The 230,686-nt window shown below is 37.5% G+C and carries 161 protein-coding genes, 9 tRNA genes, 9 rRNA genes and 1 pseudogene (1 of these 180 cut by a window edge); 93 read left to right on the top strand and 87 right to left on the bottom strand.

The genetic code is table 11. The features are described from left to right. A protein-coding gene (gene metH, locus K5X82_10815) for a methionine synthase (protein QZT35791.1) crosses the window boundary here: on the bottom strand, window positions 1–2,933 show its 5' portion. Its footprint begins 703 nt before the window's first position; 2,933 of the gene's 3,636 nt are visible here — the first part of the coding sequence; it begins with the start codon at window positions 2,931–2,933; its stop codon lies beyond the left edge, outside the window. A 479-nt stretch (window positions 2,934–3,412) separates the two neighbouring features. On the opposite strand from metH, the gene K5X82_10810 reads away from it, so the two are divergent. Continuing rightward, window positions 3,413–4,147: a HAMP domain-containing histidine kinase gene (locus K5X82_10810; protein QZT35790.1), complete on the top strand. Its 735-nt coding sequence runs from the start codon at window positions 3,413–3,415 to the stop codon at window positions 4,145–4,147. Between the two features lie 43 nt (window positions 4,148–4,190). Here the strand turns inward: K5X82_10810 and K5X82_10805 are convergent, their stop codons facing one another. The 4 genes from K5X82_10805 to queG form a co-directional block, all read right to left on the bottom strand. Further along, window positions 4,191–6,743 (bottom strand): adenosylcobalamin-dependent ribonucleoside-diphosphate reductase, encoded by a 2,553-nt coding sequence (locus K5X82_10805; GenBank protein ID QZT35789.1) that lies wholly within the window; start codon window positions 6,741–6,743, stop codon window positions 4,191–4,193. Window positions 6,744–7,041: 298 nt separating this feature from the next. Further along, on the bottom strand, window positions 7,042–8,220 hold the full coding sequence (locus K5X82_10800; protein ID QZT35788.1) for a 3-deoxy-D-manno-octulosonic acid transferase: 1,179 nt from the start codon (window positions 8,218–8,220) through the stop codon (window positions 7,042–7,044). 88 nt (window positions 8,221–8,308) lie between these two features. Further along, the gene (rnhA, locus tag K5X82_10795) at window positions 8,309–8,764 is read right to left on the bottom strand and encodes a ribonuclease HI (protein ID QZT39119.1); all 456 of its coding nucleotides are present in this window, start codon (window positions 8,762–8,764) and stop codon (window positions 8,309–8,311) included. Window positions 8,765–9,200: 436 nt separating this feature from the next. Next, a complete protein-coding gene (queG, locus tag K5X82_10790) occupies window positions 9,201–10,163 on the bottom strand; it encodes a tRNA epoxyqueuosine(34) reductase QueG (protein ID QZT35787.1) in 963 nt (320 codons plus the stop codon). Window positions 10,164–10,284: 121 nt separating this feature from the next. On the opposite strand from queG, the gene K5X82_10785 reads away from it, so the two are divergent. From K5X82_10785 to prfB, 3 genes are all read left to right on the top strand, one after another. Continuing rightward, window positions 10,285–11,748: a glycosyltransferase family 39 protein gene (locus tag K5X82_10785; protein ID QZT35786.1), complete on the top strand. Its 1,464-nt coding sequence runs from the start codon at window positions 10,285–10,287 to the stop codon at window positions 11,746–11,748. A 145-nt stretch (window positions 11,749–11,893) separates the two neighbouring features. After that, a complete protein-coding gene (locus K5X82_10780; protein QZT35785.1) occupies window positions 11,894–12,517 on the top strand; it encodes a hypothetical protein in 624 nt (207 codons plus the stop codon). A gap of 136 nt (window positions 12,518–12,653) precedes the next feature. Next, window positions 12,654–13,749, top strand: a protein-coding gene (prfB, locus tag K5X82_10775) for a peptide chain release factor 2 (GenBank protein QZT35784.1) whose coding sequence is annotated in 2 segments (ribosomal slippage) — window positions 12,654–12,716 and window positions 12,718–13,749 — 1,095 coding nt in all. Because the reading frame shifts where the segments join, the coding sequence is not laid out codon by codon here. A gap of 31 nt (window positions 13,750–13,780) precedes the next feature. Here prfB and K5X82_10770 read toward each other — a convergent pair. Continuing rightward, window positions 13,781–14,416 carry an HAD-IA family hydrolase gene (locus tag K5X82_10770; protein QZT35783.1) on the bottom strand — a complete coding sequence of 212 codons (636 nt, stop codon included), beginning with the start codon at window positions 14,414–14,416 and terminating at the stop codon, window positions 13,781–13,783. 330 nt (window positions 14,417–14,746) lie between these two features. On the opposite strand from K5X82_10770, the gene ppk1 reads away from it, so the two are divergent. Together ppk1 and K5X82_10760 are read left to right on the top strand one after the other, a co-directional pair. Then, on the top strand, window positions 14,747–16,795 hold the full coding sequence (ppk1, locus tag K5X82_10765) for a polyphosphate kinase 1 (protein QZT35782.1): 2,049 nt from the start codon (window positions 14,747–14,749) through the stop codon (window positions 16,793–16,795). After that, window positions 16,795–17,133: a hypothetical protein gene (locus tag K5X82_10760; GenBank protein QZT35781.1), complete on the top strand. Its 339-nt coding sequence runs from the start codon at window positions 16,795–16,797 to the stop codon at window positions 17,131–17,133. Before ppk1 ends, K5X82_10760 begins: the two co-directional genes overlap by 1 nt. Here K5X82_10760 and K5X82_10755 read toward each other — a convergent pair. Next, entirely contained in the window at window positions 17,122–17,652 is a 531-nt protein-coding gene (locus K5X82_10755) for a hypothetical protein (GenBank protein ID QZT35780.1), read from the bottom strand. The two genes, K5X82_10760 and K5X82_10755, sit on opposite strands and share 12 nt — an antisense overlap. Window positions 17,653–17,721: 69 nt before the next feature. Beyond that, window positions 17,722–19,341, bottom strand: a complete 1,620-nt coding sequence (locus tag K5X82_10750) for an ATP-binding cassette domain-containing protein (GenBank protein QZT35779.1) — start codon at window positions 19,339–19,341, stop codon at window positions 17,722–17,724. 278 nt (window positions 19,342–19,619) lie between these two features. Here K5X82_10750 and K5X82_10745 point away from each other — a divergent pair, with 278 nt between their 5' ends. The 21 genes from K5X82_10745 (at window position 19,620) to aspS (ending at window position 51,233) form a co-directional block, all read left to right on the top strand. Beyond that, a complete protein-coding gene (locus tag K5X82_10745) occupies window positions 19,620–20,264 on the top strand; it encodes a TetR/AcrR family transcriptional regulator (GenBank protein QZT35778.1) in 645 nt (214 codons plus the stop codon). After that, window positions 20,254–24,552, top strand: a complete 4,299-nt coding sequence (locus tag K5X82_10740) for an acyl-CoA dehydratase activase-related protein (GenBank protein QZT35777.1) — start codon at window positions 20,254–20,256, stop codon at window positions 24,550–24,552. The genes K5X82_10745 and K5X82_10740 overlap by 11 nt, the downstream gene beginning before the upstream one ends. Window positions 24,553–25,831: 1,279 nt before the next feature. Further along, window positions 25,832–27,355: ribosomal RNA gene (locus K5X82_10735) — 16S ribosomal RNA — on the top strand. A gap of 139 nt (window positions 27,356–27,494) precedes the next feature. After that, a tRNA-Ile gene (locus K5X82_10730) sits at window positions 27,495–27,568 on the top strand. Window positions 27,569–27,599: 31 nt separating this feature from the next. Continuing rightward, window positions 27,600–27,673 (top strand) — tRNA-Ala (locus K5X82_10725). A 131-nt stretch (window positions 27,674–27,804) separates the two neighbouring features. Beyond that, window positions 27,805–30,683 (top strand): 23S ribosomal RNA (locus K5X82_10720). A 128-nt stretch (window positions 30,684–30,811) separates the two neighbouring features. Further along, window positions 30,812–30,922 (top strand): 5S ribosomal RNA (rrf, locus tag K5X82_10715). Window positions 30,923–31,069: 147 nt separating this feature from the next. Then, window positions 31,070–32,593, top strand: a 16S ribosomal RNA gene (locus K5X82_10710). A 139-nt stretch (window positions 32,594–32,732) separates the two neighbouring features. Then, window positions 32,733–32,806: transfer RNA gene (locus K5X82_10705), tRNA-Ile, on the top strand. A gap of 31 nt (window positions 32,807–32,837) precedes the next feature. Then, a tRNA-Ala gene (locus tag K5X82_10700) sits at window positions 32,838–32,911 on the top strand. 131 nt (window positions 32,912–33,042) lie between these two features. Then, window positions 33,043–35,921 (top strand): 23S ribosomal RNA (locus K5X82_10695). A 128-nt stretch (window positions 35,922–36,049) separates the two neighbouring features. After that, window positions 36,050–36,160, top strand: a 5S ribosomal RNA gene (gene rrf / locus K5X82_10690). A gap of 147 nt (window positions 36,161–36,307) precedes the next feature. Continuing rightward, a 16S ribosomal RNA gene (locus K5X82_10685) occupies window positions 36,308–37,831 on the top strand. A 139-nt stretch (window positions 37,832–37,970) separates the two neighbouring features. Next, window positions 37,971–38,044, top strand: a tRNA-Ile gene (locus K5X82_10680). 31 nt (window positions 38,045–38,075) lie between these two features. Continuing rightward, window positions 38,076–38,149: transfer RNA gene (locus K5X82_10675), tRNA-Ala, on the top strand. Between the two features lie 131 nt (window positions 38,150–38,280). Continuing rightward, window positions 38,281–41,159 (top strand): 23S ribosomal RNA (locus K5X82_10670). Between the two features lie 128 nt (window positions 41,160–41,287). Continuing rightward, window positions 41,288–41,398 (top strand): 5S ribosomal RNA (gene rrf / locus K5X82_10665). Together the 16S, 23S and 5S rRNA genes with 6 tRNA genes alongside form the textbook arrangement of a ribosomal RNA operon. Window positions 41,399–42,913: 1,515 nt before the next feature. After that, window positions 42,914–44,470 carry a hypothetical protein gene (locus K5X82_10660; GenBank protein ID QZT35776.1) on the top strand — a complete coding sequence of 519 codons (1,557 nt, stop codon included), beginning with the start codon at window positions 42,914–42,916 and terminating at the stop codon, window positions 44,468–44,470. Window positions 44,471–44,686: 216 nt separating this feature from the next. Then, window positions 44,687–46,195 (top strand): hypothetical protein, encoded by a 1,509-nt coding sequence (locus K5X82_10655; protein ID QZT35775.1) that lies wholly within the window; start codon window positions 44,687–44,689, stop codon window positions 46,193–46,195. 466 nt (window positions 46,196–46,661) lie between these two features. After that, a complete protein-coding gene (locus K5X82_10650) occupies window positions 46,662–49,217 on the top strand; it encodes a hypothetical protein (GenBank protein ID QZT35774.1) in 2,556 nt (851 codons plus the stop codon). A 255-nt stretch (window positions 49,218–49,472) separates the two neighbouring features. Beyond that, window positions 49,473–51,233 (top strand): aspartate--tRNA ligase, encoded by a 1,761-nt coding sequence (gene aspS / locus K5X82_10645; protein QZT35773.1) that lies wholly within the window; start codon window positions 49,473–49,475, stop codon window positions 51,231–51,233. Window positions 51,234–51,408: 175 nt separating this feature from the next. Here aspS and lpxA read toward each other — a convergent pair whose 3' ends face one another. From lpxA to lpxD, 3 genes are all read right to left on the bottom strand, one after another. Beyond that, window positions 51,409–52,194, bottom strand: a complete 786-nt coding sequence (gene lpxA / locus K5X82_10640; protein ID QZT35772.1) for an acyl-ACP--UDP-N-acetylglucosamine O-acyltransferase — start codon at window positions 52,192–52,194, stop codon at window positions 51,409–51,411. 128 nt (window positions 52,195–52,322) lie between these two features. Continuing rightward, entirely contained in the window at window positions 52,323–53,714 is a 1,392-nt protein-coding gene (locus K5X82_10635) for a bifunctional UDP-3-O-[3-hydroxymyristoyl] N-acetylglucosamine deacetylase/3-hydroxyacyl-ACP dehydratase (GenBank protein ID QZT35771.1), read from the bottom strand. A 180-nt stretch (window positions 53,715–53,894) separates the two neighbouring features. Then, window positions 53,895–54,926 (bottom strand): UDP-3-O-(3-hydroxymyristoyl)glucosamine N-acyltransferase, encoded by a 1,032-nt coding sequence (gene lpxD, locus K5X82_10630; protein ID QZT35770.1) that lies wholly within the window; start codon window positions 54,924–54,926, stop codon window positions 53,895–53,897. 345 nt (window positions 54,927–55,271) lie between these two features. Between lpxD and rimP the strand changes: the two genes are divergently transcribed. The 3 genes from rimP (at window position 55,272) to infB (ending at window position 60,236) form a co-directional block, all read left to right on the top strand. Beyond that, on the top strand, window positions 55,272–55,736 hold the full coding sequence (gene rimP / locus K5X82_10625) for a ribosome assembly cofactor RimP (GenBank protein ID QZT35769.1): 465 nt from the start codon (window positions 55,272–55,274) through the stop codon (window positions 55,734–55,736). Between the two features lie 12 nt (window positions 55,737–55,748). Next, window positions 55,749–56,984: a transcription termination factor NusA gene (gene nusA / locus K5X82_10620; GenBank protein QZT35768.1), complete on the top strand. Its 1,236-nt coding sequence runs from the start codon at window positions 55,749–55,751 to the stop codon at window positions 56,982–56,984. 135 nt (window positions 56,985–57,119) lie between these two features. Beyond that, on the top strand, window positions 57,120–60,236 hold the full coding sequence (gene infB / locus K5X82_10615) for a translation initiation factor IF-2 (GenBank protein ID QZT35767.1): 3,117 nt from the start codon (window positions 57,120–57,122) through the stop codon (window positions 60,234–60,236). A gap of 160 nt (window positions 60,237–60,396) precedes the next feature. Here the strand turns inward: infB and gcvH are convergent, their stop codons facing one another. After that, entirely contained in the window at window positions 60,397–60,777 is a 381-nt protein-coding gene (gene gcvH / locus K5X82_10610) for a glycine cleavage system protein GcvH (protein ID QZT35766.1), read from the bottom strand. A 148-nt stretch (window positions 60,778–60,925) separates the two neighbouring features. Between gcvH and tsaE the strand changes: the two genes are divergently transcribed. Both tsaE and K5X82_10600 read left to right on the top strand, forming a co-directional pair. Then, on the top strand, window positions 60,926–61,345 hold the full coding sequence (gene tsaE / locus K5X82_10605) for a tRNA (adenosine(37)-N6)-threonylcarbamoyltransferase complex ATPase subunit type 1 TsaE (protein QZT35765.1): 420 nt from the start codon (window positions 60,926–60,928) through the stop codon (window positions 61,343–61,345). Window positions 61,346–61,348: 3 nt separating this feature from the next. Then, window positions 61,349–62,566, top strand: coding sequence for an alanine dehydrogenase (locus K5X82_10600; GenBank protein QZT35764.1), 1,218 nt, complete (start codon window positions 61,349–61,351; stop codon window positions 62,564–62,566). Here K5X82_10600 and pulA read toward each other — a convergent pair. Further along, complete coding sequence (gene pulA, locus K5X82_10595) at window positions 62,561–64,504, bottom strand: type I pullulanase (protein ID QZT35763.1); 1,944 nt, start codon at window positions 64,502–64,504, stop codon at window positions 62,561–62,563. The two genes, K5X82_10600 and pulA, sit on opposite strands and share 6 nt — an antisense overlap. Before the next feature lie 165 nt (window positions 64,505–64,669). Then, on the bottom strand, window positions 64,670–66,367 hold the full coding sequence (locus K5X82_10590; protein ID QZT35762.1) for a glutamine--tRNA ligase/YqeY domain fusion protein: 1,698 nt from the start codon (window positions 66,365–66,367) through the stop codon (window positions 64,670–64,672). A 413-nt stretch (window positions 66,368–66,780) separates the two neighbouring features. On the opposite strand from K5X82_10590, the gene folB reads away from it, so the two are divergent. The 6 genes from folB (at window position 66,781) to K5X82_10560 (ending at window position 71,280) form a co-directional block, all read left to right on the top strand. Then, a complete protein-coding gene (gene folB, locus K5X82_10585; protein ID QZT35761.1) occupies window positions 66,781–67,140 on the top strand; it encodes a dihydroneopterin aldolase in 360 nt (119 codons plus the stop codon). A 76-nt stretch (window positions 67,141–67,216) separates the two neighbouring features. After that, window positions 67,217–67,287: transfer RNA gene (locus K5X82_10580), tRNA-Cys, on the top strand. A gap of 25 nt (window positions 67,288–67,312) precedes the next feature. Then, window positions 67,313–67,383 (top strand) — tRNA-Cys (locus K5X82_10575). 196 nt (window positions 67,384–67,579) lie between these two features. After that, the gene (locus K5X82_10570; GenBank protein QZT35760.1) at window positions 67,580–68,455 is read left to right on the top strand and encodes a hypothetical protein; all 876 of its coding nucleotides are present in this window, start codon (window positions 67,580–67,582) and stop codon (window positions 68,453–68,455) included. 288 nt (window positions 68,456–68,743) lie between these two features. Further along, on the top strand, window positions 68,744–70,225 hold the full coding sequence (locus K5X82_10565) for a Gfo/Idh/MocA family oxidoreductase (protein ID QZT35759.1): 1,482 nt from the start codon (window positions 68,744–68,746) through the stop codon (window positions 70,223–70,225). A gap of 308 nt (window positions 70,226–70,533) precedes the next feature. Further along, window positions 70,534–71,280: a DUF3825 domain-containing protein gene (locus K5X82_10560; protein ID QZT35758.1), complete on the top strand. Its 747-nt coding sequence runs from the start codon at window positions 70,534–70,536 to the stop codon at window positions 71,278–71,280. A 925-nt stretch (window positions 71,281–72,205) separates the two neighbouring features. On the opposite strand, the gene lepA is transcribed toward K5X82_10560, so the two are convergent. Then, a complete protein-coding gene (gene lepA / locus K5X82_10555) occupies window positions 72,206–73,993 on the bottom strand; it encodes a translation elongation factor 4 (GenBank protein ID QZT35757.1) in 1,788 nt (595 codons plus the stop codon). 2,003 nt (window positions 73,994–75,996) lie between these two features. Here lepA and K5X82_10550 point away from each other — a divergent pair. Beyond that, window positions 75,997–76,521 carry a hypothetical protein gene (locus K5X82_10550; protein QZT35756.1) on the top strand — a complete coding sequence of 175 codons (525 nt, stop codon included), beginning with the start codon at window positions 75,997–75,999 and terminating at the stop codon, window positions 76,519–76,521. Window positions 76,522–76,664: 143 nt separating this feature from the next. Here K5X82_10550 and K5X82_10545 read toward each other — a convergent pair whose 3' ends face one another. After that, the gene (locus tag K5X82_10545) at window positions 76,665–78,032 is read right to left on the bottom strand and encodes an IS1182 family transposase (protein QZT35755.1); all 1,368 of its coding nucleotides are present in this window, start codon (window positions 78,030–78,032) and stop codon (window positions 76,665–76,667) included. Between the two features lie 85 nt (window positions 78,033–78,117). On the opposite strand from K5X82_10545, the gene K5X82_10540 reads away from it, so the two are divergent. The 5 genes from K5X82_10540 to K5X82_10520 all read left to right on the top strand — a co-directional run bounded on the left by K5X82_10540 (window position 78,118) and on the right by K5X82_10520 (window position 87,670). Then, entirely contained in the window at window positions 78,118–79,029 is a 912-nt protein-coding gene (locus K5X82_10540) for a transposase (protein QZT35754.1), read from the top strand. 412 nt (window positions 79,030–79,441) lie between these two features. Continuing rightward, window positions 79,442–82,228, top strand: a complete 2,787-nt coding sequence (gene leuS / locus K5X82_10535) for a leucine--tRNA ligase (protein ID QZT35753.1) — start codon at window positions 79,442–79,444, stop codon at window positions 82,226–82,228. Window positions 82,229–82,627: 399 nt separating this feature from the next. Next, complete coding sequence (locus K5X82_10530) at window positions 82,628–83,485, top strand: YitT family protein (GenBank protein ID QZT35752.1); 858 nt, start codon at window positions 82,628–82,630, stop codon at window positions 83,483–83,485. Window positions 83,486–83,852: 367 nt separating this feature from the next. Next, a complete protein-coding gene (locus tag K5X82_10525; GenBank protein QZT35751.1) occupies window positions 83,853–86,006 on the top strand; it encodes a M1 family metallopeptidase in 2,154 nt (717 codons plus the stop codon). 344 nt (window positions 86,007–86,350) lie between these two features. Continuing rightward, window positions 86,351–87,670 (top strand): peptidoglycan DD-metalloendopeptidase family protein, encoded by a 1,320-nt coding sequence (locus K5X82_10520; protein QZT35750.1) that lies wholly within the window; start codon window positions 86,351–86,353, stop codon window positions 87,668–87,670. Window positions 87,671–87,898: 228 nt separating this feature from the next. Here K5X82_10520 and K5X82_10515 read toward each other — a convergent pair whose 3' ends face one another. After that, window positions 87,899–88,462 carry a phosphoribosylglycinamide formyltransferase gene (locus K5X82_10515; GenBank protein QZT35749.1) on the bottom strand — a complete coding sequence of 188 codons (564 nt, stop codon included), beginning with the start codon at window positions 88,460–88,462 and terminating at the stop codon, window positions 87,899–87,901. 190 nt (window positions 88,463–88,652) lie between these two features. On the opposite strand from K5X82_10515, the gene K5X82_10510 reads away from it, so the two are divergent. From K5X82_10510 to K5X82_10490, 5 genes are all read left to right on the top strand, one after another. Then, entirely contained in the window at window positions 88,653–88,889 is a 237-nt protein-coding gene (locus K5X82_10510) for an acyl carrier protein (protein ID QZT35748.1), read from the top strand. Window positions 88,890–88,917: 28 nt separating this feature from the next. Beyond that, window positions 88,918–90,168: a beta-ketoacyl-ACP synthase II gene (gene fabF, locus K5X82_10505; protein QZT35747.1), complete on the top strand. Its 1,251-nt coding sequence runs from the start codon at window positions 88,918–88,920 to the stop codon at window positions 90,166–90,168. A gap of 116 nt (window positions 90,169–90,284) precedes the next feature. Beyond that, window positions 90,285–90,908, top strand: a complete 624-nt coding sequence (gene rnc, locus K5X82_10500) for a ribonuclease III (GenBank protein ID QZT35746.1) — start codon at window positions 90,285–90,287, stop codon at window positions 90,906–90,908. A gap of 288 nt (window positions 90,909–91,196) precedes the next feature. Further along, window positions 91,197–92,621 (top strand): HAMP domain-containing histidine kinase, encoded by a 1,425-nt coding sequence (locus K5X82_10495; protein ID QZT35745.1) that lies wholly within the window; start codon window positions 91,197–91,199, stop codon window positions 92,619–92,621. 9 nt (window positions 92,622–92,630) lie between these two features. Further along, window positions 92,631–93,326, top strand: coding sequence for a response regulator transcription factor (locus tag K5X82_10490; GenBank protein ID QZT35744.1), 696 nt, complete (start codon window positions 92,631–92,633; stop codon window positions 93,324–93,326). A gap of 46 nt (window positions 93,327–93,372) precedes the next feature. Here the strand turns inward: K5X82_10490 and thiL are convergent, their stop codons facing one another. Further along, window positions 93,373–94,425, bottom strand: a complete 1,053-nt coding sequence (gene thiL / locus K5X82_10485; protein QZT35743.1) for a thiamine-phosphate kinase — start codon at window positions 94,423–94,425, stop codon at window positions 93,373–93,375. Window positions 94,426–94,643: 218 nt separating this feature from the next. Between thiL and sufB the strand changes: the two genes are divergently transcribed. From sufB to glgP, 13 genes are all read left to right on the top strand, one after another. Next, on the top strand, window positions 94,644–96,089 hold the full coding sequence (gene sufB / locus K5X82_10480) for a Fe-S cluster assembly protein SufB (protein ID QZT35742.1): 1,446 nt from the start codon (window positions 94,644–94,646) through the stop codon (window positions 96,087–96,089). Between the two features lie 33 nt (window positions 96,090–96,122). After that, window positions 96,123–96,875, top strand: a complete 753-nt coding sequence (gene sufC / locus K5X82_10475) for a Fe-S cluster assembly ATPase SufC (GenBank protein QZT35741.1) — start codon at window positions 96,123–96,125, stop codon at window positions 96,873–96,875. 3 nt (window positions 96,876–96,878) lie between these two features. Then, complete coding sequence (gene sufD / locus K5X82_10470) at window positions 96,879–98,246, top strand: Fe-S cluster assembly protein SufD (GenBank protein QZT35740.1); 1,368 nt, start codon at window positions 96,879–96,881, stop codon at window positions 98,244–98,246. Between the two features lie 139 nt (window positions 98,247–98,385). Continuing rightward, the gene (locus K5X82_10465; GenBank protein QZT35739.1) at window positions 98,386–99,609 is read left to right on the top strand and encodes a cysteine desulfurase; all 1,224 of its coding nucleotides are present in this window, start codon (window positions 98,386–98,388) and stop codon (window positions 99,607–99,609) included. A 222-nt stretch (window positions 99,610–99,831) separates the two neighbouring features. Then, on the top strand, window positions 99,832–100,260 hold the full coding sequence (locus tag K5X82_10460) for a SufE family protein (GenBank protein QZT35738.1): 429 nt from the start codon (window positions 99,832–99,834) through the stop codon (window positions 100,258–100,260). A gap of 10 nt (window positions 100,261–100,270) precedes the next feature. Beyond that, window positions 100,271–100,573: an iron-sulfur cluster assembly protein gene (locus tag K5X82_10455; GenBank protein ID QZT35737.1), complete on the top strand. Its 303-nt coding sequence runs from the start codon at window positions 100,271–100,273 to the stop codon at window positions 100,571–100,573. A 139-nt stretch (window positions 100,574–100,712) separates the two neighbouring features. Further along, window positions 100,713–100,785: transfer RNA gene (locus tag K5X82_10450), tRNA-Gln, on the top strand. 312 nt (window positions 100,786–101,097) lie between these two features. Further along, on the top strand, window positions 101,098–101,919 hold the full coding sequence (locus K5X82_10445) for an alpha/beta hydrolase (protein QZT35736.1): 822 nt from the start codon (window positions 101,098–101,100) through the stop codon (window positions 101,917–101,919). Next, window positions 101,906–102,910, top strand: a complete 1,005-nt coding sequence (locus tag K5X82_10440; GenBank protein QZT35735.1) for a GSCFA domain-containing protein — start codon at window positions 101,906–101,908, stop codon at window positions 102,908–102,910. The genes K5X82_10445 and K5X82_10440 overlap by 14 nt, the downstream gene beginning before the upstream one ends. Window positions 102,911–103,003: 93 nt before the next feature. Further along, a complete protein-coding gene (locus K5X82_10435) occupies window positions 103,004–104,977 on the top strand; it encodes an amylo-alpha-1,6-glucosidase (GenBank protein ID QZT35734.1) in 1,974 nt (657 codons plus the stop codon). A 9-nt stretch (window positions 104,978–104,986) separates the two neighbouring features. Next, the gene (locus tag K5X82_10430; protein QZT35733.1) at window positions 104,987–106,285 is read left to right on the top strand and encodes a glycosyltransferase family 4 protein; all 1,299 of its coding nucleotides are present in this window, start codon (window positions 104,987–104,989) and stop codon (window positions 106,283–106,285) included. A gap of 11 nt (window positions 106,286–106,296) precedes the next feature. After that, window positions 106,297–107,547, top strand: a complete 1,251-nt coding sequence (locus K5X82_10425; GenBank protein ID QZT35732.1) for a glycoside hydrolase family 57 protein — start codon at window positions 106,297–106,299, stop codon at window positions 107,545–107,547. An 88-nt stretch (window positions 107,548–107,635) separates the two neighbouring features. Further along, complete coding sequence (glgP, locus tag K5X82_10420; GenBank protein ID QZT35731.1) at window positions 107,636–110,227, top strand: alpha-glucan family phosphorylase; 2,592 nt, start codon at window positions 107,636–107,638, stop codon at window positions 110,225–110,227. A gap of 72 nt (window positions 110,228–110,299) precedes the next feature. Here the strand turns inward: glgP and K5X82_10415 are convergent, their stop codons facing one another. The 10 genes from K5X82_10415 to K5X82_10370 all read right to left on the bottom strand — a co-directional run bounded on the left by K5X82_10415 (window position 110,300) and on the right by K5X82_10370 (window position 123,259). Next, complete coding sequence (locus K5X82_10415; GenBank protein ID QZT35730.1) at window positions 110,300–114,493, bottom strand: T9SS type A sorting domain-containing protein; 4,194 nt, start codon at window positions 114,491–114,493, stop codon at window positions 110,300–110,302. Window positions 114,494–114,753: 260 nt separating this feature from the next. Beyond that, window positions 114,754–115,398 carry a lipid-A-disaccharide synthase N-terminal domain-containing protein gene (locus K5X82_10410; GenBank protein ID QZT35729.1) on the bottom strand — a complete coding sequence of 215 codons (645 nt, stop codon included), beginning with the start codon at window positions 115,396–115,398 and terminating at the stop codon, window positions 114,754–114,756. A gap of 23 nt (window positions 115,399–115,421) precedes the next feature. Beyond that, window positions 115,422–116,171, bottom strand: coding sequence for a glycosyltransferase (locus K5X82_10405; GenBank protein QZT35728.1), 750 nt, complete (start codon window positions 116,169–116,171; stop codon window positions 115,422–115,424). Between the two features lie 210 nt (window positions 116,172–116,381). After that, window positions 116,382–117,515, bottom strand: a complete 1,134-nt coding sequence (locus K5X82_10400) for a hypothetical protein (GenBank protein ID QZT35727.1) — start codon at window positions 117,513–117,515, stop codon at window positions 116,382–116,384. 605 nt (window positions 117,516–118,120) lie between these two features. Further along, window positions 118,121–119,758, bottom strand: a complete 1,638-nt coding sequence (groL, locus tag K5X82_10395) for a chaperonin GroEL (protein QZT39118.1) — start codon at window positions 119,756–119,758, stop codon at window positions 118,121–118,123. A 39-nt stretch (window positions 119,759–119,797) separates the two neighbouring features. Beyond that, entirely contained in the window at window positions 119,798–120,076 is a 279-nt protein-coding gene (locus K5X82_10390; protein QZT35726.1) for a co-chaperone GroES, read from the bottom strand. A gap of 346 nt (window positions 120,077–120,422) precedes the next feature. Next, on the bottom strand, window positions 120,423–120,770 hold the full coding sequence (gene secG / locus K5X82_10385) for a preprotein translocase subunit SecG (GenBank protein QZT35725.1): 348 nt from the start codon (window positions 120,768–120,770) through the stop codon (window positions 120,423–120,425). Between the two features lie 27 nt (window positions 120,771–120,797). Next, window positions 120,798–121,460 (bottom strand): hypothetical protein, encoded by a 663-nt coding sequence (locus K5X82_10380; protein ID QZT35724.1) that lies wholly within the window; start codon window positions 121,458–121,460, stop codon window positions 120,798–120,800. A 15-nt stretch (window positions 121,461–121,475) separates the two neighbouring features. Next, entirely contained in the window at window positions 121,476–122,000 is a 525-nt protein-coding gene (locus tag K5X82_10375) for a hypothetical protein (protein QZT35723.1), read from the bottom strand. Beyond that, a complete protein-coding gene (locus tag K5X82_10370; protein ID QZT35722.1) occupies window positions 121,997–123,259 on the bottom strand; it encodes a sigma-54 dependent transcriptional regulator in 1,263 nt (420 codons plus the stop codon). Before K5X82_10370 ends, K5X82_10375 begins: the two co-directional genes overlap by 4 nt. 859 nt (window positions 123,260–124,118) lie before the next feature. Between K5X82_10370 and kdsB the strand changes: the two genes are divergently transcribed. Continuing rightward, entirely contained in the window at window positions 124,119–124,868 is a 750-nt protein-coding gene (kdsB, locus tag K5X82_10365; protein ID QZT35721.1) for a 3-deoxy-manno-octulosonate cytidylyltransferase, read from the top strand. Between the two features lie 245 nt (window positions 124,869–125,113). Further along, complete coding sequence (locus K5X82_10360; protein ID QZT35720.1) at window positions 125,114–127,108, top strand: alpha amylase C-terminal domain-containing protein; 1,995 nt, start codon at window positions 125,114–125,116, stop codon at window positions 127,106–127,108. 104 nt (window positions 127,109–127,212) lie between these two features. Here K5X82_10360 and K5X82_10355 read toward each other — a convergent pair whose 3' ends face one another. The 3 genes from K5X82_10355 to K5X82_10345 all read right to left on the bottom strand — a co-directional run bounded on the left by K5X82_10355 (window position 127,213) and on the right by K5X82_10345 (window position 130,228). Next, the gene (locus K5X82_10355) at window positions 127,213–128,184 is read right to left on the bottom strand and encodes a DUF2807 domain-containing protein (GenBank protein ID QZT35719.1); all 972 of its coding nucleotides are present in this window, start codon (window positions 128,182–128,184) and stop codon (window positions 127,213–127,215) included. Window positions 128,185–128,514: 330 nt separating this feature from the next. Further along, window positions 128,515–128,805, bottom strand: coding sequence for a DUF4982 domain-containing protein (locus K5X82_10350; GenBank protein ID QZT35718.1), 291 nt, complete (start codon window positions 128,803–128,805; stop codon window positions 128,515–128,517). 232 nt (window positions 128,806–129,037) lie between these two features. Further along, window positions 129,038–130,228, bottom strand: a complete 1,191-nt coding sequence (locus K5X82_10345) for an alpha-L-fucosidase (protein ID QZT35717.1) — start codon at window positions 130,226–130,228, stop codon at window positions 129,038–129,040. A 320-nt stretch (window positions 130,229–130,548) separates the two neighbouring features. On the opposite strand from K5X82_10345, the gene K5X82_10340 reads away from it, so the two are divergent. The 3 genes from K5X82_10340 (at window position 130,549) to K5X82_10330 (ending at window position 132,487) form a co-directional block, all read left to right on the top strand. After that, window positions 130,549–131,088 carry an AAA family ATPase gene (locus K5X82_10340; GenBank protein QZT35716.1) on the top strand — a complete coding sequence of 180 codons (540 nt, stop codon included), beginning with the start codon at window positions 130,549–130,551 and terminating at the stop codon, window positions 131,086–131,088. A 382-nt stretch (window positions 131,089–131,470) separates the two neighbouring features. Continuing rightward, window positions 131,471–132,049 (top strand): hypothetical protein, encoded by a 579-nt coding sequence (locus K5X82_10335; protein QZT35715.1) that lies wholly within the window; start codon window positions 131,471–131,473, stop codon window positions 132,047–132,049. A gap of 66 nt (window positions 132,050–132,115) precedes the next feature. Further along, window positions 132,116–132,487, top strand: coding sequence for a hypothetical protein (locus K5X82_10330; GenBank protein QZT35714.1), 372 nt, complete (start codon window positions 132,116–132,118; stop codon window positions 132,485–132,487). Window positions 132,488–132,580: 93 nt separating this feature from the next. Here K5X82_10330 and serS read toward each other — a convergent pair whose 3' ends face one another. From serS to rplU, 3 genes are all read right to left on the bottom strand, one after another. Then, window positions 132,581–133,855, bottom strand: a complete 1,275-nt coding sequence (serS, locus tag K5X82_10325; protein ID QZT35713.1) for a serine--tRNA ligase — start codon at window positions 133,853–133,855, stop codon at window positions 132,581–132,583. Window positions 133,856–134,046: 191 nt separating this feature from the next. Continuing rightward, entirely contained in the window at window positions 134,047–134,310 is a 264-nt protein-coding gene (gene rpmA / locus K5X82_10320) for a 50S ribosomal protein L27 (GenBank protein ID QZT35712.1), read from the bottom strand. A gap of 19 nt (window positions 134,311–134,329) precedes the next feature. Beyond that, on the bottom strand, window positions 134,330–134,641 hold the full coding sequence (rplU, locus tag K5X82_10315; GenBank protein ID QZT35711.1) for a 50S ribosomal protein L21: 312 nt from the start codon (window positions 134,639–134,641) through the stop codon (window positions 134,330–134,332). 314 nt (window positions 134,642–134,955) lie between these two features. On the opposite strand from rplU, the gene K5X82_10310 reads away from it, so the two are divergent. From K5X82_10310 to K5X82_10285, 6 genes are all read left to right on the top strand, one after another. Beyond that, window positions 134,956–135,573: a DUF151 domain-containing protein gene (locus K5X82_10310; GenBank protein QZT35710.1), complete on the top strand. Its 618-nt coding sequence runs from the start codon at window positions 134,956–134,958 to the stop codon at window positions 135,571–135,573. 128 nt (window positions 135,574–135,701) lie between these two features. Beyond that, window positions 135,702–137,015 (top strand): Na+ dependent nucleoside transporter, encoded by a 1,314-nt coding sequence (locus K5X82_10305; GenBank protein QZT35709.1) that lies wholly within the window; start codon window positions 135,702–135,704, stop codon window positions 137,013–137,015. Between the two features lie 150 nt (window positions 137,016–137,165). Continuing rightward, window positions 137,166–137,960: a thymidylate synthase gene (locus tag K5X82_10300; protein QZT35708.1), complete on the top strand. Its 795-nt coding sequence runs from the start codon at window positions 137,166–137,168 to the stop codon at window positions 137,958–137,960. A gap of 19 nt (window positions 137,961–137,979) precedes the next feature. Further along, window positions 137,980–138,468 (top strand): dihydrofolate reductase, encoded by a 489-nt coding sequence (locus tag K5X82_10295; protein ID QZT35707.1) that lies wholly within the window; start codon window positions 137,980–137,982, stop codon window positions 138,466–138,468. An 849-nt stretch (window positions 138,469–139,317) separates the two neighbouring features. Further along, window positions 139,318–153,615: a gliding motility-associated C-terminal domain-containing protein gene (locus K5X82_10290; protein QZT35706.1), complete on the top strand. Its 14,298-nt coding sequence runs from the start codon at window positions 139,318–139,320 to the stop codon at window positions 153,613–153,615. Between the two features lie 11 nt (window positions 153,616–153,626). Further along, entirely contained in the window at window positions 153,627–154,673 is a 1,047-nt protein-coding gene (locus tag K5X82_10285; GenBank protein ID QZT35705.1) for a PorP/SprF family type IX secretion system membrane protein, read from the top strand. Between the two features lie 280 nt (window positions 154,674–154,953). Here K5X82_10285 and K5X82_10280 read toward each other — a convergent pair whose 3' ends face one another. From K5X82_10280 to K5X82_10190, 19 genes are all read right to left on the bottom strand, one after another. Continuing rightward, complete coding sequence (locus tag K5X82_10280; protein QZT35704.1) at window positions 154,954–157,092, bottom strand: S46 family peptidase; 2,139 nt, start codon at window positions 157,090–157,092, stop codon at window positions 154,954–154,956. Between the two features lie 100 nt (window positions 157,093–157,192). Further along, complete coding sequence (locus K5X82_10275) at window positions 157,193–157,798, bottom strand: ribonuclease HII (GenBank protein QZT35703.1); 606 nt, start codon at window positions 157,796–157,798, stop codon at window positions 157,193–157,195. 69 nt (window positions 157,799–157,867) lie between these two features. After that, on the bottom strand, window positions 157,868–158,338 hold the full coding sequence (locus K5X82_10270; GenBank protein ID QZT35702.1) for a biopolymer transporter ExbD: 471 nt from the start codon (window positions 158,336–158,338) through the stop codon (window positions 157,868–157,870). 2 nt (window positions 158,339–158,340) lie between these two features. Further along, complete coding sequence (locus K5X82_10265; protein QZT35701.1) at window positions 158,341–158,919, bottom strand: biopolymer transporter ExbD; 579 nt, start codon at window positions 158,917–158,919, stop codon at window positions 158,341–158,343. A gap of 59 nt (window positions 158,920–158,978) precedes the next feature. Continuing rightward, complete coding sequence (locus K5X82_10260) at window positions 158,979–159,449, bottom strand: hypothetical protein (GenBank protein QZT35700.1); 471 nt, start codon at window positions 159,447–159,449, stop codon at window positions 158,979–158,981. A 24-nt stretch (window positions 159,450–159,473) separates the two neighbouring features. Next, window positions 159,474–160,301 carry a MotA/TolQ/ExbB proton channel family protein gene (locus tag K5X82_10255; protein ID QZT35699.1) on the bottom strand — a complete coding sequence of 276 codons (828 nt, stop codon included), beginning with the start codon at window positions 160,299–160,301 and terminating at the stop codon, window positions 159,474–159,476. A gap of 198 nt (window positions 160,302–160,499) precedes the next feature. Then, entirely contained in the window at window positions 160,500–161,531 is a 1,032-nt protein-coding gene (locus K5X82_10250) for a type I asparaginase (GenBank protein QZT39117.1), read from the bottom strand. A 47-nt stretch (window positions 161,532–161,578) separates the two neighbouring features. After that, on the bottom strand, window positions 161,579–162,349 hold the full coding sequence (locus K5X82_10245) for a TatD family hydrolase (GenBank protein ID QZT35698.1): 771 nt from the start codon (window positions 162,347–162,349) through the stop codon (window positions 161,579–161,581). Window positions 162,350–162,425: 76 nt separating this feature from the next. Next, entirely contained in the window at window positions 162,426–163,607 is a 1,182-nt protein-coding gene (locus K5X82_10240; GenBank protein QZT35697.1) for a DUF4105 domain-containing protein, read from the bottom strand. Between the two features lie 10 nt (window positions 163,608–163,617). Then, window positions 163,618–164,328, bottom strand: coding sequence for a tRNA1(Val) (adenine(37)-N6)-methyltransferase (locus K5X82_10235; protein QZT35696.1), 711 nt, complete (start codon window positions 164,326–164,328; stop codon window positions 163,618–163,620). Window positions 164,329–164,336: 8 nt separating this feature from the next. Then, entirely contained in the window at window positions 164,337–165,098 is a 762-nt protein-coding gene (locus K5X82_10230; protein ID QZT35695.1) for a TIGR02757 family protein, read from the bottom strand. 10 nt (window positions 165,099–165,108) lie between these two features. Further along, window positions 165,109–165,759 carry an ABC transporter ATP-binding protein gene (locus K5X82_10225; protein ID QZT39116.1) on the bottom strand — a complete coding sequence of 217 codons (651 nt, stop codon included), beginning with the start codon at window positions 165,757–165,759 and terminating at the stop codon, window positions 165,109–165,111. Window positions 165,760–165,774: 15 nt separating this feature from the next. Next, the gene (locus K5X82_10220; GenBank protein ID QZT35694.1) at window positions 165,775–166,764 is read right to left on the bottom strand and encodes a calcium/sodium antiporter; all 990 of its coding nucleotides are present in this window, start codon (window positions 166,762–166,764) and stop codon (window positions 165,775–165,777) included. After that, window positions 166,761–167,051, bottom strand: coding sequence for a twin-arginine translocase TatA/TatE family subunit (locus K5X82_10215; protein ID QZT35693.1), 291 nt, complete (start codon window positions 167,049–167,051; stop codon window positions 166,761–166,763). Before K5X82_10215 ends, K5X82_10220 begins: the two co-directional genes overlap by 4 nt. A 117-nt stretch (window positions 167,052–167,168) precedes the next feature. Continuing rightward, a complete protein-coding gene (gene secDF, locus K5X82_10210; GenBank protein QZT35692.1) occupies window positions 167,169–170,117 on the bottom strand; it encodes a protein translocase subunit SecDF in 2,949 nt (982 codons plus the stop codon). A 121-nt stretch (window positions 170,118–170,238) separates the two neighbouring features. Beyond that, window positions 170,239–170,685 carry a retropepsin-like domain-containing protein gene (locus K5X82_10205; protein QZT35691.1) on the bottom strand — a complete coding sequence of 149 codons (447 nt, stop codon included), beginning with the start codon at window positions 170,683–170,685 and terminating at the stop codon, window positions 170,239–170,241. Between the two features lie 73 nt (window positions 170,686–170,758). Beyond that, complete coding sequence (gene mdh, locus K5X82_10200; protein ID QZT35690.1) at window positions 170,759–171,691, bottom strand: malate dehydrogenase; 933 nt, start codon at window positions 171,689–171,691, stop codon at window positions 170,759–170,761. A gap of 279 nt (window positions 171,692–171,970) precedes the next feature. Next, complete coding sequence (locus tag K5X82_10195) at window positions 171,971–172,633, bottom strand: inorganic pyrophosphatase (protein ID QZT35689.1); 663 nt, start codon at window positions 172,631–172,633, stop codon at window positions 171,971–171,973. A 1,409-nt stretch (window positions 172,634–174,042) separates the two neighbouring features. Next, window positions 174,043–174,864: an rRNA pseudouridine synthase gene (locus K5X82_10190; GenBank protein ID QZT39115.1), complete on the bottom strand. Its 822-nt coding sequence runs from the start codon at window positions 174,862–174,864 to the stop codon at window positions 174,043–174,045. Between the two features lie 461 nt (window positions 174,865–175,325). Between K5X82_10190 and glmM the strand changes: the two genes are divergently transcribed. Next, window positions 175,326–176,708, top strand: coding sequence for a phosphoglucosamine mutase (gene glmM, locus K5X82_10185; GenBank protein QZT35688.1), 1,383 nt, complete (start codon window positions 175,326–175,328; stop codon window positions 176,706–176,708). 100 nt (window positions 176,709–176,808) lie between these two features. Here the strand turns inward: glmM and K5X82_10180 are convergent, their stop codons facing one another. Further along, on the bottom strand, window positions 176,809–177,063 hold the full coding sequence (locus tag K5X82_10180) for a DNA-binding protein (protein QZT39114.1): 255 nt from the start codon (window positions 177,061–177,063) through the stop codon (window positions 176,809–176,811). A 292-nt stretch (window positions 177,064–177,355) separates the two neighbouring features. On the opposite strand from K5X82_10180, the gene K5X82_10175 reads away from it, so the two are divergent. The 5 genes from K5X82_10175 (at window position 177,356) to K5X82_10155 (ending at window position 180,551) form a co-directional block, all read left to right on the top strand. Continuing rightward, the gene (locus tag K5X82_10175; GenBank protein ID QZT35687.1) at window positions 177,356–177,532 is read left to right on the top strand and encodes a hypothetical protein; all 177 of its coding nucleotides are present in this window, start codon (window positions 177,356–177,358) and stop codon (window positions 177,530–177,532) included. Window positions 177,533–177,949: 417 nt separating this feature from the next. Next, the gene (locus K5X82_10170) at window positions 177,950–178,498 is read left to right on the top strand and encodes a TetR/AcrR family transcriptional regulator (GenBank protein QZT35686.1); all 549 of its coding nucleotides are present in this window, start codon (window positions 177,950–177,952) and stop codon (window positions 178,496–178,498) included. Between the two features lie 53 nt (window positions 178,499–178,551). Further along, window positions 178,552–178,959, top strand: coding sequence for an RNHCP domain-containing protein (locus K5X82_10165; protein QZT35685.1), 408 nt, complete (start codon window positions 178,552–178,554; stop codon window positions 178,957–178,959). Further along, window positions 178,949–179,968 carry a ribosome small subunit-dependent GTPase A gene (rsgA, locus tag K5X82_10160; GenBank protein ID QZT35684.1) on the top strand — a complete coding sequence of 340 codons (1,020 nt, stop codon included), beginning with the start codon at window positions 178,949–178,951 and terminating at the stop codon, window positions 179,966–179,968. The genes K5X82_10165 and rsgA (K5X82_10160) overlap by 11 nt, the downstream gene beginning before the upstream one ends. Before the next feature lie 40 nt (window positions 179,969–180,008). Next, on the top strand, window positions 180,009–180,551 hold the full coding sequence (locus K5X82_10155; GenBank protein QZT35683.1) for a GNAT family N-acetyltransferase: 543 nt from the start codon (window positions 180,009–180,011) through the stop codon (window positions 180,549–180,551). 113 nt (window positions 180,552–180,664) lie between these two features. Here K5X82_10155 and nhaD read toward each other — a convergent pair whose 3' ends face one another. The 7 genes from nhaD to K5X82_10120 form a co-directional block, all read right to left on the bottom strand. Next, window positions 180,665–182,047 carry a sodium:proton antiporter NhaD gene (gene nhaD, locus K5X82_10150; GenBank protein QZT35682.1) on the bottom strand — a complete coding sequence of 461 codons (1,383 nt, stop codon included), beginning with the start codon at window positions 182,045–182,047 and terminating at the stop codon, window positions 180,665–180,667. Between the two features lie 465 nt (window positions 182,048–182,512). Next, window positions 182,513–183,340 (bottom strand): orotidine-5'-phosphate decarboxylase, encoded by an 828-nt coding sequence (gene pyrF, locus K5X82_10145; GenBank protein ID QZT35681.1) that lies wholly within the window; start codon window positions 183,338–183,340, stop codon window positions 182,513–182,515. 177 nt (window positions 183,341–183,517) lie between these two features. Then, window positions 183,518–184,588, bottom strand: a complete 1,071-nt coding sequence (prfA, locus tag K5X82_10140; protein ID QZT39113.1) for a peptide chain release factor 1 — start codon at window positions 184,586–184,588, stop codon at window positions 183,518–183,520. 85 nt (window positions 184,589–184,673) lie between these two features. After that, window positions 184,674–185,846 (bottom strand): phosphoribosylformylglycinamidine cyclo-ligase, encoded by a 1,173-nt coding sequence (locus K5X82_10135; GenBank protein QZT35680.1) that lies wholly within the window; start codon window positions 185,844–185,846, stop codon window positions 184,674–184,676. A gap of 219 nt (window positions 185,847–186,065) precedes the next feature. Then, a complete protein-coding gene (locus K5X82_10130) occupies window positions 186,066–188,060 on the bottom strand; it encodes a hypothetical protein (GenBank protein ID QZT35679.1) in 1,995 nt (664 codons plus the stop codon). A 73-nt stretch (window positions 188,061–188,133) separates the two neighbouring features. Continuing rightward, window positions 188,134–189,138, bottom strand: coding sequence for a PorP/SprF family type IX secretion system membrane protein (locus K5X82_10125; GenBank protein ID QZT35678.1), 1,005 nt, complete (start codon window positions 189,136–189,138; stop codon window positions 188,134–188,136). A gap of 24 nt (window positions 189,139–189,162) precedes the next feature. Further along, a complete protein-coding gene (locus tag K5X82_10120) occupies window positions 189,163–191,046 on the bottom strand; it encodes an MBG domain-containing protein (GenBank protein ID QZT35677.1) in 1,884 nt (627 codons plus the stop codon). 462 nt (window positions 191,047–191,508) lie between these two features. Here K5X82_10120 and K5X82_10115 point away from each other — a divergent pair, with 462 nt between their 5' ends. After that, window positions 191,509–192,327: a 2,3,4,5-tetrahydropyridine-2,6-dicarboxylate N-succinyltransferase gene (locus tag K5X82_10115; GenBank protein ID QZT35676.1), complete on the top strand. Its 819-nt coding sequence runs from the start codon at window positions 191,509–191,511 to the stop codon at window positions 192,325–192,327. 640 nt (window positions 192,328–192,967) lie between these two features. Here K5X82_10115 and K5X82_10110 read toward each other — a convergent pair. The 7 genes from K5X82_10110 to K5X82_10080 all read right to left on the bottom strand — a co-directional run bounded on the left by K5X82_10110 (window position 192,968) and on the right by K5X82_10080 (window position 198,555). Then, window positions 192,968–193,669, bottom strand: a complete 702-nt coding sequence (locus K5X82_10110) for a hypothetical protein (protein QZT35675.1) — start codon at window positions 193,667–193,669, stop codon at window positions 192,968–192,970. A gap of 3 nt (window positions 193,670–193,672) precedes the next feature. Beyond that, on the bottom strand, window positions 193,673–194,872 hold the full coding sequence (locus K5X82_10105) for a hypothetical protein (GenBank protein QZT35674.1): 1,200 nt from the start codon (window positions 194,870–194,872) through the stop codon (window positions 193,673–193,675). A gap of 112 nt (window positions 194,873–194,984) precedes the next feature. Further along, window positions 194,985–195,803, bottom strand: a complete 819-nt coding sequence (locus K5X82_10100; GenBank protein ID QZT35673.1) for a hypothetical protein — start codon at window positions 195,801–195,803, stop codon at window positions 194,985–194,987. Window positions 195,804–195,994: 191 nt separating this feature from the next. Further along, entirely contained in the window at window positions 195,995–196,480 is a 486-nt protein-coding gene (locus K5X82_10095; GenBank protein ID QZT35672.1) for a hypothetical protein, read from the bottom strand. A 93-nt stretch (window positions 196,481–196,573) separates the two neighbouring features. After that, complete coding sequence (locus K5X82_10090; protein QZT35671.1) at window positions 196,574–196,990, bottom strand: hypothetical protein; 417 nt, start codon at window positions 196,988–196,990, stop codon at window positions 196,574–196,576. Between the two features lie 513 nt (window positions 196,991–197,503). Then, window positions 197,504–198,052, bottom strand: coding sequence for a hypothetical protein (locus K5X82_10085; GenBank protein ID QZT35670.1), 549 nt, complete (start codon window positions 198,050–198,052; stop codon window positions 197,504–197,506). After that, on the bottom strand, window positions 198,049–198,555 hold the full coding sequence (locus K5X82_10080) for a sigma-70 family RNA polymerase sigma factor (protein ID QZT35669.1): 507 nt from the start codon (window positions 198,553–198,555) through the stop codon (window positions 198,049–198,051). Before K5X82_10080 ends, K5X82_10085 begins: the two co-directional genes overlap by 4 nt. A gap of 182 nt (window positions 198,556–198,737) precedes the next feature. On the opposite strand from K5X82_10080, the gene K5X82_10075 reads away from it, so the two are divergent. Both K5X82_10075 and K5X82_10070 read left to right on the top strand, forming a co-directional pair. Continuing rightward, the gene (locus K5X82_10075; GenBank protein QZT35668.1) at window positions 198,738–199,772 is read left to right on the top strand and encodes a TlpA family protein disulfide reductase; all 1,035 of its coding nucleotides are present in this window, start codon (window positions 198,738–198,740) and stop codon (window positions 199,770–199,772) included. A 73-nt stretch (window positions 199,773–199,845) separates the two neighbouring features. Next, complete coding sequence (locus K5X82_10070; protein QZT35667.1) at window positions 199,846–200,874, top strand: TlpA family protein disulfide reductase; 1,029 nt, start codon at window positions 199,846–199,848, stop codon at window positions 200,872–200,874. A 70-nt stretch (window positions 200,875–200,944) separates the two neighbouring features. Here the strand turns inward: K5X82_10070 and K5X82_10065 are convergent, their stop codons facing one another. Next, entirely contained in the window at window positions 200,945–201,700 is a 756-nt protein-coding gene (locus tag K5X82_10065) for a hypothetical protein (protein QZT35666.1), read from the bottom strand. Between the two features lie 683 nt (window positions 201,701–202,383). On the opposite strand from K5X82_10065, the gene K5X82_10060 reads away from it, so the two are divergent. Continuing rightward, complete coding sequence (locus tag K5X82_10060; GenBank protein QZT35665.1) at window positions 202,384–203,412, top strand: TlpA family protein disulfide reductase; 1,029 nt, start codon at window positions 202,384–202,386, stop codon at window positions 203,410–203,412. Between the two features lie 104 nt (window positions 203,413–203,516). Here the strand turns inward: K5X82_10060 and rsgA (K5X82_10055) are convergent, their stop codons facing one another. Then, window positions 203,517–204,578, bottom strand: a complete 1,062-nt coding sequence (gene rsgA / locus K5X82_10055; GenBank protein ID QZT35664.1) for a ribosome small subunit-dependent GTPase A — start codon at window positions 204,576–204,578, stop codon at window positions 203,517–203,519. Window positions 204,579–204,618: 40 nt separating this feature from the next. On the opposite strand from rsgA (K5X82_10055), the gene K5X82_10050 reads away from it, so the two are divergent. Further along, window positions 204,619–204,762 carry a hypothetical protein gene (locus K5X82_10050; GenBank protein QZT35663.1) on the top strand — a complete coding sequence of 48 codons (144 nt, stop codon included), beginning with the start codon at window positions 204,619–204,621 and terminating at the stop codon, window positions 204,760–204,762. Between the two features lie 739 nt (window positions 204,763–205,501). Here K5X82_10050 and K5X82_10045 read toward each other — a convergent pair. The 4 genes from K5X82_10045 to K5X82_10030 form a co-directional block, all read right to left on the bottom strand. Then, window positions 205,502–205,999: a VOC family protein gene (locus K5X82_10045; protein ID QZT35662.1), complete on the bottom strand. Its 498-nt coding sequence runs from the start codon at window positions 205,997–205,999 to the stop codon at window positions 205,502–205,504. Window positions 206,000–206,365: 366 nt separating this feature from the next. Further along, on the bottom strand, window positions 206,366–206,533 hold the full coding sequence (locus tag K5X82_10040; protein ID QZT35661.1) for a hypothetical protein: 168 nt from the start codon (window positions 206,531–206,533) through the stop codon (window positions 206,366–206,368). Between the two features lie 181 nt (window positions 206,534–206,714). Beyond that, window positions 206,715–207,116, bottom strand: a complete 402-nt coding sequence (locus K5X82_10035; protein ID QZT35660.1) for a hypothetical protein — start codon at window positions 207,114–207,116, stop codon at window positions 206,715–206,717. A 46-nt stretch (window positions 207,117–207,162) separates the two neighbouring features. Further along, window positions 207,163–207,414, bottom strand: a complete 252-nt coding sequence (locus K5X82_10030; GenBank protein ID QZT35659.1) for a hypothetical protein — start codon at window positions 207,412–207,414, stop codon at window positions 207,163–207,165. Window positions 207,415–207,664: 250 nt separating this feature from the next. Between K5X82_10030 and K5X82_10025 the strand changes: the two genes are divergently transcribed. Together K5X82_10025 and K5X82_10020 are read left to right on the top strand one after the other, a co-directional pair. Next, a complete protein-coding gene (locus K5X82_10025) occupies window positions 207,665–208,999 on the top strand; it encodes an ATP-binding protein (protein ID QZT35658.1) in 1,335 nt (444 codons plus the stop codon). Window positions 209,000–209,001: 2 nt separating this feature from the next. Then, the gene (locus K5X82_10020; GenBank protein ID QZT35657.1) at window positions 209,002–209,673 is read left to right on the top strand and encodes an RloB family protein; all 672 of its coding nucleotides are present in this window, start codon (window positions 209,002–209,004) and stop codon (window positions 209,671–209,673) included. Window positions 209,674–209,718: 45 nt separating this feature from the next. Here K5X82_10020 and K5X82_10015 read toward each other — a convergent pair whose 3' ends face one another. Next, the gene (locus K5X82_10015; protein ID QZT35656.1) at window positions 209,719–211,260 is read right to left on the bottom strand and encodes a YifB family Mg chelatase-like AAA ATPase; all 1,542 of its coding nucleotides are present in this window, start codon (window positions 211,258–211,260) and stop codon (window positions 209,719–209,721) included. A 163-nt stretch (window positions 211,261–211,423) separates the two neighbouring features. Between K5X82_10015 and K5X82_10010 the strand changes: the two genes are divergently transcribed. Beyond that, the gene (locus K5X82_10010; protein QZT35655.1) at window positions 211,424–212,233 is read left to right on the top strand and encodes a metal-dependent hydrolase; all 810 of its coding nucleotides are present in this window, start codon (window positions 211,424–211,426) and stop codon (window positions 212,231–212,233) included. Between the two features lie 59 nt (window positions 212,234–212,292). On the opposite strand, the pseudogene K5X82_10005 reads toward K5X82_10010, so the two are convergent. Then, window positions 212,293–212,735: pseudogene (locus tag K5X82_10005) on the bottom strand (hypothetical protein). A 222-nt stretch (window positions 212,736–212,957) separates the two neighbouring features. Between K5X82_10005 and K5X82_10000 the strand changes: the two are divergent. The 4 genes from K5X82_10000 to K5X82_09985 all read left to right on the top strand — a co-directional run bounded on the left by K5X82_10000 (window position 212,958) and on the right by K5X82_09985 (window position 218,416). Continuing rightward, window positions 212,958–213,623, top strand: coding sequence for a hypothetical protein (locus tag K5X82_10000; GenBank protein ID QZT35654.1), 666 nt, complete (start codon window positions 212,958–212,960; stop codon window positions 213,621–213,623). After that, a complete protein-coding gene (locus K5X82_09995) occupies window positions 213,620–214,174 on the top strand; it encodes a hypothetical protein (protein QZT35653.1) in 555 nt (184 codons plus the stop codon). Before K5X82_10000 ends, K5X82_09995 begins: the two co-directional genes overlap by 4 nt. Next, window positions 214,165–215,286: an MBL fold metallo-hydrolase gene (locus tag K5X82_09990; protein QZT35652.1), complete on the top strand. Its 1,122-nt coding sequence runs from the start codon at window positions 214,165–214,167 to the stop codon at window positions 215,284–215,286. Before K5X82_09995 ends, K5X82_09990 begins: the two co-directional genes overlap by 10 nt. An 886-nt stretch (window positions 215,287–216,172) precedes the next feature. Further along, window positions 216,173–218,416: an alpha-L-fucosidase gene (locus K5X82_09985; GenBank protein QZT35651.1), complete on the top strand. Its 2,244-nt coding sequence runs from the start codon at window positions 216,173–216,175 to the stop codon at window positions 218,414–218,416. Window positions 218,417–218,497: 81 nt separating this feature from the next. Here K5X82_09985 and K5X82_09980 read toward each other — a convergent pair whose 3' ends face one another. The 10 genes from K5X82_09980 to K5X82_09935 form a co-directional block, all read right to left on the bottom strand. Continuing rightward, window positions 218,498–219,277 (bottom strand): hypothetical protein, encoded by a 780-nt coding sequence (locus K5X82_09980; protein ID QZT35650.1) that lies wholly within the window; start codon window positions 219,275–219,277, stop codon window positions 218,498–218,500. A gap of 129 nt (window positions 219,278–219,406) precedes the next feature. After that, window positions 219,407–219,979 carry a hypothetical protein gene (locus K5X82_09975; protein QZT35649.1) on the bottom strand — a complete coding sequence of 191 codons (573 nt, stop codon included), beginning with the start codon at window positions 219,977–219,979 and terminating at the stop codon, window positions 219,407–219,409. A 353-nt stretch (window positions 219,980–220,332) separates the two neighbouring features. Then, the gene (locus K5X82_09970) at window positions 220,333–221,349 is read right to left on the bottom strand and encodes a YeeE/YedE family protein (GenBank protein QZT35648.1); all 1,017 of its coding nucleotides are present in this window, start codon (window positions 221,347–221,349) and stop codon (window positions 220,333–220,335) included. 323 nt (window positions 221,350–221,672) lie between these two features. Next, complete coding sequence (locus tag K5X82_09965; GenBank protein QZT35647.1) at window positions 221,673–222,488, bottom strand: family 16 glycosylhydrolase; 816 nt, start codon at window positions 222,486–222,488, stop codon at window positions 221,673–221,675. Between the two features lie 403 nt (window positions 222,489–222,891). After that, the gene (locus K5X82_09960; protein ID QZT35646.1) at window positions 222,892–224,340 is read right to left on the bottom strand and encodes a transposase; all 1,449 of its coding nucleotides are present in this window, start codon (window positions 224,338–224,340) and stop codon (window positions 222,892–222,894) included. Window positions 224,341–224,451: 111 nt separating this feature from the next. Then, complete coding sequence (locus tag K5X82_09955) at window positions 224,452–224,997, bottom strand: SDR family NAD(P)-dependent oxidoreductase (protein ID QZT35645.1); 546 nt, start codon at window positions 224,995–224,997, stop codon at window positions 224,452–224,454. Window positions 224,998–225,069: 72 nt separating this feature from the next. After that, the gene (locus K5X82_09950; protein ID QZT35644.1) at window positions 225,070–226,176 is read right to left on the bottom strand and encodes an MBL fold metallo-hydrolase; all 1,107 of its coding nucleotides are present in this window, start codon (window positions 226,174–226,176) and stop codon (window positions 225,070–225,072) included. Window positions 226,177–226,230: 54 nt separating this feature from the next. Next, window positions 226,231–226,371, bottom strand: a complete 141-nt coding sequence (locus K5X82_09945; GenBank protein ID QZT35643.1) for a hypothetical protein — start codon at window positions 226,369–226,371, stop codon at window positions 226,231–226,233. Window positions 226,372–226,405: 34 nt separating this feature from the next. Continuing rightward, entirely contained in the window at window positions 226,406–227,332 is a 927-nt protein-coding gene (locus tag K5X82_09940; protein QZT35642.1) for an SDR family NAD(P)-dependent oxidoreductase, read from the bottom strand. A 254-nt stretch (window positions 227,333–227,586) separates the two neighbouring features. Further along, window positions 227,587–228,075 (bottom strand): TetR family transcriptional regulator, encoded by a 489-nt coding sequence (locus K5X82_09935; protein QZT39112.1) that lies wholly within the window; start codon window positions 228,073–228,075, stop codon window positions 227,587–227,589. Between K5X82_09935 and K5X82_09930 the strand changes: the two genes are divergently transcribed. Next, window positions 228,068–228,256 (top strand): hypothetical protein, encoded by a 189-nt coding sequence (locus K5X82_09930; protein ID QZT35641.1) that lies wholly within the window; start codon window positions 228,068–228,070, stop codon window positions 228,254–228,256. The two genes, K5X82_09935 and K5X82_09930, sit on opposite strands and share 8 nt — an antisense overlap. Window positions 228,257–228,354: 98 nt before the next feature. Continuing rightward, window positions 228,355–229,083, top strand: a complete 729-nt coding sequence (locus tag K5X82_09925; protein ID QZT35640.1) for an SDR family oxidoreductase — start codon at window positions 228,355–228,357, stop codon at window positions 229,081–229,083. Between the two features lie 387 nt (window positions 229,084–229,470). On the opposite strand, the gene K5X82_09920 is transcribed toward K5X82_09925, so the two are convergent. Then, window positions 229,471–230,628, bottom strand: a complete 1,158-nt coding sequence (locus K5X82_09920; GenBank protein ID QZT35639.1) for a DUF819 family protein — start codon at window positions 230,626–230,628, stop codon at window positions 229,471–229,473. Window positions 230,629–230,686: the final 58 nt, after the last annotated feature.

The following is a 230,686-nucleotide window of genomic DNA, read 5'->3' as shown; positions in this document are numbered from 1 at the left end:
CTATTGATCTGTTCCAGCATCTCAAGGGCATCGTGATAAAGTTTCGTTGCCTCTACCCCTCGTTCAGGATGTTCTAGAATTGAAGGAAAATGTCCCTTTAATCCCCATGCGTGAAAGAAGAAACTCCAATCGATATATGGGAAGAGGGTTGCTACTTTGATATCGTTTAATGGTGTTATACCAATACGATTGGGGGTATATTGACTCTTTGTGTCCACGCTTAAGGCTCTTGTGTTAGCCTTTTCGAATGAGATATATTTCTTCGATTTATTTTGATAACGTGTTCTTACTGCTTCATACTCATTTCTTATATCTGCAAAGAGATCTTTATCGTTCGCGACGATTTTTTTAGCTACAGGTACTGTTTGAGATGCATCTTTAGTATAGATAACAGGTGCACTATAGTGTGGTGCAATCTTAACTGCAGTATGTATTTTAGAAGTGGTAGCACCACCAATAAGGACAGGAAATGTAAGTCCTTTACGTTCTAATTCAGACACTACATGGATCATTTCATCTAAAGATGGTGTAATTAACCCACTCAGACCAATCATATCTACCTGATGTTTAATGGCATTGGATATAATATCTTCGGCCTTAACCATTACACCTAAGTCGATGACATCGAAATTATTACAAGATAGTACAACTCCTACAATATTTTTACCAATATCGTGAACATCTCCTTTTACTGTTGCAAGAAGTACTTTTGGCTTAGAGGTCTTTTTCTGTTTCTGTTGTGCTTGTTCTTCTTGGATAAAAGGAGTTAGCCAAGCTACTGCTTTTTTCATCACACGTGCAGATTTGATCACCTGTGGTAAGAACATTTTTCCAGAGCCAAAAAGATCACCTACTCTGTTCATTCCATCCATTAAAGGACCTTCGATGATTCCTAGCTTAGAAGGATATTGATCTGCAATTTCTTCTAAGTCTTCGATTATATAGTCGGTGATTCCTTTTACCAAAGCATAAGTTAATCTTTCGGCTAAAGGCTTCTCTCTCCAAACTTCTTTAACAATTTCACTCTTTCCTGTTTCTTGAATGGTTTGGGCATAGGTAATAAGGTTCTCAGTCGCATTATTGTGGCGATTCAGAATCAGATCTTCTACTTTATCGAGTAGCTCTTTGGGTATGTCATCGTAGATTTGAAGCATACTTGGGTTGACTATTCCCATATCCATTCCTGCATGAATGGCATGAAAAAGAAAAGCTGAATGAATAGCCTCTCTGACAACATTATTGCCTCTAAAAGAGAAAGAAATATTTGAGACACCTCCACTTACTTTTGCGTAAGGTAGATTCTTTTTAATCCAAGATACTGTTTGAATGAAGTCCATTGCATAATTATCATGCTCTTCCATTCCTGTACCAATAGTTAAGATATTAGGGTCAAAAATGATATCCTCTGGAGGGAACCCTATTTGGTTTACAAGAATGTTATAGGCACGTTCGCAAATCTCAATTTTTCGATCATAGGTGGTTGCTTGTCCCTCTTCATCAAATGCCATAACCACAACAGCTGCACCATAATATCTTATTGTCGTGGCATGCTGGATAAACTCTTCTTCACCCTCTTTTAAGGAAATAGAATTTACAATACCTTTTCCTTGAATGCATTGCAGACCAGCCTCAATCACTTCCCACTTAGAGGAATCAACCATGATAGGCAACCTTGCAATCTCAGGTTCTGTCATCATTAAATTGAGGAAATATGTCATTTCATCTACTCCATCTAGCATCGCATCATCTAAGTTAATATCGATAATTTGTGCACCCCCTTCCACTTGGTTTCTTGCAATAGATAATGCTTCCTCATATTTCTTTTCTCGGATAAGTCTTGCAAATTTACGTGACCCTGCCACATTAGTCCTCTCACCAATATTCACAAAGTTCGTAGAAGCATCAATGGTAAGGGTTTCAAGCCCTGATAGTTTTAGAATATGCTTTTGTCTCTTTGGTTGATGTGGTGGTTTGTTTTTGCATAGAGCTGAAATCGCATGGATATGTTCGGGTGTGGTACCACAACATCCTCCAACAATATTGACCAGTTCTTGATCAATAAATGGCATCAACTGCCTTCTCATTTCAGAAGGTGTTTCATCATACTCTCCCAACTCATTAGGAAGACCTGCATTTGGATAAACAATCAGGGGGGCAGATGATATTTTTGAAAGTTCACTGATATAGGGAAGCAGTGCTTCTGCCCCAAAAGAACAGTTTAAGCCAATTGCAAGGATAGGGTGATGTTGCAATGATGTTACAAAGGCTTCTATGTTTTGCCCTGATAACGTTCGACCAGAAGCGTCTGTAACAGTTCCAGAGACAATGATTGGAAGTGTCGTATTTTTATACTCCTGAGCATATCTTATGGCATGTAATGCTGCTTTTGCATTTAAGGTGTCAAAAATAGTCTCCACAATAAATAGGTCAATCCCACCTTCAATTAGTGCAACCGCTTGTTCAAAATATACGTCTTTTAGCTCATTATAAGTGATAGCTCTATATGCCGGATCATTTACATCGGGAGACATAGATAAGGTCTTGTTCGTTGGACCTATTGCACCAGCTACAAATTTATTCTGCTCTCCACAATCTGCAATGGCAGCTTTTGCAACTTTTACAGCAGAAATGTTGATTTCACGAACATAATCCTCTAAATCGTAATCTTGTTGGGAAATACGATTTGCATTGAATGTATTGGTCTCAATAATATCTGCACCAGATAGTAAGAAAGAGGTGTGGATTTGTTGTATTACCTGAGGTTGTGTTATGTTGAGAATATCATTATTCCCTTTTATTGATTGAGATATATTTTTGAGCTTATCACCTCTAAAACTTTCTTCGTCAAGGTTGTATCGTTGAATCATAGTTCCCATTGCTCCGTCAAGTATGAGTATACGATTCCGCAATAGCTGATCTATTGTTGCCTTCATATTATGTGTATGGTTCTAATGTTTACGGTGTAGATAAGCAGACATACCTTAAGTTAAAGATTGTCATTAGCTATCTGAATGTTTCAATGGAAGCTTCTTGAGCTTAGAATGGAGGGTGTAGTAATCTAGCGCATGCAGCGCATACGTGTGTTTGAAGAGTTATTGTGTTTCGAAAGAAATCGTATGATTAGATATCTTTTCATGATGAGTTTTTTTTTCTTCGATTTTGATTGATTACAATAATAATGGATAATGTTTTAATTTGCAATGAATTTATATGAAATAGTATTAAATGGATAAATATTAACTGTAAGGTAATATTGGGGTATTTATTCGTTATATTAGTACTATAACATATTATGCTTTGTGTTTTTCATTTGTAATGATAAAGTGACTTTAATACCGTTGTTTTTATGTGGAACTTAAATTATATTCTCTTATTACTTAATCTCGTCGTTCTCAGTATTGTTATCTGTAAGATGGTGAAAAAGAAGAGAAGGTTAAAAGAGATTGAGCAGAGAGGCAATACGTTTGTCGAAGATATTACATCAGTTATTAGCCATGATATTCGAACTCCTATTTCATCGCTTAATTCTATTATTGAATTCTTAGAAGATGAATCTCTGTCAAGTGATGATAGGCGTGAAATTCTCTCTCGTATGAAAGAGACTACTTCTGGAATTGAATTTTTAGTTCATGATATACTAAATTGGATTAACCTTTCTAAAGGAGAAGTGAAATATAGTCCACAGAGTGTCGACTTAGTGGATGAGCTAGAGTCAAGCATAGAGAGGTTTCGAGCTTTTATTCCTCTAGATAAAGATATAGAGATATTGTTTAATTCTAAACTTGATAAACTTCCTGTAAATGTAGATATGAAGATGTTAAGAACTGTGTTTCGAAATATCACTATGAATACATTTAGATATCTTCCGAAACAAGGGGTGGTTCATTGTAACTTAAAGTCTATTGAAGAACATGTGGAAATTGAGATTTGTGACAACGGATGTGGAATGAGTCCAAAACAGATCGAGTTATTGATGAAAAAAAAGAAGCAAGCTAGCTACATTGAATCGTTAGATCAAGGTGTCGGTATAGGACTGCAGATATGTATGAGTTTTATGGATATAATGAAGGGAGAGTTAAAGGTTGATTCAAAGCAAGGAATAGGAACAACTTTTACAATTATACTAGATAAAAACAATGGGCAGTAATTTAGTTACTGCCCATTTGCTTTCTACTTTTATATTAAGATGGTTATCCACATTTAGATGAACCACAATCTTTACAAATAAGACACCCTTCTTGATAAATTACATTGGTTGAGTTACAAGAAGTACACGTTGCTCCTGATTTCGTTCCATTAGGGATATATTTTTTAAGGGCACGAGAGACTCCAACTTTCCATGAATTAATCGTTTCATTATCAAATTGAAGACTAGATACAAGATCTACAACATTCGTAATTGGCATACCATGACGTAGGACACTAGAGATCAGTTTGGCATAGTTCCAAAATTCTGGATTGAACTTATGAGATAGTCCCTCAATAGTTGTTTTGATTCCACGCTTGTTTGAATATTGGAAATCATAACGACTATTTCCTTCTTCATCTTTGTTCTTAATAATCAAACCTGTCGTTACTGCACGTGGAATTAATAGACCATCTTCATCATCAAGAAGTCCTGTGAAGATCTCGTAAGGAACATCGTTAATAAGTCCAATAAATGCAATCCATTTCTCTTTATTGTTTTGGAAACGAACGACATCTGCAACTAATTCTGTCGGTCTCTGAGTTGGTTTATCAACAACTTTTTTCTCTTTCTTGGTTGCTGAAACTAAAACCCCAGAACGTGATCCATCACGATATACTGTAATCCCTTTACATCCATACTCCCATGCTGTGAAGTATAGTTTACTTACAAGATCTTCTGATACGTCAGATGGAAGGTTAATCGTAACGGATATAGAGTGGTCAACATACTTTTGAATAAGTCCTTGCATGCGCACTTTCTCTAACCAATCTACATCATTAGATGTCGCTTGGTGATAAGGTGATTTTGCAATAAGATCTTCTAACTCTTCATTGCTATATCTCTTGGTGTTATCCATATTGTTGATTCTCATCCATTCAAGGAACTTGTGATGGAATACGATATACTCTTCGAAAGAGTCTCCTACCTCATCAACAAAATCAATATGAACATTTTTATCATTCGGATTTACTTTTCTACGACGTTTGTAAACAGGCATAAACACTGGTTCAATACCCGATGTCGTCTGTGTCATCAAACTAGTTGTTCCTGTAGGAGCTATTGTTAGTAATGCAATGTTACGACGACCGTATTTATCTAGGTTTGCCGCAAACTCCTTTGATTCACTCTTTAGTCGTTGTATAAAAGGATTCTGAAGTTCTCTTTTTGCATCATATATTGAAAAAGCACCTCTCTCTTTGGCTAGCTCTGTAGATCCTACATATGCATTTATTGCCAAGGTTCTTTGAACTTCAACTGCAAAATCTGTTGCATCTTCAGAGCCATACTTAAGACCGAGTGCTGCAAGCATATCACCTTCTGCTGTGATACCAACTCCTGTACGTCTTCCTTCTTCAGCTTTACGCTTAATATTTGCCCATAAGTTTCTCTCAGTCCTTTTAACCTCTTCCCCTTCTGGGTCATTGTCAATCTTGCTTATAATAGCATCGATTTTTTCCAATTCAAGGTCAATGATATCATCCATGATACGCTGTGCATATTTTACATGTTGCGCAAAAAGGTCAAAATCAAATTTAGCCTCTGTAGTAAATGGACTCTGAACATATGAATACAGGTTCAGTGCAAGAAGTCTACAACTATCATATGGACATAATGGAATTTCACCACATGGATTAGTCGAAACGGTCTTGTATCCTAAGTCACTGTAACAGTCTGGAACTGATTCTCTTGTTATTGTATCCCAAAAAAGAATTCCCGGTTCTGCCGACTTCCATGCATTGTGAACAATCTTATTCCACAAGTCTTTAGCATTGGTACTCTTTGTAAATGATGGTTGCTTTGATTCAACAGGATACTGTTGTGTGTAAGGCACATCATTTTTTACTGCATTCATAAAATCATCATGGATCTTAACCGAAACATTGGCTCCAGTAATACGCCCTTCTGTCATCTTTGCATCAATAAAACTTTCCGAATCTGGATGCTTCACTGATACAGACAACATTAATGCACCACGTCTTCCATCTTGTGCAACCTCTCTTGTAGAATTTGAAAATCTTTCCATAAAAGGAACAATTCCTGTAGATGTCAGTGCTGAATTCTTAACTGGAGACCCTGCCGGACGAATATGAGAAAGATCATGACCTACACCACCACGACGCTTCATAAGCTGTACTTGCTCTTGATCTACTTTCATGATACCTCCATAAGAATCCGAAGGGCCACTTTCACCAATTACAAAACAGTTTGAAAGAGAAGCAATTTGGAAATCGTTGCCAATTCCAGTCATTGGTCCTCCTTGTGGTACCAAATACTTGAAATCTTTAAAAAGGTCAAATATATTTTCCTCTGTTAGAGGGTTACAATATTTGTTTTCAACTCTAGCTACTTCTTTCGCTAGGCGTTTATGCATATCATTTGGATTTTGCTCGTAGATGTTTCCAAATGAATCTTTTAGAGCATATTTATTAACCCATACTCTAGCAGCAAGGTCATCTCCTTTAAAATATTCTAGCGACGATTGAAATGCTTCCTCGTTCGTGTAAGTTTTTTTAGACGTCATAGCTTCTTTTACGTCAATGTCTCTCAATTCCATGATGAATAGTTAAAAATGTTGACATTTCTGCAACAAAGAAAAGTGATAAGATTAAGCTTTTCTGAATTTGCGTTGCAAGGTACATTAAAAATACAATTGAGAGTAAACTTTTGTTCTAAATATTTTTAAAAGTTATCAACGTAAAAGAGTTAACTTATTGCTGGTCAGTCGTTTTGATTATTGAAAAAAATAAAAAGTTTACAAAAGATGAAATTTTTGACAAAAAACAGTAGAAAATATTTTGACTTTGAAGTATATTATTTTAACTTATAAAAGCTATTGTAATAAGTGAAATAAACTATGATGTTTCTTCTAAAATAATATCAGTAGCACCTGTGTTTTTTGTTACATATTCTTTGCAAATAGTTGAAGCTGACCGTAATGTGCTGTCAGATTTTAATAGACTATTGAGTCTACTCTCTACTTCTAGTTTATTATGTATATCAAATGCTCCTTTTAGCTGTATTAGATCTATGGCTTCTTTAAATTTTGAATGTTTAGGGCCAAAAAGTATTGGTGCTCCAAATGTTGCTGCCTCTAAAATATTATGGATGCTTTTACCAAAACCTCCTCCAACATAGGCAATGTCAGCATATTTGTACAAACTAGTTAGGTACCCATAACCGTCTGCAATAATAATGTCGTAGTTGGTAGGGTCTGAATCTTTAAGGTTGCTAAAAAGAATACTGCTTTTAGTTAATTTGTTTTTTAAGGCTATCGTATGCGATTCACTAACTTCATGTGGTGCAATGATCCACTTAATGTTTTTTGATGCATTGATATAATCCACAAGTAATGCTTCATCTTCTGGCCATGTACTTCCGCAAACAATCAGTTTATAGTTCTGTTTGAAAGAACTTATTTTTGATAATTCGCTGGCTGACAGGGCAATGTCATTTACTCGATCAAAGCGTGTATCACCTAAAACTTTACAGTTTGTGATATGAATGGATTCAAGAAGTTCCTTCGACTTCTCATTTTGAAGGTATAGGAAGGTGAAGTTGTTTAATATATTAGCATACCATTTACCATAAGGTTTAAAAAATATTTGTGAAGGACGAAATATTCCTGAAACCAAATAGGTGTCAATAGACCTTTGATGAAGTTCGTTTAAGAAATAATACCAAAACTCATATTTAATGAAATATGCTTTTTGAATATTTATAGATGATAAAAGTCTCTGTGCATTCTTTTTTGTGTCTAATGGAAGATAAAGAACCAAATCTGCTAGTTCATAATTCTTTCGAACCTCATAACCAGATGGAGAAAAAAAAGTGACAAGGATTTTCTTGTTGGGATCTTTGGCTTTGATTCTTTCAATTAAAGGCCTGCCTTGTTCGAACTCTCCTAGTGAGGCACAGTGGAACCATATGTAACTGCCATTTGAATCAACCTGTTCACTAAGTTTACTCCAGACCTCTTTTCTACCTTTAATCCATTTCTCTGCTTTCTTGTTCGATAGTGAAACAATTTTCACTATAAGATAATAAAGGTAAATGCTTATATTATAAAAGAATCTCATTACGTGTATTAATCTTATGATCTTACTAATTTATCTGCATTGATTACTGTACAGAACTTTCATACCCCTGATCAATTAAGAGGTTATTTCCTAGTGCTGCATCAACTGCTAGCCGGTCACAGTTCTCATTCTCGATGTTGTTTGAATGACCTTTAATCCAAACCATTCTTACATTATGTTTTGAATAGAGTGGTAAGAATCTCATCCAAAGATCTGCATTCTTCTTATCTTTAAATCGTTTTTTAAGCCATCCAAAAACCCACTTTTTCTCAACAGAGTCAACAACATATTTTGAATCAGAGTAGACTACTACATTCAAACCGTCTCTTTTTAAGACTTCCAACCCGACAATCACAGCAAGAAGCTCCATTCTATTATTAGTCGTTTTTCGAAAACCTTCTGATATCTCTTTACGATGATTTTTATACATGAGTATTGTCCCATATCCTCCAGGACCTGGGTTTCCTCTCGATGCCCCATCTGTGTATATTATTACCACCTCATTTTGATTCATATTCAATATATATAGTAGGCAACGACATCTGTTTTTACCTTTTGTTATGTGGGCAAATTTAATACAATGAGGATAAATATAATAGGTTTTCTTCCTCCATTCTAAAATGTTGTCCGTTTTTTACTGATATTTTGTTGTATAACAAGACAAATCATAAGGGATAGCCTCTAACTTGAGCTGAGGGGTAATACAAATCCTGTTTAAAATTTATGAGCCATTTTCGTAATTCTTTTTTAATTAGTTTTAGTCAAAGACCTTAGTAGCTTCCTCTGCCGTAATTATGTTAAAACTAAATGTCGAGTAGTTTAGACTTCTTCATCTTTGTATTTGACAAACTTAGTTTGATCTAAACTTAACATAATGATGAAATCGATATTTTAACCATCGGTGTTATCGACAATGAACCTTAATTTTATGAATATCAATCACATATTTTATTTTCATCCGAAAGCCAATTGATATTTCGTCTTATTTGTTTGAGTCCAGCCCTCATAATTGGACTTGATTTATATCTCCTTTTGAACTCCCCATTGGTCAAATTTTCCCAGTAGTCATTAGTGTAACATTCATCACCAATAAGAGGTTTAAATGCTTCTATTTTGGTTGGTGTTGCATTTTTAATATTCCAAGGGCAGATGTCTTGGCATATATCACAACCATAAAGCCTATTGTTTAGTTTACCTTTTATGGACTCTGGAATTTCAGCGCTTCGATACTCTATTGTCGCATATGACAGACATTTTCGTGCATCTACTTTTTGTGGTTCATAAATGGCTTTTGTTGGGCATACATCTATACATCGAGTGCATTTTCCACAATAGTTTTTAGATTGACTATCATCGTATTTTAATGTGTGGTTAAGGAGTATTTCTCCAATAAAGAAAAATGATCCGTGTTCTTTGGAGATAACATTCCCATTCTTACCTATCCAACCTAATCCCGACTCTACTGCCCATGCTCTATCTAAGACTGGTGCTGAATCGACAAACACTCGTCCTTTTGCCTCTGGAATTAGTTGTTGAATGAAGAGTAAAAGGTCATTTAGCATGTCTTTCATAATGTAATGGTAATCTTTTCCATATGCATATTTTGAAATGACCCACTTATTATCACTTTCTTGATCTATGGATGGGTAGTAGTTCAATAATACAGAGATGATGGTTTTTGTCCCATCTTCGAGAAGAGAGGGGTTTACTCTTTTTTCTAAGTTGTTTGCCATATATGACATCTCACCATGGCGATGTTCTTTTAGCCAATTGATCAGTCTAGGCTCATGTTCGTTAAGGTGTTTAGATTGCGAAAATCCGCATGCAAGGAACCCCAACTCTATTGCTTTATTTCGGATCTTATGTGTGGTTTCTTCTATGGTTAAATGGTATTCCATTGGACGTAACAACTTGTGTTGATTAAAAATGCGAATGTAAATAAAATTAATTACCCTATATTGAGTTGAACCTAGATCATATGAAATTGTTTAATGAATAAACAATCAATCCCTAAGTTCAATGAAGAAAGCTACGATTTTATGGTGGACTATGTCCCTTGTTACATTTGTTATTCTGATCACTTTCCCGTTAGAGTTACATTTTGATGAAGCACAGTATTGGAGTTGGTCAAATAAATTGCAATGGTCTTACTATTCCAAACCTCCTCTAATTGCATTTTTGAATTATCTATCAAATGCCATACTAGGGCAGTCTGAAATATCTATCCGTATGTGGTCATGGATTTTTGGTAACCTAACGGCTCTTGTATTCTACTCATGGGTTAAGTATATAACAAAAGATAGTGAACAAGCCTTTAGGGCACTAGGTATATATTATCTATTTCCACATTATTGGTATACCGTACTATTTTTCACAACAGATGTGATTCTTCTGTTTTTCTACATGCTTTTTATTCTAGTATTAACCAAGATCTATTTCAAAGACCGTTTGAGAGACTGGTTTTTATTAGGTGTTATATTCTCTTTGGGATTGTTGTCAAAGTATGCAATGATTATTGCATTGCTACCAACCATCTATGTGGTGTTTAGAAAGAAACTTAGTTGGCTACACTTCTTTATTTTCCTAGGAATAACACTCATTGGCAGCTTCCCAATTGTTGGTTGGGCGGCAACCCATGACTATGTCTCTTTTAAACACCTGTTTCATCTATCCGTCTCAGTACATAATGATTTTAGCCTGGTTCACTCCTTCCGTAATATGTTTGAATTTCTAGGTGGTCAATTCCTTTTACTTGGGGGCTTTGTCTTTGTTTTCGTGTTTTCTGGTATTAAAAGACAATTTGAGAGTAAGAGTATCACTAGCCAATTGGTTTTAATTCCATACCTCATGACTATATTGGTATTTGTAGTGATGTCTTTTACTCGTAAGAATGCTTCTCATATTAACTGGACACTATTTGTCGTTTGTCCTATGCCTTATATCCTATTTTTAGGTGTAGAGAAGTTGAAAAATAAAGGAGGATTCTATATGTTATCCATTTTATCTATACTACTCTACTTCTTTATCTTTGATGGTATTTATCAAGGACGACAGGCAATTATTGCTAGAGTGGTGCCGATCGAAGATGTCACAAAGCGTTTAGTTGGATGGGAGGCTCTTTCAAATACATTGGAGAGTGAAGTTGATAAAAAAAATAAAACGGTGATAATTTGTGAACATTATGGAATTGCTTCAGAATTAATGTTCTACAGTGGAGATAGATTCGAGCTGATATACTTTAATCGATACAATCGAATGAATCAGTACGATCTATGGTTTTCATCTGTATATGAGAAATATAAAGATTGGGATGCAATTATTGTGAGTAGACACCCTGATATAGAAAGCTATCGTGGGTGTTTTAAAGTTCAGGATACGACAAAGACCTTTGTCTGGTCTAATGAAAATTACTCTGGTGAAATGTTTTATCTACATAGAGTCAAGGGTATTAAAAATTTGTCTAATGAAAATGTCGGGTTTTAGCGATAAAGATGTTTTTGTCTGCTTTTTTAAAGTAAATGTGTAATTATTTGTTGAATTGAGATACTTATAGGTATGGGAATTGATAAAATACACCCTATTCGATATTTAGAATTGGGATTATAAAGGAGTAAAAAAACGTATTTCTATGTTAGCAAGAACTAGTTACAACATTGATTCATTAATTGAAAGCGCCAACGTTATTTTGGTTCGACTTCAAGAAAGAAGGTCTTTAGGACGATTTCAACGATTTGAATTAGGAGATGGACGTATTAAGGAGCTATCAACCTTAGTCGGAAAAATTGAGCAGACGGATCAGGTGATGAAGTCTTTTATGTTTAAAGAGAAACCACAAACAGAAAAGATATTGACTTCAAGATGCAATGAGTTGAATCAGATCTATCAGAAGATTTGTTCTACACTTTCCAAGTGTGAATCGAAATGCGAATTCATGAAGATGCTTACATTTGACAATACTTGGAGTCATATTTATCCTTATTGGATATCCTCTATAGGAAAATTACTATCTTCTTACCACTCTATTGTTGATGTAAAAGAGGTATTTCATATAAATGGAGTAGACGGTGTAATTGTAGATCAACTTGAAGATAAATTTGATCAAGTTGTTCATTATAGAAGATCTATGATTGACGAGATGGGGGTGAATGAAGCCGAATTTCAGAAGTTTGATAAGATGATTCTTAAACTAGTGAAATTAATTGTTGATTTTGGAGAAGAAGAGAATCTTAAGTTTAGATCACAACGAGCATAAAATAATCAAGACATAAAAAGCATCAAGTTAATTGATGCTTTTTTTATGTCTTGGTTTTAAGATTTGATTCAACAATAGTGGTTTTATGATTGGACTTATCTAACTTTGCGAAAGAATTAAACTTAATATTCATATCATGGTTATAAAAGATCAGATAAAAGCCTTAAGTGGTCGTCGTGATGCGTTAAGGAGGTATCTTTGACATCGATCACCGATTGATGCAATTAGAAGAAGAAGAGTTGAAAACTCAAGATCCTAGTTTTTGGGAAGATTCAAAGAGAGCGGAACAACAAATGAAGTTGATTCGTGGGATCAAGCAATGGACTGAAGCATTTGCAAGTATCGATAGACTTCAAGATGACCTAGATGTGTTATTTGAGTTTCATGAAGCTGGTGATGCAACAGAAGAAGAGGTGCAAGAACAATACAATACAACGATAGTCGCAATCGAATCTCTCGAGGTAAAGAATATGTTACGTCGAGAAGAGGATAAGTTTGGAGCGGTATTGAAGATTAATGCTGGCGCTGGCGGTACAGAAGCCAATGATTGGGCTGAAATGCTGATGAGGATGTATATTCGCTATGCTGAGAAGAGTGGGTATAAAGTAAGAGAAGCTTCTTATGTGCCTGGTGAAGATACAGGTGTGAAGAGTGTAACTCTTGAGATCGAAGGTGATTTTGCTTATGGTTACCTTAAGAGTGAGAATGGAGTTCATCGACTAGTTCGAATTTCACCATTCAATGCACAAGGTAAAAGGCAGACATCATTTACATCTGTTTTTGTATCTCCATTAGTGGATGATACTATCGAGATTGAAGTTAACCCAGGTGAAATAACATGGGAGACTTTTCGATCTGGTGGTGCTGGTGGACAAAATGTAAACAAAGTGGAGACAGGAGTTCGACTACGACATGCACCAACTGGGATTACCATTGAAAATACAGAGTCTCGTTCACAGCTTCAGAATAAAGAGAACGCTATGCGTTTGTTGAAATCTCAGTTGTATGAGATGGAGATCCGTAAAAGGCGTGAAAAAGAGTTAGAACTTGAAAGCAACAAGAAAGCGATCGAATGGGGATCACAAATTAGATCCTATGTGATGCAACCATATAAAATGGTGAAAGACGTTCGTACTAGTCATGAGACTGGAAACGTCCAAGCTGTGTTAGATGGCGATATCGATGGATTTGTGAAAGCTTACCTGATGGAGTTTTCTGGAAAACAAGAATAAGATTGTCAGAGATGTGGGGGGACCAATTGGATCACTCTGCATCTTTTAAAAGTAGATATTCAAACAGCTCAACAGGGCTGTCAACGATGACTTCAGGATTAATTGTTTGAAGAAGACGTTTGCTATTAAACCCCCAGCTGACTGCAATAAATGGAATATTGGCTTCATTACAGGCTTTTCCATCTCTATGCTCATCACCAACATACAGAATCTCTTTAGAGTCGAGGTTATATTTCTTAATCGTCTTTTTTATAGAACCCTTTTTTGCAAAGATAGAAACATCATAGCAGGTGTATTGAAATATATCCATACCATACTCCTTTAGTAGCTCTGAGACAGTATATTCGCTATTGCTAGTGATGATACCAAGCTCGTAGAAATTACTAAGCTCTTTCAGTAGCTCTGGAATACCTTCAAACGGTTGAACATTATGGATCTTTTCTCTAAATAACTTTTTTGCATCGGAGATAAAGAAAGGCATCTGAAACCATGAAATTTTAAGAACCTTAGAAAAGAATTCACTCGCGGTCATATCCCGAAATTGGTCCCAACTTTCATGCATCTTGAATCGATATTTAATCGCGAGTTGATTACTACAATCTTCAAATGCTTTTTGAGTATTGAATAAGGTCCCGTCAAAATCAAATAGAATGACTTTTTTATTCATGTATTTGAGCGTAATGTTTAAGTGGTATCTGTTTTTAATTAACCAGAGACTGATTCATTATTATGTTCTAGAGAACAGGATAATGGGTCAATCTCTACTACAAGATACCTTTATTTATAATAAGGTCGGATTATATTTACATTTTTTATAATTAGGCTGTTTTTAATGAATAAATGTTAACTGGGTCTCTCCAATACTTTTATAACATGAATTCAGATTCATCCATTGATGTTTTTTTTGCTATCTTGAAAATTCCAATGAAGATAGTATAGGTGTGAGTACTTCTTGGGGGATTTTTTTATAAAAATATTTGCTCTAAATATCTTGAAGATGGATTTATTAAGGCGATATAATAATAGGGAATTAAGTTGGTTGTCCTTTAATGGACGTGTATTGCAGGAAGCAGATGATCCGTCTGTTCCCTTATTGGAGAGGTTACGTTTTCTTGGAATCTTTTCAAACAACCTAGATGAGTTTTTTAGTGTTAGAGTAGCCTCTGTTAAACGGATGGTAAAACATGGTGTCTACACCCCTGAAGGAACTGATTTTTTCTCTCCAGAAGAGCTTCTAGAACAGATAATGGATACTGTTAACGAGCAGCAACTTTATTTTAAGAATATCTATGAGAGCCTTCAAAAAGAGATGAGTCAACAAGGCATTAAAGTTGTTAACGAATGCCAGTTGTCAGAAGTCCAAGGTGAGTTTGTGAAACAGTACTTTTATAAGACGGTACTTCCCTCTTTAGTCCCTATAATGTTGAATCAACTTTCCCAATTTCCGGAGCTGAGTGATGGGGCAATATATCTTGCAGTGGTCTTAGAGAATAAAAAGGTGGAACCTTATTATGCACTAGTGAGAATTCCTTCTGATGCTGTACCTCGTTTTATAGAGCTTCCTTCGGAAGATGGTTCATGTAATATTATCATTCTAGATGATGTAATTCGATTTTGTTTAGAAGATCTATTCCACATATTTAGTTACGAGAAAGCAACTGCTTATAGCATTAAGGTTACTCGTGATGCTGAAATTGATTTGGATGATGATATCTCTACAACTTTGATACAAAAGATGGAGGAGAGCCTTAAGAAAAGAAAGAAGGCTAGCCCTGTTCGAATTATTTATGATCGTGAGATGTCAAGAGACCTATTTCGTTTTATAATCCGAATGATGAAGATCGATATTGAGAACATTGTTCCTGGTGGGAGATACCACAACCGTGGTGATTTTATGTCTTTCCCCCAAGTGGGAAACCATAGTGACTACTATCAACCGATTATCCCATTAGAACATCCTGTCTTAAAGAAGAAAAGGAGTGTGATTAAGGCGATAAAAAAACGAGACATCATTCTGCATTATCCATATCAAAGTTTCAATCATCTTATCGACTTTCTTAGAGAGGTAGCCATTGATCCTAAAGTAATTCATATTGGGGTTACTATTTATAGGGTAGCCAAAGATTCGAAAGTGATAAATGCGCTTATTAATGCTGCCCAAAATGGAAAGAATGTGACTGTTTTAATGGAGCTACAGGCTCGTTTTGATGAAAAGGCAAATATCTATTGGTCTAATGTTTTACAAGAGGCAGGAGTACATGTTATTAGTGGGGTGTCTGGATTAAAAGTCCACTCTAAGCTTTTATGGGTTCAAAGAAAAGAAAATGGAGAATATGTAAATTATGGTTATGTGGGTACTGGTAACCATAATGAATCTACTGCACGAATCTATTCTGATATCGGATTATTTACTTCCAATAGTGTAATAACTTCAGATTTAGAGAACCTATTCCGCTTCTTTAAGCACAATTATATGCATTATAGCTATAAAGCGTTGGTTGTATCCCCATTTTATCTAAGAGATTGCTTAAATGAAAAAATTGACAGAGAAATTCTGAATGCTAAAAATGGATTAAATTCTCGTATTATTCTAAAGATGAATAGTTTGGTGGATAGGCGTGTTGTTGATAAACTCTATGAGGCAAGCTGTTTAGGAGTTAAGATTGATTTGATTATTCGAGGAATATGTGTGTTAGTCCCGGGAGTCAAAGGAATGAGTGAAAATATTCGTACGGTAAGTATCGTGGATAAATTTCTTGAGCATTCAAGAATATGGTTCTTTGAGAATAGTGGAGATCATGAAATGTTTATTACTTCTGCAGACTTAATGCCTCGTAATCTTGATCGAAGAGTCGAGGTCGCTTGTCCTATTTATGATCCAGTATTAAAGCAGGAGCTTATGGATTATCTTCATATACAGCTTAATGATAATGTAAAAGCAAGAGAGAATGGACGCGGCTATCGTAATATCTATATCAACAAAGGAGAAGAGATTGTTCGGAGTCAAGATAAGTTATATGAATATTTACAAACAAGAAATATATAATGAAAATTTATCATAACCCAAGGTGTAAGAAATCGAGAGAGGGTCTAGCTTATTTGTCATCAAAGTGTGATGACTTCGAGATCGTAGAGTATCTAAAAACGGGATTAACGATTGAACTACTTCGCGACTTATGGAGTCGATATGATGGAGATATCATGGACTTGGTTCGTACACAGGAGAAATTCTACAAAGAGAACCTTAAAGGGAAAGTATTCTCTTCTGAAGCTTGGTTGGAACAGATGGTACAAGAACCGAAATTACTTCAGCGTCCTTTGGTGGATAATGGAACTATAGTCGTTTTGGCTAACCCACCACAGAATATAGATCTACTTTTCTAGATCATTTAGTACACTTCTTCGTAGATATTCCCAGTCGGTATAGTTTTCCGATGTAGTCAATGATGTTGGTCCTTTCATTATGGTCATCAACATCTGCATCAACCTTTTCTCAATGAAGTTGTATTTATTGTAATTAAGTTCTCCTGCGATCAGCGTAAGTGATTGTGGGTACCATCCAATTTTATCCCACATCTTCTTAACTTGCTTATTCGTTTCAAGTGTGTTACGCCCCTCTTTTCTTGATACTAGATCAATAGAGATAACAGAGACGTGATGTGTTGGTGAGATATGCGAGAATTGCTTTAAGAACTGTAGCATACTTCTAGAATAACTGCCATACTTTATCGGAGTTACAATGAATATATGCTGGTATGTAAAAAAAACCATATGGGCAGCATCTTCGACATCACAAACATCTATTTTAGTGTTCGTGTGCTTTATTGTGTCTGCAATAAAGTTCGCTACCTTTTCAGAAAATCCATAATTGGTTTGGAAGACAATAAGCGTATTCTTATTCATATTCGTTTGGCAAAGAAGTTAGATAAATAGAGTTGCTCATATTGAACAACTCTATCTATTTTTATATCACTATTCTCCAGAGTACATCTTCTCGCGTAGTGCTTGAATCTTACTGTCAACAATGTAATCGTCATAATCCATTAACTTGTCGATAATACCGTTAGGTGTAATCTCGATAATGCGGTTACATACTGTCTGAATAAATTCGTGGTCATGTGATGACATCAAAACAATACCTGGGAAAGAAATCAACCCGTTGTTAAACGCTTGAATTGACTCAAGGTCCAAGTGGTTTGTTGGGTTATCAAGAACCACAACATTTGGATTACCCATCATAAGTTTAGAAAGCATACATCTCACTTTCTCTCCTCCTGATAGCACTTTTACTTTCTTCTCAATATCGTCTCCTGTGAACAACATCTTGCCTAAGAAACCTCTAATGAAAGAATCCTCAGTGTTGTCAGTGTAATCTGACAACCAATCAAATACGATGTTATCATTATCAAAGAACTTAGTGTTGTCAAGTGGTAAATAACCTTTAGTTGTTGTTACACCCCATTCAACATCTCCGCTCTCTGCTTCTGCTTCGTTATTGATAATATCAAAGAATGCAGTCATCGCACGTGAATCTCTTGATAAGAACACGACTTTCTCCCCTTTTTCAATGGTGAATGACATATCTTTAAAAAGAAGGTCACCGTCAACATGCTTTGTCAACCCATTAACTGAAAGAATATTATTACCAACTTCTCTTTCAGGTTGGAAAATAATACCAGGATAGCGACGCGTAGATGGATCAATATCTTCGATATTAAGCTTCTCGATCATCTTCTTACGGCTCGTTGTCTGTTTAGACTTTGCCACATTGGCTGAAAATCTAGAGATAAACTCTTGAAGCTCTTTTTTCTTCTCTTCCATCTTCTTGTTCTGCTGTGCTTGTTGCTTAGCAGCAAGTTGACTTGAATGGTACCAGAAAGAGTAGTTACCTCCGTATGATTTAACTTTACCGAAGTCAATGTCTACAATATTAGTACATACACTATCCAAGAAGTGACGGTCGTGAGATACTAAGATTACTGTGTTCTCAAAGTTCGCAAGAAAGTTCTCTAACCAACCAACAGTCTCAAGGTCAAGATCATTGGTAGGCTCATCTAGTAGAAGGTTGTCTGGATTACCAAATAATGCCTGTGCTAGAAGTACACGGACCTTCATTTTAGGGTCCATATCTTGCATAAGCTTTTGATGACTATCTTCTTTGATACCTAGCCCGCTAAGTAACGCAGCAGCATCACTTTCAGCATTCCATCCGTCCATCTCAGCAAAACGGTCTTCAAGCTCTGCTGCTTTCATACCATCCGCTTCACTGAAATCTTCTTTCATATATAAAGCATCCTTCTCTGACATGACATCCCACATCTCTTTGTGGCCTATCATAACAGTATTAAGAACAGTATATTGGTCAAACTCGTGGTGATCCTGCTTAAGTACAGAAAGACGCTCTCCTGGTTCTAACGAGACATGTCCTTTTGTTGAATCTAGATCTCCTGAAAGTAGCTTAAGAAATGTTGATTTTCCTGCACCGTTTGCTCCAATTACGCCGTAGCAGTTTCCTGGTAGAAACTTTAAGTTTACATCTTGAAAAAGAGGCTTCTTTCCAAATTGTATGGATAAATCCGAAACTGTTATCATTTTCTATCTAATGGTATATGTAGTTTACATTTTTGAATTTGCAAAGCTAGAAAAAATATTACAACCTATATAGTTTTGTAGGTTAATATTTCATTTTCAGAGGGTTCTTGTCATCTCATAGAGTCCAATTTATGCTTTAGATATTCCTCTATTTATTGACACTTATTGTTAAATAAACGTTGTTTTGTAATGTGAGGAGTCTTGTTTATTGAAAAAAATATGAATATTATGTCTTAAAAATATACTTTTGACGTATATGTCAAACAGGAGTGTTTGTTATGGAACTAGATAAAAATATTGAGGATGAAATTTTAATTGCTGCTGAACGTGTTTTTATAAACAACGGCTTTAAGTCTGCAACAATGAATATGATAGCCAAAGAGGTGGGGATATCTAGAACTTCCTTGAACTATTATTTCAGAACGAAAGATCGTCTCTATAGCCGGCTTCTTGATGGAATGATAAACAAATTTGTTCCTAGGTTAGGCTCCGTTTTTATCGGAAGCAATAATATCTACGAGATTATTGATCATTGGGTGGAAGAGTATACCAAAATGCTTATTGAACGCCCTGAATATCCTTTCTTCATTATTACGGAGGTGGAGAGAAACCATCGTAATATCGCAACTGTCTTAAGAGAAAGATTTATCGAATTTAATGTACTAGGTAGACTCCAAGAGGTTACCGAAATGCAGTTCGGAAAGGATAGAGTTAAAGAGTTCGATTTGGCCAGCTTTGTTATCGATGCGCTTGGAGTTATTCTAACTCCTGTAATATTTTCACCTACGGTACTACTAATATTAAATGATAAAGAGATTACGATTGAAGAGTATTTGGTCTCTAATATGGAACGAAATAAAATTCTAATAAGGGAGATGTTTAACTATTTTTTGAATGAAAAGGAGGGGCATAATGCAAATTAACAAGCCAGTTAAGATGGGTGTTGATATGGGGTCAACAACAATTAAAGCGGTATGTGTAGATGATCAAAATGAGATTATCTTTTCGAGTTATCGTAGGCACCATATTGGGATTCATGAGGCCTTAGTTAGTTTATTAGCAGAAGTTAATGAGTCTTTGCAAAATCCAACGGTATCGTTAGTCATCACAGGTTCTGTAGGAATGGGGTTGTCCGAAGATTGTGATATCCCATTTTTACAGGAGGTTGTTTCTGCTTCCGAGGTGATAAAGCATAAATTCCCATCAGTATCTACCCTCTTTGATATGGGGGGTGAAGATGCAAAATTGATTGTCTTCGAGAACAATAAAGCACCCATTATGCGTATGAATGGTAGCTGTGCTGGGGGTACCGGTGCTTTTATTGATCAAATGGCAGTGTTGCTAGGAGTGACGGTAGATGAGCTAAACGACATGGCTTTTCGATATAAAAAAAGATTTCCGATCTCTTCTCGTTGTGGTGTGTTTGCAAAAACTGATATCCAGAACTTGCTTAGTAAGAAGGTTGCAAAAGAGGATATTGCTGCATCAATATTCTTTGCCCTAGCAAACCAAACAGTAACAACGTTGGTAAGAGGATTGGATTTGAAACCTCAAATGCTACTCTGTGGTGGACCTTTCTCTTTTATCCCTTTTCTTCGTAAAGCGCTAATCGAAACTTTGCGTGTGAACGAAGAGGATGTGATTGTTCCTGATTTTTCATCATTAATCCCAGCTCTAGGCTGTGCATTAGTGAATGATGTGGAAAGAAAAGAGATTATAATAAGTGATTTGATCACTCTTGTAGAGGAGAGAACTGCAAATATCAATCAAGAGGTCTCTGATTTACCTCCATTATTTAAAAATGACGAACAGTTTGAGAAATGGAAAAAAGAGAAACAAGCTAACTTTGTTCAGACAAACAAGTTTGAAACGCTTCCTTCACAGAACTGTTTCATCGGAGTCGACTCAGGATCTACGACAACAAAGATTGTCCTTATTGACGAGAATGAGAAACTCCTATTTCGCTACTACCAAAAGAATAATGGCGATCCTTTAAACGCACTCCACATTGGATTAAAGAAATGTGCAGAGGAAGTCGTGAAAGCTGGAATCGATATTGCGATAAAAGGTTCTTGTGTTACAGGATATGGTGAAGACCTGATACGTAAGGCGTATAAATTTGATTTTGGTATTGTTGAAACCATTGCCCACTACATGGGAGCAATGAAATACAACCCGAATGTCTCATTTATTCTTGATATTGGCGGACAAGACATGAAAGCAATCTTCGTGGATAAAGGGGCGATTACTAGACTCGAAGTAAACGAAGCTTGTTCTTCTGGCTGTGGCTCTTTCATTGAAGGGTTTGCATCATCCATGAACTACGCCCCTAGTGAATTTGCATCACTAGCTTGTCAATCCAACAATCCTTGCGATCTTGGAACAAGATGTACTGTGTTTATGAACTCGAAAGTGAAACAATCACTTCGTGCAAAAGCACAACCTGGGGATATCGCCGCAGGATTATCCTATTCTGTCATTAAGAATATGCTTTTTAAGGTGTTGAAACTGAAAAATGTAGATGACCTTGGTCAACATATTTCAGTCCAAGGTGGTACCTTTAAGAATCTATCTGTGGTGAAAGCCATGGAGGATTTAGTGGAAAAGCCTGTGACATTTACAGACATGCCAGAGTTGATGGGTGCACTTGGTGCTGCATTATATGCTGCACAAAATGCTCGTAAGACTACCGAAAAAGAACAACGAGGTGTTGCTTTCTTAGAGCATAAGCCTGAGTATAAAACCAAAGATCTTCATTGTAAAGGATGTGAGAACCTGTGTGAAGTACAGCAATATCAATTCGATAACAAAGAGAAGTTCTATTCTGGTAATAAATGTGAGAAAATTTTCACAAACAGTGGTGTGAAAGTGGAATATGGACAGAATGCAAGCGAGTTTAGATACAACGAAGTATTTAAACAAGCAGACCAAGCTGTCTCCAACAATGACGCACCAAAAATTGGTATCCCTCGAGTATTAAACATGTTTGAGAACTTTCCATTTTGGAATACTTTCTTCACTCAATTAGGTTTCGAGGTTACTCTATCGGATCCATCAAAGATGTCCGATTATGAGAAAGTGACATCGACCATTATGTCAGATAATATCTGTTTTCCTGCAAAACTAGTACATAGTCATGTGCAGGACCTGATAGATAAAAAGGTCGATCGACTTTTCTTCCCTTATGTAATTTATGAGCAAAAAGACTCTGAAAAAACGACCAATAGCTTTAACTGTCCTGTAGTATCTGGATATTCTGATGTTATAAAAAGTGTCTTTGGAGATAAGATAGAGGTCGATGCTCCACCTATCTCTTTTAAAGATGAGAAGCTTTTGGTTAATGCTCTATCTGAATATATCGACTCTTTAGGGCAAGTTTCTGTATCTAAATCAGAGATCCGTAAGGCTATCGTAAAAGCCAATGGAGCGCAACATGATTTTAGGCAGAAGTTAAAGGATGAGAACGTCAGGATTTATGATAATGCAAAACAAGAAGACCGAATGGTCGTGCTTCTTGTTGGGCGTCCTTATCACCATGATCCATTAATTCAACACACCATCTCTAAATGTATTACAGGATATGGTGTCGATGTGGTGACTGAAGATATCGTTCGTTTCGAAGATTCTCATTACGATGACAACCAAGAGATGGTACTGCAATGGGCATATGTGAACAACATTATAAAAGCAGCACATTGGGCTAAACGACAAGGACAGAAAGTTCAAGTCATTCAACTATCTTCTTTCGGTTGTGGTCCTGATGCTTTTATTATTGATGAGTTGCAAGAGATCCTAAAAAGCGGGGACAAGAACTTGACGTTGTTGAAACTAGATGATGTTACAAATATTGGCTCATTGAACCTTCGTGTAAGATCTTTGATTGAAAGTATCAAATTGAAGTCTGCCGATGACGACAAAGTTAACATCACTCCAGTGGAGAAACTGAAGAGTTTCGAAAAAGAGGATCAAAAGAGAAAGCTATTACTACCTTACTTCTCTCCTTTCTATTCCCCTTTCTTTCCTGAGCTTTTTGCTTTAGCAGGTTACGAGGTGGATAGTCTGCCTCCTAGCGATAAAGTTTCTCAAGAGTTAGGACTTAAGTATGCGAATAATGAGGTCTGTTTTCCTGCTACTGTAATCGTTGGCGACATCATAAAAGCAGTGCAATCTGGTGATTACGACCTGAGTCAAGTGGCTTTCGTAATGACACAGACCGGTGGTCAATGTCGTGCGACAAACTACTTAGGACTAATTAAAAAAGCATTGCGTAGTGCTGGTTACCTCGATGTACCATTGGTATCATTGACAAGCGACGAGGTGATTGGACATGAGCAGCCAGGTTTCGAATTCGAAATGAAGAAGTATACAGGAGTAATTCTAAATACGATGTTGTTTGCCGACTCTCTGGCCAAGCTATACTATAGTGCAGCTCCAAGGGAGACGAAAAAAGGCATATGCCTTGAATTACGTGAGAAATATATACAGATATGGAAAAGCAAGCTTACTACGGCCAAAACTTCAGATGCAACGGAGCTCCTGAAACAAGCCTCATCTGAGTTTGCATCTGTTGTCGAACTTAATAAAGATGTACCATCCATAGGAGTTGTTGGTGAAATATATGTGAAGTATAACGACCAAAACAACTTTCACGTTGTACAATGGATGGTCGACCATGGTGTGGAGGTTGTTGTTCCTCCAGTATTAGATTTCATGACACAATACTTTGTGAACAAGAAATTCAATGAGAATAACCACCTTGAAACGAAATCAAGTCTTTGGAATAGACTATTTACAAATGGAGTCAATCACCTGCTGAACAATCGAATTAAGAAGTTTAACAAGGCGTGTGATGCTTTTCCTTACTTTATTCCGTTTACTGACATCCACCAAGAAGGTGTTGAGGCTTCAAAGATGGTAAGTTTGGCCGCACAGTTTGGTGAAGGTTGGCTTATCCCTGCTGAATACTCTTTTTTCGCGAAGACCAAAGTAAATCATGTGGTGAGTCTGCAACCTTTCGGTTGTATAGCAAACCATATTATATCTAAGGGTATTGAAAACCGAGTAATGAAACTATACCCAGATATGAACCTTCTATTCTTAGATCTAGATGGTGGGGTTTCTCAAGCCAACATGTTTAATCGTCTTCACTTTCTTGTAAAGAATGCGAAAGACCACTGTCTCTCTTTAGATAGAGAAGCGTGTAGGCTATAGTTATTGATGAATTTCAGATAATGTCTAAGAGATTTAATAAAGGATCGATAAACAAGTAGCAAGGGTGCAAGTCCTTGTTATATAAAATTTTGATAGATCTTTTCTCGATGTCGGCTCCACCTAGAGTCTCTCTTTAAGTGAATATGACATCGGTATATTTTTACCAACAAGACCTAGGGATACCTGTTATCTCTAGGTTTTTTTATGGATCTAGACAGAGTTGAATTTACACTACCTTGATCTCTATTTTCCACCATAAAATTTCAGCATACATATATACTCTCGTCTCTTCTTTGCCTTGTCGTGGGATGTAAGTTGTCTTTCCCTACAATAAAAAAAACGTTATTTTCCACCTTCTCTCCATCGATTCCCTACCTAACTATGCCTTAAAAGCTACCAACCTCGGACTTAATCCACCCCTAATCCGTCTTTAACCCGTCCTTAATACGCCCTTTGTCCGTGATTCGTCCATCATTGATCCATGGTTCAGCCATCCAAACCCCCGAAATCGATGGACAAACCATGGACGAATCATGGCTAAACCATGGACGAATCATGGACGAATCATGGACGAATCATGGCTAAACCATGGACAAAGGGCGTATTAAGGACGTATTAAGGATATATTAGGGTCGGGTTAAGTCAGGGGAAGATCCGAGGTTGGTAGCTTTTAGTCCATAGTCAAATGTCTGTGTGGTCTCTATTTTATTTAAATATATTGTTGTGAAATCTTTCTTTAGTTTATTTTATTGTCCAATATGAACTGCTTTATTGGGCTTTGGTCAGAATTTATGTAGAGGTTTTATATCAATTCTCATTAGTAACATGGGTCGATGATGTCGGATGAATAACGTTTAATGATGAATAGAATAATAAAATGGTATTTTTCTGTGCTATATAACATGTTTTAGACTAACCCTATAGCGTTATTGTTTGGATTGTATTGAAATATATTATTCGTATTTTATTTGGAAGTATGGGATAAAAAGCCCTTTCTTTGCAACGCTTTCGAGAAAAACGATAGCGAGTTCTTAGACGGTTTTGAAGAGTGTTTTTTAAGTCTCAATTAAGTTGAGAAATTATTTAAGAAAACATTTGGAGTTTAAAGATAAAATCGTTTATCTTTGCAACCGCAAAAACATCGGCGCAACGGCGACGATGGATGAATAAGATACAAAGTTCTTTGAAGATTTTTTTTGATAATGACAAGTACAAAAAAGCAACCGTCAATCTAATAGATTTTTGAGTTTTTGTTGAGCTAAATTAATTAACTTTTTATACAACGAAGAGTTTGATCCTGGCTCAGGATGAACGCTAGCGGGAGGCCTAACACATGCAAGTCGAGGGGTAACGGAAGTAGCTTGCTACTAGACGACGACCGGCGCACGGGTGAGTAACGCGTATGTAATCTGCCTTGTACAGGGGAATAGCCCAGAGAAATTTGGATTAATGCCCCATAGTATTGCCGAGTCGCATGACTTGGTGATTAAAGCTCCGGCGGTACAAGATGAACATGCGTGACATTAGCTAGTTGGTAAGGTAACGGCTTACCAAGGCTACGATGTCTAGGGGTTCTGAGAGGATGATCCCCCACACTGGTACTGAGACACGGACCAGACTCCTACGGGAGGCAGCAGTGAGGAATATTGGTCAATGGACGCAAGTCTGAACCAGCCATCCCGCGTGAAGGATGACTGCCCTATGGGTTGTAAACTTCTTTTATATGCAAATAAACCTACTTTCGTGAAAGTAGCTGAAGGTAGCATATGAATAAACACCGGCTAACTCCGTGCCAGCAGCCGCGGTAATACGGAGGGTGTAAGCGTTATCCGGATTTATTGGGTTTAAAGGGTACGTAGGCGGTAATATAAGTCAGTGGTGAAATCCTGCAGCTCAACTGTAGAACTGCCATTGAAACTGTATTACTTGAGTATACTTGAGGTAGGCGGAATGAGTAGTGTAGCGGTGAAATGCTTAGATATTACTCAGAACACCGATTGCGAAGGCAGCTTACTAAGGTATAACTGACGCTGATGTACGAAAGCGTGGGGAGCGAACAGGATTAGATACCCTGGTAGTCCACGCCGTAAACGATGATTACTCGCTGTTGGCGATACACAGTCAGTGGCTAAGCGAAAGTTTTAAGTAATCCACCTGGGGAGTACGATCGCAAGATTGAAACTCAAAGGAATTGACGGGGGCCCGCACAAGCGGAGGAACATGTGGTTTAATTCGATGATACGCGAGGAACCTTACCTGGGCTTAAATGTACGGCGATCGGTCTAGAGATAGACTTTTCTTCGGACGACGTACAAGGTGCTGCATGGTTGTCGTCAGCTCGTGCCGTGAGGTGTCGGGTTAAGTCCCATAACGAGCGCAACCCCTATCTTTAGTTGCTAACAGGTTAAGCTGAGGACTCTAGAGAGACTGCCACCGTAAGGTGAGAGGAAGGTGGGGATGACGTCAAATCAGCACGGCCCTTATGTCCAGGGCTACACACGTGTTACAATGGTCAGTACAAAGGGCAGCTACCTGGCGACAGGATGCTAATCTCTAAAACTGGTCTCAGTTCGGATCGGAGTCTGCAACTCGACTCCGTGAAGCTGGATTCGCTAGTAATCGCGCATCAGCCATGGCGCGGTGAATACGTTCCCGGGCCTTGTACACACCGCCCGTCAAACCATGGAAGCTGGGGGTGCCTGAAGTCTGTTACCGAAAGGAGCGGCCTAGGGTAAAACTAGTGACTGGGGTTAAGTCGTAACAAGGTAGCCGTACCGGAAGGTGTGGCTGGAACACCTCCTTTCTGGAGCCGACAAGAACGGTTAAAGAAAATCGACGAGATTAGGTTGTTTTTTCTTGTCATATCAAAAAACCTTATATACCCACATAACCAAAGTGGATAGCGTTAGGCTGAAAAACTAAGGTGGTTATGTTTTAGACATAGTCCCGTAGCTCAGCTGGTTAGAGCGCTACACTGATAATGTAGAGGTCCCCAGTTCAAGTCTGGGCGGGACTACAATCGTAATATTATTTATACGAGGTTATTTGGGGGATTAGCTCAGCTGGCTAGAGCGCCTGCCTTGCACGCAGGAGGTCATCGGTTCGACTCCGATATTCTCCACACATTTATATTGATTTAGTTAGATTTAATTTGATTAGATCGGTGTATATAAGTTCTTTGACATTCTGGAAAAAAGTAATCTGTAAAAGAATACAACAGATATCGAGATTAACATTAAAGGTTAATTATAATAGAAAGTAAGTAAGGGTGTATGGTGGATGCCTAGGCTCTTAGAGGCGATGAAAGACGTGATAAGCTGCGATAAGCTTCGGGGAGGTGCAAACAACCTTTGATCCGAAGATTTCTGAATGGGGCAACCCAGCCAATTTATTGGTTATCTGACTATGTCAGAGGCAAACCCGGAGAACTGAAACATCTAAGTACCCGGAGGAAGAGAAAACAAAAGTGATTCCGTTAGTAGTGGCGATCGAACGCGGATTAGCCCAAACCAATTACGTTTCGGCGTGGTTGGGGTTGTAGGACTGCGATATGAGATTATGCGTGAAGTAGAAGTAACTGGAAAGTTACACCAGAGAGGGTGATAGTCCTGTACACGTAAGCAAATATGATCTAGCAGTATCCTGAGTAGGGCGGGGCACGTGAAACCCTGTCTGAATCTGCCAGGACCATCTGGTAAGGCTAAATACTCCTAAGAGACCGATAGAGAACCAGTACCGTGAGGGAAAGGTGAAAAGTACCCCGAACAGGGGAGTGAAATAGTACCTGAAACCATACACTTACAAGCGGTCGGAGCATCATTAGATGTGACGGCGTGCCTTTTGCATAATGAGCCTACGAGTTACTCCTCACTAGCAAGGTTAAGAGCTTAAGGCTCGGAGCCGAAGCGAAAGCAAGTCTGAATAGGGCGTCGAAGTTAGTGGGGGTAGACGCGAAACCGTGTGATCTACCCATGGGCAGGTTGAAGTCTTGGTAACACAAGATGGAGGACCGAACCAGGGAGCGTTGAAAAGCTCTTGGATGACCTGTGGGTAGGGGTGAAAGGCCAATCAAACTCGGAAATAGCTCGTACTCCCCGAAATGCATTTAGGTGCAGCCTTGGATATAGTATTGCAGAGGTAGAGCTACTGATTGGATGCGAGGGCTTCACCGCCTATCAACTCCAGACAAACTCCGAATGCTGTAATATGATTACCAGGAGTGAGGGCATGGGTGCTAAGGTCCATGTCCGAAAGGGAAAGAACCCGGACCATCAGCTAAGGTCCCCAAGTATATGTTAAGTTGAACAAACGAGGTCTGATTGCATAGACAGCTAGTATGTTGGCTTGGAAGCAGCCATTCATTTAAAGAGTGCGTAACAGCTCACTAGTCGAGCGATCGGGCATGGATAATAATCGGGCATCAAACATATCACCGAAGCTATGGATTTAATGGACTACCATTAAGTGGTAGGGGAGCATTCTGACTGCGTTGAATGTGTGCTGTGAGGCGCGCTGGAGCGGTTAGAAAAGCAAATGTAGGCATAAGTAACGATAAGGAGGGCGAGAAACCCTCCCACCGATAGACTAAGGTTTCCTGATCAACGCTAATCGGATCAGGGTTAGTCGGGACCTAAGGGGTAGCCGAACGGCGAACTCGATGGACAACGGGTTAATATTCCCGTACTTTATATAGTTGTGATGGGGCGACGGAGTGATGAAAGCACCGCGTACTGACGGAATAGTACGTTGAAGGGCGTAGGTTATGAGATGTGTAGGCAAATCCGCACGTTGAGCTGAAACCCGATAGTACCGAGAGTCTTCGGACGATTGGATAGTGTGCCTAAGGGCTTCCAAGAAAAACCTCTAAACGTAGATTATATAAACCCGTACCGCAAACCGACACAGGTAGTCAAGGAGAGAATCCTGAGGTGCTCGAGTGATTCATGGCTAAGGAACTAGGCAAAATCGATCCGTAACTTCGGGAGAAGGATCGCTCCTCGCAAGGGGAGCCGCAGTGAAAAGGCCCAGGCGACTGTTTATCAAAAACACAGGGCTTTGCTAAATCGAAAGATGATGTATAAGGCCTGACACCTGCCCGGTGCCGGAAGGTTAAGTGGGGGCGTTATCTTCGGAGAAGCGCTGAAATGAAGCCCCGGTAAACGGCGGCCGTAACTATAACGGTCCTAAGGTAGCGAAATTCCTTGTCGGGTAAGTTCCGACCTGCACGAATGGTGCAACGATCTGGGCACTGTCTCAGCCATGAGCTCGGTGAAATTGAAGTATCGGTGAAGATGCCGATTACCCGCAACGGGACGGAAAGACCCCGTGAACCTTTACTGCAACTTCACATTGATTTTGGGCAAGTAATGTGTAGGATAGGTCGGAGACAATGAAATGGCGTCGCTAGGCGTTGTGGAGTCGTCCTTGAAATACGACCCTTTGCTTGTTTGAAACCTAACTCAGCAATGAGGACATTGTGTGGTGGGTAGTTTGACTGGGGTGGTCGCCTCCAAAAGAGTAACGGAGGCTTCTAAAGGTACCCTCAAGACGATTGGTAACCGTCTGTAGAGTGTAATGGCACAAGGGTGCTTGACTGTGAGACCAACACGTCGATCAGGTACGAAAGTAGAGCATAGTGATCCGGTGGTTCCGTATGGAAGGGCCATCGCTCAAAGGATAAAAGGTACTCCGGGGATAACAGGCTGATCGCTCCCAAGAGCTCATATCGACGGAGCGGTTTGGCACCTCGATGTCGGCTCGTCACATCCTGGGGCTGGAGAAGGTCCCAAGGGTTGGGCTGTTCGCCCATTAAAGTGGCACGCGAGCTGGGTTCAGAACGTCGTGAGACAGTTCGGTCCCTATCTGTTGTGGGCGCAGGAAACTTGAGAGAAGCTGCTGCTAGTACGAGAGGACCGCGGTGGACAAACCTCTGGTGTATCAGTTGTGCCGCCAGGTGCATTGCTGAGTAGCTACGTTTGGAAGAGATAAGTGCTGAAAGCATCTAAGCACGAAGCTCCACTCAAGATGAGGTTTCCTTAGAGGGTCGTTGGAGACTACGACGTTGATAGGCTGCAGGTGTAAAGGTTGTGAGACCAAAGCCGAGCAGTACTAATTACCCGAAACTTTCATTAGAACAAAAGATTAGTTGTATTTAGATTACTTTTTCCAGGAGCATGTCAAAAAGATATATTGAACTATGTATGCTGATAATGTTAGATTATAACATTTAAGTCAGATATAAATAACCGTATTTAGAATTTAAGGTGGTTATTGCATAGGGGTTCCACCTCTTCCCATTCCGAACAGAGAAGTTAAGCCCTACCGCGCCGATGGTACTGCAGAGATGTGGGAGAGTAGGTCGCCGCCGTTTTAGTAAAAGATCAATTCACTAGAGTTGATTTTTTTATGAACTAAACGTTCTTTGAAGATTTTTTTTGATAATGACAAGTACAAAAAAGCAACCGTCAATCTAATAGATTTTTGAGTTTTTGTTGAGCTAAATTAATTAACTTTTTATACAACGAAGAGTTTGATCCTGGCTCAGGATGAACGCTAGCGGGAGGCCTAACACATGCAAGTCGAGGGGTAACGGAGGTAGCTTGCTACCAGACGACGACCGGCGCACGGGTGAGTAACGCGTATGTAATCTGCCTTGTACAGGGGAATAGCCCAGAGAAATTTGGATTAATGCCCCATAGTATTACCGAGTCGCATGACTTGGTGATTAAAGCTCCGGCGGTACAAGATGAACATGCGTGACATTAGCTAGTTGGTAAGGTAACGGCTTACCAAGGCTACGATGTCTAGGGGTTCTGAGAGGATGATCCCCCACACTGGTACTGAGACACGGACCAGACTCCTACGGGAGGCAGCAGTGAGGAATATTGGTCAATGGACGCAAGTCTGAACCAGCCATCCCGCGTGAAGGATGACTGCCCTATGGGTTGTAAACTTCTTTTATATGCAAATAAACCTACTTTCGTGAAAGTAGCTGAAGGTAGCATATGAATAAACACCGGCTAACTCCGTGCCAGCAGCCGCGGTAATACGGAGGGTGTAAGCGTTATCCGGATTTATTGGGTTTAAAGGGTACGTAGGCGGTAATATAAGTCAGTGGTGAAATCCTGCAGCTCAACTGTAGAACTGCCATTGAAACTGTATTACTTGAGTATACTTGAGGTAGGCGGAATGAGTAGTGTAGCGGTGAAATGCTTAGATATTACTCAGAACACCGATTGCGAAGGCAGCTTACTAAGGTATAACTGACGCTGATGTACGAAAGCGTGGGGAGCGAACAGGATTAGATACCCTGGTAGTCCACGCCGTAAACGATGATTACTCGCTGTTGGCGATACACAGTCAGTGGCTAAGCGAAAGTTTTAAGTAATCCACCTGGGGAGTACGATCGCAAGATTGAAACTCAAAGGAATTGACGGGGGCCCGCACAAGCGGAGGAACATGTGGTTTAATTCGATGATACGCGAGGAACCTTACCTGGGCTTAAATGTACGGCGATCGGTCTAGAGATAGACTTTTCTTCGGACGACGTACAAGGTGCTGCATGGTTGTCGTCAGCTCGTGCCGTGAGGTGTCGGGTTAAGTCCCATAACGAGCGCAACCCCTATCTTTAGTTGCTAACAGGTTAAGCTGAGGACTCTAGAGAGACTGCCACCGTAAGGTGAGAGGAAGGTGGGGATGACGTCAAATCAGCACGGCCCTTATGTCCAGGGCTACACACGTGTTACAATGGTCAGTACAAAGGGCAGCTACCTGGCGACAGGATGCTAATCTCTAAAACTGGTCTCAGTTCGGATCGGAGTCTGCAACTCGACTCCGTGAAGCTGGATTCGCTAGTAATCGCGCATCAGCCATGGCGCGGTGAATACGTTCCCGGGCCTTGTACACACCGCCCGTCAAACCATGGAAGCTGGGGGTGCCTGAAGTCTGTTACCGAAAGGAGCGGCCTAGGGTAAAACTAGTGACTGGGGTTAAGTCGTAACAAGGTAGCCGTACCGGAAGGTGTGGCTGGAACACCTCCTTTCTGGAGCCGACAAGAACGGTTAAAGAAAATCGACGAGATTAGGTTGTTTTTTCTTGTCATATCAAAAAACCTTATATACCCACATAACCAAAGTGGATAGCGTTAGGCTGAAAAACTAAGGTGGTTATGTTTTAGACATAGTCCCGTAGCTCAGCTGGTTAGAGCGCTACACTGATAATGTAGAGGTCCCCAGTTCAAGTCTGGGCGGGACTACAATCGTAATATTATTTATACGAGGTTATTTGGGGGATTAGCTCAGCTGGCTAGAGCGCCTGCCTTGCACGCAGGAGGTCATCGGTTCGACTCCGATATTCTCCACACATTTATATTGATTTAGTTAGATTTAATTTGATTAGATCGGTGTATATAAGTTCTTTGACATTCTGGAAAAAAGTAATCTGTAAAAGAATACAACAGATATCGAGATTAACATTAAAGGTTAATTATAATAGAAAGTAAGTAAGGGTGTATGGTGGATGCCTAGGCTCTTAGAGGCGATGAAAGACGTGATAAGCTGCGATAAGCTTCGGGGAGGTGCAAACAACCTTTGATCCGAAGATTTCTGAATGGGGCAACCCAGCCAATTTATTGGTTATCTGACTATGTCAGAGGCAAACCCGGAGAACTGAAACATCTAAGTACCCGGAGGAAGAGAAAACAAAAGTGATTCCGTTAGTAGTGGCGATCGAACGCGGATTAGCCCAAACCAATTACGTTTCGGCGTTGTTGGGGTTGTAGGACTGCGATATGAGATTATGCGTGAAGTAGAAGTAACTGGAAAGTTACACCAGAGAGGGTGATAGTCCTGTACACGTAAGCAAATATGATCTAGCAGTATCCTGAGTAGGGCGGGGCACGTGAAACCCTGTCTGAATCTGCCAGGACCATCTGGTAAGGCTAAATACTCCTAAGAGACCGATAGAGAACCAGTACCGTGAGGGAAAGGTGAAAAGTACCCCGAACAGGGGAGTGAAATAGTACCTGAAACCATACACTTACAAGCGGTCGGAGCATCATTAGATGTGACGGCGTGCCTTTTGCATAATGAGCCTACGAGTTACTCCTCACTAGCAAGGTTAAGAGCTTAAGGCTCGGAGCCGAAGCGAAAGCAAGTCTGAATAGGGCGTCGAAGTTAGTGGGGGTAGACGCGAAACCGTGTGATCTACCCATGGGCAGGTTGAAGTCTTGGTAACACAAGATGGAGGACCGAACCAGGGAGCGTTGAAAAGCTCTTGGATGACCTGTGGGTAGGGGTGAAAGGCCAATCAAACTCGGAAATAGCTCGTACTCCCCGAAATGCATTTAGGTGCAGCCTTGGATATAGTATTGCAGAGGTAGAGCTACTGATTGGATGCGAGGGCTTCACCGCCTATCAACTCCAGACAAACTCCGAATGCTGTAATATGATTACCAGGAGTGAGGGCATGGGTGCTAAGGTCCATGTCCGAAAGGGAAAGAACCCGGACCATCAGCTAAGGTCCCCAAGTATATGTTAAGTTGAACAAACGAGGTCTGATTGCATAGACAGCTAGTATGTTGGCTTGGAAGCAGCCATTCATTTAAAGAGTGCGTAACAGCTCACTAGTCGAGCGATCGGGCATGGATAATAATCGGGCATCAAACATATCACCGAAGCTATGGATTTAATGGACTACCATTAAGTGGTAGGGGAGCATTCTGACTGCGTTGAATGTGCACTGTGAGGTGCGCTGGAGCGGTTAGAAAAGCAAATGTAGGCATAAGTAACGATAAGGAGGGCGAGAAACCCTCCCACCGATAGACTAAGGTTTCCTGATCAACGCTAATCGGATCAGGGTTAGTCGGGACCTAAGGGGTAGCCGAACGGCGAACTCGATGGACAACGGGTTAATATTCCCGTACTTTATATAGTTGTGATGGGGCGACGGAGTGATGAAAGCACCGCGTACTGACGGAATAGTACGTTGAAGGGCGTAGGTTATGAGATGTGTAGGCAAATCCGCACGTTGAGCTGAAACCCGATAGTACCGAGAGTCTTCGGACGATTGGATAGTGTGCCTAAGGGCTTCCAAGAAAAACCTCTAAACGTAGATTATATAAACCCGTACCGCAAACCGACACAGGTAGTCAAGGAGAGAATCCTGAGGTGCTCGAGTGATTCATGGCTAAGGAACTAGGCAAAATCGATCCGTAACTTCGGGAGAAGGATCGCTCCTCGCAAGGGGAGCCGCAGTGAAAAGGCCCAGGCGACTGTTTATCAAAAACACAGGGCTTTGCTAAATCGAAAGATGATGTATAAGGCCTGACACCTGCCCGGTGCCGGAAGGTTAAGTGGGGGCGTTATCTTCGGAGAAGCGCTGAAATGAAGCCCCGGTAAACGGCGGCCGTAACTATAACGGTCCTAAGGTAGCGAAATTCCTTGTCGGGTAAGTTCCGACCTGCACGAATGGTGCAACGATCTGGGCACTGTCTCAGCCATGAGCTCGGTGAAATTGAAGTATCGGTGAAGATGCCGATTACCCGCAACGGGACGGAAAGACCCCGTGAACCTTTACTGCAACTTCACATTGATTTTGGGCAAGTAATGTGTAGGATAGGTCGGAGACAATGAAATGGCGTCGCTAGGCGTTGTGGAGTCGTCCTTGAAATACGACCCTTTGCTTGTTTGAAACCTAACTCAGCAATGAGGACATTGTGTGGTGGGTAGTTTGACTGGGGTGGTCGCCTCCAAAAGAGTAACGGAGGCTTCTAAAGGTACCCTCAAGACGATTGGTAACCGTCTGTAGAGTGTAATGGCACAAGGGTGCTTGACTGTGAGACCAACACGTCGATCAGGTACGAAAGTAGAGCATAGTGATCCGGTGGTTCCGTATGGAAGGGCCATCGCTCAAAGGATAAAAGGTACTCCGGGGATAACAGGCTGATCGCTCCCAAGAGCTCATATCGACGGAGCGGTTTGGCACCTCGATGTCGGCTCGTCACATCCTGGGGCTGGAGAAGGTCCCAAGGGTTGGGCTGTTCGCCCATTAAAGTGGCACGCGAGCTGGGTTCAGAACGTCGTGAGACAGTTCGGTCCCTATCTGTTGTGGGCGCAGGAAACTTGAGAGAAGCTGCTGCTAGTACGAGAGGACCGCGGTGGACAAACCTCTGGTGTATCAGTTGTGCCGCCAGGTGCATTGCTGAGTAGCTACGTTTGGAAGAGATAAGTGCTGAAAGCATCTAAGCACGAAGCTCCACTCAAGATGAGGTTTCCTTAGAGGGTCGTTGGAGACTACGACGTTGATAGGCTGCAGGTGTAAAGGTTGTGAGACCAAAGCCGAGCAGTACTAATTACCCGAAACTTTCATTAGAACAAAAGATTAGTTGTATTTAGATTACTTTTTCCAGGAGCATGTCAAAAAGATATATTGAACTATGTATGCTGATAATGTTAGATTATAACATTTAAGTCAGATATAAATAACCGTATTTAGAATTTAAGGTGGTTATTGCATAGGGGTTCCACCTCTTCCCATTCCGAACAGAGAAGTTAAGCCCTACCGCGCCGATGGTACTGCAGAGATGTGGGAGAGTAGGTCGCCGCCGTTTTAGTAAAAGATCAATTCACTAGAGTTGATTTTTTTATGAACTAAACGTTCTTTGAAGATTTTTTTTGATAATGACAAGTACAAAAAAGCAACCGTCAATCTAATAGATTTTTGAGTTTTTGTTGAGCTAAATTAATTAACTTTTTATACAACGAAGAGTTTGATCCTGGCTCAGGATGAACGCTAGCGGGAGGCCTAACACATGCAAGTCGAGGGGTAACGGAAGTAGCTTGCTACTAGACGACGACCGGCGCACGGGTGAGTAACGCGTATGTAATCTGCCTTGTACAGGGGAATAGCCCAGAGAAATTTGGATTAATGCCCCATAGTATTGCCGAGTCGCATGACTTGGTGATTAAAGCTCCGGCGGTACAAGATGAACATGCGTGACATTAGCTAGTTGGTAAGGTAACGGCTTACCAAGGCTACGATGTCTAGGGGTTCTGAGAGGATGATCCCCCACACTGGTACTGAGACACGGACCAGACTCCTACGGGAGGCAGCAGTGAGGAATATTGGTCAATGGACGCAAGTCTGAACCAGCCATCCCGCGTGAAGGATGACTGCCCTATGGGTTGTAAACTTCTTTTATATGCAAATAAACCTACTTTCGTGAAAGTAGCTGAAGGTAGCATATGAATAAACACCGGCTAACTCCGTGCCAGCAGCCGCGGTAATACGGAGGGTGTAAGCGTTATCCGGATTTATTGGGTTTAAAGGGTACGTAGGCGGTAATATAAGTCAGTGGTGAAATCCTGCAGCTCAACTGTAGAACTGCCATTGAAACTGTATTACTTGAGTATACTTGAGGTAGGCGGAATGAGTAGTGTAGCGGTGAAATGCTTAGATATTACTCAGAACACCGATTGCGAAGGCAGCTTACTAAGGTATAACTGACGCTGATGTACGAAAGCGTGGGGAGCGAACAGGATTAGATACCCTGGTAGTCCACGCCGTAAACGATGATTACTCGCTGTTGGCGATACACAGTCAGTGGCTAAGCGAAAGTTTTAAGTAATCCACCTGGGGAGTACGATCGCAAGATTGAAACTCAAAGGAATTGACGGGGGCCCGCACAAGCGGAGGAACATGTGGTTTAATTCGATGATACGCGAGGAACCTTACCTGGGCTTAAATGTACGGCGATCGGTCTAGAGATAGACTTTTCTTCGGACGACGTACAAGGTGCTGCATGGTTGTCGTCAGCTCGTGCCGTGAGGTGTCGGGTTAAGTCCCATAACGAGCGCAACCCCTATCTTTAGTTGCTAACAGGTTAAGCTGAGGACTCTAGAGAGACTGCCACCGTAAGGTGAGAGGAAGGTGGGGATGACGTCAAATCAGCACGGCCCTTATGTCCAGGGCTACACACGTGTTACAATGGTCAGTACAAAGGGCAGCTACCTGGCGACAGGATGCTAATCTCTAAAACTGGTCTCAGTTCGGATCGGAGTCTGCAACTCGACTCCGTGAAGCTGGATTCGCTAGTAATCGCGCATCAGCCATGGCGCGGTGAATACGTTCCCGGGCCTTGTACACACCGCCCGTCAAACCATGGAAGCTGGGGGTGCCTGAAGTCTGTTACCGAAAGGAGCGGCCTAGGGTAAAACTAGTGACTGGGGTTAAGTCGTAACAAGGTAGCCGTACCGGAAGGTGTGGCTGGAACACCTCCTTTCTGGAGCCGACAAGAACGGTTAAAGAAAATCGACGAGATTAGGTTGTTTTTTCTTGTCATATCAAAAAACCTTATATACCCACATAACCAAAGTGGATAGCGTTAGGCTGAAAAACTAAGGTGGTTATGTTTTAGACATAGTCCCGTAGCTCAGCTGGTTAGAGCGCTACACTGATAATGTAGAGGTCCCCAGTTCAAGTCTGGGCGGGACTACAATCGTAATATTATTTATACGAGGTTATTTGGGGGATTAGCTCAGCTGGCTAGAGCGCCTGCCTTGCACGCAGGAGGTCATCGGTTCGACTCCGATATTCTCCACACATTTATATTGATTTAGTTAGATTTAATTTGATTAGATCGGTGTATATAAGTTCTTTGACATTCTGGAAAAAAGTAATCTGTAAAAGAATACAACAGATATCGAGATTAACATTAAAGGTTAATTATAATAGAAAGTAAGTAAGGGTGTATGGTGGATGCCTAGGCTCTTAGAGGCGATGAAAGACGTGATAAGCTGCGATAAGCTTCGGGGAGGTGCAAACAACCTTTGATCCGAAGATTTCTGAATGGGGCAACCCAGCCAATTTATTGGTTATCTGACTATGTCAGAGGCAAACCCGGAGAACTGAAACATCTAAGTACCCGGAGGAAGAGAAAACAAAAGTGATTCCGTTAGTAGTGGCGATCGAACGCGGATTAGCCCAAACCAATTACGTTTCGGCGTTGTTGGGGTTGTAGGACTGCGATATGAGATTATGCGTGAAGTAGAAGTAACTGGAAAGTTACACCAGAGAGGGTGATAGTCCTGTACACGTAAGCAAATATGATCTAGCAGTATCCTGAGTAGGGCGGGGCACGTGAAACCCTGTCTGAATCTGCCAGGACCATCTGGTAAGGCTAAATACTCCTAAGAGACCGATAGAGAACCAGTACCGTGAGGGAAAGGTGAAAAGTACCCCGAACAGGGGAGTGAAATAGTACCTGAAACCATACACTTACAAGCGGTCGGAGCATCATTAGATGTGACGGCGTGCCTTTTGCATAATGAGCCTACGAGTTACTCCTCACTAGCAAGGTTAAGAGCTTAAGGCTCGGAGCCGAAGCGAAAGCAAGTCTGAATAGGGCGTCGAAGTTAGTGGGGGTAGACGCGAAACCGTGTGATCTACCCATGGGCAGGTTGAAGTCTTGGTAACACAAGATGGAGGACCGAACCAGGGAGCGTTGAAAAGCTCTTGGATGACCTGTGGGTAGGGGTGAAAGGCCAATCAAACTCGGAAATAGCTCGTACTCCCCGAAATGCATTTAGGTGCAGCCTTGGATATAGTATTGCAGAGGTAGAGCTACTGATTGGATGCGAGGGCTTCACCGCCTATCAACTCCAGACAAACTCCGAATGCTGTAATATGATTACCAGGAGTGAGGGCATGGGTGCTAAGGTCCATGTCCGAAAGGGAAAGAACCCGGACCATCAGCTAAGGTCCCCAAGTATATGTTAAGTTGAACAAACGAGGTCTGATTGCATAGACAGCTAGTATGTTGGCTTGGAAGCAGCCATTCATTTAAAGAGTGCGTAACAGCTCACTAGTCGAGCGATCGGGCATGGATAATAATCGGGCATTAAACATATCACCGAAGCTATGGATTTAATGGACTACCATTAAGTGGTAGGGGAGCATTCTGACTGCGTTGAATGTGCACTGTGAGGTGCGCTGGAGCGGTTAGAAAAGCAAATGTAGGCATAAGTAACGATAAGGAGGGCGAGAAACCCTCCCACCGATAGACTAAGGTTTCCTGATCAACGCTAATCGGATCAGGGTTAGTCGGGACCTAAGGGGTAGCCGAACGGCGAACTCGATGGACAACGGGTTAATATTCCCGTACTTTATATAGTTGTGATGGGGCGACGGAGTGATGAAAGCACCGCGTACTGACGGAATAGTACGTTGAAGGGCGTAGGTTATGAGATGTGTAGGCAAATCCGCACGTTGAGCTGAAACCTGATAGTACCGAGAGTCTTCGGACGATTGGATAGTGTGCCTAAGGGCTTCCTAGAAAAACCTCTAAACGTAGATTATATAAACCCGTACCGCAAACCGACACAGGTAGTCAAGGAGAGAATCCTGAGGTGCTCGAGTGATTCATGGCTAAGGAACTAGGCAAAATCGATCCGTAACTTCGGGAGAAGGATCGCTCCTCGCAAGGGGAGCCGCAGTGAAAAGGCCCAGGCGACTGTTTATCAAAAACACAGGGCTTTGCTAAATCGAAAGATGATGTATAAGGCCTGACACCTGCCCGGTGCCGGAAGGTTAAGTGGGGGCGTTATCTTCGGAGAAGCGCTGAAATGAAGCCCCGGTAAACGGCGGCCGTAACTATAACGGTCCTAAGGTAGCGAAATTCCTTGTCGGGTAAGTTCCGACCTGCACGAATGGTGCAACGATCTGGGCACTGTCTCAGCCATGAGCTCGGTGAAATTGAAGTATCGGTGAAGATGCCGATTACCCGCAACGGGACGGAAAGACCCCGTGAACCTTTACTGCAACTTCACATTGATTTTGGGCAAGTAATGTGTAGGATAGGTCGGAGACAATGAAATGGCGTCGCTAGGCGTTGTGGAGTCGTCCTTGAAATACGACCCTTTGCTTGTTTGAAACCTAACTCAGCAATGAGGACATTGTGTGGTGGGTAGTTTGACTGGGGTGGTCGCCTCCAAAAGAGTAACGGAGGCTTCTAAAGGTACCCTCAAGACGATTGGTAACCGTCTGTAGAGTGTAATGGCACAAGGGTGCTTGACTGTGAGACCAACACGTCGATCAGGTACGAAAGTAGAGCATAGTGATCCGGTGGTTCCGTATGGAAGGGCCATCGCTCAAAGGATAAAAGGTACTCCGGGGATAACAGGCTGATCGCTCCCAAGAGCTCATATCGACGGAGCGGTTTGGCACCTCGATGTCGGCTCGTCACATCCTGGGGCTGGAGAAGGTCCCAAGGGTTGGGCTGTTCGCCCATTAAAGTGGCACGCGAGCTGGGTTCAGAACGTCGTGAGACAGTTCGGTCCCTATCTGTTGTGGGCGCAGGAAACTTGAGAGAAGCTGCTGCTAGTACGAGAGGACCGCGGTGGACAAACCTCTGGTGTATCAGTTGTGCCGCCAGGTGCATTGCTGAGTAGCTACGTTTGGAAGAGATAAGTGCTGAAAGCATCTAAGCACGAAGCTCCACTCAAGATGAGGTTTCCTTAGAGGGTCGTTGGAGACTACGACGTTGATAGGCTGCAGGTGTAAAGGTTGTGAGACCAAAGCCGAGCAGTACTAATTACCCGAAACTTTCATTAGAACAAAAGATTAGTTGTATTTAGATTACTTTTTCCAGGAGCATGTCAAAAAGATATATTGAACTATGTATGCTGATAATGTTAGATTGTAACATTTAAGTCAGATATAAATAACCGTATTAACAATTTAAGGTGGTTATTGCATAGGGGTTCCACCTCTTCCCATTCCGAACAGAGAAGTTAAGCCCTACCGCGCCGATGGTACTGCAGAGATGTGGGAGAGTAGGTCGCCGCCGTTTTACAGAGAACCGATTCTTGTTAAAGAGTCGGTTTTTTTGCGTCTATACTTTTTTAGGTAATATGCTGTGTCTCCATTATAGCAAGAGGAACCTCTTCCCGACATCATTGCCCTTTGGGAACAGAGAAGTTAAGCTCTACCGCACCGATGGTATTGCAGATATGGGTGAGAGTAGGTCGCCGCCATTTTACAGAGAACCGATTCTTATTAAAGAGTCGGTTTTTTTGCGTCTATACTTTTTTCAGTATCTTCCTTGTAATGATCGGTAATTGATCTGATAGAGATGTGTGTCTCCATTATGGCAAGAGGAACCTCTTCCCGACATCATTGCCCTTTGGGAACAGATAAGTTAAGCCCTACCGCACCGATGGTACTGCAGAGATGTGGGAGAGTAAGTCGCCGCCGTTTTACAGAGAACCGATTCTTGTTAAAGAGTCGGTTTTTTGTGTCTATACTTTTTTAGGTAATATGCTGTGTCTCCATTATGGGAAGAGGGACCTCTTCCCGACATTATTTATCTTTAGGAAGAGTAAAGCCATAAAGTGCTGAGGCTTCTGCAGAGCTAAGAGAGATGGAAGTCATCTCTTAGATTAGTTCTTTTGTATGATTCAGTTTTAATGCTGAGAATATAGTATTTCCATTATAGTAAGATGGGGCCGGAGCTATGGGGGTTAAATTCGATCGTTCTGTGATCACAGTAGAATGTGTAAGAGAGATGAAATATATTATCTTCAAAGAGCTAATTATCATCAATGTTTTATGTGTCTATACTTATCTGAGAGTTAATTCCATTTTGGATTTTAGTCTATATTCTTATTTTGTTTAGACGGTATCTATTTGCAATAATTCAATTTTCATTGAGATACTACTTATAATCCGCTTGATTAATGCTTTTGATGTTAATAGTTATGGATTTATTCTATTGAAAAGCGGATAGCCAAAATAGGTCGTACTATTTGATGATTTTTTTTCGTTGAGTGTAAGGGAAAATAGATCTTGGTACTTGATGAGTCGAGCTCGTTAGCAATGTAAGTGTAAGTTAGAAGTGAGTAAGTTATTGTAATACTATGAGAGGTTTATGTCATGAATATAGATTCTAGCGTATAATTGGAGTTTTGTGTAAAATTATAAATATTAGATCTGTATTTATTCTTGTATCTACTTTGTTCATAGGGTGTTGTGTGTTGTATTTTCTGTCTGTATTAGAGATGGTATTCATGTTGATTATGTGTTGAATCCATTATTGTGAATAATAGAAAATAAATATATTGAATTGTTTATTATTGTTGTCATACCTTAAGTTGCTAATGTTTTTTGTATCTGCATTAAGTGAGGGCTATTGTGCAAAGTTCCATATACGTTAATAAAGTTCCATAATAATGTCATCTTTCATTGATAATCGTTCTTTGAAGTAGCTTTGCATTGTAAAATATTTTAATAAGTTGTCGTGTTCAGAGTAGTGTTAATATATTAAGAGTAGGGTGAGATTAAGTTTATTTAAAATTAATAAAAGCTTATGATGAAGAAGTTGAGTTTGATTTTAATGTTTGCTGTGACATTGTTTGGATGTCAAAATAGTTTAGATACCTCTTTGGGTTCTAAATATCCAATGACAACTGGAGGTATGGCAATAACTTCAGATGCTTTAAGTACGATTGTTTCTTTAAAGACAACGACTGTATCTAGTGTTGCGGATGCAACTGTTGCAATTAATGCTGCCACTGCGGGTGAACGGATTGTTCTTTCACCAGGAGTATACAATGATCTTAAAATGGTTGTAAAGGCATCAGGAACTACTACCAATCCAATCATTATTGAATCTGAAATTCCAGGAAAAGCGATTATATCGGGAGACTGTGCAGTAGAGCTTCACGGTGAGAATATTGTATTGAAAGGATTCTATTTCAAAAATGGTGCAAGAACTGGCACAAAATGGAAAGTGAAAGGCCCAGGATTGATTGCTATTTATGGAAGCTACAATAGAGTTACGGAGTGTGTTGTTGATGATTTCAATGATGTGAGCTCTGCTTACTTAACGACATCGTTAACACCTGCTGGAGTTGTACCAGTTCACTGTAGAATTGATCATTGTTCTTTTACGAATAAGACATCACGTGATCAAGTTATTAATTTAAACAATACACCTAAGCGTATAGATACTGGCGCACCAGGCGTTCCAATGTATCACCGTATTGACCACTGTTATTTTGAGAATCCATATAAGAAAAAAGGTAATGCAGGAGGTGGTATCCGCATTGGCTTTTGGAGAAAAGATTTTGGTCGTTGTTTGGTAGACTCTAATATGTTTGTTAAACAGAATTCTGAACCAGAGATCATCACAAGTAAATCAAGAGAGAATATATACTATGCAAACACTTTCATTGATTGTGATGGAACAATGAATCTACGTCATGGTGATGATCAAGTGTTACTACAGAACTTCTTCTTAAGCTACAGTACTACTGAACAAGCTGGAGGGGCATTTATCTGGGGAAGTGGTCACCTGATTGCAGGAAATTATTTCCAATTGAAGAAAACGATGAAAGATCGTGGATATGCAGCGCTTTATCTTAATTCAGGTGCAAGAGAAACTACGCATGCATTAGCTTATAATATTGACATTGCGAATAACTATTTCGGTAACAATAATGGTTATGCTGTAGATCTACAAGCATTCAAGAGTCGTCGTATTCCATGGTGTGTGAAAAATGGTGAAACTTATGAAGATCCTCATGATCTACGTTTTGCAGGGAATATTTTCTTACAGAAGAGTTATACTTATAATTTCTTCCAAACTGATGCTCCAACTTCAAGCTTTGGAACATTCAATAATGATTTTGTATATGGAACAACTGCTCTAGGAATTACCAATAGAGCTGGATTGACTGTTTCAGCATCGACTCTAAATAAGGATACTTCAAAGGGAATTTTTGCAATCCCTGCTGGGTATGTACCTTCAACTGTGTCGTATTCAAATATTACAGGAATTGATTTGGATCTTTCAGCTTTAGCTTCACAAGGAGTGGTAGGAAGACCATTGAAGAAAAAAGATACTGGGGCGACCTGGTTATAAGATATTTTAGCAGTTTAGTTCGTTTATTTTTTAGTGTTGGAGGATTACAGATTTGATTACAATCATGTAATTCTTTTACTCCTACCTGTATAGCTTCTTGGGGGATTAGCTATAGTTCAGGTAGGAGTTTTTTTATTAATGTCAATATGTTTTATTATAAAATATTATTGCATATTGCAGATTCGAAATATCAAAAAACTAACTAAACAGAAATAGATGAAGGCATTAATTATTTTGGTTATTGGACTAATTATAGGTTCATGTACTAAGGCAAAAGAAGAGACGAATATTGAGGAAGAACAGTTTCTTCATAGTATCGAAGTTTCAAGTGTAATTGAAGTTCAAGAAGCTTTGTCCAAAATTAAAGAGGGACAAACTTTGGTACTACTTCCAGGAGAGTATAAGCATTTAAAGCTCGTAGTACGAGCATCAGGAACGTCAAAAAATCCAATCTATATTAAGTCAAAGAAACCTGGAGAAGCTATAATCACAGGTAATTGTAAAGTGGAATTACGTGGGGAGTATATCACCTTAGATGGATTCCTATTTAAGAATGGAATGCGAAACAGTTCAGAGTGGAGGTCCCATGGCCCTGGATTGATTGCTATCTATGGTAGTCATAATCGAGTAACTGAATGTGTTGTGGATGGTTTCAATGATGTTACGAATTCCTATATAACAACTTCATTGACCCCAGAAGGGAAAGCACCACAATACTGTCGTATTGACCACTGCTCATTTATGAATAAAACGACTAATGATCAGGTGATGAACCTTAATAATACGGCCAAGAAGAGTATTACTGGCCCTGCTGGTATTCCAATGTATCATCGTGTTGACCACTGTTATTTTTACAATCCAGTGAAAAAATCTGGTAATGCAGGAGGTGGGGTTCGTATTGGTTACTGGAGAAAAGACTATGGACGATGTAGAGTAGATTCTAACATGTTTGTCCGTCAGAACTCCGAGCCTGAAATCATTACGAGCAAGTCAATGGAGAATATCTATTATCAGAATACCTTTATTGATTGTGATGGAACCATGAACTTTAGACATGGTGACAAGCAAGTTTTGTTACAAAATTTCTTCATTAGTAATGATACGAAACATGATGCAGGAGGAGCATTCATTTGGGGAAGTGGTCACATGATAGCAGGAAACTATTTCTCTTTACGAAGAACCATGGCTAGTAGAGGTCATGCAGCATTGTATTTGAATAGTGGTGCAAAAGAGAAAGAGCATGCCCTTGCATACAATATTACTATTGCAAATAACTTTTTTGCAAATAATAATGGATATGCAGTCGATCTTCAAGGGTTAAAAGATCGAAGAATACCATGGTGTAAGGAGAAGGGGTATACTTATGAGGATCCTCACTCGATCACTTTTAATGGAAATATTTTTTACCAAGAATCATATTCATATGACTTCTTTAGTACTGATCAACCTGCATATGATTTCGGTGTTTTTGAGAAGAACTATATTTATGGCTCACCTCTAGGCATTAATAAAAAAATATCTGAAGTGCTGAGTAAAGAGGATTTTAAATCTAAGGATAGCGATGGTGTATATCCTTTACCTTCATGTTGTAAACCTGCAGAGGTTACATATCGTAATATTGAAGGGATTGATCTGGATATAAGTCAGATTGCATCTGAAGGAGTGAAAGGAAAACCTTTAGTCAAGAATGATGTTGGCGCATCATGGTATAAAATTTACGAATAAAATAATAGATAGGTGGCTTCTTTGTTTATAGAGAGGTCATCTATCTTGTATCTCTTTTGAATAATAACACCTTTATAAATCTACGATCTCTAAGATATTGACAATAGCCCTACTATTTCTCTTCACTTTATTTATTGTGCCATTGTCTTCCGATTCGAATTGATTCCATCTTGATGATCTTTGCTTAAGTATATAAGATTCGTTACCAATAAATTAAACTGAGTTTAATTTTCAACTATTTAAATATGATCTCTTCTTGCCTCAGTCTATATTTAGACATTTGTTTTATGTAAAATGTAATTGAAGTGAGAGAGATATGAGTTAACTTTGAACAGTGATGTTATTTATTGCATAACATCTTGGTGTAGTCATCAATAACAATTATATTAAATGAGTCATCGTAAAAGATATTTAATGCAATAATAAAAAGCAAAGTAAAGGTATATTTAAATAATAGGAAGCAATTATGAGAAGATTATTTACACTGTTTCTTTATCTGTGTATTATTGGTACGGGATATTCAGCATATGCCCAGAATGCATTTCTAGAGAGCAGATACAGTTATTTTTCCTACGAGGATGAAGTGTCGCTTGTGTTACATGATCCTATGGATTTTTCTTTATCAAATACGGAATTGAGGATCGATGGTTTAAAACACTATTTCTCAATACGTCGACTTACACCAAAGGTTTCTCTTTTGTCAATCTCTTCTAAACATCTCGATCAAGGAGCTCATCAAGTAGAACTTGTGGTAAAAGATCAAGCTGTTCTAAGCTGTCGTTTCTCTATTCTTCCTGTAAAGAAGAATGAAGTGAAAGTCGATAGGCTTAGTGGTGGTTTGATGGTGAATGAGCGTCCTTTTTATCCGTTAGGTTTTTATACTCGACTACCTATGGACGAGGTGATAAAAAGAGAGGTCTATCATGGATTTAACATGGTAGGGCCATATCAACGTATTGATGCAGGCGATTTCTCAAAAAGGAAAGCTTATATGGACCTGTGCAATCAATTAGGTTTGAAGGTGAACTATGCTGTTAATTCATTGATTAATAAGAAAGGACTTACACCATCGGAGCAAGCTGTAAATTTCAAACTTCTTGAAGAAGAGGTGATTCGAATGAAGGATCATCCAGCACTTTTATGTTGGTATTTGAATGATGAACCTGTTGGACAAGGTCGTGACCCCAAATATATCCAAAAAGCATATGATCTCATTAAGCAGCTAGATCCTTATCACCCTATCTCTATTGTTTTTATGACACCAGAGAGAGCTTCTGAATTTGAAGGCGGAATGGATATTGCGATGACAGATCCATATCCTATCCCTGGCCCAATTGATGCTGTACCGAATAGTGTAAACTGTTTGATGAACCAGTTCGAATATCGTAAGGGCGTTTGGTATGTTCCTCAAACTTTTGGAGGTGGTGAGTTTTGGCAAAGAGAACCTACCGAAAGAGAGATTCGTGCAATGTGTTATAGCGCTATTCAACAAGGAGCTATGGGACTTCAAGCTTTTATTAAAAAAGGTGTCAATGAATTCCCGAAATCTATAACTTCTTGGAATGGATATGTCAAAGTGGTGAATGAAGTTGGAATGTTAATGCCTTGGCTTAATAGCAAAGCAATGAGACAAGAGCTTACAACTGATGATCCAAATATTTTGGCTTCTTATTGGAGGCGTGATGAATCTGGATTATTGGTGGTTGTTAACAAGTCGAACAAGCCAATGCCTTTCAATGTCGCTCTTCCGTCAGGGTGTCGTGATGAGCAAGTTGAAGTATTGTTTGAAAATCGTATGCTCCCATTTGATAATGCATATGTCAAAGATATGATCGATGGATTAGGTGTTCGTGTTTATAAGATTTATCAACCAAAGAAAGCCAATGATAATATATTGGCTTTTGGAGATTTTGAAGAATTTAGTAGCGCTTCTACTCCCGAATCATGTTATGCTCAAAATAGTAGTTTTGATGGCAGCCGATATTTCTTAGATGCAACCTCATATTATGAAGGAAATTATTCTCTATGTTTCCTTAATAATGGTGAGAACTCTGAAATGGGATTATCTTTTTATCGAACATTAGTCTCTCCGAATCAAGGATATCGCTTGGCATTTTATGCAAAGGCGGAAGGAAGTAGTCAAGATACCCTATTTGTGGAGTTGAAAGGTTTAGGACTTAAGATGCCGTATGTATTAACTCCCAAATGGACAAAATATACATTAGACTTTCATACTGATGCTTCAACTGCACAAATCTCTATTGGTCTCATCTCAAAAGGAAAGGGACGATATTGGCTTGATAATATGGGAATGTATTATGACCCTAATATTCAGGTTAAATCCCTAGAGGATAACAGCTCTTTAGTTGTGATTAAAAAATATAGTCAAGGATCGATCTATTACAAAACTACTAGTCTTGGTAAAAGTAGTCGATGGAAGAAGTATCGACTACCTTTCAAGGTTGATCAAACGACAGAGATTGATGCAGTTGTGAAAGAGCAAGGTAGAGAGATTAATCGATCCTCAAAAGTTGTATTACAGCATATTGGAATGAATGCAAAGATGCAATTAACTGTGCCTGCATCGATCAAATATCCAGGTCTTTTAGGAGACCAGTCTCTATTAGATGGTAAAGATGCTACTACATCTTATTTCGATAAGAATTGGCAAGGTTATGAGGGCACAGATTTGAGAGGGGATATTGACCTACAGTCAATAGAGCCAATTCACCGACTGAGGTTTAGTTTTTTAGATGATGTAAAAAATGGTATTCACCTTCCAAAGAGAGTAAAAGTGTGGGTTTCCAAAGATGGAAATAATTACCGATTATTATCTGAGGTAGATGTTACACGAGAGACGAATACAGAGAGCTCTCCGAAACATGTGCCTATTGATTGTTTGATGAATACAGATGCACAGTTTATTAGATATGAGGTGGTAACTCAACATGTTGTTCCTGACGGATTCTTATTTAAAGGAACTAAGGCATGGACATTTATTGATGAAATAGAGGTGTATTAAACTTTAGTTTCATGATACTTAGGTCATACAAAAAAGGCTATCTTCATTAAAGGTAGCCTTTTTTGTATAATATAGCGTGATGGTATAATAATTATATGAACCATAAAATATCGTATAATTAACCATGAGAATAATCGAAGAGAAGTGTAGGATAAAAGAAACTGATTTTTCTGATGAAAAGAAGTATTGAATGAACTCCTTATCCCATTTTTTCTTTCTATTTTTGTGTTTTGAAATGTAAAATAAGAGATAACGATGTATAGAACACATACTTGTGGCGAGTTACGACTTGCCAATGTAGACCAAGAAGTGACCTTGAGTGGTTGGGTGCAACGTGTACGTGATTTAGGAGCAATGAGTTTCGTAGATTTACGTGATCGCTATGGGATAACACAGCTGGTGGTTGATGAAAATAGTGATGCTTCTATTCGTGATGCTGTTAACCAACTTGGTAGAGAGTTTGTGATTCAGGCAACAGGAGTAGTAAGAGAGCGTTCAAGTAAAAATGAAAAGATTCCTACAGGAGCAGTAGAGATTGCTCTTACTTCAGTAGCAATCCTAAATAAAGCTGAACTTCCTCCATTTACTATTGAAGATGATACGGATGGTGGCGATGAAATTCGTATGAAGTATCGTTACTTGGATCTACGTCGTAATCCGGTAAGAGAAAATTTAGTACTTCGTTCGAAGATGGCTCATGCGGTTCGTTCTTTCCTTAACGATAAAGAATTTATCGAGACAGAAACTCCTGTATTGATAAAATCTACACCTGAAGGAGCGCGTGACTTTATTGTACCTTCTCGTATGAATGAAGGTCAGTTTTATGCTCTTCCACAAAGTCCACAGGTGTTTAAACAGCTGTTGATGGTTTCTGGTTTTGATCGTTACTATCAGATAGTAAAATGCTTCCGTGATGAAGATTTACGTGCTGATCGTCAACCAGAATTTACACAGATTGATTGTGAGATGTCGTTTGTGGAGCAAGAGGATATCTTGAATTTATTTGAGGGAATGACACGTCATCTTTTCAAAGAGCTTAAAGGGATTGATCCAGGAGAATTTGCACGTATGCCTTATTCTACTGCAATGGCTAAGTATGGTTCGGATAAGCCAGATATACGTTTTGAGATGTTGATCGAAGAGATTACTTCTACGGTCCAAGGTCAAAACTTTAAGGTATTTGATGAGTCAGAGTATGTTGGAGCAATCGTAGTTAAAGGAGCTGCGACATTCACTCGTAAGAAACTTGATAAGTTGACTGATTATGTGAAACGTCCACAGATTGGTGCTAAAGGTATGGTATACGTGAAGTGCAATGAAGATGGTGCCTTAAAGTCATCTGTTGATAAATTTTACGATGCAACACAGTTAGCACGTTGGGCTGAGGCAACGAAAGCCGATTCGGGTGATTTAATATTGGTGTTGTCAGGAGACAAGGCACACACGTTAAATGCATTAGGTGAACTTCGCTTAGAAGTGGCTCGTCAAGAAGGTTTGATGAACAAAGAGGAGTTTAAGCCGATGTGGGTAGTTGATTTTCCTCTACTAGAGTGGGATGACGATTCGAAACGTTTTCATGCTATGCACCATCCATTTACTTCACCTAAGAAAGAAGATTTCGATTTGATTGAAAGTGATCCTGGTGCCGTTCGTGCTAATGCATATGACCTTGTGATTAACGGTGTTGAGATCGGAGGAGGATCAGTTCGTATTTTTGATAAAGCGCTTCAAGCTAAAATGTTTGATCTACTAGGATTCACTCCTGAAGAGGCTCAAGCTCAGTTTGGTTTCTTGATGGATGCATTTAAATATGGTGCTCCACCACATGCTGGTATTGCTTTTGGCTTTGACCGTTTGGTTTCAATGTTCGCAGGGTTGGATACAATCCGTGATGTAATTGCTTTCCCTAAGAATAATTCGGGACGTGATGTGATGATCGATTCACCATCTCCAGTAGCAAAAGAGCAGTTGGATGAATTGTGTTTATCATCTATTGCAAAAGAAGATAAAGAATAATCACTAGATTATATATGATAAAAAAAGGAACTCTAAGGAGTTCCTTTTTTTAGATCTTAGAGATCCAAATAAAAAAGGCTATCTGATCCTGAGCATCCGATAGCCTTTTTTTATTCCGATAGCCTTTTTTTATTCCGATAGCCTTTTTTTATTCCGATAGCGTTTTTAGTCGTCGTTATTTCTCAGAATAGTATCCTTTGATTACGCCTCTGTGTGACTCCTTCACGAACTCCATGATCATATCACGTTCTTCTGATTGAGGGATCTCAGTCGCGATAATTTCAAGTGCTTGTTTGTTGTTGTAGCCTTTTTGATAAAGAAAACGATAGACATCTTGTATCTCACGAATCTTATCATTAGAGTATTGTCTTCGACGAAGACCAATTGAGTTGACACCAACAAAAGAGAGAGGTTCTCTTCCTGCTTTTACAAATGGAGGAATATCTTTCCCAACACGTGAACCACCACTTACCATCACATGTTCACCGATGCGGCAGAATTGGTGAACCAATGTTCCACCACCAAGGATAGCCCAATCATGTACACGTACTTCTCCAGCAAGCTGAGTGCTATTGGCTAGGATTACAGCGTTTCCAACCACACAATCATGTGCGATATGAGAGTATGCCATGATAAGGCAGTTGTTTCCAACTACTGTTTTCATTGCAGCTGATGTTCCTTTATTGATGGTAACAAATTCACGTATTGTATTGTTATCACCAATTTCAACAGTTGTGTACTCTCCTTTATATTTTAAATCTTGAGGGTCTCCACCAATCACAGCTCCTGAATGGATTTTACAATTCTTTCCGATACGTGTACCAGGAAGAATAGTCACATTCGAACTGATATATGTTCCGTCTCCAATAACTACGTCATTGTAGATGGTTGCAAAAGGTTCGATGGTTACATTCTGACCTATTTTTGCCTCAGGATGAATGTATGCTAACGATTCTTTCATTCGAGATAGTATTAAGTCTTAATAATTAAGAACAAATAATTTAATTCCGGACAAAGTTATAAAAAAAGATCAATCCTAGAACTATCTGTATGAAATAGAGAAGAATTGATCTTTTTTGCTTTGTTGAATTATTTAATTTCAACAATTTGAGCCATGAACTCACCCTCTGCTACAAGGGAGTTACCGACGTAAGCATAGCCTTTCATATGGGCAACGCCTCTTCTAACTTCACCTAATAGTTCAAGTTTGAAAATAACAGTATCACCAGGGATTACTTTTTTTCGGAACTTGATGTTGTCCATTTTCATGAAATAAGTTCCAAATTTCTTATCTGGATGATTAGATAAGACATAGATTCCTCCACATTGTGCCATTGCTTCAATAAGAAGTACTCCAGGCATTACTGGTTCTTCAGGAAAATGTCCTTGGAAGAATGGTTCATTAAATGTTATATTTTTTACTCCAACAATGTAATTGTCTCTCTTCTCAATAATTTTATCGATAAGAAGGAAAGGGTAACGATGCGGAAGCATCTTTTTGATATCATAGATGTCAAAAAGTGGTTTTGCTTTAGGATCGTATTGTGGGATCTTATTCTTCTGCTCCTCTTTGCAGATCTCTTTCATGATCAATTTACCAAACTCGGTGTTGGCATGATGACCTGGGCGAGTTGCAATAATACGTCCTTTGATTCTTTTCCCAACTAATGCAAGGTCGCCAATAACATCTAGTAGTTTATGTCTTGCAGGTTCATTGTTGAAATGTAGATCCAAGTTATTAAGAATGCCAATCTTGTCAGCATCGATATTATCTTGATTAAATAGAGAGGCAATGCGATTTAAATCTTCTTGCTTCATCTTTTTATCCATAATAACGATAGCGTTATCAAGATCTCCTCCTTTTACAAGGTTGTGTTGAAGAAGCATCTCAAGTTCGCGAACAAAAACAAAGGTACGACAAGGTGCAATCTCTTTTTCGAAATCAGTAATGTTATCCAATGATGCAAATTGATTTCCCAGTACGACAGAGTCAAATGAGATTAATACATTCAATCGGAAGTCATCATCAGGAAGTGCAATGATCTCTATACCCTTTTCAGTGTCAGTATAAGTGATCTTCTCCTTTATTTCGAAATATTCTCTTGGTGCTTCTTGGTTCTTTAACCCTGCCTTTTTTAGAGCATTCATGATTTTGATAGAACTTCCGTCCATGATTGGGGCTTCGGGTCCATCTAATTCAATAAGTACATTGTCAAGGTCAGAGGCAATTAGTGCAGCCATTGTATGTTCGATGGTCGAAATACGAATATCACCTAATTGAAGAACAGTCCCTCTAGAGGTGTCTGTTACTAGTGATAGGTCAGCATCTAATATTGGTTGTCCTTCAATATCGATACGTTTGAACTTGAATCCATGATTTTCTGACGCAGGAAGGAATGTCATTGTAACATTCGCTCCAGTGTGAAGCCCTTTGCCTGAAATGGAAACCGGTTCTAAAATGGTCTTTTGTATATCGTTCATTACTTTACAAAAAAAGATTTAGCTTTACTATACGTCTATTTTGACAAACAATAAACAACGCACTTTTGTTTATTGCTTGTTAAATTATTGAAATATAGCTAAAATAAAATAAACATCTTTATTGTCTCTATCGTTTGGCGTTTGATTATAGTATCTATAGAGAAGATGTATCCAGCGTTATTAAAGGTCTAATGACTTGATCTTTTTAGATAGTGCATTAATCTCTTTTCTTAATTCTGGAAGTTTTCTTTTTACTGCTTCGATACGGAATGCTTGTTTTGCATCTAAGGCAGGAGTTCCAAAAAGTGTTTGTCCCTCTTTTACATCTGACATAATACCAGCTTGTGCTGCAAGAGTCGTTTTGTCTCCAATCTTAAGGTGACCTGCAATACCTACTTGTCCTGCAAATATACAGTTCTTTCCAACCTTAGTTGATCCTGCAATACCAGTTTGAGAGGCCATTACTGTGTTTTCACCAATTACAACATTGTGTGCAATCTGTACAAGGTTGTCGATCTTAACCCCTTTTTTGATTAAGGTTGATCCCATCGTAGCACAGTCAATAGCCGCATTCGCTCCTATTTCAACGCAATCTTCTAGTTTTACATTTCCAATTTGAGCTATCTTTTTGTAAGATCCATCTTCTGTTGGAGCGAAACCAAATCCATCAGATCCAAGTACAGCACCTGCATGGATAATACACTCATTCCCTATTTGTGTATGTGGGTAGAGTTTTGCACCAGCATAGATGATCACATTATCACCAATGGTTGTATTATCGCCAATATATGCATTAGGATAAATCTTTACATTATCCCCAATACATACGTTCTCTCCAATGTAAGCAAAGGCGCCGATATAAATATCTTCACCAATTGTCGCACTCTTAGAGATGAAACTAGGCTCTTCGACACCAACTTTTTGAGGTTGCATCTCAGCATAAGCATTTAGTAGTGTTGCAATGGCCTGATATGGATCTTCTACACGGATAAGTGTGCAATTAAGATCTTTTTCAGGAGTGAAGTCGTTTTTAACTATTACAACTGATGCTTGGGTATTATAGATATGGTGGGTATAACTTGGGTTGGAAAGGAAGGCCAATGTTTCAGGCTTACTATCATCAATCTTAGAGACATTTTTGATGATCGCATTTTCGTCGCCATCTACCGTTCCTCCTATGATGGCTGCAATGTCTTGGGCCGTGAATTTCATAATATTATAACGTTTTCGTGAATTTCGTCATTTGTGCTGAAGATCTCTATTGTTACAAAAATATTGTTGATCTTCAGTCTACAAATGTACAAATAGTTTGTGGATTCGACTTTAAAAGAGTTAGAAATAGAGTTTAAAAAAGTCATTCATGGACATAATATGACAATTTTTTAGCCTATTCATGCTAAGATTAGACATATCTACGACGAAGTTCGAAAATGAAATGACTTTTAAGAGCTAATGTATTTGTAATCAATTTTGTTTTTTTATATTTTTGTGGCAGAATTGAGCGAGATGTACAACTGGGGGACACTAAAGTCCCCTATTTTGTTAAGTCATATTGAAATGATTAGTAAAGATACCGTATATAAATTATTAGAGGAGAAACTAGTGGGAGATCTATTTTTAGTAGATCTAACTATTTCGTCTTCAAACGTTATCACCGTTGTGGTGGATAGCGATACAAGTGTAAATGTGGATACTTGCATCGAGCTAAGTCGACAAGTGGAACATAACCTTGACCGAGAGTCTGAAGATTTTGAATTGACAGTGTATTCGGCAGGTGTAGGAGAACCATTACAATTACCTCGTCAGTATAATAAGAATCTTGGACGTGATCTTGATGTTGTAACATCTCAAGGTGAAAAATATATCGGTGTCCTTAAAGAAGCTGACCAGGATAAATTTGTTATTGAAGTAAGTAAGAAAGAACGTGTAGAGGGAAAGAAAAAGAAAGTTGTCGTTACAACAGAGCATACTTTCCCATATGCGGATATAAAAACAGCGAAAGTTGTAGTTTCATTCAAGTAAAAATCAGAGGCAATGGATAACCTTAATTTGATTGATACTTTCTCGGAGTTTAAGGAGTTGAAAAATATTGATCGTGCTACCATGATGAGTGTTTTGGAAGACGTTTTTAGAAGCGTACTACAAAAGCAATTTGGTACCGATGAGAATTTTGATGTGATCATAAACCCTGATAAAGGAGATCTAGAGATATTTAGGAATCGTGAAGTCGTAAAAGATGAAGATTTAGAAGATCCTAATCTTCAAATTTCTCTATCAGAAGCAAAAAAGATTGATTCTGATTATGAGTTGGGAGAAGATGTTACTGACGAAGTTAGTTTCAAAGACTTTGGACGTCGTGCAATCCTTAATCTACGACAAAATCTAGCAGCTCGTATTTTAGAGCTAGAGAAAGATAATATCTACAACGAGTACAAATCTAAGATTGGACAGATTGTAACAGGGGAAGTCTATCAAATTTGGAAGCGTGAGATTTTGATCCTTGATGATGAGGAGAATGAACTTTTGCTACCTAAAACGGAACAAATCCCTTCTGACTTTTTCCGTAAAGGAGATTCTGTTAGAGCGATTGTTACCAATGTAGAGATGCGTAATAGCAATCCAATGATTATGCTATCTCGTACGTCGCCTGATTTCCTTGCACGTTTGTTCGAATTGGAAGTGCCAGAGATCTATGATGGCTTAATAACCATCAAAAAGATTGAACGTGTTCCTGGTGAAAGAGCAAAAGTTGCTGTCGAATCATATGATGAACGTATTGACCCTGTTGGTGCGTGTGTCGGAATGAAAGGATCACGTATTCATGGGATTGTTCGTGAGTTAAAGAATGAGAATATTGATGTGGTAAACTATACCAACAATGTTCAACTATATATTCAAAGAGCGCTTAACCCTGCACAAGTAACTTCGACTCGTATTAACGAGGAAGCAAGAAAAGCAGATGTGTTTTTGCGTCCTGATCAAGTTTCCCTAGCTATTGGTAAGGGAGGTTTAAATATTCGTCTTGCAAGTCGACTTACTGGTTACGAGATCGATGTATATCGTGAAGCAGAAGAAGATGATGAAGATGTAAGTATTGATGAATTCTCTGATGAAATCGATGAATGGATTATTCGTTCATTAAAATCTATTGGATGTGATACTGCAAGAAGTGTATTGCATTTGAGTCGAGAAGAATTAATAAAACGTACAGACCTTGAAGAAGAGACCGTAGATGAAATAATTGAGATTTTCCAATCGGAATTTGAGTAGATTATGTCATAGATATTAGGTTGGGGCTGAATTTAGCCCCACTTCCTTGTTTTTAAGTTGATAATCATAAACAGGAAGTATAAAGGATAGGTCTGTTACTGAGAATACTTTAATTTAAAAAATTCAAAGCATTATATGGTTTCAGAAGGAAAAAGATTAAGTAAGGTGGCTAAAGAACTCAATGTGGGGATTTCTACTATTACTGACTTCTTACAAAAGAAGGGCTTCGACGTGAAGTTGAATCCTAACACAAAGATAGAACCTTCTATGGTTAAAGAGTTAGAGAGTGAATTTCGTAATGATCACGATCTAAAAAAAGCAAGCGAGAAGGTGCATTTACGTCCAAATAGTCGTAAATCTAAAGAGTCTACTACATCCGATAATGGTGACGATGTTGGCGAAACTCCTAAGAATGAAAGTGCTCCAGTTCCTGAAGCTCCTCCTGCTCAGGTTGAGAAAGTGTCTGGTAGTGTGAAGAAAGAGGAGACGGTTGAAGAGAGTGTCGAAAAACCAAAGCTTAAAGTTTTGGGTAAGATAGAACTGCCTTCTACAAAAAAGCCGAAGAAAGAAAAGAAATCACCAGAACAAAAGAAGGCTATTGAGCCTACGAAAACTCTTCCAAAAGAATCACCAGTTGCTAAAACAACTTCTGAAACAATCCAACATAAAGCAAAGAAAGAAGTTTCTTCTAAGAAGGAATTGAAAGAAAAATCTCCTGAGGTCCGAAAGAAAAAGGCTGTTGATGAGCAACGTGTCATCGAAACTGCAGTTAAAGAAAAGCCGCAAGTCGAACTATCGACACTTCAGGAAGCTTCATCATCAGATATTACAAATAAGACGGACAAAGGTTTAGACAAGCCTAAAGAGGAAAGTAACGAAAGAATGACTAAAGAAAACGGAAAAACGGATCAAGCTAACAAACCTGCGACGACCACTAAAGACGATGTGTTTCACACAGAAAGACAGAAACTGTCAGGTCCTAAGGTTGTTGGGAAAATTGAGCTTCCAGTAGAAAAGAAAACAGACAAATCTTCTAAGTCTGATAAGAACAAAAAGAAGAGAAAGCGTCTTCCTAAAGAGAAGGTTGACATCAATGCTAAAGGAGGTGAAGGAGCAAATAAAGGTCCTGGAAACCGTGGCAAAGGTGGACCTCGTGGTGGACAAGGTCAGAATGGCCCTCGTAATGGACAAGGTCAAAATGGCAATAATAACAATAAAGACGCCAACGGAAATAATACGAACAATCGTAACCGTCCTGGACAAGCTGGTGCACAGAACCGAAATAATAGTCAACGTCCGAATAACCGTAAGAACATTAAAGGTGGTCGTAAGCCAATAGTGAAGAAAGAGGTTACGGAAGAAGACGTACAAAAACAAATTAAGGACACTTTAGCACGTTTGACTTCTAAAGGTAAGTCAAAAGGATCTAAGCACCGTCGTGATAAGAGACAGGCAGCTAGTGAAAAAGTAGCTAAAGAAGAAGCTGTTCTTCAACAAGATAAGAAAGTACTAAAGGTTACAGAGTTCGTATCTGTTAGTGAATTGGCAACCATGATGGATGTTACCGCTACTCAGGTTATTGCGACATGTATGAACCTTGGAACTATGGTATCTATTAACCAACGTTTGGATGCAGAGACTTTAAATATCGTTGCTGAAGAGTTTGGTTATAAAGTAGACTTCATCTCTGTTGAGGTGCAGGAAGCTATTGCTGAGGAAGTAGATAAAGATGAAGACATGGACGTACGTCCTCCGATCATTACTGTGATGGGACACGTTGACCATGGTAAGACATCTCTTCTTGATTATGTTCGTAAAGCGAATGTAATTGCTGGTGAGGCTGGTGGTATCACACAGCACATCGGTGCATATAATGTAACTTTGGAAGATGGTCGTAAGATTACTTTCTTAGATACACCAGGTCACGAGGCCTTTACAGCCATGCGTGCTCGTGGTGCTCAGGTTACCGATGTTGCAATTATTATTGTAGCAGCTGATGATAACGTGATGCCACAGACTATTGAAGCTATTAATCACGCCTCTGCAGCAGGTGTACCTATCGTGTTTGCTATAAACAAAGTGGATAGAGATGCTGCAGATCCAGAGCGTATCAAGAGCGAACTTGCGAACCTTAACTACATGGTAGAAGATTGGGGTGGTAAGTATCAATCTCAAGAGATCTCAGCAAAAACAGGTATGGGAGTATCTGAACTGTTGGATAAAGTTCTTCTTGAGTCTGAAATGCTAGACCTTAAGGCAAATCCAAACAAGAGAGCTATTGGTTCTGTTATTGAATCATCTCTTGACCGTGGTAGAGGTTATACATCTACTATCTTAGTCGAGTCAGGTTCACTTCGTGTTGGTGATGTAATTCTTGCTGGTCCTTATCATGGACACGTAAAGGCAATGTTTAACGAGCGTAACCAACAAGTAAAAGTAGTTGGACCATCTGAGCCAGTTTTGATCCTTGGATTGAATGGTGCTCCTCAGGCAGGTGATAAATTCAACTGTATGGAGAGTGAGCGTGAAGCACGTCAGATTGCAAACAAACGTGAGCAACTTCAACGTGAGCAAGGTTTGAGGACTCAGAAGCATATTACTCTTGATGAAATTGGACGTCGTATTGCAATTGGTAACTTCCAAGAGCTAAATGTGATTGTTAAAGGTGATGTGGATGGTTCTATTGAAGCACTATCTGACTCATTGATTAAACTTTCAACAGAAGAGATTCAGGTTAATATCATTCACAAGGCAGTTGGTCAGATCTCTGAATCTGATGTGATGTTAGCAACTGCATCTAATGCGATCGTTGTTGGTTTCCAAGTACGTCCTTCTATGGGTGCTCGTAAGTTAGCAGAGAAAGAAGAGATTGATATCCGTCTTTACTCGATTATCTACGATGCAATCGAAGAAGTGAAGTCTGCAATGGAAGGTATGTTATCACCAGAAATCAAGGAAGAGATTATTGCTACCGTGGAGATACGTGAGACATTCAAAATCTCTAAAGTGGGTACAATTGCTGGATGTTTCGTTAGAGAAGGTAAAATCTCTCGTAACTCTAAGATCCGCCTAATCCGTGATGGTATTGTTGTATATACTGGAGAGTTGGCTGCATTGAAACGTTTCAAAGATGATGTGAAAGAGGTAACTCATGGATACGAGTGTGGTATCAGTATTGAGAAATACAATGACCTACGTGTTGATGATATTATCGAAGCATATGAACTAGTTGAGATTGCGAAGAAGCTTTAATTAGCGCCTCGTAATATATCATTATAAAAAATGCTGTTCTTTTCGAGGAACAGCATTTCTTTTTATGTAGTAGTCGACAAGAAATATCTATGACACAAAAAAGAGGTTGTTATTTAATAACAACCTCTTTTGTAGTTATGGTAATTTACAATGATATCACCTATTCGCTAACCAATTCAGTGTAAGCACTAGCTTCAAGAAGTGCTTCAAGCTCCGAAGTGTCTGCGATCTCAATTTTGATCATCCAACCATCTCCAAAAGGATCTTTATTTACCAATTCAGGAGCATCCTCAAGACCAGCATTTACTTCTACTACCTTACCTGATAGAGGCATAAATAGATCAGATACTGTTTTTACAGCTTCCACTGTACCGAAAACTTCTTCCTTCTCTAGATCTTCGTCTTCAGTCTCAATTTCAACATAAACAATCTCACCAAGCTCTGACTGAGCAAAGTCCGTAATACCTACAGTAGCAATGTTACCATCTACTTTAATCCATTCGTGATCTTTGGTATACTTTAGATTTTCTGGAATATTCATAGCTTTAATTTTAATCTTTTTGTAACTTTCCCCTAAGTTAGAATATTTTTTTTAATAAAAATCTAGTGTGGGTCAATGAGTGATAAAAAACATATAAATTTGGCTGATACTAATTTAAGGTTAAGTTGAAACTATTTTCATTGATAATATGTTTAAAGAAGTAATTCAATCTATTGGAGATATAGAGAGAGTGGCTCAAGCATTTCTTGAGGCACATTCAGAGGAGAAGGTATTTGCTTTTTATGGCGAGATGGGGGTTGGTAAAACCACATTCATAAAAGCATTGTGTGATGCATTAGAGGTAGAGGATTATGTAACTAGTCCTACATTCTCATTGGTAAATGAGTATAGTAGTAACAAAGGAAACGTGTATCATTTCGATTTCTACCGGATAAAAAATATTCATGAAGTCTATGACTTCGGTTATGAGGAGTACTTCTATTCAAACAATATCTGTTTGATAGAGTGGCCTGAATTAATAGATCCTCTATTGCCATCAAATACAGTCGTGGTAAAGCTTGAGGAGCTAGAGAATGGACAGAGACAGATTACGACAGAAAAATTATAGTTTATGAATGATCGGGACTTATTAAAACTGGAATCATTAACACAGCAGAAGCTTCTTCCTCAGGAAGAACTTAAACGTCATTTTTCTAGAAAACAACAGTTGACTATTGGGGTATTGGGTACAGATCAGCGTGTAGAAAACCGTATTCCTCTAACTCCGCAAGGATGTGAACTGCTGATCAAAAATGGTAATGTGATACGAATGTTTTCTCAAGCAGGTAAAGGAGCCAGTTTTAATGATGTCGATTATTCAGAATATGGTGTGGAGATATGCCATAGTATTGAAGAGGTCTATCAGAGCAAAATCATAGTAAAAATGACTCCATTAGATCGACATGATCTTAAATATTTGAAAAAGGGGCATGTGATTTTGTCTCCACTACATCTGTATCTTCAAAACAAGGAGCATATTCAGGCTCTATTGCGTAAGAGAGTAACATGTGTTGCTTTTGAGTATCTACAGAACGACTATAATGCCTATCCCATAACACAGATTCTTTCTGAAATATCGGGAATGCTTTCTATTCAGGTGGCATCTAATTATCTCTCTAATGATAACAATGGTAGGGGAGTCTTTCTGGGTGGAATCACAGGGATCTCTCCCTCAGAAGTGGTTATTCTAGGATCAAGTACTGCTGCGGAGTATGCTGCACGGACGGCTCTTGGTATGGGGGCTACAGTGAAAATATTCGACGACTGTGTGAATCGTCTAAGAGATTTAAATGAGAAGCTCGGTGGGCGTATATCCACCTCTATATTTTATCCTCAGGCGCTCTCTAAAGCCTTTAAAAGTGCAGATGTTGTCATTGGTGCTTTGTCACAGAATAGTCCTTTAGAACTCTTTATTCCTGAAGATATGATGGATATTCTGAAGAAAGGTAGTGTCGTTGTCGATTTAAACATGATGCAAGGGGGATGCTTTGAGACTTCTGAGTTGAGAGGAGTAAAGGAGCCATACTTTACTAAGAATGGAATCGTACACTACTGCGTTCGAGATATCACAACACGAGTCTCTAGAACTGCTTCCATCGCACTAAGCAATGTGTTAACGTCAGTACTTTTAGAACTCTCTAATTGTCCGAGCATAGAACAACATATTCGATATCACATCGGATTTGCTGAAGGAGTCTATATCTACAATGGAGTGTTAACCAACGAAGATGTTGGTCAACGACTCGGATTAGATTATAAGAATTTGAATCTTCTGTTTCCAATACTATAACAAGATAAATATATTGGCAGAGACTGGAGATAGAGAGATCTTATTCGATGGTATAACATGCGGTGCTACTTCGTACTTAAGTAGGTCGAATCGTGCCCAGCTGGCATGTGGTACCTCTTGCTCGATGATTTCATTATTATTGTTAAAGGCTACCAATATTTTATTCCCGAAACCAGGGATCAGCTCTTTATGATTCAAAATAAAGCTAACCACTCCCTGCTTGTAGTCTTCGACAAAATGTAACCTCTGAATAATTTCATCCTCTCTTTGCAGCCTAAAGGAGTTCACCTCTTTTCTTAGTTGTATGAGATGTTCCACATATTTTGAAAGAGATGCAACATGACCTTTCTTACGACTCCAAACAATTTGATTAATAAAGTCTGGTGAATTATAACTATTACGTACTCCCTTCTTTGTTCGTAAGAGCTCTACTCCGCTATGGAAAAATGGAATTCCTTGGGAAAGCATATTAATAGCCATCGCAAGCTTGATCCTATTGATGATCATATTATCCTCTTCTAAAGGCAGAGTGATCTTCAACTTATCGTATATTGTATAGTCATCATGACACGAAAAGTAATTAACTACCTGCGTTGGGTTGTTCGCCCACAAATACCCTTTATCTTTTAAATACTCAGGATCTATCTGAGGGTGAGATAAACCTCCAACAATTGCTTTCTTCAGATCCTCTTCTTGTCCTCTCATACCAGAGATAAATCCAATAGAAGTATCTGAAAACTGCGACCCTTTTACAGTATCCCTAAAGTCATCTGAGAAACAAGCAATTTGATTTAACAGTGTCGTGTTTTTCTTAACCGCCCTCTTCGACTCCTCAAGAACAGAGGTATCTGCTGTCCACCCTTCGCCATACAATAAAATAGAAGGATTGATCTCTCTTAATGTAGTTGCAATGATATTCATGGTCTCTAGGTCGTAAATGCCCATTAAGTCAAACCGAAAACCATCAATATGATACTCTTCGCACCAATACTTTAAAGAGTCAATCAGATATTTTCTTGCCATGTGCTTCTCTGAGGCAAATTCATTTCCACAACCACTAGCATTCGAAAGAGAACCATCTTCTTTGTGCCTAAAGAAGTAGCCTGGCTCTGTTTGATCAAAATAGTTCCCTTCGATTAGTCCTGTATGGTTATAAACCACATCTAAAACGACTCCAATGTCTTTCTTATGTAGCGTCGAAACAAGTTGCTTAAACTCCGTGACTCTTTTTAATCCGTCATAAGGAGTTGTCGCATAGGAACCCTCAAGGGTGTTGAAATTTAATGGGTCATATCCCCAATTGTATCCTTCGTTCGGAGTACGTTCATCTAACTTGCAATAATCCGAAACGGGGAGCAGATGAGCATGTGATATTCCTAAATCTTCTAAATGGCTAAGTGCTGTAGATTCTCCATATGAATTGTGCGTTGCCTCTTCTGTCAACCCTAGGAAGAGTCCTTGATGCTCAACTCCAGAGTCTGGATGTTTGGTAAAATCACGAATATTCATCTCGTATATTACAGCATCAGTATAGCTCTCAAGAGAGATGAAAGTATCCTTTTCCCATTCAGGTGGATTGGTTTTTAGAGGGTCAAAGATCACTCCTCTGTGTCCATTCACTCCCGTAGAGTAAGCATAAATGTCTGGGATCTCATCAAGCCATTTACCGTGATTCTTTACCTGTATCGTATAGTAGAATCCATGTAGATCTTTTTGAATGGATGCTTCCCAAAAACCATCATTATCTCTATTTAACTTGGTCTCTATGACCAAACGACCAGCGGTCCCTTTATCATAGATACGCCATATAACATTTTCGGCTGAAGGTGCCCATATCGAGATGGTGGTGACTTTCTCTCTATAGGATATCCCAAGTTTCTTATTCAAGAATGAGAGGCTTCTGTTGGCATTATGATTGGTTGTTTCGAGTGTAGTCATAAGCAACAATAATATTTGACTTCATTAACTGAAGAGTACTATTACATTAAACCAACAAAGTAGGTTATCTTTTGTTCTTATGCAACTCCCTTCACTATGTTATAGAACCAAACGAGGCTGAAAACAGATGTTTTCAGCCTCGTAAATATATTGTCAAGAGATGATTTACTTCTTACCCCATGAGTCTCTCAGACCAACGGTCTTGTTGAAAACCATCTTCTCTGAAGTAGAATCTTTATCCACGTTAAAGTATCCTAAACGCTCAAATTGGAAATGCTCTTCCACTTTAGCATCTTTAACAAAAGGCTCAATATAGCACTTTGGAATAACCTTAAGTGAATCTGGGTTTAAGAACTCTAGATAGTTCTTGTCCTTATGGTTTGAAGGAGCTGGATCGTTAAACAATCGATCATAGTCGCGTACCTCTGCTTCTACATTCTCTGTTGTTGAAACCCAATGTAATGTTCCTTTAACTTTTCTTCCATCTGGTGAAGTACCTCCTTTAGAAGCTGGATCATAAGTACAGTGTAGCTCCACAATCTCACCATTTTCATCCTTGATAACTTCATTACAAGTGATGAAATAGGCATAACGTAGGCGTACCTCTTTTCCTACAGAAAGACGGAAGAACTTTCTAGGTGCATTTTCCATAAAATCCTCTTTCTCAATATAGATCTCTCTAGTGAAAGGAACTTTACGTTTACCCATCGATTCATCTTCAGGGTTATTTACAGCATCCAACTCTTCTACCTGTCCTTCAGGGTAGTTTGTAATCACCACTTTTAGTGGGTTAACAACTCCCATCACACGTTGTGCTGTCTTATTAAGATCTTCACGAACAGCATGTTCTAAAAGAGCAACATCCGTAACTCCATTTGTCTTAGTCACCCCGATCTTTTCACAGAAATTACGAATAGATGCAGGTGTGTATCCTCGACGACGTAGGCCAGAGATCGTTGGCATACGTGGATCATCCCATCCTGTAACATGCCCCTCTTCTACCAATGACAAAAGATTACGCTTACTCATGATAGTATAGCTCAAGTTCAGACGAGAGAATTCAATCTGTCTTGGGCGATAATCACCCTCTTTAAGGTGGTCAATAAACCAGTCATAGAGTGGACGATGCACTTCGAACTCCAAAGTGCAAATAGAGTGGGTAATACCCTCCCAATAATCCCCTTGACCATGAGCAAAATCGTATATTGGATAGATACACCATTTGTCTCCTGTTCTGTGGTGATTCACCTTCATGATACGATACAGCAAAGGATCTCTCATGTGCATATTTGGCGAAGCCATATCTATTTTTGCACGTAAAACACAGTCTCCTTCGTTGTAATCTCCATTCTTCATCTTCTCGAACTCCTCAAGGTTCTTTTCAGGAGCTACATTACGATATGGGCTCTCCACACCAGGACGAGTCGGTGTACCTCTTTGTCCACTGATCGTCTCTTGATTTTGGAAATCAACATATGCCAACCCTTTTTGTATTAGGGCTACGGCAAAATCATATAGTTTGTCAAAATAGTCTGATGTGTAGTACTCTCTGTCTCCCCAATCAAATCCTAACCATTTAATGTCTTGTTTGATCGAATTAACGTATTCAGTACTCTCTTTCGATGGGTTGGTATCATCGAATCTTAGATTCGTTAAGCCACCGTATTTCTGGGCAGTACCGAAATTTAGACATATAGACTTCGCATGCCCAATGTGCAAGTATCCATTAGGCTCTGGAGGGAAACGAGTGTGGATATTTTCTCCACCTTTTGATGTTGAAATCTCCCCCTCTATGATTTGATGGATGAAGTTTGTAGGAACTTTGGACTCCTCCGTTCCGTTCGTTTTCTTCGTGTCTGTCATAATATATCTCTTTGTTTTGTATACCACGTTATTCTTAAATCGGCATACAAAAAGCTAGTATTTAAATAGAAAAGAGTGATAGGAGATACTCATTGTATATACTATCCCTACCATATTACAAAAGTAAAATAGTTTCTTTAAACTCTTTCGATTTTTATTTATTAATTTGCATCAAAAGAGGCCTCTATACCTCTTGTACCATTGAATTTTGAAATGAGTTGTATATTATAGCGAATATCTTTTGTTTAGACAAGACACAGAAATAGAAGCACAGCCTGTTTTAACCGTGATATTTAAAAACGAAGTATAAACTATATAGTATGCAAGAGTATAGCCTCTTTCATGATTTAATAGGTATTATAGATGAACCAATAGATCTCTACCTCATTTTTTATCAAAAAAAACAGGAACCCATGCAATACGGTGTAATTGAAATTGAAGATATGTACTTCCATGCTTATCATGGACATTTTGAAGAGGAACAAGTTGTTGGCAATAACTTTATTGTATATGCGCATATTGAAACAGATTGTTTAGCCGCATCTAAATCCGATGAACTTGATGATGCACTTAACTATTTGAAAGCTTATGAATTGATACAAGAAGAGATGCAGATCCCTTCTAAATTATTAGAACATGTTACCGGTAGAATTCTCGATCGTCTGTATGGTGAATTTGGTGACCAAATCAAAAAGGTAAAGATTAAAGTATCCAAACTAAACCCACCTATGGGCGGACAGATCGGATCGGTTAGTGTAACACAAGAAAGATAAAATTCTATTTTTTGTGGGATGAAGTGTTGTATGTAATTTCTTTTTTATTACATTTGCAACCGCTAACGCAAATAAAGGTCGGTTGGCCGAGTGGCTAGGCAGTGGTCTGCAAAACCATCCACGGCGGTTCGAATCCGCCACTGACCTCTTATTTTTATTTGCGATATTAAAAGGTCGGTTGGCCGAGTGGCTAGGCAGTGGTCTGCAAAACCATCCACGGCGGTTCGAATCCGCCACTGACCTCAATACAAACCCATCATTACATATGATGGGTTTTTTTTATGCCTAAAGATCAGGTTCTTATGGTTTTTTAACATAGTGGCTGCAACAATTAGAAATAAAAAGTGTCTTATGTTAAAGGTGTCGAGAACGATACTTTTAGGATTCCCCCCCTAAATATTGCTTGAACGTAGTAGTAAACTTAATTTTGGAAAAAGTTATGAAAGCCGCATTATGCTTTGTTTTGTGTCTCTTTAGTGTCGTAAATTTAGAACAATCTATTTACGACCAAAAAGATGTCGCAGCGTTGATGCAGATTTTGAGAGATAATCCAAAGATCTTCTCTTCTGAAGAGAAAGGAAAAGAGGTCTTAGGTTGGGATGACAAAGAATGTGCACGTTGGGATCATGTGATTTGGAGTAGTGATACGCCAAAGAGAGTTGAGGGACTAAATCTTTCTGGTTTCGATATCGAAAAGATTGATTTATCCTCATTGATTGGCTTAAAGAACCTAGATTTGAGCCACAATAAAATTGTCTCGTTGTCTCTTCCAAATAGTTTGGAGATGATAGACATTAGTAATAATTGTTTAACTAAAGTGGATTGCTCTTATATGTCCAGTTTGGAATCTTTGGTGGTGTCAAAAAATGAAATTACCTCCATACTGCTTCCACAATATTCAAAACTGCAACTGTTGAATATAAGATGTAATCAATTAAAAGGTATCAACTTATCAGGACAGCGTAAATTGATTTCGATCAACTTTTCGACTAATTATATAAAAACAATAGACCTTGGTTTTAATCATGAATTGAAGACAATTAAGGGACGTAACAACGAACTGAAGACTGTCTGGATGCCAACGTTATTGAAAAACCCGTTTCCTGATATTGAGATAAAGAATAGACCAAATAGCAAGTACAGTTTTCCTCGTTTAAAGGTTAAAAATATCCTTGTGAATAACGAGTTAAACAAAATGTATAAGAAGAATGCCAAAGAGATGGTCAATATGACCAATGGTATTATTTCATTTAAAATACCAAACAGTGATCGTGTTGTAGCACATAAGAATAATCCGAAGATATATGTCTTCTAATGCCATTTGCATTTACAATATGTAATTGGCATAAAACTATCTCTATCCCAAAATAGGCGGATAGCTAATCATGAATGAAAATACACTATAAAGGGGTTACATTATTGTAACTCCTTTTTTTAATTCTAGTCGATATGGTGATATCTATTTTTCTTGATGTTGATCTATTATAAATATGATATTAATCATGTATGACAACTTATAGATCATAATTTTTGTGCAGTATATTTAGGTAATATATTCCTATCTTTATAGGGATCAGTATAAAACCAAACTGAAAAACACAAGATGAAGAAGAATAGACGAAGTTTTATCAAAGAGTTATCTATTGGAGCGGGTGCAGTAGCAACGCTTCCTCTAGTATCATGCAAATCCACCAAAGAAGCTGTTGTTGTCAAGGATACTCCTGTAGCGAAAGTGGGCTTCACAGGACATTTCAATATGTGTGGCTATGCTGCACCTAAACTAGAGACCGTAAGGGTCGGGTTTGTGGGTATTGGCGACCGTGGTTCAGGAGCAGTGAAACGAATGAGTTTTATCGAAGGAGTCGAGATCACTGCAATATGTGATATTAGACAAGCTGCCTTAGATGGTGCACAAAAGATCCTAAGTGATGCTGCACTTCCTAAAGCCAAAGAGTTTATCGGTAGCGATACTGCTTTTAAGGAGATGTGTGATAGTAACCTTGTTGACCTCGTCTATATTGCTACCCCATGGGAGTGGCACGTGCCTGTTGCAGTAGCTGCGATGGAGGGAAATAAGCATGCTGCTGTCGAAGTCTCTACGGCCAAAACGATGGAGGAGTGTTGGCAAATTGTAGAGACATCCGAACGTACCCGTAAACACTGTGTTATTCTTGAGAATTGTTGCTACGACTTCTTCGAGATGTTAACCTTGAGTATGGCTCAAAATGGTGTGTTTGGCGACTTAATCCACGGCGAGGGTGCCTATATTCATGATCTGGACTATTGGCTATTTAATAAGCCAAAAGATGAAAAAATGAGTGATGGAGCCTATACCAAGATGTGGCGAATGTATGAGAACGAGAGAATGGCCAATGTATATCCTACCCATGGTCTAGGACCTATCTGTCAAGCGATGAATGTCAACAGAGGCGACCGCTTGGATTATCTTACCTCCATCATGTCGAATGACTTCACCCTAGAGCAACGAATCAAAGAGAAAGCAAAAGAAGATCCTTTCTTTGAGAAGTTCGTGGGCAAGAAGATGAGAGGGAATATGGATATCCAACTTATTCGTACCATCAAAGGACGTACGATAATGATTCAGCACGATGTCTCTTCTCCTCGTCCCTATTCAAGAATACATATGCTCAGTGGAACGAAGTGCTTTGCACAGAAATGGCCTAAACAACACCTCGCTTTTGGACACCATATACTAGACAAGGAAGAGTTTAAAGATATCGAAGAGAAATATACCCCTGAGATTATTCGTCGTGTAGGCGCCATGGCTAAGAAAGTGGGAGGACATGGTGGTATGGATTTCGTCATGGACTGGCGACTGATCGACTGCCTGCGCAATGGACTGCCCGTAGATATGGATGTTTACGATGCTGCCGCTTGGAGTTGTTTAACCCCATTAAGTGAATGGTCTATTGCCAATCGCTCTGCTCCGATCGATATTCCTGACTTCACTCGAGGAGGATGGAAAACAAATAAGCCTGTAGATTTAAGCCTCTCTGAGGGTGGAACCACTGGAGTGCGAAATATACATAGTGCCAACGATAACGGTCAGTTGGGGGTAGTATAACCTATATCTTTGATATATAAATACATCAAAGATAAAATAAGGTTAATACATACATAGGGATTGATAAGTTAACATATTTGTGAGCAAGTTGTAAGCAGTTAAAAAGTTACATCTTATGGTTCCTTGTGTTTTAATCTTTGTTGGTTTATCTAAGTGCGTTAAAATTGCCCTTAGTTAGGTCAAATGGTTAGATTCTCTCTAATAGAAAAATGGAAGTTTTAAGAGTATTGTATATTCATTTATTTTTTTTGACCTTTAACATAGAAACTCTTAATCGGTTTTCTATGTTAAATTAATAATTAAATTGTATGAAACTTTTTAAACACCTATGGTTTGGTAATTTTAATAATCCCATTGAAGAACTCAAGGATCTTGCAATGGACGAAAACTGGGGAAAGACCAATGATAAGCACAAACATCCAATTCTTGTAAGTTATGTTTGGCATACATTTGAGAGACTGTGGTTTGAGAAAAAGGTTGTTGTCGAGGGGGATTATTGCTGCTTTAATACTGGTTTAGTTACTAAAAATCAAGAAGAGATTTTTGGTTATGCTGAAGTTAATAAAAAGCCTGAGGCAAATATCCCATTCTTTTTTAAAGGGTGGAGAAAATCTAGTGATAGAGACCTTACAAAATTTAAAACGTTGGGAGAAACAGCAAATTATATAAAAAATCCAGCCGACTTAATTTATGATACAACTATAGAATTACGACAAAATATTGACCATATTATTGAGGATAATAAATCTCGATTTCCAAAAGAGTTTATTGTTATGGGAGATCATTTGTTGTCAAATATACTACAGGGAGCAATTGAGGATGCAAAGAAAAGAGTGAAGAGAAATTATAAAACAGCTATTCCTCAATTCTATGATGGAAAACTTCAGCTACTATTGCCTTTGTGCTTAAAAACAAAAGCGTGTGCAGATCTTGCCTTAGTAATTGAAAAGGAAAATGATGACGTTTACAGGGCTGCGACATGTTTAACGTTAGAAATGGCCATAAATAATGCGAGATTAATCGCGAAACCTGATGATGAATGGTTAAAAGTTTAGAAAAAAGTTGTCGAGTCGAGAATTATTACTAACTTAGTGCCATCAATAAAATATTATTTCATTTATCAAGTATATTGTTTCTCTCTAAAGCGAGAGTTCTGAAAAACTTTTTAAATAACAGAAAGTAAATTTCAAGATACATTTTCAAGATAAACAAAAGAAACAAGATATAGCTCTTCTATTAGAAGAGCTTTTTTTGTGCCATGCATGGTGATTAACTAATCGGTGCAAGTCCGTAGAGGAGGTTTGGGGGCAGGCAATATTAGGGGGTAGCATTTAATATTATTTTTTATCTTCGTTCTATTATGAAAGAACAAGACCCACAATTATCACTACTTGCAGAGTTAATTCTTCCAAAGGAAATATTTAGGTATTTTGACATGATTAACATTGTTGATCATTCATCACAAGTTGACATTTATCTAGATGAAAAGAATGTTATTCCTGAGGAATAAATTGATGATGAACTAACCTCTAAGGAATTTCTACCAGATATAACCATTCAAGATTTCCCTTTAAGAAACAAGTCTCTATATTCGCGTATTAGACGTAGAAAATGGACTAATGAAACATCAGGGAAGGTCATCACAAGAAATTGGATAGTGTAGCAATGGGAACTCGAATGACTAAAGGGTTTGCTTCTTTTTTTAAAAGGATTATTTGGATTCATACCCGATCAGCAGCAATAGTCTTGAAAAGTTCTATTATATTGATGGAAAACATCTAGGGGAACAGTACACGATGGGTACCTAATCCAATAAGAATTATCGTTATTTCTTTCCTTCTGATTAATCTTATACCGATTAATCAGAAGGAGTTTATCAACGGTTGTTGATAAACTCCCTTTCAATATCTAATCAAAGCAATGAGGCCCTTGGAATAAAATGATAATATGATATCTCAAGTCATTTCCTTGGAATAAAACTTAGTCTAACTTCAATACTGCTAAGAAGGCTTTCTGTGGTACTTCCACATTACCTACTTGCTTCATTCGCTTCTTACCTTTCTTCTGCTTCTCTAGTAGTTTACGCTTACGAGAGATATCACCACCATAACACTTCGCGGTAACGTCTTTACGTACGGCTTTCACCGTCTCTCTAGAGATAATCTTAGCACCGATAGCTGCTTGAATCGCAATATCGAACTGCTGACGAGGGATTAAATCTTTTAACTTCTCACAAACCCTACGTCCGAAAGTTTGTGCATTGTCAAAGTGAATCAGTGCAGAAAGAGCATCCACCATCTCTCCGTTCAAAAGAATATCCAAACGAACCAATTTCGCAGATTGATAACCAATCTGATGATAATCAAATGAGGCGTACCCTTTAGAGATACTCTTCAGTTTATCATAGAAATCAAATACAATTTCTCCCAATGGCATCGTAAACGTCAATTCAATACGATCCGTAGTAAGATAATTTTGATGTGCCAACACACCACGCTTCTCCATACATAGTGACATCACCTGACCGATAAAGTCAGCTTTCGTAATAATCTGTGCCTTAATGATAGGCTCTTCAATACGATCAATAAGTGTCACTTCTGGTAACCCACTCGGGTTATAAACCTCAATCTGTTCCCCTTTATTGGTGTGAACGATATAGGAAACGTTAGGTACCGTAGTGATCACATTGATGTTGAACTCACGATCCAAACGCTCTTGAATAATCTCCATATGCAAAAGACCAAGGAATCCACAACGGAAACCAAAACCTAAAGCCGCTGATGATTCTGGCTCATAGGTTAATGATGCATCGTTTAACTGAAGTTTCTCCATCGCAGCACGAAGATCTTCATAATCCTCACTGTCGATTGGATACACCCCAGCAAATACCATCGGCTTCACCTCTTCGAAACCATCAATATAGTTTTCACAAGGTCGCTCTTTATGGGTAATGGTATCTCCTACCTTGACCTCTTTCGCGGTCTTAATACTACAGATAATATAACCTACATCTCCAGTAGATAACTTCTTCGCTGGGTCCATCTCCAAGCGTAGAAATCCAATCTCTTCCGCCTTATACTCCCCTTGGGTGGCCATAAACTTAACCCAATCACCTTTGTTGATCTCTCCGTTCACCACCTTGAAATAAGCGATAACCCCTCTAAATGGATTAAAAACAGAGTCAAAGATCAAACACTGTAATGGTGCTTTAGGATCTCCAACTGGAGCAGGTACTTTCTCGATAATGGCTTCAAGAAGCTCATCGACACCCTCTCCTGTCTTTCCTGAAGCACGTAGAATATCTTCTCTAGCACAACCAATAAGGTCAATAATCTGATCCTCTACCACCTCAGGCATCGCATTCGGAAGGTCCATCTTGTTCAGAACAGGAATAATCTCCAAATCGTTCTCGATCGCAAGATACAAGTTCGATATAGTTTGTGCTTGAATACCTTGTGTGGAATCTACAATAAGAAGTGCTCCTTCACAAGCAGCAATAGATCTGGATACTTCATATGAGAAGTCAACGTGACCCGGAGTATCAATCAAATTAAGAGTGTAATCCACTCCGTCTTGTTGATAATCCATACGAATAGCATGACTCTTAATAGTAATTCCACGCTCTTGCTCAAGGTCCATATCGTCCAAAACCTGTGCTTTCATCTCTCTCTCGCTAACTGTTTTCGTCACTTGAAGCAGACGATCGGCAAGGGTACTTTTCCCATGATCAATATGGGCAATAATACAAAAGTTACGAATATTCTTCATCGGTATAATCTATATCGAAATAGTGTTGGAATTTTAGCTTACGAAAACGTAAGTAGCCCAACTTATTGTTTGCTAAATAAATGGATAGTAGTACATAGTATAGTTGTTTCAACTCTGTCGAATTTTACTACAAGAACACATGTCCCCTCCAATTTGGCAAATATACCGAAATTTTAGCAATAGTAGCCATTAAAATATTGGTGGTATGATAATTAATACCAATTACATTTTGAAATGAGCTCTAAGCTCTTATCAGCAGTTTTTGTTTTGACGATACAAAAAATGGAAGCACTGCTTTTCTCTCCAGTGAGATTCTTTATACCAAGTAGCATTAAAAAACGAACGATAAAGGTCGGTGAATATTTTTGTTTATCCTTTGTTAAAAAACAAAAAGCATAGCCTCTCCCTACATCGTGACATTTATAATGAAGGGTAACGAAAATTGAACGCAATGATATAACTCCTTTATAAATCCAATTGGCATCTATTGAGAATAAACAGTATCAACTGTCAAGCTAAAGCTCATTGAAATAAGAAACACAGAGTTTACATCTACACTACCTTACAGGGATTTAAAAACAGTATATTAAAAATCACTACGAAAAATAACCCAGACAGAGTTTAATTTACACTAGCCTTATAAGTCCAAATTCAGACATATAAATTCTTGTCGATGTAAAACCAACAGATATCAATTCACCTCACATCCCTTACACCTTCTCCCACCTTACTAAGGGGTTGATAGGAGTCTTCTCCTACCTTTGTCCATGGTTCAGCCATGGTTCGTCCATGGTTTGTCCATCGATTTCGGGGGTCTCGATGGCTGAATCATGGCTATACCATGGATGAATCTTGGACAAAGGTGGGAGAAGGTACGAAGGAAAGTGGGAGCAGACACCTAGGAAGTATGGTGTAGTGGTTGTAAAAAAAACCTGTTCTACGCTCTAGTTTTATTACATGTAAAACATAGAGTATTTATCTGTCTTGACCTGTTTAAATATAAGGAATTGCTCCTTTAATTCAAATAGATATTAAGAATTAATTGTGTATTTATCTAAAAAGTGAGACTTGTCACAAACTAAGCATTATTGTATGTCGGGTTGTTGTGTTGCAAGGAAAATATGGCCACGGATTAGACGGATTTTCACGGATCTTTGTTGAGTCGCACGGATAACTGGAACCGCGAAGACACAAAGATACAAAGGGTTGAAGCTTAGGTTATTTTACGATGCTTCATCTTTCCCTGAAAGGGAAACCGAACATAGCCCAATGGTGAAATTTCTATGTTGCGCGTTGGCGCAGCATAGAAATGAGCCTTGGGTAATAAAATATCTCCAACATGAAGGGCTGAAGGCCTGACCGATTAATGATATTGCAATGGGTTCAACGGATCATTATTTGTGATGCAAGGGGTAGGCCACGGATCTTGTTAAAGTGAAAGGATGGCACACAGATGGTACAGATTAACACAGATTTATTTTGAACGATGATTCTTGGTAGAGACGCAATGCTTGCGTCTAGAATTATTACCACGTATTTGTTGAGGCGCACGGATGACTGGAACCGCGAAGACACAAAGACACGAAGGTTTGGAGCGGAGTGGATAGAATACGGATGATACGAATTGAACTGATGAACTCTTATTTGTTGATTTTGATGGAGGATCGGGAGAGGTGTCAGAACCTATTTTGCCAAAGGATTCAGGTGTTTTCTACCCATCGAATACAGAATATACTTGGGAGGGAAGAATAAAGTTTCAATTAAATGCAAAAGAACTCGAAACAGTACATTCGTATTTGAGTTTTTAAAGCTAGGGAGTGATGTTCATGTTAGATACTGGAATGATGTAGTGTTTCCTTATGGAAAAGGTTATGAGTATATCATATTACTGATGTTTCCCATGTAGGCTAACATCTTGATTTACAGCATAAAAAGAAGCATGTTTATTTTGATAATTCATTAATTATCAGTAAATTAATGTTGTTCCAATAACCAAATAAATCATGCTTCAGAATAAAAGTACAAAAGTTTTTTCAGAGACACAGAGTTTTTTCAGTTCAAGTGAAAAAGGAATTAATCGAATTATTAGCCTTTACAAGTTACTCAACTTAAGACAACTGAAATTAGGAAATAAAGAGTTGCCTCAGTCTACTTACTTCAAAGGTGACATACTATTAGGCTTACTACTTTTCCCAATTTTCTCTATCCCTAATATTTATAGCTACAGTAAGCATTATCTATCAGAGATGTTAGAAGCACAAAAGAATACATTCTATCGATTTAAAAATAACAGCCAGATAGATTGGCGTACTATAGTTTCATCATGTAATAATAAACTCTTTGGTCAAATAGCCAAAAACTCTCACTCTGATGACTGTAATCAAGCAGAAAGATGCTTAATTATTGACGATACTGATTTTGAGAAGTCTACCTACAAAACTGAACATGTTAGTAAAATATGGTCGCATGTAACCCATCGTTATATATTTGGTTTTAAAGGATTATTTCTAGGAGTCTGTCGGACTTAAGCAATGGGATATCGAGTGATTTCCGATTCTGATCTATAACCTGATTTAAGTTCTGATATTTGGCAGTTATTCGGTCTAAGAAGCTTATAATGCTCCTAAATTTAGTTCTAATGAAGTATATTTAAACGCCATATGTAGTCATATTAGGCTATTTTCATCTTAAATAACCTCTTTAAGTTATATCCAAGACACACCAATGACCATTCGCAGTCTGTTTCTGTTTCTCCTCTTAATGAAAATTGTCTAAAACCAAGAACCTTTTTTATTATGCCGAAAACGGGTTCTACAGTCTGTTTCCTTTTACGGTATATTTCATTGTATTTGGGAGAATTTAAGAGTTGATTCATCTTGTCGATAGGTGTTTGTTCCTGTTCCTGTTCCTGTTCCTGATTATCATTAGATGAACTATTCTCATTGAGCTTTTTGTCTAAATAACTATTATGCTTTTGACGAGCAGTAGAAATCAGTGGGATTATTTCTTTGTCTTGACATTCTGTAATATTGTCTTCACTAAAGTAGCCTGTGTCAGCAACAGCAATGGATATCTCTCCTAACTCAGTAGGTATTGTATTTATGGTTGGTATGAACTCTCGTTTGTCATTTGCATGGGCATTACTATAAGCACCTAAGATTATCATGTCATCATTTACAGCAGCTTGACCATTAAAACATTGATTGAAACCATCTTTGGTCTTCATTATTCGTGATTCTGGATCAGTGAAATTGTATTGATCAGATTCATTAGGGGATGGGTTAGGTGCTTTGGGCTCTCTGCCTCTTGGATTCTTTCCCGTCTTATCTATATGATCGTTGCGCTTCTGTATTTTAGCATCATACGTCTTCTTCTCTTTTGAATAACGTTCCTTGGCACGATCTTCCACAACCGATTTTGCTTCTCTTATCTTTACAAGTCTAGTTTCCCTGCGTCTTATTTCTTTAGGAATATCAAGGTCTGTATCAGTTTCTTTATTGTCTGTTTGATTGGCTAACTCTAAAAGTGAGTCTATTTCTGTTTCAAGTTTTTCCTCTAATCGTTTCATATATTCATAACTCATCGCTTTGTGTTTTGATGCGTTAGCTTGAACTTTAGTTCCATCTATATAGATGTTGCCAAGATTTAATAACCCTAACTCTTTTCCTATCAATAAAACCTGTTTAAACCAACCTTTAATCTCTGGCAGGAATCTTTTCCTGAAATTTGCAATAGTATCATGATCAGGATGATGATTGCCTGAAATAAATCGAAATGCTACTGAGTCATAAGTCGCCGCCTCTATCTTTCTTGAACTAAATACACCTGTAGAGTAACCATAAAGTATGAGTGATAAAATGAGCCTTGGATCATAGGCCATAGTACCAGACCCTCGGTATTGTCTATAAACGGATCTTAAATCAAGTTCTTCTACAATATCTACAATGAATCTAGCCTGATGGTTCTCTGGGAGCCAATCATTAATAGACGGTGGCATAAGTAAGCCTTGGGTTCTATCTGCACTCTTAAAACATCTCATACTCCTAAGATAATAATTTATTTTAGTTCATTAGTTTAAGTCCGACAGACTCCTAGGTTTATGGGATGGCAAAAGCTATTTTACATTGGACTTCTCTCTACATAAAGAAAGAGGGAAGAATAAAAAGACTCCATTTGGACTCACTGCCAAACAACGTAAAAAACAGTTCTCAAAGAAACGATCAACAAAGAGTAATGGGTTTAACCGAGAGAAAGAACTCGTTATTGATAAAATAACGATGGCAAAAGAGATGATGGTAAATGCTATTAAACAAGGAATTACAGTAGACTACATACTTATGGACAGTTGGTTCTTCTGTGATTCAATATTAAAAACTGTGATCTCTAATGGTATGCATCTTGTTGCAATGGCTAAGATGTCTAGTGCTAAATATTCTTTCAAAGACAAAGAATATAGCACCAAAGAACTTGCTCTCTTACTTAAACAGCGAAAGAGAGTAAAATGGGTAAAGTCACTTAGTCTATATTGTGCAGAAGTCACAGTGAAATATAAAGGTACAGATGTAAAACTATTCTTTTGCAAGAACAGTAAGCGAGGGAAATGGCATTTATTGGTATCTTCAAATACAAAGCTGAGCATAGAGAAAGCTTATCAGATATATAGTATTAGATGGAGTATTGAGGTCTTTTTTAAGGAATCAAAGAACTATTTTGGTTTAGGAAAATCTCAATCGAGTGATTTTGATGCTCAAATAGCAGATCTATCTGTAGCTATTATTGAGTTTAACGTTTTTAGTTTAGCAAAAAGGTTCGAGGCATATGAGACGCTAGGTGGAATCTTTGCTCATGTAAAAGATCAAGGAATGGAACTTGTAATAGTACAACGAATTTGGGGTTTTATCCTCGAATTGATGAGAACTCTCGCAGAAATCATCGATAGTGATTTTAATGAATTGATAATCAGTGTACTTAAAAATAAACCCGAAAATAATAAATTCTTTAGGCTCATTGAATCAATGGTTTATGAACCTGAATAAAGACATGGGAAACATCAGTCATATTAGATAAATATTGATAACCCCTGCCTTTTCTTTGAGATGGTTCGAAGTACACTCAAAGTTCATTCGAAGTTCATTCATCGATTTTCCTTTTTGGGTGAGGGAACTTCGTGTGTTCTTCGAATAGCATTTCAAAGAAGGCAGGGGTGTGTAGGTTGTTATTCAGAGGAGAGAGGCTTCCTAGAGTTACTCTATTTGATTTTTAATGCGACAAGTATTATGACTCTTGAATTTTTTAAGAAGCTCTGATATGCGGAGAGAAGGTGTAATGGTGAATAAGATATATATCTTGAAAGAAGAGGATGCTATTTGAAGATAAGGTTTTAATCCTCAAGTCTTTTTTTGTAAATTCGCATCTTATTCAATCAACGTAGTAACGATTTGTAGTAAAATGGATTATAATTTTCGCGAAATAGAACAGAAGTGGCAGAAGTATTGGGCTACTGAGAAGACCTATAAGGTTGATATCGATTCAAGTAAGCCAAAATACTATGTGCTAGACATGTTTCCTTACCCATCGGGAGCTGGACTGCATGTTGGACACCCGCTAGGGTATATTGCATCAGATATTTATAGTCGATATAAGACCCTCAAAGGTTTTAACGTACTTCACCCAATGGGGTATGATGCGTATGGACTTCCTGCGGAGCAGTATGCTATCCAGACAGGACAACACCCTGCTATTACTACTGAAAAGAACCTTGAAAGATATCGCGAACAGCTAGATAAGATTGGTTTCTCATACGATTGGGATAGAGAGATCAAGACCTGTGATCCTAAATATTACAAATGGACTCAGTGGGCTTTTATTCAAATGTTTGAACACTATTTTGATATAGTGGCACAAAAGGCGATGCCTATCGCTGATTTGATCGCTTATTTTGAGCAGCATGGTAGTGCAAACCATACGGCGGATGAGAGTGAAGAGCTTGAGTTTACCGCAGCACAATGGTTGGCTTTTAATGAGAAAGAGAAGTCGGATGTATTGATGAACTATCGTTTGGCTTATTTGGCTGACACGATGGTGAATTGGTGTGCGGAGCTTGGTACGGTATTGGCTAACGATGAGGTAAAAGAAGGTTTATCGGTTCGTGGTGGATATCCTGTGGTACAGAAGAAGATGAAGCAGTGGTCGTTGCGTGTTTCTGCATATGCACAACGTTTGTTGGACGGTTTAGATCAAGTGGATTGGAGTGAGTCATTGACTGAAATTCAAAAGAATTGGATTGGTCGTTCTGAAGGAGCTGAAGCACTTTTCAGTGTAAAGGGACAAGATCTTGATTTGGAGATTTTTACCACTCGTCCTGATACCATTTTTGGTGTCTCATTTATGGTATTGGCACCAGAGAGTGATTATGTAGTACAAGTGACTACTACGGATCAGAAAGAGGCTGTCGAAGCTTATGTTGAGGAGACAAAGAAGCGTACAGAGCGTGAACGTATGACTGAGGTGAAACGCGTAAGTGGTGTTTTCACTGGTTCATATGCGATTAACCCTTTGACCAACGAGGAGATACCTATCTATATTTCTGATTATGTATTGGCAGGTTATGGTACGGGAGCGATTATGGCTGTGCCAGCGCATGATAGCCGAGATTTTGCTTTTGCAAAACATTTCGATCTTCCGATAGTACAGGTGGTTTCCAAAGCTGGAGAAGAGGTTACTGATCCTTCGACATGGGAAGAGTCGTATGATTCGAAAGATGGTATTTTAATGAATTCAGGTGACTTTACAGGTAAGAACGTAAAGGATGCGATTCTGGAGATCATTGAACTGATGGATACCAACAAGATTGGAAAACGTAAGATTAACTATAGATTGAGAGATGCAATATTCTCTCGTCAAAGATATTGGGGAGAGCCATTCCCTGTATGTTATAAGGATGGGGTTCCTACCATGATAGATATGGACGAACTTCCATTACTTCTTCCAGAGGTAGACAAATATCTTCCTACGGAAGATGGTGATCCACCATTGGGACGTGCTAAAGGGTGGGTTTCGAAAGATGGTTACCCTATTGAATTGAACACGATGCCTGGTTTTGCTGGTTCTTCGGCGTATTATCTACGTTATATGGATCCACAAAATGACAATGCTTTGGTTTCGAAAGAAGCGGATGAGTATTGGCAAGATGTTGATCTTTATATTGGAGGAACAGAGCATGCTACGGGTCACTTGATCTATTCTCGCTTTTGGAATAAGTTTTTGTTTGACATCAATGAAGTGGTAAAAGATGAGCCATTCAAGAAGTTAATCAATCAAGGTATGATTCAGGGACGCTCTAACTTTGTGTATAGAGTGAAAGGAACCAATCAGTTTGTATCGCTTGGGTTGAAAGACGGTTATGATACTACGGAGATTCATGTGGATGTGAACATCGTTCATAATGATGTGTTAGATCAAGATGCTTTCAAGCAGTGGATGCCAGAATATGCTGATGCAGAGTTTATCCTTGAACAGGATAAATATCGTTGTGGATGGGCAGTTGAGAAGATGTCTAAATCAATGTTTAATGTGGTTAATCCTGATGATATCGTTGCCGATTATGGTGCAGATACACTTCGTTTGTATGAGATGTTCTTGGGGCCATTAGAGGCATCTAAACCATGGGATACCAATGGTATTGATGGGGTGCATAAGTTCCTTCGTAAAGTTTGGCGTTTGTGTCATGATGTGAATAACAACTTTATGGTTTCAGAAGAGGCTCCTACGGCTGATGAGCTAAAGGTGTTACATAAGACGATAAAGAAGATTGAAAGTGATATTGAAAAATTCTCTTTCAACACATCGATATCAGCCTTTATGATCTGTGTGAATGAGTTGACTTCATTGAAGTGTAACAAGCGTGCAATATTGGAGCCATTTATCCAGTTGTTGGCACCGTTTGCTCCACATATCTCTGAGGAGTTGTGGTTTGCTATGGGACATGATACCTCTATTACAAAGAGTGGATTTCCTGTTTTTGAAGAGAAGTACTTGATCGAAGATAGCTTTGAGTATCCAGTGTCATTTAATGGTAAGATGCGATTTAAAATAGCTTTGCCAGTAGATATGGATAAAGATAGTGTGGTGGAAGCTGCATTAGCACATGAGGCTGCACAGAAATGGATTGAGGGTAAGAGTATTGTGAAAACAATTGTGGTTCCTAAGAAGATAATTAACATTGTTTTAAAGTAGCCCATAATAGATATTCTAACAAAAAACAGGTGTTTTGTCATAAAACACCTGTTTTTTTAGATCTATTTTCGCCGGAATTTTATTTTTAAGATAAAAATCATATCATTGCAAGGCAATGTTTTGGATACCAATACTATATCGGAATGTTCATTATTTTTGGATTCTATCTTTGCTTATACTTCGTTTGAGAATATCATCGTAGTAAAAGCTATGCTTCAATTTTTAGCCTTGTCTAAACAAGATAAAATCACAATAATTTATTGATCATTTCAAAACAGAATTGGTATGAATATGTTATCAACTTTAAATGTAGTTGATAAAGAGAGATTTGTAGCGTTAGTTTTTATGATTATTTTATCGAAAGGAGACGAGAGTCATCCTTTAAACTTTTAACCTTAAATGAAACAAAAGTTCGTTGGACAGTTCAGATCATATCTGATCATGACTGTTGGATTATTGATGTACTCTTTTGGTGTCACAGCATTTCTTATTCCTTCCAAAATTATTGGAGGAGGTGTCACTGGAATCGCTACAGTGATATATTTTGTCACTGGAATAAAGACAGGTTATGCCTATTTTTTGATCAATAGTTTGTTGATTGTGATGGCCATACGAAGTCTAGGTGCAAGTTTTGGTGTCAAAACGTTGTATGGGTTGACAATGATGTCCCTGTTTCTTAGTTTGATGCAGCAGTATATTACGACGGCTATTGTGGATGATATGTTCTTAAATACCATTCTTGGAGGTTTGTTATGTGGCCTTGGGTTGGGAATTGTTTTTAATGAAGGCGGTTCAAGTGGAGGAACAGATATCATCGCGATGATGGTGAACAAATATCGTAATATCAGTCCAGGTAAGGTGATTTTACTCTGTGATGTGGTGATTATAGGTTCATCCTATTTCGTATTTCACACCCTTGATAAGATGGTATATGGTTATGTCTCCATGTGGGTGGTGTCTTATGCTATCGATGCCTATCTGAATGGAGCCAAACAATCGGTACAGATGTTTATCTTTTCTGAGAAATATGAAGAACTTGCAGATTTTATTAACCATGAAACGAACAGAGGGTTGACTGTTTTTGATGGGACCGGTTGGTACACGAAACGTAATGTCAAGATGATCATGACGGTGATTCGTAAACGAGAAGCTGCTCCAATCTTTAGAAAGATTAAAGAGATCGATCCCAATGCCTTTATCTCTCAAAATAGTGTGATGGGAGTTTATGGGGATGGTTTTGATGTATTGAAATATTAGGGCATTTTCGGATGTAATTTTAATTTACATTATTAAGAAGTAAAGAGGCGTTATTTAACTCTATTGAAGGAGTGATATAACGCCTCTTTTGGTTGTTGTTCATGTTTATCCTACATCTATATTTAAAGTGACAATTGTGGTGGTATATTTTCATATAAGGCCATGTTTTTTATCTTTCCAATTTCTTACAGACTAATAGTGTGGTGTTTAATCAAATGTGTGTGATCCATTACGGAGTGGACTTATGTGTAAATGACTTGAATGAAGGAGAGTATACGTTTAATTATTAAAACAAGTTAACTGGTGTAATTAAGTTATTTCTTTTAGGACCAATAGGTTGGTAATATTAATTTATTTAAGGTCAATAATGAGAAATCTATTAATTGTATTTTGTGTAATTGCGACAGCGTTTGCTTCTTATGGACAGAGTAATCTATTTGTTGGAAAGAATTTCCGTAATGCATATGAGAAAGGAACAAGATCTAAAGAAGGAATACCAGGGGAGAATTATTGGCAAAACCATGTGAAGTATGATATTCATGTGGAGGTGGTTCCTGGAACGAAGATGTTAAAAGGATCAGAGTCAATTGTTTTTACGAATAATAGTCCTGATGTTTTGAATCAAATAGTTGTACGACTATATCAAAATGCTTTTAAAAAAGGTGCTGCTCATAATATTCCTCTTCCATTAGATGGTACGACAAATGGTATGAATATCAAGGAGTGTGTTATTTCTGGTAAAACGGTCAATATAGAAGATAGTCGTCTGTTCCATGTGAATGGTACAAATCTGATTATTCAATTGGAAGAACCATTGCTTCCAAATAGTGATTTAGATATTTCATTTAAATGGGATCATCAGATTCCTAAATCAACAATAAGGCAAGGTTATCTTGATGATTCTTCATTTTTTGTTGGTGGCTGGTATCCACAAATATCTGTATATGATGATGTCTATGGCTGGGATCAGCTGCAGTATACTTTTGATTCGGAGTTTTATAATAATTTAGCTGATTTTAATGTAAATATTACTGTTCCTGATAACTTTCTTGTTTGGTCTACAGGTACTATGGAAAATGCTAAAGAGGTGTTTTCGGATAAGATATATGAAAGATATACGAAAGCAAAGAGATCGGACAAGGTGGTTCATGTTGTGACAAAAAATGATTTAAAGGATCTTAAAATGAAGTCAACAACATGGACGTTTAAGGCAGATGATATTTCTGATTTTGCTTTTGCTATGAGTGATCATTTTCTATGGGATGCCGCTTCACAACAAATCAATGATAGAAGGGTGTTAATTAACAATGCCTATTATAAAGATAAACGAAGGGTTTTAGGTGATGGCGTAGAGGTCCTTCAAACTGCCATGAAGTTCTTCTCCGAGGAGATGCCAGGTGTTCCCTACCCCTACCCAACATATAATAGTTTTCTGGGCTTAAGTGATATGGGGGGTATGGAGTTTCCAATGATTACCAATGTTGGTTCAATTAACACAGGTGTTTTAATGCATGAGTTATTTCATTCTTATTTACCTATGTATGTTCGAACGAATGAGCGACGCTTTGCATGGATGGATGAAGGTTTTGCTTTCTTTACAAATACGATGTTAATGAAAGAGCGATTTCCTCGCGTATTTAGGATGAGAGGTGGAGCAAGCATCGCTTCCAGATTTAAAAAAGAGATGAATAATGTTAGTGAGGATATAAAAGTCTGTGCTGGTTTTAGTAAAGGGTATCTCAATTACGATGTGAATGTGTCAAATTCAACAGATTATCAGATGTATCTTTTACCGGGTTACGTGAATCATCTTCTTTTTGAATATTTAGGTGACGCAAAGTTTAAAGGTATATATAAAAAGTATGTTGAAACATGGGCAAAGAAGTCACCTACTCCGTATGATTATTTTTTCTTTTTTGAGAAGATGTCAGGAGAAGATCTTTCTTGGATATGGAAACCTTGGTTTTTTGAGATGGGGTCAGCCGATTTAGCGGTGGAATCTTTTGAAAACGGAGTTCTAAAAGTGAATAAAGTTGGGAGTCGACCATTAGGAGTATCTATTACAGTAAATTATACAGATCAGAGTGAGTTAAAGCCATATTATACAAGTCATAATATTTCGGTATGGAAGGATGATCGCAATGTTTTAGACGAGTTGATCCCGAATGCAGATAAAGTATTAAGTATTGTTGTGAATGATGATATGCCAGATTTTGATGTTTGGAATAACTATTATCCATCGGTAGAGGATAGATATAAGAAGGTTAGTGATTTATCTTCAATTACAGGAGAGTATATGGTAAAGATGTTGCGAGCTAATGCTACGATCACTATAAAAGATGGGAAGTTATTTTTTGAGGTGAAATCAAGGCGAGTGGCTCAATTTTTAATTCCTTTAGATGAAGATCATTTTGTGACTGTTGATAACTTTGCGAAGATCACATTGGATAAAAAGGATGGTAAGATCGTTGGGTTAATTATTACTGCTTTTGGGCGTGATATAAAGGCTGTGAGACAGTAGTTTCTGTTTAATGGTTACTTACTACATATTAAAAAAGGGCATTCTTTGAAGAGCAAAGAGTGCCCTTTTTCTTATTTTATCATGGTCATGGCAAATCATTCAATGGTTATTTATGCCGTGATATATTGTGGTGTGTGGATAATCAGAAAGGTTATTGTTGTGTTAAAGTTTTTGTTTGAAAAGTGTTTTAAACCATCCTGATATAATATTTCAGGTGATGAATGTTTGTTATGATGTTGATTTGTAGTTTTTTGCCATGTTTGTTATGGTCAAATTGTATTTTTGCATAAGTGATTTACGATCGTTAACTTCGTCATTCCAAAAATGACAGAATAATAATTGAGATGAAAAAGAATAGACCTCTAATAATATCCCTAGTAGTAATATTAATATCAACTGTAGTGCTTTGGTTCTATTTTCGTGGCGATAAATTCACGGAATATGATCTTCCACAGGAAGTTGCAGTTGTGGACTCTTTACCTGAGCCTGAACCTGAGTTATTGTATGGTATCCCCATCGACTCTTTTAATGTTCAAAGTTCTGAGGTGAAAAAGAATGAGTTTTTAGCGGATATACTATTGAAATATGGCATTAATTATCAGATGATCGATAGGTTGGCTAAAAGTTCAAAGTCTGTTTTCGATGTCAGAAAGATTAGAAGAGGAAATAAGTATACTATTTTCAGCACGAAAGATAGCTTGAATAGGGCTGCATTTTTTGTGTATGAGATAGACAATACAGATTATGTTTGTTATGATTTCAGGGATTCATTGTCTATTGAAAAAGGACAGAAAGTCATTGAGCGTAAACTAAAACATAGAAAAGGTGTCATTACTTCTTCTCTTTGGAATGCAATGGTTGACAACAATATTAATGTACAACTCTCGATACCGCTGTCTGATATTTTTGCTTGGACGATTGACTTCTTTGGAATTCAAAAAGGAGACACATTTAATGTGATCTATGATGAGCTATATGTTGATGGTGAATCTATCGGCGTAGGAGCTGTTTATGCTGCAAATTTTGTTCATCGAGGAGAGCCTTATGATGCATATCGTTTTGCACAGGATAGTGTTGTTTCTTATTTTGATCATAAGGGGAACAGTTTGAAGAAAGCTTTCCTTAAGGCTCCATTAAAATATTCACGTATTAGTTCGAAGTTCTCTTACAGTCGACTTCATCCTGTATTACGTTATCGTCGTCCTCATTTAGGTATTGATTATGCTGCAGCAACAGGTACACCTGTTCATACCATTGGTGATGGGGTGATCATTAAGAGAGGTTATCAGAAGAGAGGTGGTGGAAAGTATTTGAAGATTAAGCATAATTCAGTTTATACCACGACCTACATGCATCTACATAACTTTGCTAAAGGAATGGTTGTTGGTAAGCGTGTTCGTCAAGGAGATCTTATTGGTTTCGTTGGATCGACAGGTTTGGCTACTGGTCCTCATCTAGATTTCAGAGTTTTTAGAAATGGAAAAGCGATGGACCCATTGAAATTAAAAGCACCTCCTGTTGCACCTGTTAAGAAAGCGAATATGGTTGCTTTTGAGCATGTGGCTGACAGTTTAAAGAACCTATTAGAGGTTCCTGTAGTGTTAAATGATACTATAGTTGCAAATGATATTAAAGTTTCGTCTACGCCTTCTGTTGAGGGATAGTATACCAAATATATAGTAGACAAAAGAGCCTTCTTTCAATAGTGAAAGAAGGCTCTTTTGTCTACTATACTCATTGAATCGTAAGGTGGGCTACATTCTTATGTCTTCTAGTTGCTCATGCATCGTTATGTTTGACCACGAAGGGAGAGGTGTCTTTCTAATTTAATGCCTTGTCTAGACAAACTACCATCGACAGGTTTTATGGCTCATTTCATAATTCAATGGGTGTTACATTTGCTCGAGGATTTCCTTTATGACTAAAGGGTAGTAGTGATGTTCCAATTTATGTATCTTTTCTTGTAGCGATTGAGCTGTTTCAAGGTTTTCAATCTCTACCTCTTTTTGTAGAAGTATCTCCCCTTTGTCGTAGACTTCATTTACATGGTGAATTGTTATCCCACTAACTTTATCTCTATTTTCAAGAACTGCTTGATGAACATGTTTTCCATACATTCCTTTTCCACCATATTTAGGTAGCAGTGCAGGGTGTATATTAATAATAGGAAAAGTTGTTGTGAGCACTGAAGGTATTTTAAGAAGAAATCCAGCAAGAACAATTAAGTCAATTTTTCGATTTTTTAAAATGGTGATTAAGTTCGATGGACTTTCAAGTTCACTTCTTTTAATGAGTATCACGGGTATATCCTCTTGGCTGGCGATGTCAAGGACTCCCGCATTCTCATTATTGCAAATAATTAAGTTAATGTTTGTGTTGGGATCATTCCTAAAATACTCAATTATATTTTTAGCATTAGATCCCGTTCCAGAGGCGAATATTGATATTTGTTTCATTATTAAGGTTTTGGGGTGTAAATAATGTGGACTTTTTGACCCATATTTTCGAAAAAGGATCGACTTTGCACTGAATGCCTCTCCAAACGATATAATTCAGATAAAAAGCTTTGAAATTAAAACCGATTCTTTATTACTTTGTATCGTAGAAAATATTTCATTCAAATTTAATCATTTAAAATTTACAGTTATGTCTGACATTTCAGCAAAAGTAAAAGAAATTATCGTAGAAAAATTGGGTGTTGACGAAAGCGAAGTAACACTAGAAGCTTCATTCACAAACGATCTTGGAGCTGACTCTTTAGATACTGTTGAGTTGATCATGGAATTCGAAAAAGAATTCGATATTGAGATCGCAGACGATCAAGCTGAAAAGATCGGTACAGTAGGTGAAGCGATTTCTCACATTGAAGAAGCTAAGAAGTAATTTATACATATAAAGGATTTCTTCCGGTATGGAATTGAAACGAGTAGTAGTCACTGGACTAGGAACAATCAACCCACTCGGAAAGAGCATTGAAGAATACTGGGAAGGATTAAAAAATGGGGTCAGTGGTGCTGGTCCCATTACCAGATTTGATTCTTCAAAGTTCAAAACTCATTTTGCTTGTGAGGTTAAGGACTATAATCCAACGGATTATCTTGACCGTAAAGAGGTACGTAAGCACGATTTGTATGCACAATTCGCTTACATCGCTTCTGATCAGGCAATCGAGGACAGTGGTCTTGATTTAGAAAACGTTAATAAGGATAGAGCCGGAATTATCTGGGGTGCTGGTATTGGAGGTTTGGACACTTTTTATAATGAAGTGACCGCATTCAATTCGAGACCAGAGTCTCCAAAATTCTCTCCTTTCTTTATTCCTAAGATGATTGCAAATATTGCTTGTGGTAATATTTCAATCAAATATGGTTTTAGAGGACCAAACTTAACAACTGTTACAGCTTGTGCTTCTTCATCTCATGCAATTTATGATGCAGCGAACCTTATCCGTTTGGGTAAAGCCGATGTGTTGATTGCAGGTGGTTCTGAGGCAGCAATTAATAAAGCTGGTATCGGTGGATTTAATGCAATGAGAGCAATCTCAACACGTAACGATGATCCTAAAACCGCCTCTCGTCCTTTTGATAAGGATCGTGATGGTTTTGTGATGAGCGAAGGTGGTGCTGCACTTATTCTTGAAGAGTATGAGCACGCTGTTGCACGTGGTGCTAAGATCTATGCTGAAGTAGCAGGTGTTGGTATGAGTGCAGATGCATATCATATGACTGCCCCAGATCCAAATGGAGGTGGAGCTGCATTATGTATGCGTTTAGCCCTAGAAGATGCTAATATGAGTGTAAATGATATAGATTATATCAACGTTCATGGAACATCTACAGGATTAGGAGATATCGCGGAACCTAAGGCGATCAAAGAAGTATTTGGTGATAAGATTTATGATGTTAGCATCAGTTCTACCAAATCGATGACAGGTCACTTATTAGGAGCTGCGGGAGCAGTAGAAGCAATTGCTGGAATTTTAGCAATGCAAAATAACATTGTTCCTCCAACAATCAACCAATTTGAATTAGATCCAGAAGTGGATCCAAATATTGATTTTACATTCAATCAGGCGAAAGAGCGTGAGGTAAATGCATTCTTGAGTAACACTTTTGGATTTGGAGGTCACAATGCGACTTTAATATTCAAAAAAATGAATTAACAGTGATCAAAACGTTAATACATAGGGTAAAACTCTTTTCTTCTCCTAGGAAAGAGTTTTACTTGTTTTTGAAATCTGTGTTAGGTGTGACTCCCGGCAAGTTACGATTTTACGATATGGCCTTCATACACAAATCTGCATCAAAGACAGATTTAAGAGGGTTCCCTGTAAATAATGAGCGACTAGAATATCTAGGCGATGCGATTTTAGGGGCGGTAGTTGCCGACTATTTATTTAAGAGATTTCCCAATAAAGATGAGGGTTTTCTAACTCAGATGCGATCTAAGTTAGTGAATCGCTCTTTTTTAACAAAGCTAACGTTTCAGACGGGATTGGATCGATATGTTGAATCGACCACTAATTCAAAGAATGAAACGAGCCATATTTATGGGGACGCTTTTGAAGCACTTATTGGAGCACTTTATTTGGATAAAGGCTATGAGATTACCCAAAGAGTAATCGTGCAAAATATTATCCGAAAGTATGTCAATATTGATGAGGTACAGGAGGTTAACACAAATTTCAAGAGCCAGCTTATCGAGTGGGGACAAAAAAATAAAGTCTCTGTAGAGTTCGAAACCCGAGAAGAGCCTAGACAACAAACAGGCCTTCCACCATTTGTTGCAGTCGTAAAAATAGATGGACAAAAGCGAGGTAATGGAAGAGGTTTTTCGAAGAAAGAAGCACAGCAGCATGCTGCAAAGAATGCTTATGAAAAGATGAATTCCAAGAACATATAAAAATAAAAAAGGCGGGTAATCCCGCCTTTTTAACCAAAACCTAAATTCACCTTGTGAAAAACTTAGTTAACCCCAAAAATAAAACCTATTAACCACGTTTTCAGCTGCGAAATTATACGTTTTGTTTAGAAACGCAAACAGTTGACGTTGTTTTTTTGTGAATAAGTATCAAATAGTTCTGCTTATGACACAAATTGGTGTAAAATAATGTCTTATTGGCGCATTTTAAAGTTAAATCATGTTTCAAATCTTAATCATGAAAGATTTAACATGTATCTTTAACATGTCATGAATAAAAGGTTTGTATACATATTAGGTGGTGTAATGGCCGTAGTGGTAGTTCTACTTATACTAGTCCAGTTTATGTCTGTGAGAAGTAATGTAGAGCTAAAGGAGGGGTATTTCCATAATCTGGTTAATAGTACTCTAGTCAATGTTGTTAGGCGATTAGAGAATGATGAGATCAAAAAGAGCTTGTCTTTCGAGTCGCTGGAGACCTTTGAGTCTGTAATCATGATGGCAGACTCAAGTAAGATTGTGATTTTGGATACCCTACGCTATGAAGATCCCGATTTAAATCCCAGCAAAGAGCATTGGTTACAGGCATTAGATTCGAGTAGTGTTTCTAAACTGGACATGAATCGAAGGTTACAACTAGAGGATCGTCCTATATTGGATCGTATCGACACTACTATTCTACGTTCGATCATTTATCAGGAGTTACATAATAATGGTATTCATGCCAAGTTCTTATGTGCGATAAAAACACGCTACACTGGCTATAACAGTTATGTGTGGAGATCTGAAGGGTATAATAGTAAAGGTTATGGAGAAGAGACCATCATGTTATTTCCAGGAGATATTCATCCGAAGGCATATGTATTGGCCATCTATTTTCCGGATAAGGTTGATTATATTCGGAACCAGATCGGAAAATTTATACTACCATCTATTTTACTTACCTCTATCGTTCTATTGGTTTTTATACTGACTTTAAATGTGATTCTTCGGCAGAAGAAGGTGTCACAAATAAAGAATGATTTTATTAATAATATGACCCATGAGTTAAAAACCCCGATATCGACAATTTCTTTGGCTTCTCAAATGTTGAAAGACACCAGTTTTGAGCATTCAAAGTCTTCTGTTGGTCATATCTCGAAGGTTATTTTCGATGAAAGTAAGCGCCTAAGTCATCAAGTGGAAAAGGTTTTGCAGATGGCTGTTTTTAATGAAGGTAAATTAAAGTTAATTTTTAATGAACTAAAAGTAAATGATATTGTTTATCAAGTAACAGAGAATTTTGGTTTCCGTTTTAATAAAGAGGAAGGATCATTGGATGTTGATTTGCAAGCGACTTTTGATCGGGTCAAAGCTGACGAGGTTCATTTCTCTAATGTGATATTTAATTTATTAGATAATGCATGTAAATATAGTGGGGGAATATCAAAAATTGAAGTTCGAACTTACAATGTTGATAACAATATTGTTGTTGAGATCAAAGATTTTGGCATAGGAATTGCTAAAGAACATGTAAAGCAGATTTTTGATCGTTTTTATAGAGTCCCAACAGGTAATGTACATGATGTAAAAGGTTTTGGTTTAGGCCTTAGTTATGTTCAGAAAGTAGTACACGAACATTCAGGTACTATAAAAGTAGAAAGTGTTTTGGGGAAAGGGACAACGTTTAAGATTTATCTACCGGCAAAAAAATAGAATATGATTATGGAACAAAAGACACGCATTTTACTAGCAGAGGATGACGAAAATTTAGGTCTATTGCTTAAAGAGTATCTTGTAGCCAAGGGGTACGATACAGATTTATTTGAAGATGGCGAGGCAGCATATCACGGTTTTATGAAGAGCAAATATAGTCTTTGTATTTTTGATGTGATGATGCCAAAGAAAGATGGTTTCTCGTTAGCAAAAGATATTCGTATGGTAAATGCGGATATTCCAATTATTTTCTTGACAGCGAAAAATCTTAAAGAGGATGTTCTTGAAGGGTTTAAGATTGGTGCTGACGATTATATGACGAAGCCATTTAGTATGGAAGAGTTAATTTTCCGTATTGAAGCTATCTTAAGACGTATCTCTCAAGAGAACCAAGAGTCTGCACAAACAGTATTTAAGTTAGGAAACCTTAGTTTTGATTCACGTAAACAGACACTGACAAATCAGTTGAGTGAGGAAGTGACTAAATTGACAACAAAGGAATCTGATCTTTTACGTCTATTGTGTGTTAATGCGAATAAAGTTCTTGAACGTAATTTTGCATTGAAGACTATTTGGGTTGATGATAATTATTTCAACGCACGTAGCATGGATGTTTATATCACAAAACTACGTAAGCACTTAAAGCAGGAGCCTAGTGTTGAAATTATTAATGTTCACGGAAAAGGATATAAGCTTATTGTATAAGTACAATATAAGAATAAAGAAAGGAGCTCATTGAGCTCCTTTTTTTTTATTCTGTGTCTCTCTTGTTCATCATTGGATTCCACCCTTGTGCTTCAAGAGGAATGAATTTGCCCATTCCAGCAGTAACAAGGTTTGCTCCTTCTTCTTTCTCTGTAATATGACCTAGTACGGAGATTGAAGGGTTGTTTTTGATCTTGTCATAGTCTTTTATGTCCATGGTGAAAAGTAGTTCATAGTCTTCCCCTCCATTTAATGCAGCTACAATAGGATTCATATTCATCTCTTGTGCTAGATCTTGTGTGTTTGGATGATACGGGATCTTATCTTCGTAAACCCTACATCCCACTTCAGATTGTTCACAAAGGTGAAGGACTTCAGATGAAAGTCCATCTGAAATATCGATCATTGATGTTGGACAGATTTCGTAGTCTTCAAACATCTTAATAATATCCATTCGAGGTTCAGGTTTTAACTGGCGCTCTAAGAGGTAGTCAAACTCTTTGAATTCTGGTTGCATGTTAGGATCAACTTTGAAAACTTCGTTCTCTCTTTCTAATAGTTGAAGCCCCATGTAAGCCCCTCCAAGATCACCTGAAACACATAGAAGATTGCCAGGTTTTGCTCCTGTTCTGTAAACTACTTTATCCTCTTCTACTTCTCCAATAGCTGTGACTGAAATGGTCAGTCCTGTAAGAGAAGAAGTGGTGTCTCCACCAACAAGATCTACCCCATATCTTTGACATGCTAAGTGTATACCCTGATAGAGTTGCTCTATCGCCTCTAAAGAGAATTTAGACGATAATGCAAGGGATACAGTCACCTGTTTTGGTTTAGCATTCATTGCATAAACATCAGAAAGGTTCACTGTAATTGCTTTGTATCCTAGATGCTTCAATGGGACATACATTAGGTTGAAATGAATCCCCTCTGTAAGCATATCTGTGGTTACAACTATCTTATTCTTTGGGTAATTAAGAACTGCACAGTCGTCACCAACGCCTTTAATGGTACTGTCGTTCTTTATCTCGATTTTATTGGTCAAATGTTTAATTAGACCAAATTCTCCAAGCTCGGATAACTCCGTTTTTTGATTGCTCATAAGGATCACAGTTTTTTAAGACCTATTGGTATGATTTATAACTTTTCTGATGCAAAAGTAAGATTTGTTTGTTATCTTTGCAATTAATTTTAAATCAGTCTGAATAACTCAGTTAACGTGATATTGCCTGCGAGAGAGAGGTGGTTTGCTGAGGCATTAAGCCAGATAATTAAAAGTCTAAAAAAGATGTTTTTTAGATAAAAAATTAAGGAATCAAGATGGGAGATCAAGATAAGTTACTTAACGAAGTTACGCAGAGGGAATATCAATATGGTTTTGTCTCAGATATTGAGACGGAGACAATTGCGAAAGGCCTTAATGAAGATGTGATTCGCCTTATCTCTTCAAAGAAGAAAGAGCCGAAGTTTATGTTGGATTTTCGATTGAAGGCATATCGTTATTGGCAGAAGATGGAGATGCCTAAATGGGCTCATCTTAACATACCAGAGATAGACTTTCAAGATATAATTTACTACGCTGCACCAAAGAGTACACCTAAATATGAGAGCTTGGATGAAGTGGATCCAGAGCTTTTGGCCACTTTTGACAAATTAGGGATACCTTTGCAAGAACAGAAGCAACTCACCGGAGTTGCTGTCGATGCTGTTATCGATAGTGTATCGGTGAAAACGACTTTTAAAGAGACGCTTTCAGAGAAAGGAATAATATTTTGTTCTTTTAGTGAAGCCGTTTTAGAACATCCAGACCTAATACAAAAATACCTAGGTAAAGCGGTCCCTTATACGGACAACTATTTTGCGGCATTAAATTCAGCCGTTTTTAGTGATGGGTCATTCTGTTACATCCCTAAAGGGGTAAGGTGTCCTATGGAGCTATCTACATATTTCCGTATTAATGCATCAAATACTGGGCAGTTTGAACGTACTTTGATTGTTGCAGAGGATGATTCGTATGTTTCGTATTTGGAGGGGTGTACCGCTCCTCAGAGAGATGAGAATCAACTTCACGCTGCTATTGTGGAGATTATTGCTGAGGCAGGAGCTGAAGTTAAATATAGTACGGTTCAAAACTGGTATCCTGGAGATAAGAATGGAAAAGGTGGAATCTTTAACTTTGTTACCAAAAGAGGTATCTGTAAAGGAAATAGATCAAAGCTTCTTTGGAATCAGGTGGAAACAGGATCGGCTGTAACATGGAAATATCCAAGTTGTGTATTGATAGGAGATGATACGGTTGCTGAATTTAACTCCGTAGCATTGACCAATAATTACCAGCAAGCAGATACTGGTACCAAAATGATACATATTGGAAAGAACTCAAAGAGTACAATTGTATCTAAAGGTATCTCTGCAGGAAAATCAAGCAATGCATATAGAGGATTGGTTAAAGTAGGAAAGAAGGCAAATAATGCAAGAAATTTCTCGCAATGTGATTCTTTACTATTGGGTAACCAATGTGGAGCGCATACTTTCCCATACGTTGAAGTGGCAAACAATACTGCGGTTGTAGAACATGAAGCTACCACTTCAAAAATTGGAGAAGATCAAATCTTTTATTGTAACCAACGTGGAATTTCCACGGAAGACGCAATTGGTATGATCGTAAATGGATATGCCAAAGAGGTGATTAATAAACTACCAATGGAATTCGCTGTTGAAGCACAACGTCTTCTTGAGATTAGTTTAGAAGGTAGTGTAGGCTAAAGAAAATGTTGAAGTAAAAAAGAGAAAAGAGTTATGCTAAAAATAAAAGACCTTCAAGCTTCGGTAGAAGGAAAACAGATATTAAATGGTCTAAATCTAGAAGTTAAACCTGGAGAGGTACACGCCATTATGGGACCAAATGGTGCAGGTAAATCAACATTGGCTAATGTTTTGTCTGGAAATGACAAATATGAGATTATCGGTGGATCTGTTGATTTTGGAGGAAAAGATCTATTGGATCTTTCGCCAGAGGATAGGTCAAGAGAGGGCCTGTTTCTTAGTTTCCAATATCCGGTAGAGATTCCAGGTGTGAGTATGGTTAACTTCTTAAAGACGGCAGTAAACGAGCATCGTAAATATCGTAGTTTGCCACCTTTGAAGGCTGGTGATTTCTTGAAGATGATGCGAGAGAAGAAAGATTTAGTTCATATCGATTCGACTCTAACTAACCGTTCTGTAAACGAAGGTTTTTCTGGAGGAGAGAAGAAAAAGAATGAGATCTTTCAGATGGCTATGTTGCAGCCAAAACTATCTATCCTAGATGAAACAGATTCAGGTCTCGATATTGATGCATTGCGAGTGGTTGCCAATGGTGTGAATGCACTTAAGACGAAAGATAATGCTACCATCGTTGTAACTCACTACCAGCGTCTTCTTGACTACATCGTTCCTGATTATGTACATATCTTGTATAAAGGTCGTATTGTGAAGACTGCAGGAAAAGAGTTGGCATTAGAACTAGAAGAGAAAGGATACGATTGGATTAAAGAAGAGATGGGGGAATAATTTATGAGCGATAAAAATGCTATAAATAATGCAACCACTGCACTTGAAACTCTTTTTTTAGAGAAAAGGGATGCTATTGCTAATAATGCTCCTGCTTTTCTTAATGAGAGACGAGGTTGTGCTTTGGAGAGTTTTCTTACTCAAGGTGTTCCTTCAAAAAAGGTGGAAAACTATAAGTATACTAACTTAGTTGAAGTTTTTGATAAGCCTTGGGATATTATCGCTTCTAAAGATGATGCCAATATTGATATTGAAGAAGTCTTTGAGTGTGATGTTCCTGATCTAGATACTTTTACCATTTTAATGGTAAATGGTTGGTACTATCCTAAGAATAATTTAGAGGCTTTGCCTGAGGGAGTTACTGTATGTAGCTTGCAGGATGCGCTAAATCAGCATAAAGAGTTGGTTGAAGAGGTTCTGTGTCGTTATACAGATAATGCAAAGGATCCTGTGCTAGCATTGAATGGTATGTTTGCCCAAGATGGTCTTTTTGTTCACATAGCAAAGAATGTGGTGCTAGAACGTCCATTACAGGTTATTAATTTGTTGAATGGTGATTCTGATAGAATGTGTTCACAGAGAAATGTGGTACTCTTAGAGCAAGGAAGTCAGGCTAAAATTGCTGTTTGTGACCATACTTTGTCTAGCAATGCTTTTGTTTTCAATAATATGACAGAGGTTTTGTTGAAAGAGAATGCATCATTGGATATTTATAATGTTCAGAATCAAAATAATCAAACTATCAATCTAAGTGGTTTGAATATTGAGCAGCAGTCAAACAGTAATGTGCTGACTCATGCTGTAGTACTTCATGGAGGTGTTATTCGCAATAACTTGACCATTAACTTGAATGGGGAGAATGCGAATGCTAAGATGTATGGTATTTCGGTTGCCGATCAAGAACAGCATGTGGATAATTTCACTACGATATATCATAGTAAGCCTCACTGTACTAGTAATCAGGTGTACAAGAATGTGATGTCAGGGAACTCTGAAGGAGTATTTACTGGTTGTATTCACGTGTTGCCTTATGCAGAGAAAACAGCAGCTTTTCAACAAAATAATAGTTTGTTGTTGACAGATAGCGCTCAGATGAATGCGAAGCCCCAACTGATTATTGATAATGACGATGTGAAATGTAGTCATGGTGCTACTGTTGGTCAAATTGATGAAGAGGCTCTATTTTATCTTAGAACAAGAGGTATTGGTGAAGATGAGGCTCGTTTAATGATGATTTTTGCTTTTGCACATGATGTTCTTTCGAATTTACGAATAGAACCTTTACGTGATCGTATTGATCAGTTGTTAGAGAGGAGACTTCGTGGGGAAGATTCTCCATGTGATTCATGTGCGATTGAGTGTAATTCATAGCTCTCTTTAGGGACAACGAGATTACTTCAATAAATAATAGCCTATAGGTGCTATAGGTAAGTAATGTATTCTATAGAAGGGTATCTCATTGGTTTTTTTAATAAACAATGGGGTACCTTTTTTAATAACTATATAAGTCATGAGTTTTGATGTTCAAGAATTCAGAAGTCATTTTCCAATCTTAGATCAGGAAATCTATCCAAAGAAAAACCTTGTCTATTTTGATAATGCCGCTACCACTCAGAAGCCTAAATGTGTGTCTGAAACCGTAGAGCATTATATGATGAAGGTGAATGGAAATATTCATAGAGGAACACATCGAATGGCATCAGAGGCGACGGTGGCATATGAGGCTGTTAGAGATCAAGTATGTTCTTTTATAAATGCGGCGTCGAGGGAAGAGATCATCTTTACCAAAGGTACTACAGAATCGATTAATTTAGTAGCATCATCATTAGGTGAAATGTGTATTCATTCTGGAGATGAGATTATCGTTTCAGAGATGGAGCATCATGCAAATATTGTTCCTTGGCAGATGTTATGTCAAAGAAAAGGCGCGACATTAAAGGTTATTCCTTTTAATGATAAAGGAGAATTGATGTTAGAGGTGTATGAATCATTGTTAAGTGATAAAACAAAGATCGTTTCAGTGAATCATGCATCCAATGCTTTGGGTACAATTAATCCAATAGAATATATCATAGAGAAAGCTCATGAGAGAGGTGCTTATGTGCTAATTGATGGAGCCCAAGGTATTGCTCATTGTGATGTGGATGTACAGAAACTTGATTGTGATTTTTATGCTTTTTCTGGTCATAAGATATATGGACCTACGGGAACAGGTGTGCTTTATGGTAAGAAAAATATTTTAGAGCAGATGCCGCCATTTATGACGGGAGGTGAAATGATTGAAACTGTTACTTTTAAAGAGACAACTTTCAATGTTCTTCCTTATAAGTTTGAACCAGGTACCCCCAATTATACTGATATTATTGGTTTAGGTGCAGCTATTGGTTTTGTAGAGACTTATGGTAAAGCAAATATGGTTGCATGGGAAGAGGAGTTGTATCGTTATGCTATCTCTAAGTTAAGTCAGATAGAGGGTATTCGCTTCTTTGGCGAGTCTGAGAACAAAGTAGGTATAATCTCTTTTGCAATTGATGGTGTACATCATTTTGACTTAGGCACATTACTTGATCAGCTTGGTTTTGCAGTACGTACTGGTCGTTTATGTGTAGATCCAATAATGGATCATTTTGAAATGCAGGGAATGACTAGAGCCGCACTTTCACCATATAATACCAAAGAGGAAATAGATGCTTTCTATAATGCTCTGTTACGTTTGCAGCAGATGTTTGTTTAGATCAGAAAATTCTTTTTTGTAATTTTACATGTAATATGAATTACATTTTTAATGAACGATAAGTTGACTCAAATATATTTTGTTTAGACAAAGTTAATAAATAGAGGTATAGAGTTCTCTATAGTAATATTTTCAAGTAGTATAAGCAAAAATAGAGCATATGAGTTTTGATCGTTTCATGTAGGGTATAATTATTACACCAAAGAAAAAAGATAAAATTAGATGAAAACAATAAACGAGGTTCAAGACGAAATTATTGAAGAGTTCTCGATGTTTGATGATTGGATGGATAAATATGCTAATCTGATTGAGATGGGTAATGAACTCAATGATATCGATCCGAAATACAAGGTAGATAATTTCTTGATTAAGGGGTGTCAGAGTCGTGTTTGGCTTTATCCCACTTTTGAAGATGGAAAGATTCATTTTGAGGGCGAGAGTGATGCTATTATTGTTAAAGGTTTGGTATCGCTACTTTTGAAGGTGTATGAAGATCGTACTCCAAAAGAGATTCTTGAATCGGAATTATATTTTATTGATGATATAGGTTTGACACAGCATTTGTCTCCTACAAGATCCAATGGCTTATTGTCTATGGTAAAACAGATGAGACTATATGCGATCGCCTATGATAGAAAAATAAATAGCTAAAAGAAAGATCATGGATAAGCGTATTGATGAGATAATTGAAAACCTGAAAGAGGTATATGATCCTGAGATTCCAGTGAATGTGTATGACCTTGGAATGATTTATAGTGTAGATGTGAAGGATGATGTTGCATATGTTGTGATGACATTGACAGCACCAAATTGTCCTGCAGCAGATATGATCTTAGAAGATGTAAAGTACTCATCGGAAAAGACAGAAGGGATTAAGGAGGCGAAAGTAGAGCTAACTTTTGAACCTGCTTGGGATAAGTCTATGATGTCGGAAGAGGCAAGACTTGAGTTAGGATTTATGTAATGTAAAAAAAGCTGTTTTGGTAACGGATTGTGAATGAGGGATGATGAAAAAAAACTATATTTTTATTATTCTAAAATTTTGAAGTTTACTAAAAAGAGCTTTTATTTGCATCGTCTTAAAGAAATAAGGCGCACATGATTGACCTATGGTGTAATTGGCAACACATCTGATTTTGGTTCAGAAGAGTCCAAGTTCGAGCCTTGGTGGGTCAACCTTTAAAAGAACATTCTTATGGATGTTCTTTTTTTTTATCTCTACTTTATACTTCGAGAAAAGAGGATTCTTTTTTGTACTTTAACATTTACAATACAACTATTGAATTATGCTCATTGTTGTATACCAATACTGCATTGAGATTATCTTTAGAATCTACGCTTTATGCAGTTTGAGATGTTAGAAGAGGACATTACAGTTACGGTTTTCTTCCATTTTCTGTTTGATTAAAACAAAAAGATCAAAGCAATTTATGCTTATAATAAAAGAGCTGTTTATTGGATTAATAATCTTCAAAGATCATACAAAATATGATTTCTAATTTAAACATAGAGACTTCTGATATAGACTCGAGTAGAGGACAACATACTTGTTTATACAAGATATTCTCTAGCGAGGTAGATCCAACGAAGATTTTTGTTTTTATTCATGGTTTAGGTGTGCATGTCACCTCCTATCTTGATTGGTTGGAGCGTTTTGTGAATAAAGGGTATGTTGTATATAGTTTTGATTTGCCTGGTCATGGGCGATCTTCGGGGAAACGTGGGGATGTTGGAAACTATTATAAGCTATACCAATTAATCTCTGATACAATTTCAAGGGGTAAAAGTGAATACTCTTCTCTTCCAGTGGTTTTATATGGACATAGTTTGGGCGGAAATATATTATTATCCTTTATACAGAATAGTAATATATCTTCGGTTAGTTGTTGTGTTGTCACTGCTCCATGGGTCCGATTGGATGGAAATATGTATGGTGCAATATTTAGATTCTGTCGATGGCTCTATTCAAAGCGGCTTTCGTTGATCGTACCACGTAATATATGGAACTTTAAATCATATAATGAAGAAGATCCACTCGTTCACCATAAAATAGCTACCAGGACCTTTTATGAAGCACAAAATGCAGGATCTTTTTTCTTTAGAGAAGATTCTTTTGGAGATATGAATATCTGTTTAGTTCATGGAGCTCAAGATATGGCTACTTCCGCTTTGATAAGTAGAGAGTTGTCGAAAGTTCACAACAATTTTACTTTTGGCTTGTTTCGAAATACACGTCATCATCTTCAAAATTCAGAGGAAGCGGATGAAATATTTTCTTATATAAATAAATGGATAGATGGATCAGTTTGATATATTTAGAACTCCAATAAAGCCTCTAGAGGTTACAAAAAAGATAGGTTACGAAGATAAGGTGATGCTACTGGGCTCCTGTTTTACAAATAATATAGGGAGCAGGTTGAGCCAGAATTTATTTAATACTTTGATAAATCCTTTAGGCATTCTGTACAATCCAAGTTCCATCATGTCTCTGTTAGATCGAATTATAGATAAGAACTTATTAAATGATTCTGATATATCATGGTTGGGAAACAGTTACGGCTCTTTTGAGTTTCATAGTGATTTTAACGATAGGAGTGTTGAATTATCATTATCTAAGATAAATAGAGCGATTGAAAGAGCACATGAATACTTAAAGAGCTGTCAGCACCTGTTTATTACTTTTGGGACAGCATATATATATGAACATAAGATGACAGGAAGGGTTGTTGGTAACTGTCATAAACAACCAGAGAAAGAATTTAAGCGTTTTCGTCTGTCGCCAAATGATATCATTATGGAGTGGGCTAACTTGTTAAAACGAATTTGGGATTTAAATCCTAATTTACAAGTTACACTTACGGTAAGCCCTATTCGTCATTTGAGGGATGGACATGTAGAGAATCAGTTAAGCAAAGCTTCTCTGTTGTTGGCTGTAGATAGACTGAGGCAGGGTTTTAGTGAACGTAATATTGGGTATTTTCCAACGTATGAAATCATGATGGATGATTTGAGAGATTATCGATTCTATGATAAAGATATGGTCCATCCTTCAGAGTTAGCCATTGATTATATCTGGAGTTTATATTCAAATACCTATTTTGATGATTCAACTCGACAGCTGATCAAGGAAATTAATAAGATAGTAAAATCTGCAAACCATCGACCTAATGACACTACAAGTGAAAGTCATCAGAAGTTCATAAAGAAGCAGTTAGATAAGATTGAAGTTATAAGCAAAAGATGTCCTGCAATCGATTTAGATGAAATTATTCATCAATTTCGTCAAAATTTACATGAATAATTTCATCTTTTTAGATAGTTCCGTTAACTTTAGGTGAGTCAGAAGGCATTTCATAAAAGAGTGCCCAAACCACCAAACTAAAAATCTAGTAACATGAGCTATCTAAAGTTTGATAAGTATCAACTTGTTAATCTAGAGTATTCTCTTTCCCGAGAGATTCTTAGAACTAACAAGTCTGGTACTTACTCTTGCACAACTCTTACAGGGTGTAATACGCGTAAATATCATGGGTTATTTGTATGTCAACTCGATGAGTTGGACGGAAATAAACATGTATTATTGTCTTCATTGGACACTACGGTAATACAACATGGTGAGGAGTTTAATTTGGGAATACATAAATACCCCGGTGGTTTTTATGAGCCCAAAGGACATAAATACATTCGGGACTTCTCGATTGATATTATACCAAAGACAACTTATCGTGTTGGTGGTGTAATCTTAACAATGGAGCGATTGTTAACAGAGAATAAGGATCAACTTATTGTTCGTTACACTTTAGAAGAGGCTCATTCCAAAACGACTTTACGTTTCAGACCTTTTCTTGCCTTTAGAGGTGCACATGATCTATCTAAAGAGAATATGTATGCCCAAACAAAACATGGTAACAGTGTGAATGGAACGAATCATCGATTGTATGATCAATATCCAGAACTTCACCTACAATTATCAAAACCGTGTGACTTTATTGAAATTCCCGATTGGTATAAGAATATTGAATATACAAAAGAGCAAGAGAGAGGATATGATTTTCATGAAGATCTATTTGTTCCTGGGTATTTCGAGGTGCCTATTGAGAAAGGAGAAAGTGTCTATTTTTCTTGTTCGCTAACTGAAGAAGAACAACCGAAAGAGTTAGAATCGATCTTTAAAAAAGAACTTCATAAAAGAAAGAGAAGAAATTCATTTCATTCTTTCATCACCAATGCCTCGAATCAATTCTTAGTAAAAAGGAAAAATAATGTAGATCTAGTAGCAGGATATCCATGGTATGATGGTATCGTTTCTCAGACATTTATTTCATTATTAGGGATGTTAAGTAATCCTGATAATGCAAATACGGTTGAGAATATATTAGATACTCAAGTTAATAAACTGAAGCATGGATTATTTCCTAAATATTGGGGAGTTGGTCGATATATCTACAATACGATGGATGCCTCTCTATACTTCTTTGTGGCATTGCAAGAGTTGGAGAGGGTAACTGGAGACTCAAGTAGAGTTTGGAGGAAATATGGTAAATATATGGAAGAGATTATCCATTCGTTTATCGAAGGAACAAACCATAATATTAGGATGCATGATAATGGTCTTATTTCAGGTGGTGATAGTTCTGTTGCGTTAACTTGGATGGATGCTGAAGTGGACGGTATTCCCGTAACACCTAGAAATGGATTTGCTGTAGAGGTAAATGCCTTATGGTATAATGCGTTAAAATATACACAGTGCTTGGCTAAGCTTGAAGGAAATAGTAAATTGTCAAGAGAATTAGAAGCAATCTTACCCAATACTAAAAGATCTTTTAGATCCTTATTTTGGGATGAAAGGAAAGGCTATTTGGCTGATTTAGTCTCGGAAGATGGAACACAAGATTGGAGCGTACGTCCTAATATGTTGATTGCAGTTTCTTTAGATCATAGTCCTGTGACAAGAGAGGTGGAGAAGAAGGTACTTAGTGTGGTGAAAAAAGAGTTGTTAACCCCTAAAGGTATTCGTTCATTAACTCCACGAGATACTCGATATAAAGGAGACTCCAAAGGAGTGCAGGTAAAAAGATCTATCGCAATGCATCAAGGTAATGCTCATCCATGGTTGGTCGCACCTTTTATTAAATCATATTTAAGAATACATAAGAGAGGTGGGATCTCTTTTTGTAAAACAATATTGAGTGAATTTGATAAAGAGTTGAGTCAACATTGTGTCGGGTCTATATCTGAGGTTTATAGTGGAAATCCACCTTATGAGCCGTCAGGAGCAATTTCTCAAGCATGGTCCGTGAATAGCTTACTCTACGCAGAGAAAGCGATTCTAGAGGTTGAAAAGAAATATGAGGTGACACCTGTTTAAAATAGTATTATGAAAGTATTAATGTTTGGATGGGAGTTTCCTCCTCATATCAGTGGTGGTTTAGGTACGGCCAGTTACGGTTTAACAAAAGGGTTAGCCAATTTTGATGATGTGGATGTCACTTTTGTCGTGCCAAAGGCATATGGTGATGAAGACACAACAAAAGTGGATAAGATAATTGGTGCTGGGGATATCTCCGTTGCACGTAGAGATATTACGTTTGAAGATGTACAGAAGAAGATCGATTTCTATGAGGTTGAATCTAATTTGATCCCTTATGTTGGAGAAGAGGAGTTTTATAAGTTAACACAGAAGAAGGTTAAGGCTCAAACGAAGCTTGTAGAAACAAATGAAGAGGGATGTCTTACTTTCTCAGGCAAGTATGGTGTGGATCTTATCCAAGAGATATATAGATACTCTTTGGTGGCGAGAGTCATAGCCCAAGATAATGATTTTGATATTATTCATGCACATGATTGGCTTGCATATCCTGCGGGAATTGAAGCGAAACGTGTGTCTGGTAAGCCACTTGTGATTCATGTTCACGCAACGGATTTTGATCGAAGCGGAGGAAGTGTGAATCCCAAGGTTTATGCAATTGAACGTGAGGGAATGGAGGTTGCTGATCGTATTATTACGGTGAGTAATCTAACTCGAAAGATTGTAATTGAGAAATATGGTATTGATCCAAACAAGGTTGAGACAGTTTACAATGCCGTAGAGCCAATTAAGAAGAAAGCACTATCTATAAATAAGGGCGTTGATGAAAAAATAGTTACTTTTTTAGGTCGTATTACCATGCAGAAAGGACCTGAATATTTTATCGAAGCAGCTCATAAAGTTCTTGAGAAAACGGATAATGTTCGATTTGTCATGGCAGGTAATGGGGATCTCATGAATAAGATGATTACTCGTGCTGCCGCATTAGGAATAACGGATAAGTTTCATTTCACTGGTTTCCTGAAAGGAGATGAAGTATTTGATATGCTTCGTATTAGTGATGTTTATGTGATGCCTTCTGTTTCTGAGCCTTTTGGTATCTCTCCACTTGAAGCAATGCAAGCCGATGTTCCTGTAATTATCTCTAAACAATCAGGTGTTGCCGAGGTGTTGCAACATGCGATCAAAGTTGATTTTTGGGATGTCAATGCCCTAGCAGATGCCATACATGGAATTCTTACTTACCCATCTTTATCAAAGATGTTTAAGAAACATGGAAGAGTAGAGGTGGATAGTTTAGAATGGAAGCATTCTGCTGCTCATGTAAGGAAAGTTTATGAACACACCATTGAATTAGTAAAAGCTTAAATCGAATTGATATGAAAAATATTTCACTATACTTCCAGATACATCACCCATTTCACTTAAGAAAGTATCGCTTTCTTGATATTGGTAATGACCACTACTATTTTGATGATTATCATAATGAGAATGAAATACAGAATGTAGCCTCTACTGTATATCTACCTAACAATGAAAGGTTGCTATCACTGATTGAAAAGTATAAAGGAGCTTTTAAAGTTGCTTTCTCTATTTCAGGTACTACATTGGAGCTTTTTCAACGTTATGCTCCGATAGTTATTGACTCATTTAAGCAGTTGGCAAATACTGGGTGTGTTGAGTTTCTTTCTGGAACATATGCTTATTCATTATCGTCCATTGTCGATGAAGGTGAGTTTAAAAGGCAAGTTCAACAGCATGAGGCATTGATAGAAGAGTTATTTGGACAGAAACCAAGAGTGTTTTGTAATACTGATCTTGTGTACTCTGACGAGATCGGAGAACAGATTGCGTCTATGGGATTTGATGGTGTGATCACGGAAGGTGCGAAACATATACTTGGATGGAAGAGTCCGAACTTTGTTTATTGTAATGCCATAAATCCACGATTAAAAGTACTAATGAGAAATTATAAACTTAGTGATGATCTTCGTTTTAAGTTCTCAAATAAAGAGTGGAGTGAATATCCATTGACTGCGGAGAAATATTTGTCGTGGATTGAAGATGGAGATGAAAACGAAGAGATTTATAACCTTTGTTTTGATTATGATTCGATAGGAAAGCATAACGCGAAGGAGAGTGGTATTTATGATTTCATAAATCGTTTCGTCGAGTTGGTCGTAGAGAATCAGTCGACCTCTTTTGTGACACCAACAGAGATCTTAAAACAGTTACAGACTGTTTCAGCAGTTCATGTTCCTTATCCTATTTCATGGACAGATGAAGAGAGAGACTTGTCGTCATGGTTAGGGAATGATTTACAGAAAGAGGCATTCAATAAATTATATGCTATTTCTGCACTTATTAAAAAATGTCAGGATACAGATGTGTTACATATATGGAATGCATTACAGTCGTCAGATCATTTGAGCTTTATGAGTACCAAATGGTTTTCAGATGGTCAGGTTGAATGGAATGATAATCCATATGAATCGCCTTATGATGCATTCATTAATTATATGAATGTATTAAATGATTTCAAGATTCAATTGGAGAGAGATTGTCCAACGAAACAGTTAGAAGATGGTATTGGACAGCTTAAGAGGATGATTGAGGAGAAATGTGATTAAGCAAGAATGTTGGAAAATTTAGATACCTATAAACAATGAGATAATCAGTATCCCGTGATTATTAACTCATTTGTAAAAACACTAAAACATGGAAAATCATTCACTTTTTGGAGCTAACAATTCGATGGCTCCAATATGGAAAAAGATAGTTATTGAATCAGAGTTGTTTGAAGAACTTTCACCACTTAAAAAGATTGCGAGTAATCTGTGGTGGACATGGAATGATGACGCTCAAGATCTTTTTGAAGCAATAGATCCAAATTTATGGTATGAATGCAATAAGAATCCTATTGTATTATTACAAGAGGTCTCTTTAGATCGTTTAAAGGAACTTGCGGAAGATCATGATTTCTGCCTTCAGATGAAGAAAGTAGAAAATCGTTTGGATCGTTATATGGAAAAGAGAAAAGTAGCTCTAGGGCCTTCGATCTCTTATTTTAGTATGGAGTTCGGTCTACATGCAAGCCTGAAGATTTATTCAGGTGGTTTAGGTGTATTAGCAGGAGATTATCTGAAGGAGTGTTCAGACTTGAATGTTAATATGAAAGGAGTTGGTTTGCTCTATCGTTATGGCTATTTCACTCAAGTCATTAATGGAAAAGGTGAACAAAATGCGCTTTATGAAGAAGAGACTTTTACTAAGATCCCAGTAAAGCCGGTATATGATAAAAATGGAGAGTGGGTCATTGTTGATGTCGATCTACCCAATAGAAAAGTATTTGTTCGAGTTTGGGAGGTTAAAGTTGGTTCGATATCATTACTTTTATTAGATACTGATTTTGAAGCAAACCAAGACTATGATCGTTCTATAACTCACCATTTATACGGTGGTGATAATGAGAATAGATTGAAACAAGAGATTGTTTTAGGTATTGGTGGTATTAAAGCATTACAGCGTTGTGAGGTAAATTCAGATATCTATCATTGTAATGAAGGTCATGCTGCATTTATCTGCTTAGAAAGAATCGCAAGTTATGTTGCTGATGAAAAATTAACTTTCTATCAAGCATTAGAGCTTGTAAAGGCAACTAACCTATTTACCACTCATACACCTGTCCCAGCAGGGCATGATGCCTTTCATGTCGATCTATTTAGAACATATTTTTATCACTATGCATCAAAGTTAGGCATTAGCTATGATCAACTATTAGAGTATGGTAAAGCAGCTCCTAATGAAGATCATTTTAATATGAGTTATTTGGCATCGAATATGTCTAATAATATCAATGGGGTAAGTAAACTACATGGTGATGTGAGCAAAGAATTGCTTGCGCCATTATACCCTGGCTACAGTCCTGAGGAGTTAACTAATATCGGTTTTGTAACGAATGGAGTACACTATCCTACTTGGACAAATCCAATATGGAAAGTAATTCATAAGAAGCTGAGAGGTGAGGATAAAGCCATTGATATCAATAATTATAGTGAGGCTGAAGAGACGAATGTGTGGAACCAAATTTATAGAGTCCATGATTCTGAGATCTGGCAGACAAAGTTAAAGTTAAAAACGCTATTGTTTGATGATATTCAACGACGAGTTAAAAGCCATACTTTTAAAGGCACGATAGATCCCAATCTTGTTTCAAGCATTTTGCATAAGTTCAATCCAGCGACTCTAACCTTAGGTTTTGCGCGTAGGTTTGCTACGTATAAAAGAGCACATCTTCTCTTTAGAAATATTGAAAGATTAAATGCAATTGTAAATAATCCACATCGTCCAGTACAACTGTTGTTTGCTGGAAAGGCTCACCCCGCAGATAAAGCAGGTCAGGATTTAATTCGTTTTATTCACGAGGTTTCTCAACGTAAGGAGTTTATTGGAAAGATTATCTTCTTAGAGAACTATGATATGGAGGTTGCGAAGAAACTTGTTCAGGGTGTTGATGTTTGGATGAACACACCAACAAGACCTTTAGAGGCATCAGGAACGAGTGGTGAGAAGGCTGTGATGAATGGTACACTCCATTTTTCTGTTCTAGATGGTTGGTGGTGTGAAGGGTATCGTCCAGAGGCTGGATGGGCTTTGGCACAAGAGAGATCATATGAAAATCAGAATTATCAGGATGAATTAGATGCAGATACTATCTATAATATTATAGAGAATGAAATAGCTCCTGCATATTACTATCGTGATGAGTTTGATGTTCCTCACCGTTGGGTTCAGTATATTAAGAATTCGTTTGCTGAAGTTGTTCCTCATTTTACCATGAGCCGTATGGTGAATGACTACAACCAAAGATACTATCTGCCAATGAAAGGTCGTAAAGATTTGCTTGAGGCAGATAATAGAAAGAGTATGTCTGAGCTGGTTGCATGGAAAGATAAGATACTTACTCATTGGAATGAGATCGAAGTGATCAATATCGATTTAGAAGATGGTATACGTAATTCATACATTATGGGTCATCAGTATACTTCTAGAGTAACTTTAGATCTAAAAGGATTAGATACCAAAGATATTAATGTAGAGTTAGTGATTGCCACTTTAGATGAAAATCCTACGATTGTCTCTAAAGACCTTTACCAGATTGATACGAATATTGATGAGAGTCATTTTACTCATTATGAGTTAGAGCTTAATCTCACCAAGCCTGGAACATATAATTATGGAATAAGAATATATCCTTCGAATCCATTGTTAGCCAATAGACAAGATCTGAAGCTAGTGCGCTGGATATAGTAAAATGAATAGAATAAAAAAGGGAGTAATTCTTGAATGAATTACTCCCTCTGTTTTTTTACCTATATTGTCTTATTTAACAATGATCTTCTTAGAACCACGCTCTCCATTGTTTATGAGAACGAGTGTATAGATACCTGTTATAAGGTTCATCTGAATTAAGGTTGTACTCTCTGTAATTTTATTTTGCATTACACATTTACCATTTGTGTCATATATCATATATGAAGCATCTGTACTTAACTCCATTTTGACTGTTAGTGTCATCTCTTTCTCGACAGGGTTAGGAAATGCAGATGCACCCATTTTCTTTATTCCATCTTTGTTAGATGTATGTATTACCCCTTCTTTAATTGTAATAGGGTACTCTTCTGTCATTCCTTTCTTATCCACAATAAGTCCTGTCGGGCTTAGTTGACTTTCACTATCAGTAGATGAGTATACCACTCTAAAAACAGTTTCACCAACTTTAGCATGTGCTGGAATTTCTACATCTGCAATATATATCTTGCTAGATTTCTCTTGTAATGCAACTTCTTCATCATTCTCAAATTGAAGGTTGTGATTCCAATCAAACCATCCTTTAGCAAAATATTTCTTACCAAATTCTTTATTTACCTGAACTTCTAATGGATACTTGTTTCCAATTTCAACATTAGTTCTCAGATCATTGAAGATATGAAAATTACCTCCAGTATTTTCTCTAGGGTTGTTATTCTTAATCGAATTGAATGTAACCCCCTCTATCATATTTGAGGTTCCTAATGGATATAGCATTAATGGGTATTCGCTATTATCTGGAGTCATTAAACTGAGATGCGGGACCTTAGTTGTATTAAAACGTTTATTGGTCCCCGTATTATTGCATGCATAAATCTTAAAGTCATAAGAAGTATCGGCATTAAGGTTCGTAAATAACACCTCTTTTGTATTTCCTTCTATAACTCTACATACTTCATACTCTTTTTGATCTGAAGATGGAGAAGGAAGATTGATCGCATCTTCTCCTTTAGAGCTACCAACTACCCATAGTTTTTGACAAGAAGACGTTGGTTTATTCCATTTCAGACGAATTGCAAAAGCACTCTCTGCTCGTCCAGTTAGCTTGGATGGATTTGCTATAGGTCGTTTATAGAAAGTGGTTGTCTCTTTTACATTACTATAACTTGTTCCATCAGGCCCTACACAATATGATTTAAAGTAATAAGTAGTTGCCTCTCTAAGTTTGGTGAAATCAAAGTGATATTGAGATGTTTTAGCATCGCTATCCACTCTCTCTGATTCGTTAAATGCTTTTGTTGTAGAGTAAACAATACCTTTTCGTTCAATGTCGTATCCGTTCTTAATATCACAATTAACAGTCACTTTTTCTGGTGTACTTGACACCGAAGTGATCATTGGAGTGGCTTCTCCGTCTCTAATTACTACTGCATAATCATGAGTTTGCCCACTGCTTTTATCTTCTGTAGGTGATGGTGATGCCCAATAAGTAAACTGAGAGATTCTCAACCTTAAAGGAGTATTACAATATTTTGTCGAGATATTTTCAGGAATGGTAATATTACCACGTAGGGACTTGTCTTTTACCCCTTTACCTTCCTTGGTTTCATATAGTTTTTCGTCATTAGTAAATTTACCATCATTGTTGAGATCGACATAGATATGATAGTTACAGCTACTTCCTGATATGGAGAGGGTGAATGGGGTTCTTATTCCTTTTTTCAATATCGCCACCCCTTTATCAATATGAGATAGATAGCCAGCGACTTCATAGTTGTTAGGACTCGTAACATCAATATTAGCTATCTTGAAATTGATTATTTTATAGTAATTGTTCTTAATTTTCGGAACGGTACACGCCTTCACCGATTCAATTTTAATCGGAGTATCTATGGTTTTCGAACCTTCTCCATTGCTGTTCTTTGCCGTTAATGAAACAGTATAAGAACCTGCCTTCGTAAATTGAACTTTAGGATTCTTTGATATATTCGAGTCATCATCAATAAATTTAATATTATTGGGTGAAAAACTCCATTTATATGATTTTGGGATATATGTAGATAAATTATCGAAAGTAAATACAATCGGAGTATTGTCATCCTGAATCGAGTTATAACTTTTGATATAAGTAAAGTCTGCAACAGGTTTGTGTGTATTACCACTGATAACAATCTCTTTAATGATTGGCTTCTTATTCGTCCCAAAGATTCCAAGGTATAAAGGGTACTGAGGTGAAATATTTTCGATTTCTAAATTAATATCCTTCTTAGCAACAGCTTTCTTCTTATATGCAATAATCTTTCCATTCTGCACTAACGATATGGTCATGCTTCCATCTGAAATATTTCGGATAGACAACGACTTGCTATTAAGGTTAACTTGATTTGGGATAGTTGCAGTAATATCAGTAGGAGCCGCAGTCCACATCTTCATCGTTGGATCTCCAAAATAGTGGAAAAGACGATGGGTGTAAATGTCACTTTCTCCTCCACTATAGTAAGTCTCTTGCATCCTTAGAAGCCCTTGATTAAGTATATCACCCATTCGCTCTACACGATCAAGGTGTCCTGGTTTTTGAACAATTCTTTTAGCATAACCGAAAACAGGTATTAACCCTGGGTTATTCCACAATGCATCGATCATACCACATGTTAGCGCATCATTATACCCACTATAGCTGAAGTTTGAAGCTGCAATCACACCAATAGCACCACCATTTGGATTCTTAACGAACTTTTCTGCGAAACATTCATTAAGCTTAAACTCACCAGTGTGACAATTCATCGAGAAAACGACAGGTAAAAGATTTCCGTTTTCCAACTTATCAATATCTCTTGTTACAAAACGTGGATGTGCCCAACCACTACCACCTGAGTATCCATGGTCTCGGTGTAGTACAAAGAATTTACCCTCTTCTATTTCTCTCTTAATATCAGCTGCATCCCCATCCCAGTTAAAACCACTAGCTCTTCTGAGTTCCACTGGTATTGGTGAGCCATCTCCAAAAGATCCATTATTCCATCTCATTGGTTCATTGGCTGGGTCTGTATAATAAACTCGATTAACTTGATAACCTTGCTCATCGACTAGATAATTTCTTACCTCTTCACTTGTTTGACAGAATCGACGTGCTGCTTCTCCATCAGGCTCCTCTTTATTTGCCACATCTTGAAACTGAGCACAACACAATGCTGTTCTATAGAAATCAGGGTTCTCTACAGGACTTTTCTCATAATTGATAACCTTCTGAACAATTGTATTTGCTTCATTGGCATTCTTACAAGATATTCTTCCGTGCGCAATATCTGAAGTATAATCACTTTTCCCATCTAGACAGGCATAATACAAATCGGATGCATATACTGTTGTCTTACCATTTGATTTTTTATTATAAAGCTCTCCAGGCACATCTTCGTGGTCTCCAATAATAAGAAAATACTGTAAGTGGTTCGGTAGATTATTATATTTATCGTGGATGGTCTTTTTTACGTCTTTTGCCTCCCATGAATCACGAGAAACTACTTCCGTGTTAAAGCCTTGTAGTGCTTTCCATGATGCTAATTCGTTTGCAGCCGCTCGATATTTATTGGTGGTAACAATTAAATAGCTTGGGATCTGATTTGCATATAGATCCTTCATCTTTCGATTGATACCATTCTCTACACCTTTCAATGTGTAGGAAAGGTTACTATAAATACGTAACTCTTTTGTTACGGGATTATACTGGATAGGATTAATCCTTACTGTGACATAAGTCTTTCCACTAGCCTTTTGAACGTTATGTATTTCGATAACACCCTTAGGATAGAACTCATTTTTACTGTAGATCGCCTCATCAATATCATATGGTACATTAGGAACTCCTTCTGTATCTATATCATCTGCTTTCATCGGATGAACCATGATATTATTGTGAACAATGAAATCTCCTTTTTCTACTTCAAGCTTATATTCATCTTTCACTTCATGTAGAAACTGTTTTGTTGGAACAGCAGGAGCACCAGCATGGTGGATATATCCAAAGTCTTTAATTTGAAGAAATACCCATTCCTTGTTATTATTGAACTTTTTATGGAAATATTTACAAGCAGATAAATCAATATTAACTTTTGTTTTGTTGTTACTCTGTTTAACATCGATTTTGGGCATGTTGCTTAATTCCATCTCTGCTCCTTTTTTTCGATGAGCAGATAAATAGCCTACTTGTGCATAACTACCCATTGTACAAGTAAGCATTAATAAAATAAAAGTATAAAGTCTATTCATTATTGAAGTGATTAGTATTGAACTTGTGGGGATAGACAGTTGATTTTAGGTGTTAAAAATATTAAAAATAATTGTAAACATAATATGAAATAAAATGTTTTCAATATAAATATTATCATAATGCTATATTCCCAAGAATAGCAGCCCATTTGTTAGGCGATAAGTAATGACATCTGGCCATGTTCATTAAAATTAAAAGATAACCTGCATTGCTTATGTTCAATATTGTAGCGCTTGTTTGAATTATTTTAGAAGTAGTGTTACTTTTGGAATAGCCCTTTACCTTTTAAGTGGATAATAATATTTCGGCTATATACGAATGCACCCGAGATTTGTCCTAGAAGCAGATTAAAGTCATGTCGAAAAATAGCATAGGATATAATAATCAAAGATCCACAAAGGCTAATAACCCAAAAACCAAGAGGAAGTACCGATTTGCCTTCCTCTTCGGATACAATCCATTGATAGAAGAAACGGAAGACAAAAATAAATTGACCTAATGACCCCCAAAGAAGTAGTTGTAGTGGGATGCTATCATTAGAGATTATATTGCTGAATAGGCCTTGTTTAAACCACGAGACATACAGAATTACTAGGAATGGAGAGATTATACAAAGAATCCTTATTGCATGTGGAAGCACCTTCCATTTATTATGTAGTTGTATATTTCTAATATAAATAAAGTAGACCATTAGTTGACCCATTACAATAGCTAGGTCTTTACGTAATATCCCATAAATAAGAAAGGTGAATGAGGCCAAAAGACTTATCTGCCAAAATAATAGAGGAGATTCTGATTTCCCACTTTTTTCGGATAAAAACCACTGTATTAGTAGCCTTGAGGAAAAAAGTATATTTCCTAAGAGACCAATGGCAAACACATACCACTGATCTTGGTGTATCATATCGTATAGGAATTTAAACATTGCTAGTTTTTAACTAGAGTTAAGTCACTCGATTTAATTTTATAGTTGATATACCTTCTCTTGATCCAAGCAAAAGCTATTAGATCAGTGAAAGGTCCAAGTAATCGATTCCAGAAATGATACTTTGCTTCTCCCTCAATTCTTTCGTAATGCGTTACAGGAACTTCCTTCACCCGACCCTTTTGTAAGAGTACAAGTGCTGCTAAAAACCGATGCATTCCTTTAAAGAATGGGATTCTCTTTGCTGTTTGTCTCTGAAGAATTTTTAAAGGACAACCTGTGTCAGATACTCCGTCATTAGTGATCCACTTTCTCATGGTATTGGCCACTCTTGACGAGATTACTTTGGTTGACGAATCTTTCCTATTTTGCCTAATACCAGTAACCATTTCGTATGATTCACAGTATCTCATCAGCTCCATAAACTCCATTGGAGAAGTTTGTAGATCTGCATCTATATAACCAATAAATGGACTGCTGCAGAAGTCAATACCTGCTTTTAGGGCTGCACTTAAACCACTGTTATTCTGTAGCTCAATAAAGTGGAATGGAGAAGATTGGGTACATATCTCCTTAATAATCTCTTGGCTGTTATCAGTGGATCCATCATTAACAAATAATATTTCCACTCTTTTATCAGGGTAATTAATGAACTGTGTTACTTCATTAAAAACCCGTGGGAGGCTCTCCTCTTCATTGTATACAGGGATAATAACTGTTAAGTATGCTACTTCGGGGGAAAAAGTATTCATAGTAATAATTTTTTGCGTTCCAATATTGCGTATGATCTTCAACTAAAAATCATACTATTAAGTTAGCAAAAAATAAATAAATAATTTCCCTTTTTAGGTTAAGTTCTAACTATTGTTACGTTAAAAAAGGACAAAAGAACTATTATGCTTAAGTTCTTTTGTCCTTCTAATATATAGTACAAATTCTCATTTAATTATGGAAGATGCAATTTAATTAGATACTCTGTCTACAGGATATTTTACACTAGCAAAAATATCTCGGATAAGCTTGTTGTTTTCCCCTTTAAAGTCTTGTTGATCTGCAGTTAGTAATGCATGGAGTACAGTGTACCAACATACTTTCTCACTTACCTCTTCTCCATTGTTAGGGGTATAGAATGAACTGTTCTTACGTCCTTCATTTCCAAGAATAGTCCATGCATGCATAACTAATCTATCTGTCTTCTCTGCTCCAATAGTCTCTCTAATCTTCCATAGAGGATAGGTTATATATAGAGCTGCAAGATTGGAGTCGTAACGATTCTTTAGGATGTTTTCTGACTGAAGAACAATATCAATATATTGACGCATTGCAGATCCCTCTTGATTGTAAACATCAATATAAGACTCTTTCATTATCATGATTCCTTTGTACAGACTATTTTGATCCATATCAATAGGTAGTGTTACGGGTTTTGATACATCTCTACTCAATGCCTCAGGTAATACTCCTTCAAATATTTTAGGCGACTGATTAAGTGAAGTGGTAAAATACTCCATAAAACCGATTCCAATATAACGATTCTCTTTATATACGATATTCGTTTTCGTCTTGATGAATTGCTCATACCGGTGTCCTACTTTATGATATACTGAGGATGGATTGATGGCCGCTTTAGTAGAAAAAATAAAACGGCTATTGTTGTTTGCCATTGGCATGTAATCCGCAATACTCACAATAATATCCTTATCCGATTCTTTAATCTCTGGAGTGATATATTCTGACATCAAACTAGTATAGTACTCTGATGCTTTAATAAAGTGGTATGCTGTAAATATTGTGTAATAAGTTGGACTCCCTTTCTTAACATCTTTTGATAATAGATCGTAAGGAAGTGTCTTCTCATGTTTTACTACATTCTTCAGTTTATTACCTGGGAATGATAGTGACTCTAAATTTGTACAGTGTATACTTCGTAAATGAGGAGATGATATCGCTCCATCTTTAGTGACAAAATCAATGTCTATTGTTTTTGTCTCTATCTTCCCATCTTTTAGAATTTCCTGTGTGAATTGTTCCTTCTTTATCTTTGAACAACTACATAGGATTATTGCCATGGCAATAACTAACTTTAACTCTTTCATCCTTTTCTCCTTAATTACTTATTAATAACAGACTTGTAACTCTGTTTCCCCGTCTTAAAGGCTAATTCACTCTTACTCTTTCTGATTTTAGCAGATTGCAAACTAAGGTAAAAATGTTAAATAAATAAAATAAGTGTGTTGGATTATGTGATGCTGTAAGATGGTTGTCCTAAGGCAACAAATTATAGTATGACTATGACAATGGTATATTCTGTTGATATCTAGTAGTTTTCTTTTTAACAGGTCATATTAGCAAAAAAGAAAAATAGCATCGATGTCCTATGATATTTCATGTGACATTATGATAAATTCATGGGTTTCTATTGTGGTCGTATGAATTTCAAGGAAAGAGTATGGTGAAAGGTAGAGAAGTAAAGAGACAAAAAAAGGTTTGTGAATCGAGATCCACAAACCTTTGAAATATCTATAACATAAGATCTTCTTATACCATTTCTACTTCTTATACAAGCGATGACATTCCAAATATATCTTGTTTCGATAAGGCAAGATATGCAAGGATAACTTTACCTCTAGCTACATCTAAAAACAATGTATAAATCAAGATAACATGCCAATGTTACACTCATTTAATTATAGCATTGGTATTACATCATTCCTGGCATACCACCCATTCCTGGGGCACCAGCTGGCATTGGATCTTCTGTTTTCTCTTCAACAAGTACACACTCCGTTGTCAAGAACATTCCTGCGATAGATGCAGCGTTCTCAAGAGCAACACGAGTTACTTTAGCTGGATCAATAACACCAGCGGCAAGAAGGTTTTCATACTGTCCAGTACGAGCGTTGTAACCGAAATCATTCTCTCCTTCTTGGATCTTTTGAACGATCACAGCGCCTTCAAGACCTGCGTTTGATACCATTGTGCGTAGAGGAGACTCAATGGCCTTACGAATAATCTCGATACCAGTCTGCTCATCTTCATTTTCGCCTTCGATACTGTCAAGAGACGATATAGAACGAATGTAAGCAACACCACCACCAGGAACGATTCCTTCTTCTACAGCAGCACGTGTAGCAGAAAGTGCATCATCCACACGGTCTTTCTTCTCTTTCATCTCAACCTCAGAAGCCGCTCCAACATAAAGAACAGCCACACCACCTGCTAATTTAGCAAGACGTTCTTGTAACTTCTCTTTGTCGTAATCTGAAGTAGACACTTCCATTTGTGCACGGATTTGTGCCACACGACCTTCAATCGCTTCTTTTGCACCAGCACCGTTAACAACAGTTGTATTCTCTTTATCAACAGTTACTTTCTCAGCTTGTCCTAGCATCTGTAGGTTCACCTGATCTAGCTTCATTCCTTTTTCGTCGCTTACTACCGTTCCTCCTGTAAGTACAGCAAGATCTTCAAGCATCTCCTTACGGCGATCACCGAAACCTGGAGCTTTCACAGCACAAACTTTCAATCCTGCACGTAGACGGTTTACAACCAATGTTGCAAGTGCCTCTCCTTCGATATCTTCAGCGATAATCAAAAGTGGACGTCCTGCTTGGTGAGAAGCCTCAAGAATTGGAACAAGATCTTTCATGTTCGCAATCTTCTTGTCGTGGATTAAGATAAAAGGATTTTCCAATTCCGCATTCATCTTCTCTGTATTCGTAATGAAGTATGGAGATATATAACCACGGTCGAATTGCATTCCTTCTACAACATCAACATAAGTGTCCGTACCCTTTGCCTCTTCAACAGTAATCACACCCTCTTTTTGAACTTTCTCCATTGCATTTGCAATAAGTTGTCCGATAGTGTTATCATTGTTTGCTGAGATACTAGCTACTTGCTCGATTTTATTATAGTCATCTCCAACATTTTGTGCTTGAGACTCGATATTTTTAACTACCGCTTTTACTGCCTTATCAATACCTCTTTTAAGGTCCATTGGGTTAGCTCCAGCTGTAACGTTTTTCAATCCTACATTGATGATAGATTGAGCTAATACAGTTGCAGTAGTAGTACCATCACCCGCATCATCTGCAGTTTTTGATGCTACCTCCTTAAGAAGCTGTGCTCCCATGTTTGCAAATGAATCTTCTAGCTCCACTTCTCTAGCAACAGTAACACCATCTTTAGTTACGTGTGGTGCACCGAATTTACGATCAATAATTACGTTACGACCTTTAGGTCCTAAAGTAACTTTAACTGCATTTGCTAATTGATCTACACCTTGTTTTAGTAGATCGCGTGCTTCTATATCGAATTTAATTTCCTTAGCCATAATTTAATATTTTCTTATACGTAAAAATAGATGTACTCTCAATTAGCTAATGTAAAGAACATCAGTTTGAGATAACAATAGATAATCGAATCCGTCGATGTTTAATTCAGTTCCAGCATATTTACCATATGAAACAACATCTCCTACCTCTATCTCCATCGGTTCATCCTTTTTTGCAGCACCAACCATTCTAACTTTTCCTTGTTGTGGTTTCTCTTTCGCTGAATCAGGAATATACAATCCACCTGCTGTCTGTGTAACTGCTTCTTGTGGCTCCACAAGAATCTTTCCTGCCAAGATTTTACCTTTAAGTTCTGCCATTTTACGTTATATTTTAGTTTGTTTTTTTAGAAACGATCTTCTCTCTTTTTCCTCTATCGTCAGGACGTCGAGAGATTATTTACCAATCGAATGATGAAATGAGTGATTATATTCAAAATAACTTATCACTTATTTCATCATTGAATTGATACTATTATTTTATTCAAAACCAATATGTCATTAATCACATATTGTGCCAAAATTATTTGTGGAACAATATGTCATATTTTGTGTCAAACGGTCGTTAATGAAACTGTCACAATGTCCTAATAAAAAAAGGTTATCCCTCATATGTCTGGGATAACCTTCTTTTATCTATACGGTTTGCATTTGACTGCAAAAGTGATTACTTCACTTCGTTGTTGTCACCCGCATCTGGAGTTGCTGTCGCATCTTCCATAGGAGTTGCTGTTGACTCAGGAACCTCAATACCTGTACCAGTATTTAAATCTTGAATATTCTCTGTTTTAATGCGAGTTCCGTTTTGTGCAGTTCTATTTGGAAGAACTGATGACGAAATAATACACAAGAAAAAGATAACACCTGCAAAAATCCAAGTTGTTTTTGACAATCTATCCTTCTGATTCTTTACACTCATAATTTGAGTCGACCCAGAGAATGAGTTCGAAAGACCTCCTCCTTTAGGGTTTTGTACCAATACAATCAAAATAAGAAGCACTGATACAATTATCATAGTAATAATAAGGGCACTGTACATTTTCTATTGTTTTTTATGTAACGTTTTAATCTCTTCTATCCGTTCAGCAAAATAAGCATTTTTTTTGGGATATTTCAAACTTAATGTCTCGTAAGCTTCTATTGCCTCTACATAAAGACCTTGTTTGATATAGATCTTTGCTAATGTTTCACTTATCAGCCCTTCTGATTCCTTCTCTGGTTGCTCTTCTAGAAGCCCAATGTTTCGTCTCGTTGGTCGTTTTACTTTATTCTCAAACGATGAGACAAACGAAGAAATCAACACTTCCTGGTTTTGGCGATGTGACTTACGATGGTTCTGTATCTCAAAAAGTTCTTTTGCCAAACTTTCAAATGGCACGTTATGTTGATTACTACCTTCCAGTTGATATTGGGATGGTGGATCAATCAATGCCATCAATTCATCATTATCAAGACCCTCTGTCGACGTTTCTATCTCTGCCGTCAGCAGATCTTTGAGCTTCTCTCTAAATTCCATTCGAATGGCACACCTTGTTTTCTGTTTCTCAAATTTCAAACTATGATGCATATAATATGCTTTACACAAAAGAAGGTGTGCCGTTGCAAATGAAGGATAAGCTTCTACTACCTCTTCTAGCATCCCTATAGTCTCTTCTGTAATTTGATCTGGACGATCTAAAATATCACGAAATAATTTGAGATTCATAATACGAATATCGATTTACCAATTGGCAGCCGACTTATTAAAAATGTCGGTTATGATTTTATCTAAAATAACACCTACATACTCATCTTCGATAGAAGCGAAGTTCTGACTAGACGTATAATCTTCATACGCTGTGAATGTTTGATTGAAATCCTTATCGTGGTCAATATTATTTACAAATTTCACACGGACACCAATGGTAAATCTCATTTGACCTGCTATATCTCGACCATCACTTGTCGTCTCAATACCTAATGGACGTGTTTCGTATCGAGTAATTTGTCCAGAAAACTCAATGTCTCCACCGTTACGTTGAGAAGTCAAACCTAGTTCATTAGAGAATTTATCATTCATCTTGTTATTGAACTCTTGACTAAGTTTCGGATTGACAATCCTTGCACGGTTCGCGAAGTAATCCACAAAAAAAGTTTTCACTTCCGGAGATAAAGATGCTCCAGTAAATGAATAGCCAATCTTGCAACTGCTATACAGCGAAAATGTGATGACACACGCTATGATAATGGCAATGCGTTGTTTCATGATATATTGTATTCTTTAATTTTACGATATAATGTACGCTCAGAGATCCCTAAATCTTGCGCAGCTTGCTTTCTTTTCCCCGAATGTTTCTTGAGTGCTTTATTGATGAGTTCGATCTCTTTATCTACAAGAGATAATGACTCTTCCACAATCTCTTCTGTATCTTCAATATCCCCAGCTCTATGGAGATACTCTTTCGGTTCTACCTCTATTCTAGGTGTCGCAATCGTGGCAGGAACCGCAGGCGTCAAACTCATCTCTTGATCATTGTGCAACTTGTTCAGAAACTGTTTGGTCTCCTCGGTATTGAGTGAACTAGGATTCTTATCCATAATATCATGAACAAGCTTCTTCAGATCATTCATATCATTTTTCATATCAAAAAGAATCTGATATAAAATCTCCCTCTCCGAATTGAACGTCTTCTCATCTACACCACTATAGATCGCAGGAAGATTGGATTTCAGAACCTGTGTGTCCTTAGGAAGGTATTTCAAAAGCGTCTGAACACTCACTTCTCTCTCCGACTCAATAATGGAGATCTGTTCGGCTATATTCTTCAACTGACGAATATTACCTGGCCAATCATATTTCAACATCAGATCCTTCGCATCGCTTTGAAGCTTAATCGATGGCATATTATATTTATCTGCAAAGTCGATGGCAAACTTTCTGAAAAGCATCAGCACATCATCTCCTCTCTCTCTCAATGGTGTCACTTTGATTGGCACCGTATTGAGACGATAAAAAAGATCCTCTCTAAACTTTCCATCTTGAATGGCCTGTGGTAGATTAACATTTGTCGCTGCCACCACTCTAACATCGGTCTTGTAGACTTTAGACGACCCAACGCGCATAAATTCACCTGTCTCTAACACACGAAGCAATCGAACCTGCGTAGACAATGGAAGCTCCCCAATTTCATCTAAGAATATGGTTCCATTATTTACCTCCTCAAAATACCCTTTACGATCATTTACTGCCCCAGTAAAAGAGCCCTTCTCATGTCCAAAAAGCTCCGAGTCAATAGTCCCATCAGGAATGGCTCCACAGTTTACCGCAATATACTTACCATGTTTACGATGAGAGTAATTATGAATAATTTGTGGAAACGACTCTTTCCCTGTTCCACTTTCCCCTGTAATTAACACAGAGAGGTCGGTGGGAGCTACTTGCAATGCAACTTCAATGGCTCGGTTCAATCCAACAGAATTACCAATCAGTTTAAAACGTTGTTTTACTTCTTGAATATTCACCATATTGCGAACTACTATTGTTTTGCTTTATTAATTCTTTTTTCTTGTAAAAACCTAGAAAAGAATAAGATGATATATCTCCTCTATTCAACAACAAAGTTAATGTATTATTTGATTATATGACAATATGTCACTACCTTTCTTTTAAAGCAAAAAGCATTCAAGCAAACTATTTCCCCACCCCTTATCAAACAAAATTCAACCCTGATTACCCCTGTTGTAAATCAATCATTAACGAATGATCAACGAAACATCAATCACTTGCCGACAGCCATATCCTACCTATATCAATCGTACTTCCCTGCTACCTTTCCCTGACCTAATCCGTCCCTAACCTATCTTTAATCCGTCCTTAATCCGTCCTTTGTCCATGATTCGTCCATCATTGATCCATGGTTCAGCCATCGAAACCCCCGAAATCGATGGACAAACCATGGACGAAGCATGGCTAAACCATGGACAAAGGACGGATTAAGGACGGATTAAAGATAGGTTAGGGACGGATTAGGTCCGAAGTTGGTAGCTTTAAAGTCATAGTTAAGTAGGGAGTTGATGGAAGACAACAGTTTTTTTGTTGTGGGGAGATATTTTGCATCCTACGACAAGTGTAAGGGGGTGTGTACTGACGTTGTGAATTAAGCTACCGTTATATTTTGTGGGGATTTGGGGGTATGAATTTATCTCTTTTGTGGGGATGGGATTTTGATGGGGATAAACTTTTGCGTTTGATTTATTGTAACTTTGTGAAAGTGGAGAAGGAGGTTTTTTTTATGCCTATTTTGGTTTGAAACCTTTTAATGATCGCTTCAGTGTGATATTGATGCTCCTTCACCATAGTGCAAAAGTTTAAAAGAGATAGGGTATGAAATCGATAATAATTATTCCAGCGCGATATGCGTCGACTCGTTTTCCAGGAAAGCCTTTGGCTGATATTCATGGGAAAAGTATGATTGAGAGAGTAGTAGAAAAAGCCAGTCAAGTAGGTGACCAAGTGTGGGTTGCTACCGATGATGATCGTATTTATAAACATGTTGATAACTTTGGAGGAAACGTGGTGATGACACGTAGTGACCATCCTAGTGGAACTGATCGTATTGCGGAAGCGTTGGATTTGATCGAGGCAAAATTGTCGACATCTTTTGATGTGGTCATTAATATTCAAGGAGACGAACCATTTATCTTGCCTTCACAAGTGGAGCAGTTAATCCGTTCTTTTGAGACGGAGAGGGTGGATATTGCCACACTAGCTAATCCTATTCATGAGATCTCTACTGTGGAAGATATGAATCAGGTGAAGGTGATCTTTTCACCGTTGCAAAGGGCCATCTATTTTAGTCGTAGTCCTATCCCATTCGTTCGTGGTGTGGACAGATCACTGTGGCCTGAGAAGGTGGATTTTTGGGGTCATATAGGGATGTATGGTTATCGTAGTGATGTGTTGAGAAAGATTACAAAACTAGCGCCGTCGAAATTGGAGCAGTGTGAGTCTTTAGAGCAGTTGCGTTGGTTGGAGAATGACTATCATATTCATGTGGAAACAACGGACCATAAGGGTATGGGGATTGATACTCCGGAGGATCTATTGCGTGCACTTCAGGAAGGGGAGTTGTAGATCTTTTGGATAGATGTACATGATCTTTATTTGCCGGAGAGGGTGGATTGTTTGGGTCTATTTCATTTGAAGGCGTATTGGTTAATCTTTTATTGGCGATACCAAAGAATGTATTCGTATGCCTTAATTTCTTGTGGTTTTCGTTGTTTTTTCGAAAAAGAATAGGGTTAACTCTATGGAAATATGTGTATATTGAACTTTTGATTTGAATGAAAGGACACCAAACCTATTAAATTATCATGGTTATGAAAAATAGTAATTTCGTCACGTCGGACCCTTGGTTGGCTCCTTATGCAGCGGAGATCGATAAGATGAATGCTTATTGTGATGCACGTGAAGAGGTGTTTCTGAATGGGATGGATATTCGATCTTTTGCTCGAGGTTACGACTATTATGGTATCCATCGTTTTGATGCACACCTTGTGATCAGAGAATGGGCCCCGAATGCGAAGCGTATTTTCTTATTATGTGACAAAAATAATTGGACTCCTACTTCATCGTTTGAGTTTACTGCTACAAACTCTGGTAACTGGATTATTCAAGTACCTCAGGACTCTTTGCCTAAGGATGCACTGTATGCATTATGGATGGAGTGGGAAGGTGGTGCTGGAAGGCGGATTCCTGCTTGGGCACAGTATGTTGTTCAAGACGAAGAGACTTTAGCATTTAGTGCAAAATATATTCCACCTACAACTTATGAGTGGAAGCATACCTCTCCTTCTACAGATGAACCGGCATTGATATATGAAGCACATGTCGGGATGTCTGGACCAGAGGAGAAGGTGCATAGTTATGACTATTTTACGGATAATGTTTTACCTCGTATTCATCGTGCAGGCTATAATGTGGTTCAGTTGATGGCTATCCCAGAGCACCCTTATTATGGTAGTTTTGGGTATCATGTGTCAAATTTTTATGCGCCATCGTCTCGTTTTGGTTCTCCCGATTCGTTACGCCGTTTGATTGATACAGCTCATGGTTTGGGGATGTCTGTGATTATGGATTTGGTTCATTCGCATGCTGTAAAAAATGAGGTGGAAGGACTTGGAAAATATGATGGATCACAATATCAGTTCTTTCATGATGGCAATAGAGGATTACACCCTGCTTGGGATTCGATGTGTTTTGATTACGCAAAGTCGGAGGTGGTACACTTCTTGTTGTCTAATATTCAATATTGGATGGAGATGTTTCGTTTTGACGGTTTCCGTTTTGATGGGGTGACCAGCATGTTGTATCAAGATCATGGATTAGAGAGAGCTTTTACAGAATATAATGACTATTATAATGGAGGAATGGATTGGGATGCTTTGGCTTATCTACGCATGGCCAACAAATTGGTCAAAGCAATCCATCCGAATGCATTGTCCATTGCAGAGGAGATGAGTGGTTTGCCAGGATTGGCAGGCAAAATTTCTGAAGGTGGCTATGGGTTTGACTATCGTATGGCGATGGGAGTTCCTGATTTTTGGATTCGTATGATAAAGGATACGTTGGATCCAGATTGGTCTATGGGAGAAATATTTCACCAATTGACATCTCACCGAGAGGAGGAGAAGGTGGTCTCTTATGTGGAGAGTCACGACCAAGCGATGGTGGGAGATAAGACGATTATTTTTCGACTATTGGATAAGACGATGTATGATTCGATGCGCAAGGATCAACCTTCTATGGAGGTCGATAGAGGTGTAGCTCTGCATAAAATGATTCGTTTGGCAACCATTACTACTGCAGGAGGTGCTTATCTTAACTTTATGGGAAATGAATTTGGTCATCCAGAGTGGATCGATTTTCCAAGAGAAGGTAATAATTGGTCGTATCATCATGCAAGACGACAGTGGGAGCTGATGGATAACACAGAGCTTAAGTTTCATTGGTTAGGTGATTTCGATCGAGATATGGTAAACTGGGTTGAGGAGACACAACTTCTGAGGTCTGAGGACATCTCTTCTGAGGTCTGTAATGAGAAAGATAAAGTGTTGGTATATCGTAGGGGAGGCTACCTGTTTCTCTTTAATTTCCATTATGAGAATTCATATGATGGATATTCGATACCCGTAACGGGCGCTAAATATAATGTAGTCCTTCATACCGATGCAATTGCCTATGGTGGTTTTAATCGTGTAGATACGGAGATGTCATATTATGCTATGCCTAATATGCATCAAGGTAATAAAAGACACATCAAGATCTATCTTCCATCTCGTACTGCCTTGGTATTGAAAGAGAGTAGATTCTAGTGGTAGCACAATAGGATTATTTCAACTATAAAAGAGCAGGGGAAACAAATCAATGGTTGTTTCCCCTGTTTCATGACCTAATAAATATGATGTATTAGATTATATCATAATAATGATTTTTCGATGGTGCTGGTAATATCAGATTCTTTTTTTGTGAACTTTGGTTCTCCTCTGTAATTAAGTTTACTTGCTTCAGTAACTTTCGTTTCTATTTCCGTTGTTTTCCCGACGTATACCGAAGATCCGGTAGTACAAATACAATCAAGTTTTTTAATCTCTAGATCTTCTGCCATAACGGTAGAGGAGCCATCAGCCTTTACTGTGAACTCATCCGTTGTCATTACACCTATCGCATTGAATGTAGAAGCTCCTTTTAAAGTTGCATTGAATGTCTGCGCTTTGCTCGAACCTTTTAACGAAAATGTTGAGGCACCAGATAGTGTTGATTTAAGTATTTCGGTATTTCCGTTAAAGTTCAATACAGCCCCTTGATCAAGGGTTGTTGTTACTTTTCGACTATCTCCTTTGACTGTTGTATCACTTGCACCTTTCCCATCAAATACGAACATGTTAATTTCGATATCTCCAGTTAAAGAGCTTGCTTCATCTAGTGTTAAAGTCAAATCTTCCCTTTTCAGTTTGTTCTTAAATTTAATTGTAGATGCACCTAATCCTTTGATTGCAGATAGTGTTTTTACTGTAATATGTGCAGTCGTTTTGTTTTTAGTTTTAATCTCTTTTACACCATCTTTTTTTGTAATATCTATTGATGTACCATTTTGCTTCACCGTATATTTATCCGCAATAGCTGCATCACATTCGATGGTAACCTCTGTTCTATTTTCTTCCACAAAAGTTATTTCAACATCCATTGGTAGTGATGCGGTTAGATCAATGAAATTACTTACGGAATATTTCGTTTTGGTCATATCTCCTTTAGTGGTTGATGTTCCTCCAACATTCTTTGATGTTGTATTCGTTGTTGTTACGGTTTCTGTAGTGTCGTCACTTTTGCTACAACCACCCATCAGAATAGTGCTGCATAAGATTCCAACAATAATTAAGTTTGTCTTCATTTTGTAATTGTTTGTTAATTATTATGTATTGATAACAACATAACTACGATTTTTGGCCTTGGTTATTGTTTATGAGGCTGCATTTTATATTTATGGATTCATTTTGGTCATATTATTATGCAATGGTTTAAAAGGTTTACCCTATGGTATCCACTCTCATTGATCGAGAAATCTCCTTTTACTGGAGTGAGGTCATTAAATAAGTTTATAAGCTCTTTGTTCTTCTCTTGTTGCTTGTTGAAGGTGTATTTTTTGTGGCGAGAATATGCATAAACACTTGAAGCCGATCGGTTGTGTAATGGCTTCAAGTGTTTATGATTGAAATATATGTTAGTTTGCGATGTTGCTCGGATTGGTTGTAATATCTATTGCTCGAGCTTCTATGGTTATTTCTCCTTTTTCATATGGAACGGTCCAATAAGCTCTGAGTTTTGTTGAGTCATTGGTATTTTTCTTACCTAATGACTTCCCATTTAAGAGTAGCTCCACCTTTTCACATCCTGAAAAGATCTCAACGGTCATTGGGGTTGTCTTTTCAATATTCCATGTCCAAGAAGATAGAGAAGCTCTCCATCCCCAGCTTTTGCGTTGGTGTTCAAACCAAGGGTTCGACTCTCTCAATAGGCTCTTCTTTACATGATATTAAAGATATATTAATCTCGAATAGGATAAGTTATTTTACTAAGATTGATTGTTTTCGGTTAATCATTTTATCTGTTTTATAGGTTATTTTTCCTTCAACATAGAAGGATCTGTATGTATTATCTTCTTGATTTAGGCTAAAATCAAGAAGATAATATTGCATATGTGTGTTCCATAAGGAGGAACTGCGGGTTTTTAATCTTTTTGAGATTTATAGTTCATTATGAACTTCAGGCCACCCTTTGGCTTCGATAATTTCACCTACTTGTGCTAATGCCTTTGTGTCATCTGGGTGGATTGAACCATCTTTGCAGATTCCTATATTCATAAGCATATTGGAACCAGTGGCTCTTGAGTAGTTTAACCAACCATAGACTTGCGTAGCAGTGTAGTGTATTGCACTATCATCATTGATCCATCCACCTCCTGCATGTGTATCGTCTCGTCCTGCACATTCTAACATTACAGTATTGATTTCACGTAGTTTGGTAGCATTGAATTTATCCCATAATTTAGACTGTTTTCCATTCCATCTTTTCTGTCTAATATTAAATCTTTTGGTGATCCCAGGGTTGTCCCATGAGTAATTGAAAGGAAGCATAAAGTGTTCAGGAGATATGAAATCTTCATCCCCAACTGCTCCTTCTTTGAATGAAACAAGGGCATGTGGCTGCAGATCTTTAACCAGTTGGTGTAGTTCATGTAGGTGGGTGTATTTACTTGGATCTCTGTAGTAACCTCCAATTCCGTCAAACCATATACCAGCGATGTCTCCATATTGTGTTAGAAGCTCTGTTAGATATTTTTTGTTGTGTTCGTACTCTTCCTTATTTGTATGTGAGATATGAGGAGGAACATACATGAAAAGAGCAATGCCGTGTTTTTTACATGCTATAGAAAGTTCTTGAACAAGATCTTTTTTACATGGTGCATTTAAACTATTGCGGTCAGAAAGAGAGGTGTTGAAGTTATAACAACCTCCAAGATGATGTGTTGTAAAGGTAATGTATTTCATCTTTGCCTTTTTCGCCAGTTGGCAAATCTTATCTGCATCAAAATTCTTAAGAGAGTATTTCTGAAATAACAAGCTGTCTTTATTGTTGCTAGATTCATAAGTTGTCCTATCTATTCCAACGTATTTTAATAACTGATCAGATGCGTTCCCTTTTTTCCATATAAAGTAGTCATCTCTACCATTTTCACATAGACTTGCGAGATTTAGGTGGATGAACATCCCGAATTTTGCATCTTTAAACCATTGCTTGTTGGCTTCGACAGGGCTCTGTTGATAGCTTTCTTGGTAATCATTAAGCCAATAAGGAACTTGGCTTTTGGGTTTAGTACAGCTGTTAAGAAGTAGTACTGATAGGATAAGTATTAGAGCTTTTGGTGATAAATTCATAAGATAGTTTATTTAGTTACTAATTCTGATGGAAATGTAGCCTGATTCTTATAGATGTAGTAACTCAATTATCTCATTTTGTAATGCTCATATCATATGGGACTTTATTATGGATAAAGCTCTTTGGTCGTAAAATGATGTTGATTTTGGGGGCAATAAGAAGGAGATATAAACACATATTTAATGATAAAAATAAGGTTATAGCTCCAGTGGCGGTGTGGTATATTGTTTTCGAACATATTTTCGTAATAAAATGGGTTTTAAAGGTTGATCTATTGGTAAATAATTTATTGTTTTGCACTTTTTAAAACCGACGCGTAATGAAGAGTTGCATTAATAAGTTTGTTATTACCGGTGGTCCTGGAACAGGAAAATCGACACTATTATATGAGTTGGCTAAGAAAGGCTTTTTATGTTTTCCAGAGGCCTCAAGATCCATTATTGAAGAGCAGTTGCAAATAGGGGGTGATTTAGTTCCATGGGTTGATATGGATCGTTTTTCTTTTGCTTGTATGGAGCGGATGAAAATATTCTACAATAAGTCATGTGATCACCCTACCTTTTTTGACAGAGGTCTTCCTGATATTCTAGGTTACCTCTATCTTACTGGCTGTGAAGATATGCAGGATATAAGAGATAATATTGACGCTTATCATTATCATAAAACTGTTTTTATCTTACCACCCTGGAAGGAGATTTATGAAACTGATAATGCAAGAAAAGAGCCGTTCTCTGAAGCGATATGTCTTCACAACCATCTTATTCGATCATATGAAGAGTCAGGATATCATGTGGTAGAAATACCTCAGATGTCGGTGGATAATCGAGTCGATTATATCTTGGATTACTTGGAGATATAGATATTTTATATATATCTACGTAAGAGCAGTCAGCAGTCATTTTCTGAGAAGATGACTGTTTTTTTATTTAAGAGTGTTAAATTGTTGGATTGTGTAATTCGAGTAAAATTGGATTGTTTAATTGAAAGTATGTGTCTATTTATGTGACAAAATGATAGTTGTCCGCTTGTTTTAGTTGTAATATGTTTTATTTATGTGAATAAATGTTTATATTTGAATTACAATCTTAAATTTTAATTATGAAAAAGTTTTACTTTATTTTATTTTATTTGCTAATATTGGCTGTGATAATGAAGAACTAACAGAAGTCTCTATAGAAGAAAAGGTAGAGATTGAGATAGATCGGTCTTCTAGAGATAAGTTTGTTCATGTTTTAGAGGAAGTGTATAAATATAAGATTACAGCAGGTGATAATTTAGATGCTGCGAAAGTGAATCAAATTGTATATGAGTCTTTTCCTCAAGCACAGAGTGTTAAAACCAAATCTTCTCCAGACCTATTGGATGGGGAAGGAATTTTTTCACTTAGTAAGAGCAGCTTACAATATCTAGATGATATTTCAGATACTAAGCGGTTTTGGACTGCTCTTGAATACCAAAATTATTTGCAGTTTGTAAAAGATGAAGTTATTAATGGAGATTTGCCTTTTGAAGAGAAGGTGCTGTTGGTTAATCATGTTGAACTGATGAATGCTATTGTAGAGTGGCAAAGATCTCATTATGATTCTTTATCTGTTCAAGATGATTTTACGGACAGTAAAGGAGATGCGTGGGGTGAGTGGGCTCAATGTGCTGTTGGTGTCATTGGATCAAGTATGACTGGATCTCTTGCAGGAGGTGCTGCCATTGGATCTGGGATACCTGGAGCAGGGACTCTTGCTGGTGGAATTGTTGGTTTTGCAGTCGGAGGTTTTTGGGGCGGATTTTCTGGAACATTGGTTGGTGCAGCAACTTTTTGCTAATGTAATAGACTTTTTTGTTAGGTCATTCAATGACTATTTAGTCATTATAATTAAAAATAGTTAAATATGAACTTAGAACATTTCGTGTATAGGTTGAAGAATCCTACACTGTTGATGGAGCTCTCAATGATTTTGTTTGGCTCTATAATGTTGGTATTCGGTCATTATAATTCACAAAATATTTTGGCTTATAGTTATAGTACATATTTTTTTATGTTTCTAGTATCTATGAATATTGCTATTTATGCAAAGGGAAAAGCGGATGTGAAAATATTATATTCAATTTTGGGAATATTGGTTCCTTATACGATCATTTGTCCTTTGGTGTTTTTACTTGTTCATGAGGAAAATGCGATACTTTCTATAGGTGGTATATTCTATTTAGAGGTATTTGCTTACACTGTTTATCTACATTTTAAGTATCGAGAGATCATTTAAAAGGAAAGCGAGTAGAGTAAGATTAAATGTGATATAAATTGTTATAGGCTGCCCAATTGGAGCAGCCTATTTTTATTTTTTGATGATTGTATCTTAGTCTATCAACTCACATCCCATATATGGCACAAGTACAGCTGGTACTTTAATTCCGTTTTCTGTTTGGTTGTTCTCAAGAATAGAGGCAACAATACGTGGTAATGCAAGTGCGCTACCGTTAAGTGTGTGTGCGATTTGTGGCTTCTTGTTTCCTTCTTCTTTGAAACGTAGTTTCAGGCGATTTGCTTGAAATGATTCGAAGTTAGAGACAGAAGATACTTCTAACCAACGCTCTTGAGCTGCACTCCATACTTCGAAGTCGAAAGTAAGTGCAGAGGTAAAGCTAAGGTCACCACCACATAGACGTAAAACGCGGTAAGGTAACTCTAGTTTTGCAACCAACGATTCAACATATGCTACCATCTCATCAAGGATCTCATATGATTTGCTTGGGTGTGCGATTTGAACAACTTCTACTTTGTCAAATTGGTGAAGTCGATTCAAACCTCTTACATCCTTACCATAAGAACCTGCTTCGCGACGGAAACATGCACTATATGCTGTGTTTTTGATAGGGAAGTTCTTTGCGTCAAGAATCACGTCACGATAGATATTGGTCACAGGAACCTCAGCTGTTGGAATAAGGTAAAGGTTATCTGCAGTGGCATGATACATCTGTCCTTCCTTATCTGGTAACTGTCCTGTACCGAATCCTGAAGCTTCGTTTACTAGATATGGAGGTTGTACTTCAAGATATCCAGCTTCGCGTGCCTGATCTAAAAAGAAGTTGACCAATGCACGTTGTAGGCGTGCTCCTTTTCCTTTGTACACAGGGAAACCTGCACCTGTGATCTTAACACCTAATTCGAAGTCAATCAAATCATATTTAGAAGCAAGATCCCAATGTGGCACAGCGTTGTCACCTAGATTAGGGATCTGTCCCACTTCGCGTATCACTTCGTTGTCTTCATCACTTTTACCTGTAGGTACAGAAGGGTGTGGAAGATTTGGAAGTTGCACTTGTAGTGCTTGAAGTTTTTCATCAGTGGTAGCAAATGTTGTGTCTGCTTCCTTGATTTTCTCTTTAAGGGTGGCAGTTTTTTGTTTTGCTTGGTTCGCTTCTTCCACCTTTCCTTGTTTGAAAAGGTCTCCAATCTCCTTCGAAAGTTGATTCATCTCCGACTTATACCCATCAACCTCTTGTTGGGATTGGTTACGAAGTTTGTAGATTTCTAGAATTTCCTCTACGATTTTCTCTGCGTCGAAGTTTTTCACTTTCAGACGCTCAACCACTAGTTGTGGGTTGTCTTGGATAAACTTAAGATTTAACATAGTAGATTGTTATATGTCAGCGTATAATCTGTTGTTATAATATTTTGTTTGGGAACTCTCCCTATATATATGGTAGCCGTGTTTTCACGGCACTCTTATGAGCTATGTCTACAAAAATAATAAAAAAATCTCCCGGATTATTACAAGCGTAACAAAACGGGAGATTCATATTCTATCTACTGAGATATTAATTACTCAGCAGTAAGAGGCTCTACTGAAACGTATGATCTGTTATTTCTCTTTTTACGGAAAACAACTGTTCCTTCAACAAGAGAAAATAGAGTATGATCTTTACCCATACCTACGTTTTCACCTGGGTTATGAGCAGTACCACGTTGGCGAACGATGATATTACCAGCTTTACAAGCTTGACCACCGAAGATTTTTACACCTAGACGTTTACTTTCTGACTCGCGGCCGTTCTTAGAACTACCTACACCTTTTTTGTGTGCCATGATCTAATGTTTTTAAAAATTAAGCTACAATATCAGAAATTACAATCTGAGTTAAATACTGACGGTGACCGTTCTTCTTCTTGTAACCCTTACGGCGTTTCTTTTTGAATACGATCACTTTGTCTCCTTTAAGGTGACTTACTACTTTCGCAGTAATTTTAGCACCTTCTACAGAAGGAGCACCAACTTTTACATCGCCATCATTGTCGATCAAAAGTACTTTGTCAAATTCAACATCAGCACCTTCTTCAACACCTAAGCGGTGTACGAACACTTTTTGGTCTTTTTCAACCTTGAATTGCTGTCCAGCAATCTCTACAATAGCGTACATAGCTTTTTGTTAATTGTAATTAAATACTCTGGAAGGTGTCTCATCAAAATGAGTGAGCACTTATAACAAACCAACCTAGAGTTATTCGATCGGCAAAAGTAGGAATTTTTGTATGATTCCCAAAGTATTAGAATAAAAAATGTGTAAATTTAAGGGGAGAAAACGTAAAGCGCTTAATAATTGAAGATGAAGCATTTGGTTCGATATGTGTGAAGCCAAATTAGGAAAAGATCGAAATATCTATTTTGTTTCCTGTGGGATTAAGTTGTAACTTCAACACGAATATATCTTTATCTATCGAATATCTAGATACTATGCAAAAAATTAAACTGAGGATACTGGGTTTAACCACGAGTCAGACGCAAACTGGAGCTTATGCTTTGTTGATGACAGAGGTGGATGGAAGTCGTCGATTGCCAATCATTATTGGGGCGATAGAAGCACAGGCTATTGTTATTCATTTGGAGCAAATGAGTCCCCCCCGTCCTTTAACACACGATCTGTTTCACCAAAGTTTGATGAGTTTTGGGGTTAATTTAGAAGAGGTTCAAATTTACAAATTAGATGACGGCATCTATTTCTCAAAGCTTATTTATAAGAGAGATAATAAGATAGAAGAGGTGGAGTCGAGAACTTCGGATGCTATTGCATTGGCATTACGTTTTACTGCTCCAATATATATTGATTCTGATATTATGGATCGTGCCAGCATCTCTTTTGAAATTAAAGAGCAAGAGGAGGTTATATCCCCTTCCGAAAGTGTAGTGGACTCTTCAGAAGTCGCAGAGGAGAGTGTTGATGATAGAAAAGATCGTATAGCATCAGCAAATCTTGAAGACCTTGAGATGTATTTGCAGAAGGCGATAGAGGAGGAAGATTATGAATTAGCTTCCTTAATAAGTGATGAAGTAAAAAAAAGAAAAGATAAATAGACTGATTTTTAACAATATTTAGAATTAAATAAAAAGAGTATTTTAGCTGAACTAACTCTTTAAATTTTCCTTTGGATACACAACGGGTGCTATCCAAAGGATTTTTTATCTAATAAAACGATCTAAAGATGCAACAAGTTCAAGGTTTTTCGTTAGAGTCCTTACTTAGAGGAGGACTTGGAATGGTGACAATTATTTTAATTGCTTGGCTGTTTAGTACGAATAGGAAACGAGTGGATTGGAAACTTGTCGGTATTGGTATTGCCATTCAAATATTTTTTGCTGTGGGGGTGTTGTACGTACCAGCAATTCAAGGTTTTTTTGCGTTTTTTGGTAAAGTATTCGTGAAAATTCTAGATTTTACACGTGCAGGAAGTGGATTTCTTTTGGGGGATCTTTTAAATACCGAAACGTATGGATTTATTTTCACCTTTCAGGTGCTTCCTACAATCATTTTCTTCTCAGCTTTAACAAGTTTGATGTTCTATTTGGGGGTAATTCAGAAAATTGTCTATGTGTTGGCATGGTGCCTTTCCAAGGGGTTGAAAATTAGTGGTATGGAGAGCTTATCTGTCGCAGGAAATATTTTCTTGGGCCAAACCGAGTCCCCATTGATGATTAAGGCATATCTTCCAAAGATGAATCGTTCAGAGATATTCTTAGTGATGGTTGGTGGTATGGCTACGCTAGCAGGAGGTGTGCTGGCAGCTTATATCGATTTCTTGGGAGGATCAGATCCTGTCCAACGTTTGATGTTTGCAAAGCATTTATTGTCCGCTTCTGTGATGGCTGCACCAGGTGCAGTGGTGATCTCTAAGATTATCGTGCCTCAAACAGAGGAGCCTGATACGAATGTAACTATTCCAAAGGAACAGATTGGCTCTAATGCGTTAGATGCTATATCTAATGGTACGGTTGAGGGTGTTAAACTTGCAGTGAATGTCGCAGCCATGTTGTTGGTTTTCTTGGCTCTAATAGCATTCATAAACTATATTTTTGCAGGAGGTATTGGTCGTTTGACTGGATTAAATGGCTGGGTAGATAACTTCACTGATGGTCAATATGAGACTTTCTCTCTTCAATTTATCTTAGGTTATTTATTGTCTCCTTTGATGTGGTTGCTGGGTGTGTGTGAAGAAGATATTACTCTTGTTGGACGTCTTCTTGGAGAGAAGGTGATCATTAATGAGTTCATTGGATATGCTAGTTTGGCTGAATTGAAAGCTGCTGGAGCTTTCGCACAAGAGAAGTCTATTATTATGTCGACTTATCTACTTTGTGGTTTTGCAAATGTAGGATCAATAGGTATCCAAATAGGTGGCATCGGAGCTTTGGCTCCATCTAAGCGCGAATGGCTCTCTGAATATGGAATGAGAGCACTACTTGCAGGTACTTTAGCTTCTTGTTTGTCCGCTACAGTAATAGGAATGATTATGGGGTAATATCTATATTAGATATTTCAAGTGATAATTTATGCCACTGGTTCTTAGATATTAGAATCAGTGGTTTTTTTTGTAGTTTTGTTCTCTATATCTATTGGTGTGATTTTTTTAAAATATTATTAAACAATAAGTAAAATAGCGCGTGTTTATATGAAGCAATATCTGGATTTACTACAACATGTTTCGAAAGATGGAAATCAAAAAGAGGATCGTACAGGTACTGGAACACAGAGTGTTTTTGGCTATCAAATGAGATTTGATTTACAAAAAGGTTTTCCTTTATTAACCACAAAGAAATTACATCTAAAGTCGATTGTTCATGAGCTATTGTGGTTTTTAACTGGAGATACTAATATTAAATATCTTCAGGATAATGGAGTGAGAATTTGGAATGAATGGGCTGATGAAAATGGTGATTTAGGTCCTGTGTATGGTGCTCAATGGCGTTCATGGAATGGTGCTAATGGTAAAGTGGTTGATCAGATCACAGAGGTGGTAGAGCAAATTAAAAAGAATCCAGACTCACGTCGCTTATTGGTTAATGCTTGGAATGTGTCAGAGGTGGATAGTATGGCTTTACCTCCATGTCATATTATGTTTCAGTTTTACGTTAATGATGGGAAACTTTCATGTCAACTATATCAAAGAAGTGCGGATATCTTCTTAGGTGTGCCATTTAATATTGCTTCATATGCTTTGCTTACCATGATGATGGCCCAAGTGACAGGATTGGAGTGTGGAGAGTTTATTCATACACTAGGTGATGCACATATTTATAATAATCATAAAGAGCAGGTTAGAACCCAACTTGAAAGGACTCCTTATGATCTGCCTAAGATGAATATAAATCCAGAAGTGGATTCGATATTTGATTTTAAGTATGAAGATTTTGAGTTAGTAGACTATCAGGCTCATCCTCATATTAAAGGGATTGTGGCTGTTTAATCCATAAAAATGAAAAGGTATGGGTGATATTGCAATGATTGCAGCAGTGGATCAAAAGATGGGAATAGGAAATGCGAATGATATGTTATTTTTTATTTCAGAAGATCTGCGTCGTTTTAAATCGCTGACCACAGGTTATCCCGTGGTAATGGGTAGGAAGACTTATGAATCTTTGCCCCATGGAGCTCTGCCCAATAGGCGTAATATTGTCATCTCTGGTCAGATGGATTTGGCAATTAAAGATGCCGAAGTAGTTCATTCCATTGATGAAGTAAAAGCTTTATTGAATGATGTTTCACGTTTCTTTGTGATTGGTGGTGGGGTAATATATACTGAATTTATGCCTCTTGCAACACATCTGTTTTTGACTCATATTGAAGAGGAAAAAGAGGCGGATACATTTTTTCCTGAGTTAGACATGTCTCAATGGCAGATTGTAGAAACATCGCATAGAGAAAAGAGTGATAAGAATCCTGCATATACTTTTGTTGACTATGTGAAGCGTTGATAATTTGGACAAGATTTAATACATCATATTTGTATAAGGTAGCTACTTTTAGCTGCCTTTTTTTGTGTCTCAATTTTGGTGAAGACAAGCTATTAAATCGTGACATTGTGAAGCTCTACAACGTTGTTAAATCGATGGTCAACGTACTTGAATACCTTTCGTGTTTTTTTACCTATATCTAGCGCTTCGCACTGGGCTAGAAAGTGTATCACTTTCAGTACATGTTGCAATAACGACAATTCGAAACAAAGCAATTAATCTATATGTTGTCATTTCTTCCTAAACATGTCAATACTATGATCCTTTATCTACAGTGTAGATGAAATGTTAAAACACTTATGTTATGCAATTAATCTTATAAATAGATGTTATGATGATTAAGCATATTGTATGATTAAAATATTGATATAATTGATTAAATTTATGAATAATAGTAATTATTAAGGTGGGGGTTATTCTTTATTGAACGGTTATGTTATATCTATTAGGCTTTAAATGTCTATTTGCACATAACATTTTACGGTAAAAATAATTTACTATTTGAATATCTTTCTCTTTTATTGTTAAAAGAAAATGGACTATTATTGTTAATTTTGAGAATATTATGACTGTATATAATATATTATTAATAAATTAAGAATTAGCTATTTGTGGTAAGGGTGCAAATGAGTTATTTCTCAGTATGTTTAATACAGTAGGAAACACTTTTTAGAAACGGTTGGATGCGGGGTTGATGGGTTTATGTGTAGAGGATTCTATTTTTTAAATAATCGATTACTGTGTCTTTTTGTGCCTTCTCAATTTTGAGCATTCGTTTGGTGGTAAGTATTTAAAGTAAAAAAACGATTGATGACACGATACAAAAAAGAGGGTAAGCTACATTTTATGACTCCATGGAATCATGAGGTGAAATGTCGTGGCGATACTTCAGAGACGTCTTCAAGTTGCCAAAGAGATATTCCTATCTCTTGGTGCCATTTCTTCTTACGAAATAAAATAAATAAACAATCATATAAACAAATGAGAGCTATGAGTATTTTATGGCGAGAGTTTTTTAAAACAAAAGGCATACGAGGTCGAAGTTGGCCGTGGGCAAATTATTTGCTTATAGCGATAACAATGTTGATATCAGACTATAGTATAGCACAAAGTGATGTATTAACAGGAAAAGGTTTTAGTCCGAACTATTCCTCATCAGCTTGTGGTACATGTGGAACTTATTTTGATGGAACTAAAGTTACATCAATAGTAGAAACACCGTGTGCTCCTTATGATGTTTTATATAGAGCTTATGCGAATGTTAAGGGAACTGTTAAACAGAATATTAGATTTGAAATTGATTTTGATAATGGAACAACCCAAACATTGCGATACAATCCTCTTGATGAAGCAGGATCAGACCTAGTTGCAACACCTGTTGTCGTACCAATAACAGGTCTAAAGTATATAGGTTATGAGTTGAAACCAACAGTGTTTGTAGCGGCAAGATTTGACGAAACATCGGCAAAAATAAAGTGCTATTATAAACCAAAAATGAAAATATATGTTGATGGAACTTTAGTTGAAACAATTGATGCACCTGGTACGAATGTATGGTTTAAGGATGATAAAGTAAATCCTTTAATGATTGGAGGAACTGCGAAATATGCAGCAGATGTAAAATTAGAAGGCGGTGTTCTATACTACGATGTATGTATGGGTAACGAACAGGTTATTGAAAATCCTTTTGAGGATCAGTCAACCTGGAATTGTCAAGTAGATGAGTATCCTAAAGAGGACTTTAAAGGAACTGTCCCTCCAATAAATAATGAGAAACGTCTAACATATTGGGAATATGGTTTAGATGATGGAGAAGCTGATGCTGGATTTTTGACAGGTATACAGGTAAGTAATCTTGCTGCTAGTGGTTTTGTGGATGCAATACCAACAGGTATAGCATATACTGTAGTTTCTAATGGGGCTTTTCATGGTCCTTTGAAAGAGTATGCACACCCTACGACTGGACCATCAACTGGGGCAGATTATAAGTTTATAAAAATACCAACCACTGGTATTGGTGATCTTGGAAAGCTGTTTAGACTGCGTTTAATAAACCAGAATGCATGTGGGTTTTCGTCACCGATAGAAGCTTTTATTCGTATTGTAGCTGCTCCTATTCCTGTGGTAACTGAGGAAACTTTATGTTTGCCGGATGATAAGAGAGTTGATATTACATTTACGGATAATAATCCTCGACACCCTAGATATGATAAAATAATTTGGACAACTACAACCGCAGGTGTAGCAATTCATAATTCAGATAAGCAGAATGCTACTTTAGATTTGACAGGAGTTCCAGCCAGTGAGTTTGATGATGGTTTTATGGAAGTGGAAGTCGATGTTTCTGTACAAGGGGGTACTACAGGTTGTGTTAATGTGGATCATGGAACAATAACCGTTTATCGTAAACCAATTACCGATTTTGTGGCAAACCCCAAGCAAATTTGTCAAAATGGAGAAGTTACCTTGCAATATGAGCTAAATAATGCACTTCCATTAGTTGCAGGTACGAGAGTAACTGTGGATTGGGGAGATGGTAAAGTAGAAGATATCTATACAGGAGTTGGAGGAGTTCCAGGGACAACTTTAACTAAAAAGCATCTATATGAGAATCCATCCGATGCAGTTAAGTTACGCAATATTGTACTTACAGCTACCAATGGGATTTGTCCAGAGTCTAGTGCTCCTCAGGAGATCGTTGTATATCCTAAACCAAGGATTATTGCAGGAACAACGGAAGCATGTGCGAGAGCTACTGTTGACTTAGATTTTGATTTGACTTCGAAACATGGAACACTAAGCTATTATTGGGAAATTACAGATCCTAATGGACTTAAAGTAAGAACTGCTACTACAAAAGTTTCGACTCTTCGCCATACTTTTGATATAAACGGGGAATATAGTGTCACAGGGACAGCAGTACTAGATGGTGGAGGTTGTGAGAGGACCTCTGATCCAGTAACTATCACTATAGATAAGCCTGAAGTCCCAGATGGAACACTTACAAATCCCCAGCAATGTGAAGTGGCTGGAGTGGCTACTGCAAACTTGGATTTAGGAGTGTCTACACCTAAAAGAACTGGCTCTAAATATTCTGTTTCATGGAGTCCAGGAGTAACAGATACATATACCGTTAATGGTGCAGGAGATTTGATTAATGATCGTGATGGATCTAATAGCTGGGTTATTACTCATCCTTATAACTATACAGGAGATGGAAATACACCACAAGTGAAAGGTATTGTGGTTGATGCGATATCTGCATTAGGTCTGTGTACAGAGAATAAGGTTCTGAACTTTACGATAAATCCACATACGGTGGCTGCATTCACCGTTCCTACAGTTAATTGTCAGGGAGATGCCATTGCTTTTGTGAATAACTCTAAAGGGTTTGACAAGAAGTATCAATGGTCGATAAAAGAGGTGACAGTAGGAGGTCGAGGACCTGAGTTGTTACCTCCAGGAGAACAAACAAAAGCTGTTCCTAATATATCTACATTAGTTGGAAACGTTGAATATGAAGCAATACTAGAAGTTTCAGGACCATGTGCTCTCAAAACCGATACGCATAGATTTAACGTAGAGCGTGTGGATGCTGGTGCTGCAGTTACGGAAGAGTTTTGTTCTGATACAGGCGGAGCAGATCCAAATGACGATCAAGTAGAATATACGCTCAACTTAGGAGGTGTTTCTCCGCAAAGCAACGGAACGACATATGAAATTACCTGGGGAGATGGTACAGTTAAGGTTATAAGAGACTATGCATGGTTGGATGCTGCAGGTTGGCAAATGACACATAGTTATAATGTAGGCCCAAATGCGAATGCATTCGAAGATTATCGTTTGAAGATAAAGGTAATTTCTGCAGCAGCAACTTGTGAGAGTACTGTAACAAAAACAATACGAGTATATCCAAAAACAGTAGTTAACTTTGATTCTCCTGCGGATGCAAACTGTATGGATACCGGAGATGTTACATTTACTAACAATACAACTGGTGTTGGGTTAACATATCAATGGAGTATTTTCAATCGAACGACTGCAACAAATGTTGTCTTGGCTCCAGGTGTTGTTACGGCAAGGGATCTAGTTTATGATTTTACTACAGAAGGGGAGTATGATGTTCGTCTTGAAGTGATAAGTGCACATGGATGTGAGGTGAAGAGAAAGACAGAAACAATAGAGGTTGTAGATCCTAATGGGGCATTTACGATTGATGGTCATAATGGCTTCTTCTTTGTTGATAGAGCTGATGCATCAAAAACGGATATTATTTTTGATTTCACAGGCTCGTCTTATTTGGCAACAGGAGCCAACTTACAAGTTGATTTTGGAAATGGAACCAAAAAGACATTAACAAGTGCCGATTTTGCTGCTGCTGATAAATATACTTTCAATGTTCCTGGTTATACAGGTTTAACGAGAAAGAGGCATCAATATCCCGTTGAATTAGCAGTAGAGAAGGATGGCTGTACTTCTTTACCTATAAACAAAAATGTTACAATCTATCGTGTAGGTACTGATTTTAGTATTACAGAAACAGATCGCTGCAATGGAGTATATGATTTTACTGATGACTCATATATACATTCAGATTTTAAAACTGATCCTACTGCAGATAAAACAGTGTTACGAGAGTGGTATTTTGAAACACCAACTAGTGCAGGTTGGGCTCCTCAAGGGACAGGATTAACTTCAAAACTAATATATCCGAATAATACTGGTGCTGATATTAATGTCAGAGTTAAATTGGTATTGACAGCTACTATTAAAGGAGGGGGAGCTACTGGGTTTGTTGGAGACTATGTGAAACAAGTAGAAGAGATTCATGATGTGGTTATACCACCATCTCCACAAGAATCTACTGAAAAGGTAGATTGGGATAAATGTCCTGGAGATTCTCAAGATCTTCATCCAGTTGTTATTGGTTCATTAATTAAGGCACCAGGAGTATCTCGCATTGATGTAGATATCGTAGGACGAGGAAGTGGTACTGGTGGAGCCGCTACCGATGACACAGGTAGAACTTTAACCAAAGCACAAGTTGATGGTCTTTTGACTGAGAAGTCAACTGGTGTTTACACTTTTGATTCATCTTTAAGTCCAACATTGAATGTTAAGGGTGTATTTACAATAACCTTTACCGTTAGAAATAATCCTGGAACTCCTCAAGAGTGTAATTTTGTACGAACTTATACTGTGGATGTTTCGGAGCTTAATGTTGAAGATCAACATTATTATGGATGTACTGGACTTCCATTTACCTTTACTCCAAAAACAACTGGTGGTAATAAAGCAGGGCGTACCCATCAATGGGATGAAGTAACAGATCCATCTCCAGGAGATTTGACTGCAGGAACTCCAACGGGAGTTGCTGGAAAGAATGAGTCGTTTACATTTACACCATCTGTTCCTGGTGATTATATTGTAAGGTATACCGCTGTTGATGTTGCGGGCTGTACTGCATCTAATGAGTTTACGATTACAGTTGCAGAAGACCCTCTTCCTACTACCAATGCTGTTCAACTGGATGCCAACCATCTTGTAGAGGTTAATCCTGGTATTGAATACAATGTATGTGGAAGTGGTGTTACTTTAAATGGTCAACATAATGGAGGGGCTATCGTTGGAATGCAAGCACAGTGGAGGTTACATACTTTCCCTCTAGGTACTACAGCTCCTGTCATTCCAAATGGAGCAAATGTTGATGTTAATGGTTTAAAAGCAGGTACATATGTATTTCAGTTCGTTCTAACCAATAGAATTGCAGGAGTGGCAGATCCAGGTTATGCCCCATGTGAACATTCCGTTCTTGTGACGGTAAATGTATTTGATCCAATTACGGTAGTAAATACAACTGCACCTTCAGTTGTTGAAGAAACTACAGTTGTGGGACCAACTGATTTACAGCCAACAGTAAATATTACTGGAGGTTCAGGTGCTTATACTTATCAATGGGAAGTTACTAAACCTGACGGTACTCCTGATGCAGTATTTAATGCGTCAGCTGAATCGAGAAAAGAATCGCCTACATATAGTGCTATTGGAATTGGTACCTTCCGATTTACATTGCATGTTATAGATAATCGAGGTGGTATTTGTGAGGGAGACTCTCCTGCTATTCCAATGGAGGTTGTTGATCGTCTTCCTGCCGTTGCAGGACCAAATCAAAATGTTTGTGGTAAGTCAGCTGGTTTTGCTGCGGATAAAGTTATTGCTCCCAATTCGGCAGGAGAAGGAACTTGGACACAGATAAATGGACCTGGTATTTCGGATATTAAACCAGTAAATAGTAATGTTGCTGGAGTTACGGTTAATGTATACGGAACCTATACTTATCGATGGACAGTGACGAGTACCAAATCCGGGGTTACTTGTACTGAGTTTGATGAAGTGGATATCACCTATCATGCACCAGTAACGGTAGCATTTGCTGCAGATGATATCTATTTTAATGTTGGTGATGCACCGACAATGAACCCGAATGTTGAAAGAGATGGAACGGTTCTTACAGGTGGCGCATTGACGGCAGAATATGATATCTTATGGACAGATGCGAGTGGCAAGTTAGGAGCAACTAATATTGAGAAGCCGACGTTTGATACAACTGTAAAAGGGGATTTTGATCTTACCATAACTATCTCAGATAAGGCAGGTATTTGTACTGATGTTTCAAAAGTCGTTCATGTACATGTATTGGAAGTTCCTGTAGCAGGAGCAAATATTCTAACTGCAACAACGACAGTAGGAGACCCTGTCCAAGAATATACAGGACATACTCTTATTAATCCGAAATATATTGTTGTTGGAAAACAGGTGCAGATAAATGGTTTTAATGAACTCGTTGGAGGAATACAACCTGATGCGGCTCCTTTGGACCATATTTCTGGAGAGTGGACAGTGAATAAACCAACAGGATATGTTGATAGATGGGATATTCATAATCCAACAGTTAAAGTTACAGACTATGGAACGTATGAGTTTACTTATACGATTAATAGTGGATTGACTCCAGCTACTTTAAGAGCATCACAAATTACAGTTGAAGTAACTTTCGTTGCACCAATTGAGGTGAACACAGTCGGAGAGTCAACATTTTGTCCATCTAATGGTGAATTAGAGATTGGAAATGAATTTACTGTGACCGGTGGTTCTGCTCCAATTACTAATTATACTTATACTGTAACAAAAGATGGAGATCCAACAGATTTCTCTCATTTATTATTGGATGATAATGCAGCCGACAAGAATCTTCGATTTGATGCATTGCATGCTACAGAGGGGACATATAAAGTAACGCTTACTATAAATGATCCATTCAATTCTGTAAGTAGTGATAATGCAATACGTACGATTCATGTCACCAAAGCTATGTTGCCACAGATAAGGGTGATGGGGACGACTCCTGAAGTTTATGGAACGATTGCAGATGTTCAAAAAGCACAAGTGTTTAATGTAGCTGCTCCTGAGTATTTTATTATTGGGAAGCATATTCAATTAGAGGGTAGTGATGATGGAATGGCTCCTGCGGGATTAGTAAATGGTACTTGGCAACGTTTTGATGGAACCAAATGGGTTAATGAAACCGTTAAGCCATTGTATGATTATACCTCTACTGTTTTTGGACAAGTAAGAGCTAATTGGAGATTGAATAATGGAATATGTCAAGTTGATTTACCTGTATTACTTAACTTTATTGAGCCTATTGAAATCGATCCGATTGATGATTTCTATTTCTGTCGAGGTGATAATAATGCACCATTAAATGGAGTGGTCAGTATTAAAGGTGGAAGTGCAGATGGAATTACTTATCGTTGGAATGTCGTCGATGCTGGTAAAACGGATGTTACAGCTACGATATTAAATGCAAGTAATGTAAAAGCACCACAAATTAATATGACTAATGCTGTGGTTGAAGGTGTTTATACTGCGACGTTGACCGCCACTGATAATCATGGAAGTATTCAAGTGGTGACGGAGACGTTCGATATTCATGTACTTGAAAAACCAATTGCGAGTATCACTGTACCTGATGCAAAGGCATCTGGAACAGCAGGAGCAACAGTTCAATATAAGAAAGGAACTTCTGGGGCAAGTGTTAACTTACAGGTGATAACTTCAGACAATAAAATAAAATTAAATGGAGCTAATATATCTGCTTTAGCAACCGATCCAGATCTAGTTGGTGATTTATTGGAAGGAAGATGGAATATGGTATCTGGACCAGATATTGTGGCAGGTATTGTGGCATGGACATCTAACTCAGCTAATTCAACAGCTTCGATTACAAATCCTGGAACATATGTCTTCAGATGGAGCATGTTGAATGTAACACCTGATGGTGATCGATTATGTGAGACCCATAAAGATATAGAAGTTGAGTTTGTAAAAGGATCCACAGCTAGGCCAAAAGGTGATCAAGAAGTTTGTCAACAAGCTGGTGGATTATTCCAATTACAAGATTTGATTGATCTGGCTGGGGGTTCTGGTGCTTTTGCATCTTATAACTGGGCTGCAGAGAAACGAGATTTCAATGATACTCCACCAGGTGTCGATGTTACGGCTACTGAAATTGTTGATGGTAATATTACGGATAAAAATGCATCGTTAAGATTAGATAACGAAGGTTTATATCATATTACCTTGACTGCTTTAGATGCCAAAGGAGTCGGTGGTGCAACTGCAACTTTTGTTGTGGCAGTGATCCCACAGCAGAATGCTGATGCTAATGGTGATCAAGAAACTTGTTTGAATGAGATCCAGTTAGATGCAAATCCGATTGTAGGTGTACCAGGTTTGACAAGAACAGGAGAATGGAGTGTTACTCCAGCTGGTGCTGTTGCATTTACCAATGTCAATGATCCAAGAGCTAAAGCGCTTCGTTTACCAGGCACGAGTGGTAATTTCACTTTAACGTGGACTATTACTTCATCTTATAAAGGTTTCAATTGTGTTGAGACTGATGATATGCAAGCATATTTTGTGCAGCCGATTGAAATTGCTGAGTTCTTCGACGGTTTAGGTGCTAATGCTCAAGTATGTATTGGTAATGATTTGCCAATCAGACCTGTGATTAGTGGCGGTTCAGAGGAAGCTACAGGTGATTATGATAAGTATAATTACACGTGGAGAATGAAAGCTGCAGGTGGTTTCGATATTACCAATCATTTAGTCAATCCAGCCACAGGTATTGCAGCTACAAATCTTCGAAATCTAACACTGAGAACCACAGATATTCCACCTAATAATTACGAGGTCATTTTAGAAGTGAATGACCCAATAAGTGGAACTTGTGTAACCACAAGAGATTTTACGATTGAAGTAAAAGAAGCTCCCGTAGCTGAAGCAATTGTTCAGCCTAGTGCCTCGGTTAAGACTATGGCCGCAGATCATTACTTTACTTGTGAAACAACAGTTGATTTAGAAGGAACTAACATCGGTAAAGTTGATGATGGTGCAGGGACTAAAGTAAATGGTACTGGAGTTGGGTTTGCATCGATAAAAGGGGAGTGGAGTAAAGCTTCAGGTCCAGGCAATGTTGTATTTACAGTAAACACCCCAGGAGCACCATCTGGAAAGGTGGATCCTTTAGCAACTGCTGAATTTGATCAACCAGGCACTTACGAAATAAGTTGGACTGTATACAATGTGGATAAGACAACATGTCCAAGTACAAAGATTATAACTGTTGAGGTGAAGGCACCAATTACGGTTACTTTTGCTAACCCTACGGTCTATGTTTGTGAAGGAAGTCCTGCTTTTGATATTACACCTATATATGCTGGTGGTAGTGAGATTGATTATAAAAACTTTATCTGGACAGAAAAAGGAGCTGTTGTTGTTGGAGCTGTCAATGCAGCATATACATTTGATCCAACAGGAAAGGCTACAGGCGTATATCCTTTGTCTGTAACGTTGGATGATAAAGAAGGAACTGTGTGCCAAGGTGCAGGTGCTGTGGACGTGGTAATTGTAGAGATGCCAACTCCTAATATCCATAATACTACTACTGAATTTTGTGGACTTAGAGGAAGTTTAACTGCAGATGCATTAATGGTGGCAACGCGTACAGATAAAGAAGTTGGAACATGGAGATTGAAAGATGGAGGTGCTGGCTCAGATGGAGCTGTTATCGCGATGCCTAATTTACATGATGTTAAGACTGACTTTATTGTAACCAATAAGGGTAAATATATCTTTGAATGGGTCATTGAGCATCAAGCTATAGATGCAGGAGGAGGAGTTGCCCATACATGTGAAGCTGTAGATGAAATAACAGTTCATATGAGAGAGACTCCAGTGGTAAATGTGGATCCGCCTGCACATCCAGAATGTGATAAGGATGCAGATCTAGAAGCGGTTATTACAGGTGATTATCAAAGTGTATTATGGGAGTTGAAGAGTGGGCCAAGTGGTACTGCGACAGCAAACTTTACTCCAGCTGATAATAGGATAACTTCTGTTGATGTAAATGAGTATGGAAATTATACATTTAAAGTTACAGTTGAAAATGGAGTGTGTACTCCTCAAGTGGTAGAAGTAACTTATACTTTCTTGTCGCAGCCTAATGCTGATTTTACTATCAATACGGATCTTGAAGGTTGTTCTCCTCTTGATGTTGGAGTAACGAATACATCTACAGGGGATGAGCTAAAAAAATATCGTTATCAATGGAAAGAGGTGGATCCTGCAGATCCAACTGATGTGCGAGTTTTATCATATGACGAGAACCCAGCAACGGATTTTGTAATTCGCCATATGGGTAATAGAGCTAAAGATCGTAATATTGTTCTTGTGGTATCAAATGGTTATTGTGAAAGTACAGCTGCTCCGATAGCAGTGAATGTTCATCCAATGCCACTGATTGACTTTAGTTATACACAGGATGGAAACTGTAGTCCTGTTGAAGCAACACTTACAAATAAATCACAGTTTTCTGATAGCTACTCGTGGGATTTTAATGAAGATGGTGTTGAGGATGCCAATGATGAAAATCCTGTGCATTCATTTACAAATACTGATTTCACTAAGTTCAACTTTAAGATTAAGTTAACAGGAACAAAGACGACACCTAATTTAGCTGGAACCAAGGATTATGTGTGTACAAATGATCAAGAGCAGATTATTGCGGTAGCACCTAAACCTACATTTAGTTTATCAAGTAATATTCCAGCTGGTGGAGCATGTTCTCCTGAGGAGGTCGCATTTGTAGCTAGTCCTGGAGCCATTGACTATACATGGAATTTTGGAGATAAAACCCCAGAACAAGTGACCCATTATGTTTCCATGGTGGATCATGAGTTTAGTCATATGGAGCCAACTGCACAGAATTATGTGGTGAAGGTCGATGCAATATTCCCTGGAGGGTGTAAAGCATCAGAGACAGCTAATATTGAAATTCACCCTGAAATGAAGGCAACTTTCACTGCTGGTAAAACGACTATTTGTTCTGGAGAGACAGTGGTGTTTGATAACCTGTCTACGCCAGGAGCAGACAGTTATACATGGATTGTTAATGGAGTTGAGGAGTTGGTACAGAATAGATTTGAACCCACATTTACTCATACCTTTATTTCAGCTAGTTTTGGTCAGGTACCGATGAATGTGACATTAAAGGTAAAAGGAGCTAAGTGTGAGGATATATCTACACAGGTGATTAATGTTAATCCTAAGGCGAAAGCTGACTTTGATTTTGCTGCCGGAAAAGATACATTCTGTTCAGGAGAGCAGGTCGTATTCGCAAATAAAACCATTGGAGGCAAGACATTCTCTTGGGATTATGGTGATGGAACTGCTCCAGATGATAAGGGATATCATCCATATACGAACCATGGTCCTGCAGATGCAACTCATACAATTACATTGACAGCAGACAATGATTTTGGATGTTCTTCTACAGTAACTAAGAATGTGAATATTATTCATGAAATGGTTCCTGGATGGACATTTAATATTAAAGAAGGATGTTCTCCATTAGAGGTTGAGATTACAAATACCACAACAGGAGGGGAAGATGCAACCATTGATTTTGGAGATGGTACTACAGCGACTCTAGCAGGTGGTGCTTCGGTTACACATACATTTACTAATACGGAAGTTTCCGAGACATTATACAATGTAAGTATGAAAGTTGCAGCAAATGCTGCTGGGCTTTGTGATAAAACACTTCGTGATGTGATTCGTGTGTATCCTGTTATTAATGCAGACTTCTCATTTGCTGGAGATAAAACGACTTATTGTTCGGATGAAATAATGATTCTAAACAATACGACTGTTGGATTTACAGAGTATAAGTGGGATTATGGTGATGGAACAAAAGCAAAAGATTCTTATCATACATATTCGAATAAAACGACTAAGGATATTACACAAACAGTTCGTTTGGATGTTGAAAACTTTTTTGGATGTACTGATTTTATAGAGAAGGACATTACTGTTATTCGCGATGTGGAACCAAAAATGAAGGTTGTAACTGATGGTACTTGTTCTCCAGTGAAGGTGACGATAACAAACCTTACTTCTGGTGCCAATACTATGTTTATCGATTTCAGAGATGGAACTCCTCCGATGGATGTTTCGGCGATGAAACCAGGTGAAACAGTTGAACGTATCTTTACAAATGATTCCAAGAGAATTGATAAGTATGATATCACTTTAACTGTTAGTCCAGGTGGAGGTTGTTCAAAAACAATAAATCAAATGGTAGAGGTGAGACCATCTGTTACTGCTGATTTTGATTTGAGTGCAGGGGGATGTTCTCCTGTGACTGCAACTGTTACAGATAAGAGTGTTGGAGCAGATAGTTGGAGTTGGGATTTTGGAGTGCCAACAGACCCTAAAGCTACAACAACGATACCGTCCCCATCGTATCACTATGTCAATACAACGAATGTCCCTATAGAGTATACAGTAACTCTAACTGCGAGGTCTTCGTTTGGATGTACAGCAACAGCTGTTCCAAAGAAGATTACGGTAAACCCACAACCGAATGTCTCTTTTGACATGACACCACGTGTTGGTTGTGCTCCTTTTACTGCTCATTTTACGAATGCCTCGAGTGGTGTAGATACATTTACTTGGTATATTGATGACGGCATGACTATCACAGAAACCGCTGCTACATACAAGAAAGAGTTTGATCATATCTATAACAATAAGGATAATTTTGATAGATCTTTTTCCGTAAGGCTTGTAGGTGAGAATGCTTATGGATGTAAACAAGAGCCAGATCCAATAAATATGATTGTACACCCTGAAGTTTCGGCTGATTTTGATATGGATGTAGGTATGATATGTTCTCCTGTTGATGTGCAATTCGATGCAAGGGCGAAATCAATTGGTGGAGATACATATCAATGGAATTTTGGCGATGGATCTGATATACAATATGATGGTGCTCCATTGAAAACATTTGAAAATGATACCGATGCCCCAAAGAGTTTTGATATTACATTGACTGTAAGTACAAGATTCTGTGATAGTCAAATGACAAAGAAGTTGGAAATTCAACCACATATGGAAGGAAAATTCGTTGTAGATAAGATGGAAGGGTGTTCTCCTCTGGAGGTGAGCTTTAAGAATACATCTATAAATTGTATCGATTATTTATGGTCATTTGATGATGGCAAGACAACTGAGAATATTCCAGATCTGGAGTTTACTAGAACGTTTGTTCATGATAGTAAAAAAGGAAAATTTAAGGATGCTCGGACTGTTTCTCTTTTTGCTTCGAATAGGTATTGTAAAGAAAAGAAACCAGCAAAAGAACAGATTGTAATATTTGCACCTGCTAAAGCTGGATTTGAATTAAGTGGGGATGGACACTGTAGTCCAGCCAAAGTTAATTTTATATCGACAGCGGATCATAACTACAATGTAACTTGGGACTTTGGTGATGGGTCAACTTCCATTGCAGATAACCCAGAGCATTTGTTCTTGAATGAAGAAGCAACAGATAAAATCTATACGATTAAACAGACTGTAGCTTCAAATCAAGGTTGTACGGATGACATGACTAAGACTTATAAAGTAAATCCAACACCAAAAGTTGATTTTGGTATCACACCAGTCTTTATGATTTGGCCAGAAGCAACCGTGAGTGTCTCTAATATCACGAATGAAGGTCCTTGGAAGTATAAATGGTCCTTTGGAGAGCATGATGGGGTAACTATTGATAAGAAAGACCCAGATCCATATACTTATGGTCGAGTAGGAACATTTAAGATTAAGTTAGAAGCTACAGGAGAGGAGTGTTCAAATAGTTATGAAGAGACAGTAACAATTAGACCAGGAGTTCCTGTTGCTAATTTTACTCCTTCTGTAGTTGAGGGGTGTAGTCCTTTAACAGTGACTTTTAAGAATAGCTCTAAGAATGCGAGCACATATTATTGGGAGTTTGATGGTGTAGGAGCTTCACATGATCGAGAGCCTACACGCACCTTTACAGAAGAGAAATACTATAATGTTAGGCTGACAGTTCGCAATGAAGAAGGAACAGCGGATGTAATGGAGAAGACAATACATGTATTACCTGTACCAAAGGCATATTTTACAGTTCTTCCTTCTAGAGTAGAGATCCCTGGTCAGAAAGCGATATTCTCTAACTTATCTGTGAATAACTATGAAAACTATTGGGATTTTGGTGATGGAACCAAGTCGACAGAAGTCGATCCTTCCCATGAATATGTAGCGCAAGGCGTTCATGACGTAACGTTAAGGGTTGTCTCTGAAGATGGATGTGAAGCATCTTTTGAACAAAAAGCGGCAGTTACAGCAGTATCCAATGGTCGAGTAAAAGTGCCGAATGTTTTTACTCCAAGTACTAATGGTCCAACAGGAGGAACAGTTACTCCTGGAGAATCTGATGTTTATAATCGAACTTTCTTACCAATTGTACCATCAGGAGAAGCAAAAGTTTCGAGTTATGACCTGAAGGTCTTTAACCGTTGGGGGAACATGGTTTTCCACTCTAGAGATATCAACACAGGATGGGATGGATACTATAATGGTAAACTCGCACCACTAGATGTTTATATGTGGCAAATAAATGTCTCTTTTGATGATGGTAATACTGTTATTCAGGCAGGAGATGTAACACTAATACGATAATGACGCGGAATATGAAAAACTATTTAAAACGCGCGTTCTTGTGTATAACTTTAACGGCAAGCATGCTTGCCGTTAAAGCACAAGAGCCACAATTTTCACAATTCTTTTCTGCTCCAACTTTCATGTCCCCTTCATTGGCAGGATCAACGGGAGGTATGAGAGTCGTAGCTAATTACCGGAATCAATGGCCAGGTATTCCAAACTCATATAATACATTTTCCGCAGCAGGGGATATTTATGTGAATACTCTGAAAAGTGGTTTTGGAGCTATTATATGGAGAGATATTGCAGGAACCACTTCTCTCTCTACTACCCATTTTGGACTACAGTATACCTATCGATTGCAGATATCTGACACATGGACATGGATACCAGGTCTAGAGTTTGGTTTTGAACAAAAGAGTGTCGATGGAACTAAAGCTGTTACAGGTAATGATATTAATAGTGGTGGTGGTACTGGTATAAGTTATTTTGAAAGTGGACAAGCTTCATATCTTGATTTTAAGTTCAGTTCATTCTTCTATAATAGGAAGTTTTGGGGAGGATTTAATCTTTTCCATTTAACTACTCCATCTTATTCATTTGTAGGTCAAAAAAATGAAGTTCCTTTGTATTTCTCTGTTTTTGGTGGAATGAATATTTGGAGACAACCAACGCAAAGACAGACCCTTCCAAGGAGTTTTTGTGTATCTTATAGATATACATATCAAAATGATTTCAATCAATTAGATCTTGGAGGCTACTGGTTTAATCGTAATTTTGAAGTGGGGGCTTGGTGGAGAGGTGTTCCAATATTTAATAATCGAATTGATAAGGTGGTGGACCAATCAGCTGTAATCCTATCTGCAGCAATGATTTTTGGAATATTCAAGATTGGATATAGTTATGATATACCCATCTCAGAGTTAAATGCCACGTCAGCTGGAGCACATGAGATCTCCTTGATTATGGAGTTCGGTGATATTTTCGGTTGTGGAGCAAGATACTTAGACTGTTTTACTAAAAGAGCAGGTTTAAGGTTTAATAAGAAAAGACCTAGAGATTTGAAATTACGATAGTCGTTAAGGTCAACTATTTGAAGGAAGGGTTCGCATTATTTGCGTACCCTTTTTTAATGCCTTACAATAAAATGTACTGCTTTTGACTTTAATTGGCTTAAACGAGCTTAAAAGTGGGTTTAAAAGGATTATTATTGGATTGATTCAGTTGTGTTAGGATGAAAAAACAGTCTATAATAAGAATTAAATCATGAGATATTATTCAGTAAAAAAGTTTAGACATAAGAAAAGGGCTATTGTTTAGAATAGCCCTTTTACATTATCTTTAATGAAGTCGTTATTACTTAACTAATGTCATCTCATTAATTAGGTTTGTAGCTCCTGCATATTTGTCAACAACCCATAGTACAAAACGGATGTCAACACAGATACAACGTTGTAGTTTATGCTCAAATGCAATATCACCACTCATTGCCTCCCAGTTACCATCAAAAGCAGCTCCAATTAGCTCTCCTTTACCGTTGATAACAGGACTTCCTGAATTACCACCAGTAATATCATTGTCAGAGATGAAACAAGTGTGTACTGTTCCATCTTTGTCTGCATACTGTCCAAAATCTTTTGCGTTGTAAAGATCAATCAGACGTTGAGGTGTTTGGAACTCTGGGTTTTTAGGGTCATATTTTTCAATATATCCTTTCAGTGTTGTGAAGTATTCGTAGTGAACTCCATCAGCAGGATCATACCCTTTTACTGTTCCATAGGTAACACGCATTGTCGAGTTCGCATTTGGATAATATTTCTTGTCTGGATTCATCTCAAGTAACCCCTTAACAAAAAGCCTACGCCCTTTGGTTCTCTCATCTACGCTCTCCTTTTGTTGTTTTGCTAATTCACGATACTGTGAAATAACATCTCTAGATAAAGTATATAGGGGATCTTTTTCTAGTTGTTTCTGAGATGGATTTTCAAGGAATGCCTCTAGCTTTGCCTTATTTCCAAACATAGATTTTTTGAAGTACTTGTTTACTCTCTTCTCTAGATCCTTTTTAGATTTTACGTCTAACTCTTCAGGTAAGTATTTTGCATCTACATTTTCTTTCACGATATAACCTAAAGAAGCAAGTAGCTTTGCATCTGTTGCAGCATCATAATCTTTGAAATAATCATCAATAGATTTCTGAATACGTGCAACATTCTTCTTAATCTTTTCCTTATCGTCTTTAGCTAAAGCATCTTCTAAGCGAGTAAAACCATAAGCATAGCCCAATACTTCAGGACCACGAATAAGACCTTCAATGAAATAGCTCTGTGCGATTTGAGCACTGTTATTTTTATAGCTATTTGCAATTAACGAAAGTGCATTGCCATATTCTGCTTTTCTTTCAGAAGAGGCTGCAACCCATTTTGCAAATGCATTCTCAATCTCTTGCTTGTCTTCAACTACATGAAGTTTCTTAAGACCTTTATTTTGTCCAATACTATTCTTCCAGTAGTTTGAAGAACGTGCATATTTTGATGCATATTGAATCTTCGCTTTTTGACTCGTGTTCATGTAATCTTTAAGAATACGCAGCTTTTCAGTTCTTACCTTAACACGAATTGAGTTTGTAACCTCCATGGTGTTCTCTACTCCCCATGAAGTCTTAAAACGATCTGTTGATCCTGGGTATCCCATCACCATGGCGTAATCATCTTTTTCTACTCCTTTTAAAGAGATCGGTAAGAAATGTCTCGGCTTCAAAGGTACGTTCTCTTTAGAGTAGTCTGCAGGAGTTCCATCTGGCGCACAATAAATACGGAACATAGAAAAGTCTCCAGTGTGTCTTGGCCACATCCAGTTGTCTGTATCACCTCCAAATTTACCAATTGACTCTGGTGGTGCTCCTACCAATCTAACATCACGGAAAGTCTCATAAACAAAAAGAAGATATTTATTCCCATCGAACATATTCTTCACTTTTGCTTCGTAGTGAGTATCTTTGATCGCCGCAGTGATAAGATCATTTCCAACCTTTGATATCGCCTTTTGTCTTTCAGATTCGGTCATCTTCTCATTTACCCCTTCTAATACTTTTGAGGTTACATCTTCGATACGAACAAGAAATGAAACACTCTTACTCGGGTTTGGTAGTTCGTCCTCTTTTTTTAATGCCCAAAATCCATCTTTAAGATAATCGTGCTCCACAGAAGAGTGTGCTTGGATCTCACCAAATCCACAGTGGTGGTTAGTCAGAAGAAGCCCTTCGTTGGAGATTAACTCTCCCGTACAACTTCCATGATCTAAAGCAACAATGGCATCCTTTAGACTTGACTTATTGATCGAATAGATATCTTCAGCGGTAAGCTGAAGACCATCTGCTTGCATATCCTTAATGTTAAGTTTGTGGATCAATGATGGTAACCACATCCCTTCATCTGCAAGTAGATTGAATGAAACGGTTACTGCTAAAAACAGTGTTATTAGTGTTCTTTTCATACTTTGTTTATATAAAGAAATAAAATAGTGAATAAACATTTTTAGTCAATAGGTGTAAAGATACAATAGTTTGATTGCTTAACACATGATTTAATTCTATTTAAAATAGTGTTGGCATTTCCAATCCAAGGTTGAATGTCAACCGATGATATTTCGTTACACCATGATCTTTGATTGCTTGTTTGTGTGGTTTTGTGGGGTATCCTTTGTTCTTATCCCATCCATATTGAGGAAACTCTGTGGCTATTTTCTCCATAAATTCATCTCTGTAAGTTTTGGCCAAGATAGATGCAGCAGCAATCGACTTATACTTTGCATCCCCTTTTACTATGGTTGTATGTGGAATGTCTTTATAGGTTTTAAATCTATTTCCATCGATTATTAAGTGTTCAGGTATCTTGTCTAAAGCATCAATAGCACGATGCATTGCAAGAAAGGATGCATTTAATATATTGATTTGATCAATCTCTTTTTCATCGACAACACCTACTGCAAATGCTATTGCATGCTCCTCAATAAAGGGTCTTAATTGCACTCTCTTCTTCTCAGAGAGTTGTTTCGAATCATTTATATCTGGATGTTCAAAGTCGTGTGGAAGAATTACACTTGCAGCAAAAACAGGACCAGCAAGACATCCTCTTCCTGCTTCATCACAACCTGCTTCTAAGATATTGCCCTTAAGAAATGGTAAAAGTTTTTCTCTCATAATGAACACAAAAAAAGGGTTGCGAAAGCAACCCTTATATAATATCGGCATAATGCCACATTTGTACGTTTATCGTTGTACTTTCTTTCTTGCAGAGTAGTTAATGTTCAATGCAGATACTCTACGAAGAGCCTGCTTGATATCAGTAACGATTCCCATTTTAGTGTTTTCATCTACTTTAAGAGATGTAATCATATATGGTACCTCTGCTTCGTCACGTTGCGCACGCTCTGATGTGATATATTCCGCAATCTCTGATGTAGTTGCGAAAGTATCATTCAACTGAATACGTGGCTCTGTACCGAATGACTTTTGGAACTGAGGTAGTGGTTCCCCCACATTGATATAACTTACCAACGACTTTTTCTCTAATTTTGCAAGCTCTGTAGCTTGAGGTACACGAACCTTTACTTTAAGGTCTGTTTCCCTCATACTGGTTGTTACCATGAAAAAGAACAGAAGCATAAATACAATATCAGGAAGTGCTGATGTAGAAATAGGTGGGGTTTCTTTCTTCCCGTCTTTTCTAAATTTTCCCATTATTAATTTCCTCCAACTTTTTTAGGTTCAGCTTCAGAGATCTTTTGTGGCATCAATTTACGAATCGCTTTCTGTTGATCAGTATTAAGATCCTCGTATTTTTTATTCCACTTTCTCTTAGAAATATCATCTCTTAGATCGTTGATCGCACGAACAAGTTCGTTCTGAACAGCAATATAAGTACCATAAGTTGTACCAATGTCATTTCGTAGTGAAATCACACCTTTGGTAACCAATGTTTCACCAAAGAAAGGAACATCCATCATTTTCTTCTCTGGCAAGTGTGATGCATTAGCATCATTTAGCATGAATTCTTGCGTAGCTTCATACAAATCTTCCACACGCATAAGTTCGCCTTCAACTAGTAATTGATCCTTACTATTTACCAAAACCTCAAAGATATTTCGATCCTTAATCTTATTATTGGGATCAATTTGCATATCCTTTGGAGGCATAGGAGGCAACTTACGCCTTAGACCACTATCCACATCCATGGTAGTAGTAACCAAGAAGAAGATAAGCAACATGAAGGCAATATCGGCCAAAGATGATGCATTATATTCTGGTAATTTCTTAGGCATAATTAAATATTTTATCACGAGGTGATATCGAGTACCACCTCGTTAATATGAATCAATTATTAGTTTCTTCTCACCAACTTCAATACTGGAGGTACAATAACTATAGCTACAGCTGCCAATCCCATAAGGATATAAGTTGTATTCAATAGCATATCTGTTCCATGTGATATTGATGCAGTTAATTCTCCGCTAGCAACAAGCTTGTCTGATCCGTGGAAAACCGGTAATGCATCTGATCCCATTGCCCAAGCAATAGCAACAACTGCAATCATAGCAACCAATCCACCAACACTCTTTAAAATAGCATCCTTTCCACTAAGGAAAAGACTACGTATTGAGAATAGTATTGTTGAACAAGAAACGAAGGCTAACAAAGTATATGACCAATTCAAACCAAGAGTGATATATTTATCTCCCTCTGCAGTAATTGGATCTGAAAGATTACTTATTAATAAATACATTATTATACATGAAGTAACCATTAAGACCCAAAGCAAAACTTTTAGAAATGTTGTAACTTTTTTACTCATGGGTAATTTTTTAGATATTATAAATTACTTCTTCAAGTTGTATTTAACTAGGATGTCCATGAATGAGATAGAAGCATCTTCCATATCATTTACTAGACTATCGATTTTTGCAACACAATAGTTGTAAAGAATCTGTAGGATAATTGCAACAACAAGACCAGATACCGTTGTAATAAGTGCTACCTTAATACCACCTGCTACCAATGTAGGAGAGATATCTCCAGCGATCTCAATTGCATCAAATGCAGAAATCATACCAATTACAGTTCCCATGAAACCAAGCATCGGTGCAAGAGCGATAAATAGAGCGATCCAAGAAAGACCTTTTTCTAAAAGACCAGTTTGAACACCACCGTATGAAACAACTGATTTCTCAACAACGTCAAGACCTTCATCATAACGATCTAGTCCTTGATAGAAGATTGCAGCTACAGGACCTTTAGTCTCACGACAAACTTCTTTTGCTTTTTCAACACCACCATTAGCGATAGCCTCTTCAACTTTTGAAAGAAGTTTCTTAGTGTTCGTTGTTGCAAGATTAAGATATAGAATTCTTTCAATTGCAAGAGCAAGACCTAAAATAAGACAGATCAATACTGTCGCCATAAATCCTGGACCCCCTTGGATAAACTTTTGCTTCAATTGGCTGTGCAATGATAGATTTGCTTCAGCTTCTTTTGCAGCATCTTCCATTTGGTCTACACTTGTGTCTGCAACATTTTCAACAGACGTACTTTCTTCTTGAGCCACTTCTGTTTGTGCTGCTTCTGTTTGATCTTGAGATACAGCTACATTAGCTGCTCCAAAACTAAGCATTGCGAAAACTGCGAATAATGCAAATAGCTTTTTCATAACTGGTTTTGAATTTTAATTAACAATTTCTGTATTATTTTCTTTTTGAACTCGATAAATGTTCAATCTTATTAGATTTTTCGGAAGAATCTAACTGTAACTTTTTACGGTAAAATATCTTCCATGAATCATGGACTACTCGAAGTAGCTCATTTTTCAGGGACGCAAATTACAAAAAAAATATGAAAGTCAAACTTTTCAAATACATATTTCACCCCTCATATTTTGATCCAGATGCATTTTTTTTTCTTTTATGCTAAGCTCCTGTCCTAGAAGAAACATAAGTTTAGTTACAGCCGCTTCAATTGTGATGTCATGACCACTTACAACCCCTGCTTTTCTCAGTTCACAACTGGTCTCATATTGGCCCATCATAACTCTTCCTCCCGAACATTGGGTTACATTGAGAAATATAACTCCGTTATCTGAAGCCTCTTTAACTGAGTTTATTAGCCATGGATGAGTTGGGATATTACCAGATCCATATGTTTGTAGAACGACCCCTTTTAAATCTGGAATCGCTAATATCTGCTTAAAAACCTTTTCTTGAATGCCAGGAAACAGTGTAATTACCACGATGTCATCACATAATTTTGTGTTGATGTTAAAAATCCCTTTATTTTTTGAACGATGCAAAAGGTCTTCATTGAATACAATATCTGTACCTGCTTTGGCAAGTCTTGGGAAATTATGTGAAGCAAAAGCACTAAATTGCTCCGAATCTTCTTTTGTCGTTCTATTTCCTCTAAAAAGTCTTGAGCTAAAATAAACGCAGACTTCCTGTACTATTGGAGCTCCGTCTTTCTGTGCTGCAGCGATTTCGATAGCAGTAATTAGGTTCTCTTTACCATCCGTTCTTAACACACCAATGGGTAGTTGTGATCCTGTAAGAATAACTGGTTTACCTAAATTTTCCAGCATAAAGCTTAATGAAGATGCAGTATAAGACATGGTGTCCGTTCCATGAAGAATGACAAAACCATCATAGAGCATATACTTTTTCTTAATAAGCTTTGCTAGTCTTCCCCATAAGATTGGATCCATGTTGGAAGAGTCTATAGGTGGGTTGAATGCATAACTGTCGATGTTAATTCCCATTTTTTTAATCTCAGGGATTTCGTCAGTTAATTGTTCAAATTTCATCGGAACAAGTGCACCTGTTTCACTGCTCTCTTTCATTCCGATAGTTCCCCCTGTATATATAATTAGGACGTTTGCGCTATTCTCCATTGTATTCATCACGGTTTATCTTTTTACAGCCACCCAAAGGTACAGAACTATTTTCCTAAATTGAATAACTTTTTGCAGTTTGCAGTAGTTATTTCGCAAACATCAGCATTAGGAACCTGTTTTAAATCACTTACTTTATCTATTACATAGCTAACATACGACGATTCGTTACGTTTCCCTCTAAATGGGACTGGTGCTAGGTATGGTGCATCGGTCTCAACTACTAGTTTTTCTAGGGGTATCTGTGCCACCAGTTTATCTATACCTGCATTTTTAAAGGTGACAAGACCATTAACCCCAATATAGAAACCTAGTTCCATCGCTTGGTGTGCTTCTTCAATTGTTCCTGTGAAAGAGTGGAACACCCCTTTTAATCCTTTCTTACAGAATGGTGTTACCACATCAAAGATGTCATCGAAAGCATCTCGAATATGAAGTACAGCTGGAAGATCATATTTTAAGCACCAATTGAGTTGATTTTCCAACACAATGATCTGTTCATCCTTGAATGTTTGGTCCCAATAGTAATCTAAACCAATTTCACCAATACCATGGAATTTTCTCTTATTTAGCCAATATTCAATAATTTCCAACTCTTTGTCGTAATCTTCATTTACCGATGTTGGGTGTATCCCTATCAGAGGTACACAGATTTCTGGATATTCGTCGCTGAGACGTAGCATGGCGTTAATTGATGAGCTATCAATATTAGGCAGAATTATCTTCTCTACACCAGCCGTTTTAGCTCGTTGGATAATATCAGAATATTCGTTTTTGAATTCACTCGAATAAATATGTGAATGAGAGTCAATGATCATAGTCTATCGTTAATTTAGACAAAAATATAGATTAGATGATGGTTTTGCGTTACCCGATGGTAAAGAGATTCTTAAATTATTTTGTAATACGACACGAGGCTGTATTCAATCTGTACTCTGTATAGGCTAGTACAGCATAAGTGGAGGCTAATATGTATACAATAATATGCACCTTCTGAACTCCAAAAATAAGTGTTGTAGCACCAAAGATGATGAGTCCAAGGATGTATAATTTTAATATACCATCTTTGAAGCATACATATTTCGAACCTCTGCTCTTTAGAAAAACTAATACCAAGGTCACTGGGGTCAATACCAATATGTTAAGATTGTACCCTGTTAGTGGATGCACCGATACAAAGCACAAGAAACATAGAATCATACCTGCGATTGCATTAACCAGCCAAAATGCTTTTAAAAAGATGGATACCATAGGGTAAAATCGATCTCTAACTGCGTATAATATCATGGCAACCACCAGTAGTATAACAAAGATATATGTTGGATTTGTCTTGTTGCTGGTCTGGTTAATATCTTTCTTTAGAGCGGTATATGTCTCTCCTTGTGTAAGTTTTTGTCCATTCGGGCCGTGAGCATGTGTAAATGCACTCTGTAGATATTCTGGAAGAAACTGAGTCTCTTTCCATGTAGCTGTTTGGTCACATTTTGCACCAAGTGCCAAATAGATTCCCAGGGCATCCCAAGAATAGTATGTCATGTATTGATCTAAAAGCTCTCTGAAGGTAAATGGAGACTCCCCATTATGCTTCCATTCAATGCTGTTAGATAGAGCTGTAGATGTCTGTTCCTCTAATTTTGTAGAGCAATTGTTTCGTAGATAATTATATCTATATACTCTATTCTCTTTTTTTAGATTAACTCTTAGGTTTTCAAAAAGAATATCTTTCTCTTGGGAAGTAAGATGTAGCGTATCTTGATACACTGCCCTCTTATCTCTTCGGTATGCATCAACAAAACGTTCAAAACGGCTATACCCTAATAGATAATCCGTTTCACCAGAGACAAATTTCCATAAGAAGTTAGGCGTATTAAAATTAAAAAGCCCGTAGTTAAATACGATGTCTAGATTGTTCTGCTTGTCTTCATAGCGTAGTGCCGAATGCCCAAATAGTGTATATATTTCATCTCCCGGTTCACAGGTGATTAAATAGAACGTTCGATCAGTAGACGCTTGGCTTTTCTGCCCAAAGCAAAAAAATAGCAGTGTGAAAATAAATATTTTTGCGTATCTGTTCATGGTGATAAGATTACATTTTAAGATAGAATTCTTCTGTTAATGAGATATAGTCATCACTATAAAGGTGGCGATCTTTTTCAATAAAGAGACTCTCCTCTATGATACGCGTTTTCTCATGAAGACAGAATCGAAGCATTACACGTTTGGGGGCACTATCTTGTTTCGGTCTTACATAACAAACCTTGTTTAGGTATAGTTTATTGTGCAGCCCAATATTAATGATGTAATCAATCTGATTAGCTGGTAGGATAACACAGAAAAAACCATTCTCAGAAAGAAGGGTTGCTACGGATTTCATAAGGTCCTCAAACGAAAGTGAGTCAGTATGTCTTGCCCTCTTTCGTAATGGATCGGGAGATGTTGGTCCATTCTGGAAAAAAGGGGGGTTGGATACAATTAAATCAAATGAATGAGAGCTCTTGTACTCCTGAATAGAAGTGTGTACAATAGAGATACGCTCTTTCCATGGGGATTGTGCGATATTGCTCTCTGCCTCTGCTGCTGCAATCGGATCTATTTCAACTCCGGTAATCTCAACGGGATATCTTTGCGCTAACATTAGTGGGGTTAGACCTGAGCCTGAACCAATATCTAAAACACGTTGTGGAGCCGGGTGATCAGACCAAGCTCCAATTAGAACTCCATCTGTCCCCACTTTCATTCCTGATTTCTCATGAACAATAGTGAATTGTTTAAATCTAAAATAGTTGTTTCTTCCCATTCTTTATTCTAAAACTTCTCAAATACCCCTAATCCGAATAGGGCATAATCATATTTTACAGGATCTTCTGCATCTAATTTCTTAAGGTTGTTTGTAAGCTCACTAACAGCCTTCCAATCGTTGGCTTTTCTATCCAACAATCCTAGTTTCCGGCTTACATTCCCAACATGGACATCCAATGGAATACATAGTGATGAGCTAGGTAAATCCCAAAGTCCAAAATCCACACCGAAGCCATCTTCACGAACCATCCACCGTAGGAACATATTGATTCTCTTTGCTGCAGATCCTTTATATGGATTCGCAACATGCTTCTGACTTCTATGTTGCTGTCCTCGGAGAAATGCCTCTCTAAATTTGCCTATGGCACCTTTAATATCATTGGTCTCTTGCAGGCCATCCTTAAACAGTGCCTCCATGCCATTGTGATCACGGTAGATAGATTGAAGTGATGCCATAAAGAAGCATGTGTCTTCAAATTGGAAAGTACGATGTTTAATGTCTCTAAATCGATCTAACTCTTTGGGGCTATGATTCAGAATAAAATCATATGGTGCATAATCCATCTGCTCCATGATCTTTTTACTATTTCGAATAATCGAAATACGTTGCCCCCAAGCTAAAGTTGCAGCGATAAACCCACTAATCTCAATATCCTCTTTTTTAGAGAACATATGAGGAATCTGAATGGGGTCTGTCTCAATAAACTCCGGAGCATTAAATTGATGATATTTATGATCTAATAGATCTTTTAGTGTCTCTTTATCCATCTGCTCTCCTTTACTCCATTATTCCATCTTTTATGGTCAACATGCGATCCGTATATTGGGCAAATGTCTTATCATGGGTGACAATAACAAATGTTTGGTTGTATTTCTCTCTAAGTTTATAGATCAATTCATACAACTCCTCTTTGTTATTTGTATCAAGGCTACCCGAAGGTTCATCAGCTAGAATGATACTAGGGTTATTGATAAGTGCACGTGCCACGGCAACACGCTGTCTCTCTCCTCCAGATAACTCGTTCGGCTTGTGATGAATCCTATCTTTTAGTGATAGTAGTTCAAGCAACTCTAAAGCATGAGCTTCTACCTCTTTGGCATCTCTGTTGGCGATCCATCCAGGTATACATATATTCTCTAATGCAGTAAATTCAGGAAGAAGATGATGGAACTGAAAAACAAAGCCAATATTTTTGTTCCTAAATTGAGATAATTTCTTCTCGCTTAGTTTAGAAATATCTTGTCCATTCATCCATATCTCTCCGCTATCCGATTCGGTCAATGTTCCTAAAACTTGTAATAGCGTCGTTTTTCCTGCACCACTTGCCCCAACGATTGAAATAACTTCTCCTTGCGCGACTTCTAATGAAACCCCTTTGAGAACATGTAGTTCATCATAAGACTTATGAATGTTTGTTGCTTTTAGAATCATAGTTAATCAAGTTTATAGGATAGAGAATACATAAGTAGCATAGGCTGTAATTAGGATAATTCCTTCCCAGCGGCGAAGAATACCTCCTTTAAGGTTCGTCGCAGCCATCATATATTTCCCCTCTTTCAGATAGCGTCTGTTTTGGCTTACTGGATATATGAACACCACCAATAAAATGGTAATTCCTAACATCCACATGAAGTCATAGTGAAACTTATTCAATGCAACATGAATTGGTTTGATCATTGATGTGATACCTACCACACCGAGAAGATTGAATATATTCGATCCAATAATATTTCCGACACTAATATCTGTCTCGCCTTTTAGGGCTGCCATGATAGATGCCGTTAGCTCAGGAAGACTCGTTCCAATGGCTATGATCGTTACCGAAATAACTCTTTCGGAGATCCCCATTCCTTTGGCAATCGTACTGGCTCCTTCAATCAGATGGTTTGAACCATAAGCCAAACCTAAACATGAAAGAACGATAATTAATATAGATTTCCATACTGGATATTTGGCCTCAATGAACTCTGTAGCCTCTTTACTTTTACGTGATGAGACAATTGAAAGGATAATAAACCCAAACATTCCTGCGGTAAGTATTGCTCCATCAAGGGTCGAAATCTCCATGTCTCTACCTAACAGTAAAAAGACTACCGTCGCAGCTAAAAGCGTAGGCCATCCAACTTTTAATGTGTCTAGCTTGACAGGTATAGCTATGATTATAGCTGTTGCACCAAGAACCAGTGCTATATTTGAGATGTTTGACCCCACAACATTACCGATAGCCATCTCTGTGTGGCCCATCATTGCAGATTTCAAACTTACGATCAACTCTGGAGCAGAGGTCCCCATAGCTACTACCGTAGATCCAACCACTAAGGTTGAAATACGAAACTTTCTTGCCAACTCAACGCCACCTTTAACTAAATAGTCGCCGCTGAGAATCAAAATCACCATTCCGATGATCAATTGAAGATAAGGATTGTCTATCATTTGGTATTTAAATGATCATTAATTTCAGATTCACTTTTTCGTACTTCCTTCTCAATATCTCGTCCTCCCTCTTCAAGTACATTGCGAGTTCGTTTTACCTCATCCTGGATATCTCCAGTATGCTCATCAAACTCTTTCTTTATATCGTTCGTTGCCTTCTTGAACTCTCTCATTGCTTTTCCTGCCGATCGTGCTAATCCAGGAATGCTGTCTGCCCCAAAAAATAGCAATGCGATTAAAAATACTACCGCAAGCTCTGTGCCACTGATAAATAATATTGTAGTCATATGTGCTATATCTTCCTATTAGATGATAACAAAGAAACAAAAAATCCCGATTGTTTTCACAATCGGGACTGTTTTATCATCTTAAATAAGATCTGCTTTGGTTAATTACCTACAGATTTATTTTTTTGAGCTCATCGCTTTTTTACGAGTATCATATGCAACTGGTGTCGCAATGAAAATCGAAGAATAAGTACCCACAACCACACCAATTAATAGTGCCAATGTGAATCCTTTGATTGATGTACCTCCGAATAGGAAGATCGCTAGCAATACAACAAATGTAGATAGTGAAGTACTGAATGTACGACGCAATGTACTACTCAATGCTGAATCGATAATCTCTTCACGATTTCTCTTTGGATGTAGTCCAATGTACTCACGCAAACGGTCAAATACAACCACTGTATCATTAATAGAGTAACCTACTACTGTTAGAATCGCAGCAATAAATGCTTGGTCGATATCTAATGAGAATGGTAGAAGTCCATCAAAGATAGAGAAGAATCCAAGTACGATCAATGAGTCATGGGCCAATGCAGCTACTGCACCTAGTCCATATTGCCACTCGCTGAATCGGATTAGGATATATAAGAAGATAATGATTAATGAGAAGAAGATAGAGATCAATGCATCTTTCTTGATATCATCAGAAATCGTTGGTCCAACTTTTTGTGAACTAACACGATCCACTTTTAAGAAGTGATCTTTTGTTGGAGCTTTTGCGAAGAATCCTTTACAACCTTCGTATAGTTTTGATTCGATCTGCTCATCAACAGTGATACCATCTTCATCAATACGGTAGTCTGTAGTAATACGAACTTGGTTATCATCACCGAAAGTTTTTACTTCAGGAGCACCGTCAAACTCTTTTGCAAGAGATTTAGCAACACCTTCTACTTTAACTGGCTGATCAAAACGAACAACATAAGTACGTCCCCCTTGGAAGTCAATACTATAGTTCAAACCTTTTGTCATTAGAGAAACGATAGATGCTAGAATAAGTACTCCAGACACCATGTAAGCTACTTTTCTCTTCTCAATAAACTTGATGTTGACATTTGTTAACCACGTTGCAGTCATTGACGTTACGAAAGTAATATTCTTTCCTTTGTCAAGGCGACGCTCAATGATCAAGCGAGTGATAAAGATACCACACCACATTGAAGTGATAATACCAATAATCAATGTGGTTGCAAAACCTTTAATTGGTCCTGATCCAAAATAGAATAATACAATACCAGTTAGCAATGTTGTAATCTGTCCATCGATAATCGCAGACAATGCACTCTTATAACCATCTGTTACTGCCAAACGTAATCCTTTACCACTACGTAGCTCTTCTTGTATGCGCTCATAGATAAGCACGTTGGCATCCACTGACATACCAATCGTAAGTACGATACCGGCAATACCAGGAAGTGTCAATACTGCTTTGAAACAAGCTAGAATTCCAACTACGAAGAACAAGTTTGTGATCAATGCGATATCCGCAACAACCCCTGCTCCTGTACTATAGAAGAAGATCATGTAAACCAAGATCAAGATAAATGCAATCACAAACGAGTAAAAACCTGCTTGAATAGACTCTTGACCTAGTGTTGGACCTACCATCTCCTCTTGAACAATATGCGCTGGAGCTGGAAGTTTACCTGATTTCAACATGTTCGCCAAATCCTTCGCCTCTTCAATAGAGAAGTTTCCAGTAATTTGTGAACGACCACCTTCAATTGCATTTTGTACGTTTGGTGCACTCTGTACATATCCATCAAGTACAATTGCAATCGAATTGTTTATATTTTCACGAGTTAGACGTGACCACGCTTTTGCACCTTCTGCATTCATGGCCATGGATACTTCACTCGTTGCTTTGTTCTGTCCAAACTCTTGACGAGCATCTATCACAACATCTCCTGAAAGTGCTGCACTACCATCACGGTTAGTCACTTTCAATGCATACATTTGGTAAATACTACCACCTTTTTCAGTTGGTTGTGCTCCCCAAGCCAATCTCATCGTTGTTGGGATCATGCTCTTTATCGATGGCATTGCCAAGATCTTATTGATCTGTGCAGTGTCTCTTACGTGAGCCATACCTACAATTGGACCAGGATATGCCTGTCCTGTTTGTGAAATCATTGGGTTTAGAATACGGAAAAGTGGAGCACGTTTTGCCATGTCTTCCATATCCGTCTGTGTAGAGTCATTTTTCAATGCTTCTACAAGATCACCCTCTTTTGTCTCTTTCTTCTCTTCTGCTTTCGCTTCCTTTTCCTCTTTTGGTGCATTCGCCTCGTTGTACTCATACAAACGTTGGTTCAATTGACCTAAGATAGGTGCTACTTCTGCATTAGCATAAGTTTCCCAGAACTCCAATTTAGCAGTACCTTGAAGAAGTTTACGAACACGTTCAGGATCTTTGATACCTGGTAGCTCTACAAGAATACGACCTTTAGTTTGTAGTTGTTGGATATTTGGCTGTGCTACACCAAAACGGTCGATACGTGAACGTAGAATGTTGAATGAGTTAGAGATAGCATTATCTGTCTCTTCATCAATAACTTTAATAACTTGTTCATTGGTGTCATTAAACTTCACTTTATCACGCAATTCCATTGTGCTAAAGATAGGGGCCAATTTTTTCCCTGGCGCTACTTCGTTAAAAGCTCTTCCGAAAAGTGTAACGAAGTCGTCTTGGCTATCTTTCTGATCTGCAACGGCTTTATCCATGGCAGCAATGAAATCTTTGTTGCTGCTATTGTTAGATAAAGATTTTACGATTTCAGGTACCGATACCTCAAGTGTAACATTCATTCCACCTTTCAAGTCAAGACCAAGATTAATCTCTTGCTCTTTTACCTCTTTGTAAGTGAAGTTCTTGAACCCTAAGTTATATACTGGCTGTCCCGAGATCGAATCTAGATAGAATCTCTCTTTCGTTACATCCCCATTCGCATAGTCTCTCGCGTCATTCTCGACCTGCTTAGCTCTGAACGTAAAGCTCAGCTGGTACAGACAAACTAAAGCCACAAGAATTGTAAAAAGCTTTATTGCTCCTTTGTTCTGCATTGGATCTGGATTTAATTTTGTATTATCTAATTGTTTTCTTTCTATATTCTTTACGTTGAACGCAAATATATCTAAATTTTTCGTATTACCATCTTTAATATATTACGTTTCCTATCGAATCTCAATGTTTTACGTTATGTTTCTTGATAATTATGTTTTGTTTATGTAGATCTATCACGGCTTCTTGTGCCGTTAGAAAATCACATCCAATAATTCCACATATCTTGAGATCCGTATTTTCGTCATATATCTGTTGAATATGATCTAACATCATCACTGCGACCCTGACATGATAAAATGTATCATTACCTAGATCAATTTCTTTTAGATAACCATGCTCTGAATTCATAGTCTCCTCTGTTAGACCTTTCAGAACGAGTAAACTGTTACCATATGTTATTTCAACCTTCTCTGCATAGCTTTGGTCTACAACACTCGAACTCGCACCTGTGTCGATTATCCACCAAAGATCTGGTTCTTTGGTGTTTTGACACACAATATGAATGCCATTGTCTTCCAATTCAACTATACGAATAGGAATGATGGTCTTCTTTTTTCTCCAGATCATTTTTTAAAGATAAAAAAAAGAGGATGCAGATGCAATCCTCTTTCTTTATATGTTAATAAAAATAAAATTATTTTTATCCGTTCAAACGATCTAGTACTGCCATAACTTCGCGTACATGACCTTCAGAATCTTTCAATAATTTCATCTCATCATCGTTCAACTGAAGCTCGATAACTTTCTCTACACCATTCTTGCCAAGAATTACAGGAACGCCTAAGTAGCAGTTATCAATGCCATACTCTCCCTGTAGTTGCATACACACTGGGAAAACACGTCTTTGATCCTTAACAATAGCTTCTACCATCTGAGCCGCTGCTGAACCTGGAGCATACCATGCTGATGTACCCATTAGTTTCACTAACTCTCCACCACCTTTTTTTGTTCTGTCAACGATAGCTTCTAGCTTGTCCGCTTCGATAAGCTCTGTTACTGGAATACCTCCTACAGTAGTGTAACGAGGAAGTGGTACCATAGTATCACCATGACCACCCATCAATACAGCCTGAATATCTTTTGGTGAAACATTTAAAGCTTCAGCCAAGAATGCACGGTAACGAGCAGTATCAAGAATACCAGCCATTCCGATTACTTTAGTACGAGGTAGTTTCGATGTAATATGTGCTTGATAAGTCATTACATCAAGAGGGTTCGAAACAATAATAATAATTGCTTCAGGCGACTGAGCTATGATGCTCTCTGTCACTTGCTTTACGATACCTGCGTTGGTTTGAATCAAATCATCACGACTCATACCTGGTTTACGTGGCAAACCTGATGTGATAACAACAACATCCGAATCTTTAGTCTTAGAGTAGTCGTTAGTAGAACCTACTGTACGAGTATCATAAGTGTTGATCGGCGCTTTCTGCCAAATATCAAGGGCTTTTCCTTCTGCTACACCTTCTTTGATGTCAACGATAACCACTTCGTTAACAATTTCGCGATAAGCTAGTACGTCTGCGCATGTTGCTCCAACATTACCCGCTCCAACAACTGTTACCTTCATATCTTCTGTATTTTAGGTATTAAATTTTCTTGAAAAACTATACAAAAATCACTCAAATCTTACATGTCAAAGATAAATCAGTTAATCCATTTAAAAAAGAAAACGACCCGTTTTGTACTCGAAAAATTGAATCTTTCGGTACAGTTGTTCGAGAACTCAAACGAATACTTCTTTGACATATATCGCTGGGGGTATAGGAGGGCGAAAGTTCATGGTCCCACCATGTTATAAGGGTATAATTCCAATTCATAGATTGAGGGAATAGGTCTATGTAGAGGTTTATAACAGTTTGCCTAGGTTGTCAAATTTGTTTGAATAATCCTTTATGGATGTTTCAATTACTTCTACGGCATCTTCTTTGCCATAGATCTCTGCAATTTCCGAGTTGCGCTCTTCTCCAGGAATATCCTTGTAAGTCAAGAAGTAGTGCTTTAGTCGTGAAATGATATTGGCTGGAACTTCGCTTATGTCCGTCATATGTCCATAAATAAAATCCTCTTTCAACACCGCGATGATTTTATCATCCGCCTCATTGCCATCAATCATTCGAAATCCACCAATCGGATGGGCACTCACTAAGATATCACCGTGAGAAATCTCTTTCTCTGTCAGTACAATAATATCCAATGGATCACCATCTCCTTTGATACCTTCTCGGCCAGTTCTTCGGCAACATAATTCGCCCAACGAATCGCCACAATAAGTTTGTGGTACGAAACCGTATAGTGCAGGTACGTGATTGGAATACTTTTGTGGTCTATCGATCTTCAAATATCCAGACTCTTTGTCTACTTCATATTTGACAGTATCCGTACTTACCACTTCTATATAACAAGTAACCATCTCCGGCACATCTTTCCCAATGAAGACACCGTGCCATGGATGTGACTTGTAGCGCAATCCCATCAGTCGTCCTATGGGATCTGCAAATCTATCTGCCATAACTAACTTTTAAATTCTACACAGTTACAAAGGTAGGAATTAATATTTTTCTTGACATCCTTTTAAAGATTTATAAAACACCTGCCACTTTACTTCTTTCGTCACTTTTTTTTCTTAAAATCAAAACAACACTTAGGCAATCGATTGTATTTGACCTTTTATCTTAAATATCCCCATGATACCTTCACCATGTTCAATATAAAGATCGGTTATGAATTGTTCACAGTACTCTATTTTCACTGCTTAACAATCTTTTTTACATGATAGTCCACTATTAAAACTGCTATTTCATTATACAAACAGTTTAAAAATAGTGCCACCTCAATAAGGATTTAGAGTCACCATTATGCCTGCTTTTAATATCATAAATGGCTACAACGATACCCCATGCAAATGCCTTACAAAACAAATCCATTTGTCATTACTCCTTTGTGATTTTCCTTCTCAGAGTGTATCTCTCTCTCATTTAAGTTCCGTAATTTTTCTTCTCCAAACTGATATTTCTTTCATTCGAGTTCCATGATTTTCTTTCTCAAAAAAAAGGTGTTTATTATATTGTAACAAAGGAATCGTTCGCGCATATTGAATTACCATACATTATGGATCTGATCTAGTGCTTCTATATGTGCTGTTTTTATATCAACTCTCTCCATGCCAACTAAATTGATAAAGTTTAGACAGAGTTAATTCTACACCGTCTCGAGTTAATTTTACATTGTCATGCAAATTAGAATAGCTCATTTAACTCCCTTAACAGAATTGACTTCACAGCCTCACGAATTACTTATTCAACCTTACCAAACAGGGGAATACCCTATACTTCCTCCCAACCTAATCCGTACCTAATACGCCCCTAATCCGTACCTAATACGCCCTTTGTCCATGATTCGTCCATGCTTCCTCCATGGTTCAGCCATCAAAAACCCCGAAATCGATGGACAAACCATGGAGGAAGCATGGCTAAACCATGGACAAAGGACGGATTAAGGGCGTATTAGGGGCGGATTAAGGATGGGTTAAGTCAGAGGATGGTAGCTGTTAAGTCATACTTTAGTATAGGCCTCCTGATTTCCCATTTTATTTTCCTTTTACGATCTCTTTATACTTTTTTTGTTCTCGTATTTAAGTGTCTAATAAACTGTTGTTTAGGTTCTCGGTTATTACATTCTGTTTTATGGTGTGAGATATGTTGATTAGAATCCGTATTGTCTTGCTGAAACAAAACAGTGGATGTGTGTTGGGGGAATTTTTATGTAGGATATGTAGTGTGGGGTGGAGGAGTAATCAATATTTTAATTTAGGAGCGGTGTATGTGTTTTGTTTTTATTTCGTCGGTATTAGGGCGGTTTTGAGATAAAAAAAGGTTGCCATTGTGGCAACCTTTCGTATTTTGAGATATGATATCTGGATTAAAAGTTTCCCATTCGAAGGAATGAGATTTCATCTGGTGTTAGATGTCTCCATTTACCACGAGGTAAGTTTAGTTTTGTCAAACCACAGAAATATACTCTATCTAGTTTCATCACCTTGTACCCTAGCGCACCAAAGATACGACGTACAATACGGTTTTTACCAGAGTGGATTTCTATACCTACTTGTTTTGTGTCGTCTTGATCTACGTAACTTACTGCATCTGCTTTTACAAATCCATCTTCAAGGTTAACACCTTCTAAGATCTGACGGATATGATTTTTGGTTACTTTCTTATCACAGTAAACATGATAGATCTTCTTACGATTATATTTTGGGTGTGTAAGACGAGTTGTTAGGTCACCATCGTTTGTAAATAGAAGAAGTCCTGTTGTCTCTTTGTCAAGACGTCCTACAGGATATAATCTCTCTTTACAAGCTGATGATACAAGCTCCATCACAGTTTTGTCGGCGTGTGGATCGTCTACTGTTGTAACAAAACCTTTTGGTTTGTTCAGTAGGATATAACGCTTTTGTTCTGCGGTAATTTTCTCTCCTGAGAAGTTTACTTCATCTCCTGGCTTTACACGGAATCCCATTTCAGTAACGGGGCTTCCATTGACAGTAACCACTCCTGAAGCAATATATGTATCCGCATCACGACGAGAACAGATTCCTGCATTGGCAATGAAACGATTCAGACGCATTGTGTCGTCATTGCGCTTGCTTACATTGGTATTCTTCTTGATTCTTTTTTGAGGAGCTTTGCCCATATCCGAGAATTTAGGCTTCTGCTTAAATACTTTACCGTCGTTAGACATGTATTGGTCAGACTCTTGCTCTTCTTGTTTGTAATGGCGAGGTGCTCTTTGTGCTTTACGTGCACTACGGTCATCCCCTTTACGACCTTTTGGTGCATCGGATGATTTTGGTCGGCTTTTACCTACTCTTTGACCTGCGCTAGAGCCCCCTTTACCGACGGTCCTTTTTTCACTTCGGGCCTGTCTTCTTTCTCCCATCATTTAATGTTTTAATGTAAAATATTATAGTTCAATATTCTTATAATCAGAAATATTGTACGTAATTTGAATAAATCGGGCACAAAGATGATAAAAAAAATCGAGAAGTTATATCTTTAAAAGTTCCATATTCCCAAATAATCTTACCATTATAACTTATAATACAAAGTTAAGTATCGGATGGTTCATTCCCTACTGGTAGGTTTGACTTTGGTGAAGAAATTATACAACTTTGTATCTTAATCAAAAAATTTTAAACCAAGATGACTCTTATTAAATCGATCTCTGGAATCCGTGGTACTATCGGAGGACAAGCAGGAGAGGGGTTAAGTCCTCTAGACGTAGTTAAATTTACTGCATCTTACAGCACTTTTATGCAATCGCAAGCAGGCGATAAGAAGATGACAATTGTAGTGGGACGTGATGCTCGTATCTCAGGAGAGATGGTCAACTCACTTGTAGTTGGTACATTGATGGGAATGGGTGTAGACGTAGTGAATATTGGTTTGGCGACAACACCTACAACAGAGCTTGCTGTAACTGCAGAGAAAGCTGATGGAGGTATTATTCTTACTGCTAGTCATAACCCAAAGCAGTGGAATGCATTGAAGCTATTGAATGCAGATGGAGAGTTCTTGAATGACAAGGCTGGAAAAGAGATTCTTGCTATTGCCGAAAATGAGGCTTTTACTTTTGCAGAGGTAGACGATCTAGGTCAAGTGTCAGAGAAAGATTATACGGATTACCATGTGGATCACGTATTGAATTTAGAGTTGGTTGATGTAGAGGCGATCAAGAGAGCAAACTTTAAAGTGGCTATCGATGCAGTGAACTCTGTAGGAGGTATTGCTATTCCTAAATTGTTGAAAGCATTCGGTGTGGAGCAGATTGTGGAGATCAACTGCGAAGCAACAGGTCATTTTGCTCATGTTCCAGAACCACTTCCTGAGAACTTGGTAGAGACTTCTGCTATTATTAAGAAAGAGGGTGTTGATGTTGGATTTGTTGTTGATCCAGACGTGGACCGTTTGGCTATTATCAATGAAGATGGTTCGATGTTTAACGAAGAGTATACTTTAGCAGCAGTGGCTGATTATGTTCTTTCTAAAACACCTGGTAACACGGTTTCTAACCTCTCTTCTTCTCGTGTATTGCGTGATGTAACTGAAAAGTACGGATGTAGCTACACTGCTTCAGCTGTAGGTGAGGTGAACGTAGTGGCACAGATGAAGGCTACCAATGCAATTATTGGTGGAGAAGGAAACGGAGGCGTTATCTATCCAGCGAGCCACTCTGGTCGTGATGCTTTGGTTGGTATTGGTCTTTTCTTGACACATCTAGCAAATAAGCAGATGACTTGTTCTGCATTGAGAGCGACATATCCAGCATACTTTATCTCTAAGAATAAGATTGAGTTGACTCCGGAAATTGATGTTGATGGTTTGTTGGTGAAGATGGAAGAGAAGTATGCTCACGAGAATGTGAATAATATCGATGGGGTTAAAATCGATTTTGCAGACCGTTGGGTACACTTAAGAAAGTCAAATACAGAGCCAATTATTCGTATCTATTCAGAAGCTCCTTCTATTGAGGAGGCAGATGCTTTGGCAAATCAGATTATTTCAGACATTAAAGGTTTGATCTAATATTGATAAAAAAAGGGGTAAACAGATCGATGTGCTTATGTTGTCGGATAGATCTTTTTACCTCTTTTTTCTTCTTCTTGTAAATCGTAGGTGCTAATCTTTACGATTCATCTAATATGTTTCTTGCTCTGTTTAGAATAGTGGTATCATCTAGCATGACCACTCCACCACCAGGGCCTCTCTCTAAATGTATACCAACACTGGTACCATCTTTCCAATTTGATCCACCAAAGTAATTTCGTACTGTAGCTGTCGTAATACCTAACTCTGACGCTATGCGAGACATCGTGCCATCTGGTAGACTGTCTTTTATCCTTCTTAGCTCATTGAAAGTCATTTTTTCTGCCATATTCAGAGAGTTTTTGGTTAATAAACGAGTTACATCTTAACGATGTCCTTTAAATTTACAAAGAAGTTGTGTAAAACTAGAGGTGAGTTAACATGTTTTATAACAATAAGATAACAATTAATTAATGTGGTTTATTGGGATGAAAGCTTGTGGGATTATAGCATATGAATAGTTATAGCATTGTTCCAATTGTGGGGATTTTCAATGCTTAGTTTGTTGTGTCTAACTTTTTATGTCTAGTCCCTTTTTGTATATTGTTTTCTTATAGATAAACCAATGCATATTAACATCGAGTATTATGAAAAAAGGACTGTGGGTATACATTATTGGAGGTGTAATTATTATTGGATGTATTGCTGAGTGGTTTTTCAACGATCTGACAAGTACTGTTTTTCTATTTTTAGTGATTGGTATGATAATCACTTTAGTGGGAATAGCTATGATGTTTAGGTATTTATATAAGAATAAGGATTAATACGATGACTTGATACATTCTACATAAAAGTATCACTCGGAAAGGGGGATCTTGTCTTTTTATGGATAGCGGTTGTTATTCGTGGAAGGTACGGCCTCCTTTTTTTTATATCCTCTAACAGGTGGTGTCGAATTATTACTTATCGATGAGGTTCTTGGCGTATCATTTGGAGAATAATATTTATATAATGTTGATGTATGTCCTTTGTGTCTGATGTCAGATGAGTGTTTAAAATCTTTCATTGAGTTATCCTAATGATCGGTTTTGAAGTTGCTTGACGTATCCTCTTTGAATGGAAGATAGTGGTTTTTAGTTTGTTGAAAATGTATAATATATTTCTTAAGTGTTGGAGTTTATTATTTATTTCATACTTTTGCTGACCGAGTGATCACTCGGTTTTTGTAATTTATTGATTTTATGGACAAAAGAAAACAGATAATTGATTCCGCGACAAAGCTATTTTCTGAACAAGGATTTGAGAATACTTCTATATCCGCGATCTGCAAAATGGCGAATGTTTCTAATGGACTTGTATTCCATCATTTTAAGAATAAGAATGAGCTTTTGAGAGAGATCTTTAGTTCTACAACAGGCATTGTTGTTAAGATGATTGAGGAGTACGAAGAGCAAAGTGAAGGGATGGATCCGAAGGTTCGGTTAAGACAGCATATTGAAAGAATATTTCACCAGATGGAAGAAGATAAAGAGTTCTTTCAGCTCTATTTGAGTGTAATGTTCTATCCGACAACACGGTTAATATTGATTGATCTGATTGAAGAGCGTTCAGATATCCTATTAGGTTTTGCTGAGAGATTATTAAAGGGGGTACATCATGAAAAGAGTAGTATTCTTAAATATATGTTCACCTCAGAATTAGATGGTATAGCGATAAACTATATCTATAAAACGGATGAATACCCTTTGGAAACAGTAAAAGAACAGATGATCCAAAGGTATACATCATAAGGTAGATGATTGGTCATTACTAATCATTTACAATGAAATATTGATGAGTAGAAATGACACGAAATAAAATATTAAGAAACAATCCATTAGAGTCTTTTATTTGTTGCTCTTGTGGTAAAGCTGTTGCTCCATTATCGATTGGAGGGAACCATCGTAACCACTGTCCACACTGTTTGTGTAGTTTGCATGTAGATATCACTCCTGGCGACCGTCGGTCTAGTTGTCGAGGTGCAATGGTTCCAATAGGTATATATGTACAGAAAAATAATGAGTGGTCTATTATTCATAAATGCAACAAATGTGGTGTGACGCGATTAAATCGGATTGCAGCAGATGATAATGAATTATTGTTGTTAACAATTGCATTAAAACCAGTATTGAATTTGCCATTTACTTCAGATTCAATTATCTCTTTATTGAATGAATTAGGGATAAAGAAAGGAGCTGAGAATGTGTATTAATCAGACTGTTCGTGGTCGTGTTGTGGAGAAGCAATATGATCGATATAATATTAAGATAGGTGCTGATATATATAATGCAAGTCTTAAAGGAGCTATCTATTTTGACGAAAATGGTGGTGAAGTTATTCCATGTGTTGGAGATTGGATTGAAGCAATTGATTTAGATGGACATTTTATAATAACAGAAGTCTTTGAGCGTAAGAATTGTATTATGCGACAGTCTGTAGGTAGATCTAGCCGTAGTCAGATATTAGCAGTGAATATAGATTATGTTTTTGTTGTATTAGGATTGGATGGAGGTAGAAACTATTCAGATCGCTTGCTTGAGAGGTTGATGTTGGTTGCTTGGAATAGCGGTGCAACACCTATTATTGTTCTGAATAAATCGGACCAAAATAGTATATCTGATTTAGTGAAGTGTCAGGCAGAAACGATTGCTCCTGGAGTTGATATTTTGGTGACAAGTACTATTGAAGGTACTGGTATCAATGCTATTTTGAGTTATCTAGAGCAGGAGAAGGTAGGGGTGTTTATCGGTCCTTCAGGTGTTGGGAAGTCAACAATTACTAATTTCTTAATGAAAGAAGAGTTGCAAAAAACATCTAAAGTCAAAAGGAGTAATAAGAGGGGAAGACATACCACGACTTCATCCTATATGTTCGAGCTAGAGAGTGGGGCTTATGTGATTGATTCTCCTGGCTTAAGAGATGTCCAGTCATGGGCAGATAATGATGATGTAGATAAGCTGTTTGAGGAGATATCCACGATCTCTGATGAGTGTAAATTTCGTGATTGTACACACCAGGGAGAACCAGGGTGTGCTGTGCAAGAGCAACTAGAAGAAGGTTATATAACTCCTGAAAGGTATGATAGTTATCTGCAATTAAAGAGAGAGATTGACTTTTGGGATCGTAAGAGATCTGAGAAATCCTTTGCTGGAGAGAGACAATATGATAAGAACTTCACAAAGCTGAAGCAGAAGATGATGAAGCATAAGTTTATCGGATGATTTTAAGTACTTATTTAATAATGCTAATACTTATTTAAAAATGAAATACTGTACAAAGGCTCAAAGTAAAGAGCATATCGAATTGGCCTCACATATAGAGTTTACTGCATTCAAAGAAGCAGGAGGGTTATATGATGAAAGACATGCAAAACTGTATGCCAACTTGGCTATAGATTTGATTAAAGATGGTAGTTACTCGATTATTTATAAAGAGGTGGCTCATGCTTGTTATACACCTATTACTATTGATTCTGCACCAGAGTTAAAATGTTATGTTTTAGCACCACTAGCTGTTTTGCCTGGATTTCAACGACAAGGATTGGCAAGTGAACTTATGGATATTGCTGAGAGAGAACTTAATCCTGATGTTGTGTTTATCGCTGGCGAAAAACATCATTATGGTAGAAGATATAATGCACCACATAAAATTGGTATCCCTGCAGAATCGGAGATGCCTCTTGAGAACTGGTTTGCTAAAGTATTTACTCCAGGAATTCTGGATGGTATTGAATCAACATCATCTATTTCAGGACCATATGCAGATCCATTTGTGTGGAGTCACCCTGCAGAACAGTTTAAATAGATTTTTATTTAAGTTGGAAGTACTTTAGTAGAGATTATTTGTCTCGGTGTTGTCAATATGAGAATATAATGGGGGACTATATTAGTCCCCCATTTTAGATTTTTATGTCGTCTCTAGAATACGCCGTTACAGAACATATAGGTGAAAGCACCTGCTAAGTATCCAATAGCTGCAATCCATGATATCTTTTTGAAGTACCACCCAAAAGTGATTCCTTCCATTCCCATGGCTGCTACTCCTGCTGCAGAACCGACGATAAGGATTGATCCTCCTGTACCTGCACAGTATGCAAGGAAAGACCAAAATTGACCATCTTGAACAAAGTTTGTTAGGTAGCCAACTGCATCAGCTCCTGCCACTTCGTACATACCCATGGCACTAGCTACCAATGGTACGTTATCTACAATCGAAGATAAGAACCCAATGGCGATATTGATACCGTAAATATCTCCAATATGTTTGTCCATTAATTCGGCCATCATATCAAGTTGACCTGCAGATGTAAGTGCAGATACCCCTAGTAGTACTCCTAAGAAGAATAGGATGGTTGGTGTATCCAGTTTGTGAATAGTCTTGATTACACTTAATTTACGTTGGTCATCATGAGGCTTCTTTTGGATCATTACTTCTGATACAAACCACATTACTCCTAAGCCTAATAACATACCAATGAAAGGAGGCAGGTGTGTGACTGTTTTAAAAACAGGAACAAATAACAGGCAGATGATTCCAGCAAAGAAGATTAGTTTTCGCTCTCCCGGAGTTGTATATTCTCTTGTTTCAGATTCTTCCAGTTGTGGTTCCTCTCTCTTACCCTTCAATACTATAGAGGCGATGAATAGAGGTATTAGCATACTTACCAAACTCGGGATGAATAGAGATGTGATAATATGAGTTGATGTTACTTGTCCTCCAATCCATAGCATAATGGTTGTGACATCACCGATGGGTGAAAATGCACCACCTGCGTTGGCACTTAGAACAATCATGGATGCGAAGAACCAACGATTTTCTTTGTTATCAAGTATTTTACGAATTAGGGTAACCATGACAATTGTAGTTGTTAGGTTATCTAATACGGCGGACATGAAGAATGTTAATATTGAAATAACCCATATAAGCTTAACAATATTTCGAGTCTTTATCTGGTCTGTAATGACGCGAAATCCTTGAAATGAGTCAACAATTTCAACAATACCCATTGCTCCTAAAAGGAAGAATAGAATAGCTGAAATTTCGTATAGGTGTTCCACCAATTCGTGGTGAACAATGAAGTCAACTAAACCATTTTTTTCTCCACCGGAATGAAGATAATGATGCCAGCTACTACTATAGTCTAAGCCTAAAATTTCAGTTCCAAATAGTGCGTAAATTGCCCATAGTAGGCCTCCCATAATGAGAGCTGCCGCTGCTTTGTTGATTTTAGTATTGTGTTCTAGTACAATACCAAGGTAGCCTAATACAAAGACAGCGATCATGACATTAAATGCGATCATAATCCTTTTCTATTATTGTTTTTAGATTAAATATACTTGTGCCTTTAAGAGGATAACAATTATGATGAGGGAGAGGTTATAAGAAAATACCGTTAATCATAATGTTACGGAGACAGATGTATAAACTTTGTAACAATAGTATGAAAAATTGTCTAGACTCGAAATAAATAAGTGTAAAAAGTACGATTCGTCCCATACTAAGATACCATTAGGTAATAAAATATCTTATTTGATACAAATAATAAAAATGCATCACCACGATATAATACTTATCGTATTATTGTGACGATGCATTTTTATTTATTTTCCATATGACTTATAATATGATTGAGTTAGAGATAGCCTGACTAAATATTAAAAAAGTGCTATCTTTTTTCATTATTGTTGATTTAACTCATTATTGTCATGATGGTTCTCCCCCTTTATTCATTTCATTTATTGGTTGAATATTATGCAAGGAGTATGTTAGATCAGCCCTTTCTCTTCTAATAGAGATGACATTTCACTTTGTACTTTCATTGCTTCTCCTCTAGCGAAAAGAGTAAAGTCTTCGTCTTTACCAGCATAAATGATTCCTCTTGAAGAGTTTACTAGAAGACCACATTTGTCATTTAGACCATATTTGGCAACTTCTGTTAAACTACCTCCTTGTGCTCCAACACCAGGGACAAGCAAGAAGCTTTCAGGGATGATCTTACGGATGTCAGAAAGGCTCTCTGCTTTTGTAGCACCGACAACATACATCATATTTTCAGGTGTTCCCCACTTCTTTGATGTTTCTAGTACCTTCTCGAAAAGACGAGTTCCATCCTCTTCCATAAATTGGAAGTCAAATGCTCCTTTGTTTGAGGTTAAGGCAAGAAGAATAACCCATTTGTTTTCATAAGACAAGAATGGAGTAACAGAGTCTTCTCCCATATATGGTGCGACTGTTACAGAATCGAAATTCATGTGTTCAAAGAATGCCTTTGCATACATTTTAGAGGTGTTTCCTATGTCACCTCTTTTTGCATCGGCGATAAGAAATAACTCAGGGTAGTTCTCACGAATATATTTTACTGTCTTCTCTAAACTCTTCAATCCGTCGATTCCTTCGCTTTCGTAAAATGCTAAGTTGGGTTTGTATGCCACACATAGGTCGTGGGTTGCATCTACAATCGCTTTATTAAACTCGAAGATAGGATCATCAGTATCTAATAGATGTTCAGGGATTTTAGTTTTATCCGTGTCTAAACCAACACATAGGAAAGATCTTTTCTTTTTAATCTGTTCAAATAGTTCTTGTGAATTCATGATAACCTTATTTTTTATAATAAAACCAATAAACTTCTTTTAATGTTTTTGTCGCATAAAAAAAGCCGACAATAAATTGTCGACTTTAATAAAATTAGAATCCTGCTACACTGTTTTTGTAGACAAACAATGTAAAGAATTCATGAAATATGTTTAATGTCCAATGACTGTACATCTTTATAATTCGCTCTCTTTTAGACGTTCTGAATTTTCTTCCATTCTTAGTTTCTCGATAATCTCATCAATGTCTCCATTGATAATGTTTTGAAGACTATAAAGAGTAAGATTGATTCTGTGGTCTGTTACTCGCCCTTGAGGCCAGTTATAAGTACGAATCTTTGCTGATCTATCTCCTGAAGCGACCATCGTCTTACGTTTAGATGAAATCTCATCTAGGTATTTCTGATGCTCCATGTTATAGATACGAGTACGTAGCTCGACCATTGCTTTTGCTAAGTTCTTTAGCTGTGACTTCTGATCTTGACAAGTAACCACAATACCTGTAGGGATATGTGTTAAACGAATCGCCGAATAGGTGGTGTTTACACTCTGTCCACCAGGTCCAGAAGAACAGTAAGTATCTTTACGGATATCACTTTCTCTTAGATCAATATCGAATTCTTCCGCTTCAGGAAGAACAGCAACCGTTGCAGCAGAAGTATGTACACGTCCTTGTGTTTCTGTTTGAGGGACACGTTGTACACGATGAACTCCAGCTTCGAATTTCATTGTTCCGTATACATTCTCTCCAGAGATCTTCATTACGATCTCTTTGTATCCACCAAGGGTGCCTTCATTGGAATTGGTTACTTCAACTCTCCAGCCTTTCTTCTCTGCATACTTAGAATACATTTTGAAGATGTCGCCAGCAAATATAGCTGCTTCATCTCCTCCTGTTCCACCACGAATCTCTATGATGGCATTCTTTGCATCCTCTGGGTCAGCAGGAACTAATAGCATTTTGATCTCCTGTTCTTTTGGAGCTACCAATGCTTCGTTCTCAGAAAGCTCTTCACGAGCCATCTCCTTCATGTCCTCATCGCTCTCTTCAGCAATAAGTTCTTTGGCTTCGTTGATATTGTTGACGATACGTTGATAATCTTCAAAAGCTTGCACAAGATCCTCCATACGTCGGTACTCTTGGTTTAGCTTTACATATCTTTTCATGTCAGAGATTATAGAAGGGTCGGTAATTTGTTTTCCTACCTCTTCGAATCGCATCTTTATCGCTTCAAACTTTTCAAGCAAACTATTATTCGCCATGTTCTATTTTTTGATCACTTGTTCTATTTCTAATGATGGGTTACATCATTACTCTTCATTTCACATGAAATCAAGAATATGCAAAAGTACCAAATTCAGATTTAATAGTCACTTTTTTTCCTTCAAAAGATGTTACATGACCAATAATCTTTGCATCGACATGGTATGATTTGGAGATTTCAATGATTTTATCAGCCACTTCAGGGTTGACATATAGCTCGAATCGATGGCCCATGTTGAATACTTTGTACATCTCTTCCCAAGGTGTTTTACTCTCTTCTTGGATAATTTTAAATAGAGGTGGTATGTCAAACATTTGGTCTTTCACCACGTGAACATTATCCACAAAATGTAATACTTTGGTTTGAGCTCCTCCGGAACAGTGGATCATTCCAAATATATCAGAACGGTATTTCTCTAATATCTCTTTTACTATCGGTGCATAAGTTCGGGTAGGGGATAGCACTAGTTTACCTACATCGATACCTAACTCTTCTACTTTCTCCGTTAACGATTTGCTTCCCGAGTATACTAGATCTGCTGGAACTTGTTGGTCGTAGCTTTCTGGGTATTTCTCTGCTAGATAGTTCGCGAAGACATCATGACGTGCAGAGGTTAATCCATTGGAACCCATACCACCATTGTACTCTTTTTCGTAAGTTGCGGTTCCGAATGAAGATAGACCAACAATGACATTGCCATCTTTAATGTTATCGGCACTAATTACGTCACTTCGTTTCATGCGAGCCGTAACTGTAGAGTCAACAATAATTGTTCTTACAAGATCTCCGACATCGGCAGTCTCTCCACCTGTAGGGTGTATTCTTACTCCTTGGCTCGAAAGCTCTTGACATAAGGTCTCGGTTCCTTCAATAATCTCTTTAATGACTTCTCCAGGGATAAGGTTTTTGTTACGACCAATGGTAGATGAAAGTAAAATGTTATCTACTGCACCTACACAAAGTAGATCGTCAATATTCATGATCAGTGCATCTTGGGCTATCCCTTTCCAAACAGAAAGATCTCCTGTCTCTTTCCAATACATATAGGCCAGTGAGGATTTGGTCCCAGCTCCATCTGCATGCATAATATTACAGTGAGTGTCATCTCCACCAAGAATATCAGGTATAATCTTACAGAATGCTTTTGGGTAAAGGCCTTTATCCACATTCTTAATTGCATTATGTACATCCTCTTTGGATGCTGAAACGCCTCTCTGGTTGTACCTAGATTCGGTTGTCATGGGTCGTTAAAATAAAAAGGTGATATGTAATGTTTTGGTTCTGTATCCTTATGCTTTTTAGGATAAGACCAAAAGTACTACCTTTTTAGGGAAACAAATATGAGAATCGATCGCTTTGATTGTAGAGTTTACAAAAGGATAAAAAACGACCTCTAAAAGAGAAGCTCTCGTATGGTGTGATGTGAAAGATAAAAAGGAGGCACTTGGCCTCCTTTTTGATTATTTATCTAAGATATCGATTTTTACTCTTCGGTTGAGTAGGTTACCCATTCTCATTTGTTCGTGTGATTCTAATGATTTGATAAACTCTTCATCGACCTTTTGGTCTAGATATAGATAGTAGTATAACTTATGGAAGTAGTGATCCACTACAAACGGACGATATACTTCTGGATTATCAATGATCTTAATTCTTTCAGGCTGGATACCCATCTTAATTAGATATTTCATGACTATCTCACAACGTTGTTTTGCAAGATATGATTTCTCTAATAGAACTTCTTGGCCATCTATCGTTCCTGAAAGTGCTAGCTTAACATCGTTGTCTTTTAACCCTTCGCGAAGAATAAGTTTTCTGATAACATTTTGTGAATAGTTAGTTAAACGAGCATAGTTTCTTTCGAAGAAGATATGTTGTAACTCTTCACGGGAAAGATTTACTACCTCCTCTTTTTTCGGTGCTTCGTCTTTCACACCATTTGGATCAATATTTCCAAGGTCAACCAATGGAGGAGTCATCTGCTCATACTCTTTCCCCGAAACAAAGATCTTTGCTTGGTATACTGAGTCTTGGTTTTCGCTGGTCTTTATAGATAGTTCGTAGTTTTCACCACTCTTTGCAATGACAGAGAAATCACCTGTCTCATCATTAACTGAAAGTTCTTTGACAGTTGAAATGTTTTCTAGAGCTCCGACAATAGAGTCATTTTCATGTAGTTCTGTGTCGTAGTTGCCGACTACAGCATATAGGCCGTTACGTTCTCTGTCTGGATAGAATACTTTGTATATATCAGTACTTCCTTTACCATTCATACGTCGTGATACAAGATATCCTGCCGTACCATCTACAGACTCTACATATTCAAAATCATCTGCCGTTGAGTTTAAAGGATAACCTAGGTTAATAGGATCGGTAAATGTACCCTCATATTCATCAGAATAGTAGATGTCAAAACCACCTACTCCCATCTGTCCATTGGTACTAAAGTATAGTGATGTACCGTTAGGGTGTAGTACTGGATATATTTCGTCACGATGGGTATTTACAAATTTTCCTACATTCTTAGGTTTCTCAACGGTCCAATCTCTATTTAACCTTGCACGGTAGATATCATATCCACCCTTTCCCCCAAAACGTTTACTAGAAAAAAAGATCCAGTGACCGTCAGGACTTATGGAAGCAAAGTTATCTTCCGAAGAAGAGTTGATCTCTTCAGGAAGAGGTCTAGGCTTGGTCCATGTCCCTTTGTCTTTCTTCGAGATATAGATTGTAGATTCTCCTTTATAGTTGTCTTTACGTGCTACTGAAAGAACCATTACATCTCTTTGCAGGTTCATAGAGAGGCTAGTGATCACTTTTCCTTTGGAGAAGCTTAGTCGCTTCATGGAAGAGTTGTCTTTATCGCCTGAATAGTGCTTTCTAAGTACCGAATTCCCTTTCCCCGATGAGTAAAGAAGTTGTTCTTCATTTAATGGGATAACAGGAGCCAGTTCAAAGCCAGTAGTGTTTACATCATAAGAGTCTATATTTACATCAATAGGTGCATCAAGATACATACTAGAAGTACGTGCCATGGTTACTAATTGATCAATCTTACCGTCGGAATTACGTTTCCATTTCTCTACATCTTTCAACAGGTTCTTACACTCATTGATACAGTCCTGAAATTTCTCCTGTCTGTGGTAGGCCCTTGCTACGTGATAACGAATCTGTTGCTGCTCAAAAGGTTTTTTTGTTAACTCAAGAGCTTTTGCAATTTCTTTATCTGCCTCCCCCATATGTTCAGGCATAGCAGTATAGATAATCCCTTTCAACATTTGAAGCTGGTACGATCGTTTGTAGCGTTTAGACAAGATCTCAATTTTCTTGATCGCTTTCTCGTACTGTTCGCTGCGTATAAGCTTATCTAAGTCGGATTTGTCTTTACGACTAAGTTTATCGGCTTGTACAATAAAAGATGACAACAATAGTATTATACCAAGTAAATATCTCATATTCTCCTTATAATAAGTCCTATTATCTAGTGAGATAATGGATTAATTTCATTTGCTATTGCAATATATTAATTTATTTGTTCATTATCGAGTTTTTTTGAGATCCAATATCTCCATCTCCCAAATAATCATCGATAATTACTGCATGTTTGATTCCGAATATTTTCATCCATAGATTTCTAATATCAATAGATACATTAAATTCGTGGGTATTCTTTGCAAAATTGACTAGTTCACCCGTATTTAAAGTATAGGCATAAGAAAGCTTAAAGAATTTTAATGCATGGAGTCTTAATATTCCTGTTATAGATTTGTTGCTATGATAGACTCCTCCCACCCAAATTTTATCTCTAACAAACCCTGCAAAAAGTCCTGCATCCCAGTTTAACTGTTTATTTACATCATACATTACTACTCCTACAGGCCGTAGACTAAAACTTGGTAGCATGGCCATATATTCTGCATGTCCGTAGTATACCATGTTATTGGTCTCTGTGTTGGTTGAAATAAGACGCCTTGCAGATCCACCTATTGTTAAATAGTTGGCTTCAAGTGTTAATCCCCCTCCAACAAAATATTCATTTCTATCATCTCCAACTGGTGTAACCACTCCCGCATCCATCTTACCTAGGTCGTATCGAATAAGGTTAGAACCTCCATCAAGACCGAAGAAGAGATAGGTGTAACTTCCTAGCTGAACACCTGCCTCTAATTGTATCGATGCGGTTGAATTATTACGCAATCCTATTTTATCACTCTGGATGGTGAAACCAAAGCCAAGTGTCTTCTTTACATCCTCACCTCTATCTACCGATTCGATGCTTTGAATATGACCATGCATATAGGCTGTTGTGGTTGTAGGTGAACCATCAAAACCAGACCATTGGGTCGTGTTGATGGCATCAATCCATACTGTGGTATCTTTTCCTGTGTACGAAGGATTGAGAAGACCGATATGATCTACAATCGTATTGAAGTTTAACTTTTCTTGTGCATGACTTACTCTTATATTTAACATACAGATAGTAAGTGTCAATACAAGAAGAAAATAATTATATGTTGTTTTTATACATTGCATCCACAGAGCTATTTTTAATAATCATTACGGTCGAATGAGTTCAATGAACCGTTTTTCATAAACCTTTTCACCATTAAATTCATAACTAAAGAGATAAAAATAAGTCCCTTCATGAAGTGGTTTTAAATCATAGTCATTTTGATACTCTTGTACACTCTGAAATAGCATATGACCAGCACGATCATATAGTATAAGGCTGTTGTTCGCATATGCATCGATATTGTTAATTCGAAGCAGTGTTTCGTTAGTCCCATCATCAATGATTGCATTTACTACATCCATCTCTTCTTTTCTAGACCAAATTGCCATTGTAATTTGTTCTTGACCTTGATAGTTCGGATCTAACGATTTAACCATTACGGTATATTGACCAGATGCTACAGGCAACTCATGGCTGTCATTGTATGTTATTTCTATCGCAATTCCTTCTGGATCTGTGGTAACTTCCATCTCCTTGGCTTCTCCATCGTACTCAAACTCTTTCTGACCAAATGTAATCACCAGCTTTTTATTCTTAATTGTCAGCTTACCATTGGTCAAATGGATATTGTAATTTGGGTCGCTACCTCCAACTAATATTATATCATACTCTCCGGGACTGTCTCCTTTGTTGGCAGCGCATGAAATGGATGGAGATACAGCGATACTGTTATCTTCACCTACAAACCCATCAAAAGAACGGGTCAGTGGGGGAATCTCTTCACCAAAGTAACACTCCTTGTTATGAGCCGTGATGTAAATGGTTGCTTTTTGTATTACTAACACACATTTTTTTGTATATCCAATATTTGACCCAGCTCTCTTATCTGTGCATTTTGCAATCACTTCATAAGTACCGACCTCTTTGGGAACTTTAGATGAGCCGTTGTATGTAAGTTCATATGTGAAATCAGATGGTGTAATAGTTACTGCGACCCCATGGGCTGTTCCATTATAAGTCACATTTTTATCATCCATAGTGAAATCAACTGCAACAGATGGGCCTGTGACTGTAAATTTACCATTGGTAGTTTTGATGTCATAATGATCATCTTTTCCTCCTGAAAGTGTAATGTCGTAAGAACCCTGTACTGTACTTTTATCTACACTATTATTAATCGTGGGTAATTGATCAATAACGTCTTTTGTTTCTCCATTTACAAACCCTTTAAAAGTATATTCTATAGGAGGGTTTGCTTTCCCTTGTTCTTTGGTGACGTTTGTTACACCGATCTCTAAAGGAGCTTTGGTAATGGTAAGAAACCCAAATATTTTATTCCCTTCTATAACGTTATCATCATCGAATTTCACTTCATACCAATACTGTCCTACATTTACAGGCTCTACTTTGTTACCATATTCATCTTCATAGGTTACGGACATTTTTATGACTTCATAATTTAATATAATCTCATTGTGAGTACCCTTATAATATTTAGGTGTAAACTCATATGGTATGTCAATCTTAGTACCGGCGTATGCTGTCTCAATATCTCCTATAACTTGTAATTCGATGTCAGAACTAATTAATTTTTTGACATGAAGCCACGAGTTCTGAACTTGTATGTCATATACATCATCTGAACCACCTGTAACCATGATCTCGTAATCCCCTTCTGAAGAAGATCTCGTCGCCGCACACGTTGCTGTAGGTAATACATCAATGTCTGTTAAAGGTACGGTTGGATCATTCACAATGGTAAATCGAAATGTTGGATTATCTTGAGTATATAGACGAGTCTCTTCGACAGCTCTGATAATTAATATCGGTTTTGTCGATTCCGTCTCTTCTTCTTGGATGTGGTTCAAAGGGGTAGATATCATACTACTGTCTTCAACCTCTTCAAAAGAGGCTGCTTGCAGTACTTTATTCTCTATACTAGAGAACATAAAGTAGATCAAAACTAGAGCAAACATGAATTTACTCATAATCAATTCTTTATAATTCAATTTTAATGATATTCTTTACATCTCACACGTAATATTTTATGTAAAATTACGCAAACAAATTGCCTTTTTCAAACAATTCCATCTCTTTCTCTCTAAAAAGGCTTTTACTACGATTACTTATTTAAATATACGTAAATATAATTTAAATTCAAATAGTTACACATTGCAAAAATACAAACATAATGTTTAACTCCAACCCATAATAATGAAATATAACATATGAATATTTTTATTAAAATTATACTAGTGTTTCCATGTTCGTGAAATAGAAAATCTATTTTATATTTCACGAATAGAGGAGAAAAATCAATGTCATATGGTCGTGTTTCCTACGATATTTAACATCGATTTAAATAACAATAATAATATAAATCGTTACTTTTGTAACGATTTGTAAGGTAAGGTGCGTTAAATAAAAGAATTCATATAAATAAAAATAATATGTACAACGATTATATTAAGATAATTGAATCTGCATTTGAAGATCGTTCTTTATTACAGGAGAATGAAACACAGGCATGTGTAAGAGAGGTGATAGAACTTTTGGATCAAGGTAAAGTGCGTGTTGCAGAGAAGGTTGATGGCGAGTGGATCGTAAATCAATGGGTTAAGAAAGCAGTCCTTTTATATTTCCCTATTCAGGGAATGAAAACGATAGAAGTAGGACCATTGGAGTTTTATGACAAGATTGACTTAAAACGTAATTATGAAGCGTTAGGAGTTCGTGTAGTTCCTCATGCGGTTGCTCGTTATGGCTCATTCCTTTCGAAAGGTGTAATATTAATGCCTTCTTATGTAAATATTGGCGCATGGGTTGGAGAAGGAACAATGGTTGATACATGGGCAACAGTAGGAAGTTGTGCTCAAATTGGCAAAAACGTTCACTTATCAGGTGGTGTCGGTATCGGTGGTGTATTAGAGCCCGTAGGTGCTTCTCCAGTAATTATTGGAGACAACTGTTTTGTTGGTTCTCGTTGTATTGTTGTTGAAGGAATACAAGTTGGTGATGGTGCTGTATTAGGTGCAAATGTCGTATTGACAAAATCAACAAAGATTATTGATGTTACTGGTGACACGGAAAAAGAGCATGAAGGGTATATTCCTGAAAATTCTGTTGTAATTCCTGGTACACGTACAAAGAAATTCCCTGCAGGTGAATTCCAAGTTCCATGTGCATTAATTATTGGAAAGAGGAAAGAGTCTACAGATAAGAAGACTTCATTAAACGATGCTTTAAGAGACTTTGGTGTTTCGGTATAGTGAAGTATAATATCATTTTAAAAGAGAGGTCGTATGGCTTCTCTTTTTTATGCTCCAAACTTTAATACAATGAATTTTCAATATCCCTATTTGTAGGTATTGTAGAATGATTAAAAATAGTGGATATTTGTATTAACAAGTTAAACAAACAGATACGGTTTTTAGATTTAAATACAATTTCTCAATCAAACGTAACTCTTAAAAGTATTCTAAATAATAAGAACCATCTAAAAGAAAGCCATTATTTTTTTTCAAGAACAAAATTTAGTACACTTGAAGTAGATCAGAGATTCCTTTGATCTACTTTTTTTTTCTAAAGACTTTGCAAAAGTAGAATTACAAATCCCCATAAATAGGGATTGCAAGAAGATGAATTTTGCCCCATATTTGTAATAACAAGTTACCACAAGCTTATCAGGGATAACAACAGCCTATCTCTCTCATAAAACGTAAAATTCGGCTGTATTCTCTCTGCTCGGCATTTTATTTATTAGAAAACAGATTGAAATTCCGAAAGAGGTTGTTCTTACCACAAAGAACAACCTTTTGTTTTTTGTGGTAAAGCGATACAACCCATAATAAGAAGATCTTCATTATAGGTCATATTGCTTTAGATGGAATATATTAAAAGGAGTCACCTTTAAAAAGGAAGTCCAATCAACTGTAAGTTAATACCTATAGCACTAAACATAGGTATTGATGATTTAATAAAATAACTAAAATCTTTTCTATAGGTAATACTTGTCATCAGTGTCGACTTTTCGTTAATCTTAAAATCCGTACCTAACTCTAAAATAAGTGTTGGACTAGAGTTAATTCCGAAGTTCTCGTTGATGGCATTAAAAGTATTCACGATAGTCGTTTTCCCTTGATAAAGATCCATTGTAAATTTCTGCCTATAGAAGTAGTTAAGTTCACCTCCAACTCCTAGATAGATATTGTTTTGACATATATCTGTTAGCTGAAATTGTCTCATATAACCCATTGTGAATGCACTATAGCCTTCGTGGGAACTTGCCATCTGGAATGCTGGATCTCCATTAGAGTTGGTATAAGGGTCTAATACTTCGGTGGAGTAGCTATTGTATCGATGAGACAGAGACCACACGGATCGATTTAATCTTCCGGCTTTTTGTGTAACGAGTTGAACTGCAAATTGGTTAAAATAACTTGCTTTTGTGGGAACTGTCTTTATGGAGTTCAAGTGATTTGAGCCCGCTTGTCTATCAACCCAAGAAACTCCATTTGATAAAGAAAAACTAATTTTCTTTGTACGTTGTGCTTTTACTGGTTGTATACATAGAAGGAATACAACCATCAATATGATGCTTAGTTGTTTCATAAATTAAATTGAGATAGTACGATCTTTGAATTGTAGCTTTTCAATATGGATAACTGTATCGGTATGATCTCGATCAGAAACTTTATCTTTTATTACTGTCTTTGTCCCAGTAATAGTAATCTCATATTCGCTATACATGCCTTCGTAAACAACTGTATCTGTGCCATCATTGCCATCGATATAATCGTCTCCTTTTCCCCCAATAAAGGTATTGTCTGCAATATTACCAGTTAAATTATTGTCATATTGATTCCCTTGCAAACCACTATTAAGAGTTCCTGTTAACGTGGCATCTCTCAAGTGTTTAGATTTATGGGTATAAGAGAAATCTTCTCGATAGTCAAGATGGAAAGTTCCCTCAAAAAGTTCATATATATGAGCATTGTAAGTTAGAACTGCAGGTAAGAAAGCCTCTACGAGTCCATACCCAATAGGATCTTTCTCTTTCAACATCTCTCTAGTATTATAAAGATACTCTCCATACTGAGCAGGTGGGTCCTGATATGCCCATGCATCGAGATACACATCCCATACAGATGCCAAGTACTCTTGATCATAGTCTGCCTTAGGAAGTTCACTTGGTGGCATGTAAATATTACTACTTACTGCATCGTGTGCTCTATCATATATCTCTTTTTGATATTGAGGAAGCATAGGAGTAATGCCATAATCCTGTGTGAGATGAAGAATCTCTTCGTAACTGGCATCCCTTGGGGAATTCTGAATATATTCAGGTGATCCTTCGACAAATGCTTCAGAGGCATACAGGTCTTGTCCGTTAAATGGAGCAAAAGTCAAAGAGCTCATATGCTGCTCTTTATCATCTTCTGTATTAAAGAAGTAAAGAGCAGCATTTCTGTCTGCCATACTGTTCGCAATAAGAGATTTGAAGCTGCCATACTTAGAACCTTTGACATCCGTAAGATACATAGCTAAAATCTGTCTAGCTCTAACTACCTTGGCATTACTAACTCCAGATTGAGCAAAGATATGGATAGGTCTTCCATTAGGAGCAGTTACCTTAGTATATTTCGAAAAAACATCCCTCATCTTACTTGAGATATCATCAGGCAACGGAACAATCCCTTGTTCGCTAGACGTAATATCTACTTTTGTAAGTGAGTCGATGGTATCTTTTTCACTTATACACCCCCATAAAAGAAGCATGAGTAAAATGGCTCCCCATTTTGTAACTCGTTTCATTATAATCATTTAGTGTCTATATGTGTTTCACTACAATAACGAAAAATAATTGGAATTATTATACACCCCAAAGCCATGATAATAAGTGATTGGATTGATGTTTAATATCAAATTACAGTGTCCATTTATCACATATCAAATTCGAATGATATATCTCTTTAAGTGCTAAGGGTTGATCAATTGTGATGGTTTGTTTATAAGTGAGAAGGTATGATATCCACTCTTTTGCATGTTTGCTTTCAATACTATATCTATGTTGTTGACCATTTTCAGTCTCCGTAAAACAGAGTTCGGAAAAATGATGGTTATCGAATACATCCAATAGATCTTTGACAAACTTATCCCATCGGTCTTTTGCAGCCGTTTGATGTGCCGTTTGAAGTGCAAATATTTCAAGCTCATGTATTTCACGAACAGATATCGAAATTATTCTATCTGTGTGGGAAGTGAGAACCATAAGATACCATTCCGTTTCAAAAGCGATGAGAGATACAGGAGTACCAATAGTAATTGATTGAGAGGAAGTGACCTTTAAATTACTAGGTTTAATGAGCGACCGTATAATGGTTTTAAAAATTACGGTATTGAAGAGCTCCTCATGTTCTAGATGTATGAGGCTAGCATAGTTATCATTAAGGTGCAGTACTTTCTTTAGCCGCATAGCATCGAAGAGTCTCTCTTCATTGCCCAGTATATTATTTTGATGGATATAATATCGTTTTTCAATATGGTCATAGTTGATTTTAATCCCATATAATTCATGAATATCGATAATATCCCTTCCAAAAGTTCGCAAAGATGTAGTTAGCTCAACTCCTGAAAGTTTAGATTGGTAGTTTAGTTTCGAGTATATCTCTTTGAAACTTGCTGGTTTTATCCAAAGCATATCTACAATCGCATGATGTCGACGTATTACATTATTTATAGACATAGATTTTACTGTTTGTTTTTCTACTTGTTTTCGTTTCGATGGACAAGAAAAAAAACGTCTATGCCATAATATGTCGTACTGGTGTAATCGATACTATAATCAAAAGTACTTATACTAACTAGAGGGGAATAGTAGCCATAAAGTGAACAGTCAATAATTTATTGACGGCATATTTACTTTGAGTCTATTAACTATTTTGTCATAATATTATTAACCTTCGAACTTACTTTGGTTGCAGGAATCCCAATTACTTGAGCAATTGTTTCCGTATTTAGCCCTTCTAGACAAAGGATTATAAGCATCCTATCCACCATAGAGAGTTGACCAAGACAGCCCTCTAGATTTTCTTCTCTGTCTAAGCGAAGTTGGTATACACTCTTTTGTAGTTCATGCTTAAAATGTGATGTTGAAATAGACAGACTGTCTTTTCCTCTCCACGTATAGGATAAGGAGCTATTCACAATAACACGATAAACCCAAATAGTCGTTACTTCATCTTTTAGATGGTCTATACTTTTCCATATATTAGAAACGATCTCTTTGTAAATAGGAGACTCTTCATTGTCTTCAAGATTATAGTATAGACAAAAGCTATTTATCTCAGATTCATATTTAGCCATAATTTGTTGGAAGAATAGATCTTTATGTAAGTGACTTATTGATTTTGCTTTTATCATAGTTCAAGGAAATTTATATGTAGATACAGTCGGGTTGAATAAAATATGTAATTATAAAAAGGACTATTGAAGTTCTTTAGGTAATAATTTGGTTCATTGATATATGCTACGATAACGATATCTCCAAATTAGATTGGCTACGATAATTGTAAAGATAAACAGCAACATCAGTAATCGTATAACAAAAAGGGCAATATCCATATTATGGGAAGAGACTTTAGCTGAAGTTATAGTGACAATAAATAAGGTTGCTAAAAGATAATCTCCAACTTGTACACTTTTGTATCTTCTTAATGTTTGACGGAGCATCATGGTCTTTGGAACTCCATAGTCAATATTTTTATATTGAAGATAAGATCTTCTAATAGGGAAAAGAATGATAACGAAAGTTGACCATTCCAATAGAACCCAAATATTGACACGATTAACTCCCTTATAGAGTACCTCTCCAACCTCAAAAGACTTCGCAACAAAAAACAAAGAGAAGGTGATGAAGAGTAAATCAAACATGATCCGATACCTTTGATCTTATCAGCCTCATAAAAGTATCGTGATCATTCAAGGTGAAAGTATTATGTTTATTCATATTTATAGGTATTGAGATTAGTTTACAATAAACAATAAGAGAATAGTCCCCTTCTAACTCGTTAAGGAGTTTTTTTGCAAAATCACGCATTGGTTTCTTTCTTCTGTAATCAAAGAAAAGTGAGATCGCTAAAACAGGTACACAAAATAATAATATTAAGAAACCATGTTTCTGAATATTAGAAATAAAATATAACACGAAAGATACACTGGTTAGAGTGTAACATATCTTTTGACCTCTAGTTTTCGACTTCCGCCAGTTTAGTTGTGATTTAATAAGTAATGTAGAGGGTTGCCCATAATCTATATTTTTATAGTATCTAATATCTTGATATGATGCACAAGAAATATATATATATGTCAGTATTAGGAAGAGAAATAAAGTTAATCTACTCATTCTTATTTCTTGCCCTAAGGTGGACTAACCTGTATGTCATGCTACTCTTCTTCCAACTCTTTAATGATCTTTTTGGCATAATCTCTCATTGGCTTTCTCTTTCTCTTTTCATAATAAATTACGATGAAAAATGTTGGAACGCACAAAATAAATATTAGTAATAATTTTGATTCGCCTTGCATGATACTGAAAACAACCGATGCTAAGACTAATGATATATGGATACCAAGGGTTATCTTTTGACCTAAAGTTTGAGGATTCCTCATATTTAAATAGGATTTCATCAATAAGAGAGTGGTTTGTCCGAAATCGAAATTTTTATGGTATCTATGTCTTTCGATAAATAAAAAAGGGATGTTTAGTGTCATTATAACGAAAATGGTTGTTATCGTATCCCATTCAACAATGGGGGTCATAAAGAGTTTATTGATAATAGTATCCCTTTGGATCACTATATTTAAAAGGAAAAGGACTACAAGTGTCCCCATGCTGAGATAGTTGCCTTTGATCATCTTATTATTCTCTTTCTTGAATTCCTCTACAAAATTGAAATCTTCAGGGAGGTCTTTTTTTCTTTTAAATAGTCTCATAATATCATTTTTTTACGTAGGGTTTCTTTTATGCGATGGATCTTCACTCTTACATTACTCACACCAATCCCCACAATATTAGAGATCTCTTCCATCGATAGTTTCTCTAACATTAACGTGATAAGCATTTTGTCAATCATCGAGAGCTGATTAATCTCACACTCTAACTGTGCGATATGATCTTCTAATTGCCAACTGTCTTCATTATGGTTAATCAATTCAGATAAGTTATCCTGTTCTTTATGAAGAAAAAGTTGTTTCTCTTGCGAGATCTTTCGTATATGAGTCAACGCCGTATTTACAGTCACCCGATATACCCATGTACTCAATGCCGCATCTCCACGAAAGTGTTCTAAACTCTTCCATATATTGGTTAGAACCTCTTGATATATGTCTTTTCTCCCTTCAGGATCACGATAATAGTAGTGACATATTCTTTTTATTTTCTCGTCGTTTGATTCTAATATTTCATAGAAGAGCGACTCTTTCTTTTTCTGATTCACTATAGTCGTTTTTTTATTCTATCACATCATACTTTTACCTATAAGACGTGGAAGTTCCTGAAAGTTACAAAATATGTGTTTTTTTATTTAATCAAAACAGTCGGTGTTATGTGTAATATTTTCATTATATTGTTAGAACTAGCTGGTTATGAAAAACCTATTAAAAGATCAATATCCTACATATGATGCTAAAAACCTTACTTGGGTATACCTATATCTCTGTCGTTTTACTCTTGAGTTCATGTAGCAAACCGTCTCAAAGAGACTATGCTTTGTTGACAATAAAAAGCACTGATTCTACATTAACACAACTCCAAATACGCTATGGGCGTAAGGATTTTAAATTGTTGACGAAAACTAAAGATGACGTTTTTACCGACACGATTCGTTTTTCCAATCTAGACGTAGGGGGGATACTCCTTAAAGGTAAACCCGGAGTGATATTTTTATATACAAGACATGGTTCGGACATGGTAATGGAGATAAATGGAAGTAAATTCATTGATGCTATTTTCACCAAAGATCTCCAAAAAGAGAATCAATTCCTTATTGATGCTCGTATTGAATTGCGCACATTAAAAGATGATTTTGATAAGATCCAGAACCTACAACAAGCACAACAAGTCTTGGATGAGTTTGTCGATAAATACGTAGTCAAAGCCAAGAAAAAATCAAAAGATCCAGTCTACAAACTATTGGTAAAAAGAGAGGTAACAAATGCGGCCAGGAATGCAATCATATATCCATTTAAAAAAAAGGAGCATTTGAGACTAACCAAAAAGTGGGATCTATCGGAAGGTAAGCCTGCACCAAAGTTTATCGATTATGAAAATCTTCATGGAGGAACCACTTCTCTAGATGATTTAAAAGGAAAGTATGTGTACCTCGAATTTTCAACGATCAACTGTGGCCCCTGCCGAAAAGAATTACCTTACTTAAAGAGTATAGTAAGGAAATACCAACATCAAAACATCGCCTTTGTAAATATCAATTACAATAGAAAAGAGGACCATGATTGGTGGAAAGAGGTGATGTCCAAAAAAGACTTCCCTGTGATACAGTTATTCGCAAATGGTGATCGTTATCTAATGCATGCATATGAGAAAATGGGAGTGCCTTCATTTGTTCTTATCGACCCCCAAGGGAATATTGTGAATGCAAATCCCCCTCGCCCCTCTAATCCTAAATTGGTCAAATTGTTAGACGCTCTGCTATAAGATGAAATGATAGCCCCTTTTTGACAACTAAAACAAACTTAAAATCATATAAACTAATACTAAATTTCAAACGATGATGAAAACATTACAACAAATTACCTTACTATTTGCCATCCTTATGTTGGCTTCTTGCGACAAAACACCACCGAAGGATTGTGCGCTACTAACCATTAAAACAGAAGATTCTTCGTTAAAAGAGATTCGTGCACGAATAGGAAGAAAGGTGAAGGTATTAAAGAGAGATTCTAATGGAGAATTCTGTGATACAATACATTTTAAGAAACAGAATAGTGATCAAGTTCTCTTGTTTGCAAATAAGACTATAAGATTCGTATATATCGAAAAGAATAAGAGTGTGGTGATGAATGTAACAGGAGACAACCTATCGCTAGCCACATTTGATAAAGATCTTGCGAAGGAGAACAACCTATTTACTGAAGTGGACAAAGAGCTTAATCAGTATAAGGACAAGGTGGAAATGATAGAGACCATCGAAGAAGCGAAAGAGGAAGTCGACAAATTTGTAAAAGAGTACGAAAGCAAAGGAACTTTAATATCCAAAGATCCGATCTATAAAAGAGTTGTAAAGATGACAGTAGGCAATAATGCTGCAATAACCATACTATTCCCTGTTCAAGATAGAATCCGCCATCAACGATTGACTGTTGGAGATCTGTCGAAGGGTAAGCCTGCCCCAAAATTTGTCAATTATGAAAATTATAGTGGTGGTAAAATATCGATGGAAGACTTAAAAGGTAAATATCTATTAGTAGAGATCTCATCATCTAATTGTGGGGCTTGTAGGAAACAAGTAGCCCCACTTAAAGAGATAGAGAAGCGTTATAAAGATAAGAATATTACTTATGTGAACATCGATCTTGCACAAAAGAGGCATCATGATCGTTGGATGAAAAGAGTAAAAAAGGAGAAGCTCTCAGGAGTACATCTTTTTGCCAATGGTGATGATGAATTAATGAAGGCATATGCAACAAATTCTTTCCCAACATTCATACTCATTGATCCACAAGGAAATATTGTAACAGCAAATGCCCCAAAACCTACTAATCCTAAATTAATAGAACTATTGGATCCACTACTATAACCGCACATTAGATGACTAAACAGAGAGGAAAGATATTTTGTTTACCTCTCTGTTTATCTGGTTGCCTATCTTATTTAAGATCAGGTGCAATCTGATAGGTATTACGAAATTCATCTTGCACTATAATTGTATGCCCAGTTGAGATATTTACAAACTCCTCCTCTATCCATTCTACCTCATACTTCCAACCCTCAGGCAACTCCTTCATGCGATCACCTAACCCTTTTAGATCTTCAAGACTAAGATCCTTTAGTATCTCCTTCGAAGCCGCCTGCATTACATATTGAGTTCCGTTTGGAGAAATTAATTTGTATATATAATCATTTGCATAATAGGTGTATTTGGTCAAACGATTCATCTTTATTTCATGATAAGGTTTTCTATCTTTCATCGCTTTCATACTCATGGTAAAAAATGCAGGAATAAGCATCTTATGACCCATGATATCTCCTATAGGCACTGATTTACCTGCCCCAATTTCATCAAGAACCCAAAATCTAGGGCCATTAAATACAACATAATCCGCCCCACTCTCCTTCTTTATCTTATCGACATTGCTTTTAAGATCAGCCCAATCATCGGCAGATATCAAACTATTTAGATCATTGTAAATAATAAGATGGAGGTCAGTCCAATTTCTCCAAGCCAAGAATATTTCATGATATGGTATTGGTCTCCCTTTAAACACAGCTGCTTTTCCGCGTTGTTGGTTATTGATATCTGGATAGGGAACTTCACTATCTGGAGTACCCCTAAATTTATCCAATCCCAAGAATATTAAGATTACGATGGCTAACCATAAAAACCTATTGTTTTTCTTTTTCATCTCTGCAAAGTCATTTATTGTTTCATATATTTATATGCCTTGCCCATTATTGCATGGACATCAATGCCTACCTAAGAATCAGAACATATTAGAGTACGATTTAGTTCTGTTTAATTAACAGATAATTGTATTGTAAATAGATAGCTGTTTTGATGGAATGATACTTCATGTATAAAGAATATAGAATCTTTAAATATCGTCAGGAGGTAGAGAATCTGCTTAAAACTGTCAATATATGTATGTGAGAGCAATGCACTAAATGTACTATCCAAGGATTTTAACCTTTTACATGTAGCAATGTAAATCTGTCACTTTTCAAAATCCTATACCCTAATACCCGATACAGAGTAATGATCCCAATGAATTCGATTTCATACAATAGGATTTTAGGTGATGTTTACTCTTGTTAAATGATCAAAATAAAGATTATTTATGTGGTGTTTGCAACAAATATTTTATTCATTTGTTTCTACATCAGTATTTATATGGATGATATGCTTTCAAATTGCTACTTTGTGCTGTTATAATTAATGATTTTGCATATTTGTTGGCAATAGGTTATACCGAATGTCTTTTCTTGAAAACAATCTCCATATCGACTACCCTTCCCCCGTAATTCAATATATGATATTAATTGCAGACTTTGATTCAATAGGATAAGGCTGCCACTAAATAGCAATGTTATGAAGACACTTAAGAATTTAAGTTTTTTAATTTTAATAATTATTCTAGCATCCTGTGCTAACACTCCACCACGAGATTATGCACTACTAACAGTACATGCCGATAGTTATCCAAGTGACTCATTACGTGTGCAAGTATTGGGGAGTAAGTCTCAGATAATCACAAGAAATGAGCGTGGCATATTCATGGATACCATTAGGTTTAATAAAGACAATGGAGGATTACTTGCAATCATAGGAGAGAAAGACTTTACTTTTGTCTACTTAAAGAACGACAAAGAGGTCGATGTTAAGTTCACTAAAGATGATTTTAGTACAATGACATTCTCAAATGACTTAACCAAAGAGAATGATCTTCTTAAAAATGCATATGTTGATGCATTGTCCTATAAAGATAAATTGAAGGATGTTAAAACTATTGATATCGCTGAAACATCAAAGAAAGAATACACGGAGAACTTCTCCGAAAGAGCCAAGGAGATAAGCCAAGATTCAATCTATATTAGCTCTATCAGTAAAGTAACAAAGAACTTCGCTCGTGTGAATATTACTGGTCCTGTAGTTAATAAGGTAAGAGAATATCGCTTAACAGAAGGAGATTTGTCGAAAGGAAAACCTGCGCCAAAATTCGTTGACTTTGAGAATTTAAAAGGTGGTAAGACCTCTTTAGGCGACCTGAAAGGAAAGTATGTTTACATCGATATATGGGCAACATGGTGTATATATTGTAAACAAGAGATTCCATACCTAAAGACGATCGAGAAAAAATATCATGGAAAAAACATCGAATTTGTTAGTATCTCTTATGACTCGAAAAAAGATCATCAGAAATGGGTCGATATGATCAAAGACAAGAAATTAGGTGGGGTTCAGCTTTTTGCCAATATGGACAAGAGCTTTACTAAGGCATTTGGTGTAAGAGGTTATCCTACTTTCCTACTTGTCGACCCTAAAGGTAATATCGTAACTGCTGATGCTCCAAGACCATCAGATCCTGAATTGGTAAAACTTTTTGACTCACTTTTGTAGAATGATTTAGCCATTTGGACGTGACTAAAACTATTTCTGTATAAAGTGTTGTTATTAAAAAGGGGGCTTATTGGCCCCCTTTTAATGTCAATAACTCTCTGAACCTATCGGTTCTTCACCTTTCGAATCAGCTTACTCAACTGCTTCCCTTTTTGCTTTCGCTCTAAAGATGTTGCCTCATAGTGCGACGCCTCTTTAATTAACTTTAAGTAGTGTTGATAGCTACCTTCGGATAGAGTCCCGTCAGAAACTGCTTGTGTCACAGCACATCCTCTTTCATGTTGATGGCTACAGTCGCCATAATAGCATTGTGACGATAAAGCTTCTATCTGATCAAAGGTCTGCTCGATTCCCTCTTTGTGATCAGCTATTCCCACCTCTCTTACACCTGGGTTATCTATCAAATAACTACCATTGGGTAACTCTAATAGATGACGAGAGGTTGTTTGATGCTTTCCACGTTGTACCTTCTCACTGATCTCTTGGGTCGCCAACAGTGGTGTCCCTAAAATATGATTAATGATTGATGTCTTTCCAACCCCAGATGAACCTAACATGATATAGGTTTTTGTTGGTTGAAAACAGGCTTTTAGTTCCTCTGTTGAAATGTTATCCACACAACTTATAAACAAGCTAGTGGCCAAAGAACCAATATCTTCACGTATGGTGTTAATATCTTCACTAGATACTAGATCAATCTTATTCACCACAATAAATGGAGTGATATTTGATTGATGGCATAGCGATACATATCGCTCCAATCGTGCCATACTAAAGTCCCTATTGGGGGTAGTCACAATACAAGCCCCATCAATATTTGTTGCAACCAAATGATCTCTTCTCGAAAGGGTATTGAATCGAGGTAGTACCTCATGAATAATCGCTTTATCCTCATCGTAAGGCATCAAAACAACCCAGTCACCTACGGCAGGAAAATCCTCTCTCGATAGCGCTGTATAAAGTAGGTTGCCAATCACCTCTGCTTCAACAACTCCTGTTTCAGTCTCTACTATATATCGTTGTTTATGCTCTTCGATAACTCGCCCAATATCAAACCCTTGAGCTTGACGTGAGTTATACTCGTCTGTTAATGTTGAAGGGAAACCAAGAAAACCGTTTTTATATGATCTATTGTTTATGGTCATGATATATTCTTTCCAAATCATAAAATACTATTCCACAGAGCCTTTATCTCTTATGCTCCGCATGAGGAATAAAACTATATTACTAATAAGCCATAAAACGAATGATGCCAACTACCCTGATGGATTGACGTATTATGAACAAGTAAAAAAATGGAAAATGACAGGTGCTACACTATACTCTGAGAAGATCGTTACGATCACTTAGAGAGTAGAAGTATTACGCATGTGTAGGATCCTGTCCCTTAAACGGACATCCCAACGCGTGAGGCGATATGGAATAAAGTAGTTGTCATAAAGCAACAAAGATAATGTTTTTTCAACAAAGAGTAAACAACCAACTGCAATTATGCCTAATCCATTGCCCATACACTCGTTAAAAATAAGAGGGAAGTATAAAAAAAACTGACGGTATAAAATTTATCAGAGAGAGGACCATGGCGTGCGAAGGTAAAAGAAACACAGTCTAGGTCTGTTTAAAAACTGAAGCAATCTAATACTAACCTATGGAACACCCTATACCTTCTCCCAACTTAATCCGTCGTTAATATATCCTTAATCCGTCCTTAATCCGTCCTTTGTCCATGATTCAGCCATCATTGATCCATGGTTCATCCATCCAAAACCCCGAAATCGATGGACAAACCATGGAGGAACCATGGCTGAACCATGGACAAAGGACGGATTAAGGATATATTAACGACGGATTGTGGACGGATTAAGTTGGGAGAAAGTATAGGGTATTCCCCTGTTTGGCTAGGTTGAATATCTAATTCTAGGGGGAGACGGTGGTGGTGTAAGAGACCTTGTAGACGGTGTAAAATTAACTCTGTTGAGGAAGTAAGATGAGCTCTCCTAATTGGTATAAAAAGGCGTGAATATAGAGATATAGCCCTACTCATGATATAATCTATCTTTATGGAGAAGGGCTATTAAGTTGTTTTTTGTTAATCCTGAGGAGGTGTATAGATTAACTCATGTATATTTCCTTCTGGATCTTTAAAAAAGGCCGTGTATTCATTCCAAGGCATCATTTTGGGAGCTTGGTTAAAGAAAACCCCTTGTGCTTTCATTGATCGAAATAGAGAGTCTACCTCTTCTTTGGTGTCAAACATGAATCCAATGCCTACCGATGCTCCACTTCTTTGTATTATATAGGTGCTATCTTTGAGTGTTTTAAACATGGCTTCTCTCGATCCAATAGAGAACCTACTTTGCCCAGTCTTAAATTCAATAAAATCGGCTAGTTCACTTGTGATAGGAATTCCCATTTTATCATGGAATAGAGATTTCATACCATCAATGTCATCCGTAAATATCGTAGTGAGACCAACTCTAAATCTAGGAGATGGTTCTTCTTTTTTTGTGGTAGAAGAACAGCTATAAATGCTTAATACGATAGCAATCATCATCATGGTGTAAGCAATCTTTCTCATTTTATTCATTGTCTGTTTTTTCGTGAATAAGTGACGTAACCCTCTATAAGGTTCTTTTTTTATGTAAAGAACCTGTAATGTAGTGATTCTAATCTATATAACAAAAACGTTGAAAGAGAGAGCTTACAACGGGTATCACTGTTTTGTCTATCAATGGTTATTCGCCTTCTTTATCGTTATCTGTAAAAATAGAATCGAATCGAAATGTATTGATGTATAGATTTTTAAGATGGATGATAATGAAACATGTGCACTGAAGGCACTAGCTATTTGTAGTCAAGAGTTTTGGCTTTAGGATTGTGTAAACTGTTTTCATAATTTATTTGATAAGACACTTCGAGTTCTTCAAAAATGATTTTATTTAAGAGAGACAAATTAGCTTTCGATATACTTCTCGACTGCTTTATGTGATTTCAATGTAAAGAAGATTTCACGTCCACTCTTTTTCTCTTCAATAAGACCAATAGTTATAAGCTCGTTAAGATCACGTCGAGCAGTTTGTCTAACAATTTGATGTTTATCTGCATAGGTGGTCATGGTCATTTGTCTGTCCTCTTTTGTATATAGATAAGCAACCAAGTCAGCCTGATGTGTACTCGACCCTTTTTTAGTATATAATGTGTATTTAAATATGCATGGGTTTATTGTTTATTTTAATGGAGTCGCAACTATTTCATCTATACAAAGTGTGATTTATAGTCTAAAGGAGAATCAGATATTAGTCTCAAGACCTACTGAACAGATCTAATGGTTTATCATCGAAAGGGTAGTTCTGTTTGAAGATATCTTCATAATCAATATGGATACCATAGTTGCCTAATATCTTTTTAAGCTTTTCAAAATCTTTATCCTCATTATTCTTACGAGTGTATGATAATAAGGTTCTTTCTTTATTCGGTCCAAGGATGTACTCTTTAGCAGTATAAACTTCATCAATTTCTTTGAGACTTTTGAATGTAAAGTTGCTATCTAGTAAGAGTTTCTTAAAATCTGAATAACAGACACCATCTTTAGTTTCTATCGTAGTGTTTTTTACAATTAAAGGCCCAATTCCTAAATTTTGAATCGTTATTTTAATATTCGTTTGGGAACTAATAAGATGAATGTATGCTAAAGGTTGATTCAATTTTTTATTAAACTCAAACTGCTCTTTTGCTTGTTCTTTATTAAATTTAATATTCTCGGATTGAATTTTTTTTCGTTAGTTTGATTGTTTGATAATTAATACAAAGAGCAACAAGTACAGTAATAAAACTAGTTGTTCCGCCAAGATAGCCTCCAAAGTTAGCCCAATCTGTTGGATCTTTTGATATTGGATAATTATAGAATTGACACCAATAAGATCCTAGAGCGAGAATGAGAAGTATTGATATGATGATTATTAGACTCCAGTTGTATCTGTACCTGTTTTTATTTTCGTTCATAATTGATCTTTGATGATTCTGTAGTGTTAGTTTTATTGTATAAATAACAAAGACAAAAATATGCTTTTAGATAATAATATAGGAAGCTTGTTGCTTTAATTTTCTTTCTCTTTGCGATGAAACATAAGGGGATGTGAATTGGTAGTTAAGAGGAGTGTTTAATTGCAACATATTTCTTAAAAGGTTGTTATAGGATATGATAGTATATGAGATTTTTTCGTTACTTTATGTGGTAATATAACTGTAAGATATGCTAATACGATTTAATACTTCGAATTTTCTGTCGTTTAATGAGGTGTCTGAGTTCTCTATGATTGCAAATCAGGAGCGACGTAAACCATCCCATCTTTATAAAGGGAATAGTCTGTCAATTCTCAAGACAGGGATTCTTTATGGCGCCAATGCTTCTGGTAAGTCTAATTTTATTAAAGCTATTGATTTCTCACAAAGGGTAATTCTTTCAGGTATAGATAAGGTGGATCCCATTAATTGTCATTATCGATTAAAGGATGGAAATGAGTTATTACCTTCTACTTTCCAATACGAGATAATGGTGGAGGGGAAGTGCTATAACTACGGGTTTGCAGCGATTCTTAAAGATAATCTTATTATAGAAGAGTGGTTGCTTGAAATTAGTGCCAAAGGAGAAAAGAAGATATTTGAACGTTTTCGTGATGATCAAGGGACGCATCATATTGAGTTTGGGATTTCATTAAAAGGGAAAGCAAAGATTCGGTTTGATGTTTATAGAGAAGATTTTGCGAAGTCGGACAGTACGCTGTTTTTAAATGAGATAAATAGAAAGAGTTTAGAGGGGCTTTCCGAAGCCAAATATTTCCAAAGCGTGTATAAGTGGTTTGATCACAAGCTTACCGTACTATTCCCACAGTCGAAATTTAAAGGTTTAAGTTTTATTGGAGATGATAATGAGATGGCGCAATCGTTTAATTCATTCTTGTCTATTTTTCAAACAGGGATACATGGGGTTACTTCTGAAGAGATGGATCTAGATAGTTTTGAGCTTCCGAAAAAAATGAAGGATGAACTGTCGAGTAAGATTGTTGAGAATGAAATTATCATATTTGAGTTCAATGAAATCTCCTATGCCTTAGAGCGTGGGGATCAAAATAAATACAAAGTTAAAAAGCTCGGTTTAGAGCACCTTTCAGATCAAGGAAAGGCCGTGGTGTTTGATATGATTGATGAATCGGACGGAACACAGCGTCTGTTCGACTTTATTCCCGCCTTAAAATCGTTGGCTAGTTCTGATTCAGTATTTCTAATTGATGAGATAGACAGGAGCCTTCATTCCAAGTTAACTTATGCTATCATCGAACTGTTTTTGGATATTAGTAAAAACAATCAAAGTCAGTTGGTGGTTACCACACACGAATCTTTACTACTCGATCTTGATTTACTTAGAAGAGATGAGATATGGTTTGTGGAAAAAAACAGTAACCAATCTAGATTGTTTTCTTTAGATGAATTTAAGGTGAGAAATGATAAAAAGATAAACAAAGATTACCTTTTAGGGAGATATGGAGCTATCCCTATCTTCAAGAGTTTTAAGAACCTAAATATTTAAATATGAGAACTAGGCTACGTGTTCAAACTTCTTTTGGAGAGAGGAAGCAAAGATCAGAAACCGTAGAGCCTAAGAATATATATATCATATCAATTGTAGGGGAAGGAAAGACGGAAGAGGATTATTTTGATGGATTAAAAGATTCTGGAAGGACAGGTTTAGTTAAGATTGAACGATTAGAGAAAGAGGATGAAACAGACACTAAAAGTCATCCAAAATATGTCTACGAACTTCTCGAGGAGCGGTCTACCTATTGGCAAGAACATGGGGTAGCACCATACGAGTTGTGGATGGTTGTGGATAGAGATAAAGGGAATGTTTCTGAATCACAATTGAAAGAGATAATTCGCCAATGTGAGGAGAGAGGTTATGGCTTGGCAATATCTAATCCAACCTTTGAATTATGGTTGCTACTCCACTTGACAGATAAAGATGCTTATGATGAAGATGATCTCTATGAGAATAGAAAGGTGAATAAGCAGAAGAGGTTTTTAGAGAAAGCCTTGGCTGATCTATTAGGTGGTTATAGAAAAAGTAATTTTAAGTTTGATAAATTTCAATCAGGCATAAACGATGCCATTGTAAGAGGTAAAGCAATGCCTTCAGATAATGATGAATTAGTAGATAAGCTGGGGACAAGTGTTTGGATTCTTGTGGACAAAATATTGCAATAGAATCCAAACACTTGGATGTGGTATGTTATTTATAATTTTCATCTTTTATCGGCCCCATGAGTCGCGGTCGAGGCTACGGTAGGTGACGGCTTCGGCGATGTGTGTGGCGGATATTTTTTTGCTTTGGTCTAGGTCGGCGATAGTTCTTCCGACACGAAGGATACGGTCGTAGGCTCGGGCAGAAAGGGAGAGGCGGTTCATGGCTTCTTTGAGTATTTTACCTCCTTGGGCATCTAGAAGGCAGAACTCACGTAGCATTCGCGAGGTCATCTGCGCATTAGAGTGTACATGTGGGAGTTCTTTGAAGCGTTCGGTTTGTATGGCTCTAGCTGCAATAACTCTCTCTCTGATATCTTTACTCTTTTCGCCCTCTTTCATCTCTGCAAGTTTTTCGAAAGGTACTGGCACCACTTCTAAGTGTATATCGATACGGTCGAGTAGGGGGCCAGATATTTTGTTGAGGTATTTCTGTACCGATCCTGGGTTGCAGTTACACATTTTGGTTGGGTGGTTATAGTAGCCACATGGACATGGGTTCATGGAGGCGATAAGCATAAAGTTGGATGGGTAGGTTATGGTCATCTTGGCTCGTGAGATGGTGATATTTCGATCTTCCATCGGTTGTCGCATCACCTCTAATACGGTTCTTTTGAACTCAGGTAACTCGTCTAAGAAGAGAACGCCATTATGGGATAGAGATATTTCACCAGGTTGAGGGTAGGCACCTCCACCGACCAATGCCACATCGGAGATGGTGTGGTGTGGAGAACGGAAAGGGCGTTGGGTCATCAGAGAGGTCTCTTTGTCTAACGATCCAGCTACGGAGTGAATCTTAGTGGCTTCGAGCGCTTCATGAAGAGTGAAAGGTGGCAGGATGGTGCTGATACGTTTGGCTAGCATGGTCTTTCCTGCACCAGGAGCACCGATAAGAATAATATTGTGACCTCCTGCGGCTGCGATCTCCATGGCACGTTTGACACTCTCTTGTCCTTTGACGTCGGAGAAGTCATTGTCGAAAAGGTGTTGCTTCTGTTCAAATTCGGCTCGTGTGTCTATCACAGTGGGCTCCATCACACTCTTTCCAGAGAGTAGGTCGATCACCTCTTTAAGGTTTTTTACTCCGTAGATATTGAGTTTATCGACGACTGCTGCTTCGTGGGCATTCTCTAGAGGTAGAATGAATCCATCGAACCCTTCTTTACGAGCTTGAATAGCAATCGGTAGGACTCCTTTTATGGGCTTAATAGAGCCATCTAAGGAGAGTTCTCCCATGATGATGTATTTGTCTAGCGAAGGAGCTAATATCTGCTCTGAGGCAGCTAAAATGCCAATAGCGATTGGTAGGTCGTATGATGCTCCTTCCTTACGTAGGTCCGCAGGTGCCATATTGATGACGATCTTCTTCCCCGGAATCTTTAGCCCATGGTATCGAAGTGCCGCCTCAATACGTTGTTGGCTCTCCTTGACAGCATTATCGGGTAGTCCAACCATATGAAATCGAATGCCACTGGATGACACTTCTACTTCAATGGTAATGGTGATGGCATCTATCCCCTGCAAGGTACTTCCGTAGGTCTTTACTAACATCGTCTATGGTTTTCTATTTCACAGATAGAACAAATGGGGATGGGGTTAGTTCAAAATGAAGTGTGGGAATTGATGTATCTCATGTTTCCATTTACTAATTTTGTATTTCTTTTATTGGCTTAGGTCATTAATGGAGAATCTCACTTATATCGAATGGAACAATATGGATATCCTTACACATACCCTCTCAGGCATTGCCGTAGGAACGGTTGCAGCTTCGTTTTCTAATAACTCTTTTAAAAAGAAGTTACTTATAGTGGTTTTTGCTGCTTTTGCGGGGGCACTTCCCGATGTGGATGCCATCAGCTTATGGTCGCATTTTGATGGTATATTGGGCAAGCTCTTTCATCTATCCCATTCGGGAAGAGATATATATTCTGCCAAATTTTGGTACTCCCACCATGCTTTTATGCATAGCTTCATGGCTGCCATTTTGTTCGGAGGTATAGTCGTAATATTAAAATATCTGTGGACTTCACAGGGTAGAAATTTAAGGCTAAAGAGTTTAGTCGATGCTTTTCGTAAGGACATCGTATTGTTTGTTGCTTTTGTCTCTGCTTATACACTCCATCTGTTAGAGGATATGGTCACTCCAGCAGCCTCTTGGGGAGGAGTGAACTTCTTTTTTCCAATGGCTTCTTACACGGGTGGTACTGGAGATATTTGGTGGTGGAATAACTACGATGTCTTTCTGATTGTGGTAGGGGTTATCCTATTTAATATCGTGGTATTGGTGAGCCAACGTTTTGTGAGATTCTCTGCCTATAAGTTCACCTTGACTCTATTTACTCTGGGGTTTGCTTTGGCACTGTTTCAGATACACTCCCGAGATATTGATTATGCCTATTCTGGACACTGTAATAACTACCAAGAGCTGGAAGCCTATTCCAAAGCCCAACAGAAGGAGATATTGGGAGATAAAACCTTTCGGTTCATGGTGTGGTTTGATGGCAAATTGAAAGTCTATTTTTAGGGGTAGAAGAAGCACCAAACTCTTGTCCTTGGTGGGTAGATATACGATGGGTTACCTCTTTAAGTTTTTACTCCGTAGATATTGAGTTTATCGACGACTGCTGCTTCGTGGGCATTCTCTAGAGGTAGAATGAATCCATCGAATCCCTCTTTACGTGCTTGGATGGTAATAGGTAAGTTCTCCTATAATGATAGTACTTGTCTAGCGAAGGTGCTAATATCCACACTGAGGCGGCTAAAATGCCAATGGCGATAGGCAAATCATATGATGCGCCTTCTTTACGTAAATCTTCAGGAGCCATATTGATGACGATCTTCTTCCCCTGAGTCTTTAGCCCATGGTATCGAAGTGCCGCCTCAATACGTTGTTGGCTCTCCTTGACAGCATTATCGGGTAGTCCAACCATATGAAATCGAATGCCACTGGATGACACTTCTACTTCAATGATAATGGTGATGGCATCTATCCCCTGCAAGGTACTTCCGTAGGTCTTTACTAACATCGTCTATGGTTTTCTATTTCACAGATAGAAGAAATGGGGATGGGGTTGGTTCAAAATGGTGTGGAGGAAATGATTGGATATGAATAATGAAGAGGTACTATGATTTTGAAATAGTAGACTTCTCTTCTTTTTAAGAACAGTCACTGTATGAGAAAATTAATATAAACATTAAGTCTGATTATTCGTTATTTTAATATATTTACATAGAAATAAAAAAATGTGATGGATAGATATTTGCAAAAAGAATCATTAAGTATTGTTTTTCTTGGTGAGTTTAATCCCGTAATTCTGCAACCGTATTGGTTAAAGAACAAAGAATTAATCAGGGAAGAAGAAGCTAAAAATGCAAAGGTAAGTGTTATTCATAATGAACTTGTTAAATATGAGCTTGATTGGGTTGGGATAGAAGTAAATAAACATAGATGTGAATTCACGACCACCAAATCACCATACTTTGAGCCCCTAAAAGACCTTGCGTCTAGTGTATACAAAATACTTAGAGAAACCCCTATTAAATCTTTAGGGATTAACCATATTTATGACTTAGCATTACCAAATGCGGAAAAATATTATGAGTTTGGTAATATCTTGTGTCCATTAAACAATTGGACAGATTCATTAAATGACCCAAAACTATTACAGCTTGAAATTTTCGAAAAGGAAAGAAAAGATAATAAAAATGGGCACTTAAGGGTTAAAATCGCACCTAGCGAACCTAAGATTTTATATGGCGTAAACTTTAATATAAATGACCATTATATGGTTGAATCGGGTAGTCTTGGCACAAACCTTGAAATGGTAGAAATGCTTGAAGCTAATTGGAATGATTCTATTGAAAGAGCAAAGAGTATAGTAGATGATATTCTTACAAAAACTAATTTGTTATGACAACATTTGACACAAATATCAAGGCCAATAAGGTATTGGAGAATCGAAATTCGATATTGGGTGTTGATTCTTATGAAGAAACAATAATTATGAATGCCCTTAAATCAAAGGTTGTTAAGCGAAATGAAGAATTGTCTTTAAACAACAACACTGAAATTGAATTTAAGTTTGACGATGATTTTGAAGCTGTACCAAAATATGAAGACATGATAGACACTAAGAGGAACATGTTTTTCAAACAGTCACAGCATTGGATTGGCGTTGTTGAGCAAATTGATGGTGATGAATTTACAGCAAAACTTGAAGACAAGGTAACTAAGGGGACATACGAAATAGCATCATTTGATATTTATGATGTTTCACCTAGTGACATTGAACTTTTAAATAAAGGCGCAATTTTTTATTGGAGTGTTGGTTATGCATCTGATAACGGTCAAATAGAAAAACGATCGTTGTTGCGATTTAAACGAAGCGTAGCATTTACTGAAGATGATGTTAATAGGATAGCTGACGAGGCAGCTTATTATAATGATAATATTAATTGGGAATAGGTAAATTGAATCAAACTAACACAATAGAAACCATCCTAATTGGAACTGGTGGAGGATATGGCGAAAGTATTATTTTAAATCTAGGAAATGACACCTGGGTTGTAATAGATTCTTGTAAAAATCCTAATACAAAGAAATCATTACCACTAGAGTATCTTGAAGAACGTGGTGTTAATCTAGAGGAAGATGTCAAACTAATTATATGTACACATTGGCATGAAGACCATATTCGTGGATTATCAGATTTATATGAAAAATGTGAAAGTGCTATTTTATCCTTTGCCCATGCGAGTGATAGAACAAAATTCTTACAACTGGTTGGGTTAGATCACAATAAAACAAAGAATGAAGAGACTGCTTGTTCTACAGAAGAACTAAATGCATGTCTTAAAATACTGGCTTCAAGAAAAGGAACTATGAGGAAGGCTTCAGAAGACAGAGTTTTGCTTTCCAATAATAGTAATGGTATCAATTTTAAGGTAATTTCATTATCACCATCCGATTATATAATGAGCGAATTTGATGAGGAAATATCTACACTAATCACGGATTATGGAGTGAATAATAGAAAAATTATTAATCATACACCAAACGATAAGAGTGTTGCTATACTTGTTAAAATTAATGACCAAAGAATAATTCTTGGATCAGACTTAGAAGTCAATGCAGATAAACGTAAGGGTTGGAAGTGTATTATTAATAATAGCCAAACCCTTGATGGAAAATCAAATGTTTTCAAAATTCCACATCACGGTTCTGACACAGGTTATAATAAAGAAGTTTGGGATGTTTTAATGGATGAAAACACTGTTATTAAGTTAAGTCCTTATAGTAAGAACAAGAAACTTCCTAAAAGCGATATGATTAATACTTTTCTAGGGCATTCTGACAGACTTTATATTACTTCTATTCCAACTTTATCCAAAGCTAAACCCAAAAAGAGGCATAGAAGTATTGCAAAGGCTATTGATAAATTTAATCCAACATTAATAGAAGTAAAATTTAATAAAGGTGTAGTTAGATGTGTTTGTGATTTAGAAATTGGTGAATGGAATGTTGAAACAATTGAGAGTGCAACAAAGATTAGCCATGATAATGTAAGTCAATTTTAATCTTACCCGTTATTTGTCCTAAATCTTGGTAATGAGCTACTCCGAGAACTATTAATTACGTATTTATTCCTTATTCAATAAAAATACATGTTGATTATCAAAGATATATAGGGTGTGAGATTCATGTTTTCAATAAAATGAGGTTTTCGGAGTGGACTCGGGAATAAATATAGAATTCATTTAATTCTTATGGAACTTTATTACACTCACGCATGATAAAATTGATGTTGCTAGAGCATGTGATAAAAAATTATGGCAAGTTAGATTACCAAAAACTTGCCTATCAGGTCATGTATGGCTTAATTGAACTTCCACTGAGACTTCGTATTGTCTTTAAGTATGGTACATTAGGAGAACACTTCTTGTGTTGCATCAAAACAATAAGAAATGACTAGGATGGAAACAATTTTTCAGTTGGTGTTTCAGCAAGAGGAAAATGATCTTTACGGCTTGCTGTTTTTGCAAACAACAAGCCGTAAATTATGTCTGTATTTGATTTTCTGAAATCGAAACAAAAGAAGGAATTAATGGAACAGCCTTTATGTTATCGTAACTAACGAAGCATTATTATATAAGATTCATTGATATCATTAAAAGAGATGTCCAAGATCGATATTAACAAGTCGAGGAATTTATAATCCATCTGTTTTTGCTGCAACGATGTGTTGAAAGCCTGTTTTTAGGAGTAGCATATAAATGGTGATATTACCTTAATTATTCGTTGGAGGTTAGACAACTTACGATAAAACTCATGGGTAATAATGTTTTGATAGTATTACTTTTTAGTTATAATATTTATCCTGTGAAACATATGGAAATCTTTTAAGTATCAGGAGATAGTGTTTACTTTTAGGAGGTAATAAACTAACAACTATAAATATTCAGTATGACACATCGATTGATTAAAGCCTTTTTGGGAGGTTTATGTCTTATGGGGCTTGTCTCTTGTGGTACTCAGCCATCGAAGGAAGAGGGATCAGCTTCTAGAAATTTCATTAAGTTAAAGGATAATTTGAGTGATAAGGAGTTGCTGGAGGCTTCGGTTTCGGTATTGCCATCACAGAGACAGTATGATTGGCAACAGTTGGAGTTTATCGCTTTTGCCCATTTTGGGGTGAATACTTTTACTGGTAGAGAATGGGGGACAGGAAAGGAAGATCCGAAAGTTTTTAATCCGACCGCTTTTGATGCGGATCAGTGGGTGAAGTCCATTAAGGCTGCAGGGATGAAGATGGTGATGTTGACAGCAAAGCATCATGATGGGTTCTGTTTGTGGCCTACTGCAACAACGCCACATTCTGTGAAGCATAGTCCTTGGAGAGACGGTCATGGTGATGTATTGAAAGAGGTGGCTAATGCATGTCATCGACATGGATTAAAGTTAGGTATCTATGTCTCTCCTGCCGATCTTTCGGAGATCGAAAGAGAGGGAGGTACGTATGGTAATGGATCGGCAGCTCGTAAGGAGACGATCCCTGCTTTTGGGACTCCTGTTTCTTCGGTAGGTACTTTTACATATGATGGGGTCACAGATTATGATGCTGTGTTATTAACACAGCTTTATGAGGTGTGTTCGAACTATGGGGAGGTTTCGGAGATATGGTTTGATGGAGCCAATCCTAAGCCTGGTACAAGTCAAACGTATAACTATGATGCTTGGTATGATTTGATCCGTAAGTTACAGCCTAAGGCGGTGATCGCAATTAAGGGACCAGATGTTCGTTGGTGTGGTAACGAAGCTGGAAAGACAAGGGATAGTGAGTTTAGTGTGGTTCCAACAGATAAGCATATGTCTGTGAAGAAGGCTACTGCAAATGATTTGGGTAGTCGAAATAAATTGAAGGGGGCGAAATATCTTCATTGGTATCCTGCGGAGACCAACACTTCTATACGTCATGGGTGGTTTTATCGTGACGACAATCAATATGTAAAGAGTCCTTTGGAGTTGTTGGATGTATGGTATCGTTCGGTAGGAGGTAATTCGGTTTTCTTATTAAATGTGACACCTAATAGAGAGGGATTGATCCCTGCTAAAGATTCGACTTACCTTGCAAAACTTGGGTCGTATATTCATGATGCGTTTGCAAATAATGTGTTGGATTCGGATGATGAAATTAAGGTGAATGGAGCAATGAAGGGGTATGAAGCGAAGCATTTGCTAGATGGGGATACGCATACTGCTTGGCAGAGTGAAGGATCGCAAGGGAGTGTTGAGATGATGTTTGATCAACCTAAGCGTTTTAACCGCCTCGTGTTACAAGAGGATATTTACAATTTAGGTCAGCGGGTTGAGAGATTTAGTGTCTCTTATGATGACAATGGCACATGGAAATCACTGTATGAAGGAACTACAGTGGGGTATAAACGTATCTGTGTTTTTAAAACGATAGAGACACGTAAACTGCGTATTGAGATTCCTTCGTCGAGAGTAACGACTACTTTGAGTGAGGTGTCAGCTTATTTGGCTCCTGAGATTTTGGATGCACCAAAGATATCAAGAGATAAAGATGGTATGGTGAAAATTGATGTGAGAGGCGAAGATACTAAGGTCTATTACACGGTGGATGGAAGTGAACCGACGGTAAATTCTAGTTTCTATACAGGAGCTTTCTCTTTGTGTAAAGGAGGAGTCGTGAAAGCGATTGCTACGATTGATTCGGACCAGCAAAAGAGCGAGGTGGTGAGCCAGCGATATGATCTATGTGCTTCGGGATGGAAAGTGGTTGCATCCGATAAAGCACAACCAAATTATGAAGCATCAAAGGCTATTGATGGCAGTGTTCGTACGATGTGGCATACTCCATGGGGAAAGAATGTAAAGGGACATCCTCACTATATGACCGTAGATATGGGGCAAGTTCAGAACCTAAATGGACTGACTTATACTCCTCGTCAAGATGGTTCAAAGAGTGGTATCTGTACTCAATATAAGTTCGAGGTGAGTTTGGATGGAAAGCGATGGGTTGTTGTGAAGAGGGATCGATTCGATAATATAGAGAATAATCCAGTGAAGCAGCGTATCTTTTTTACACGCACTCAAGCGAGGTATTTCCGTTTCACGAGTTTGTCAAGTATTGATAATATAGCATGGATATCTGCTGCTGAGATTGGGGTGATTGTAGAGAGATAAGTTGAGTTTAGATAACCCTATTTTATTATAGATATTTACAGAATCAAGGATAGACTTCTATGAGGTATTATCCTTGATCTTCTATTTGTCCAAGATAAACCTCCAGCCAAATCTTAAACCCCACTGGGTATTCTTATTATTGGAGTCTACCAAACTATATTCTGGTTCGATATATGCATTAATCTTGAGTGACCTTAAAGAGAATGCTCTTCCAAATCTTATGTTTATTGGAATGTAATTATCTTGTTTATATAAATCTAATGATATTTCAGGTTCTGTTTCTAAGTAGTACCCATTGTTGATATGATAGGTCAAACTTGGTTGGATTTTCAAAGAAGATATTCTATTGGCATCGTTTGTGAAGGAGTCTAGATATCGAATAAGGATATCTAGTTGCCATTTTTCTATTTTAGGAGTATTAATTGAGATACCAACAGCTATACCAAATGCCAATATTGATTGTGTCTCATCGTATGGAGCATGGGTCGGAAGTTGGATTATTGGACCTAAGCTGTATGCCCCCCAGTTGTACCTCTTTGGAATAAGCAGATCAAATATTTCGGTGTTAGATAGGTTTTGTTGACCACTGTACTGAATTTGCCAATTGGTTGTAATACGAAGTAGATGTTCTGGGTAGTACTTTGTTTTATTAAATGGTATTACAGCACGTAATCGTAGATTATTGGCATTCTTCTGCCCATCATTACTCTTAATTTTCCAATAATCTTCTATTTGGAGTTGCCATATCAATGCTGTTGGGTCAGCAGCTTTACGTGCTAACTGTTCATTCGACTCTTGTGCATTTAAAAAGAATGGTAACCCGATGGCTAATAATAACAGTTTAAATTGAATGTTATTCATTAGTGATAACTTTAGTTGTCTCTGTCTTGTGACTTAAACAAACGATCTAATGAATAAGTTTATCCTCATCCATTCAATTGTTTGTAGATGAGGATTCACTGCATCGAAGTTTGACATAAAGATTGTTCTTTATTGTTGTATGTGTTTTTGTAACTCCTCTTTCCATTCTATCAGTTGCTTAAAGATTGTGGATAGGTTACCTCTATTATCCATCATTAAAACACCATCAAGAATCGTTGTGTCTCTATTGAAGAGATTTTCTTTAGGAAAGCCATCGATGTCGTTAGAGAAGATCTCTGTGTTTAAAAGGTTAGATTGGATCAGTGTATTGATTGTGCCTCCATTTAATGTTTTAAGATGACCACGTCCATAGGTGTCTTCTTGGTGTGTATAGAAGGTGGCTAGCGCATGGATCAGTTGAGGATAGCTTATATTTTCATGCGTTGGAATTGCTTCTGAATAGGCAAAGGTGGTTAGTAGGTTCTCTCTTGTATTTCTGGCTTGCAAATAGTCTTTTGCCGTTTGGTGGATATATTGTTGCATTGTAACCAATGCTATGCCATGTAAGAATGCTCTATTCCTCTCCCACTGTTGAAAGTTGATTTGGTGACTATCGTGCTTTTCGTCTAATACACAGATATTCTTTGTTAAGCCTTCTATTATCCGAAGGGTAGTCTCTTCTCTTATTTCAATACGTCCCATGTAACTACTTTATAGATAATTAATATGTCAATGATAGATTTTGAGATTGACGTAACTCATCCTAGAGGGGATAATACGACACATCTCTATTTATCTTTGTTAATTTTAAAAAGGAATACCAATATTTAAACATTAAGTACATCAAAAAAATTGGTACTATATCAATTAATTCATTTCTCAATTCAATTGATATTACACTATAAGTAGGTCTAAGTGAGTCTGTAATTACGAGTCAAAGATTAAAAAAATATAAAACGTATGTTAAGGTAACTGATTGTAGATTAGTTGTTAGTAATAGGTGAAGGAAGGAGATGGAATTTTTCTCTCCTTCCTTTGGTGACGAAGGTTCGGTTTTATCTGTTTTTTCTGTAAAAAAGATGTCCTGTTGTTAGAAAACTGGCAAACATAGTGATGCCAAAAAGGGTGCTGCTCAAGGCTCCTTGCATCATTCCTGAAATAATATGTCCACTAGTACATCCTCTTGCCATTCGTGCTCCCAATAGGAGGAGAAATCCCCCAATGAATGCCCATATAACTCTTTTTGTTTTACTTGATCCTTTTAATTGGATCCAACTCTTGTCCATTAATTTAAGACGAAAACTCTTTTGATAAATAGAGATTGAGAAGACAGAAATAAAAGCACTGATAAGGAATAGAAGTTCCCAATCTCCTGTTGTCTGTGTGAATTGCCAATAATTGTTGGATTGGGTATTGGTTAAAACTCCAGAGATATAGGTATAGGCTGTGGATGCACCAATAGGTCTATTCGAAATAGGCTTTAGTAATAGAATATTGTTAATTACACCAAGGGTAATACCTGATATAAGCCATCTTCTATTCTGATTTTTACCTTCTGTGCGGTGGATGAGGTTTGCTGCGATAAGCATTAGTATTCCAATAATAGAAATTACAATTGTATAAGAGGCGTGTGAGGAGAAATACATTGCAAAATAGGGGTTTCCATAGGAATGGTTTAAAAAAGAGGGCATAAGTGGCAGTATGAAGCTGAATGATAATGCTCCTAAAAGACCCCCCAATAGTCCAATCATTGCATCTACACTCCCCTGTGCACTTGATACAATGATACTTCCAGGACAACTTCCTAAGATAGCCATCCCTATACCAAAGAGGAGACCACCTAGAACGATACTTCCAGTGATTAAAGGTTTAATGTGGAATGTAGTCCACCCCAACTGTATAGAAATGGCAAAAAGAATACTTCCTATACCGATGGCAGAGAGCATTAATTTAGGTACCGTGTAGTTTTTTAATATGGAACAGCCTGCGATGGAATTAAATTTGTTTACAGAGGCATATTGCATTAACCACCCGAAGATTATGCCCGCAATGATTACTGGTATCTTTCCCATGATATCTTGTCTTTTATATGTTGGTTATCGTACTATTTTTTGATGCTCCATGTGTTCCTGTTTCACATTGCTTTATGATTCGGTTTACCAATAGTTTGATAAAACCTTTATAGTAAAGAGGATATTATTGGGGTTATATATCTCCCTTAGAGATGTATGTGCTAGTGTGAAAATGTGCTAGTTTTTGCAAAATAGAGATTATTTGTTTGTGTTAATATATGCGATAACGTTTATTTTGTGTTTTACATAAAAATAAACAGGCATGAACTTAAGTTTTCATACCTGTAATTAAATTGATGCGATAGAATGGAGCCAGATGCTAATTAGAATTGGTATCTCATTTTGAGATTCTTATCTCTCCATACCCTTATATAGTCAATTTTATATTCTCCTTTGGGGTCGTTAGGATCAGGCATGCCAAACCAATTAGGCATGGTCTCGCTATCGAAGTTCAGTGTAAGGGGTTGGTGCCACTTTGTGTTCTCTCTTTTACGGATAACCTCTCCGTTTACATACCAAATAAGAGAATCTTTCCTCCATTCCAAAGCGCTGATAAGATAGTTGTCTGCAAGAGGATTTTTGGAGTGCCATTCTACATGGTCCGATTTCAGTGTATCTCCTGTTTCAGGCGATTTTAAGATATGGGTGGTGGCAAAATATTTTTTGTCGTAATTTTTTTGAGGATGTTTGCCACAGATTTCGAAGACATCAATTTCGGTCCATAGATCACCATCCACAGCATAGAACCAGAAGGCACTCGAGCAACGCGATTTCATTGGCTTGCATCTTATCTCGTAATAGCCATATAGCATACGACTTTTACTCTGTACAGCAGCTGTGGTGAAAGTGTGATAGCCTTCAGGAAGGTCATCTAGAGTTTCTGTTTTTGAAGTTAAAATAAGTTCTCCATTTTCGACCTTTACATTTTGAGGAGAGAAGAAGCCTGGTTTTCGACCTTTCCATCCCGGATTGAAGTCATACCATTTGCATCGGTCAATAGTTGTGCCATTAAATTCATCACTTAAATGAGGAATATATTCCCAATCACCATGATTTAATGGACATGAAGGAGTGGTATCTTTGCAGCCTTGAAAAGAGAAAACAAGGAGGAGTGTGTAAATGAGTAAGTTTGTTCTCATGGTTGTGTATCTTTAGTTTATACTCTAAAAATACCCATTTTGAATGATATAGTTGTAATCATCATCCATGAATGTTGAAAAATAGCGACACCTTGTCTATGCTGCCGCAGCGTAAGGAACCACCGCTTACACTGCAAACAAAATATTAACGTAGTTGTAGACAAAGTAATCGATTACTACTCTTTACTATCACACACTCCAACCTTTAAATATTATAGGGTTACCATGGAGTTTCAGCTTTGTCTTTAAAGAATTTGCCTGATGGACCATTCGTTGGTAACTGGGCTGCCCACACAATGGTTTCTGCACCTTGGACTGGAGTCCTGCTGGCACTCTTTCCCCCCATATCTGTTTGTACCCAACCAGGGGATACTGAATTGATTAACTGATGTTTCCCATGTCTTTATTCAGGTTCATAAACCATTGATTCAATGAGCCTAAAGAATTTATTATTTTCGGGTTTATTTTTAAGTACACTGATTATCAATTCATTAAAATCACTATCGATGATTTCTGCGAGAGTTCTCATCAATTCGAGGATAAAACCCCAAATTCGTTGTACTATTACAAGTTCCATTCCTTGATCTTTTACATGAGCAAAGATTCCACCTAGCGTCTCATATGCCTCGAACCTTTTTGCTAAACTAAAAACGTTAAACTCAATAATAGCTACAGATAGATCTGCTATTTGAGCATCAAAATCACTCGATTGAGATTTTCCTAAACCAAAATAGTTCTTTGATTCCTTAAAAAAGACCTCAATACTCCATCTAATACTATATATCTGATAAGCTTTCTCTATGCTCAGCTTTGTATTTGAAGATACCAATAAATGCCATTTCCCTCGCTTACTGTTCTTGCAAAAGAATAGTTTTACATCTGTACCTTTATATTTCACTGTGACTTCTGCACAATATAGACTAAGTGACTTTACCCATTTTACTCTCTTTCGCTGTTTAAGTAAGAGAGCAAGTTCTTTGGTGCTATATTCTTTGTCTTTGAAAGAATATTTAGCACTAGACATCTTAGCCATTGCAACAAGATGCATACCATTAGAGATCACAGTTTTTAATATTGAATCACAGAAGAACCAACTGTCCATAAGTATGTAGTCTACTGTAATTCCTTGTTTAATAGCATTTACCATCATCTCTTTTGCCATCGTTATTTTATCAATAACGAGTTCTTTCTCTCGGTTAAACCCATTACTCTTTGTTGATCGTTTCTTTGAGAACTGTTTTTTACGTTGTTTGGCAGTGAGTCCAAATGGAGTCTTTTTATTCTTCCCTCTTTCTTTATGTAGAGAGAAGTCCAATGTAAAATAGCTTTTGCCATCCCATAAACCTAGAAATAATCCTTTAAAACCAAATATATAACGATGGGTTACATGCGACCATATTTTACTAACATGTTCAGTTTTGTAGGTAGACTTCTCAAAATCAGTATCGTCAATAATTAAGCATCTTTCTGCTTGATTACAGTCATCAGAGTGAGAGTTTTTGGCTATTTGACCAAAGAGTTTATTATTACATGATGAAACTATAGTACGCCAATCTATCTGGCTGTTATTTTTAAATCGATAGAATGTATTCTTTTGTGCTTCTAACATCTCTGATAGATAATGCTTACTGTAGCTATAAATATTAGGGATAGAGAAAATTGGGAAAAGTAGTAAGCCTAATAGTATGTCACCTTTGAAGTAAGTAGACTGAGGCAACTCTTTATTTCCTAATTTCAGTTGTCTTAAGTTGAGTAACTTGTAAAGGCTAATAATTCGATTAATTCCTTTATCACTTGAACTGAAAAAACTCTGTGTCTCTGAAAAAACTTTTGTACTTTTATTCTGAAGCATGATTTATTTGGTTATTGGAACAACATTAATTTACTGATAATTAATGAATTATCAAAATAAACATGCTTCTTTTTATGCTGTAAATCAAGATGTTAGCCTACATGGGAAACATCAGTTGATTAAAATATCGTAATTCTGAAGGTTTCGTGACATCTTGATGGTTAGAATATTGAGCGCTGCCTTTGAGATGCTATATCCAGGAGCTCCTGCTCCCATTCTTAGTATAGATGCAGAATCACTAGAAACATTAACAATGCGACCATAGTTGTTTTGGATCATCAGTGGAATAGCAACCTGTGTTAGTTTCCATGTTCCAAAAAGATTGGTGTCTAATGTGTCGCGTACTTGATCTATATCGGCATTAATAGCATTTTGCCAAGTATCATAATTTATCCCTGCATTGTTTATTAAGATGTCCAGCCTACCGAACGTCTTTGTGATAAAGTCAAATGCCTTTACAATACTATCTTGCTGGCTAATATCCAGTTGATGATAATACAGTTTTCCTAATGGAGATAACTCATCAAATGCTTTTTTCCCGAGTTCTTCATTACGAGAAGTCATTATTACTGTATGACCATTTTGTAAGAGAGACTTAACGGTTGCATATCCAATTCCTTTATTGGCTCCAGTAACTAATGCGATAGATGTCTTCATAAGTTATTTCTTTTTGTTGATAATTTCTAGCCTATACCAATGCGATTTCAAAAAGGCATTAGTTCTCATTATTTACTCCACCTCTTTCCACCACTCCTCTATTTCGAATGGCTCTGTTGGGTCTAGGGAGACGGGTTGTCCTATATGTGGAATAATATATTCTAGTTTACGACGCTTTGCCTCCTTCGAGAACCTTGTGACAGGGTCAGTCCATGGATGAGTGGATAAACGAAATGCTCCCCAATGAATTGGGATTACTCTCTTTGCTTTCACATCTAAACTTGCTTGAACTGATTGTTCTGGAAACATGTGAGTCTGTGGCCACTGTTTGTTATATTGTCCACACTCCACAAAAGCGATATCAAATGGTCCATACTTCTTTCCAATGGATTTAAAATGATCAGCATATCCACCATCGCCACTAAAGAAGATGTTTTGTGTCGGTGATTTTATCCTCCAAGAGGCCCATAGTGTCGTGTTTGAGGTACTCAATTTGCGACCAGAGAAGTGTTGGGATGGCAAACAAGTAAATGACATGTCTTCAGAACTGCCCTCTTCCCACCAATCCATCTCTGTGATCTTATTATCATCTACCCCCCAACGTAATAGGTGTTGCCCTACTCCTAATGGTGTGTAGAAGTGTTTTACTTTGTCTTTGAGTTTTTTGATCGACTTATAATCTAGATGGTCATAGTGGTCATGTGAGATAACAACATAATCAATCGGAGGCAAGTTCTCTATATTTATAGGAAGAGCCTCACTAAACCTTTTGGTTCCTAACCATGAATATGGAGAGGGTACTTCGCTAAAGATAGGATCTATAAGGATGAATTTATCATCTAAGTGTAAAAGAAGTGTCGAGTGTCCCAGCCAATAAACATGGTGTCCATTTTTATTCTGAACTAATGCCGTTGAATCAATATGATGTGTATGAATATCATGTTGGGGTTTTGTGATCTCATCTGGAGAGATCATGTTTCCAATACCTTTTCTAAAATCTCTAAAGTTAAAGTCCATGGTCATGTCAATAGGATTGGTATTTTGAAATGCTCCGTCTTTAAAGTTTGGAGAGTAGTCATATGGATGCCTCTTCTTTTTCGATCTAATCCCACCAAATTGTGGACCACATGAGGTGAAAAGAAATGAGTAGCATATTATACAATAGATCATCTGTTTCATACAATTGAATTTTGTTGTGATTGTTTGGTGTTTTGTTCAATAGGTAATGTGTGTTTAGATCATAAGAATTGTCAAGTAGATATCAAATTCATGATTTGATTGCTCTCTGTGGTTATTGTATGTTTGGTTCTTATTAATTTGATCGACCTTTCCCTTGTAAGATCTTCCTGTAATTGTAGATAATAGTTTCTTCATGTTAAAATAGAGTTGGTGTTTTAAACAAGATTCATTAGTCGTTCATTTCGTAAAATATCTCTTCCATTCGTTGCCATAATTCGATGGCTGCAATTCTATCGAGAGAGATATCTCCCTTAGGAACCTTGGCTTTACCTAATGTGTTATGGTAGTAAGCACCGTCTTCTATTTCGGGTTGGGTACAACATATTAGCGTCATTTGTGCCCCTTGCTTAGGAGATAAAAATATTTGATTGAGTAGTCGACCTCTCCATCCTTCGATTTCGGAACCCAAACCCATAGGGACAACTCCTGGATGAATGGTGTTGATAGTGTATTGTGGATATACTTTCTTACATTCATTGGACCACCACATTACCCCTACTTTACTTCGCGCATAAGCTATCATTCCATTCTTTCCTTCATATTTGAAGTTAGTTGTACAGCCCTTGGCGATAGAGTAGATGTCTCCCGCAATATTGATAATATGGGCATGGGTCGATAACAACGCATTCTCATGAAGTTCTCGAAACAGAATATGTGGACCTAATACGTTGATTGCAAAAGTCATCTCATAACCTTGTTTCGATAGTGTATAAGGTTTTCTTAGTGCTACTCCTGCATTGTTTATAAGGATATCAATTTTTCTATCTTGAAGGACCTCTTTTAAGTGAACTAAAGCATATTGAATTGTTTCAATATCTGATAGGTCTAGCTTGATATGATGTAAACGACTTAAATGGCTGCTTACAATCGTATCGGCGTTAAAGCTCTTTCTTGAAAAAACGACGACTTCGGCTCCTCTTGCTAGTAAACCTCGTGTTGTCTCTAATCCAATGCCTCTACTTCCACCAGTGATAACGGCAATTTGATTGTCGAGTCTTGGTGTAGAAGGACATCGAGGTGTTTTGACTTTTTGTAAGAAAGTCCATGATAGCATTCGTAATGCTTTATTACTCGGGATGTCTCTTGTTTGTATCATGACAATTGGTTCTTTGATAAAATAATATTCAGTAGTCTATTTTAAAGTGATATTCTATTATAGAATATTTATTCGGTGAATGATTAAAAAAATATCACTAGTTTCTATTGTCGAATAATTATTCGTCGATTTGACATGAAAACTCTATCGAAAGGTATAGATGTTTTTCGAGTCGTTAAATATTCATGAGATGACTACTTAAGTAAAGCTCTTTTTTTCGTGATGCTTTAAAATATAAGTATCATCGAATAGTACTACTTCTTGCTCAGTGCGTCCCAAACTAAAGAGAATGCCTCTTGAAGAGATTCTTCTTTCATCGAGAATATCCCTAACTTGATTAACTCTGCTGTTTGGTTGACCATTCCACCAATCACGAACATAATCACCTTGTTGTCAAGATCTTTAATTTCACCAGATTTCTTGCCTTTATCAAACAGCGCTGTTTTCATCTTAATGGAGTTTTCCCAAATAGAAATAGGGATTTTGTCTTGGTAAGGTGACTGCTTAAGTTGATCTAAGAAATTAATCTCTCTTTCGTTGTTAATCATGAAAACGAGCATATCCTTCCACTTTGCATAGAACTGTTCTTTCACCGTTTTGGCTCCAGAAAAAACCGTTCGGTGTCTTGCAGCTATTTGTTGATGGATTTTAATCCCAATCGCAATGATAAGATCTTCTTTCGTTTCGAAATAGACATATAATGTTGATGGAGATATACCAACTCTTTTAGCGAGTATGGACATCTTTAAACCTGCAAAACCGGTCTCAAATACGATATCTAATGTTTTATCAATGATCGAATTCTCTTTGTTAATATCCTTGACGTTCAATATAATAAAAGTTTACCGAATAAATATTCGACAATATTACTGCTTTTTGTTGAGCTTTACGAATATCCACAAGATTTTTTTTGTATTTGTATGATTAGAGGAGAATGTAAAAGGGAAATTACTAAAGGTAGTTTTGTTGTTTAAAGAAAAATATTGTTACTTAATCATGTAATTTAAAATAAACAGAAGATCATGACTAACAAAAAACTAATAGTAATTACAGGAGCAAGCTCTGGTTTCGGAATGGCAATGGCAGAGATGTTTAGTAAATCAGGTTACCCTCTGCTTTTATTGGCTAGAAGAGTTGAGAAGATGGAGGCATTAGGGTTGTCTAATACACTATGTCGCAAAGTTGATGTTACCGATAGGGAGACATTTGAAGCTGCTGTTAGAGAAGCCGAAGGTATTTATGGCAAGACAGAACTTCTTGTGAACAATGCAGGAGTAATGCTATTGGGCGATTTAACTATCCAAAATAGTCAAGAGTGGCAAAAAATGTTGGATATCAATGTAATGGGGGTAATGCATGGAATGCAGATCGTGATGAACGATATGAAAGCCCGCAAATCAGGAACGATTATCAATGTCTCATCTATTGCTGGGGTTCAACCTTTTGGTAACCATGCAGCTTATTGCGCAAGTAAATTTGGAGTGGTTGGTTTGACACGTGTAGCGAGAAATGAGATGTCTCCATTTAATGTACGTGTTCTTTCGATTCTTCCAGGTGCTGTTGAAACAGAGTTGATTGAGCATACCACAGATCCAAATATCGTGAATGGATACAAGGAGTGGAAAGAGAATGTTGGTGCGGTGAATATCACTGCTGAAGATGTGGCAAAGACGATTCTCTTTACTTTTGAACTTCCTCAAGCGGTTTCATTAAGAGAGATTGTGATTACAGATACAAAGCAAGACGCTTAATCTCCATTGAATTATGAAATGAGCTATGCTTCAATTTTTTGCCTCGTATAAGCAAAATGTCTTCGCAAGTTTTTACAGCTCTTTTTAAAATACAACGGTATAAGAGATATCTTAGTATCTTTACATTATAGCCAATTCTATTTTGAATGAGGAGTATATCATTACAAAATAGAGTTGGTAAGTAATGGATCACAAATATTGACATGCGTCTAAAATCTGTAACGGACAGTGGATCACTATAGGTTTCCTCCGTAGTTTGTTGATACTTCAAGGATAGTTCGTTGATACTTCGTTCATCAAAAATGTTAAATAGATGAATATTGTATGGTGATACTATATTAAAGCTTTTTTTATTCTAGCGTCCATCTATTATCGAGATGTTTTAATCTACATTAATTGATGAAGAAGAGTTGCCAATAATATTCCAAGATAATTCCCTACAAGGTATCCTAAAAGCCCAAAAGTAATTCCATAGACTAGTACACTTCGATTTTTAATGGCTGCACATACTACAGGAACCATAACAGGAGAGTAGGTGAATGCAATTATGGATACCATTGTTTTGTCTGCATCTTTTTTGAATAGATAGGCAAGAGTAAAATGTGTGATAAGATTGCATGCCATAACCCAAAGCATCATTAGAAATAGAGCCGGGTTCTTAATCTCTTGTATGGAGCTAAAATCAGCCATATTTGCTATTGTAAAAGAGAAGATAAGAATAAACATCAACCCTAGAGAGAAGGTTCCCTTTAATCGATTAATTGCAGGGATTTGTCCTAATAGGATTGCTAATGTTGTTGCTGTTAAGATTGTAATGATTGGACCTGCTGTCTCAGAGAAATACTTGCCTAATAGTACACTTGCAGCAACAATAATAAAAGAGATGAGAAGTCCTTTTGCCATCCCTTTCCATTTGTGTTGATCGAATATGTTGGTTTCGTCTTCGATCTGAAGTGATGAATTATGGTGAGATTCAGTTATTCTATTATGAGGTAAGAATCTTCTAAAGAGATGTTTTGCAATGGTGATGAAGAATAGGATAACTCCTACCCCTATGGCAAAATCATAACTAACAATAAGAACTAGCTTCTGCGGAGATACTTGAAGTGCATTTTTGATGGCTGCTAGATTCGGAGAGCCACCAGAGTATAGCCCTGTGAGCATACCGGATATATTGTATGCCTCTGGGATTCTATTTTTAAAAATGAAGAAGGCCGTGACTGTGGCGAATATTAAAGAGACCAGAGCAATTGTAATAGATGATACAATATGCTTGTTCTTTTTTATCTCCTGTTTAATATTGATTGAAAATAGGAGCAAGGGGATTGCCAAGAGTAACATAACAGAAGAGAAGGTCTCTTCTATATCGTATAGTTTTGTTGGGGATATCCATTGATCAAATGGTACTATTTGATGTAGTCCAATACCCAAAAGATAAAGAAGTGGTATGGCTCCAATTTTACGAATCGTCTTAGATCTCCGTTGAAGAAATGCGATCATAATTGGGATAACAATGAGATATAATATAATGAATATAGATGTCATAGATTTTGTAAATAGTATGGTTTATTCTTTGATTTCAAGAGGATAAAAATAGATATAA

The sequence above is a fragment of the Prolixibacteraceae bacterium genome (assembly GCA_019856515.1).
GTDB lineage: Bacteria > Bacteroidota > Bacteroidia > Bacteroidales > Prolixibacteraceae > Halosquirtibacter > Halosquirtibacter xylanolyticus.
Note: the sequence above shows the minus strand (reverse complement) of the source record. Positions and strands in the feature narration are given on the sequence as shown.

Coding starts and splice junctions, on each gene's coding strand:
- K5X82_10255 (QZT35699.1), bottom strand. CDS start 160,301: ATGAAAAAGCTATTTGCATTATTCGCAGTTTTCGCAATGCTTAGTTTT.
- lpxD (QZT35770.1), bottom strand. CDS start 54,926: ATGAAATTCACGGCCCAAGACATTGCAGCCATCATAGGAGGAACGGTA.
- aspS (QZT35773.1), top strand. CDS start 49,473: ATGTATAGAACACATACTTGTGGCGAGTTACGACTTGCCAATGTAGAC.
- K5X82_10660 (QZT35776.1), top strand. CDS start 42,914: ATGATGAAGAAGTTGAGTTTGATTTTAATGTTTGCTGTGACATTGTTT.
- K5X82_10740 (QZT35777.1), top strand. CDS start 20,254: ATGCAAATTAACAAGCCAGTTAAGATGGGTGTTGATATGGGGTCAACA.
- K5X82_10170 (QZT35686.1), top strand. CDS start 177,950: ATGGACAAAAGAAAACAGATAATTGATTCCGCGACAAAGCTATTTTCT.
- K5X82_10345 (QZT35717.1), bottom strand. CDS start 130,228: ATGAATTTATCACCAAAAGCTCTAATACTTATCCTATCAGTACTACTT.
- K5X82_09945 (QZT35643.1), bottom strand. CDS start 226,371: ATGAAGAAACTATTATCTACAATTACAGGAAGATCTTACAAGGGAAAG.
- K5X82_10025 (QZT35658.1), top strand. CDS start 207,665: ATGCTAATACGATTTAATACTTCGAATTTTCTGTCGTTTAATGAGGTG.
- K5X82_10650 (QZT35774.1), top strand. CDS start 46,662: ATGAGAAGATTATTTACACTGTTTCTTTATCTGTGTATTATTGGTACG.
- K5X82_10090 (QZT35671.1), bottom strand. CDS start 196,990: ATGTTTGATTTACTCTTCATCACCTTCTCTTTGTTTTTTGTTGCGAAG.
- K5X82_10190 (QZT39115.1), bottom strand. CDS start 174,864: ATGTCTAACGACGGTAAAGTATTTAAGCAGAAGCCTAAATTCTCGGAT.
- K5X82_10295 (QZT35707.1), top strand. CDS start 137,980: ATGGGTGATATTGCAATGATTGCAGCAGTGGATCAAAAGATGGGAATA.
- K5X82_10220 (QZT35694.1), bottom strand. CDS start 166,764: ATGATAGACAATCCTTATCTTCAATTGATCATCGGAATGGTGATTTTG.
- K5X82_09980 (QZT35650.1), bottom strand. CDS start 219,277: ATGAATAACATTCAATTTAAACTGTTATTATTAGCCATCGGGTTACCA.
- K5X82_09940 (QZT35642.1), bottom strand. CDS start 227,332: ATGATACAAACAAGAGACATCCCGAGTAATAAAGCATTACGAATGCTA.
- K5X82_10235 (QZT35696.1), bottom strand. CDS start 164,328: ATGGGAAGAAACAACTATTTTAGATTTAAACAATTCACTATTGTTCAT.
- K5X82_10465 (QZT35739.1), top strand. CDS start 98,386: ATGAGTTTTGATGTTCAAGAATTCAGAAGTCATTTTCCAATCTTAGAT.
- K5X82_10600 (QZT35764.1), top strand. CDS start 61,349: ATGAATGATCGGGACTTATTAAAACTGGAATCATTAACACAGCAGAAG.
- K5X82_10310 (QZT35710.1), top strand. CDS start 134,956: ATGCAAAAAATTAAACTGAGGATACTGGGTTTAACCACGAGTCAGACG.
- K5X82_10445 (QZT35736.1), top strand. CDS start 101,098: ATGATTTCTAATTTAAACATAGAGACTTCTGATATAGACTCGAGTAGA.
- K5X82_10455 (QZT35737.1), top strand. CDS start 100,271: ATGGATAAGCGTATTGATGAGATAATTGAAAACCTGAAAGAGGTATAT.
- serS (QZT35713.1), bottom strand. CDS start 133,855: ATGTTAAATCTTAAGTTTATCCAAGACAACCCACAACTAGTGGTTGAG.
- glgP (QZT35731.1), top strand. CDS start 107,636: ATGGAAAATCATTCACTTTTTGGAGCTAACAATTCGATGGCTCCAATA.
- K5X82_10195 (QZT35689.1), bottom strand. CDS start 172,633: ATGGCAGATAGATTTGCAGATCCCATAGGACGACTGATGGGATTGCGC.
- K5X82_10165 (QZT35685.1), top strand. CDS start 178,552: ATGACACGAAATAAAATATTAAGAAACAATCCATTAGAGTCTTTTATT.
- K5X82_10545 (QZT35755.1), bottom strand. CDS start 78,032: ATGAGATGTTTTAAGAGTGCAGATAGAACCCAAGGCTTACTTATGCCA.
- K5X82_10265 (QZT35701.1), bottom strand. CDS start 158,919: ATGCCTAAGAAATTACCAGAATATAATGCATCATCTTTGGCCGATATT.
- K5X82_10525 (QZT35751.1), top strand. CDS start 83,853: ATGAGAAATCTATTAATTGTATTTTGTGTAATTGCGACAGCGTTTGCT.
- nhaD (QZT35682.1), bottom strand. CDS start 182,047: ATGATCGCATTTAATGTCATGATCGCTGTCTTTGTATTAGGCTACCTT.
- K5X82_10530 (QZT35752.1), top strand. CDS start 82,628: ATGAAACAAAAGTTCGTTGGACAGTTCAGATCATATCTGATCATGACT.
- K5X82_10245 (QZT35698.1), bottom strand. CDS start 162,349: ATGATCATTGACTCTCATTCACATATTTATTCGAGTGAATTCAAAAAC.
- K5X82_10415 (QZT35730.1), bottom strand. CDS start 114,493: ATGAATAGACTTTATACTTTTATTTTATTAATGCTTACTTGTACAATG.
- K5X82_10060 (QZT35665.1), top strand. CDS start 202,384: ATGAAGACACTTAAGAATTTAAGTTTTTTAATTTTAATAATTATTCTA.
- K5X82_10020 (QZT35657.1), top strand. CDS start 209,002: ATGAGAACTAGGCTACGTGTTCAAACTTCTTTTGGAGAGAGGAAGCAA.
- rplU (QZT35711.1), bottom strand. CDS start 134,641: ATGTACGCTATTGTAGAGATTGCTGGACAGCAATTCAAGGTTGAAAAA.
- fabF (QZT35747.1), top strand. CDS start 88,918: ATGGAATTGAAACGAGTAGTAGTCACTGGACTAGGAACAATCAACCCA.
- K5X82_10125 (QZT35678.1), bottom strand. CDS start 189,138: ATGCAATGTATAAAAACAACATATAATTATTTTCTTCTTGTATTGACA.
- K5X82_10230 (QZT35695.1), bottom strand. CDS start 165,098: ATGGATAAAGAGACACTAAAAGATCTATTAGATCATAAATATCATCAA.
- K5X82_10590 (QZT35762.1), bottom strand. CDS start 66,367: ATGACAGACACGAAGAAAACGAACGGAACGGAGGAGTCCAAAGTTCCT.
- K5X82_10070 (QZT35667.1), top strand. CDS start 199,846: ATGATGAAAACATTACAACAAATTACCTTACTATTTGCCATCCTTATG.
- K5X82_10010 (QZT35655.1), top strand. CDS start 211,424: ATGGATATCCTTACACATACCCTCTCAGGCATTGCCGTAGGAACGGTT.
- K5X82_10280 (QZT35704.1), bottom strand. CDS start 157,092: ATGAAAAGAACACTAATAACACTGTTTTTAGCAGTAACCGTTTCATTC.
- tsaE (QZT35765.1), top strand. CDS start 60,926: ATGTTTAAAGAAGTAATTCAATCTATTGGAGATATAGAGAGAGTGGCT.
- K5X82_10570 (QZT35760.1), top strand. CDS start 67,580: ATGAAAGCCGCATTATGCTTTGTTTTGTGTCTCTTTAGTGTCGTAAAT.
- rimP (QZT35769.1), top strand. CDS start 55,272: ATGATTAGTAAAGATACCGTATATAAATTATTAGAGGAGAAACTAGTG.
- K5X82_10305 (QZT35709.1), top strand. CDS start 135,702: ATGCAACAAGTTCAAGGTTTTTCGTTAGAGTCCTTACTTAGAGGAGGA.
- K5X82_10750 (QZT35779.1), bottom strand. CDS start 19,341: ATGATAACAGTTTCGGATTTATCCATACAATTTGGAAAGAAGCCTCTT.
- K5X82_10340 (QZT35716.1), top strand. CDS start 130,549: ATGAAGAGTTGCATTAATAAGTTTGTTATTACCGGTGGTCCTGGAACA.
- folB (QZT35761.1), top strand. CDS start 66,781: ATGCAATACGGTGTAATTGAAATTGAAGATATGTACTTCCATGCTTAT.
- K5X82_10205 (QZT35691.1), bottom strand. CDS start 170,685: ATGATCTGGAGAAAAAAGAAGACCATCATTCCTATTCGTATAGTTGAA.
- pyrF (QZT35681.1), bottom strand. CDS start 183,340: ATGAATTCACAAGAACTATTTGAACAGATTAAAAAGAAAAGATCTTTC.
- K5X82_09975 (QZT35649.1), bottom strand. CDS start 219,979: ATGGGACGTATTGAAATAAGAGAAGAGACTACCCTTCGGATAATAGAA.
- K5X82_10400 (QZT35727.1), bottom strand. CDS start 117,515: ATGAAAGAGTTAAAGTTAGTTATTGCCATGGCAATAATCCTATGTAGT.
- K5X82_10095 (QZT35672.1), bottom strand. CDS start 196,480: ATGATAAAAGCAAAATCAATAAGTCACTTACATAAAGATCTATTCTTC.
- K5X82_10510 (QZT35748.1), top strand. CDS start 88,653: ATGTCTGACATTTCAGCAAAAGTAAAAGAAATTATCGTAGAAAAATTG.
- K5X82_09920 (QZT35639.1), bottom strand. CDS start 230,628: ATGACATCTATATTCATTATATTATATCTCATTGTTATCCCAATTATG.
- K5X82_10100 (QZT35673.1), bottom strand. CDS start 195,803: ATGTCTATAAATAATGTAATACGTCGACATCATGCGATTGTAGATATG.
- K5X82_10085 (QZT35670.1), bottom strand. CDS start 198,052: ATGAGACTATTTAAAAGAAAAAAAGACCTCCCTGAAGATTTCAATTTT.
- K5X82_10115 (QZT35676.1), top strand. CDS start 191,509: ATGTACAACGATTATATTAAGATAATTGAATCTGCATTTGAAGATCGT.
- K5X82_10440 (QZT35735.1), top strand. CDS start 101,906: ATGGATCAGTTTGATATATTTAGAACTCCAATAAAGCCTCTAGAGGTT.
- rnc (QZT35746.1), top strand. CDS start 90,285: ATGGCCTTCATACACAAATCTGCATCAAAGACAGATTTAAGAGGGTTC.
- K5X82_10495 (QZT35745.1), top strand. CDS start 91,197: ATGAATAAAAGGTTTGTATACATATTAGGTGGTGTAATGGCCGTAGTG.
- K5X82_10270 (QZT35702.1), bottom strand. CDS start 158,338: ATGGGAAAATTTAGAAAAGACGGGAAGAAAGAAACCCCACCTATTTCT.
- K5X82_10760 (QZT35781.1), top strand. CDS start 16,795: ATGAAAATTTATCATAACCCAAGGTGTAAGAAATCGAGAGAGGGTCTA.
- K5X82_09925 (QZT35640.1), top strand. CDS start 228,355: ATGACTAACAAAAAACTAATAGTAATTACAGGAGCAAGCTCTGGTTTC.
- K5X82_09970 (QZT35648.1), bottom strand. CDS start 221,349: ATGGGAAAGATACCAGTAATCATTGCGGGCATAATCTTCGGGTGGTTA.
- K5X82_10515 (QZT35749.1), bottom strand. CDS start 88,462: ATGAAACAAATATCAATATTCGCCTCTGGAACGGGATCTAATGCTAAA.
- K5X82_10175 (QZT35687.1), top strand. CDS start 177,356: ATGAAAAAAGGACTGTGGGTATACATTATTGGAGGTGTAATTATTATT.
- K5X82_10215 (QZT35693.1), bottom strand. CDS start 167,051: ATGACTACAATATTATTTATCAGTGGCACAGAGCTTGCGGTAGTATTT.
- K5X82_10250 (QZT39117.1), bottom strand. CDS start 161,531: ATGGAGAATAGCGCAAACGTCCTAATTATATATACAGGGGGAACTATC.
- pulA (QZT35763.1), bottom strand. CDS start 64,504: ATGACTACACTCGAAACAACCAATCATAATGCCAACAGAAGCCTCTCA.
- K5X82_10805 (QZT35789.1), bottom strand. CDS start 6,743: ATGGAATTGAGAGACATTGACGTAAAAGAAGCTATGACGTCTAAAAAA.
- K5X82_10260 (QZT35700.1), bottom strand. CDS start 159,449: ATGAGTAAAAAAGTTACAACATTTCTAAAAGTTTTGCTTTGGGTCTTA.
- K5X82_10275 (QZT35703.1), bottom strand. CDS start 157,798: ATGAGAGAAAAACTTTTACCATTTCTTAAGGGCAATATCTTAGAAGCA.
- K5X82_10360 (QZT35720.1), top strand. CDS start 125,114: ATGAAAAATAGTAATTTCGTCACGTCGGACCCTTGGTTGGCTCCTTAT.
- K5X82_10425 (QZT35732.1), top strand. CDS start 106,297: ATGAAAAATATTTCACTATACTTCCAGATACATCACCCATTTCACTTA.
- glmM (QZT35688.1), top strand. CDS start 175,326: ATGACTCTTATTAAATCGATCTCTGGAATCCGTGGTACTATCGGAGGA.
- K5X82_10015 (QZT35656.1), bottom strand. CDS start 211,260: ATGTTAGTAAAGACCTACGGAAGTACCTTGCAGGGGATAGATGCCATC.
- K5X82_10110 (QZT35675.1), bottom strand. CDS start 193,669: ATGAAACAACTAAGCATCATATTGATGGTTGTATTCCTTCTATGTATA.
- K5X82_10560 (QZT35758.1), top strand. CDS start 70,534: ATGAAACTTTTTAAACACCTATGGTTTGGTAATTTTAATAATCCCATT.
- K5X82_10330 (QZT35714.1), top strand. CDS start 132,116: ATGAACTTAGAACATTTCGTGTATAGGTTGAAGAATCCTACACTGTTG.
- K5X82_10390 (QZT35726.1), bottom strand. CDS start 120,076: ATGGCAGAACTTAAAGGTAAAATCTTGGCAGGAAAGATTCTTGTGGAG.
- K5X82_10745 (QZT35778.1), top strand. CDS start 19,620: ATGGAACTAGATAAAAATATTGAGGATGAAATTTTAATTGCTGCTGAA.
- K5X82_10655 (QZT35775.1), top strand. CDS start 44,687: ATGAAGGCATTAATTATTTTGGTTATTGGACTAATTATAGGTTCATGT.
- K5X82_10435 (QZT35734.1), top strand. CDS start 103,004: ATGAGCTATCTAAAGTTTGATAAGTATCAACTTGTTAATCTAGAGTAT.
- K5X82_10370 (QZT35722.1), bottom strand. CDS start 123,259: ATGGTGAATATTCAAGAAGTAAAACAACGTTTTAAACTGATTGGTAAT.
- K5X82_10050 (QZT35663.1), top strand. CDS start 204,619: ATGAGGAATAAAACTATATTACTAATAAGCCATAAAACGAATGATGCC.
- K5X82_10130 (QZT35679.1), bottom strand. CDS start 188,060: ATGAGATATTTACTTGGTATAATACTATTGTTGTCATCTTTTATTGTA.
- ppk1 (QZT35782.1), top strand. CDS start 14,747: ATGGATTTATTAAGGCGATATAATAATAGGGAATTAAGTTGGTTGTCC.
- K5X82_09960 (QZT35646.1), bottom strand. CDS start 224,340: ATGCTTCAGAATAAAAGTACAAAAGTTTTTTCAGAGACACAGAGTTTT.
- leuS (QZT35753.1), top strand. CDS start 79,442: ATGGATTATAATTTTCGCGAAATAGAACAGAAGTGGCAGAAGTATTGG.
- K5X82_10405 (QZT35728.1), bottom strand. CDS start 116,171: ATGAATACTTTTTCCCCCGAAGTAGCATACTTAACAGTTATTATCCCT.
- K5X82_10785 (QZT35786.1), top strand. CDS start 10,285: ATGAAGAAAGCTACGATTTTATGGTGGACTATGTCCCTTGTTACATTT.
- K5X82_10000 (QZT35654.1), top strand. CDS start 212,958: ATGGATAGATATTTGCAAAAAGAATCATTAAGTATTGTTTTTCTTGGT.
- K5X82_09935 (QZT39112.1), bottom strand. CDS start 228,075: ATGTCCATACTCGCTAAAAGAGTTGGTATATCTCCATCAACATTATAT.
- secDF (QZT35692.1), bottom strand. CDS start 170,117: ATGCAGAACAAAGGAGCAATAAAGCTTTTTACAATTCTTGTGGCTTTA.
- K5X82_10355 (QZT35719.1), bottom strand. CDS start 128,184: ATGAAGACAAACTTAATTATTGTTGGAATCTTATGCAGCACTATTCTG.
- kdsB (QZT35721.1), top strand. CDS start 124,119: ATGAAATCGATAATAATTATTCCAGCGCGATATGCGTCGACTCGTTTT.
- queG (QZT35787.1), bottom strand. CDS start 10,163: ATGGAATACCATTTAACCATAGAAGAAACCACACATAAGATCCGAAAT.
- K5X82_10430 (QZT35733.1), top strand. CDS start 104,987: ATGAAAGTATTAATGTTTGGATGGGAGTTTCCTCCTCATATCAGTGGT.
- K5X82_10780 (QZT35785.1), top strand. CDS start 11,894: ATGTTAGCAAGAACTAGTTACAACATTGATTCATTAATTGAAAGCGCC.
- K5X82_10770 (QZT35783.1), bottom strand. CDS start 14,416: ATGAATAAAAAAGTCATTCTATTTGATTTTGACGGGACCTTATTCAAT.
- K5X82_09930 (QZT35641.1), top strand. CDS start 228,068: ATGGACATCTTTAAACCTGCAAAACCGGTCTCAAATACGATATCTAAT.
- K5X82_10065 (QZT35666.1), bottom strand. CDS start 201,700: ATGAAAAAGAAAAACAATAGGTTTTTATGGTTAGCCATCGTAATCTTA.
- K5X82_10550 (QZT35756.1), top strand. CDS start 75,997: ATGCTTCAGAATAAAAGTACAAAAGTTTTTTCAGAGACACAGAGTTTT.
- K5X82_10285 (QZT35705.1), top strand. CDS start 153,627: ATGAAAAACTATTTAAAACGCGCGTTCTTGTGTATAACTTTAACGGCA.
- K5X82_10120 (QZT35677.1), bottom strand. CDS start 191,046: ATGAGTAAATTCATGTTTGCTCTAGTTTTGATCTACTTTATGTTCTCT.
- K5X82_10490 (QZT35744.1), top strand. CDS start 92,631: ATGGAACAAAAGACACGCATTTTACTAGCAGAGGATGACGAAAATTTA.
- K5X82_10375 (QZT35723.1), bottom strand. CDS start 122,000: ATGAAACAACGCATTGCCATTATCATAGCGTGTGTCATCACATTTTCG.
- K5X82_10300 (QZT35708.1), top strand. CDS start 137,166: ATGAAGCAATATCTGGATTTACTACAACATGTTTCGAAAGATGGAAAT.
- K5X82_10810 (QZT35790.1), top strand. CDS start 3,413: ATGGTGAAAAAGAAGAGAAGGTTAAAAGAGATTGAGCAGAGAGGCAAT.
- lpxA (QZT35772.1), bottom strand. CDS start 52,194: ATGAAAGAATCGTTAGCATACATTCATCCTGAGGCAAAAATAGGTCAG.
- K5X82_10135 (QZT35680.1), bottom strand. CDS start 185,846: ATGACAACCGAATCTAGGTACAACCAGAGAGGCGTTTCAGCATCCAAA.
- K5X82_09950 (QZT35644.1), bottom strand. CDS start 226,176: ATGAAACAGATGATCTATTGTATAATATGCTACTCATTTCTTTTCACC.
- K5X82_10030 (QZT35659.1), bottom strand. CDS start 207,414: ATGAACGAAAATAAAAACAGGTACAGATACAACTGGAGTCTAATAATC.
- K5X82_10290 (QZT35706.1), top strand. CDS start 139,318: ATGACACGATACAAAAAAGAGGGTAAGCTACATTTTATGACTCCATGG.
- sufB (QZT35742.1), top strand. CDS start 94,644: ATGGGAGATCAAGATAAGTTACTTAACGAAGTTACGCAGAGGGAATAT.
- rsgA (QZT35664.1), bottom strand. CDS start 204,578: ATGATTTGGAAAGAATATATCATGACCATAAACAATAGATCATATAAA.
- mdh (QZT35690.1), bottom strand. CDS start 171,691: ATGAAGGTAACAGTTGTTGGAGCGGGTAATGTTGGAGCAACATGCGCA.
- K5X82_10040 (QZT35661.1), bottom strand. CDS start 206,533: ATGACCATGACCACCTATGCAGATAAACATCAAATTGTTAGACAAACT.
- K5X82_10075 (QZT35668.1), top strand. CDS start 198,738: ATGATGCTAAAAACCTTACTTGGGTATACCTATATCTCTGTCGTTTTA.
- K5X82_10755 (QZT35780.1), bottom strand. CDS start 17,652: ATGAATAAGAATACGCTTATTGTCTTCCAAACCAATTATGGATTTTCT.
- rsgA (QZT35684.1), top strand. CDS start 178,949: ATGTGTATTAATCAGACTGTTCGTGGTCGTGTTGTGGAGAAGCAATAT.
- sufC (QZT35741.1), top strand. CDS start 96,123: ATGCTAAAAATAAAAGACCTTCAAGCTTCGGTAGAAGGAAAACAGATA.
- K5X82_09965 (QZT35647.1), bottom strand. CDS start 222,488: ATGAGAACAAACTTACTCATTTACACACTCCTCCTTGTTTTCTCTTTT.
- K5X82_09955 (QZT35645.1), bottom strand. CDS start 224,997: ATGAAGACATCTATCGCATTAGTTACTGGAGCCAATAAAGGAATTGGA.
- K5X82_10240 (QZT35697.1), bottom strand. CDS start 163,607: ATGAACAGATACGCAAAAATATTTATTTTCACACTGCTATTTTTTTGC.
- secG (QZT35725.1), bottom strand. CDS start 120,770: ATGATAATTGTATCAGTGCTTCTTATTTTGATTGTATTGGTACAAAAC.
- nusA (QZT35768.1), top strand. CDS start 55,749: ATGGATAACCTTAATTTGATTGATACTTTCTCGGAGTTTAAGGAGTTG.
- gcvH (QZT35766.1), bottom strand. CDS start 60,777: ATGAATATTCCAGAAAATCTAAAGTATACCAAAGATCACGAATGGATT.
- infB (QZT35767.1), top strand. CDS start 57,120: ATGGTTTCAGAAGGAAAAAGATTAAGTAAGGTGGCTAAAGAACTCAAT.
- K5X82_10520 (QZT35750.1), top strand. CDS start 86,351: ATGAAAAAGAATAGACCTCTAATAATATCCCTAGTAGTAATATTAATA.
- K5X82_10460 (QZT35738.1), top strand. CDS start 99,832: ATGAAAACAATAAACGAGGTTCAAGACGAAATTATTGAAGAGTTCTCG.
- K5X82_10155 (QZT35683.1), top strand. CDS start 180,009: ATGAAATACTGTACAAAGGCTCAAAGTAAAGAGCATATCGAATTGGCC.
- thiL (QZT35743.1), bottom strand. CDS start 94,425: ATGAGCAATCAAAAAACGGAGTTATCCGAGCTTGGAGAATTTGGTCTA.
- K5X82_10105 (QZT35674.1), bottom strand. CDS start 194,872: ATGAAACGAGTTACAAAATGGGGAGCCATTTTACTCATGCTTCTTTTA.
- K5X82_09995 (QZT35653.1), top strand. CDS start 213,620: ATGACAACATTTGACACAAATATCAAGGCCAATAAGGTATTGGAGAAT.
- K5X82_10410 (QZT35729.1), bottom strand. CDS start 115,398: ATGATACACCAAGATCAGTGGTATGTGTTTGCCATTGGTCTCTTAGGA.
- K5X82_10565 (QZT35759.1), top strand. CDS start 68,744: ATGAAGAAGAATAGACGAAGTTTTATCAAAGAGTTATCTATTGGAGCG.
- K5X82_10045 (QZT35662.1), bottom strand. CDS start 205,999: ATGAATAAAATGAGAAAGATTGCTTACACCATGATGATGATTGCTATC.
- K5X82_10635 (QZT35771.1), bottom strand. CDS start 53,714: ATGAACGATATACAAAAGACCATTTTAGAACCGGTTTCCATTTCAGGC.
- K5X82_10380 (QZT35724.1), bottom strand. CDS start 121,460: ATGAATCTCAAATTATTTCGTGATATTTTAGATCGTCCAGATCAAATT.
- sufD (QZT35740.1), top strand. CDS start 96,879: ATGAGCGATAAAAATGCTATAAATAATGCAACCACTGCACTTGAAACT.
- K5X82_09985 (QZT35651.1), top strand. CDS start 216,173: ATGACACATCGATTGATTAAAGCCTTTTTGGGAGGTTTATGTCTTATG.
- rpmA (QZT35712.1), bottom strand. CDS start 134,310: ATGGCACACAAAAAAGGTGTAGGTAGTTCTAAGAACGGCCGCGAGTCA.
- lepA (QZT35757.1), bottom strand. CDS start 73,993: ATGAAGAATATTCGTAACTTTTGTATTATTGCCCATATTGATCATGGG.